223 protein-coding genes, 1 tRNA gene, 2 pseudogenes and 1 riboswitch (1 of these 227 cut by a window edge) are annotated in these 229,087 nt (G+C 60.8%); of the genes and pseudogenes, 124 read left to right on the forward strand and 102 right to left on the reverse strand.

The features are described from left to right. The 5 genes and pseudogenes from AB4Z24_RS11340 to AB4Z24_RS11360 form a co-directional block, all read left to right on the forward strand. Positions 1-452 (forward strand): annotated as a pseudogene (locus AB4Z24_RS11340) (P-type conjugative transfer protein TrbL); the annotation flags it as partial. Continuing rightward, entirely contained in the window at positions 452-1,135 is a 684-nt protein-coding gene (gene trbF, locus AB4Z24_RS11345; protein ID WP_116970736.1) for a conjugal transfer protein TrbF, read from the forward strand. The pseudogene AB4Z24_RS11340 and the gene trbF, both read left to right, overlap by 1 nt. Next, complete coding sequence (gene trbG, locus AB4Z24_RS11350; protein ID WP_116970735.1) at positions 1,132-2,157, forward strand: P-type conjugative transfer protein TrbG; 1,026 nt, start codon at positions 1,132-1,134, stop codon at positions 2,155-2,157. Before trbF ends, trbG begins: the two co-directional genes overlap by 4 nt. Next, on the forward strand, positions 2,154-3,368 hold the full coding sequence (locus AB4Z24_RS11355; RefSeq protein WP_201280134.1) for a TrbI/VirB10 family protein: 1,215 nt from the start codon (positions 2,154-2,156) through the stop codon (positions 3,366-3,368). Before trbG ends, AB4Z24_RS11355 begins: the two co-directional genes overlap by 4 nt. Before the next feature lie 2 nt (positions 3,369-3,370). Continuing rightward, complete coding sequence (locus AB4Z24_RS11360; RefSeq protein WP_116970734.1) at positions 3,371-3,595, forward strand: DUF2274 domain-containing protein; 225 nt, start codon at positions 3,371-3,373, stop codon at positions 3,593-3,595. A 34-nt stretch (positions 3,596-3,629) separates the two neighbouring features. On the opposite strand, the gene AB4Z24_RS11365 is transcribed toward AB4Z24_RS11360, so the two are convergent. The 6 genes from AB4Z24_RS11365 to AB4Z24_RS11390 are packed head-to-tail and all read right to left on the reverse strand — an operon-like array spanning position 3,630 to position 10,800. Then, complete coding sequence (locus AB4Z24_RS11365; RefSeq protein WP_116970738.1) at positions 3,630-4,538, reverse strand: LysR family transcriptional regulator; 909 nt, start codon at positions 4,536-4,538, stop codon at positions 3,630-3,632. A gap of 37 nt (positions 4,539-4,575) precedes the next feature. Beyond that, positions 4,576-4,827, reverse strand: a complete 252-nt coding sequence (locus AB4Z24_RS11370; protein ID WP_116970733.1) for a hypothetical protein — start codon at positions 4,825-4,827, stop codon at positions 4,576-4,578. Between the two features lie 24 nt (positions 4,828-4,851). Beyond that, entirely contained in the window at positions 4,852-5,715 is an 864-nt protein-coding gene (locus AB4Z24_RS11375; protein ID WP_116970732.1) for a DUF6671 family protein, read from the reverse strand. A gap of 2 nt (positions 5,716-5,717) precedes the next feature. After that, complete coding sequence (gene cysD, locus AB4Z24_RS11380) at positions 5,718-6,623, reverse strand: sulfate adenylyltransferase subunit CysD (protein WP_116970737.1); 906 nt, start codon at positions 6,621-6,623, stop codon at positions 5,718-5,720. Beyond that, on the reverse strand, positions 6,620-9,178 hold the full coding sequence (locus tag AB4Z24_RS11385) for a YbcC family protein (protein WP_116970731.1): 2,559 nt from the start codon (positions 9,176-9,178) through the stop codon (positions 6,620-6,622). The genes cysD and AB4Z24_RS11385 overlap by 4 nt, the downstream gene beginning before the upstream one ends. Beyond that, entirely contained in the window at positions 9,175-10,800 is a 1,626-nt protein-coding gene (locus AB4Z24_RS11390) for an NADH-quinone oxidoreductase subunit L (protein ID WP_116970730.1), read from the reverse strand. The genes AB4Z24_RS11385 and AB4Z24_RS11390 overlap by 4 nt, the downstream gene beginning before the upstream one ends. 100 nt (positions 10,801-10,900) lie before the next feature. On the opposite strand from AB4Z24_RS11390, the gene AB4Z24_RS11395 reads away from it, so the two are divergent. Together AB4Z24_RS11395 and AB4Z24_RS11400 are read left to right on the forward strand one after the other, a co-directional pair. Further along, positions 10,901-11,788 (forward strand): LysR family transcriptional regulator, encoded by an 888-nt coding sequence (locus AB4Z24_RS11395; RefSeq protein ID WP_116970729.1) that lies wholly within the window; start codon positions 10,901-10,903, stop codon positions 11,786-11,788. Positions 11,789-11,898: 110 nt separating this feature from the next. Continuing rightward, a complete protein-coding gene (locus AB4Z24_RS11400; RefSeq protein ID WP_116970728.1) occupies positions 11,899-12,522 on the forward strand; it encodes a Crp/Fnr family transcriptional regulator in 624 nt (207 codons plus the stop codon). A gap of 8 nt (positions 12,523-12,530) precedes the next feature. On the opposite strand, the gene AB4Z24_RS11405 is transcribed toward AB4Z24_RS11400, so the two are convergent. The 6 genes from AB4Z24_RS11405 to ilvD all read right to left on the reverse strand — a co-directional run bounded on the left by AB4Z24_RS11405 (position 12,531) and on the right by ilvD (position 19,878). Further along, on the reverse strand, positions 12,531-13,466 hold the full coding sequence (locus AB4Z24_RS11405; RefSeq protein WP_137900591.1) for an NAD-dependent epimerase/dehydratase family protein: 936 nt from the start codon (positions 13,464-13,466) through the stop codon (positions 12,531-12,533). A gap of 46 nt (positions 13,467-13,512) precedes the next feature. Beyond that, positions 13,513-14,310 (reverse strand): DUF4386 family protein, encoded by a 798-nt coding sequence (locus AB4Z24_RS11410; RefSeq protein ID WP_116970711.1) that lies wholly within the window; start codon positions 14,308-14,310, stop codon positions 13,513-13,515. A gap of 381 nt (positions 14,311-14,691) precedes the next feature. Then, on the reverse strand, positions 14,692-15,993 hold the full coding sequence (locus tag AB4Z24_RS11415; RefSeq protein WP_201280216.1) for a bifunctional folylpolyglutamate synthase/dihydrofolate synthase: 1,302 nt from the start codon (positions 15,991-15,993) through the stop codon (positions 14,692-14,694). A 160-nt stretch (positions 15,994-16,153) separates the two neighbouring features. Continuing rightward, on the reverse strand, positions 16,154-17,038 hold the full coding sequence (locus AB4Z24_RS11420) for a DUF6671 family protein (protein WP_116970709.1): 885 nt from the start codon (positions 17,036-17,038) through the stop codon (positions 16,154-16,156). Further along, complete coding sequence (gene pyrC, locus AB4Z24_RS11425) at positions 17,025-18,128, reverse strand: dihydroorotase (protein ID WP_116970713.1); 1,104 nt, start codon at positions 18,126-18,128, stop codon at positions 17,025-17,027. The genes AB4Z24_RS11420 and pyrC overlap by 14 nt, the downstream gene beginning before the upstream one ends. Beyond that, positions 18,115-19,878, reverse strand: coding sequence for a dihydroxy-acid dehydratase (gene ilvD / locus AB4Z24_RS11430; protein ID WP_116970708.1), 1,764 nt, complete (start codon positions 19,876-19,878; stop codon positions 18,115-18,117). The genes pyrC and ilvD overlap by 14 nt, the downstream gene beginning before the upstream one ends. Positions 19,879-20,386: 508 nt before the next feature. Here ilvD and AB4Z24_RS11435 point away from each other — a divergent pair. Continuing rightward, a protein-coding gene (locus tag AB4Z24_RS11435; protein ID WP_116970707.1) for an IS5 family transposase occupies positions 20,387-21,144 on the forward strand; the annotation gives its coding sequence in 2 pieces (ribosomal slippage) (positions 20,387-20,720 and positions 20,720-21,144; 759 coding nt in all). Here the strand turns inward: AB4Z24_RS11435 and AB4Z24_RS11440 are convergent. Together AB4Z24_RS11440 and AB4Z24_RS11445 are read right to left on the reverse strand one after the other, a co-directional pair. Further along, on the reverse strand, positions 21,145-21,567 hold the full coding sequence (locus tag AB4Z24_RS11440; protein WP_157973351.1) for a tellurite resistance TerB family protein: 423 nt from the start codon (positions 21,565-21,567) through the stop codon (positions 21,145-21,147). Between the two features lie 265 nt (positions 21,568-21,832). Next, positions 21,833-22,840, reverse strand: coding sequence for a TerC family protein (locus AB4Z24_RS11445; RefSeq protein WP_137900590.1), 1,008 nt, complete (start codon positions 22,838-22,840; stop codon positions 21,833-21,835). 530 nt (positions 22,841-23,370) lie between these two features. Between AB4Z24_RS11445 and AB4Z24_RS11450 the strand changes: the two genes are divergently transcribed. Continuing rightward, a complete protein-coding gene (locus tag AB4Z24_RS11450) occupies positions 23,371-23,601 on the forward strand; it encodes a helix-turn-helix transcriptional regulator (protein ID WP_137900589.1) in 231 nt (76 codons plus the stop codon). 105 nt (positions 23,602-23,706) lie between these two features. After that, positions 23,707-23,871: pseudogene (locus AB4Z24_RS11455) on the forward strand (JAB domain-containing protein); the annotation flags it as partial. 4 nt (positions 23,872-23,875) lie between these two features. Here the strand turns inward: AB4Z24_RS11455 and AB4Z24_RS11460 are convergent. After that, entirely contained in the window at positions 23,876-25,177 is a 1,302-nt protein-coding gene (locus tag AB4Z24_RS11460; RefSeq protein WP_441708296.1) for an MFS transporter, read from the reverse strand. 169 nt (positions 25,178-25,346) lie between these two features. Between AB4Z24_RS11460 and trxB the strand changes: the two genes are divergently transcribed. From trxB to leuC, 3 genes are all read left to right on the forward strand, one after another. Next, positions 25,347-26,315, forward strand: a complete 969-nt coding sequence (gene trxB / locus AB4Z24_RS11465) for a thioredoxin-disulfide reductase (protein WP_441708297.1) — start codon at positions 25,347-25,349, stop codon at positions 26,313-26,315. Positions 26,316-26,464: 149 nt separating this feature from the next. Continuing rightward, positions 26,465-27,358: a LysR family transcriptional regulator gene (locus AB4Z24_RS11470; RefSeq protein ID WP_441708298.1), complete on the forward strand. Its 894-nt coding sequence runs from the start codon at positions 26,465-26,467 to the stop codon at positions 27,356-27,358. Positions 27,359-27,568: 210 nt separating this feature from the next. Continuing rightward, complete coding sequence (gene leuC, locus AB4Z24_RS11475; RefSeq protein ID WP_441708299.1) at positions 27,569-28,975, forward strand: 3-isopropylmalate dehydratase large subunit; 1,407 nt, start codon at positions 27,569-27,571, stop codon at positions 28,973-28,975. A 53-nt stretch (positions 28,976-29,028) separates the two neighbouring features. Here the strand turns inward: leuC and AB4Z24_RS11480 are convergent, their stop codons facing one another. Further along, entirely contained in the window at positions 29,029-29,790 is a 762-nt protein-coding gene (locus AB4Z24_RS11480) for an N-acyl amino acid synthase FeeM domain-containing protein (protein WP_441708300.1), read from the reverse strand. Between the two features lie 173 nt (positions 29,791-29,963). Between AB4Z24_RS11480 and AB4Z24_RS11485 the strand changes: the two genes are divergently transcribed. The 9 genes from AB4Z24_RS11485 to AB4Z24_RS11525 all read left to right on the forward strand — a co-directional run bounded on the left by AB4Z24_RS11485 (position 29,964) and on the right by AB4Z24_RS11525 (position 35,287). Beyond that, positions 29,964-30,776: a class I SAM-dependent methyltransferase gene (locus AB4Z24_RS11485; RefSeq protein WP_441708301.1), complete on the forward strand. Its 813-nt coding sequence runs from the start codon at positions 29,964-29,966 to the stop codon at positions 30,774-30,776. Between the two features lie 67 nt (positions 30,777-30,843). Beyond that, entirely contained in the window at positions 30,844-31,254 is a 411-nt protein-coding gene (locus tag AB4Z24_RS11490) for a metallopeptidase family protein (protein ID WP_441708302.1), read from the forward strand. Between the two features lie 179 nt (positions 31,255-31,433). Continuing rightward, entirely contained in the window at positions 31,434-31,949 is a 516-nt protein-coding gene (locus tag AB4Z24_RS11495; RefSeq protein ID WP_441708303.1) for a hypothetical protein, read from the forward strand. A 93-nt stretch (positions 31,950-32,042) separates the two neighbouring features. Then, positions 32,043-32,474, forward strand: a complete 432-nt coding sequence (locus tag AB4Z24_RS11500; protein ID WP_441708304.1) for a hypothetical protein — start codon at positions 32,043-32,045, stop codon at positions 32,472-32,474. Positions 32,475-32,489: 15 nt separating this feature from the next. Then, a complete protein-coding gene (leuD, locus tag AB4Z24_RS11505) occupies positions 32,490-33,098 on the forward strand; it encodes a 3-isopropylmalate dehydratase small subunit (RefSeq protein WP_441708305.1) in 609 nt (202 codons plus the stop codon). A 20-nt stretch (positions 33,099-33,118) separates the two neighbouring features. Beyond that, positions 33,119-33,514, forward strand: a complete 396-nt coding sequence (locus AB4Z24_RS11510; RefSeq protein WP_441708306.1) for a VOC family protein — start codon at positions 33,119-33,121, stop codon at positions 33,512-33,514. A 14-nt stretch (positions 33,515-33,528) separates the two neighbouring features. Beyond that, positions 33,529-33,741, forward strand: a complete 213-nt coding sequence (locus AB4Z24_RS11515) for a hypothetical protein (protein ID WP_441708307.1) — start codon at positions 33,529-33,531, stop codon at positions 33,739-33,741. A 15-nt stretch (positions 33,742-33,756) separates the two neighbouring features. After that, the gene (locus AB4Z24_RS11520) at positions 33,757-34,509 is read left to right on the forward strand and encodes a sulfite exporter TauE/SafE family protein (protein WP_441708308.1); all 753 of its coding nucleotides are present in this window, start codon (positions 33,757-33,759) and stop codon (positions 34,507-34,509) included. Between the two features lie 112 nt (positions 34,510-34,621). Continuing rightward, positions 34,622-35,287, forward strand: a complete 666-nt coding sequence (locus AB4Z24_RS11525) for an outer membrane protein (protein WP_441708309.1) — start codon at positions 34,622-34,624, stop codon at positions 35,285-35,287. A gap of 10 nt (positions 35,288-35,297) precedes the next feature. On the opposite strand, the gene AB4Z24_RS11530 is transcribed toward AB4Z24_RS11525, so the two are convergent. Further along, positions 35,298-35,807 (reverse strand): DUF2244 domain-containing protein, encoded by a 510-nt coding sequence (locus AB4Z24_RS11530; RefSeq protein ID WP_441708310.1) that lies wholly within the window; start codon positions 35,805-35,807, stop codon positions 35,298-35,300. 91 nt (positions 35,808-35,898) lie between these two features. Here AB4Z24_RS11530 and nth point away from each other — a divergent pair, with 91 nt between their 5' ends. Further along, positions 35,899-36,663, forward strand: a complete 765-nt coding sequence (nth, locus tag AB4Z24_RS11535) for an endonuclease III (RefSeq protein WP_441708311.1) — start codon at positions 35,899-35,901, stop codon at positions 36,661-36,663. A gap of 188 nt (positions 36,664-36,851) precedes the next feature. On the opposite strand, the gene hisF is transcribed toward nth, so the two are convergent. Continuing rightward, positions 36,852-37,628, reverse strand: coding sequence for an imidazole glycerol phosphate synthase subunit HisF (gene hisF / locus AB4Z24_RS11540; protein WP_441708312.1), 777 nt, complete (start codon positions 37,626-37,628; stop codon positions 36,852-36,854). Positions 37,629-37,785: 157 nt separating this feature from the next. Between hisF and AB4Z24_RS11545 the strand changes: the two genes are divergently transcribed. Then, positions 37,786-38,097, forward strand: coding sequence for a hypothetical protein (locus tag AB4Z24_RS11545; RefSeq protein ID WP_441708313.1), 312 nt, complete (start codon positions 37,786-37,788; stop codon positions 38,095-38,097). A 349-nt stretch (positions 38,098-38,446) separates the two neighbouring features. On the opposite strand, the gene AB4Z24_RS11550 is transcribed toward AB4Z24_RS11545, so the two are convergent. From AB4Z24_RS11550 to AB4Z24_RS11575, 6 genes are all read right to left on the reverse strand, one after another. Next, a complete protein-coding gene (locus AB4Z24_RS11550; RefSeq protein ID WP_441708791.1) occupies positions 38,447-40,060 on the reverse strand; it encodes a peptide chain release factor 3 in 1,614 nt (537 codons plus the stop codon). Between the two features lie 14 nt (positions 40,061-40,074). Beyond that, positions 40,075-40,299: a hypothetical protein gene (locus tag AB4Z24_RS11555; RefSeq protein ID WP_441708314.1), complete on the reverse strand. Its 225-nt coding sequence runs from the start codon at positions 40,297-40,299 to the stop codon at positions 40,075-40,077. Continuing rightward, a complete protein-coding gene (gene hisA / locus AB4Z24_RS11560; protein ID WP_441708315.1) occupies positions 40,296-41,024 on the reverse strand; it encodes a 1-(5-phosphoribosyl)-5-[(5-phosphoribosylamino)methylideneamino]imidazole-4-carboxamide isomerase in 729 nt (242 codons plus the stop codon). Before hisA ends, AB4Z24_RS11555 begins: the two co-directional genes overlap by 4 nt. Positions 41,025-41,237: 213 nt before the next feature. After that, positions 41,238-41,561, reverse strand: coding sequence for a hypothetical protein (locus AB4Z24_RS11565; RefSeq protein WP_441708316.1), 324 nt, complete (start codon positions 41,559-41,561; stop codon positions 41,238-41,240). A 97-nt stretch (positions 41,562-41,658) separates the two neighbouring features. Beyond that, the gene (locus AB4Z24_RS11570) at positions 41,659-41,892 is read right to left on the reverse strand and encodes a hypothetical protein (protein WP_441708317.1); all 234 of its coding nucleotides are present in this window, start codon (positions 41,890-41,892) and stop codon (positions 41,659-41,661) included. Between the two features lie 114 nt (positions 41,893-42,006). Then, the gene (locus tag AB4Z24_RS11575; protein ID WP_441708318.1) at positions 42,007-42,687 is read right to left on the reverse strand and encodes a hypothetical protein; all 681 of its coding nucleotides are present in this window, start codon (positions 42,685-42,687) and stop codon (positions 42,007-42,009) included. A gap of 455 nt (positions 42,688-43,142) precedes the next feature. Here AB4Z24_RS11575 and AB4Z24_RS11580 point away from each other — a divergent pair, with 455 nt between their 5' ends. The 3 genes from AB4Z24_RS11580 to AB4Z24_RS11590 all read left to right on the forward strand — a co-directional run bounded on the left by AB4Z24_RS11580 (position 43,143) and on the right by AB4Z24_RS11590 (position 45,150). Beyond that, on the forward strand, positions 43,143-43,874 hold the full coding sequence (locus AB4Z24_RS11580) for an outer membrane protein (RefSeq protein WP_441708319.1): 732 nt from the start codon (positions 43,143-43,145) through the stop codon (positions 43,872-43,874). A gap of 306 nt (positions 43,875-44,180) precedes the next feature. Continuing rightward, complete coding sequence (locus tag AB4Z24_RS11585; protein WP_441708320.1) at positions 44,181-44,549, forward strand: hypothetical protein; 369 nt, start codon at positions 44,181-44,183, stop codon at positions 44,547-44,549. A gap of 253 nt (positions 44,550-44,802) precedes the next feature. After that, positions 44,803-45,150, forward strand: a complete 348-nt coding sequence (locus tag AB4Z24_RS11590; protein ID WP_441708321.1) for a hypothetical protein — start codon at positions 44,803-44,805, stop codon at positions 45,148-45,150. Positions 45,151-45,522: 372 nt separating this feature from the next. On the opposite strand, the gene hisH is transcribed toward AB4Z24_RS11590, so the two are convergent. From hisH to hisB, 3 genes are all read right to left on the reverse strand, one after another. Then, positions 45,523-46,176, reverse strand: coding sequence for an imidazole glycerol phosphate synthase subunit HisH (gene hisH, locus AB4Z24_RS11595; protein WP_441708322.1), 654 nt, complete (start codon positions 46,174-46,176; stop codon positions 45,523-45,525). A gap of 14 nt (positions 46,177-46,190) precedes the next feature. After that, a complete protein-coding gene (locus AB4Z24_RS11600) occupies positions 46,191-46,661 on the reverse strand; it encodes a DUF2628 domain-containing protein (protein WP_441708323.1) in 471 nt (156 codons plus the stop codon). Between the two features lie 64 nt (positions 46,662-46,725). Then, positions 46,726-47,325, reverse strand: a complete 600-nt coding sequence (hisB, locus tag AB4Z24_RS11605) for an imidazoleglycerol-phosphate dehydratase HisB (RefSeq protein ID WP_441708324.1) — start codon at positions 47,323-47,325, stop codon at positions 46,726-46,728. Positions 47,326-47,517: 192 nt separating this feature from the next. Here hisB and hslV point away from each other — a divergent pair, with 192 nt between their 5' ends. The 6 genes from hslV (at position 47,518) to AB4Z24_RS11635 (ending at position 53,499) form a co-directional block, all read left to right on the forward strand. Continuing rightward, positions 47,518-48,087, forward strand: coding sequence for an ATP-dependent protease subunit HslV (gene hslV, locus AB4Z24_RS11610; RefSeq protein ID WP_441708325.1), 570 nt, complete (start codon positions 47,518-47,520; stop codon positions 48,085-48,087). A gap of 70 nt (positions 48,088-48,157) precedes the next feature. Beyond that, on the forward strand, positions 48,158-49,249 hold the full coding sequence (locus AB4Z24_RS11615) for a hypothetical protein (RefSeq protein ID WP_441708326.1): 1,092 nt from the start codon (positions 48,158-48,160) through the stop codon (positions 49,247-49,249). Further along, positions 49,246-50,550 (forward strand): ATP-dependent protease ATPase subunit HslU, encoded by a 1,305-nt coding sequence (hslU, locus tag AB4Z24_RS11620; protein WP_441708327.1) that lies wholly within the window; start codon positions 49,246-49,248, stop codon positions 50,548-50,550. Before AB4Z24_RS11615 ends, hslU begins: the two co-directional genes overlap by 4 nt. A 234-nt stretch (positions 50,551-50,784) precedes the next feature. After that, entirely contained in the window at positions 50,785-51,978 is a 1,194-nt protein-coding gene (gene rlmN, locus AB4Z24_RS11625) for a 23S rRNA (adenine(2503)-C(2))-methyltransferase RlmN (RefSeq protein ID WP_441708328.1), read from the forward strand. A gap of 166 nt (positions 51,979-52,144) precedes the next feature. Next, the gene (locus AB4Z24_RS11630; protein WP_441708329.1) at positions 52,145-52,837 is read left to right on the forward strand and encodes a hypothetical protein; all 693 of its coding nucleotides are present in this window, start codon (positions 52,145-52,147) and stop codon (positions 52,835-52,837) included. Positions 52,838-52,920: 83 nt separating this feature from the next. Beyond that, a complete protein-coding gene (locus tag AB4Z24_RS11635) occupies positions 52,921-53,499 on the forward strand; it encodes a hypothetical protein (RefSeq protein ID WP_441708330.1) in 579 nt (192 codons plus the stop codon). 75 nt (positions 53,500-53,574) lie between these two features. Here AB4Z24_RS11635 and AB4Z24_RS11640 read toward each other — a convergent pair whose 3' ends face one another. Beyond that, positions 53,575-54,423 carry a hypothetical protein gene (locus AB4Z24_RS11640; RefSeq protein ID WP_441708331.1) on the reverse strand — a complete coding sequence of 283 codons (849 nt, stop codon included), beginning with the start codon at positions 54,421-54,423 and terminating at the stop codon, positions 53,575-53,577. Between the two features lie 225 nt (positions 54,424-54,648). Then, positions 54,649-55,257: a 2-hydroxychromene-2-carboxylate isomerase gene (locus AB4Z24_RS11645; protein WP_441708332.1), complete on the reverse strand. Its 609-nt coding sequence runs from the start codon at positions 55,255-55,257 to the stop codon at positions 54,649-54,651. Positions 55,258-55,409: 152 nt separating this feature from the next. On the opposite strand from AB4Z24_RS11645, the gene AB4Z24_RS11650 reads away from it, so the two are divergent. The 11 genes from AB4Z24_RS11650 to typA all read left to right on the forward strand — a co-directional run bounded on the left by AB4Z24_RS11650 (position 55,410) and on the right by typA (position 68,068). Next, positions 55,410-56,639, forward strand: a complete 1,230-nt coding sequence (locus AB4Z24_RS11650; RefSeq protein ID WP_441708333.1) for an argininosuccinate synthase — start codon at positions 55,410-55,412, stop codon at positions 56,637-56,639. A 119-nt stretch (positions 56,640-56,758) separates the two neighbouring features. Then, a complete protein-coding gene (gene ybaL / locus AB4Z24_RS11655; protein ID WP_441708334.1) occupies positions 56,759-58,423 on the forward strand; it encodes a YbaL family putative K(+) efflux transporter in 1,665 nt (554 codons plus the stop codon). 43 nt (positions 58,424-58,466) lie between these two features. Further along, complete coding sequence (locus AB4Z24_RS11660) at positions 58,467-58,685, forward strand: hypothetical protein (RefSeq protein ID WP_441708335.1); 219 nt, start codon at positions 58,467-58,469, stop codon at positions 58,683-58,685. A gap of 430 nt (positions 58,686-59,115) precedes the next feature. After that, positions 59,116-60,141 (forward strand): agmatine deiminase family protein, encoded by a 1,026-nt coding sequence (locus tag AB4Z24_RS11665; RefSeq protein WP_441708336.1) that lies wholly within the window; start codon positions 59,116-59,118, stop codon positions 60,139-60,141. Then, positions 60,142-61,002, forward strand: a complete 861-nt coding sequence (gene aguB, locus AB4Z24_RS11670) for an N-carbamoylputrescine amidase (RefSeq protein ID WP_441708337.1) — start codon at positions 60,142-60,144, stop codon at positions 61,000-61,002. It begins immediately after the preceding gene. A gap of 198 nt (positions 61,003-61,200) precedes the next feature. Next, positions 61,201-63,606 carry a TonB-dependent receptor plug domain-containing protein gene (locus AB4Z24_RS11675; RefSeq protein ID WP_441708338.1) on the forward strand — a complete coding sequence of 802 codons (2,406 nt, stop codon included), beginning with the start codon at positions 61,201-61,203 and terminating at the stop codon, positions 63,604-63,606. A 15-nt stretch (positions 63,607-63,621) separates the two neighbouring features. Then, entirely contained in the window at positions 63,622-63,831 is a 210-nt protein-coding gene (locus tag AB4Z24_RS11680) for a TOBE domain-containing protein (protein ID WP_290993993.1), read from the forward strand. A gap of 20 nt (positions 63,832-63,851) precedes the next feature. Then, a complete protein-coding gene (locus tag AB4Z24_RS11685) occupies positions 63,852-64,361 on the forward strand; it encodes a hypothetical protein (protein ID WP_441708339.1) in 510 nt (169 codons plus the stop codon). A 56-nt stretch (positions 64,362-64,417) separates the two neighbouring features. After that, complete coding sequence (locus AB4Z24_RS11690) at positions 64,418-65,137, forward strand: site-2 protease family protein (RefSeq protein WP_441708340.1); 720 nt, start codon at positions 64,418-64,420, stop codon at positions 65,135-65,137. Between the two features lie 77 nt (positions 65,138-65,214). Next, positions 65,215-65,994, forward strand: a complete 780-nt coding sequence (locus tag AB4Z24_RS11695) for a hypothetical protein (protein ID WP_441708341.1) — start codon at positions 65,215-65,217, stop codon at positions 65,992-65,994. Positions 65,995-66,244: 250 nt separating this feature from the next. After that, on the forward strand, positions 66,245-68,068 hold the full coding sequence (typA, locus tag AB4Z24_RS11700; protein WP_441708342.1) for a translational GTPase TypA: 1,824 nt from the start codon (positions 66,245-66,247) through the stop codon (positions 68,066-68,068). Positions 68,069-68,110: 42 nt separating this feature from the next. Here the strand turns inward: typA and AB4Z24_RS11705 are convergent, their stop codons facing one another. Continuing rightward, entirely contained in the window at positions 68,111-68,680 is a 570-nt protein-coding gene (locus tag AB4Z24_RS11705; RefSeq protein ID WP_441708343.1) for a hypothetical protein, read from the reverse strand. Positions 68,681-68,857: 177 nt separating this feature from the next. Here AB4Z24_RS11705 and AB4Z24_RS11710 point away from each other — a divergent pair, with 177 nt between their 5' ends. The 7 genes from AB4Z24_RS11710 to AB4Z24_RS11740 all read left to right on the forward strand — a co-directional run bounded on the left by AB4Z24_RS11710 (position 68,858) and on the right by AB4Z24_RS11740 (position 74,586). Then, entirely contained in the window at positions 68,858-70,153 is a 1,296-nt protein-coding gene (locus AB4Z24_RS11710) for an ATP-dependent DNA helicase (protein WP_441708344.1), read from the forward strand. Positions 70,154-70,414: 261 nt separating this feature from the next. Then, positions 70,415-70,891, forward strand: a complete 477-nt coding sequence (locus AB4Z24_RS11715) for a phasin family protein (RefSeq protein WP_441708345.1) — start codon at positions 70,415-70,417, stop codon at positions 70,889-70,891. Positions 70,892-71,039: 148 nt separating this feature from the next. Continuing rightward, the gene (locus AB4Z24_RS11720) at positions 71,040-71,546 is read left to right on the forward strand and encodes a GNAT family N-acetyltransferase (protein WP_441708346.1); all 507 of its coding nucleotides are present in this window, start codon (positions 71,040-71,042) and stop codon (positions 71,544-71,546) included. A 148-nt stretch (positions 71,547-71,694) separates the two neighbouring features. Continuing rightward, positions 71,695-72,228 carry an inorganic diphosphatase gene (gene ppa, locus AB4Z24_RS11725; protein ID WP_441708347.1) on the forward strand — a complete coding sequence of 178 codons (534 nt, stop codon included), beginning with the start codon at positions 71,695-71,697 and terminating at the stop codon, positions 72,226-72,228. Between the two features lie 198 nt (positions 72,229-72,426). Beyond that, positions 72,427-73,224 (forward strand): 4-hydroxy-tetrahydrodipicolinate reductase, encoded by a 798-nt coding sequence (gene dapB / locus AB4Z24_RS11730; RefSeq protein WP_441708348.1) that lies wholly within the window; start codon positions 72,427-72,429, stop codon positions 73,222-73,224. A 58-nt stretch (positions 73,225-73,282) separates the two neighbouring features. Continuing rightward, a complete protein-coding gene (locus AB4Z24_RS11735; RefSeq protein ID WP_441708793.1) occupies positions 73,283-73,945 on the forward strand; it encodes a 2,3-bisphosphoglycerate-dependent phosphoglycerate mutase in 663 nt (220 codons plus the stop codon). A gap of 26 nt (positions 73,946-73,971) precedes the next feature. After that, positions 73,972-74,586: a DUF4337 domain-containing protein gene (locus tag AB4Z24_RS11740; RefSeq protein ID WP_441708349.1), complete on the forward strand. Its 615-nt coding sequence runs from the start codon at positions 73,972-73,974 to the stop codon at positions 74,584-74,586. On the opposite strand, the gene AB4Z24_RS11745 is transcribed toward AB4Z24_RS11740, so the two are convergent. Further along, entirely contained in the window at positions 74,578-75,606 is a 1,029-nt protein-coding gene (locus tag AB4Z24_RS11745) for a M23 family metallopeptidase (protein ID WP_441708350.1), read from the reverse strand. The genes AB4Z24_RS11740 and AB4Z24_RS11745 overlap by 9 nt on opposite strands. Positions 75,607-75,725: 119 nt before the next feature. On the opposite strand from AB4Z24_RS11745, the gene leuB reads away from it, so the two are divergent. Further along, the gene (leuB, locus tag AB4Z24_RS11750) at positions 75,726-76,841 is read left to right on the forward strand and encodes a 3-isopropylmalate dehydrogenase (RefSeq protein WP_441708351.1); all 1,116 of its coding nucleotides are present in this window, start codon (positions 75,726-75,728) and stop codon (positions 76,839-76,841) included. A 217-nt stretch (positions 76,842-77,058) separates the two neighbouring features. Here the strand turns inward: leuB and AB4Z24_RS11755 are convergent, their stop codons facing one another. Next, positions 77,059-77,484, reverse strand: coding sequence for a hypothetical protein (locus AB4Z24_RS11755; protein ID WP_441708352.1), 426 nt, complete (start codon positions 77,482-77,484; stop codon positions 77,059-77,061). 300 nt (positions 77,485-77,784) lie between these two features. On the opposite strand from AB4Z24_RS11755, the gene AB4Z24_RS11760 reads away from it, so the two are divergent. Next, positions 77,785-78,813, forward strand: a complete 1,029-nt coding sequence (locus tag AB4Z24_RS11760) for an aspartate-semialdehyde dehydrogenase (RefSeq protein WP_441708353.1) — start codon at positions 77,785-77,787, stop codon at positions 78,811-78,813. Here AB4Z24_RS11760 and AB4Z24_RS11765 read toward each other — a convergent pair. The 6 genes from AB4Z24_RS11765 to dapF form a co-directional block, all read right to left on the reverse strand. Then, the gene (locus tag AB4Z24_RS11765) at positions 78,810-79,316 is read right to left on the reverse strand and encodes a MarR family winged helix-turn-helix transcriptional regulator (protein WP_441708354.1); all 507 of its coding nucleotides are present in this window, start codon (positions 79,314-79,316) and stop codon (positions 78,810-78,812) included. The two genes, AB4Z24_RS11760 and AB4Z24_RS11765, sit on opposite strands and share 4 nt — an antisense overlap. Before the next feature lie 216 nt (positions 79,317-79,532). Further along, the gene (locus tag AB4Z24_RS11770; protein ID WP_441708355.1) at positions 79,533-80,144 is read right to left on the reverse strand and encodes a septation protein A; all 612 of its coding nucleotides are present in this window, start codon (positions 80,142-80,144) and stop codon (positions 79,533-79,535) included. 4 nt (positions 80,145-80,148) lie between these two features. Next, complete coding sequence (locus AB4Z24_RS11775; protein ID WP_441708356.1) at positions 80,149-80,817, reverse strand: inner membrane-spanning protein YciB; 669 nt, start codon at positions 80,815-80,817, stop codon at positions 80,149-80,151. Positions 80,818-80,840: 23 nt separating this feature from the next. Continuing rightward, positions 80,841-81,947, reverse strand: a complete 1,107-nt coding sequence (ftsY, locus tag AB4Z24_RS11780) for a signal recognition particle-docking protein FtsY (protein ID WP_441708357.1) — start codon at positions 81,945-81,947, stop codon at positions 80,841-80,843. After that, on the reverse strand, positions 81,944-83,206 hold the full coding sequence (mtaB, locus tag AB4Z24_RS11785) for a tRNA (N(6)-L-threonylcarbamoyladenosine(37)-C(2))-methylthiotransferase MtaB (RefSeq protein ID WP_441708358.1): 1,263 nt from the start codon (positions 83,204-83,206) through the stop codon (positions 81,944-81,946). Before mtaB ends, ftsY begins: the two co-directional genes overlap by 4 nt. Positions 83,207-83,277: 71 nt before the next feature. Next, a complete protein-coding gene (gene dapF / locus AB4Z24_RS11790) occupies positions 83,278-84,147 on the reverse strand; it encodes a diaminopimelate epimerase (protein ID WP_441708359.1) in 870 nt (289 codons plus the stop codon). 525 nt (positions 84,148-84,672) lie between these two features. On the opposite strand from dapF, the gene AB4Z24_RS11795 reads away from it, so the two are divergent. The 6 genes from AB4Z24_RS11795 (at position 84,673) to rimM (ending at position 89,622) form a co-directional block, all read left to right on the forward strand. Next, positions 84,673-85,233, forward strand: a complete 561-nt coding sequence (locus AB4Z24_RS11795; protein WP_441708360.1) for an acyloxyacyl hydrolase — start codon at positions 84,673-84,675, stop codon at positions 85,231-85,233. Positions 85,234-85,434: 201 nt separating this feature from the next. Further along, complete coding sequence (locus AB4Z24_RS11800) at positions 85,435-85,941, forward strand: hypothetical protein (protein WP_441708361.1); 507 nt, start codon at positions 85,435-85,437, stop codon at positions 85,939-85,941. A 469-nt stretch (positions 85,942-86,410) separates the two neighbouring features. After that, entirely contained in the window at positions 86,411-88,003 is a 1,593-nt protein-coding gene (ffh, locus tag AB4Z24_RS11805) for a signal recognition particle protein (RefSeq protein WP_441708362.1), read from the forward strand. 51 nt (positions 88,004-88,054) lie between these two features. Next, complete coding sequence (rpsP, locus tag AB4Z24_RS11810; RefSeq protein ID WP_441708363.1) at positions 88,055-88,426, forward strand: 30S ribosomal protein S16; 372 nt, start codon at positions 88,055-88,057, stop codon at positions 88,424-88,426. Between the two features lie 121 nt (positions 88,427-88,547). Next, entirely contained in the window at positions 88,548-88,925 is a 378-nt protein-coding gene (locus AB4Z24_RS11815; RefSeq protein ID WP_441708364.1) for a hypothetical protein, read from the forward strand. 121 nt (positions 88,926-89,046) lie between these two features. Continuing rightward, the gene (gene rimM, locus AB4Z24_RS11820) at positions 89,047-89,622 is read left to right on the forward strand and encodes a ribosome maturation factor RimM (RefSeq protein WP_441708365.1); all 576 of its coding nucleotides are present in this window, start codon (positions 89,047-89,049) and stop codon (positions 89,620-89,622) included. On the opposite strand, the gene AB4Z24_RS11825 is transcribed toward rimM, so the two are convergent. Next, positions 89,619-90,854: an FAD-dependent monooxygenase gene (locus AB4Z24_RS11825; RefSeq protein ID WP_441708366.1), complete on the reverse strand. Its 1,236-nt coding sequence runs from the start codon at positions 90,852-90,854 to the stop codon at positions 89,619-89,621. The genes rimM and AB4Z24_RS11825 overlap by 4 nt on opposite strands. Positions 90,855-90,970: 116 nt before the next feature. On the opposite strand from AB4Z24_RS11825, the gene tesB reads away from it, so the two are divergent. The 3 genes from tesB (at position 90,971) to AB4Z24_RS11840 (ending at position 93,996) form a co-directional block, all read left to right on the forward strand. Then, positions 90,971-91,867, forward strand: coding sequence for an acyl-CoA thioesterase II (gene tesB, locus AB4Z24_RS11830; protein WP_441708367.1), 897 nt, complete (start codon positions 90,971-90,973; stop codon positions 91,865-91,867). A gap of 231 nt (positions 91,868-92,098) precedes the next feature. Next, a complete protein-coding gene (locus AB4Z24_RS11835) occupies positions 92,099-92,437 on the forward strand; it encodes a P-II family nitrogen regulator (protein ID WP_013950212.1) in 339 nt (112 codons plus the stop codon). Between the two features lie 44 nt (positions 92,438-92,481). Next, the gene (locus AB4Z24_RS11840) at positions 92,482-93,996 is read left to right on the forward strand and encodes an ammonium transporter (protein WP_441708368.1); all 1,515 of its coding nucleotides are present in this window, start codon (positions 92,482-92,484) and stop codon (positions 93,994-93,996) included. A gap of 120 nt (positions 93,997-94,116) precedes the next feature. On the opposite strand, the gene AB4Z24_RS11845 is transcribed toward AB4Z24_RS11840, so the two are convergent. Beyond that, positions 94,117-94,665 (reverse strand): L,D-transpeptidase family protein, encoded by a 549-nt coding sequence (locus AB4Z24_RS11845; protein WP_441708370.1) that lies wholly within the window; start codon positions 94,663-94,665, stop codon positions 94,117-94,119. Positions 94,666-94,775: 110 nt separating this feature from the next. On the opposite strand from AB4Z24_RS11845, the gene AB4Z24_RS11850 reads away from it, so the two are divergent. Together AB4Z24_RS11850 and AB4Z24_RS11855 are read left to right on the forward strand one after the other, a co-directional pair. Then, a complete protein-coding gene (locus tag AB4Z24_RS11850) occupies positions 94,776-95,462 on the forward strand; it encodes a response regulator transcription factor (protein ID WP_045834737.1) in 687 nt (228 codons plus the stop codon). 199 nt (positions 95,463-95,661) lie between these two features. After that, entirely contained in the window at positions 95,662-96,186 is a 525-nt protein-coding gene (locus AB4Z24_RS11855; RefSeq protein WP_441708371.1) for a cyclic nucleotide-binding domain-containing protein, read from the forward strand. Positions 96,187-96,547: 361 nt separating this feature from the next. Here the strand turns inward: AB4Z24_RS11855 and AB4Z24_RS11860 are convergent, their stop codons facing one another. The 4 genes from AB4Z24_RS11860 to AB4Z24_RS11875 form a co-directional block, all read right to left on the reverse strand. After that, complete coding sequence (locus AB4Z24_RS11860) at positions 96,548-97,291, reverse strand: LolA family protein (RefSeq protein WP_441708372.1); 744 nt, start codon at positions 97,289-97,291, stop codon at positions 96,548-96,550. Positions 97,292-97,489: 198 nt separating this feature from the next. Beyond that, a complete protein-coding gene (locus AB4Z24_RS11865; RefSeq protein WP_441708373.1) occupies positions 97,490-100,267 on the reverse strand; it encodes a DNA translocase FtsK 4TM domain-containing protein in 2,778 nt (925 codons plus the stop codon). 17 nt (positions 100,268-100,284) lie between these two features. After that, complete coding sequence (locus AB4Z24_RS11870; RefSeq protein WP_441708374.1) at positions 100,285-101,496, reverse strand: aminotransferase class I/II-fold pyridoxal phosphate-dependent enzyme; 1,212 nt, start codon at positions 101,494-101,496, stop codon at positions 100,285-100,287. Between the two features lie 70 nt (positions 101,497-101,566). Next, entirely contained in the window at positions 101,567-102,361 is a 795-nt protein-coding gene (locus tag AB4Z24_RS11875; protein WP_441708375.1) for a helix-turn-helix transcriptional regulator, read from the reverse strand. 62 nt (positions 102,362-102,423) lie between these two features. Here AB4Z24_RS11875 and AB4Z24_RS11880 point away from each other — a divergent pair, with 62 nt between their 5' ends. Beyond that, a complete protein-coding gene (locus AB4Z24_RS11880) occupies positions 102,424-103,455 on the forward strand; it encodes an MBL fold metallo-hydrolase (RefSeq protein ID WP_441708376.1) in 1,032 nt (343 codons plus the stop codon). A 13-nt stretch (positions 103,456-103,468) separates the two neighbouring features. Here the strand turns inward: AB4Z24_RS11880 and AB4Z24_RS11885 are convergent, their stop codons facing one another. The 9 genes from AB4Z24_RS11885 to AB4Z24_RS11925 all read right to left on the reverse strand — a co-directional run bounded on the left by AB4Z24_RS11885 (position 103,469) and on the right by AB4Z24_RS11925 (position 111,093). Further along, the gene (locus AB4Z24_RS11885; RefSeq protein ID WP_441708795.1) at positions 103,469-103,852 is read right to left on the reverse strand and encodes a VOC family protein; all 384 of its coding nucleotides are present in this window, start codon (positions 103,850-103,852) and stop codon (positions 103,469-103,471) included. A gap of 55 nt (positions 103,853-103,907) precedes the next feature. Then, entirely contained in the window at positions 103,908-104,687 is a 780-nt protein-coding gene (locus tag AB4Z24_RS11890; protein ID WP_441708377.1) for a succinate dehydrogenase iron-sulfur subunit, read from the reverse strand. Positions 104,688-104,791: 104 nt separating this feature from the next. Then, complete coding sequence (locus tag AB4Z24_RS11895) at positions 104,792-105,391, reverse strand: hypothetical protein (protein ID WP_441708378.1); 600 nt, start codon at positions 105,389-105,391, stop codon at positions 104,792-104,794. A gap of 140 nt (positions 105,392-105,531) precedes the next feature. Next, entirely contained in the window at positions 105,532-107,379 is a 1,848-nt protein-coding gene (gene sdhA, locus AB4Z24_RS11900; protein WP_441708379.1) for a succinate dehydrogenase flavoprotein subunit, read from the reverse strand. 5 nt (positions 107,380-107,384) lie between these two features. Continuing rightward, on the reverse strand, positions 107,385-107,768 hold the full coding sequence (sdhD, locus tag AB4Z24_RS11905) for a succinate dehydrogenase, hydrophobic membrane anchor protein (protein ID WP_441708380.1): 384 nt from the start codon (positions 107,766-107,768) through the stop codon (positions 107,385-107,387). After that, positions 107,768-108,178: a succinate dehydrogenase, cytochrome b556 subunit gene (gene sdhC, locus AB4Z24_RS11910; protein ID WP_441708381.1), complete on the reverse strand. Its 411-nt coding sequence runs from the start codon at positions 108,176-108,178 to the stop codon at positions 107,768-107,770. The genes sdhD and sdhC overlap by 1 nt, the downstream gene beginning before the upstream one ends. Before the next feature lie 197 nt (positions 108,179-108,375). Beyond that, on the reverse strand, positions 108,376-108,903 hold the full coding sequence (locus AB4Z24_RS11915) for a superoxide dismutase family protein (protein ID WP_441708382.1): 528 nt from the start codon (positions 108,901-108,903) through the stop codon (positions 108,376-108,378). Positions 108,904-108,971: 68 nt separating this feature from the next. Beyond that, positions 108,972-110,036 carry a MaoC family dehydratase gene (locus tag AB4Z24_RS11920; protein ID WP_441708383.1) on the reverse strand — a complete coding sequence of 355 codons (1,065 nt, stop codon included), beginning with the start codon at positions 110,034-110,036 and terminating at the stop codon, positions 108,972-108,974. Between the two features lie 157 nt (positions 110,037-110,193). Next, positions 110,194-111,093, reverse strand: coding sequence for an HpcH/HpaI aldolase/citrate lyase family protein (locus AB4Z24_RS11925; RefSeq protein WP_441708384.1), 900 nt, complete (start codon positions 111,091-111,093; stop codon positions 110,194-110,196). Between the two features lie 161 nt (positions 111,094-111,254). Here AB4Z24_RS11925 and pdxY point away from each other — a divergent pair, with 161 nt between their 5' ends. The 3 genes from pdxY to AB4Z24_RS11940 all read left to right on the forward strand — a co-directional run bounded on the left by pdxY (position 111,255) and on the right by AB4Z24_RS11940 (position 114,000). Further along, entirely contained in the window at positions 111,255-112,106 is an 852-nt protein-coding gene (pdxY, locus tag AB4Z24_RS11930; protein WP_441708385.1) for a pyridoxal kinase, read from the forward strand. Positions 112,107-112,174: 68 nt separating this feature from the next. Next, the gene (gene nhaA / locus AB4Z24_RS11935; RefSeq protein ID WP_441708386.1) at positions 112,175-113,362 is read left to right on the forward strand and encodes a Na+/H+ antiporter NhaA; all 1,188 of its coding nucleotides are present in this window, start codon (positions 112,175-112,177) and stop codon (positions 113,360-113,362) included. Then, on the forward strand, positions 113,362-114,000 hold the full coding sequence (locus AB4Z24_RS11940; RefSeq protein ID WP_441708387.1) for a carbonic anhydrase: 639 nt from the start codon (positions 113,362-113,364) through the stop codon (positions 113,998-114,000). The genes nhaA and AB4Z24_RS11940 overlap by 1 nt, the downstream gene beginning before the upstream one ends. A 24-nt stretch (positions 114,001-114,024) precedes the next feature. Here the strand turns inward: AB4Z24_RS11940 and AB4Z24_RS11945 are convergent, their stop codons facing one another. The 5 genes from AB4Z24_RS11945 to ccmA are packed head-to-tail and all read right to left on the reverse strand — an operon-like array spanning position 114,025 to position 116,876. Beyond that, positions 114,025-114,570: a DsbE family thiol:disulfide interchange protein gene (locus AB4Z24_RS11945; protein WP_441708388.1), complete on the reverse strand. Its 546-nt coding sequence runs from the start codon at positions 114,568-114,570 to the stop codon at positions 114,025-114,027. Positions 114,571-114,604: 34 nt separating this feature from the next. After that, positions 114,605-114,778 (reverse strand): heme exporter protein CcmD, encoded by a 174-nt coding sequence (gene ccmD / locus AB4Z24_RS11950; RefSeq protein ID WP_441708389.1) that lies wholly within the window; start codon positions 114,776-114,778, stop codon positions 114,605-114,607. A 6-nt stretch (positions 114,779-114,784) separates the two neighbouring features. Next, positions 114,785-115,537, reverse strand: a complete 753-nt coding sequence (locus tag AB4Z24_RS11955; protein ID WP_441708390.1) for a heme ABC transporter permease — start codon at positions 115,535-115,537, stop codon at positions 114,785-114,787. Positions 115,538-115,590: 53 nt separating this feature from the next. Beyond that, positions 115,591-116,256, reverse strand: coding sequence for a heme exporter protein CcmB (ccmB, locus tag AB4Z24_RS11960; RefSeq protein WP_441708391.1), 666 nt, complete (start codon positions 116,254-116,256; stop codon positions 115,591-115,593). Continuing rightward, positions 116,253-116,876 (reverse strand): heme ABC exporter ATP-binding protein CcmA, encoded by a 624-nt coding sequence (gene ccmA, locus AB4Z24_RS11965; protein ID WP_441708392.1) that lies wholly within the window; start codon positions 116,874-116,876, stop codon positions 116,253-116,255. Before ccmA ends, ccmB begins: the two co-directional genes overlap by 4 nt. 236 nt (positions 116,877-117,112) lie before the next feature. On the opposite strand from ccmA, the gene acnA reads away from it, so the two are divergent. Both acnA and AB4Z24_RS11975 read left to right on the forward strand, forming a co-directional pair. Next, positions 117,113-119,827 carry an aconitate hydratase AcnA gene (gene acnA, locus AB4Z24_RS11970; protein ID WP_441708393.1) on the forward strand — a complete coding sequence of 905 codons (2,715 nt, stop codon included), beginning with the start codon at positions 117,113-117,115 and terminating at the stop codon, positions 119,825-119,827. A 257-nt stretch (positions 119,828-120,084) separates the two neighbouring features. Further along, on the forward strand, positions 120,085-120,852 hold the full coding sequence (locus AB4Z24_RS11975) for a DUF1223 domain-containing protein (protein WP_441708394.1): 768 nt from the start codon (positions 120,085-120,087) through the stop codon (positions 120,850-120,852). 209 nt (positions 120,853-121,061) lie between these two features. Here the strand turns inward: AB4Z24_RS11975 and AB4Z24_RS11980 are convergent, their stop codons facing one another. Then, positions 121,062-123,140 carry a M3 family metallopeptidase gene (locus tag AB4Z24_RS11980; RefSeq protein WP_441708395.1) on the reverse strand — a complete coding sequence of 693 codons (2,079 nt, stop codon included), beginning with the start codon at positions 123,138-123,140 and terminating at the stop codon, positions 121,062-121,064. A gap of 509 nt (positions 123,141-123,649) precedes the next feature. On the opposite strand from AB4Z24_RS11980, the gene AB4Z24_RS11985 reads away from it, so the two are divergent. Next, complete coding sequence (locus AB4Z24_RS11985) at positions 123,650-123,985, forward strand: DUF2794 domain-containing protein (RefSeq protein WP_441708396.1); 336 nt, start codon at positions 123,650-123,652, stop codon at positions 123,983-123,985. Positions 123,986-124,056: 71 nt separating this feature from the next. On the opposite strand, the gene AB4Z24_RS11990 is transcribed toward AB4Z24_RS11985, so the two are convergent. The 3 genes from AB4Z24_RS11990 to AB4Z24_RS12000 all read right to left on the reverse strand — a co-directional run bounded on the left by AB4Z24_RS11990 (position 124,057) and on the right by AB4Z24_RS12000 (position 128,205). Beyond that, positions 124,057-124,818, reverse strand: a complete 762-nt coding sequence (locus AB4Z24_RS11990; protein ID WP_441708397.1) for a Bax inhibitor-1/YccA family protein — start codon at positions 124,816-124,818, stop codon at positions 124,057-124,059. Positions 124,819-124,921: 103 nt separating this feature from the next. After that, positions 124,922-127,498 carry an ABC transporter permease gene (locus AB4Z24_RS11995; RefSeq protein WP_441708398.1) on the reverse strand — a complete coding sequence of 859 codons (2,577 nt, stop codon included), beginning with the start codon at positions 127,496-127,498 and terminating at the stop codon, positions 124,922-124,924. After that, entirely contained in the window at positions 127,495-128,205 is a 711-nt protein-coding gene (locus AB4Z24_RS12000) for an ABC transporter ATP-binding protein (RefSeq protein ID WP_441708399.1), read from the reverse strand. Before AB4Z24_RS12000 ends, AB4Z24_RS11995 begins: the two co-directional genes overlap by 4 nt. Positions 128,206-128,298: 93 nt before the next feature. On the opposite strand from AB4Z24_RS12000, the gene AB4Z24_RS12005 reads away from it, so the two are divergent. Together AB4Z24_RS12005 and thpR are read left to right on the forward strand one after the other, a co-directional pair. Further along, on the forward strand, positions 128,299-129,009 hold the full coding sequence (locus AB4Z24_RS12005; protein WP_441708400.1) for an arylesterase: 711 nt from the start codon (positions 128,299-128,301) through the stop codon (positions 129,007-129,009). Positions 129,010-129,070: 61 nt separating this feature from the next. Further along, positions 129,071-129,643 carry an RNA 2',3'-cyclic phosphodiesterase gene (gene thpR / locus AB4Z24_RS12010; protein WP_441708401.1) on the forward strand — a complete coding sequence of 191 codons (573 nt, stop codon included), beginning with the start codon at positions 129,071-129,073 and terminating at the stop codon, positions 129,641-129,643. Between the two features lie 7 nt (positions 129,644-129,650). On the opposite strand, the gene AB4Z24_RS12015 is transcribed toward thpR, so the two are convergent. Beyond that, entirely contained in the window at positions 129,651-130,238 is a 588-nt protein-coding gene (locus tag AB4Z24_RS12015; protein WP_441708402.1) for a DUF2865 domain-containing protein, read from the reverse strand. A 121-nt stretch (positions 130,239-130,359) separates the two neighbouring features. Beyond that, positions 130,360-131,340 (reverse strand): NADPH:quinone oxidoreductase family protein, encoded by a 981-nt coding sequence (locus AB4Z24_RS12020; protein WP_441708403.1) that lies wholly within the window; start codon positions 131,338-131,340, stop codon positions 130,360-130,362. Positions 131,341-131,392: 52 nt separating this feature from the next. Here AB4Z24_RS12020 and AB4Z24_RS12025 point away from each other — a divergent pair, with 52 nt between their 5' ends. Further along, entirely contained in the window at positions 131,393-131,899 is a 507-nt protein-coding gene (locus tag AB4Z24_RS12025; RefSeq protein ID WP_441708404.1) for an RNA methyltransferase, read from the forward strand. Further along, entirely contained in the window at positions 131,899-132,420 is a 522-nt protein-coding gene (locus tag AB4Z24_RS12030; protein WP_441708405.1) for a hypothetical protein, read from the forward strand. Before AB4Z24_RS12025 ends, AB4Z24_RS12030 begins: the two co-directional genes overlap by 1 nt. Positions 132,421-132,424: 4 nt before the next feature. On the opposite strand, the gene AB4Z24_RS12035 is transcribed toward AB4Z24_RS12030, so the two are convergent. The 3 genes from AB4Z24_RS12035 to AB4Z24_RS12045 form a co-directional block, all read right to left on the reverse strand. Continuing rightward, positions 132,425-133,066 carry a Smr/MutS family protein gene (locus AB4Z24_RS12035; protein WP_441708406.1) on the reverse strand — a complete coding sequence of 214 codons (642 nt, stop codon included), beginning with the start codon at positions 133,064-133,066 and terminating at the stop codon, positions 132,425-132,427. Then, on the reverse strand, positions 133,063-134,202 hold the full coding sequence (mltA, locus tag AB4Z24_RS12040; protein WP_441708407.1) for a murein transglycosylase A: 1,140 nt from the start codon (positions 134,200-134,202) through the stop codon (positions 133,063-133,065). Before mltA ends, AB4Z24_RS12035 begins: the two co-directional genes overlap by 4 nt. 223 nt (positions 134,203-134,425) lie before the next feature. After that, complete coding sequence (locus tag AB4Z24_RS12045; RefSeq protein ID WP_441708408.1) at positions 134,426-135,181, reverse strand: Tim44/TimA family putative adaptor protein; 756 nt, start codon at positions 135,179-135,181, stop codon at positions 134,426-134,428. Between the two features lie 283 nt (positions 135,182-135,464). Between AB4Z24_RS12045 and AB4Z24_RS12050 the strand changes: the two genes are divergently transcribed. After that, complete coding sequence (locus AB4Z24_RS12050; protein ID WP_441708409.1) at positions 135,465-135,995, forward strand: FxsA family protein; 531 nt, start codon at positions 135,465-135,467, stop codon at positions 135,993-135,995. A gap of 110 nt (positions 135,996-136,105) precedes the next feature. Then, positions 136,106-136,612 (forward strand): protein-export chaperone SecB, encoded by a 507-nt coding sequence (gene secB / locus AB4Z24_RS12055; RefSeq protein WP_441708410.1) that lies wholly within the window; start codon positions 136,106-136,108, stop codon positions 136,610-136,612. A 41-nt stretch (positions 136,613-136,653) separates the two neighbouring features. Here the strand turns inward: secB and dnaQ are convergent, their stop codons facing one another. The 5 genes from dnaQ to AB4Z24_RS12080 all read right to left on the reverse strand — a co-directional run bounded on the left by dnaQ (position 136,654) and on the right by AB4Z24_RS12080 (position 140,350). Beyond that, positions 136,654-137,370 (reverse strand): DNA polymerase III subunit epsilon, encoded by a 717-nt coding sequence (dnaQ, locus tag AB4Z24_RS12060; RefSeq protein ID WP_441708411.1) that lies wholly within the window; start codon positions 137,368-137,370, stop codon positions 136,654-136,656. Between the two features lie 83 nt (positions 137,371-137,453). Next, positions 137,454-138,071: a dephospho-CoA kinase gene (coaE, locus tag AB4Z24_RS12065; protein WP_441708412.1), complete on the reverse strand. Its 618-nt coding sequence runs from the start codon at positions 138,069-138,071 to the stop codon at positions 137,454-137,456. Continuing rightward, positions 138,068-138,898 (reverse strand): shikimate dehydrogenase, encoded by an 831-nt coding sequence (locus AB4Z24_RS12070; RefSeq protein WP_441708413.1) that lies wholly within the window; start codon positions 138,896-138,898, stop codon positions 138,068-138,070. Before AB4Z24_RS12070 ends, coaE begins: the two co-directional genes overlap by 4 nt. Continuing rightward, on the reverse strand, positions 138,895-139,506 hold the full coding sequence (locus AB4Z24_RS12075; RefSeq protein ID WP_441708414.1) for a Maf family protein: 612 nt from the start codon (positions 139,504-139,506) through the stop codon (positions 138,895-138,897). The genes AB4Z24_RS12070 and AB4Z24_RS12075 overlap by 4 nt, the downstream gene beginning before the upstream one ends. Continuing rightward, on the reverse strand, positions 139,499-140,350 hold the full coding sequence (locus AB4Z24_RS12080) for a pyruvate, water dikinase regulatory protein (protein WP_441708415.1): 852 nt from the start codon (positions 140,348-140,350) through the stop codon (positions 139,499-139,501). Before AB4Z24_RS12080 ends, AB4Z24_RS12075 begins: the two co-directional genes overlap by 8 nt. 472 nt (positions 140,351-140,822) lie before the next feature. Between AB4Z24_RS12080 and hemE the strand changes: the two genes are divergently transcribed. From hemE to rho, 3 genes are all read left to right on the forward strand, one after another. Next, positions 140,823-141,857 (forward strand): uroporphyrinogen decarboxylase, encoded by a 1,035-nt coding sequence (gene hemE / locus AB4Z24_RS12085; RefSeq protein WP_441708797.1) that lies wholly within the window; start codon positions 140,823-140,825, stop codon positions 141,855-141,857. A gap of 3 nt (positions 141,858-141,860) precedes the next feature. Further along, entirely contained in the window at positions 141,861-142,400 is a 540-nt protein-coding gene (gene hemJ / locus AB4Z24_RS12090) for a protoporphyrinogen oxidase HemJ (RefSeq protein WP_441708416.1), read from the forward strand. Between the two features lie 202 nt (positions 142,401-142,602). Next, positions 142,603-143,868, forward strand: a complete 1,266-nt coding sequence (gene rho, locus AB4Z24_RS12095) for a transcription termination factor Rho (protein ID WP_045834775.1) — start codon at positions 142,603-142,605, stop codon at positions 143,866-143,868. 83 nt (positions 143,869-143,951) lie between these two features. Here the strand turns inward: rho and AB4Z24_RS12100 are convergent, their stop codons facing one another. The 3 genes from AB4Z24_RS12100 to AB4Z24_RS12110 all read right to left on the reverse strand — a co-directional run bounded on the left by AB4Z24_RS12100 (position 143,952) and on the right by AB4Z24_RS12110 (position 147,810). Beyond that, a complete protein-coding gene (locus AB4Z24_RS12100; protein WP_441708417.1) occupies positions 143,952-144,557 on the reverse strand; it encodes a nucleotidyltransferase domain-containing protein in 606 nt (201 codons plus the stop codon). A gap of 159 nt (positions 144,558-144,716) precedes the next feature. Then, the gene (locus AB4Z24_RS12105) at positions 144,717-145,685 is read right to left on the reverse strand and encodes a sterol desaturase family protein (protein WP_441708418.1); all 969 of its coding nucleotides are present in this window, start codon (positions 145,683-145,685) and stop codon (positions 144,717-144,719) included. A gap of 94 nt (positions 145,686-145,779) precedes the next feature. Next, positions 145,780-147,810, reverse strand: a complete 2,031-nt coding sequence (locus AB4Z24_RS12110; protein ID WP_441708419.1) for a thioredoxin domain-containing protein — start codon at positions 147,808-147,810, stop codon at positions 145,780-145,782. A gap of 74 nt (positions 147,811-147,884) precedes the next feature. Between AB4Z24_RS12110 and mnmE the strand changes: the two genes are divergently transcribed. From mnmE to coaA, 7 genes are all read left to right on the forward strand, one after another. Further along, positions 147,885-149,198 (forward strand): tRNA uridine-5-carboxymethylaminomethyl(34) synthesis GTPase MnmE, encoded by a 1,314-nt coding sequence (mnmE, locus tag AB4Z24_RS12115; RefSeq protein ID WP_441708420.1) that lies wholly within the window; start codon positions 147,885-147,887, stop codon positions 149,196-149,198. 122 nt (positions 149,199-149,320) lie between these two features. After that, complete coding sequence (gene mnmG, locus AB4Z24_RS12120) at positions 149,321-151,276, forward strand: tRNA uridine-5-carboxymethylaminomethyl(34) synthesis enzyme MnmG (protein WP_441708421.1); 1,956 nt, start codon at positions 149,321-149,323, stop codon at positions 151,274-151,276. Then, positions 151,276-151,944 carry a 16S rRNA (guanine(527)-N(7))-methyltransferase RsmG gene (rsmG, locus tag AB4Z24_RS12125; RefSeq protein WP_441708422.1) on the forward strand — a complete coding sequence of 223 codons (669 nt, stop codon included), beginning with the start codon at positions 151,276-151,278 and terminating at the stop codon, positions 151,942-151,944. The genes mnmG and rsmG overlap by 1 nt, the downstream gene beginning before the upstream one ends. A gap of 4 nt (positions 151,945-151,948) precedes the next feature. After that, positions 151,949-152,794 (forward strand): ParA family protein, encoded by an 846-nt coding sequence (locus tag AB4Z24_RS12130; RefSeq protein ID WP_441708423.1) that lies wholly within the window; start codon positions 151,949-151,951, stop codon positions 152,792-152,794. A 59-nt stretch (positions 152,795-152,853) separates the two neighbouring features. Continuing rightward, entirely contained in the window at positions 152,854-153,732 is an 879-nt protein-coding gene (locus tag AB4Z24_RS12135) for a ParB/RepB/Spo0J family partition protein (RefSeq protein WP_441708424.1), read from the forward strand. Between the two features lie 115 nt (positions 153,733-153,847). After that, on the forward strand, positions 153,848-154,180 hold the full coding sequence (locus AB4Z24_RS12140; RefSeq protein WP_441708425.1) for a phosphoribosyl-ATP diphosphatase: 333 nt from the start codon (positions 153,848-153,850) through the stop codon (positions 154,178-154,180). A 38-nt stretch (positions 154,181-154,218) separates the two neighbouring features. After that, complete coding sequence (gene coaA / locus AB4Z24_RS12145; protein WP_441708799.1) at positions 154,219-155,196, forward strand: type I pantothenate kinase; 978 nt, start codon at positions 154,219-154,221, stop codon at positions 155,194-155,196. A 120-nt stretch (positions 155,197-155,316) separates the two neighbouring features. Here the strand turns inward: coaA and AB4Z24_RS12150 are convergent, their stop codons facing one another. The 6 genes from AB4Z24_RS12150 to AB4Z24_RS12175 form a co-directional block, all read right to left on the reverse strand. Further along, the gene (locus tag AB4Z24_RS12150) at positions 155,317-155,709 is read right to left on the reverse strand and encodes a hypothetical protein (RefSeq protein ID WP_441708427.1); all 393 of its coding nucleotides are present in this window, start codon (positions 155,707-155,709) and stop codon (positions 155,317-155,319) included. A 94-nt stretch (positions 155,710-155,803) separates the two neighbouring features. After that, complete coding sequence (locus AB4Z24_RS12155; RefSeq protein ID WP_441708429.1) at positions 155,804-156,802, reverse strand: adenosine kinase; 999 nt, start codon at positions 156,800-156,802, stop codon at positions 155,804-155,806. A 63-nt stretch (positions 156,803-156,865) separates the two neighbouring features. Beyond that, entirely contained in the window at positions 156,866-157,876 is a 1,011-nt protein-coding gene (gene holA, locus AB4Z24_RS12160; RefSeq protein ID WP_441708431.1) for a DNA polymerase III subunit delta, read from the reverse strand. A 74-nt stretch (positions 157,877-157,950) separates the two neighbouring features. Continuing rightward, positions 157,951-158,523 carry a hypothetical protein gene (locus tag AB4Z24_RS12165; RefSeq protein WP_441708433.1) on the reverse strand — a complete coding sequence of 191 codons (573 nt, stop codon included), beginning with the start codon at positions 158,521-158,523 and terminating at the stop codon, positions 157,951-157,953. Beyond that, positions 158,510-161,134, reverse strand: a complete 2,625-nt coding sequence (gene leuS, locus AB4Z24_RS12170) for a leucine--tRNA ligase (RefSeq protein WP_441708434.1) — start codon at positions 161,132-161,134, stop codon at positions 158,510-158,512. The genes AB4Z24_RS12165 and leuS overlap by 14 nt, the downstream gene beginning before the upstream one ends. A 236-nt stretch (positions 161,135-161,370) precedes the next feature. Next, a complete protein-coding gene (locus AB4Z24_RS12175; RefSeq protein ID WP_441708818.1) occupies positions 161,371-161,595 on the reverse strand; it encodes a hypothetical protein in 225 nt (74 codons plus the stop codon). Between AB4Z24_RS12175 and AB4Z24_RS12180 the strand changes: the two genes are divergently transcribed. Further along, a complete protein-coding gene (locus AB4Z24_RS12180; protein ID WP_441708801.1) occupies positions 161,488-162,603 on the forward strand; it encodes a Fic family protein in 1,116 nt (371 codons plus the stop codon). The two genes, AB4Z24_RS12175 and AB4Z24_RS12180, sit on opposite strands and share 108 nt — an antisense overlap. A gap of 57 nt (positions 162,604-162,660) precedes the next feature. On the opposite strand, the gene AB4Z24_RS12185 is transcribed toward AB4Z24_RS12180, so the two are convergent. Then, entirely contained in the window at positions 162,661-163,065 is a 405-nt protein-coding gene (locus tag AB4Z24_RS12185; protein WP_441708436.1) for a GlcG/HbpS family heme-binding protein, read from the reverse strand. 174 nt (positions 163,066-163,239) lie between these two features. Between AB4Z24_RS12185 and AB4Z24_RS12190 the strand changes: the two genes are divergently transcribed. Next, a complete protein-coding gene (locus tag AB4Z24_RS12190; protein WP_441708437.1) occupies positions 163,240-163,920 on the forward strand; it encodes a YggS family pyridoxal phosphate-dependent enzyme in 681 nt (226 codons plus the stop codon). 111 nt (positions 163,921-164,031) lie between these two features. After that, positions 164,032-164,964 carry a hypothetical protein gene (locus AB4Z24_RS12195; RefSeq protein WP_441708439.1) on the forward strand — a complete coding sequence of 311 codons (933 nt, stop codon included), beginning with the start codon at positions 164,032-164,034 and terminating at the stop codon, positions 164,962-164,964. A gap of 100 nt (positions 164,965-165,064) precedes the next feature. Here the strand turns inward: AB4Z24_RS12195 and ppk2 are convergent, their stop codons facing one another. Beyond that, positions 165,065-165,991: a polyphosphate kinase 2 gene (ppk2, locus tag AB4Z24_RS12200; protein WP_441708803.1), complete on the reverse strand. Its 927-nt coding sequence runs from the start codon at positions 165,989-165,991 to the stop codon at positions 165,065-165,067. A gap of 123 nt (positions 165,992-166,114) precedes the next feature. After that, positions 166,115-167,140: an aldo/keto reductase gene (locus tag AB4Z24_RS12205; RefSeq protein ID WP_441708441.1), complete on the reverse strand. Its 1,026-nt coding sequence runs from the start codon at positions 167,138-167,140 to the stop codon at positions 166,115-166,117. 339 nt (positions 167,141-167,479) lie between these two features. Here AB4Z24_RS12205 and AB4Z24_RS12210 point away from each other — a divergent pair, with 339 nt between their 5' ends. Then, complete coding sequence (locus AB4Z24_RS12210; RefSeq protein ID WP_441708443.1) at positions 167,480-168,067, forward strand: hypothetical protein; 588 nt, start codon at positions 167,480-167,482, stop codon at positions 168,065-168,067. 268 nt (positions 168,068-168,335) lie between these two features. Here the strand turns inward: AB4Z24_RS12210 and AB4Z24_RS12215 are convergent, their stop codons facing one another. Next, positions 168,336-168,461 (reverse strand): hypothetical protein, encoded by a 126-nt coding sequence (locus AB4Z24_RS12215; RefSeq protein ID WP_290994174.1) that lies wholly within the window; start codon positions 168,459-168,461, stop codon positions 168,336-168,338. 273 nt (positions 168,462-168,734) lie between these two features. Beyond that, positions 168,735-169,331 carry a GNAT family N-acetyltransferase gene (locus tag AB4Z24_RS12220; RefSeq protein WP_441708445.1) on the reverse strand — a complete coding sequence of 199 codons (597 nt, stop codon included), beginning with the start codon at positions 169,329-169,331 and terminating at the stop codon, positions 168,735-168,737. A gap of 143 nt (positions 169,332-169,474) precedes the next feature. Here AB4Z24_RS12220 and zapE point away from each other — a divergent pair, with 143 nt between their 5' ends. Together zapE and mdh are read left to right on the forward strand one after the other, a co-directional pair. Then, positions 169,475-170,722, forward strand: coding sequence for a cell division protein ZapE (gene zapE / locus AB4Z24_RS12225; protein ID WP_441708447.1), 1,248 nt, complete (start codon positions 169,475-169,477; stop codon positions 170,720-170,722). A gap of 181 nt (positions 170,723-170,903) precedes the next feature. Then, positions 170,904-171,875: a malate dehydrogenase gene (mdh, locus tag AB4Z24_RS12230; RefSeq protein ID WP_441708449.1), complete on the forward strand. Its 972-nt coding sequence runs from the start codon at positions 170,904-170,906 to the stop codon at positions 171,873-171,875. Between the two features lie 59 nt (positions 171,876-171,934). Here mdh and AB4Z24_RS12235 read toward each other — a convergent pair whose 3' ends face one another. Then, positions 171,935-172,573 (reverse strand): 2OG-Fe(II) oxygenase, encoded by a 639-nt coding sequence (locus AB4Z24_RS12235; RefSeq protein ID WP_441708451.1) that lies wholly within the window; start codon positions 172,571-172,573, stop codon positions 171,935-171,937. Positions 172,574-172,760: 187 nt separating this feature from the next. Here AB4Z24_RS12235 and sucC point away from each other — a divergent pair, with 187 nt between their 5' ends. The 6 genes from sucC to lpdA all read left to right on the forward strand — a co-directional run bounded on the left by sucC (position 172,761) and on the right by lpdA (position 181,246). Continuing rightward, positions 172,761-173,960 (forward strand): ADP-forming succinate--CoA ligase subunit beta, encoded by a 1,200-nt coding sequence (sucC, locus tag AB4Z24_RS12240; protein ID WP_441708453.1) that lies wholly within the window; start codon positions 172,761-172,763, stop codon positions 173,958-173,960. 117 nt (positions 173,961-174,077) lie between these two features. Next, a complete protein-coding gene (gene sucD / locus AB4Z24_RS12245) occupies positions 174,078-174,977 on the forward strand; it encodes a succinate--CoA ligase subunit alpha (protein ID WP_441708455.1) in 900 nt (299 codons plus the stop codon). Positions 174,978-175,085: 108 nt separating this feature from the next. Further along, positions 175,086-178,049: a 2-oxoglutarate dehydrogenase E1 component gene (locus tag AB4Z24_RS12250; RefSeq protein WP_441708456.1), complete on the forward strand. Its 2,964-nt coding sequence runs from the start codon at positions 175,086-175,088 to the stop codon at positions 178,047-178,049. Positions 178,050-178,067: 18 nt separating this feature from the next. Continuing rightward, a complete protein-coding gene (gene odhB, locus AB4Z24_RS12255; protein ID WP_441708458.1) occupies positions 178,068-179,363 on the forward strand; it encodes a 2-oxoglutarate dehydrogenase complex dihydrolipoyllysine-residue succinyltransferase in 1,296 nt (431 codons plus the stop codon). Between the two features lie 15 nt (positions 179,364-179,378). Continuing rightward, entirely contained in the window at positions 179,379-179,810 is a 432-nt protein-coding gene (locus AB4Z24_RS12260) for a hypothetical protein (protein ID WP_441708460.1), read from the forward strand. Positions 179,811-179,848: 38 nt separating this feature from the next. Then, positions 179,849-181,246, forward strand: coding sequence for a dihydrolipoyl dehydrogenase (lpdA, locus tag AB4Z24_RS12265; RefSeq protein ID WP_441708461.1), 1,398 nt, complete (start codon positions 179,849-179,851; stop codon positions 181,244-181,246). 4 nt (positions 181,247-181,250) lie between these two features. Here lpdA and AB4Z24_RS12270 read toward each other — a convergent pair whose 3' ends face one another. The 4 genes from AB4Z24_RS12270 to fsa form a co-directional block, all read right to left on the reverse strand. Then, a complete protein-coding gene (locus AB4Z24_RS12270) occupies positions 181,251-182,282 on the reverse strand; it encodes a TraB/GumN family protein (protein ID WP_441708463.1) in 1,032 nt (343 codons plus the stop codon). Between the two features lie 30 nt (positions 182,283-182,312). Continuing rightward, a complete protein-coding gene (locus AB4Z24_RS12275) occupies positions 182,313-183,287 on the reverse strand; it encodes a tyrosine recombinase XerC (protein ID WP_441708805.1) in 975 nt (324 codons plus the stop codon). A 77-nt stretch (positions 183,288-183,364) separates the two neighbouring features. Further along, complete coding sequence (locus tag AB4Z24_RS12280; protein ID WP_441708465.1) at positions 183,365-184,789, reverse strand: FAD-binding oxidoreductase; 1,425 nt, start codon at positions 184,787-184,789, stop codon at positions 183,365-183,367. Between the two features lie 15 nt (positions 184,790-184,804). Further along, positions 184,805-185,461, reverse strand: a complete 657-nt coding sequence (fsa, locus tag AB4Z24_RS12285; protein WP_441708467.1) for a fructose-6-phosphate aldolase — start codon at positions 185,459-185,461, stop codon at positions 184,805-184,807. A gap of 104 nt (positions 185,462-185,565) precedes the next feature. On the opposite strand from fsa, the gene AB4Z24_RS12290 reads away from it, so the two are divergent. The 6 genes from AB4Z24_RS12290 (at position 185,566) to AB4Z24_RS12315 (ending at position 192,396) form a co-directional block, all read left to right on the forward strand. After that, a complete protein-coding gene (locus AB4Z24_RS12290) occupies positions 185,566-187,800 on the forward strand; it encodes a primosomal protein N' (protein ID WP_441708469.1) in 2,235 nt (744 codons plus the stop codon). 172 nt (positions 187,801-187,972) lie between these two features. Next, the gene (gshB, locus tag AB4Z24_RS12295; RefSeq protein WP_441708470.1) at positions 187,973-188,923 is read left to right on the forward strand and encodes a glutathione synthase; all 951 of its coding nucleotides are present in this window, start codon (positions 187,973-187,975) and stop codon (positions 188,921-188,923) included. Further along, positions 188,920-189,459 carry a hypothetical protein gene (locus AB4Z24_RS12300; protein WP_441708472.1) on the forward strand — a complete coding sequence of 180 codons (540 nt, stop codon included), beginning with the start codon at positions 188,920-188,922 and terminating at the stop codon, positions 189,457-189,459. Before gshB ends, AB4Z24_RS12300 begins: the two co-directional genes overlap by 4 nt. 111 nt (positions 189,460-189,570) lie before the next feature. Beyond that, on the forward strand, positions 189,571-190,392 hold the full coding sequence (locus AB4Z24_RS12305; protein WP_441708474.1) for a hypothetical protein: 822 nt from the start codon (positions 189,571-189,573) through the stop codon (positions 190,390-190,392). Between the two features lie 182 nt (positions 190,393-190,574). After that, entirely contained in the window at positions 190,575-192,104 is a 1,530-nt protein-coding gene (locus AB4Z24_RS12310) for a YifB family Mg chelatase-like AAA ATPase (RefSeq protein ID WP_441708476.1), read from the forward strand. A gap of 10 nt (positions 192,105-192,114) precedes the next feature. Next, entirely contained in the window at positions 192,115-192,396 is a 282-nt protein-coding gene (locus AB4Z24_RS12315; RefSeq protein ID WP_441708477.1) for a KTSC domain-containing protein, read from the forward strand. 17 nt (positions 192,397-192,413) lie between these two features. Here AB4Z24_RS12315 and folD read toward each other — a convergent pair whose 3' ends face one another. From folD to AB4Z24_RS12330, 3 genes are read right to left on the reverse strand one after another with little or no spacing between them, the layout of a single operon-like run. Next, the gene (gene folD / locus AB4Z24_RS12320) at positions 192,414-193,301 is read right to left on the reverse strand and encodes a bifunctional methylenetetrahydrofolate dehydrogenase/methenyltetrahydrofolate cyclohydrolase FolD (RefSeq protein WP_441708479.1); all 888 of its coding nucleotides are present in this window, start codon (positions 193,299-193,301) and stop codon (positions 192,414-192,416) included. 23 nt (positions 193,302-193,324) lie between these two features. Further along, positions 193,325-193,675, reverse strand: a complete 351-nt coding sequence (locus AB4Z24_RS12325) for a DUF167 family protein (protein WP_441708481.1) — start codon at positions 193,673-193,675, stop codon at positions 193,325-193,327. After that, the gene (locus AB4Z24_RS12330; RefSeq protein ID WP_290994213.1) at positions 193,672-193,962 is read right to left on the reverse strand and encodes a YggT family protein; all 291 of its coding nucleotides are present in this window, start codon (positions 193,960-193,962) and stop codon (positions 193,672-193,674) included. The genes AB4Z24_RS12325 and AB4Z24_RS12330 overlap by 4 nt, the downstream gene beginning before the upstream one ends. A 228-nt stretch (positions 193,963-194,190) precedes the next feature. On the opposite strand from AB4Z24_RS12330, the gene AB4Z24_RS12335 reads away from it, so the two are divergent. Beyond that, a tRNA-Ala gene (locus tag AB4Z24_RS12335) sits at positions 194,191-194,266 on the forward strand. Positions 194,267-194,775: 509 nt separating this feature from the next. Here the strand turns inward: AB4Z24_RS12335 and AB4Z24_RS12340 are convergent. Together AB4Z24_RS12340 and AB4Z24_RS12345 are read right to left on the reverse strand one after the other, a co-directional pair. After that, complete coding sequence (locus tag AB4Z24_RS12340) at positions 194,776-195,090, reverse strand: helix-turn-helix domain-containing protein (RefSeq protein ID WP_441708482.1); 315 nt, start codon at positions 195,088-195,090, stop codon at positions 194,776-194,778. Beyond that, positions 195,077-195,457 carry a type II toxin-antitoxin system RelE/ParE family toxin gene (locus AB4Z24_RS12345; RefSeq protein WP_441708484.1) on the reverse strand — a complete coding sequence of 127 codons (381 nt, stop codon included), beginning with the start codon at positions 195,455-195,457 and terminating at the stop codon, positions 195,077-195,079. The genes AB4Z24_RS12340 and AB4Z24_RS12345 overlap by 14 nt, the downstream gene beginning before the upstream one ends. A gap of 630 nt (positions 195,458-196,087) precedes the next feature. Continuing rightward, a riboswitch (cobalamin riboswitch) is annotated at positions 196,088-196,282 on the forward strand. A 106-nt stretch (positions 196,283-196,388) separates the two neighbouring features. On the opposite strand from AB4Z24_RS12345, the gene AB4Z24_RS12350 reads away from it, so the two are divergent. The 14 genes from AB4Z24_RS12350 (at position 196,389) to AB4Z24_RS12415 (ending at position 214,868) form a co-directional block, all read left to right on the forward strand. Continuing rightward, positions 196,389-198,728, forward strand: coding sequence for a TonB-dependent receptor (locus tag AB4Z24_RS12350; RefSeq protein ID WP_441708486.1), 2,340 nt, complete (start codon positions 196,389-196,391; stop codon positions 198,726-198,728). Positions 198,729-198,782: 54 nt separating this feature from the next. Further along, positions 198,783-200,261: a PepSY domain-containing protein gene (locus AB4Z24_RS12355; protein ID WP_441708488.1), complete on the forward strand. Its 1,479-nt coding sequence runs from the start codon at positions 198,783-198,785 to the stop codon at positions 200,259-200,261. 543 nt (positions 200,262-200,804) lie between these two features. Then, the gene (locus AB4Z24_RS12360; protein WP_441708490.1) at positions 200,805-202,220 is read left to right on the forward strand and encodes an SLBB domain-containing protein; all 1,416 of its coding nucleotides are present in this window, start codon (positions 200,805-200,807) and stop codon (positions 202,218-202,220) included. 39 nt (positions 202,221-202,259) lie between these two features. Then, positions 202,260-203,051: a glycosyltransferase family 2 protein gene (locus tag AB4Z24_RS12365; RefSeq protein ID WP_441708491.1), complete on the forward strand. Its 792-nt coding sequence runs from the start codon at positions 202,260-202,262 to the stop codon at positions 203,049-203,051. Then, positions 203,048-204,208, forward strand: a complete 1,161-nt coding sequence (locus AB4Z24_RS12370; protein ID WP_441708493.1) for a glycosyltransferase family 4 protein — start codon at positions 203,048-203,050, stop codon at positions 204,206-204,208. The genes AB4Z24_RS12365 and AB4Z24_RS12370 overlap by 4 nt, the downstream gene beginning before the upstream one ends. Beyond that, positions 204,205-206,142 carry a hypothetical protein gene (locus tag AB4Z24_RS12375; protein ID WP_441708495.1) on the forward strand — a complete coding sequence of 646 codons (1,938 nt, stop codon included), beginning with the start codon at positions 204,205-204,207 and terminating at the stop codon, positions 206,140-206,142. Before AB4Z24_RS12370 ends, AB4Z24_RS12375 begins: the two co-directional genes overlap by 4 nt. Then, a complete protein-coding gene (locus tag AB4Z24_RS12380) occupies positions 206,132-206,932 on the forward strand; it encodes a hypothetical protein (protein ID WP_441708497.1) in 801 nt (266 codons plus the stop codon). The genes AB4Z24_RS12375 and AB4Z24_RS12380 overlap by 11 nt, the downstream gene beginning before the upstream one ends. Next, positions 206,932-208,173 (forward strand): glycosyltransferase family 4 protein, encoded by a 1,242-nt coding sequence (locus tag AB4Z24_RS12385; protein WP_441708499.1) that lies wholly within the window; start codon positions 206,932-206,934, stop codon positions 208,171-208,173. Before AB4Z24_RS12380 ends, AB4Z24_RS12385 begins: the two co-directional genes overlap by 1 nt. Then, the gene (locus tag AB4Z24_RS12390; protein WP_441708501.1) at positions 208,170-209,765 is read left to right on the forward strand and encodes a glucosamine inositolphosphorylceramide transferase family protein; all 1,596 of its coding nucleotides are present in this window, start codon (positions 208,170-208,172) and stop codon (positions 209,763-209,765) included. The genes AB4Z24_RS12385 and AB4Z24_RS12390 overlap by 4 nt, the downstream gene beginning before the upstream one ends. Then, positions 209,752-210,726 carry a glycosyltransferase family 2 protein gene (locus tag AB4Z24_RS12395; protein WP_441708502.1) on the forward strand — a complete coding sequence of 325 codons (975 nt, stop codon included), beginning with the start codon at positions 209,752-209,754 and terminating at the stop codon, positions 210,724-210,726. The genes AB4Z24_RS12390 and AB4Z24_RS12395 overlap by 14 nt, the downstream gene beginning before the upstream one ends. Further along, positions 210,723-212,030 (forward strand): lipopolysaccharide biosynthesis protein, encoded by a 1,308-nt coding sequence (locus tag AB4Z24_RS12400; RefSeq protein WP_441708504.1) that lies wholly within the window; start codon positions 210,723-210,725, stop codon positions 212,028-212,030. The genes AB4Z24_RS12395 and AB4Z24_RS12400 overlap by 4 nt, the downstream gene beginning before the upstream one ends. A 16-nt stretch (positions 212,031-212,046) precedes the next feature. Next, the gene (locus tag AB4Z24_RS12405) at positions 212,047-213,264 is read left to right on the forward strand and encodes a glycoside hydrolase 5 family protein (protein WP_441708505.1); all 1,218 of its coding nucleotides are present in this window, start codon (positions 212,047-212,049) and stop codon (positions 213,262-213,264) included. Between the two features lie 68 nt (positions 213,265-213,332). After that, complete coding sequence (locus AB4Z24_RS12410) at positions 213,333-214,121, forward strand: methyltransferase domain-containing protein (protein ID WP_441708506.1); 789 nt, start codon at positions 213,333-213,335, stop codon at positions 214,119-214,121. Positions 214,122-214,538: 417 nt separating this feature from the next. Next, complete coding sequence (locus AB4Z24_RS12415) at positions 214,539-214,868, forward strand: hypothetical protein (RefSeq protein ID WP_441708508.1); 330 nt, start codon at positions 214,539-214,541, stop codon at positions 214,866-214,868. A 63-nt stretch (positions 214,869-214,931) separates the two neighbouring features. Here the strand turns inward: AB4Z24_RS12415 and AB4Z24_RS12420 are convergent, their stop codons facing one another. From AB4Z24_RS12420 to AB4Z24_RS12430, 3 genes are all read right to left on the reverse strand, one after another. Further along, on the reverse strand, positions 214,932-215,087 hold the full coding sequence (locus AB4Z24_RS12420; protein WP_441708510.1) for a Classical arabinogalactan protein: 156 nt from the start codon (positions 215,085-215,087) through the stop codon (positions 214,932-214,934). 263 nt (positions 215,088-215,350) lie between these two features. Further along, on the reverse strand, positions 215,351-215,890 hold the full coding sequence (locus tag AB4Z24_RS12425) for a VOC family protein (protein ID WP_441708511.1): 540 nt from the start codon (positions 215,888-215,890) through the stop codon (positions 215,351-215,353). An 89-nt stretch (positions 215,891-215,979) separates the two neighbouring features. Beyond that, positions 215,980-216,633 (reverse strand): M23 family metallopeptidase, encoded by a 654-nt coding sequence (locus tag AB4Z24_RS12430; protein WP_441708513.1) that lies wholly within the window; start codon positions 216,631-216,633, stop codon positions 215,980-215,982. A 677-nt stretch (positions 216,634-217,310) separates the two neighbouring features. Between AB4Z24_RS12430 and AB4Z24_RS12435 the strand changes: the two genes are divergently transcribed. The 3 genes from AB4Z24_RS12435 to bcsS all read left to right on the forward strand — a co-directional run bounded on the left by AB4Z24_RS12435 (position 217,311) and on the right by bcsS (position 223,471). Then, positions 217,311-217,847 carry a 4'-phosphopantetheinyl transferase family protein gene (locus tag AB4Z24_RS12435; protein WP_441708515.1) on the forward strand — a complete coding sequence of 179 codons (537 nt, stop codon included), beginning with the start codon at positions 217,311-217,313 and terminating at the stop codon, positions 217,845-217,847. Beyond that, the gene (locus AB4Z24_RS12440; protein ID WP_441708516.1) at positions 217,744-221,835 is read left to right on the forward strand and encodes a Pls/PosA family non-ribosomal peptide synthetase; all 4,092 of its coding nucleotides are present in this window, start codon (positions 217,744-217,746) and stop codon (positions 221,833-221,835) included. The genes AB4Z24_RS12435 and AB4Z24_RS12440 overlap by 104 nt, the downstream gene beginning before the upstream one ends. 199 nt (positions 221,836-222,034) lie before the next feature. Beyond that, a complete protein-coding gene (gene bcsS / locus AB4Z24_RS12445; protein ID WP_441708518.1) occupies positions 222,035-223,471 on the forward strand; it encodes a cellulose biosynthesis protein BcsS in 1,437 nt (478 codons plus the stop codon). An 84-nt stretch (positions 223,472-223,555) separates the two neighbouring features. On the opposite strand, the gene AB4Z24_RS12450 is transcribed toward bcsS, so the two are convergent. Both AB4Z24_RS12450 and AB4Z24_RS12455 read right to left on the reverse strand, forming a co-directional pair. Further along, positions 223,556-224,737, reverse strand: a complete 1,182-nt coding sequence (locus tag AB4Z24_RS12450) for an efflux RND transporter periplasmic adaptor subunit (RefSeq protein WP_441708520.1) — start codon at positions 224,735-224,737, stop codon at positions 223,556-223,558. A gap of 14 nt (positions 224,738-224,751) precedes the next feature. Then, entirely contained in the window at positions 224,752-227,916 is a 3,165-nt protein-coding gene (locus tag AB4Z24_RS12455) for an efflux RND transporter permease subunit (protein WP_441708522.1), read from the reverse strand. Between the two features lie 158 nt (positions 227,917-228,074). Between AB4Z24_RS12455 and AB4Z24_RS12460 the strand changes: the two genes are divergently transcribed. Further along, complete coding sequence (locus AB4Z24_RS12460) at positions 228,075-228,371, forward strand: hypothetical protein (protein ID WP_441708524.1); 297 nt, start codon at positions 228,075-228,077, stop codon at positions 228,369-228,371. A gap of 230 nt (positions 228,372-228,601) precedes the next feature. Here AB4Z24_RS12460 and AB4Z24_RS12465 read toward each other — a convergent pair whose 3' ends face one another. After that, positions 228,602-229,087 carry the 3' portion of a LabA-like NYN domain-containing protein gene (locus AB4Z24_RS12465; protein WP_441708526.1) on the reverse strand. The gene runs 75 nt beyond the window's last position, so only the last 486 of its 561 coding nucleotides appear in the window; its start codon lies beyond the right edge, outside the window — the gene reads right to left on this strand; the stop codon is at positions 228,602-228,604.

Below are 229,087 nucleotides of genomic sequence, written 5' to 3' on the forward strand. Positions count from 1 at the left end.
GTGGTGTCGGAGCCGTGGCCGGCGGCGCGGCCGCCGCCGCACGGGGCGGCGCCGCGATGGCGGGCGGCGCGTCCACCGCCTACAGCCTCGGTGCGGCGGGTCAGTCGGGCGCGGCTGGCGTGGCTTCCGGCCTCGGCGGCGTCGCCCGCGCCGCCGGCAGCGGGGCGACTTCGCCGCTGCGCCGCGCCGCGGCCAGCATGAAGTCGAGCTTCTCGGAGGGCGGCAAGACCGCGTTCGAGGCGACGGGCGGTTCGTCGACCATGGGCTCGATCGGCGGCGGCGCGACGGACGCAGCCTCGTCGGCGGCCAGTGACGCGCCGCCCGCCTGGGCCCGCCGCATGAAACGCTCCCAAGCCCTCAGCCACGGCGTGACGGCCGCCGCGCACGCGGTGCGCAGCGGCGACAGCCATGGCGGCGGCTCCTCCATCAACCTCTCCGAAAGCGACCGCTGATGTTCAAAAGACCTTCCACACACTACGGCAAGACCCCCGAGCCCGAGACGCCCTACCAACGCGCCGCCCAGGTTTGGGATGACCGGATCGGCGGCGCCCGCGTCCAGGCCAGGAACTGGCGGCTGATGGCCTTCGGCTCGCTGATCCTGTCTGCCGGGTTCGCGGCCGCGCTCGTCTGGCAATCGGCGCGCGGCACGGTCGTGCCCTGGGTGGTGCAGGTCGACCGGCTCGGCCAGGCGCAGGCGATCGCGCCCGCGGTCGCGGACTATCGTCCCACCGATCCCCAGATCGCCTTCCATCTCGCGCGCTTCATCGAGCAGGTCCGCTCGATCCCCGCCGACCCGATCATCGTCCGCCAGAATTGGCTGCGCGCCTACGATTTCACCACCGATCGCGGCGCCGCGGCGCTCAACGACTATGCACGCTCGAACGACCCCTTCACCAAGGTCGGGCGGATCCAGGTCGCGATCGACGTCTCGAGCGTGATCCGGGCGTCGCCGGACTCGTTCCGCGTCGCCTGGACCGAGCGCCGCTACGAGAACGGCCAGCTCGCCGAGACGAGCCGCTGGACCGCCATCCTCACCATCGTCGTGCAGGTCCCGAGCAATGCCGACCGGCTGCGCGCGAACCCGCTCGGCATCTACGTCAACGCCATCAACTGGTCACGGGAGCTTGGACAATGAAGCCGTCTTTCCGTAGAGCCGGAAACCCGGCTTTCCGCACGTCCACAATCGCGGCTTTGCTGCTCTCAGCAACCACGCTCGCCGGCTGCGCCACCACGCAAAAGCCGCCCGAGATTTCGTATGACGACGCCGCGCCCGCAGTGCAGACGGTTGATCCGCCTGCGCCGGTCCAGGTCGTGGAGCTGCCACGCCCGCTGCCGTTGCCCGGCCAGATGAAGCCGGTAGAGGAACGTCGCCGGACGCCCGAGCCGACCGATCCTGCCGCGCGGGTCAACCAGGCCAATGCCGCCGCGCGGGTGCAGCCGGTTCGCGACGGCTTCATCAACGCCATGCAGGTCTATCCGTGGACGCAGGGCGCGCTCTATCAAGTCTATACCGCCGTCGGGCAGATCACCGACATTGCGCTCCAGCCCGGCGAACAGCTCGTCGGCTCGGGGCCGGTGGCCGCCGGCGACACGGTGCGCTGGATCATCGGCGACACCCAGAGCGGCTCCGGCGCGACCACCCAAGTCCATATCCTGGTGAAGCCGACCCGTGCGGACCTGATGACGAACCTGGTCATCAACACCAACCTGCGCACCTACCATATGGAGCTGCGCTCCACCGAGCGGACCTATATGGCGTCGGTCTCCTGGCAGTATCCGCAGGATCAGCTGATCGCGCTTCGCCGCCAGAACGCGCAGGCCGAGGCGGCGCGGCCGGTCGCTACCGGCGTCGACCTCGCCAACATCAACTTCCGCTACGCCATCGAGGGCGACCGCGCGCCTTGGCGGCCGCTGCGCGCCTATGACGATGGGCGGCAGGTGTTCATCGAGTTCCCCCGGGGCATCGCCCAGGGCGAGATGCCGCCGTTGTTCGTGGTCGGCCCTGAGGGCAACACGTCCGAGCTCGTGAACTACCGCGTTCGCGGCAACTACATGATCGTCGATCGCCTGTTCGCGGCCGCCGAGCTGCGGTTGGGCGCCGGCGATCGCCAGAGGCGGGTTCGCGTTACCCGCACCGACGGGAGGCCCACATCGTGAGCGAGCCGCAGTCCCCGAAAGACGAGACGGCGCCGCTGACGGGGGCCGCCCCGGAGGCTGCCTCGACCATGCGGCTGCGCGCCGAAGCACCAAGGGTCACGCGGCTGTCACGCAAGGTGCTCGCCGGGATCGGGCTGGTCGCGAGCGTCGGCCTCGGCGGCGCCCTGATCTACGCGCTTCAAACCCGCGACGGCGGCAAGGCCTCCGAGGAGCTCTATTCCACCGACAACCGCTCGACCGCGGACGGCTTGGCGAGCCTCCCGCGCGACTACAGCCGGGTTCCGCAGCTCGGACCACCGCTCCCAGGCGATCTCGGTCGCCCAATCCTCGACGCGCAGAACCGCGGCCAACCGGTGCCGGTGCCCGGCATCGCCACGCCGAACCCCGGCCTCAGCGCCGAGGAGCAACGACGTCTCCAGGAGATCGAGACCGCGCGCACTGCCAAGCTCTTTGCCGGGACGGAGGGCCGTCCGCTGTCATCGCCGGCAGCCGGCGTTGCCTCTGTCGCGCCCCCACCGGCGCCCGATCTCACAGGCCTCGGGCTGGCGCCGCAACCCGCCACACCCACAGCGCAGGATCGGCAGCTCGCCTTCCTCAATGCCGCCGCCGATCGGCGCACGGTCGCCCCCGACCGCGTCGCCGCGCCGGCGTCGCCGAACATCCTGCAGGCGGGCGCGGTCATCTCCGCCGCGCTCATTACCGGCATCCGTTCCGACCTTCCGGGCCAAATTGCAGCCCAGGTGACCGAAAACATCTATGACAGCCCAACCGGACGTACCCTGCTCGTGCCACAAGGCACGCGCATCATCGGCCAATACGACAACAACGTTCAGTTCGGTCAAAGCCGCGTGCTGCTGGTCTGGAACCGGCTGATCTTCCCGAACGGCCGGTCAATTGTGCTCGAGCGTCAGCCCGGTGCTGATGCGGAAGGCTACGCCGGTCTTCAGGACGGCGTCGATTATCATTGGTGGGATCTCGCCAAGGCGGCTGGCCTCTCCACGTTGCTAAGCGTCGGCGCCGAGCTCGCGACCAACGATGAGAACCGCCTGATCCAGGCGATCCGCAACGGCGGACAGGACACCATCAATGACGCCGGCCAGCAGATCGTCCGCCGTCAGCTCAACGTCGCGCCGACGCTTACGATCCGACCGGGATTCCCCGTACGGGTCATCGTAACGCGCGACCTTGTTCTCGAGCCCTATGGAGGTTGACCATGGCGAAGCTGAAACTTGGCGCCCTCGACGACGACAAGCCGGTTAAGGCGTCGGTCGAACTGCCGGCGACCGTCCATCGGAACCTGATCGCCTACGCCGAGGTGCTCGCGCGCGAGACGGGTCGGCCTGTCGGTGATCCGATCAAGCTGATTTCACCGATGATCGAGCGGTTCATGGCGACCGATCGAGCGTTCGCAAAAGCGCGTCGGACAACAGGTAGCTGAACCGCATTCGACGACATTGTAATTGATTCAAGACTTAGGAATCGACGCGTGACCTTGCGAGCCCTTGGGGCGCTGACAGCGACTTGGCGAGGCTGAGCAATCGTCTCAAGGCCGGATTGTCGTTTCGCGGAGACCATACGGCACAGAACGTGAGGAGATCGTCCGAGAGCGGCCGGTAAACAACACCGGGGAAGCGCGTCGCTATGGTCGCTTCGCTTGTCAAAGTCAGACCTCGCCCAAGGGCCACGAGGTGCATCAGATTATCTCGCCCAACGCGATGGCTCTCAATGCTCGGGTGACGACCGAGGTCAGCGAGGTGCTTGATGAGATAGTCGTGGATTTCGGGCCCGGGGTCGGTATCGCTGATGATGAAGTGTCGCTCGTATAGGGCCGCCCACGAAATAACCGCCATCTTCGACAACTCGTCACCCAGGGGGACTGCCACATAAACGCGTTCCGTCCAAAGCTGTGCCACATCACAGCCCTCCGCGCTCGGTTCGCCAGTGAGAAACGCAACGTCAAGTTCAAGCCGCTGTATCGCGTTGATGTGCGTAGACGGTCCGCCCTCGACAAGGTCGGGTCGGATGGCCGGATGTGCCGCAATGAAGCTGCGCAGCAGATCAGCGAGGAATCCGGAAGCAAGAGAAGAGAATATGCCGATCCGGACAGCTCCAGCCTCTCCACGCCCGTGCGAGCCGGCATCCATCGCTGCATGACCAATATGCCGCAGGGCCTTGCGTGCCCGGACGAGAAACTGGTTGCCTGCATGGGTGAGTTGAACGCCCCCGTGATGGCGGACAAACAGTGCTGCGCCGATCTCATCCTCAAGGTCGCGCACGCGGCGGCTAATAGCGGACTCGTGGACTCCCATTGCTTTAGCGGCGCGCCGGAAGCTCCCCCGCTCGGCGGCTGCAACCATGTAGCGAAGATGCCGAAGCTCCATCCTTTCAACGCCTCCTGTCATCTCTCGAGGCGCAGGCTCAATCCTTGTCGACGGACTCGACGGCGCCGCTGTCGGGTTCCGCGTAATAGGAGCTCAGCGCTGATCGGCATCGTGCTGTCGACAGGTGTTTCAATATTTCGAGGTCGTTGAGGACATCAAAGGGGTTCCGATCAAGTGCGCTACGCAGCGCGTCCTTTAGCCACTTGCTCATACCAGGGTGCGACAGGACCCATTCGATCATCGAGTCGGTGTCTGCTGGGCCGTCGCGGGGCTTTCCGACTTCTGCCATGTGGACCTCCTCTCTCGACTGACCTCAGGGGTTGCAATCGCCGCATTGACCTGGGTCCGCCGTCGTCGCTGCGACGGGGCGCTCGATCCGATGACCACAGCCCTCGCACGAAAGCACGTCCGCCTTGATCGCCAGAGTTGGCCCGCCGCACCACGAACAGGGCAGACCGGAAAGCCGCTCGGTTACCGCGAATCCGGGCGCCGCGCACACGGGACACTTGCTGCGGAACCGGCGGACCAGATCGAGGGTGGCGGCTTTGATGGCGCGCATGCGGGTCGGGTTGCGATGGGCTCGCATGTCGGTCTCGACGAAGGCCGCGCCGCACATCGCGATCGTCTGAGTCACAGCGTTGTCGAGGTCCGCCGCGCTGGCGATGTCCTTGATGAGCGCGCGGCCAGGCGCCGGCTCACCGTCGATGCAGCCGATGACGATCACGCCATGACCGGGGAACTGGGCCCGCTCGCAAAATGCGCGCGCGCTGGGCAAGTCTGAAACAACCGCGTGACTGAAGTTGGTGGTCAGGCTCGCATGACGACCGATGAGCTCAATCCCGCGCGCGCGATCGGCCAGGACGACGATCTCGCGGGCGAGCGGCGCGAACGGGATGTAAGGATGAGGGCCGAAACTGCCTTCGCTGGCCAACGCGAACTGAGCGTCGGGCGCTTCCGCGAACGCCGCCGCGATCTTGGCCCGCGCGGCATCGAGCTGCGAGCCGGTCCGCTCGACGTCCCGGCTGAAGGTCCCAAACCGGTCAGTATCGATGCCGCTGCTTACCCTGACGCGCACGCCGAGCGATCGTTCCAGCAGCGGCGCGATCACCCGCTCCTTGGCGTGCATCGTCGCGAGCATCGCCAGTTCATCGTCGTAGGGGCGCGGAGCGGCCGGCATGACTAGAAATACCCCTCCCGCTTCTTCTGTTCGAGCGAGCCGCCGTCCTCGCCGTCACTGATCCGGCCCTGACGTTCCGATCCCGTGGCAGCCAACGTCTCCTGAACGACTGAGCGGAGGTCGGCCGCGTCGGATTCGACCGCCGCCGTCACCGGCCAGCAGCCGAGCGTCCGAAAACGCACGGTCTTGGTTTGGACGGTTTCGCCGGCCCGCAGTCGCATGCGGGGCTCATCATCGACGACGATCAGCCCGCCGCCCCTCTCGACAACCGGCCGGGGCGCGGCGAAATAGAGCGGCGCCAGCGCGATGTCGTGTGTCAGCGCGTAGGTCCAGACGTCGGTTTCGGTCCAGTTCGAGAGCGGGAACACCCGCGCCGACTGATCCTTGCCGAGCCGGGTGTTGTATAGGTTCCAGAGTTCGGGCCGCTGTTGGCGCGGATCCCAGACATGGCCGGCGCTCCGAACGGAAAACACCCGCTCTTTGGCCCGCGACTTCTCTTCGTCGCGGCGCGCCCCGCCGAAGACGAAGTCATAGCCGCCCTGGTCCAGCGCGGCCTTGAGCGGCTCGGTGCGCATCTCCAACGTATAGCGATCGCCATGATCGAACGGGTTGAGACCGGCGGCGCGCGCCGCCTCATTGGCGTGGACGATCAACTCGAAGCGATGCTCTCGCGCGAAGCCGTCGCGGAAGTCGAGCAGCGACTGGAACTCCCAGGTCGAGTCGATGTGGAGCAGCGGGAACGGAGGCCTTCCCGGGAAGAAGGCGCGCAAGGCGAGGTAAGCGAGCACGGTCGAGTCCTTGCCGGCCGAGAACAGCATCACCGGCTTGCGCGCTTCGGCGACGGCTTCGCGCAGGATGTGGATCGCCTCCGATTCCAGTCGCGCGAGGTGGGACAGCCGTGCGGTCATGCGGCGGCTTCCCATTGAAGCCCACCGACGTAGCGGCGGATCACCCGGCCTTCATCGGCCAGCCGGAAGAGGTGAACCCAGCCGTTGTCGACGAGATGACGAACGCCCGCGTGCTTCTCGATGACGCCATTCAGCGCGTCTTCGGGGGCTGCGATGAAGACGTTGAGCCGCAGCGGTTCATGCACGAAGCGCTCGCCGTCGTGGACCGACTGCCAGGGCAATCCCACCTTGAGGTCACCGGAGTTGCCCTCCAGCACCCCCAGCTGCCCGACGACGTTGTGCAGCACCTTGTTGCCGCTGCCGAAGGCGCGGTTGTTCACGGTCGAGCCGTAATATTGCAGGTTGATCCAGCTCGCGACGACCATCGGCGCGGTCATGATCAGTTCGAGCACGCCGAACCCGTCGTCCTTGCGCCAGTCATAGTCGTGCAGGAAGGCGCGGCCGCCGAGATCGAGCCCGCGCGTCCGTGACCGCGGCGCGGCGATGAAGGCGGCGTTGCCCGCGAGCCCCCATTCGGGACGGACCTGCGCCCAGTCGCGGCTACGCGCCTTCACCGCACGATCAACGTCCCTGGTCTTGTCGATTCCGAGCCCCAGCGCGCGTTCGGCGCGCGCCAGCGACGAAGCCTTCGCCAGCGCCCTGCGCAGAGCGGCGAGATCGGCGGCGTGGGACGCGGGGAGATCGTCCGCGTCGAAGATGTGGACCTCGTCGGTGGTCGTATCGTGCAGGCAGCCCAGGAACCAGGTGTCCTCGGGGATATCGATTCCCTTGCCGGCGAGACCTCTGCGCACGCCCGGATCGTTGAGGATGGCGGCGGCGACCCGTGCGTTCGCCTCGCCGGTGTGGCCGCCGCACGCGCCGCAATCGAGCCCCGAGGCATGGGGATTGTTGACGGTCGTGCTGCCGTGCCCGGTGAGCAGGACCAGGCGCGCGAAGTCTTGCGTCATCGACATCGCGCGCAGGACGGCCTCGGCCATGGCGACACGCTGCGCGTCGTCGAAGCCGGTGAGCCGGCCAGCCACCGCGCGGGGATCTAGACGCGGGCCCACCCGATCGATGACGCTCTCGTCGAGGCCATCGGTATTGGGGTCGCTGACCGTCCGGGTCAGGCGCGCGCTGTCGCCGACGAGCTTGCCGGCGAACAGCAACCCCGCCGTCTCGACATAGGTGAAGGAAGACACCGCCGAGAGCTTGAACGCCTTCCACGCCTTCGCCGCGCGGCGGCGCAGCAGGCGCCGGTTGAGGATCTCCGCCTCCTCGGGCTCGGAAGCACCGGCGACCGCCTCGCAGACGACGAAGGCGGGTTTGAGCAGCACCGGGCATTGCGCGCCGCCGGTGTCGCGGCCGATCGGCACATATTCGATTGGGAAGCCGAAGAAGCCGGCGAAGCCGATCGTCTCGGCGTCGGGGCAGACCGTCTCGAGCGCGCGCCGATAGACCTCGGAGCGCACGTCGATGCAGAACGCCGCCTGGAACGCCTTGCGCACAGCCTTTGAGGGCACGGGGGATGCGAGGTGCTGCCCGAGCCGCGCCAGTAACTGGCGCTGATACCCGGCCTCATAGGCTTCGTGCAGCATCAGATCGACGACCAGCTCCGGATCGTCGCCAAGGCGCTCGTCCTCCGGCAGCGCGGTGGCCTCTGCCATCGCCTTCGACCATGCCGCCCTAAAATCCGGGTCGGCGCGTTCGAGGAACAGCGCATAGCCCCACACCACCCGGATCGCCAACAGCTGCACCAGCGTGTCGTCATCGCGCCCGTAGAGCGAGTTGTCCCAGACGCGGTATCGCGCATAGGCGGCCCAGCCGCCGACATCGATCAGCGCGCGGTGCAGGTAATCCTCGACCGCGCGCTCGGGGATGCCGAGCGCGCCCACGACTGCGGCGATCGCTTCGCGCGGGTCGTCCGGCATGGCGGCGACGGCCTTGCGGAAGCCCTTGATTCCCATCGTCTCGGGGTTGCGGTCGAACTGCATAGCCGCGCGCCAGGCGGCGTAAGGCGGCAGCGCCCGCGACGGCAGCTTCCACGCGGCTTGACCCTCGTCGAAATAGGCCGCGCACCACTTCGAGATCTCGTCGATCATGAAGGCAGTGCGCGAGGCTTGGCGGTCGCCCGCCGACAGGCTGTCGAGAACCTCGGCGACGGTCGCAACCACTGCTTTTGGCCTCTTCGTCACCGGGTCTGTTGCGGCCGACCGGCGCAGCGCCGCGTCGTCGCTCGCCAGCGCTGCGTGACCGGACGTCGCGGCGACCGCCGCCTTCAGGTCGCGATCCTCGATCCGTCCCGCCGCCAGCGCTTCTCGGTAGAATGCACGCGGCATCAGCATGTCGACGCCGGCGACGCGGCGCAGCGTCGCGCACGTCGAGGAAAAGCTCTGGTCGCTGAAGCCGAGAAACGGATTGACCGCGACGAAGTGCTTGAGCGGCCAAAGCGGCGCGATCTTATTGCACGCCCGGTCGATGGCGGCGTCGATCGCCGGGCGTGGCGGGTTGGCCACTGGCTCCGCATCTTGCGCCCGCCTCGGCGGGTCGATCGCGGCGGCGACGGCATGGCTCATGAGGGAACTCCGCTGACAGGGGTCGAAGGAACGATCGCGGGCGGCGGCGGCGGGCTTGGCCAGAACCGCAGCACCAGCCGGTTGGCGAGCGTGTTGACGTAGAGGCCGTTGGCAAGGTGGACGTAGGCCGCCTGCCAGCGCGGGGCGTCCGCCTTGCCCGGCAAGACGCTCTGGAAGACGGTCACCGCCGCGAACGCCAGGACGACCAGGGCGACGATGACGAGGTCGAGTGGTCCGCGCAGCGCCTGCACCGGGGGCAAGGACCCGGCAAGCACATGCTCCACCGCCCATTGGAGTCCGAAATAGGCGAGCGACACCACCAGTGCGAGCGCGGCCGTCCGGCCGACGACATAGAGGCTTGGCCGCTCGTCGAAGGCCTGGGTTATGAGGTGCGCGAGACCCAGCATCACCACCGCGCCGAGGGCGAACACACCGGGTTGCGCGGTGATCGTCGCGCCGAACAGCGTCCCCACGACCAAAGCCGCGGCCAGGACCAGGCCGACGATCATCGCCATCCGGGCCGGGTGCGGCTGACCGCCGGGGCTCGGCGACCACGACGCCCGCGCCAGGTCGATGACGCTGCCAGACGAGAGGAAGGCGTGGGCCTTGTAGAGCGAGTGAGCGACGATGTGCAGCAACGCTGCGGCGAACGCGCCGAGCCCGCATTGCAGCATCATGAAGCCCATCTGGGCGATGGTCGAATAGGCCAGCGAAACCTTGACGCTGGTCTGGGTCAGCATGACGACCGATCCGAACAGCGCGGTAACGCCGCCAACGATGACCAGGATCTCCATCGATGGCGACGAGAGCGAAATGACGTCGGCGAAACGCAGCACGAGGAAGCCGCCGGCGTTGATCACGCCGGCGTGGAGGAGCGCCGACACGGGTGTCGGTGTCTCCATCACCTCGGTGAGCCAGCCATGCAGCGGGAACTGCGCCGACTTGAGCAGCGCGGCGATCACCAGCAGTACCGCGACCGCATGGATGGCAGCGGGAATGTCTCCGCCGACGCGCATCGCCTCCGCCCCCGCGAACAGGACCGCATAGTCGAGACTGCCGAAAGCCTGATGGAGCAGCACCATCGCCGCGATCAGGCAGAGATCGCCGAGCCGGCTGGCGAGGAATTTCTTGCGCGCGGCGAGCACGGCCGCCTGCCGCTCGGGATAGAACAGCAGCAGCTTGTTGAGCCCGAGGCTGGTCGCGATCCACGCCAGCGCGAACTGGAACAGATTGCCCGAGACGATCAGCAGCAGCACCGCCGCGAGGGTCAGACACAGCCACTTGGTGAAGCGGGCCTGCCCGCGGTCGCCGTCGAGATAGTTGCGGCTATACAGGACGACGATCAGGCCGACGAAGGCGACCAGCACGAACATGATCGCGGCCAGAGTATCGACGTAGAATCCCAGGCCGACACCTGCGAACCCCACCGTGCCTGTCACCAGGGGGCCGTTGACCGCGACGCAGAGGCCCGCGGCTGCGGCCATCGCCAGGGCGAAGCCGGCGATCCAAGCGGCGCCCCCTCCGACCTGTCGCTGACCCGACTTGGCGCTTCCGGTCGCCAATCCGGCGACTGCGAGCGCGAATGGTCCGAGAGCGAGGCACCAGGTCAGGTTCGGCGTCATGGTCGTCTCCAGCGAGAAGCGACCTATCAATTAACGCCACATGCGGGTTCTTAATAATACAAAGATTGCGGCACTTCGTTCGTTTCTGTAAAATCATGCAATGGCAACCCTCAACTATCACCACTTGCGCTATTTCTGGGCCATCGCGCATGAGGGCAGCCTTACCCGCGCCGCCGATCGGCTAAATCTCTCGCAATCGGCCCTCTCGGTGCAGCTCGGCAAGCTCGAGCTGCAGCTGGGCCATCCGCTGTTCGACCGATCCGGCAAGCGTCTCATCCTCACCGAGGCCGGTCGGATCGCCCTCGACTATGCCGACACCGTCTTTCAGGCCGGAGACGAGCTGGTGAGCACGATGAAAGGGCGGCCGGTGGATCGGCGGCAGGCGTTCCGGGTGGGCGCGTTGACGACGCTATCCCGAAACTTCCAGCTGGAGTTCCTGAGCCCACTCGTGGGCCGGGCCGACGTCGAGTTGATTATCCGCTCAGGCACCATGCGCGATCTCCTCGCCCAGCTTGAGGCGCATATGATCGATGTCGTGCTCGCCAACAGCGCTCCGCAGCACGACGCGCGCTCCGACCTTCGCAGCCATTTGCTCGCTCAGCAGCCGGTCGCACTGGTAAGGCGCCCGCGCGCCGAACCGACCGCGTTCCGCTTCCCGGACGACCTGCGGTCGCAGCCCATCTTGTTACCGAGTCTCGACAGTGAAATTCGCGTTGGGTTCGATCGGATCCTCGAACTCGCCGGCGTGCGCCCGATCATTTTTGCCGAAGTGGATGACATGGCCATGTTGCGGCTCCTCGCCCGTGACAGCGACGGTCTGGCTCTCGTACCGCCGATCGTCGTGCGCGACGAACTCGCCGCCGGCCTGCTCGTGGAGGTCTGTCCGGTCCCGAACCTCAGCGAAACATTCTACGCGATCACCCAGAAGCGCCGCTTTCCGAATCCCTTGCTCGGGGAGCTGCTCACGCGGGCGGTAAAGGATAAATGACTTTGTTGCTCACATGCGCATCATGAGGCCTGTCACATCGTCTCAAGGGCTGACGGTCGACCGAACACAAAGCGAACTTCAGCATTCACCGCATCGCGTATAGTCGCTGGATGCGTTCCAAGGATCCAGCATTTGCAGCCTTTTCCGACCTGATCATCAGATCAGTGGCACCCTTGACGCCGTCCGAGCTGACGCTGAACGATATCGCGGACGCCTGCGAACTCCGTGTGCTTGCCAAAGGCGACCATCTGCTCCGGGTCGGGGACATCGCTGAGCACATCTACTTCATGTCAGCCGGGCTTGTTCGCTACTATTTTCTCGACGGCGATAGCGGTGAAGAGCGCACCGGACAGTTTTTCGACAAGGACCAGGTCTTCACCGATGCATCGAGCTTCCTGTCCCAAGCGCCCGCATCTCAGTCGATGCAGGCGCTGGAACCGTCCGAGGTGATCTGTCTGTCTCGCCGGGCACTTTACGCCGCCTACGCCGCCGACCATGCGATGGAGCGATTCGGTCGGCTGATGGTGGAGGCGGCACTGGTTGGCTCACAGCGACGCTCTACCAGTCTCCTCACCCTTGCGCCTGACGAGCGCTACCGCACGTTTGTCAACGCCAGGCCGGAGGTGGCACGGCGTGTGCCACAATATCTCATTGCGAGCTATCTCGGAATCACGCCGGAAAGCCTGTCGCGCATCCGCGGGCGGCTCGTCAAAAAGCTACCCGTTAAGCGGTGATCGGAGCGTCAAGATGCGTTCTGCCAGCTTTCCAGCGTCGCCGTGAGCGCGTCGTCCCAGTCCGTGGCGCGGACGCCGAACGTTTCGGTGTAAGCCTTGTCGGAGATGATGAACGGCGCCTCATAGGAGTAGGCCATTTCAATAACCTCGCTCGCCGCAGGCGCGAAGAGGCCGATCGTTCGGAGAACGAACCTGGGAACCCGACAGATCTTGGGCGCTGGTGCGTTAGCGATCTCCGCCGCCCGCGTCAGGATCTCCCGTGGCGTTAGCGCCGGTGGAGACGGCACGTGCCATGCCCTGCCCCAGGCGCGCTCCTCCCGCCCGAGCCGGATCAGCGCTTGGGCGAAGTCCGGTACATATGTCACGCTGTGCAACATGTCGGCGTTGCCGAACCATCCAATCGCTTTGCCCTTTAACAGGTTCGGCCACACGCGCTCACCAAACGCCGATTGGCGCACGCCGGGGCCGAGGAAGTCGGCTGCACGCCCAGTCACTGTACGCACATCGCCGCGTTGGTGGGCCTCGATCAGTTGCCGGCTGAGATCTGCACGAACCTTGCCCTTCCGCGTTGTCGCGATGAGCGGAAGGTTCTCATCCAGAGTCCCGGCAACGCCGTATCCGTAGAGGTTCTCGGCGGCCACGAGGACCGCGCCGGCACGCGCAGACCCTTCCAGAACGCTCGCCTGCAGCTTCGGAAACATCATGGACCAGCTCTGATAGGGCGGCGCGGCGCATTGATAGACCACGGTGGCCCCTGCGCAGGCCGATATGGCGTCCTCACGCCGCGAGACGTCGCCGACGTGAACCTCGACGCCTGCATGGCGGGCAGAACGAGAGGAGCGGGTGACGGTCCGAACCCGCGCGCCCTGCAGCAACAGCGAGCTGACGACGGCCTTGCCGACCGGACCCTGGCCGATCACGACATGCAGATCATGGCTGTTCATCAAAGTAGCTCCCGGTCCGCGCGATGGGGGTTCACCTGTGCCGTGATCAGGCTCGGCTTGATCGGACGGCCGCTCTCGCGTCGGATGAGATCCCAATGTTTTCCACTGAGCGTGCGCGCAGGTGCCAAATCGCAAGCGCCGCCGTCCAGAGCTGCCAGAAGATCCCCGAAAGCGTCAGCAGGATCGATGATTCCACCCCGATCACCGAGGGTAGCGTGGAGAGCAGACCTGCCGCCGCAATAAAACCGGCACAGCCGATGATGCGGGCGCCGCCGCCTAGCCTCAGCAGGGCGATCGAAACCAGGATGGTCCAGACGCCGGCGAAAAGGCCGACACCTAAAAGTTCACCAACCCCGCCAGCGAAGGCGTTGAAGGAAACGTAAACAACCTCAATCGCGGCTTTGGTGGCGCCGCTCGCGCCCGGATCGACATAGGCAACGGCGAGACCCGGCATCAGGAACAGCCAGCGGACGATACCAAACGCTTTCGCGACCCCGGCCAGAATTCCGAGCGCAACCGCAAAGTTTCCGAGCGCCCGCCCCATCGCCAATGTGCGGCCGAGTAAGATCGCCAAGGGAATCAGAATCAGTGCGTGCAGGAGGTAGCTCAGATAGCCCGCAAAGACCGGACCGGCCTGTTGAAGGATCAACGGCAGGATGATCGATGGCGGCTCCCCGAGCGACGCGGGCCAGTTGATTGACGGCATCAATATGAAGAAGGCGGCCCACATCAAGATGAATTGGGCGAGCAGGAGCACAGCTGCCGGGAGGTAGGGTGGCGCTTGGGGTTGATCCGATACTCCCGCTGACAGATCACGAGTCATGGGATTTGAAACACTGGCCATCCGGGTTTCTCCTTCTCGCGCAGGGGAGCGCAGGGGGATTGGGGTCGTTACGCGACGACTTACCCCCCGTTTATGGAGACCTCAGGCTCGGCTGCCATTGATGTCGGGTAAGATCGACGGTGTCCGTCCCACTGAACCCGGTTGTGAATCCCTAGCCCGCTGGTCGGAGCTGGACCTTCGGCCTTGCGCAGCCAACCGCGAGCTCTCCCGCCGACCCCCTCGCAAAGGCCTCTTCCGGTCCCGAACCTCAGCGAGACCTTCTACGCGGGCACCGAGAAGCGTCGCGTTTCGAATTATTGGCTTGGAGTTGCCCATCCGGGCGGCGAACGGAAAGGATGCCGTGGCTTCCGCTCGAATGCACCCTGCGGCAACGTCAGCCTTTCATTTTGGCCAGGTTTCTAAGTCCAGCGCCAAGACCTCGCCAGCGAGATACAGCGAACCGCAAATGACCACATGCGGCGGCGGCCCATCGCCAGAAAGCGCCGCATCGAGAGCCGATGAGACATCCGGCCGAACCTCCGCGCCAAGCCCTGTACGCCGAGCCACGTCCAAAAGGACCGCGGGATCGGCCGCCCCGCTTGCATCAAAGTCCACGAGCAACAGCTTTAGGGGACGGATCGGACACAACGCCGCGAAGATGCCTTCAAGGTCCTTGTTGGCGAGGACGCCGAGGATGACTGCCAATGGCCGCCCGTCCCTCGCTCTGAGGTCGCGCAACGATCGCGCCAGCGATTCGAACGCGTGCGGATTGTGGGCGCCGTCGAGCCAGAGATCGGCGCCTCGCGCTGACGCTCGTGCGGCCAGCGGACCCGCCGTCAAGCGCTGCATCCGGGCAGGCCACGAGGCGCGTCTCAGTCCCTCGTTCACGGCTGCATCCGACAAGCCGAACTTGCGGGCCACGGCTACCGCGAGCCCCGCGTTGGCGACCTGATGCGCGCCCATCAAACGACCGTGGGGCAAGTCCATATTGCCGGCAGAGTCCTGGTAGCGGACGCGGTCCTGTTCCGTCCATGCATTAAAGTCGCGGCCAGCGAGCATCAGCGGCGCTCGTGCGCGCTCGGCCGCTTTCCTGATCACGACCAAGGCGCTTTCGACCTGGCGAGTGGAAACGCAGGGAACGCCGGGTTTTATGATGCCGGCCTTCTCCCCCGCGATCTCGGCGATCGTTTCGCCAAGAAACTCACAGTGGTCAAGGGCGACGGGCGCGATGGCCGTGATCGCCGGACGCTCTATGACGTTCGTTGCGTCATAACGCCCGCCCAGACCCACCTCGACAAGGCAGAGATCGGCGGGCGTCTCCGCGAACGCCAGCAACGCCGCCGCCGTCGTGATCTCGAAGAATGTGATCGGCTCACCCTCGTTCGCCGTTTCAATCCGCGCCACCACCTCGGCCAGATCGTCCTCGGAAATCAGTTCGCCCGCCAGCCGGATGCGCTCCGCAAAACGTACGAGGTGCGGTGAGGTATAGACATGCGTGCGTAAGCCGGCGGCCTCGGCGATGCCGCGCAGGAAGGCGATCGTCGACCCTTTGCCGTTGGTCCCCGCCACATGGATTACGGGCGGCAGCCGACGCTCAGGGCGCCCCAGTTTCGCGCAGAGACGCTTCATGCGAACGAGCGAGAAGTCGATCAGCTGCGGATGCAGCGCGCGCAGCCGCTCCAGCGCGGCGTCGTGAGCTCGCACACCGTGGATCACGAGGGGCGGTCCACCGGGAGCGGCGGTGCGATTGGCGATTCGGCGGGCCCCACCGAAGCCGGCGGGGTCCGCCCTTCGCGCCGCGCACGCCTCCGAGCAGCAGCACCCCGCGACGACGATCTCGAATCCGGGCGAGCGCCCCGCTTCCTCATGGATTGCACTCCGGGCAATATTGCGCCGGCGCACGGAGCAACCCATCAGACCGAGGCCGTTCCTCACGACACCCACACACCGAGCAACCATATTCCTCGGCGAGGACCATTTCGGTGGGCGCGCCGCAGTCCTCGCATTTCAGCCCGATCCGCGATCCCGTACGTCCGAAGCCGGGCGCGCCGCACGCAGGGCACGGTGTCGCGAGCCGTCGAGCGAGGCGATCCGCGAGCGCGGCGAGGCTTTTCATCCGCGTCGGATTGAGGTGCGCGCGCATGTCGGTCTCGAGACGCGCCCGGCCATCCGAGGATGCGGCAGCGGCGGCCGCGATCGCGAGCGCAAGGCCTTTCCGGTCGGTGAGGCCTTTAACGAGAGCCGCTGTCACCGAACCCTCATTCGCCCGCACGATCAGGGCGTGGCTCGGGAATCCCACCCGTTCGAGGAATGCCTCCAGCGCATCGCCTGGAGAAACGACGAGATGGCCGAAGTTGGTCGCGTCGGCGATCAGGCTTTCACTGACGACGATCCCCCTCTCGTCATCGACGAACACCAGGAGCTCCATGCCGGCCGCGAAGAACGGGATCGCTGGATGGGGCCCGAACGAGCCCTCGCTGGCGAGGCCGAGCGGTAATCCGGCGCCCTGCATGCCCAGCCTCGCCTTGCGCACCGCGACCTCGAGCATCGTCCCCTGCCGCGCGATTTCGCCCGAGAACGTCCCGAGCTGATCGGTATCGAGACCCGCCGCGGGTACGACGACAAGACCAAGGGTCGCGCTAAGGGCCGGCGCGATCGCTTCTTCCTTGCGATGCATGGTGGCGAGCACGGCGCTGCGACCTGCGTAAGGACGTGGTTCATAGATCGCGGTTCGCTCATGACGGCGCATCGATCGGTCCTCGATACGTCCAGGCCATGGACGCACCGGCCTGGAACGGAACGACTTGGTCGCCAGCAGCGGCGAAGACCGATGGCGCCCGCCATGGTGTCCGTTCAAGGACGATCGAGCCGGCGTTGAGCGGGAGGTCGTAGAAGCGCGCTCCATGCTCAGACGCGAAGGCTTCGAACCGGTCCAGCGCACCTTCCTCGTCAAACACCGTGGCGTAACTCTGCAGGGCGACCGGCGCGTTGAAGATGCCGGCGCAGCCGCAGGCGGACTCCTTGTCACGGACCGCGTGTGGCGCTGAATCGGTGCCGAGGAAGAACTTCGGATTTCCCGAGGTCGCCGCGCGTCGCAACGCCAGACGATGCCGCTCGCGTTTTGCGACCGGCAGGCAGTAGAGATGCGGTCTGATGCCGCCGGCGAACATCGCGTTGCGATTGATCATCAGATGGTGTGGCGTGATCGTGGCGCCGACGTTCGGCCCGGCGGCCTCGACGAAGGCCACGGCTTCGGCGGTGGTGATATGCTCGAAGACAATCTTGAGAGCGGGAAATCCTGCGACGACATTCGCAAGCACACGGTCGATGAAGACGGCTTCGCGGTCGAAAACATCGACGTCGTGGTCCGTGACTTCCCCGTGCAGCAGCAACGGCATCCCCAGGCGCTGCATGACGTCAAGGACGCCGAAGATGTGAGCCACGTCCGTCACGCCCTGCGCGGCGTTGGTGGTCGCATGCGCAGGATAGAGCTTGGCTGCGGTGAACACGCCGGACCTGAAGCCGCGCTCGATTTCCGCCGGGGCGATGTCGTCGGTCAGATAGGCCGTCATCAGCGGTGTGAAGGCAAGGCCAGGCGCGAGCGCCCCCTGGATCCGCGCACGATAGGCTTCCGCCGCGGCCACGGTGGTCACCGGCGGATCGAGGTTGGGCATGACGATCGCCCTGGCGAACTGACGGGCGGTCTCGTTGACGACGGCGGCGAGCATCCCGCCGTCACGGAGATGCACATGCCAATCATCGGGCTGGCGAAGGACTAAGCGGTGCGCGCTGGATGACTCCACTCTCTCGGCTGCGGCGCCTGGGTCAGATATCAGCATAGACGTGCTCTTCGGCGGCAGCGCCTGGATGGGTCACCGCGCCCTTGCCGGCGGAACCGACGGTCTGCGCGTAGCGCCACAGCGCTCCGGACTGGAAGGCATGCCGGCGCGGCTGCCACCGCTCGCGGCGCGCCGCCAACTCGGCGGGATCGATGCGGAGCGAGAGCGTCCCTCGCTCCGCATCGATCTCAATCACATCGCCGTCCTCGATCAATGCGATCGGGCCGCCGACCGCGGCTTCCGGTCCGACATGACCGACGCACAGGCCGCGCGTCGCGCCCGAGAAGCGGCCGTCGGTAATCAAGGCCACGTCCTCCCCCATGCCCTGGCCATAGATCGCCGAGGTGGTGGACAGCATCTCGCGCATGCCGGGTCCGCCACGCGGCCCCTCGTAGCGGATGACGAGCACCTCGCCCGCATGGTAGCGCCGCTGCATCACCGCTGCGAAGGCATCCTCCTCCCGGTCGAACACGCGCGCCGGACCGCTGAAGGCGAGCCTGCGCAGGCCCGCCACCTTCACGATTGCCCCTTCAGGCGCGAGATTTCCGGAAAGGCCGACGAGGCCGCCGGTCGGTGACAGCGGCCGCGTCGTCGGATGGACGACGTCCTGGTGGTCGGGCAAAAGCACGGATTCCAGATTCTCGGCCAGGGTGCGGCCCGTGACCGTCAGGCATTCGCCGTGCAGGAAGCCACCGTCGAGCAGCGCCTTCAGGACCACCGGCACGCCGCCGATCTCGTGCACGTCCTTGGCGAGATAGCGTCCACCGGGCTTCAGATCGGCGATCAACGGCGTGCGCCGAAACACCGCGGCGACATCGAAGATGTCGAAGGCGATGCCTGCCTCATGGGCCATCGCCGGCAGATGGAGCGCGGCGTTGGTCGATCCGCCTGTCGCGGCGACGACCGCGGCCGCATTCTCGAGCGCCTGGCGCGTGACGATGTCACGCGGGCGCAAGCCCCGTTTGAGCAGCGCCATCACCGCGCGACCCGACGCGTCGGCAAACCGGTCCCGGGACTCGTAAGGCGCCGGTGTGCTGGCCGAACCCGGCAGAGCGAGACCGATCGCCTCCGACACATAGGCCATGCTGTTGGCGGTATATTGGCCGCCGCATGACCCCGCCGATGGGCATGCCACCGTTTCGAGTTCGGCGAGGTCCGCATCGCTCATCGTTCCGGCGGCGTTGGCGCCGACCGCCTCGAACACGTCGAGCACCGTGACGTCTTTGCCGCGGAACCGTCCCGGCAGGATCGAGCCGCCGTAGAGGAATACCGAGGGCACGTTGAGGCGCAGCATCGCCATCATCAGCCCCGGCAGAGTCTTGTCGCACCCGGCCAGCCCCACCAGCGCGTCGTAGCAATGACCGCGCACGGAGAGTTCAACCGAGTCGGCGATCACCTCGCGGCTGACGAGCGAGGCCTTCATGCCGGCGTGCCCCATCGCAATGCCGTCGGTGACCGTAATGGTGGTGAACTCGCGCGGCGTGCCGCCGGCGGCCGCCACCCCCTTCTTCACCACCTGCGCCTGCCGAGACAGCGAGATGTTGCAGGGCGCCGCTTCATTCCAGGTCGTGACGACGCCGACGAAAGGTTGCGCGATCTCGCGGGCCGACAAGCCCATCGCGTACAGGAACGAGCGATGGGGTGCGCGCTCGGGGCCTACTGTCGTATGCCGGCTCGGCAGCCCCGACTTGCCCGGGTCCGATTGGACAGCCCGAGACTGCGTCGGCGCGGATTCGTCACGGTCATCCACGAAGCGCCTCCGCGACGTGCAACCCGATCTTCTGTCCTGCGATTTGCATGGGACCAGCCGCTCCGCTCTGCCGTTTCGAAACCGTCCTCCCTGTACGGTAGCGGTAGTGAGAGCTTTTAGTTACTTCAAATAACTCACGGTTTTGTTCTGTTTTATATAACAACCCGCCACCGAGCTTAAACGGCGCGACGCAAGCACGTCCGCACCGCCAAACCAACGCGCGCCCGGCGTTCCTCGCACTGCGACGGAAGCGATTCCTTCGTCGCAACAGCAACACCTTGCCGGGATCCGGATTCAGGGCAAACACTGACGGTCAACCCAGGCCGCTCACTTCCAAACGTCGGTGTGGATCCCGATCGAAGTCAGTTTGCGACCACCTCGTTTCAAGGCGCGTCGGCCAACCCAAAGTCCGCCGGTTCGAGCCCGAGAACTTCGCAGATCCGGCTAGGCTCTGGACCCATTGATTTGAGAGGCATGATCTGATTCAGGCTCCGCGAGGAGACTGAAGATGAGCGACCTGTACTGGCTGACGGACGAGCAGATGGCTCGGCTCCGGCCATATTTTCCCAAGAGCCACGGCAGGCCCCGGGTCGATGATCGGCGGGTGCTGAGCGGGATTATCTTCGTCAATCGCAACGGTTCGCGCTGGTGTGATGCGCCCAAGGAGTACGGTCCGCACAAGACGCTCTACAACCGATGGAAGCGTTGGGGCGAGATGGGCGTCTTCCTCCGCATGATGGAAGGGCTGGCCGCCGAGGGTGCCGATCCGAAGACGGTTATGATCGACGCGACCTACTTGAAGGCGCACCGCACGGCATCGAGCCTGCGGGTTAAAAAGGGGATCTCGGGCGGCTGATCGGCCGCACCAAAGGCGGGATGAACACCAAGCTTCATGCTGTCACCGACGCCAACGGCCGCCCGCTCAGTTTCTTCATGACCGCAGGCCAAATCAGCGATTACACCGGCGCTGCGGCGCTTCTCGACGACCTTCCCAAGGCGCAATGGCTGCTGGGTGACCGCGGCTACGACGCCGACTGGTTCAGGGATGCCCTTCAGCAGAAGGGGATCAAGCCCTGCATTCCTGGGCGGAAATCCCGTCTCGACCCCATCAAATACGACAAGCGTCGGTACAAACGCCGCAACCGCATCGAGATCATGTTCGGCCGCCTCAAGGACTGGCGCCGCGTCGCCACCCGCTACGATCGGTGCCCTACGGTCTTCTTCTCCGCTATCGCCCTCGCCGCCACCGTGATCTTCTGGCTCTGATCAATGAGTCCTGAGCCTAGCGGTCGCCCGTTCTTCGGAGTCGAACCCGCCATCGGCAGCGGCGATCGCGCAGCAGGCCTCGACGAGCAGTGCCGGATACCGCTGCGCGCCCTTGACGCGTGCGACCGCCTCGAACGCGGCCGCCTCGCCACCCTTCTGGTCCTTGGCGAACCGCTCGGTCAGAGTTTCGAACGTCGCGGTGACATCGTCTAGCCCGAACGCAGCGATCGGCTCAAATCCACGGATCAACCCGAGCATCCGGTCATGCTCCTCCGTCGTTACCCAGCCATCGGCGAAGGCGATCAGCGCACACCCCGCGACGATGCCTTCCATCAGATGTTCGTTCTGCGCCCGATGAACCTCGTCGCCGAAGTCTTCCCAGGAGCGTTTCGCAAAACCTCCAAGCGCGTGTCGATACGGCATGTAATCTCCTTTTCCTCGATGTTGCATGAAGCGCCGCCAACCGGCCGATCAGTCGAAGATGCGCGATCGCCGCTCGTTGCGCCGATAGTTGTCGTGACCATCGTCCCAAACGCGCCGACCTTCGAGACGAGCGGGCTCTCGGTTGGCGTGGCCGCTTCCGACGTCCGCTCCCGTTTGCGGGCCGGATCAGCGGCATCATCCTTCCGTGCGACCCCCAGCAGCTCTGCGAGCTGGCCGCGGTCGAGCCAGACGCCGCGGCACGGCATCAGAACTTGCCTTTCACGGCAGGGGCGGGATTGCGGGTCCGCCACAGCGAATAGACGATGCCGGCGGCGAGGATCGCGAAAGTGGCGCCGAGCGACCAGATGGCGGGAAATTTGTCGAGCCCGAGGAAATCGGCGACGAAGATCTTCGAGCCGATGAAGATCAGCAGCACGGCAAGCGCCTGCTTGAGGTAAGCGAAGCGGTGCAGAACGGCAGCAAGTGCAAAATAGAGCGCGCGAAGCCCCAGGATCGCGAAGATATTCGACGTGTACACAATGTAGGGATCGGTGGTGATCGCGAAGATCGCGGGCACTGAGTCCACCGCGAAAATCACGTCCGCGATCTCGATCAGGATCAGCGCGAGGAAGAGCGGCGTCATATAGCGCACCGGCCGCCCCGTCCTCGGGTCCGGCAGCTTCACCAGGAAGCGCTCACCGTGCAACTCCTCGGTCACGCGGAAGCGGCGGCGGATCAGCTTGAGGACCGGGTTCTTTGAGAGATCGGTCTCCTTGTCACCCAGCGCCAGCATCTTGATCCCGGTCAGGATAAGGAAGGCCGCAAAGACGTAGAGAACCCACGCAAACTCGGCGACCAGCGTGGCGCCGATGCCGATCATGATCGCGCGTAGAACGATGACGCCGAGAATGCCCCAGAACAGCACGCGATGCTGATACTGACGTGGTACCGCGAAGTAGCCGAAGATCAACGCGATCACAAAGACGTTGTCGAGCGCCAGGCTCTTTTCGACGACGAAGCCGGTGAGATACTGGATGCCCGCGGTTTCGCCCAGCTGCAACCAAACGAGGCCGGCGAAGGAGACTCCAAGCACGATGTAGCCTGCCGAGAGCACGAGGCTTTCGCGCACGCCAATCTCTTTCTGCTTGCGATGCAGGACACCGAGGTCCAGCGCGAGCAGCACACCGACGATCGACACAAAGCCCAGCCACATCCAAGCGGGGTTGCCGAGCCAATCGAGCAGTAGGAATTCCAAATGCCGCCTCCCTGTCATGGAGTGCGGCTCGATCGGGAGCGTAGGATCGGACCCGGGCATCGAGCGCACTCGATGCGGTCCGACATCACGACCATCATGGTCGCCAGAGGGGCCCGGCCCGCGACGGTCATATAGGAAGCGCCCAGACTAGCCACAAGGGAAGATGCTTCAAACGCAAAGATCAGATCGGCCTTACGGCCTGACCACGCTTGATCGGCAATCTCATCACTGGATCCGCGCGGTCATTCGGCTCATTTCTGCGCCGCGTTGCACGCTGTGCTGGAGTTGCTTGAAAAGCGGACCGTGGGCGACGATCGTCGACCACCCGACCGAACGAGCGCGGCCCGTCCGATTCTTATCCGTGGGTGTCCGCGGCCACTACCACCGCTTGTCCGCCCTTCCCGTCCGAAGGTGAAAGTCCCATTCGTAGCGGGCAACCGCATGCGCCAGCGTGCGGAAACCTGCCGGAACGTGTTCGCACCGCCTTGTGTGATCCTTGGCTAAAAGTGCGTCGGCGGGCGCCGCGAATGCGAGATGTGGAGCTAAGCATGGACCCTAGGAGATATCTCACTGCCGAAGAAGTCGCGGAGCGCTACCGTGGCAGCATCTCGATAGGCACTCTACGCAACTGGCGGGCTATGAGAATCGGGCCGACTTTCATCAAGATCGGCAAAGCCGTGCTGTATCCCGTTGACGAACTCGATGCCTGGGACGAGAAGAACCGCGTGACCTGCCGTGCATCAACGCGCCTCGGCATGAGGGGTCAGGATCAGGTGTGATGATCACCCAGGTGCACGATTTGCCGATCTCAGTTGCCGACCTCACCCAACTTACGCATCACCAATTTCTAGCGCAACTACAGCAGGTTAGTCGATCATAGCAGACTCCTGCACAATCATCCCTCGGGCGATCCGACGCCGTCGCGCGCCGATATCGATATGACCAAGCAGATCATCGATGCCGCCCGCCCGCTTGGTGTCTCGGTCCACGATCACATCATCGTCGGCCGCAACGGCCACGCGAGCCTCAAAGCCCTGCGCTTGATTTAGATGTTTAAGTGCGGCCCGGGCTGTCGATAGCGCTGTCCGTCCGCGTATCCCGCATCGTCGCATAGACGCAAAGCGAGACGCCGATGCAGCCTGAGACGTACCAATAAAAATAGGTCTCATTTCCCATCTGCTTCAGCCAAAGCGCGATCCATTCCGCTGTGCCGCCGAACAACGCGACCGTCAGCGCATAAGGTAGGCCAACGCCCAGCGCCCGAACCGATGTCGGAAAGAGTTCCGCCTTAACGACCGCATTGATCGCGGTGTAGCAGGAGACGATGGCGAGACCCGTCATCACCAGAAGAAACGCTTGCAACGGATCATGGACCGATTGCAACGTGGTGAGGATCGGCACAGTGCAAAGCGATCCGAGCACGCCAAAGGCAATCAGCACCGGACGCCGTCCCACGACATCCGACAGCGCACCGACAACCGGCTGCAGCAGCATGTAAATAAACAGCGCCGAAGCGGAAATGAGGGTCGCCGTGTCCTTCGAAAAGCCCGACGTGTTGACAAGGAACTTCTGCATGTACGTCGTGTACGTATAGAACGCCAGCGTTCCGCCGAGCGTCAGCCCGATGACGATCGCCACTTCACGCGGGTGACGCAGCAGCGCCGCGATCGATCCCTCGCGATGCTTCGCGCGATTGAACGACTCCGTCTCCACGAGGTCGCGACGCATGACGAAAGCGATGACGGCGAGACACGCACCGATGGCGAACGGAATGCGCCAGCCCCAGTCTTCGAGTTCCGCCGGCGTCAGCACGAGCTTCTGCAGCACGATCAGCACCAGCATGGCCGTCAGCTGCCCGCCGATCAGCGTCACGTATTGAAAGCTCGAATAGAACCCGCGGCGCTCCGAGGTCGCCATTTCCGATAGATACGTTGCGCTGGTGCCGTATTCGCCGCCGAGACTGAGGCCCTGAATCATCCGCGCAATGAGCAGGATGATAGGCGCGGCCACCCCGATCGTTGCATAGACGGGCGTCACCGCGATGAGCGCCGATCCGCAGCACATCAAGAGCACCGACGTCGTCAGCGCTACGCGCCGTCCGTGACGATCCGCCATCCGGCCGAAGAACCACGCCCCGATCGGACGCATCAGAAACCCGACGGCAAAAATCGCCGCCGTGTTCAAAAGCTGCGCTGTCTGATTGCCTTCCGGAAAGAACGCCTTAGCGAAATAGAGCGAAAAGGCCGCATAAACGTAGAAGTCGTACCACTCCACGAGATTGCCGGACGATCCGATCAGAATGGCCTTTATCCGCTGTGGCAGACTGAGCGCCGCTGGGGCCTTTATTTCTTGCACGTGCCCGTTCCCTCCCTTTTTTTTGGAGAGGTATCTAGCATGCGCCGCGCCGGAACGCCGCACATCTCCTCGCAGCGGGGACGTCTGTCCCGCCGACATTGACGATTCGCGAACGGGCCCCCTAATTAGGACCCCTGATCGCGCTGCCAGCGGGCCGGAGATTGAGAGCATGACGAAAAAACCGCATCACGCGAAGGTAATCGTTCTGGGTTCAGGCCCGGCCGGGTATACGGCCGCGATCTATGCTGCCCGCGCCATGCTCGCGCCAACGCTCATTCAGGGCACACAACCCGGCGGCCAGCTGACCATCACCACCGATGTCGAGAACTACCCGGGCTTTGCCGATCCCATTCAGGGCCCGTGGCTGATGGAGCAGATGCAAGCGCAGGCCGAACACGTCGGCACGCACATCGTGATGGACCACATCAACAAGGTCGAACTTCGCTCACGTCCGATCCGCCTCGAAGGCGACAGCGGCGACACTTACACGTGCGACGCGTTGATTATCGCGACCGGCGCGCAAGCTCGTTGGCTTGGACTGAAATCCGAAGAGCACTTCCAGGGTCATGGCGTTTCGGCCTGCGCCACCTGCGACGGCTTTTTCTACAAGGGCAAGGAAGTCGTCGTCGTCGGCGGCGGCAACACGGCCGTCGAAGAAGCGATCTTTCTCACGAACTTCGCGAGCAAGGTGACGCTCATCCATCGCCGCGACTTCCTGCGCGCAGAAAAAATTCTGCAAGAACGTCTTTTCAAGAACCCGAAAGTCGATGTCATCTGGGATAGCGTCGTCGAAGAAATCGTTGGCACGCATGCGCCGAAGTCGGTGACCGGCGTCGTCCTGAAGAACTTGAAAACCGGCATGACGTCCGAACTCCAGGCTGACGGCGTTTTCGTCGCTATCGGCCACGCGCCGGCAACCGAGCTCTTCAAAGGCCAGCTCGAGATGACGCCGTCTGGCTATCTGATCACGGCGCCCGATTCGACGGCGACGGCGATCCCCGGCGTCTTCGCCGCCGGCGATGTCAAAGACGAGGTCTTCCGCCAGGCGGTGACCGCCGCCGGTATGGGATGCATGGCTGCGCTCGAAGCTGAACGCTATTTGGCACAGGTCGAAAACCAGGCCGACGCCGCCGAATAGACTGTAACGGCGGTTTAATTTGCGTCTCGGCGCGACAAGACCGCGCCTGGCAAGCGCGCATGCCGCGAATCTGCCATGCTGGCATTGCATTGCGTCCAGCGCATAGCTAAATGCAATGACCCAGCAACTGCACGTGCAGGTCTCCGAAAATGGATTGGGATAAGCTTCGCATCTTCCATGCGGCCGCGGAGGCTGGCAGCTTCACGCATGCCGGTGAGCAGCTTCACATGAGCCAATCGGCCGTCAGCCGCCAGATCTCGGCGCTGGAAGCCAATCTTCGTGTCACGCTGTTCCATCGCCATGCCCGCGGTCTCGTCCTGACGGAGCAGGGCGAGCTTCTGAACCGGACGGTCGCGGAAGTCTTTGCCAAGCTGCAGACGGCCGAAACGCTGCTCTCCGATTCAACGACCAAACCGTCGGGCGATCTCAGGATCACGGCGCCGATCGGCTTCGGCACCATCTGGCTGACGCCTCGGCTCCGCGAGTTCGGCGAACTCTACCCCGAAATTCGCGTCGAACTGATCCTCAACGACGATCAGGTTGATATCGGCATGCGCGCCGCCGATGCCGCAATCTGGACGCGCGAACCGGAACAGGCGGACCTCATCCGCCGCCCGCTGTTCGAAAGTCACGTTCGCGCCTTCGCATCTGCGCAATACGTCCGCAAGTACGGCGCGCCGAAGAGCCTGGCCGACCTCGATCAGCACCGCATCATCGGCTACACGGGGCCGTCGGCGCAGCATCTCGACGCCATGTCGTGGATCGAGACCGCCGGCCGCAACGGTGCGGGGATGCGGGAAGCCGCCCTCCGGGTCAACAGCGTCGTGGCGATCAAATATGCCATCCGCGCCGGCATCGGCGTCGGCATGATCCCGGACTATCTGACCGAAGAGCAGACCGATCTCGTTCCCGTGCTGACGGATATCGAGCAGCCATCGCTGAATATGGTCTTCGCCTACCCGGAAGAGCTGAAATCCTCGAAAAAGGTGCAGCTGCTCCGCGACTTCCTGATCTCGAAGATCTCGAAAAATCGGAACAATTGAAACGAACGCCGATAGGCCGCCGAAGCCCGGTGGCCAGCTCGAAAACGTGCCGTTTTCCCCTTATGGCGGCTGCGACCAGCGCTGATTTGCGCAAATGGGAACGAGACGCTATCTAGAGCATGATCCGGAAAAGTGGATACCGGTTTTCCGATAAGATCATGCTCCAACAAAGCTCATCCTCATCCGCCGTTCCAAAGGCTCAACGAAGTCATGGCAAAAACGCTGTACGATAAAATCTTCGACGATCACGTAGTTGAACAGTCGCCGGACGGAACGAGCCTCCTCTATATCGACCGCCACCTCGTCCACGAGGTCACGAGCCCGCAGGCTTTCGAAGGGCTGCGCATGGCCGGACGCAAAGTCCGCGCCCCGGATAAAACCCTCGCCGTCGTCGATCATAACGTCCCGACCACCGACCGCACCAAAGGCATCGCCGACGAACAGAGCCGCGTCCAGGTCGAGACGCTGGCGGCGAACGCCCGCGACTTCGGCATCCAGTACTTCAACGAGCTCGATAAGCGCCAGGGGATCGTCCACGTCGTCGGTCCCGAGCAGGGCTTCACCCTCCCGGGTACGACGATCGTCTGCGGCGATAGCCACACCTCGACGCATGGCGCATTCGGCGCGCTGGCCCACGGCATCGGCACCTCCGAAGTAGAGCACGTTCTGGCGACGCAAACGCTGATCCAGAAGAAGGCCAAGAACATGCTGGTGACGGTCGACGGCATCGCGCCACACGGCGTCGGCGCCAAGGACATCACCTTGGCGATCATCGGCGAAATCGGCACGGCGGGCGGCACCGGCTCCGTCATCGAATACGCCGGCGAAGCGATCCGCTCGCTGTCGATGGAAGGCCGCATGACGGTCTGCAACATGTCGATCGAAGGCGGCGCCCGCGCCGGTATGATCGCACCCGACGAGAAGACCTTCGCGTTCCTCAAGGATCGCCCCAAGGCGCCGAAAGGCGAAGCCTGGGACTTGGCGATGAAATACTGGGAAACGCTGCACACGGATGAAGGCGCCCGTTTCGACCGCGAGGTTCGCCTCGATGCCGCGAAGCTGCCTCCGATCGTCTCCTGGGGCACGAGCCCCGAGGACGTGACGTCCGTCGCGAGCTCCGTTCCCAATCCCGCCGACGTGCATGACGAGAACAAGCGCGCATCGATGCAGCGTGCACTCGAATACATGGGCCTGACGCCCGGCACGAAGATGACCGACATTCCGCTCGACGTCGTGTGGATCGGAAGCTGCACGAACGGCCGCATCGAAGACTTGCGCGCCGTTGCCAAGGTCGTCGACGGCAGGAAGATCTCCTCACGCCTCGCCTACGCGATGATCGTTCCGGGCTCGGGCCTCGTCAAAGAGCAGGCGGAAGCCGAGGGCCTCGACAAGATCTTCAAAGAAGCCGGTTTCGAATGGCGTGAGCCGGGCTGCTCGATGTGCCTCGGCATGAACCCCGACCAGCTGAAGCCGGGCCAGCGCTGCGCCTCGACCTCGAATCGTAACTTCGAAGGCCGTCAGGGCTACAAGGGCCGCACGCACTTGGTCTCGCCGATCATGGCGGCCGCGGCGGCGCTCGAAGGCCACTTCGTCGATGTGAGAAACTGGCAGGCCTGACGGCCTGCCTTCACGACCGCGGACTGTTTACGCGATCGATTGCGCTCGGCGAATTAAGCCTGCGCGGCAACCTTGCTGTCGCCTTCGGAAACGGCGGCAGCGGCAAGCGCCGGCTGAATAGCGATGCGCATGCTGGAAACCTCTTCCGGCGAGATCTTGAAGAAGCGATTTTGCAGCTTCTGCCGCTTCTCGGCCAGCTTCAGGCTGCCGCCCAGCAACGTGATCTTGAAATCGCCCGGCGGGTAGAAGGCCGGTTCGCCGATCGGCTGAAAGCCGAGCATGTATTTGTAGAACTTCACCCACTCTGGCCGCGTCGCGATCAGCAGCATCGAAACTTCTGCTGCCTGCGCAGCGGTCAGCGCTGCTCGCACGAGGAAGGCGTAGAGCGTCGTCCGGTACGATGTGTTGTTGATCCCCGGCTCGATGGAGAGGCGCGAGACTTCGACGAGCGCGCCATCGACTTTGCTTTTGATCTCTTTCAGCGCGGGATAGTAGGGCCCGCATGGCAACGACGAAATCGTCTGCCACGGATGGTTGAAGCAAAGGCGAACGCTTCCGACCAGACGGCCCTGATCGTAGGCGCCGAGCAGCACCGTCGTTGCAAGAGAATCGAACCGATCCGTGTATTTGCCGTTGTCGCTCGAGACATCGTAGCCGATCGCCTGATAGGCGCGGAGCCGAAGCGCAGTAGCCTCGCCAGTATCGCTTTCTTTCGTGAGCACTCTGAGTTCGAACGTCTGCGCATCGCCATGCCAAGATCCTTCCTCAGGCGGCAGCGAATCTTGCCGGGGACGAAACGACAGCGGTATCGACATGCAGGAATTCTCGGAATGACTTCGGTGTGGAGGCAGGCGAACGTGAGGTGGGGCAGAGATATGAGTGCTTTACCGCGGGTCCGATGCGGCAAATGTTCTTTTGTTGCATTAACATTGCTTAGTTACCCTCCAGACACAAAACGTTTTTTCAACACTGATGCAGAGGTGCCACCGTGACTGAGGAATTGAACGCGGTCATCCGCTCCAAATTCGGTCCTGCAGCGGCCGACTACGCGTCTTCCGAGGTGCATGCAAAAGGCGAGAGCCTGGCGCGCATCGTCGAGCTTGTGGCACCGCAAAAGACTTGGGTAGCGCTCGATGTAGCGACAGGTGCCGGGCACACCGCCGCCGTCTTCGCACCCCACGTCGCAAGCATCATCGCGAGCGACATCACCGATGAAATGCTGAAGGAAGCTGCGAAGCTTGCAGCATCGCGCGGGCTAGCCAACATGTCGACGGCGCCCGCATCGGCCGGCGCGTTGCCGTTTCCGGACGACAGCTTCGACCTCGTCTGCTGCCGCCTCGCGGCGCACCACTTTCCGAGCCTCGAAAACTTCGTCACCGAGGTTCGCCGCGTCCTGAAGAATGGCGGACGCTTTGCCCTCGTCGACAACGTGGCGCCCGATCAAGAAAGGCTGCCGAGCGCAACCGGCGACGACATCGACGATGCGATCTCCGCCTATAATGCCTTTGAGAAATTGCGCGATCCGAGTCACGGGTTCGCGCCGCCGCCGGAATATTGGCTCGATCTCCTGCGCAACGCCGGATTGGCGATTGTGGCTGAGGAACAGATTGAAAAAGAACTCGCCTTCGATCCATGGGTCGCCCGCATGCGCTGCACGCCCGAGGTCGTTGCCGAGCTGAAGGACATTTTAAGCGGCGGTAACGCGGCCCTGAGATCGTTCCTGAAGCCCCGGCTCGATGCGCAAGGCGCGCTTCATTTCACGCTCCAGGAACTGCTGCTCGTCGCGGAAAAAAGGGATTGAGCCGAAGAGCCTTCCTATTTGCCGCGACCCGACCTATCTCCTGCACTCAACTTTCCGGAGTGAGCGCATGCCGACCGATTGGACCCACGCAACGCCGCCGACGCTTGCCGATTTCGAAGCCATGGCTCAGGCGGCCTGGGAGACGCTGCCGTCCGAATTCCGCACGATGGCCGGAGACGTCGTCATTCGCATCGAGGACTTGGCGCCAGATGATGTCCTCGACGATCTGGATATCGAAGATCCGTTCGAGTTGACCGGCCTTTACGCGGGCGTAAGCCTCGACCGGCAGGGCGCAACCGCTGAAACCCGCGAACCGGACATGGTCTTTCTCTATCGGCGCGCCATTCTCGACGAATGGGCCGCGAGCGACGAGGAACTCGGTCATCTCGTCGCCCACGTGCTGATCCACGAGATCGGCCACCATTTCGGCTTCTCCGACGAGGATATGGAGCACATCGAGCAGCAGACCTCCGGTTGAAACGTGGCCGGAAGTCACACTGCAGGTCATATCAACTTAACTCCATTATGTCACAAGACGGCGTAACTTGAGCCTCGCGGAATTTCGGGCCATGTTGTAGGGGCAGGCCGAGCGGGCATGCGGGGCATTTCTGAAAGCATGGGCGAATGAGAGTTCGACGATTCACTACGAGATTCGTCTTGGGCCTTATCGTGGGTTCGACACTGGCGCTGGCGCCGGTTGCGGACGCACAGGACACGACCACGCCCATTCGCGACGGCATCCCGACTCCCGAGCAATATATTTCGACCGTCGGCGGAGATAGCCACCTCGTGGCGCCCGGCGAGTTCAAGCTCGACGGCCGCCAGCAATACTGCGGCCAGCGGCCGACCGTCATCGACAACAAGCTCGATGATTATGGCGCCGCCTACCCAGGCTTTCTGATCATGAATCCCAAATTGCTCGACCGTGTCTCGACACCGGTCAAGCAATGGATCTACGCCCACGAGTGCGGCCACCAGTTCCGCGGCCCCGACGAGGAAACCGCCGATTGCTTCGCCGTTCAGCGTGGCCGCCGCCAGGGATGGCTAAAGCCCGAAGGTCTCGAAGAAATCTGCACGTTCATCAGCCCCGCGAAGGGCGACAGCATGCATTTCTCGGGCTCGTACCGCTGCGAATACATGCGCAAATGCTACGAAGACCCAAACATCCGCTAAGCGTGTGCACGCGATAGCCCAAACAGCAAAAACTTATCCCCGCGCTCTCAGCCGCACCTAAAATCGCAGATCCGACGGCGTTGAGGATCTGGAATGCGGTTTGCCGACTACGCGGAGCGACTTTCTGAGCTTGCCAAGACCGTTAACCGTTGGCTGTCCCTGGCCGCCCGGCTCGACGTTCTGAGACGCGAGAAAGTCGCGCTTTATGCCGAAGAGGTGGCCGCGACGCTCGCCCGGGCCGCAGCAAATCTCGCGACATTGGAGAACTGCCCAAAGGACCGCCTGGCCCTCCTCTCCGCCACCCGTGAGCTCGGCCGCATTTCGGGATATGTCGAAACGATTGTCGCGACGCTCGAAGATCATCTTGACGGGCGCAAGCGGGCTGGCGTTAAACGACGCCTGGAACATTTGCAGCCCTTCGATCTCGAGGCCGCTATCCGGGAGTTCGGCGCCTTCCGCCACGCCCGGCGCCTCGCCTCGGCCGAAGGCTATTTCCGGGCGCTTGCGGACACGTTGCGCGCCTGATCAGGAGACCGAAGCATGGACAAATTCACGGTACTGACCGGCGTCGCAGCCCCTCTGCCAATCCGCAACGTCGATACCGACATGATCATCCCGAAGCAGTTTCTGAAAACGATCAAGCGCACGGGTCTCGGCAAGTCGCTGTTCTACGAAATGCGCTACGATCCCGCGACGGGCAAAGAGATCCCGGATTTCGTCCTGAACAAGCCGCAGTACCGCGCCGCGACGATCCTCGTGACCGGCGACAACTTCGGCTGCGGTTCATCGCGCGAGCACGCGCCGTGGGCACTCTTGGATTTTGGCATCCGCTGCGTCATCGCCCCGGACTTCGCCGACATTTTCTATAACAACTGCTTCCAGAACGGCATCCTGCCGATCAAGGTGCCACAGAGCGAAGTCGACAAGCTGATGGACGACGCGAACCGCGGCGCCAACGCGACGCTCACTGTCGATCTCGAAAGCCAGGAAATTCGCGGGCCCGATGGCGGCGTCATCAAGTTCGAGATCGATCCGTTCCGTAAGCATTGCTTGCTCAACGGCCTCGACAACATCGGCCTGACGCTCGAGAAGGGTAAGCAGATCACATCCTTCGAATCGTCCACCGCTTCGTCGCGCCCCTGGCTCTGAACCGAGGAAAAAAAACCGAGATGGCCAAAGCGATCCACATGATGATCCGCGTGCTCGATGAAGCCCGCTCGGTGAAATTCTATGAGACCTGTTTCGACCTCAAGATCTCCGATCGCAAGGAGTGGCCGGACTTTTCACTCACCTACATGAAGAACCCCGAAAACGACTTCGAGGTGGAGTTGACCGTCAACAAGGGCCGTACCGAGCCCTATGAGCTCGGCAACGGCTATGGTCACGTCGCCTTCGTCGTCGACGACCTCGAGGCGACACGCGTCAGGATCGCCGCGGCGGGCTATCAGCCCAAGGACATCAAGACGATGACCTACGACGGCAAGCCGTTCGGCAAGTTCTTCTTCATCGACGATCCCGACGGCTACAAGATCGAAGTCCTGCAGCGCGGCGGCCGGTTCCAATAGGATAATTCGTTCCCATGGGCGATGACGACTTCAAGTTCGATGCCGCCGTGATGGGCCGCCTGGCCGGCGCGCTGTCTTTCCTTGTTGGCGCCGACCACGCCGCGACAAAAGCCTTGAAGGCCGCGTCCGAGACGGGTTCCGAAAAAGACATCAAAGCCGCGCGCACGCAGTTCCTGCGGCTGAAGCCGGGCGACCGCCGCGCCGCTTTGACGATGCTGAACGACTAGCGGCCACCAAGGCGCATGGCCCTCTCCTTCGAGCATGCGCTGCTTCCCATCGTTTTCGCGATTGTCGCCGCCCTCTATGCATCCGTGGGACAGGCGGGCGGCACCGGTTACATCGCGATCATGGGCCTCGCAGGCTACGGCCCCGAGGCCATCAAGCCAACCGCCCTCGCGCTGAACATCATCGTCGCCGCCATTGGATGCGCGAGATTTGCGCGCGCAGGCCTGCTGACGTGGCGAAGCTTCTATCCCTTCGCAATCCTGGGCGCGCCGTTCTCGGTCCTCGGCGGCCTCAGCGACTTGCCGCACCGCTTCTATCAGCCCGTCGTTGGAATATTGCTGATCGCCGCGAGCGCTTTGATGCTCCGTTCGGCTACACGCGCCGCCGAGATCGATCGTACTGCCTCCGACACGCCGCCATTCGGGCCGTCGCTCCTGGTGGGAGCGGTCGTCGGATACGTCTCGGGCATGACGGGAGTCGGAGGTGGCATATTTCTTAGCCCGCTCGTACTCGCTTTCGGCTGGATCGGCACGCGACAGGCGGCCGGTGTTTCCGCCGTCTTCAATCTCTTGAACTCAGCCGCTGCGCTCGCCGCAATCTGGACGGTGATACCCGCAATGCCGGGACCGCTGCCCTGGTGGATGCTGGCGGTCGCCATAGGCGGGCTGCTCGGGTCCGGCCTCGGCATCCAAGTCCTGTCGCCGAAATCATTGCGCTTGATTCTCGCCGGCCTTCTTCTGGCGGCGGGCATCAGAATGATTTTCACGTAGGTGGAACAAATGTTCCGGCCTTAGGCGTTCGTTAACCCGCATCCGGAACAATCCCTTCATTCACGCGATTGCTGCCGTGCTGCGTCCTGCAATTGAATTTCAGGGGGACGTCATGCGCATCTTAGCGGCTTCGGCTCTATTTTTTTCTGCTGCCATCGGCAATGCATTCGCCGACAATAGCGGCGCCCGCGATTGGAGCGGACCTTATATCGGCGCCAATGTCGGCTATGCCTGGGGTGAAACCGGCAACGCTTGGCGCTCACCCGGCGCCGGATATACGGATTGGCAGCCCGACGGAGACATTTCTTACGCCAATGCGATAGGCGGCGCCCATGCAGGCTATCTCAGGCAGTTCGGAAAACTAGTAATCGGCGCCGAGATCGACATTGGCGCGACCTCGCTCAAAGGTGACGACAGCCAAACCGCTGGCTTGGTCAATGCGATTGAGATCAACTACGTCGGCACCATCCGCGCCCGTCTGGGCTATGCCTTTGATAGCTCGCTACTCTACGCGACAGGTGGTTTCGCGTATAGCAATTACGTGAAGAAGGACGAGACTTACGGCTGGGCGCAGAGCGATAATCTGACGGGCTGGACAGTCGGTGGCGGATACGAATACGCGCTGACAAACAATTGGAGCGCCCGCGTTGAATACCAATACGTCGATCTCGGCAGCGTGAATTCCCTCCTCACCGATGGGGAAGGTTCGTATTATTTTCACCGGGCGGCGGATATCAACATTCAGTCCGTTCGCTCGGGGCTGAGCTACGGCTTCTGAGATTGCCTGCTTAAAACTTCGAGCCGCGTGTGGTGACGAGGGCGCCCGTCAATGCATCGGCAAAATCGCGGCGCTCATCGTCCGTCAGGAATTGTCCGAACAGAACTTCCTTGCCTTGCGCTGCGAGACGCAAGGACGTCCGCCCATCCGGCTGATCGACTGTGCAGCGAACCCTCGTCCAATAGGGGTTGAAATCGAACTCTTCCCGCTTGCCCGACGGATGCACGCGCGTCAGCTTCAGAAGCTCCGGCGATAGCGACACCGTTTCGTAAATCCGGCCCGAACGATAGTTGAGCTTGAACGCCCAGTAGATCAGCGCCACGTCGACGCCGAAAAATCCGAAAACCGGCCAGGCTCCCATGAGGAAGAAGACCATGCCGATGACGAAGCTGACGAGGCTGATCAGCGACATCAAGATCACGAAGCCGCTCGGCGGCAGCGATCTGTGCGGATGAAGCACAAACTGCGCGGCGTTCTCCGCCGCGTTCGAGACTTGCTTTTCGGACCGATTGCCGATCATTTCTCGTCGCCCCCAATCGAGGGGCCCCTGTCGCGGGACACTCGCATAACCTCTTCCCAAGTCCGCTGCGCGTCAACGAACCGGAGCCCTCATGGCTAAAGCGTCCTCGAACATAGTCGCGCCGAAGATCCGAAGTTCCGCCGCAAAAGGCAAGGCCGGAAAACCGCGTGCCGTCGCCGCAAGCAAGGCCCAGAAACCGAAGCGACAGCCGAAGCTGCTCGACAAGGCGCAAATCCACGAGGTTTTCCAGCGTTTTCAGGCGGCAAGCCCGGAACCTAAGGGCGAACTCGAGCACATTAATCCGTTTACGCTGCTTGTCGCCGTCGTCCTATCCGCGCAGGCGACCGACGCCGGCGTCAACAAGGCGACGCGAGCGCTTTTCAAGGTTGCCGACACCCCAGAGAAGATACTCGAACTCGGCGAAGAAAAGCTCCGCGATTACATAAAGACGATCGGCCTATATCGGGCCAAGGCGAAGAACGTCATCGGGCTATCGCAACGCCTTGTCGATGATTTTGACGGGCATGTTCCGCCCGATCGCGACGCGCTCGAATCGTTGCCGGGCGTCGGCCGAAAGACCGCGAACGTCGTCATGAACATCGCGTTTGGGCAGCCGACAATGGCCGTCGATACGCACGTCTTTCGCGTCGCCAATCGCATCGGTCTCTCGCACGGAACGACACCGCTTGCCGTCGAAGAAGATCTGCTGCGCGTCGTCCCGGCAGAATTTATGATGCACGCGCACCATTGGCTGATCCTGCACGGCCGCTACGTGTGCAAAGCGCGCAAACCCGAATGCTGGCGCTGCATCATCAACGACCTCTGCCTCTACCCCGACAAGACGCCAGCGCCCTGATTGCCGGCGGCCGATCGAAGCTTCCTTCTCCCAAAGGGAGAAGGTGCCCCAAAGGGGCGGATGAGGGGTCTCACCTCATCGTTGTCCATTCATGCTTGGCTCGGCAAGTCCCTCACCTGCCCGTTCGGGCATCCTCTCCCGTTCCGGGAGAGGAAAGCTGTCCCTACACTTGGCGAGAAAAGAGACGCTTACTTATCAAGCCGCATCGCGAGGCCGGCTTTCGCCATGTATTCCTTCGCTTCGGGAATCGAGTACGTGCCGAAATGAAAGATCGACGCGGCAAGCACCGCGCTGGCATGCCCATTCTGAACGCCGTCGACCAAATGCTGCAGCGTGCCGACGCCGCCGGACGCGATGACGGGAATTGTCACGGCGTCGGAAATGGCCCGCGTCAAAGCCACGTCGAAGCCGGCTTTGGTACCGTCGCGATCCATGGACGTGAGAAGAATTTCGCCTGCGCCGAGTTCCGCAACTTCTCGCGCATAAGCGATCGCATCGAGCCCAGTCGGCTTCCGTCCGCCGTGCGTGAAGATCTCCCAGCGCAGCGGCTCGCCGTCGGCTGAAACCTTCTTCGCGTCAATCGCGACGACGATGCACTGCGCACCGAATTTCTCGCTCGCTTCCTTGACGAAGGCGCGATTGGTGACGGCCGCCGTGTTGATCGAAACCTTGTCGGCGCCCGCTTCGAGCAGCTTGCGTATATCTTCAACCGTCCGCACACCCCCGCCGACCGTCAGCGGCATGAAGCACCGGTTGGCCGTACGCTCGACGACGTCAAAAATGGTGTCGCGGTTCTCGTGGCTCGCCGTGATGTCGAGAAAGCAAAGCTCGTCGGCGCCCGCGGCATCATAGGCAGCTGCAACCTCGACCGGATCTCCGGCATCGACGAGATCGACGAAGTTGACGCCCTTGACGACCCGTCCATCCTTGACGTCGAGGCAGGGAATGATGCGGATTTTCAGCATGTTTGCAAAGTCAGCTTTCTGATGTCAGGCCCGGCAAGTATCACGGAGCCCAAGAAGACGTCGAGAATTTTAACCGAACCAGACGGAACTTCAGAGTGACCTCGGCGGTTAATCTGTCACGCGCTCTTGTGCGCAAGCTTTCAAGGAACGGACATTTATGGTCGACGAATTCGCCCCCAAGAACCTTCGCGCCCGGCTCGACGCGGTGCAAGATCGCATTGCCCAGGCGCGGACCCAGCTCGAAACCCATGGCATCATCGGCGACCAAACCGACGCCCTGACGAACTTCATCGATCAGCACGACGCCATCAGGGGCTCGCTCGACGCCGAAGGCACGGTGACCGAGATTCAGCACAGCAAGGCAACGGCACAGACCGATGCCCTGGAAAAAGCCCTGACCGACTGGCTTTCAACCGTCGAAACGCGCTTCGCCGCTCCGAAGCGCCGCGAGCCGAATATTTCCATGTGATGTAAGATCGGGTGCCTGAAGACTGCACCCGGATCTCCCTTAAACCGTCATCCCGGCGAAGGCCGGGATCCAGACAAACATCAGCAACCCGATTTTCGAGTTGACTGGACCCCGACCTGCGTCGGGGTGACGAGAGACACGGTATCCTACCGAACGGAAGATCACTTCGAGATGCTCGCTGCCTTTCCTCTCCCGGAACGGGAGAGGATGCCCGTCGAGCCGGAGGCTCGCTTTTGAAGGGTGAGCCGGAGGCTCGCCTTCGGCGAGATGGGCAGGTGAGGGACTTCTTCGTTCGGCAACCAAGCCCCTCATCCGGCCTTCGGCCACCTTCTCCCCAAGGGAGAAGGGACTAGGCGCCGCGTTCCCTGAGTGCGGCGAATTTCACGTCGGGAAACTTCTCGCTCTTGTACTTCAGCATCCACGGGCTTTCGGCGAGGAACACCAGCGCCCCATCACGATCCGTCGCAAGCTCACCCCGGTGCCCATCGACGAACTTCTGCAGCTTCGCGGGATCATCGGCCGAAATCCAGCGCGCCAATTCGTAAGGTGGCTGCTCCAGCGTCACCGGCACCCCGTATTCGGCGGCCACGCGCGACTGCAGCACCTCGAACTGCAGCTGCCCGACGACACCCAGAATCTGCCTGCCGCCGGCAATCGGCGTGAACACCTGCACGATGCCTTCTTCCGCCAGATCGTCGAGCGCACGGTTCAGCTGCTTCGCCTTCATCGCATCCTGGATGACGACCCGGCGCAAAAGCTCCGGCGCGAAATTCGGAATGCCCGTGAACTTCAGGGCCTCTTTCTCCGACAGGGTATCACCGACGCGAAGCGTTCCGTGGTTCGGCACGCCGATGATGTCGCCAGCCCACGCTTCATCCGCCGTCTCGCGGCCCTGTCCGAAGAAGAACGTCGGCGACGACACCGTCATCGCCTTGTTTTCGCGGACGTGAATGAGCTTCATTCCGCGCTTGAAACGCCCTGAGCAAAGCCGCACGAACGCCATGCGATCCCGATGGTTCGGGTCCATATTCGCCTGCACTTTGAAGACGAAGCCCGTCACCTGATCTTCGCCTGGCTCCACCGTACGCTGCGTTGCCGCGCGCGGCAATGGCCCCGGCGCCCACTGCCCCAGCGCATCGAGCAACTGTTCGACGCCGAAATTCTTCAGCGCACTGCCAAAAAAGACAGGCGACAGATGACCCTCGCGGAAAGCCGCGAGATCGAACTGCGGCAGCACACCTTGCGCCAGCTCCACACCCTCGATGGTCCGCTCCGCTATGCGCTCGTCGATACCTTCGATCCGGCGCAATCCCTCGAACGTGTCGAGCGCCTGCGCATGTCCGTACTGTGCGCCGCGTTCCGCGCTCTCCGGCAGCAGGATCTTGTTGCCGACGAGATCGAGGACACCGCGGAAATCCGAACCCATACCGACCGGCCAACCCATCGGCACGAGATCGAGCGCCAGGTCGGACGCGATCTGATCGAGCAGCGTCAGCGGATCTTCCGCCTCGCGGTCGATCTTGTTGATGAACGTGATGATCGGAATGTCGCGCAGCCGACAAACTTCGAAAAGCTTCCGCGTCTGACTTTCAATGCCCTTGGCCGCGTCCATCACCATGACGGCGGCGTCGACGGCCGACAGCGTCCGGTACGTATCTTCGCTGAAGTCGGAGTGGCCCGGCGTATCGAGCAGATTGTAGACGATGCCGTTCCGCTCGAACGTCATGACCGACGACGTGACCGAGATGCCGCGCTGCTGCTCGATCTGCATCCAGTCGGAACGCGTGCGACGGCGCTCGCCGCGCGCCTTGACGGCGCCCGCCATCTGGATCGCTCCCCCGAACAGAAGAAGCTTTTCCGTCAGCGTCGTCTTACCGGCGTCAGGATGCGAAATGATCGCGAACGTGCGCCGCCGCGCAATCTCGGGCGGCAGCTCGGCTCCGGCGAGCGAGGATTGGTCCATCAAATTCAAGAGTATCAGCCTTCGACCAGCGAGACGTGGCTCGGCTCGAGCCAGATCTGGTGATATTCGGCGGGCTTTCCGAAAGCCTCGCCGACGTGCAGTTCCACCAAGCCGTCGTCGAACTTGACGATCGGAAAGGTCTTGCCGACGCAGCCGCGGAAAAGCGTTATGAGCTGCTTGTTGTCCTTCGGCAGGTCAGCAGGCGCTCTGATAACGCGAACCTTGTCACCTATCTTCATGCCGTCTCCAGAAGTTCGAGCGCCTCTTTGGGATCGAGACGGCCATCATACAGTGCACGTCCCGTGATCGCGCCTTCCAGCAGGCGATATTCGGGCTTGATCAGCTCTCTGACGTCGGCGATCGAAGCGAGGCCGCCGGACGCGATCACCGGAATACGCGTCGCCTTTGCGAGCGCCGCTGTCGCAGGCAGATTGAGGCCCTTCAGAACGCCGTCGCGCTCGATGTCCGTATAGATGATCGAGGCGACGCCCGCATCCTCGAACCGCTGCGCGAGATCGGCAGCCGTCAGCTCAGAGGTCTCCGCCCAGCCCTCGACCGCGACTTTGCCGCCCTTGGCGTCAATACCGACGGCGACCTGCCCCGGAAAGCGCTTCGCGGCGTCCCGAACGAGCGCCGGATCGCGAACCGCAACGGTGCCGAGGATAACCCGGCGGATGCCCTTCTGAAGCCACGCCTCGATCGTCGCCAAATCGCGGATCCCGCCACCGAGCTGCGCCGGAATGCGGATCGCCTTCAAAATCGCTTCGACCGCTGCGCCGTTCACGGGCTTGCCTGCAAACGCGCCGTTCAGATCGACGATATGCAGGTACTTGAAGCCCTGGCGTTCAAAACTGGCCGCCTGCGCCGCCGGATCGTCGTTGAACACGGTCGCGGCGTCCATTTCGCCGAGCTTCAGCCGGACGCACTGGCCGTCCTTGAGGTCAATTGCAGGAAAGAGGATCAATTCGGTCCTTTCGGCATCACGTTTCCTTTTCCTCTCCCGTTCCGGGAGAGGATGCCCGTCGAGCCGGAGGCTTGCCTTCGGCGAGATGGGCAGGTGAGGGACTGCAAGTCGGGTAACGGCCCCTCATCCGGCCTTCGGCCACCTTCTTCCCCGGGGAGAAGGTCCATCGTGGCCATCAGATTGCTATCTTGGGATTCTATTTTTCCCGTGCGATCAATCGCGGATCGCGTCCGGCGTCAAGCAGGTCGCATGTCCGAGTTTCAAAAGCGTAGCATTTTCATGGCCATTGCGTTCCTTAACGAGCCACCACCGAACGTCGCACGTCGCCCCCTGACCGAGGACGACGCCGTCGACATCTGGATCGCGCGTTGGCTTCGGATCCGCCCCGTGGACCTTCAGCGGCGCTATGCCTGCGATCCGCGGCGGCTTTACGAAATTTGGGAAGAGACGCGCTTTCCCGGCAGCCGCAAGCGGGCGCTCGAAGAGTTTCAGAGCCGCTTCCCAGGGCTCGAACCGCGCTTTGATCCGGGGCCGCATCGGCGCATACCGACGGCCCCGCATCCGGGCCAGCTAAGCTTGTTTTCCGACGGGTAGCGATGCGTCGCGCCCCAAACCCAATCAGAAATAAACCCGATCAGAAATCAAAGAACTTCCGCCGCAGGGCGTCCTCATAGTCCTTCTTCGCGGCCTTCACCTTGCTGCGGACCTCGTCCTCGACGAAGTGGGCGCCTTCCCACTTATCGACTTCCGCGACCGTATGGTTGACTGACGCCAGCGCCTCCTCGCGCTTAATCGCCGCGATCCATTCCTCGACAGCAGCCTTATACGCGGTCTGCAGCTGATCGAGTTCCGAGACATTATCGTCCATAGGCTGACCTCCCGCTTGATCTGACAGGGAAGGTCCTAACGCCGGTGCATGACCGGCCGAAGACATGTCTGCGCTAGCGCAGGACAACGTACAGGGCGGCGGAGGAGATTGACGTCAAGGACACGGGCCATATTTCCAGTCTTGGTAGGCCTTTCCCGTAATCTGCGCGAAAATGCGATGACGCATTGCGCGAAACGCCTTTTTCAACCGTTGCTTCGGCAGCACCTTGGCGTGCGCGCTTTCATGGACAATGACGGCATCCTTCCCAGCATCCGAAGCCTCGTAGCCGCAATAAATCCAGAAAAGCTTTGCGATTGCGATGCCATGCGTATCCAAGATTGCTTGCATCAAAAGGATTTCGTCATTGCGGACTTTGCTGGTTTTGCAGAGCGCATCCCATTTACCAAGCAGTTTCGCTGCGTTGTCCGTTGAGCGCCAAACGGTTACCCGCGTAGAGGGATAGAGAAGCGGACGCCGTTCCCTGACGCGCCCGCTGAAAGTGATCCCGACATCCGCGGTGATGGCTGCTGCAGCTGCGATCGGACCTCGAACCCGGCAATCGACGTCCATGCTTATGATGGTGGCATCGGGGTAGTCGCGACGGGCCCACGCGACGCAAGCCGGCTTTACGAGAGTGGCGCCGTGCCAGTCTTTCGATTCGATCGAATAGAGGTGATGGGGAATATCGTAAGCCGAAAGATTTGCCGAAAATGACTCGGCTAGAGGCCGGTAGTTGGGCGTGAAAAAGCCGCTTACGATATATAACTCCGGCGAGCCAGCCCGTATATCCGTCATGGCACATCCACGTTTTGTATCTGTAAGAGCTTATCTCGACGAGCTAGCCGAATATGCGACTTGGCCGTCACTGTCTTGAGAGATTTTTCAACCGGCGCCGATTTTCAAAAACGCTTGCAGCCCGAGCCCTATCGCTTCGTTCCGTTCCCGGCCTCGAAGCTCATTTCGACTTCGCCCCCAACGGCGAATTCGCCTCGCCCGCATCCCGATCAGTTGATCGTTCTTCCCCTAAACTTGTGGCACGGCGCCAAAGAATTCAGCCGCTTAGACCGCGATCCTTAACCACATTCGCCGATTTTAGACCCGCGTTGTACCGCGGACACAGGCCAGAAACATCCGCCTACTGAATTTCATTCATAAATAGCTTCGTATACGGAGCATTAATACTCTGCCGCTCGGTTTTTGCGTTTAGTGGGGTAGATATGTTGCGTAATTTAGCCGGCGTAGCGGCATGCGTGTCCGCAGTTCTATGTGGTGTTCAACCGGCTTCCGCTGATGAGTATCGCGGAAGTCTCAAAGATGGCCCAGCAATCGTTGAAGGTTACAACTGGTCCGGCTTTTACGCCGGTGCCCACGTTGGTGCAGTTTGGGGCGACGTCGCCGTGAAGGATATCGACGGTGGCGTTTCTCCGGGTCCGTTTACGTACTCACCTTCGGGAGCTTTTGGAGGCGGTACGGCGGGCTACAACTGGCAACTCGATCGGCTTGTTGTCGGTGTTGAAGGTGATCTCGGCTACATGGATCTGTCCGGCGGCACGACCATCCCGTCGTCGGATCCCAAGTATCATCAGAATCTGACACTGGATGGTGGCCTCTATGGCGATATCACCGGCCGCCTCGGCGTGCTCGTGGCGCCCGCGACGCTCATCTACGGCAAAGGCGGCTTCGCGTTTTATGACGGCGAGGCCGAGCAAGCGACGACAAAGACCTATTACCGGCCGACCGGAACCGACACTTTCACAGGCTGGGTAGTCGGCGGCGGCATCGAGCATTTCATCACACCGACGATCTCCATCAAGGCCGAATATTTGCATTTTCAATTCGGCGATCAGGGCGGCTCTCAAGAGAAGTTTACGACAGCGCCTGTTGGCCAAGTCGACGACGGCACCGCCGTCGGCGATAAATTCCACAACCGGCAAAGCCTTGACGCCGATAGCGTCAAGTTCGGACTGGCCGTCCACTTCTAAGCTCGCTGTCGTCCGCTGAAGAACATTCACGGGGCCGGCGTTCCAGCGTCGGCCCTTTTTTACATTGTGCGAGATGCGGACAAACTCAGATGCGTCCGTAGAAAATACGCCCGATTTTACACCAGAATCATCGTGTTGCCCTTGCAACAACATTAAGTACTTCGCAAGAACATTTTTGGAACAAACGCTGGACAAAGCCCGTGAGTCGTGGCATGTTCTGTCTATGTTCACGGGCGCCCTAAAAGAGGCGCCTCCCCGGGTCAGAGTAGCGTGTTAGACCCTCCCCACAGCACCAGGAGAGCCCCCATGCGCACCTACCTCATCTCTTATGATCTCGCCCAACCGAACCGCAATCAGCACGTCCTTGCGCAGGTGATCATGGGCCTTGGCGACAAGTGGGCGCGCCCGCTCTCCAACACTTGGTACGTGACGTCGGAACGCGAAGAATTCGAGCTCGAGACCGAGCTTCGCGAGCTTCTCTCCGAGGAGGACGGTCTTCTGATCCAGGCGACGAAGCGTGATGCGGTGATGACCAACACGTCGCTTCGCTGGTTCCGTCAGCGCCGCCCGGGCCTCGACCTCGCACCCGATGGCAACATCATCGCGTTCCCGCTGCCGGCGATCGCCGCTGCCGAACCGATGGAACCCGAGCTGCCGTTCGCCAAGGCTGGTTGATCGGCACGCGAACGAACGAATTCCGGTCTTTGGGCGGGGCGGGCCTTCTCCCCCCTCGCCGTTCCCAAACGGGGCTCGTCCCGTCCAAGGACCGATGCTGGAAGCCCGGGGATCATGCGCTCTATGCTCCCTCGCAGGTCGTGATCCCCGGCTCCCTTATCTAACTGCCCTGCACGTCTTACGGCCCGTACTCAATCTGTAATCAGTTGCGTTCCTGCGTTTCCGCCAGCCCCCCGCACCGGAATGCTCCCCCATGAAAACCTTCCTGCTCCATCACGCGCCGAAAACCGCCGACCAGGACACCTGGACGGTGACGTTCTCGCTCCCCTACATCGCGACCGAATACGCCCCCGCCGGCAACGGCGTCTGGTACATCCGGACCTGGCTCGGAGCCGATCAGATCAAGCGGCGCCTCGCGATTCTATTCGATCATCCGGACGAGCTTGGCGTGCATGAACTCGGCCGCGCCGATCGCGCCGCGACAGACCGGCTGAACTGGCTGCAGGGCCGCCTCGAAGACGACGAACCGGACGGATCCTGGCACATGCCGCGGAGCGTCTGGAATGCGCTCCAGTCCGCCGTCGGCACGATCGCCCGCTGACTGCGGAATTGCGCTCACACCCATCCCTGATCGTCGTTCCGGCCGAAGCGCAGCGGAGGCCGCGCCAAACACGTACGAACGCCTTTCCTCTCCCGGAACGGGAGAGGATGCCCGTCGAGCCGGAGGCTCGCCTTCGGCGAGATCGGCAGGTGAGGGACTTCCTCGTTCGGCAACCAAGCCCCTCATCCGGCCTTCGGCCACCTTCTCCCCAGGGGAGAAGGAACGACGATCGCCCTATTCCGTCATCCCGGCGAAGGGATCCAGGCAAGCCTCAGCAAGATGAAGCGCGCGAGCTGCAATCGGCCGCGCACTACACCCCAAACGCTCTGAAATTTGGCTGGGTGCCGGCCTTTGTCGGCATGACGGAGGTAGTTACGGCTTCCAGCCGAGAAAATTCGCAATCAGCTTGAGGCCGAGCTTCTGGCTCTTCTCAGGGTGAAATTGCGTGCCGGCGATGTTGCCGTCCGCGACAAGCGCCGTAATCGCGCCGCCGTAGTCCGTCTCGGCGACGACGACGCGGCGCTCTTCAGGCACCATCGCAAAGGAATGCACGAAGTAGGCGTGCCAGCCGTCGGGTCCAGTTCGAATGCCGTCGAGCAGCGCGTGAGGGCTGACGACGTTGAGCGTATTCCAGCCCATGTGCGGGATTTTGAGCGCCGGATCCTTGGGCTCGATGGCCCGCACCTCGCCCTTGATCCAGCCGAGCCCCGGCGTTTCGACGAACTCAAGGCCGCGCTCGCTCAAGAGCTGCATGCCGACGCAAATGCCGAGAAACGGCCGGCCCTTTTGCCGGACGGCTTCCTCGAGCGCCAGGATGAGCCCCGGAACGCGTTCGAGACCGGCCTTGCAGTCGCCGTAGGCGCCGACGCCCGGCAGTACGATGCGATCCGCCGCGAGCACGTCCTCGGGGCGCGGACTGACGATGATTTTCGACGGATTGGAGCTGCCGCGAGCCGCGCTCTCGAAGGCTTTCGCGGCCGAATGAAGATTTCCCGACCCGTAATCGATAATGACGACGTTCTGCATCAGGGCTTAGAGCCTCAAGCCCCCGCGCCGAAAGGCCAAAAGCGGCTGCCGCCCGAGCGGGCCGCCGGGCCGCTCGGCGTATCGCTTTGAATGACCGGTTGCCCCGGCAGCCAGCTCTCGAAGAAGCGCCGTTCGCACTCGGCGATCGAGCGTCCGTTGACGACGCCGAGCATTTGCCAGCCCTTTTGATCAAGCATCCAGCGCCGCAAGGTCGAAATCTCGAAGCCGAGATAGATATTGATCATGAAAACGATCAGGCTGATCCAGCCCGGATCGACTTTCAACGCCGCCAAAACGTAACTGAGAAGGCCGACGCCCGCCAGATACGCGATCGCCATGAGCCACAGACCGTGGGCAAGAAAGCCGAGCGGCGGAAAGATCGCCGTCAGCCAGGAAAAACCGTCCTTCACGAACGCAAGCTCGACGGCGCGGTCAACGCGATCGGAGTCGGAAACAGGGGGCTCGTGCACGGTATAGGTCGCCACGGAACTCAACACTCCTCGATCCTTATCCTTCAAACGCCGGCGTTAAAAACCGGAAGCCGCGAAATCAACCCTGCAGCATGCCCTTCGTCGACGGGATGCGCCCCGCCTGCCGCGGGTCGAGAGCAATAGCGGCCCTGAGCGCCCGCGCCAAACCCTTATAGCAGGTCTCGGCAATATGGTGATTGTTCTCGCCGTAAAGGTTTTCGACGTGCAGCGTAATGCCCGCGTTCTGGGCAAAGGCTTGAAACCACTCGCGAAACAGCTCGGTGTCCATCTCGCCGACCTTCGGCCGCGAGAACTCGGCTTTCCAGATCAGGAACGGCCGCCCGGAAACGTCGAGCGCGACCCGCGTCAGCGTCTCGTCCATCGGCAGATGCACGTCGGCATAGCGAACGATGCCCGCCTTGTCACCGAGCGCCTTCGCAATGGCCTGCCCGATGACGATGCCCGTATCTTCGGCCGTGTGGTGGAAGTCGATATGCAGATCGCCCTTCGCCTTGAGCGTGATGTCGATCAGCGAATGCCGGGCGAGTTGCTCCAGCATATGATCGAGAAACCCGATACCCGTTGAAATGTCGTAAGCGCCCGTCCCGTCGAGATCGACGGTCGCGGAGATCTCTGTCTCCTTGGTCGTGCGCGTGATCGAGGCCTGCCGCTGCTTCACGTGAATCTCTCCGACGCCCGCCAATCGTTAATCGCCGTCCATCTACCTGCCGGGCGCCTGCTTGCCGGACGCATGCGAGAGCGTTTATCAGCTTGTAGCCCGCTGGGCCAAGGGTGGCTGACCGGCCCCGTGGCCGCAGGCGACCGGCTTATCTTGCATCCTGCCCGCAAAAGCTTAACTGACGCGATACAAATGACCCAACAGAGCCCAAATGCCGGCGATTCGTCGTGGCACGCCACCACAATACTCACCGTCCGCAAGGGCGGCCGGGTTGTAGTTGCCGGCGATGGTCAGGTAAGCCTCGGCCAGACGATCATCAAAGCCAACGCCAAGAAGGTCCGCCGCCTCGGCAAGGGCGATGTGATCGGCGGCTTTGCAGGCGCAACGGCTGACGCCTTCACCCTTTTCGAACGCCTCGAAGCCAAGCTCGAAATGTACCCCGGCCAGCTGACGCGCGCCGCGGTCGAGCTAGCCAAGGACTGGCGCACCGACCGCTTTCTCCGCCGTCTCGAAGCCATGATGATCGTTGCCGACGCATCGACCACCCTCGTTCTGACCGGCACCGGCGACGTTCTCGAACCGGAAAACGCCATCGCGGGCATCGGTTCCGGCGGCAATTATGCGCTAGCCGCCGCCCGAGCGCTTATCGACCAGCCCCTCGACGCCGAGGCCATCGCCCGGAAGGCGATGAGCATTGCCGCCGAAATTTGCGTCTATACGAACAAGAACATCGTCGTCGAATCCCTCGACGCGCCAGGCTAACGTCAGGCACGAAGGATCAAGGGCCTTTGCCGAGCGAAAAACCAACAGCTAACAGCCGGATGACTGACAGATGCCAAGCGCATTATCACCTGACGACCTAAAGGCTGCGGTCGAAGCCGGCGTCATCGATGCGGCACAGGCCGAGAAGCTGAAAGCCATGCGCCGTGACGCTGCGGGCGTCGGACCCGACAGCGAACCGGCTATTGCCGATGAAGAGCGCTTTCGCTTCCTGAACGGCTTCAACGACGTCTTCCTGACGATCGGCGTGCTGCTCGTTGCCGGCGCGTTCCTTATCGCCAGCTCGACGGCAAGCACCTTTGGCATGAGCTGGTTCGGCACGCTCGCGCTTGCCGCCGTCACATTCTGGATCTTGAGCGAAATTCTCGTCGCGCGCCTCCGCGCCGTGCTCCCCGGAATGGTCCTCTCGGTGCTGTTTGTCGCCTTCGCCGCCGCAGCCGTCGTCGTTCAAATGCACTGGACGAGCTTCAGCTCGTCGAACTGGAGCGTCGATTCCGAATTCGCGTTCTGGCGAAACCCATCGCTCACGTTCGGAACGCCCGCCCTCATCGCCGCGATCATCTATTACGTGCGCTTCCGGCTCCCCTTCGCACTCGCCTTGATCGCCTTCTTTGGCTACGCCGTCGTCAGCAAGGGCCTGCTGCAGATTGCGGGTATCGGCCCCTCGTTCGTCGCGTTGGGCTACGGCCTCGTCGTCCTCGCAGTCGCGCTTGCCTACGATGCCCGCGATCCGAAGCGTCAGACGCGCCTCTCCGATTGTGCCTTCTGGCTGCAGCTCGTGGCGGCGCCGCTGATCGTCTCACCGGTCATCCTTTTGATCAAAGGCACGACGATCGGCGGCGCGACCTCTGCAGCGATCCTTGTGACGGTGTTCTTCCTCGCCCTTTTCGCACTCGCCATCGACCGGCGCGCGCTGCTCGTCTCTTCGCTCCTCTATTTCACGGTTGCCGTCTACGATCTGCTGAACGGCGGCAGTCCTCTAACGGGCGGCGAAGTCAGCTCGTCCTCGTTCGTGCTGACGCTCGGGGTCGTCGGCGCATTTGTGCTGTTTCTGGGCGTCTTCTGGCATCCCATCAGAAACCGCATGCTGCCGGGCCTGCAGAAAACTCATCTAGCTCCCTATATTCCTGAACCGAGACAATGACGAACTTTTCACCGCGCGAAATCGTATCCGAACTCGACCGCTACATCGTCGGCCAAGGCGACGCCAAGCGCGCCGTCGCCATCGCCCTGCGCAATCGCTGGCGCCGTCAGCAGCTGACCGGCGAGCTTCGCGAAGAAGTCTTGCCGAAGAATATTTTGATGATCGGCCCGACCGGCGTCGGCAAAACCGAAATCTCGCGCCGCCTGGCAAAGCTTGCCGGCGCGCCGTTCCTGAAAGTCGAGGCGACGAAATTCACCGAGGTCGGTTACGTCGGCCGCGACGTCGACAGTATCGTTCGTGATCTCGTCGAGGTCGGCATCGCTCTCGTCAAGGAAGCGAAGCGCCATGGCGTGCGCGCGAAGGCCGAGAAAGCCGCGGAAGAACGCGTGCTCGATGCACTCGTCGGCTCCGGCGCGTCACCCGCGACGCGCGACAGCTTCCGCAAGCGCCTCCGCAACAACGAGTTGAACGACAAAGAGATCGATATCCTCGTCGCCGATACGTCGTCGCCCATTCCCTCCTTCGACATGCCGGGCGGCACGATGGCGACGATCAACATCGGCGAGATGCTGGGCAAGGCGCTCGGACAGCGAACGAAGCCCCGGCGCGTCACTGTCAAGGATAGCTTCGATATCCTGATCGCAGAAGAAAGCGACAAGCTGATCGACAGCGATCAGATCACCGGCGAAGCGATCGCCGCGGTCGAGAACAACGGCATCGTCTTCCTCGACGAGATCGACAAGATTTCATCCCGCGGCGACGGCGTTCGCGGTGGCGCCGACGTCTCGCGCGAAGGCGTGCAGCGCGATCTTCTCCCGTTGATCGAAGGCACGACCGTCGCAACGAAATACGGGCCTGTGAAGACCGACCATATCCTGTTCATCGCCTCGGGCGCGTTCCACGTCTCGAAGCCGTCCGATCTCTTGCCCGAGCTGCAGGGGCGCTTGCCGATCCGCGTCGAGCTCAACGCTTTGACGCGGGAAGACATGAAACGCATCCTGACCGAGCCGCAGGTGAGCCTCATCCGGCAGTCGGTCGCTCTGCTCCAGACCGAAGGCGTCACGCTCGAATTCAGGCCGGACGCCATCGACGCCATTGCCGACGCCGCCGTCGAAGTGAATTCGACCGTCGAGAACATCGGCGCGCGCCGCCTGCAGACGGTGCTCGAACGCGTGCTCGATGACGTGTCTTTCGAAGCCTCCGACCGGGGCGTGCAGACCGTACTCATCGACGGTCCTTACGTCAGCGAACGGGTAGGCTCGCTTTCGAAAAACGCCGATCTCAGCCGGTTTATCCTTTAGCGTTCGCCAAGCTGGTTCGTCGCTTCCTTCCCCTCCCCCTTGCGGGGAGGGGTTAGGGGTGGGGGTTAAACTCCGGCGCATACTGGAAGAAATTTACCTTCCCGGACATCACCCCGCCCCCGTCCCCTCCCCGTCAAGGGGAGGGGAGAATGAGCGCGGCATCCAGCATCCTACCCATCGACCGCAAACGCCTGTAAAAGGGCCCTTTCCGAACCGAAAGCTTGTGTTTTCGCTATGACCGCCGCGCCTTTACTCAAGATCGACACCGACCAGCCCGCCGCGAAGCTCTCGCTCGCGGGCCTGACGCGTGACCGCTTGAAAGTCGCGCTCGCGGCCGCCGGCGTTCCCGAAAAGCAGCTTCGCATGCGCGTCGGCCAGCTCTGGAGCTGGATCTACGTGCGCGGCGTTACCCGCTTCGAAGACATGACGGACGTGTCGAAGGACCTGCGCCGCCAGCTCGAAGAGCTGTACACGTTGGACCGTCCCGAGATCGTCTCCGAGCAGATTTCCGTCGACGGCACGCGCAAATGGCTTCTTAGGCTGCCCAAACGCGGCCACGAAGCCCGCGCGCCCGAAATCGAAACCGTCTACATCCCCGAAAGCGACCGCGGCACGCTCTGCATTTCGAGCCAGGTCGGCTGCACGCTGAATTGCTCGTTCTGCCACACCGGCACTCAGAAGCTTGTGCGCAATCTCGAAACGGAAGAAATCGTCGGCCAGATCATGCTGGCCCGCGACCGCATCGGCGATTGGCCCGGCGCGAAAGGTCCGGACGATGGCCGCCTGCTTCCGCAAAGCGAGCGGAAGATCACCAACGTCGTGCTGATGGGCATGGGCGAGCCGCTTTACAATTTCGACAACGTCAAAGCCGCAATGGAGATTGCCTCCGACGGCGACGGCCTGTCGCTCTCCAAGCGGCGCATCACACTCTCGACCTCCGGTGTCGTACCCGAAATCCCGCGTTGGGGCGAAGAAGCCGACACCATGCTCGCCATCTCGCTTCACGCAACGAACGATGCGTTGCGCGACGAGCTCGTTCCGTTGAACCGGAAATATCCGATCGCCGAGCTGATGGAAGCCTGCCGCAACTATCCGGGGCTTTCGAACGCGCGCCGTATCACGTTCGAATACGTGATGCTGAAAGGCGTCAACGACAGCCTCGCCGAGGCCCGGGCCCTCGTGAAGCTCCTCTCGGGCATCCCGGCCAAAATCAACTTAATCCCGTTCAATCCCTGGCCGAACACCCGCTATGAGTGTTCCGATTGGGAGACGATCGAGCGATTTGCCGACGTCGTGAATCGCGCCGGCTACGCGAGCCCCGTCCGCACGCCCCGTGGCCGCGATATTCTTGCGGCCTGCGGGCAACTTAGGTCCGAGAGCCTGAAGCTCTCCGCGAGTGCGCGAAACGCTCTTTCGCAAGGCGGCTGACCCGGAGCGTTTTCAAGCGAAGTGGATGCCGGTTCGCGTGAAGAAAACGCGACAAATCAAAACCCCTAGGCTGACGCGTCGCCCTGCTACTATTCCTGCTTGAGCGGCTGACCCTCGCTTATGTACATTGCGCGCGGGATGGGACGTTAGGGGGACGGGGATCGTCGTGCAAAGGTTTCTCAGCACGCTTGCGCGGGTGTTGTTCGGCTTCGTGCTCGCGAGCTTGGCTGCGGGCCTGGTGACCGTTCTCTTCGTCACGACGCCGGTCGAGGTTTTCACCGAACCCTTTGAGCGTCTGCCGAAAACCGCCAGCGAAACCTTCGATCTCGCATTGCTCGCCGCGACCCACCTCGGAATTTTCGCCTCCGTTTTCGTGCTGATCGTGGCGCTGTTGAGCGAGGTCTTCTCGGTCCGCTCGTTGACATTCTACCTGTTCGCGGGCGTCGCCATCGCGATGCTGGGCTTCACCGCCCAATATCAAAGTGAAGTCGCCGGCCAGCCGACGATCTTGAACAATTACGCCATCAAGGCATTCCTCACGATCGGCTTTTTCGGCGGCTTCTTCTATTGGCTCGCCGCCGGCCAGTTCGCAGGCCGGCCATACGGTTGGGGAGAAGCGGCGGCGGCGGCGGAGCCGGTACCAGTCGAGGCTGGGCCACCGGCACGCAAAGCGGAGAGCGACGCCGAAGTCGTCATCACGAGACAGCCGGTTGAGATCGAGCAGGCGCGATTCCGCAAGCCGCTCCTGCAACGCCTGAAATTTTCAAGGCGGAATCCGGTGGCCGATCCGGGACACGAGACCACTTCGGCCGACGACTCCACGACCCGCGAACCAAACGCCTCGCGAAGTGTTGATTAACCAAACCTGCGGCAGAACAGCTTCTGCGTTGCTGCGATGCAGCAGCCCTGGTACGGTTCGAAAGAGCTTGAGGGATTGGTCAATTGTTCGATTGCGCCCTGCATTTCCGCTTTCTGCAGAAAGCGACGGAAGCCATGTTCGAGATGGGACAAGCGTCTTTCGCGGCCGCATTGGCCTGCCAAAAGCGCCTCTATAACGAAATGATGCCTCCCGAACCGAACACTCCCGAACCTCCGGCGTGGCCGGCCTGGTTCGGCGACTGGACGCCCGTAGCTCGAACACCCTCCCCCGTCCAAACGGAAATCATGCAGGCATGGCTTGCGATGGCGAACGCTTCGCTCGCCTACTGGCCGGGAGCCCAGCAATCCGTTGCCGCTTCCCGCGTCTTTCCTGGCGGCGATGCGTTTTGGCCAGCGTCGGCTCCGGCCTTCTGGGGCACGGCGCCGTGGGCGCTTTATCAGGGACCCATGATGGCGATGATGCTGTCTTACGGCGTTCCCTATGCCGTCGCCGCACCGACGGCACGTGCGAGCACGTCAGCGATGGACGCGGCCGATGCCGCATGCACGCAATGGCGGCTGGTATTTGGAGACGCCGAAGGCCGCCGCGCCCTGGATCGCCATTTCTCGCCACGGCCACCGTGGTCGACCTATCTGCACTGAGAACACCGCGCAAACCCAATCGAGCCGGTCGCCTTCCATCCGGAAGGCGCCTCGGCCAGCCCGATCACGCCTCGCTTATTGCGGATCCGGCTCCGTAGCTGATCCGGAAGCGGCTGCCGCGGGCGCGGCATCCTGCTCACTCGTAGCCGGCGGCGCGGCAGCCGGAGCCGGTGTTGCATTGACCGTTTCAGGCTTCGGTTTCGGCGTCTTTTTGACCGCTGCAGTCTTCGTCTTCTTCGCGGGCTTGGTTGCATCGGCGGCTGGTGCTGCCGCAGCCGCGCCGTCAGCAGACGGAGGCGCCGCCGCTGCGCCATTGGCGGCCCACGGCAGAACTTCTGGCGTTGTGCCCTTTGCCGCCGCCTTGGCTTTACCTTTCGCTTCTTCCTTTTTCAGCATGGCGAGCGAACGGCACCGGGCCTTCGTCGCCTTGCCCGCGTCATTGGTTCCGGCTGCAACCCAGACGCATAGACTGTTTCCGCCGCAAGCGTTCTCATCGAGATTGAGACAAGGCGAAGCGGCTTTCGCGGTCTTTGGCTTCTCGGCAGGCTTTGCCGCGCCATCGGCAGCCGGAGCCGTCGCTTCAGGAGCCGCAGCGGCGGCAGGAGCAGCCGAAGAAGCATCGGCGGCGGTCGCAGCGGCCGCCTTTTTCTTGTGTTTGACCGGAGCAGCCGGCGGCGCCGCCGCATCCGTGCTGCTGTCGGCTGATTTTTGCAGCTGCGCTTTCGGCGTGAATGCGGGAAGCGGCGCCGCAGCGGCCGGCTGAGGAGCGGGCTGTGCTGGCTGGGCAGCGGGTTCCGCTTGCGCCGGCGGATCGTCTGGCGGGATCGTGACGGTAATTTCTTCAGCCGCGAGCGGTAGTGCCAGCGCCCCGGCAAGCAAACCGAACCACACGAGATTCCCGACGATGCGAATCGACCTGATCACGGCCGCTCTCCCCCGATGAGATTAGTTCCCAAGCTTGTATCAGCTGATGCGGGACAGAAACACCGCAAACACCCCCGCGACGCCTTTTTTATGTTCATGAGTTTGATGCGGCACGGAAACGGTTGATACGGTTAATACGCGGCATTTGGGCCACAAATGGTGGAAATGAGCGTACGCTGATCAGGGCGCGGATCACCTTCGAAGCCTTTGAAAATCCGGCCACCTTCAGCGGGGTGCTCTCTTCCGCGCCCACGCCAAAGCCTGCTCCAGCCGGTCGTCGCCCCAGAACAGTTCGCCGTCCTGCGTGCTGAAACTCGGCGCACCGAAAACCCCGAACGCCTGCGCCTCCTCCGTATTGGCGCGCAGCTCCGACTTGACGGCAACGTCCGTGCTGAGCCGGCGAACGTCATCCGCGTCGAGACCGGCCGTCGTCAGGCAGTCCGTCAACACGTCGTCATCGGAAATGTCTAAGCCCTTGCCGAACTCCGCCGCAAAAACCGCACGGCTGAAGGCTGCGTCCGCGCCCTGGCTTCGCGCCGCGATCGCAAGGCGTGCGGCTCTCAAACCATTGGCGGGAAACGACGACGGCATCCGGAAGGGAAGTCCGCGTGCCGACGCCGTTCGTTCGATGTCGCGCACCATATAACGGCCCTTCGCCGGATAAATGTTGAAAGGCGAGGTATCCCAACCCTGAGATTTGAAAATCGGCCCGAGCAGAAATGGCTTCCAATCGATGACCACATCGGCCTCGGCGGCCGTCGCCTCGATCCGCATCGCGCTCAAGTAAGAGTAGGTCGATGCGAACTCGTACCAGAAAACGACAGTCGGCTTCATTGCGCTTCCTCGCTGTCATGCCTGCCGTCACAAGAGTTAAGGCCAATTGCGACATGTCGTGATATGGCATCAACCGTACTTGCAGGCAGCGCCGCCGACCCTATAGTGCCGCGCGATTTCCACCCATTCAAAATTCGAAAGCCAGATCTCCCATGAGCGCCGCGCCGAAGTCCGTGAAAAAGGTCGTTCTCGCCTATTCCGGCGGATTGGACACTTCGATCATCCTCAAGTGGCTGCAGGAGACCTACGGCGCCGAAGTCGTGACGTTCACCGCCGATCTCGGCCAGGGCGAAGAGCTGGAGCCCGCCCGCAAGAAAGCCCTGATGCTCGGCATCAAGGAAGAAAACATCTTCATCGAAGACCTGCGCGAGGAATTCGTTCGCGATTTCGTCTTCCCGATGTTCCGCGCCAACACCGTCTACGAAGGCGTTTATTTGCTCGGCACGTCCATCGCTCGCCCGCTGATCGCGAAAAAGCAGATCGAGATCGCCCGCAAAGTCGGCGCCGACGCCGTCTGCCATGGTGCCACCGGCAAGGGCAACGACCAGGTCAGGTTCGAACTCGGCTATTATTCCTTAGAACCCGGCATCAAGATCATCGCGCCCTGGCGTGAGTGGACATTCAAGGGCCGCGAAGACCTTCTGGACTTCGCCCGCAGGAACCAGATTCCCGTCGCCAAGGACAAGGAAGGCGAGAGCCCGTTCTCGGTTGACGCCAACCTTCTGCACTCGTCGTCCGAAGGCAAAGTTCTCGAAGACCCGGCGAAGAAACCGCCCGAGGTCGTCTACCAGCGCACGATCTCGCCGATGAGCGCGCCCGACAAGGTGACGACGATCAAGATCGGCTTCGTCAAGGGGGACCCCGTCTCGATCGACGGCAAGCAGCTCTCGCCCGCGACGCTTCTGAAAGCGCTGAACGATCTCGGACGCGACAACGGCATCGGCCGCATCGATCTCGTCGAGAACCGTTTCGTCGGCATGAAATCGCGTGGCGTCTACGAGACGCCCGGCGGCACGATCCTGCTTGCGGCTCACCGCGCCATCGAAAGCCTGACACTCGACCGCGGCGCGGCTCATCTCAAAGACGAGATCATGCCGCGCTACGCCGAGCTCATTTACAATGGCTTCTGGTTCTCGCCGGAACGCGAGATGCTGCAGGCGCTGATCGACAAGAGCCAGGAAAACGTCGAAGGCGACGTGACCCTCGAACTTTACAAGGGCAACGTCATCGTCATCGGCCGTGAAAGCGCGAAGTCGCTCTATTCGCCGACACTCGTGACGTTCGAGGACGACAAGGGCGCCTACGATCAGAAGGACGCAGAAGGCTTCATCAAGCTCAACGCTCTGCGCTTGCGCACCCTTGGACAGCGCAACAAGTCATAAGACTTGGTTCCCTCGATGTGACCATCTCAGACGCGCGCGAAGCGTCGAGATGGTCCGAAGGTTGAAATTACGACGATCGTGGTCAAAAGTACTGCCTCCCTCCGGCGGAAGCAGGATACATGCCCCACGAGACACCTCTTATTGCCACGATCGTCGTCGGCCTGAGTTTGGCCTTCCTGTTTGGAGCGATAGCACAGCGTCTCCGCGCCTCGCCTCTTGTCGGATACCTTCTTGCAGGCGTCGCACTAGGTCCCAGAACACCGGGATTTGTTGCCGATCAAAACATCGCCTCCGAACTCGCCGAGGTCGGCATCATCCTGTTGATGTTCGGCGTAGGCCTGCATTTCTCGCTGAAAGATCTCTGGTCCGTCCGGAAAATCGCTATCCCGGGCGCCGTCGTGCAGATTTTCGTCGCGACACTGCTCGGAGTAGGGCTTTCACATTACCTCGGTTGGCAGCTCGGCGCCGGCATCGTCATGGGCCTCGCGCTCTCCGTCGCAAGCACAGTCGTATTGCTCCGAGCGATGCAGGCGAGACGGCTTCTCAATACCGAGCGTGGCCGCATCGCTGTCGGATGGCTCATCGTCGAAGACATCGTGATGGTGCTGACGCTGGTTCTGCTGCCAGCGCTGCTTCCACTGTTTGGCGTCGCCACAACGGACATCTCGGCGAACCATGCTGAGAACTTCGATCTTCTAAAGACCTTTGCGGTAACGGTACTCCAGATCGCCGCCTTCGTCGCTTTGATGCTTATCGCTGGCCGCCGCGTCATTCCATGGATTTTGCACTACGCTGCCCATACCGGGTCTCGAGAACTGTTCCGCCTGGCCGTGCTCGCGATTGCGCTCGGAACGGCCTTTGGAGCGGCAAAGCTATTCGGCGTGTCGTTCGCACTCGGCGCCTTCTTTGCCGGCATGATCCTGAGCGAGTCGACGCTCAGTCAGCAGGCGGCATCTGAAACGCTGCCGCTGCGCGATGCCTTTGCAGTGCTGTTCTTTATTTCGGTCGGCATGTTGTTCGATCCGGCCATTCTCCTCCGCGATCCTTTTGCCGTCGTGACGACACTGACGATCGTCATCGTCGGCAAATCGGTGGCAGCCTACGCGATTGTTCGCGCCTTTGGATATCCCGCCACGACCGCACTCACGATTTCCGTCAGCCTCGCTCAGATCGGCGAGTTCTCTTTCATTCTCGCTGGCTTGGGCGTGACACTCGGCGTCTTGCCTGACCTCGGCCGCGAACTCGTCCTGGCGGGCGCCATTGGCTCGATCATGCTGAACCCACTGCTGTTCTTCGCGCTCGACCGCTATCAGGAGAAGCTCGAAAAGCGCGAGCAGGCCGACGCTACGCCCGCGCCGGCACCGCCCGTCAAAATCGAAAAGACAATGTTGCAGGACCACGCCATATTGATTGGCTATGGCCGCGTCGGATTTCCCATCGGGGGAATGCTGCAACGACGAGGCTTATCGATGTACGTGATCGACGAGAACGATGACATCGTGAACAAGCTCAAGGAAAAAAAGGTTGAAGCGGTCGCGGGCAACGGCGTCGCCCTTCTCACGTTTGCCAATCTGCAACAGGCGAGGTGCCTGCTCGTCGCCATTCCCGACAGCTTCGAAGCCGGACAGATCGTGGCGCAGGCACGGGCATCGAATGCCGAGCTGCCGATCATCGCGAGAGGTCACTCAGACGCCGAGGTGACGCACCTCAAAGCATGTGGCGCGAATATCGTTATCCAAGGATCCCAGGAAATCGCCGACGCCATGGCCGCGCGCGTTCCGTAACGGCATTGCATACCGAACCGGGTGTGAAACAGGGAATGAGATCATGATCGTCATCACGAGAAACGGCGAGACGACAGTGCTCACCGGCTGGCGGGAATGGGTCGTCAAAATCGTTATATTCCTGGCGGCAATCCTTCTGTTCGCCGTCATGGCCTTTCTGATGTTCGGCCTCGCCGTGACGATCGGAGCGATCGCTCTCGTCCTCATACCGGCTGCGATCGTCGTCGGACTGTTCGCGACGATATTCGGAAAGCGCGTTTAAATCTCTGTCTGTTCGTCGCGTCGCGCACACCATCGCGATGGACGAAATAAGACGTTGTCTGATGATTTAAAGCGACTTTAGAGAATAATGAGCTTATGCTCGCTTGAGCGGGAGCGATTCGCCCCGACGGCGTCAGGGCGTTTAACTCGGCACGCGCCCGTTCGTCGGCCAGTCGTTCCCGTCTTTGGTTTGAGCTTCGATTCCGTCTACGACCCGCCCCACGGCGCCTGTCGTGGCCGCATTTACTCTTTCTGTCGGCCCATTCCCCATTTCGGCAGTCGCACCAGTGTCATGATCGTTTGCATGACCGCCCGGCCTGCGCAATTTTCGCCCTGATACATCTCCGGCCTTGACGACCGGGTCCCGATCCACGACATCGCGTGCTCGGATGATGAATGCGTTTCGAAACGCAAATTGCGAGGACCAGAGAATGAAGGTTGCGGCTGACGGAACGCCGGTGGTGACGCCCGCCGAATGGGCGCCTCAGAAGGCGATTTGGACCGCATGGCCGGCCGATCCAGACGAGTGGCKGGGCGACCTCGAGACGCCCCGCCGCGACGTGGCGGCGCTTATTCGCGCGCTCGGCATCGCCGGCAACAAGGTCCGCCTTCTCGTCAACGGCGAAGAAGCCAGAAACTCGGCCATTGCCGCGCTTGGCAACACCGCTGAAGTCATTCCGGCGAAGTACGGCGACATCTGGCTCCGCGATACGGGCCCGATCTTCGCGCGCGCCGGCAAGGACGCGGTCGCCCTCCGCTTCAAGACGAACAGCTGGGGCGGCAAGTACGATCTTCCCGACGACGCAACGGTCGGCGACGACGTCGCCGAGCTTGCGAAAACAGACATCCGCCGCTTCGATTTCGTGCTCGAAGGCGGCGCTGTCGATCATGACGGCGAAGGCACCATCCTCGCCACGCAGCAGACGCTGCTCAACCCCAACCGCAACGGCTGGACGAAGGAAGCCGCCGAGCAGGCGCTTGCCGAAGCCTTCGGCACGAAGAAAGTCATCTGGATCGATGAAGGCCTGAAGAACGACCACACCGATGGCCACGTCGACAACATCGCGCGCTTCGTCGCGCCCGGCCGTGTTGTCTGCCAGGCGCCCGCCGGTCCCGACGATCCGAACGCTGAAACGTTGAACGCCATTGCGGCGAGCCTTGAAAGCGCGACGGATGCGATGGGCCGCAGACTTGAAGTCGTGCGCATCCCGGGCGTTGGCCTCTACCGCAATGCTCTTGGCGAAATCTCGCCCGCGTCTCATATGAATTTCATCATCGCCAACGACGTTGTCGTCGTGCCGATTTACGGAACTGCAACCGAAGCCGATGCCCTACAGGCTTTGCAGGCCGTTTTTTCGACCCGCGCGGTTGTCGGCGTTTCGTCCCGTGGCTTGCTCGGCTGCGGAACGGCCGGCGGCGGATCATTCCATTGCATCACACAACAGGAGCCCCTGTAGATGGCGCGACGCTCGCTCACGGTGGCCAGCATTCAAACGTCCTACGGCCACAACATCAAAGAGAACATCGCCAAGACCGAGGCCTTCGTTCGCGAGGCCGCGGGACGCGGTGCGGAAGTCATTCTGCCGTCCGAGTTGTTCGAAGGTATCTACTTCTGCACGCGCCAGGAGCCGAAGTGGTTTCATACCGCCCATCCGGTGATGGAGCACCCGGCAGTGATCGCACTGCGCGACCTCGCGAAGTCGCTGAAGGTCGTCATCCCGATCTCGTTCTTCGAGAAGGACGGTCCGCGCTATTACAACAGCATTGCCATCGCCGACGCCGATGGCGAAATCCTCGGCGTCTATCGCAAGAGCCACATCCCCGACGGTCCAGGCTACCAGGAAAAGTATTATTTCCGCCCCGGCGACACGGGCTTCAGAACATGGAGCACGAAGCACGGCAGGATCGGCGTCGGCATCTGCTGGGATCAATGGTATCCGGAAACCGCGCGCGCCATGGTTCTCCAAGGCGCCGAGATATTGTTCTATCCGACGGCAATCGGATCGGAACCTTATGATCCCTCGCTCGACACGCACCTGCAATGGCAGCGCGCGATGCAAGGTCATGCCGTCTCGAATTCCGTGCCGATCGTTGCAGCCAATCGCATCGGCGAGGAAGACAACGACGGCGTGAAGCAGAAGTACTACGGCCACTCCTTCATCAGCGATCACCGCGGCGAACTCGTCGAGAAATTCGGTGCCGAAGACGAAGGCGTCCTCGTCCATACCTTCGATCTCGACCTCGTCGAAACGTATCGTGCCGAGTGGGGATTCTTCCGCGATCGCCGCACCGATCTCTACGCCAAGAGCATCATCTGAGCGGCGACGTTTGCGTCATCTCATCGAGATAACGAGCGACGAATAAATTCCACTTCCTGCCAATGAGCGTTGTCGCACCGCGAAAATCGGTGCGACGATTTACGCTTGCACTCAGTTATAGCCATATGGCTATATAGCTTTTGGACTATAACGAGACCAACGGCGCGGGGGCGCCGTTCAAGGCAAATCGGGGGGAAGATGTCGCGGATTACATTGGCCGCCATAGCGGCCGTGTGCGTTGTTGCGGTCGAACCGTATCAAGCTGAAGCTCAACAAGCGTTGACGCCAGGTGGTGACGTAACAGCCGACGAGGCCTCGGTTCTGCCGCCTGTCGTCGTGCAGTCGCCGACCGAACCGCTTGGCCGCCGCGCTCAACCGAAGTCTGCCCCACAAGTTGTGAAGGCCTCCACGTCCGGCAACGCGAAAGCAAACACCGCCGAAGCAGGCGAAGGTTCTGCAGAAGGCACAGGTCCGAACGGCGCAGCATCAGGTGGCCCAGCCATCGGCACCGGCATATTTACGCTCGGCCAGATCGACATGATCGGCGGCAGCACCGTCACCAACGAGGCGATGTGGACGTTCAACAAGAACTCGCTCGATCAGGCCGTCAACCTGTTGCCGGGCGTGTCGTCGACCAACTCCGGCGGCAGCCGCAACGAAAAAGATATCTTCGTGCGCGGCTTCAATCGCTACCAGGTACCTTTGTCGATCGACGGCGTGCGCGTTTATCTGCCGGCCGATAACCGGCTGGATTTCAGCCGCTTCCTGACGCCTGACCTTGCGGAAGTCCAGGTTGCAAAAGGCTACGTCTCGGTCCTGAACGGTCCCGGAGGCGAAGGCGGCGCGATCAACCTCGTAAGCCGCAAGCCGACGAAGGAAATCGAACTCGAGGGCCGCACGGGTCTCGTCACCGATGGCGACCTCAGCAGCCTCAATTCCTGGAATGCTTACGCTTACGCCGGTACGCGTCAGAAGGGCTACTATGCCCAAGTCAGCGGCAACATCGTCGACCAGGACCACTTCAATCTTTCGCACGATTTCACGCCCGCCAATTCCTCGACTCTTGGCTATAACCAGGGCGTCGCGGCGGGCTTCCCCTATCAGCAGAAAGGCGAGCGCGACAATTCTGATTTCCGCGATTGGCGCATCAACGCCAAAGTCGGCCTCACGCCGAACGCGACCGACGAATACAGCATCAACTACACCAATCAGCAGGGCGAAAAAGGCGCACCGCTGAGCGTCGAACGTCAGATTGTGCAGGGCTACTTCAACGGCAACACGGTCCGCTATTGGGATTGGCCGCAATGGGATACGTCATCGCTATCGTGGTTGTCGAAGACGAAGCTCGGCGACGTATCGTATATCAAGACCAACGCCTTCTATAATACCTTCCAAAACTCGATCTCGTTCTATCCGAACGCAACCTACACGAACCAATTCACCGACAGCCCCTATGACGACTATTCGTACGGCGGCTTCGTCGAAATGGGCACCGACCTAATTCCGATGAACACGTTGAAGGGCGCGATCCACTTCCGTCGCGACTTCCACAACGAGCAGAGCATCAACTACAAATATGTGCCGACCTACACCGTCAGCCTTGATCCCGCGAAACGGCAGTCCGAAGAGACATGGTCGTTCGCTCTTGAGAACACGTTTCACGCAACGCGCTGGCTCGATATCGTGACAGGTGCGAGCTACGACACGAACCAGGTTCTCGACGCTAACGGCAGCACCGATAAGCCCGACATCGATGCCTGGAACTGGCAAGCCGCCGCCATCTACAGCTACAGCAACACCGGCAAGGTTCACGCCGATGTATCGAGCCGCACTCGCTTCCCGACGCTGTTCGAGCGCTACAGCACGCGCTTTGGCTCCAAGACGGCCAACCCCGATATCGCACCCGAACGCGCGACCAACTACGAAATCGGCATCAGCGATACCGTGTTCCGCAACGTCCACGTCTCGTCGGCGATCTTCTATGCCAACATCGACGACAGCATCCAGAATGCTTTCTCGGGCGGCGCCAACAGCAAGAACTCGATCATCGGCTTCAACGCCGATGGCTATAACTACGGCTTCGAACTCTCGGCAGACTGGGACGTGATGCCCGGCCTGCGGCTCGGCGGCAACTATACGTATTTAGAACGCCACCTCGATTTTGACTCGGCAACGCTCGCCCCGGGTTCGACGACAACGGAATACAATTCCGTCGCTGCCACGCAGCTCGAAGGCACGCCGCGGCACAAGGCTCTCATCTATCTTGCCTGGAAGGCGACAGACAGGCTGACGCTGACGCCAAGCGTCGAACTCGCGACCGACCGCACGGCCCTCGTCACCAGCTGCGCATCGACGCTGGTGAATACGACTGGCCAAACTAACGCGACCGGCAACTGCGGCAAGACGAGCGGCTACACCGGCAAGCCGAACTACATTGAACTCGGCGCCTATGCCCTGGTTAACTTCCAGGCCGAATATGCGTTCACCGAAGGCACCACAATTGCAATTGGCGCAATGAACTTGCTGGATGAAAATTATTCACTAGCCGATGGTTTCCCCGAGCCAGGCCGCCAGTTGTTCGCTAATGTCCGAGCTCGCTTCTGACGAAGAGGAGTTCTCATGAAAATCAGCGCGAGAAACGTCATCAAAGGAACGATCGTCGACGTCCACAAGGGCGCGACGACGTCCCACGTTCGAATTGATGTCGGCAACGGCACCATCGTAACGGCGTCGATCACCAACGAGGCGGTCGACGATCTCGGTCTCGTCAAAGGCATGACGGCGTCAGCCGTTATCAAAGCGACCGACGTAATGGTGATGGTGGGCTGATTATGAGAAAATGCGCGTTGTTGCCCGTCGCGGTCTGCACCCTGGTGTTGGCAGCGACAACGACGGGTTTTGCTGCCGAAACCGGGGGCTGCGATAGCTTCCCCTGGCCGATCAAGACCGAACTGCAATGGATGAAGGCTTCGGACAGCGACGCCTTGAAGTCCGGCGCGAAACTTGCCTCGCCGCCGGCAAAAGCCATGGCACTTTCGCTCGAACCGATGAGCGCCGTGGTCTTTCCCGTTGCGCCGACCGGCAGGATGAAGCCGGAAGGCGACGTCTACGGCGGTATCGTCGATTTCGAGAGTGCCGGCAGCGCACCTGGCTTGTATCAGATCACGCTCCAATCCCCCGGGTGGATTGACGTCATCCAGAACGGCAAGCCCTTGAAGCCGACGGCCCACAGCGGCAAATCCGATTGCGATGGCGTCCGAAAGACACTCCGCTTTAATTTGGAATCCGGACCATTTACCGTCGAGTTCAGCAACCTTAAGAAGGACTCGATCAAGTTCTCCATCCGGCAAGCCGAGTAAACGCCGGACGATGAGGGACTAAAGCATTTTTCCACTCGGCGGTTTGGCAGGCTGACATGAATTATGTTGCCGACACGCCGAGATTGGAAATCTTTCGCGTCGCCGGAATTCCCGTCAAGGTCGACATAACGTTCGCTCTGGTGCCGCTATTCCTGTTCGGCACCCTAGAGCAATCTCCATTGGTCTTTTCTGTTCTCGTGGCGGGCGTATTCTTCTCGGTGCTGCTGCACGAGTTCGGACACGCGATCCTTGCCCGGCTATTCTCCGTTCCGGTCGGCGAAATCCTTGTCGGCGGATTCTACGGCTACGCGCGCATGCTAAAGCCGCCGCCGTCCAAGCTTGCGAACATCATCATCCTTTTTGCAGGGCCCCTGACCAACGGCCTCATTTTCCTTCTGTGCTGGAATGCCCTCGGCCAACCGGAAATCGGCAGCACCGGACGCTTCGGCCCGATTGACCCAGCACCCTGGCTCGCCGATAGCCCGTGGAAATTGCAAGCTGCGCTGACACTCGCCAGCATCAACCTCGCCATGCTCATCTTCAATCTGTTGCCTGCCTTCCCGCTCGACGGCGGCCGGATCTATCGCGCCATGCTCGGCGCAATGCTGCCCGATAGGGCCGCCATAAAGACGATTGCCCTGCTCGGCGTCCTTGTCGGCGTGTGGAGCGCCTTCATGGGCTTGCGCATCAGCCTCGTGATGCTCTTGATCGGCGCTCAGATCGCGATCATCAACTGGTCGATCCTGAAAGCGCCACAAGACGCGGGAAATAATTAGCACACGACATTTGCAAATGTCCGGCTTCTCCGGGCATATCTCTCGGGCTTAGCGCTCGTGCCGGAGTTTCAATTGTCATGACCCGCGTCTCGGTCAGTCGCACCCTCTCGCGGCTCTACGTGTTGCTTGGAGCGGTTCTGCTTCTGTTGCTCGCATCAAAGTTCGCGAACGACATACCGGGCCTGCCGCCTTTCGTTATCGCCGCCGCCAACAACGTCTACGAATTCATGCGCGACATGTCGTTGCTCATTGCGACAGGCGGTGTCGCTTATATTTCTGACGTTTTCCAGAAACGCTCGAAATTCGTCGAAAGCCTCGAAGAGGAATGGCGCAACATCGTGCGCACGAAATCCGTCCTGCTGTCGACGTGCGAGAAGCCCTATCTTGCAACCGACGATTATCTCGCCGCGTACTACCGGATCAGCGAGACGATCGACACGATGCGCATCGTCTACCGCAATGCCGGCGAAACCGATGGCCTGATCGGCCTTTACCCCTACGCGCCGCTGCACGACATGCGCCGCGCCTTGCAAACGCTCGATCCGCGCCTCAACCCCGAAGTGCCGAATGAGAAAAAGGCGCTCGTTCGCGATGCCATCCTGCAAGCGTTCAATGCGCTGCGCGAAACCTTCCTTGAGGAACTCGACCTCGAGGAGCCGCAGCATCCACTGCTGATCCCAGGAAGCCGGCGTCTGAAGACCCCGGGTGCTGCCGTCTCGGCGATGGTCGTCGAGGAAAATCAGCGCCGGCGCCTGAAACGCGAACCCTCGCCGCGACCCGATATTGACGGATTTCTGACAACGCTCAGGGCCGAGGAAGAAAATCTGAGCAAAGCCGACGAGACCGCGGTTCGATAGCTTCACCGATCCGGAACGGTTGAACGGCCGGGTTGAATATGCGCCCAATCCCGGCGCGCCGCTCGAAGATGCGGCAATACCGAACAAATTCCGTGCCAAATTGCGCCGTGTTGCGCTTCAATACTGATAAGCCGCACCCTAGATTTTCCCATGCCGCCTAGCCCAGCGCCGTGTCGCCGTGCTAGGTGCGAGCCAATATTGCGTTGCAGTGGCACGGCCCGCGGCGCACCTCCATAACTTCAGGTTTAAAATGGCCCTTCGCAACATCGCGATCATCGCGCACGTCGACCATGGCAAGACGACACTCGTCGACGAGCTTCTGAAGCAATCCGGCTCCTTCCGCGAAAACCAGAAGGTTGCCGAGCGCGCGATGGATTCCAACGACCTCGAACGCGAGCGCGGCATCACCATTCTTGCCAAGTGCACCAGCGTCGAGTGGAAAGGCACCCACATCAACATCGTGGATACCCCGGGCCACGCCGATTTCGGCGGCGAGGTCGAACGTATCCTCAACATGGTCGATGGCGTCATCGTGCTCGTCGATGCTTCGGAAGGCCCGCTGCCGCAGACGAAGTTCGTCGTCTCGAAGGCCCTGAAGCGTGGCCTCCGCCCGATCGTTGCAATCAACAAGATCGACCGCCCGGACGAACGCCACCTCGACGTCCTGAACGAAGTCTTCGACCTCTTCGCGAACCTCGACGCGACCGACGAGCAGCTCGACTTCCCGGTTCTTTACGGGTCCGGCCGCAACGGCTGGATGGCGCGCGATCCCTCGGGTCCGCAGGAAAATCTGGCGCCGATGTTCGATCTCATCCTCGAGCATGTGCCGCCGCCGCCCGTCGATGACGGCCCCTTCCGCATGCTCGCGACGACGCTCGACGCCGATCCGTTCCTCGGCCGAATTCTGACAGGCCGCGTCACCTCCGGCACCGTCAAGCCGAACCAGCAACTCAAGGCGCTCGATCGCGAGGGCAAGGTTCTGGAGTCTTTCCGCGTTCAAAAGGTTCTGGCCTTCCACGGCCTCGAACGCACCCCGGTTGAATCGGCCGGCGCCGGCGACATCATCGCGCTTGCCGGCATGAGCCTCGCGAACGTTGCCGACACGCTCTGCGATCCGTCCGTCACCGAACCGCTTCCCGCGCAGCCGGTCGATCCGCCGACCCTCTCGATGACGTTCCGCATCAACGACGGGCCGTTTGCCGGACAGGAAGGCGACAAGGTTCAGAGCCGCGTCATCCGCGATCGCCTGTTCAAGGAAGCCGAGCGCAACATCGCCATTCGCATTGACGAAAGCGAAGACAACGACAGCTTCATCGTCTCGGGCCGCGGCGAGCTTCAGCTTGCGATCCTGATCGAGAACATGCGCCGCGAAGGCTTCGAGCTTACGGTTTCGCGGCCGAAGGTCGTGTTCGAAACCGATGCCGAAACCGGCCAGCGCACGGAGCCGATCGAGGAAGTGATCATCGACGTCGACGACAACTATACGGGCGTCGTCGTGCAAAAGCTCTCCGAGCGCAAAGGCGATCTTCTCGAGATGCGGCCGTCGGGCGGCGGGCGCACGCGCATGGTGTTCCACGTGCCGACGCGCGGCCTTCTCGGCTATCAGTCGGAGCTTCTGTCCGACACGCGCGGCACCGGCATCATGAATAAGCTCTTCCACGCCTATAAGCCGTACCGGGGCGAAATTGCCGGACGCCGCACCGGCGTACTGATTTCCAACAGCCCCGGGGAAGCCGTCGCCTACGCGATCTTCAACCTGCAGGATCGCGGGCCCTTCATGGTCAACCCGCAGGACCGCGTCTATGAGGGCATGATCGTCGGCGAGCACTCGCGCGAGAACGACCTCGAAGTCAACGTCGTCAAGGGCAAGAAGCTGACCAACGTCCGCGCCTCGGGCAAGGACGACGCCGTGCTTTTGACGCCGCCGATGCGCCTGACGCTCGAAAAGGCAATGAGCTACATCACCGACGAAGAACTCGTCGAGGTGACGCCGAAGTCGATCCGCCTGCGCAAGCGCTGGCTCGACCCGAACGAGCGTAAGCGCCAGAGCCGCAAGAGCGAAACAGCTGCCTAGCGTCACGGCGTGATGCAACGCGAGCGCTTGCATCGCAAACGCTTATTCGGCTCTCGTCGGATAAATCGCAAAAGTTCGATAGGCATCATCGTAATCGCGGATGCGGGCGAGTGCAGTCGCGGGTGCAACATCTCCCGCGAGAAGCGCATGAAACAAGAGGTGGGCAAACAGCGGCGTATCGCACCCCTCCGGATAGCCGCTCGGGGCGATATAGGTTGCCACACCGCCATCGAGGAACGCCTTGGCAAATGCTGGGCCGCCAGTTGCACAAGCCGTGCTGACTACGATCTTTCCTGGTAGGTCGATGCATCCGGCAATCGCACTCGCGGGCATTGATCCTCTAACCAGAGAAGTCGTGTCTATTCCGGGGCCGAAATCTCCAAGGACGAAACCATTCTCATCGCCATGCGCAGAAATGACGATGTGACGAGGCGCGGCGGCGCCTTGTCCTAGGACGAGCAGGAAATCTTCCGGAGTAGCCGGCTGATGCAACGTGACGACGGCTCCGAGGCTTTCGAGAATTCCACGCAACAACAAAGCTTCGCTTGTCTCGCCAACTGCCACGATCGCGGCTCGCCGTCTTGGCACGCGAAATTTCTCGTCGATCGACATCCTTGTTTGACTTCCTGGCGGACTTTGCTCTCTCCTTAAGATCCGAATCAATCACCCGCCGTTGCATTCAGATCAAGTTCTCATGCAGCAACAATATTGGAATGCTAGGCGACCCGTTCGCGTCGCGCGGAGTTGATAGGCTTTCGTCGGATGAATGCTCATCATCAAAGCAACAGCATGATCACTTGGCCCAAAGGCATAACGCCGACGCCGGGCTTCGAGCGCGCCGCTGCCTTCATCGAAGAAGAGGCCGGCAATCTCTTCGTCACCGGCCGCGCCGGAACCGGCAAATCCACATTGCTCCGAGCGCTACGCGACGCCTACGAGGATCGCATGGTCGTGCTCGCGCCGACGGGCCTTGCGGCGATCAACATCGGCGGCCAGACGATTCATTCCTTCTTCGGCTTTCCGCCGCGCCTCATTCAGGAAACCGACATCCGGCGAAGCCGCAACGGCCGCGTCATGCGCGCGCTCGATTTCGTCGTCATCGACGAAGCCTCGATGGTGCGCTCCGACATGATGTGGGCGATCGACCGCTCCCTTCGCGTCAATCGCGGCCGCCCGCGCGAGCCGTTCGGCGGCGCGCGCATCTTGCTCTTTGCCGATCTTCATCAGTTGCCGCCGGTTATTCAGGAACGCGAAGTACTCGCCCACCTCATCGACACGCATGGAAGCCCCTTTTTCTTTTCAATTCCGGCGCTGCGCGAAGGAAACGGCACGGCGCTTTTGGAGCTCGATCAGATCTTCCGTCAAACCGACGGCTCTCTCATTCACGTGCTGAACGCCGTGCGCGACGGCAATGTCAGCGATGACGATCTGGCCTTCATCAACAAGCGCGTCAGCCCCATCCGCACTCTGGCGGAAGGCGAGCCCTACGTAATTTTGACGCCGACGAACGCCGCCGCGAAACGCATCAACACCGCCTATCTCGATGCGATCAAAGGGCCGCCGGTAAGGTTCGACGCCAATGTCACCGGCGACTTCGCAGCGAACGTGCAGCCCGCCGACGTCGCCCTCGAACTGAAGCCCGGCGCCAAGGTGATGATGCTCAGAAACGATCCCGACAGGCGGTGGGTCAACGGCACGATCGCCCGCGTCTCGCGCCTGACGGAGAAACAGATATTCGTCGAAGTCGGAGATAAGGAATACGAGGTCGAGCAGGTCGCCTGGGAACACCGGCGCTATGCCTTCGATCAATCCGCTGAGAAGATCGTCGAGACGATCGCCGGAACCTTCAAGCAGTTCCCGCTGCGTCTCGCATGGGCCTTAACAATTCATAAAGCCCAGGGTCTGACACTCGACAAAGTCTATGTTGATCTCGGCGGCGGGACGTTCGCGCATGGCCAAACCTACGTCGCGCTCTCCCGTTGCCGGACGCTTGAAGGACTGGCCTTGGCCCGTCCGCTCACGCGCCGCGACGTTATGTTCGATCCGAGCGCAGTCGGCTATCGCGATGTTTTTTCAAAACTTTGACAAGTCGGAATTGAACACGTTCCCCCTTCGCAGCTGCGAACAAGAGGATAGGGGATAACTGCCCACCCGGGTCAGGATATAGACATATTTGAGGCATATGGACGCGCTTCCGAGCCTCAAAATCGCATTTCTCCAGGTGCGAAGCAAAAACTTGTTGCATTGCACAATCGCATTGCTTATATAGCGGACATGGTTCGCCGTCGAGGGCCAGACCTCTTTGCAAGGCACGCTTAAATTTATTGAAAAATTAGGAGTCACCCCATGACCGACGCTTTCACCCGCCAAGTTCAAGACTTCACAAAGCAGGCTCAAGAGATGTTCACCGCTGGCAAAGACGCCAAGGTTCCAGAGAACATCTCCGCGTTCGCCGAAGATGCCATCGCCAAATCACGCGACGCCTATCACAAGTTCACCTCGCTCGCGAAAGACAACGCCAAGGTCGCTGAGGAAGTCCTGCTGACGACCCAGGCCGGCGCCAAGTCGATCGGCGAGAAGATCGTTGCAAACACGCTTGCTAACACGGAAGCAGCCTTCGAAGCCGCTCAGGCCATCGCCCGCGCGCGCACCTTCCCGGAAATCGCACGCCTCCAGGCAAACTACTGGCAGCAGCAGTTCGCCGTTGCCGGTTCCCAGTCGAAAGAGCTTTTCGAGCTGTCGAACAAGGTTACGAAGCAGGCTCTCGAAACGGTTGGCGCCGCGACGACGAAGTCGTTCGAGCAGTTCAAGAACGTCGGCTAAGAGCCGGCGAGCGGCGGGCGAGTTTAAGGTCTGTCGAGTGGGGCACTACATCTAAGCAGGCGCGGAACATATGTTCCGCGTCTTTTTTATTTGCGTCTTTCCCCGAAGCGTTGATGCGTTCGATGCGGCTTGGCGCTAGACTAGCTCCATGCTGAACCAGAACCTCGAGGTTTCTGTCCGCAACGCCCGCCCCAGCGACGCTGGCGAGATCGCTGAAGTTTTCCGCGATTCCTGGCGGCTGGCATACACCGGTATCCTGCCAACGCCCTATCTCGATCGCGAAATCATGCGCCGTGATGCCACTTGGTGGCGTCGCGCTATCTCCACCGAACGAAATCTGCTCATCGCTCTTCATGGCGAGCGGATCGCCGGCTACGCGACATGCGGACGTGCCCGCGGTGGCGGCCGTAATACCGGAGAGATCTACGAACTCTACCTGGCGCCCGTTTACCAAGGTCTCGGCATTGGCGAACACATGTTCGAAGCCTGCCGCGCTACGCTCGACGGTCTCGACCTCGAGCGGTTGATCGTGTGGGCGCTCGAGGGCAATGACAGGGCCCGCGCTTTCTATATCCGCTGCGGAGGTCGTCCGACCCGCCGGTCATGCGTCCGCCTCGGCAACGCGCTGAGCACCCGGGTCGCCTTCGAGTGGTAAGGACATCCTGTGGTAGCTCCGGTAGATGACGGCACGCTCCTTTTGCCGCATAGGACGCTTATAAACTGTGACCTAAGCGGTCGTGGTGCGGCCGCTCTTTCAAGTAAGCGTGGCCGCAAACCAGAACGCTATTATTTGAGGACCACCCATGCGTCTCGACGCCATCAAACCCGGCAACACGCCGCCGGATGATATCAATGTCGTAATCGAAGTGCCGGTCGGCGGCGAGCCGGTCAAGTACGAGATGGACAAGGCGTCCGGAGCGCTCATCGTCGATCGCTTCCTCTACACACCCATGCGCTACCCCGGCAATTACGGCTTCGTTCCCCACACCTTGGGAAGCGACGGCGATCCGATCGACGTTCTCGTTTGCAATACGCGGGCGATTGTACCGGGTGCGGTCATCAACTGCCGTCCCGTTGGCGTTCTCGTCATGGAAGACGACGGCGGCGGCGACGAAAAGATCATCGCGGTCCCGTCGAGCAAACTGACGAAGCGCTACGAGTCGGTGAAGAGCTATACCGACCTGCCGAAGATCTCCATTGAGCAGATCGAGCACTTCTTCGCCCACTACAAGGACCTCGAACCGGGGAAATGGGTGAAGATCGATCATTGGGGCCACGTCGACGAAGCCAAATCCCTCATTGTTCAGGCTCTTGAGCGCGCCAAGGCCCACGCTTAACGCTCCCCTGACGGCAACTGCTCACCGTTTAGGGCATCGATCCGGCGATTTCGCCGGACTTACCCTTTACGGTTGAGCAACCGCATTGCTATATCGGCCCGGCTAGACGGCAGTCACGCTGACGCCTCGCACCGAAGCTTAGGCAAGTTGTGAGTTGCAGTCGGCGCTGGCGTGACGAGAGAAGCTACCGGAGACGTCATGAAGATCGCCGTAATGGGCGCGGCCGGCCGAATGGGCCGCGAACTGATCCGCGCGATCGCCGCTGAACCAGGCTGCAGTGTCAGCGGCGCGCTTGAGACACCGGGCTCATCCGTCCTCGGAAAGGACATCGGGGAACTCGCGGGCCTCGAGCCTCTCGGCATTGCCGTCACAAGCGACGCCGCCGCCGTTATCGCAGCCGCCGACGCCATCGTCGATTTTACCGTGCCGAAGGCGAGCATTGAATTCGCGCGCCTCGCCGCGAGTTCGGGAACCGCCGATATCATCGGCACGACCGGCTTCGATGCAGAAAGCAACGCGGCGATCGCCGAGGCCGCGAAGTTGACGCCGATCGTCAAGGCTGGAAACATGAGCCTCGGCCTCAACCTGCTGCAAGCGCTGACGCGCCAGGTGGCCGCCGCGCTCGGGAACGACTACGATATCGAAATTGTTGAGATGCATCACCGGATGAAGGTCGACGCCCCGTCGGGAACCGCATTGATGCTCGGAGAAGCCGCCGCAGCGGGCCGCGAAATTGCGCTTGCCGAACGTTCCGTTCGCGTCCGCGACGGGCACACCGGCCCGCGCCGCCAGGGCGACATCGGGTTTGCCACCTTGCGCGGCGGCAGCGTCGTCGGTGAGCACTCGGTAATTTTTGCCGGCGACGGCGAGCTTATCGAACTCACCCACCGCGCCGGAGACCGCGGAATTTTCGCTCGCGGCGCTGTAAAGGCTGCCCTTTGGGCAAAAGGCCGCGCACCGGGTCTCTACGCTATGACCGACGTGCTGGGTATCTAATCAAAAATCCATAGCCGAACGCTGCTGGAGACGCCGGGAAGAGGATATGACGGACGCTCTGACAGATAACATTCTTGTGCTTGTGCGCCACGGCGAGAGCGAGTGGAACAAGCTCAATCTTTTCACCGGCTGGCGCAATCCGGACCTGACGGAAAAAGGCGTGATCGAAGCACGCGTCGCGGGCCGGATGATCCGCGACCATCGCGTGAAGTTCGATATCGCCTTCACCAGCGCCTTGAAGCGCGCGCAACGAACGCTCGATATCATTCTATCGGAACTCAACCAGACCGATGTGCCGATCATCCGCGACGCCGCGCTGAACGAACGCGATTACGGCGCGCTATCGGGCCTCAACAAGGACGAAGCGCGCAAGAAGTGGGGTGAATCGCAGGTTCAGCTCTGGCGCCGCTCCTACGACATTGCCCCGCCCGATGGCGAAAGCCTGAAGGACACGCTCGCCCGCGTTCGTCCCTATTACGATAGGGCCATCTGGCCGCAGATCACCGCCAGCAAGAACGTGATCATCGCCGCGCACGGCAATTCGCTCCGCGCCCTCGTGATGATCCTGGAAAATCTGTCGAAGGACGAAATTCTGGAACGTGAACTCGCGACCGGCGCTCCGATCCTTTACAGGCTTGGAGCCGACGGCAAGGCAATCGACCGCAAAGACCTGCTTCCGGCACGCTCGCTCGCAGCGCCGCCTGAAGATCGTATCGTCTAGAGGAAGCTAGTCGACCGGGGGGTAAGATGGTGGCGTTGGAAGAACTCGGTGCCGAAAAGGCCGGAGGCGCAAGCACCGAGGGAACGCGAAACCGCGAAAAGCTCATCGGCGTCTACGTCGGCATTCTCGCGGTCATTCTGGCAATCTGCAGTCTCGGCGACAGTAACTCTCAGCAGGACGCGACACACCAGAACATTGCCGCCTCGAACGTCTGGTCGTTCTTCCAGGCCAAGAATGCCCGCCGCCAGGCCCTCAGACTTCACGCCGACGAATTCGAAGTGATGCTGTCGGCAACGCCCACAATGCCCGATGACGTCCGCAAAAAGATCGAGGCGAAGCTCGCCGACTACAAGCTCCAAGACAAGCAGCTCACCAGCGATCCCGAACGCGGTGAAGGTCTCGACGAACTCTTCCAGAAGGCCAAGGCCCTTGAAGCGTCGCGCGACGAAGCCCTGAAGCGTAACCCCTATTTCGACTACAGCCAGGCGCTGCTCCAGATCGCCATCGTGCTTGCATCCGTCGCGCTCATCTCGGGCGGCAACTTCCTTCTCTTCGGCAGCCTCCTGCTCGGCGGCCTCGGGACGGTGCTGACGGTTGGCGGCTTCACGCTAGCGTTTCCGCTGCCAGGCTTTTTATCGTGACGCCTCGTTGAGATCGAACGTGACGATGTTCGTCGCGATCACACCTTTGTCGCGAATAAGCTCGACACGCCCGCTATAGCGGCCCACCGGCCAAGTGTCGCCGAGACGCCGCTTGCCAGCAAATGCGACGTACGTCGCCTTATCGCGCTCAAGCGGTGCCGCGCTCTCATCCAAAATCTCACTCCCCGGCCCAGAAGCAGTGAAATGCACCCGGTCGCCCTTCATCAGATTGATGAACCGGCCGTAGAGGATGAGCGCCGGCGACGCCGTCGTCAGGGGCACGACATTGCGATGATCGATTTCGAGCGCCTCGACCGTCGGCGGTGCACCGGCGAACTCCGCGCCGATCATCTCGCCGTTTTTGTACGGAAACGCCGCCGCAGCCTGCGGCTCCCAAAGCCCCGGCCCCCGCGCGTTGGGATCGCACTTTCCGTCAGCCAGATCAGGAAGAAATGGATCGATGGTCTTCCCGTCGTGACGAACGCTGATGTGCACTTGCGCGAAGTCCGCCATTCCGGAAAACCCGGCTTCGCCCAAGGTATCCCCGCGTTTGACGGTCTGTCCCTTGGCGACGCGCACGCTCCCCTGATGCATGTGGCAGTACTGGGTTTCCCAGCCGCCGCCATGATCGAGGATAACCCCGTTGCCGCATTCGCGTCCCGCAACGTCCTGCGGTTTGGCTTTCTTGAAAAAGACGTCCTGAACCCCGTCCCTCACGGCCTTCACCGTGCCGTCGGCCGACGCGAGGACGGAAACCGGCGGCGTCGTGGCGGCCGCCGAGAGCAGGCGGAAATCGACGCCGCTGTGCTTGTCGAAGGTCGCACGGCCGCACATGTAGTCCATTGCCGGGCGGCCCGGATCGATATCGACGTAATTCTGGATGAAGCAGGTCCTGTGGGGCTGGCAGACGAGCGGAAGCGACAGGACCGGCCGGTCATCGGCGAGGGCCTCGTGCACGAAAAGACGCGGCAACAAAAGCCCTAACGCCAGTGAAGCGGACCGCCATCGTTGAAGCTGCATGGGACCCTCTGCGCCAAAGTGCCGTTTTTTGCGGCCGGGAGCTTGCCGCGCGCCGAACCAAAAGGTAGCACTCCCCCCGACAGATTTCCCCTCTTCAGTTGACCAAGGATTGTTAACGGATGACGACGCACAACCTCCTTTTGCTCCCTGGCGACGGTATCGGCGTCGAAACGATCGCAGAGGTCGAGCGCCTCATCACGTTCTTCAACAACAAGAGCAAAACGGTCCGCTTTGAAATCGATCGCGATCTCGTCGGCGGCGCAGCTTACGACGCGCACGGCGTTGCGATCACCGACGAAGCGATGGCCAAGGCTGATAAAGCCGATGCTGTGATTTTCGGCGCCGTCGGCGGACCGAAGTGGGCAAATGTTCCTTATCAGCACCGTCCGGAAGCCGGCCTCCTTCGCCTCAGAAAGGATCTTGCGCTCTTCGCCAATCTTCGCCCGGCGATCTGCTATCCCGCACTCGCCGATGCCTCGAGCTTGAAGCGTGAGCTGGTCGAAGGCCTCGACATCATGATCGTGCGCGAGCTGACTGGCGGCGTCTATTTCGGGGAACCGAAAGAAATCGTGACGCTCGAAAACGGCGAGCAGCGCGCCGTCGATACGCAGGTCTATTCCACGCACGAGATCGAACGCATCACGAAGGTCGCATTCGACCTCGCCCGCAAGCGCCGGAACCTCGTCCACTCGGCCGAAAAGCATAACGTCATGCGTACCGGCTTGCTCTGGAAGAAGGTCACGACCGAAGTCCACAAATCGTATGCGTCCGATGTGACGCTCGAGCATATCCTGGCCGACAACTGCGCGATGCAGCTGATCCGTAATCCGAAGCAGTTCGACGTCATTGTCACTGACAATCTGTTCGGCGACGTCCTCTCCGACGAAGCAGCGATGATGACGGGCTCGCTTGGCATGTTGCCGTCAGCATCGCTCGGCGCGCCCGATCCCAAGACCGGCCGCCGCAAGGCGCTCTACGAGCCCGTGCATGGTTCCGCGCCCGATATCTCCGGCAAGGGCCTCGCCAATCCGATCGCAACGATCGCATCGTTCGCGATGGCGCTGCGCTATTCGTTCGATCTCGGAAACGAAGCCGATCTCGTCGATCAGGCGATCGCCCGCGTCCTCGACAAGGGCCTCCGCACCGGCGACATCATGCAGCCGGGCATGACCAAGGTCGGCACGAGCGAAATGGGCAAGGCCATCGAAACCGAGCTTAAAGCACTCGCTGCTTAGAAATTTCCTGTCCCTAGATCAAAGGGCCCTCATCCGGCCTTCGGCCACCTTCTCCCAACGGGAGAAGGAAGCATCTCCTCTCCCGGAATGGGAGAGGATGCCCGTCGAGCCGGAGGCTCGCCTTCGGCGAGATGGGCAGGTAAGGGACTTCCCACTAAAAGGCAGGCTTCGGCTAGCGCCTTGCAGCCGGCTCCGCGAAGCAGAGCGCAACGCGTCATCAAACAGACGGTTCGTCCTTGCACGCGCTCGGCTTGCCTTGGATGGCTCCGCGCGCCGTCCAGCGCGGCTTGCCGTCCCCCGGAGCTGCCTGTTCGGTTCGCGACACGAAATAGAATTCATAGCAGTTCGTATCGACTTGGGCGACGCGATAGCATCCGCCCGTCTCGTCGTAATCATAAATCGTGCAGAGCGTGCCTTGCGTGATCGACCAATGGCCCGCGAGCGTCATGTCGCGCTCGACGTACTTGAGCCGGCCGTCGGCGCTGTAGTGTTCGGTGAAAGCCTTCCCGCTCACGTAGCGCCCGTCGAGCGTCGCATCGCTGAACCGCTGCAGCTCTTCGTCGTTTAGCCAGGCGGTCATCGCCGATGTCGAAGGCGCGAGTGCCGGAGAGCACAGCGCGAGAACTCCGATGGTCAACATCATCAGCGTTTTCTGCGGATACAAAGCGCCCCCTTGTCGTCGGTCTTGAATTGCAAGTTGCGGCCCCTACTAACGGTATAAATTGTTTGCTTCACGGCGGCGAACAATTCACGCGGCACGCCATTCGTCCTATTCCAAGTTTCCATTAAAAGCGCGTGCACCGGGGCCATCGGTGCGCATAACGGCCCAAACCTCGACAATCCTTGAAAATCATGGGTGAGCCGCGTATGTGAAGCCCCTGAAGAAATGCGTCGCGCGGGCAGAACTCGTCGACAAAACCAGGATTTTCAAGGACATAACGTCATGGGCTATAAGGTCGCCATCGTCGGCGCCACGGGCAACGTAGGCCGCGAGATGTTGAAGGTGCTCGCGGAACGGAAATTTCCCGTCAGCGAGCTTCATGCATTGGCCTCGCGCCGCTCGCTGGGCACGGAAGTCTCCTTCGGCGATCGCGTCATCAAATGCCAGGACCTGGAGACGTTCGACTTCTCAGGCATCGACTTCTGCCTGATGTCGGCAGGCTCGACCGTTTCGAAAGAATGGTCGCCGCGCATCGGCGCTCAGGGCGCGATCGTCATCGATAACTCGTCGTGCTGGCGTTACGACCAGGACGTGCCGCTCATCGTGCCGGAAGTGAATGCCGACGCCGTGCGCGGCTTCGCGAAGAAGAACATCATCGCCAATCCGAACTGTTCGACTGCGCAGCTCGTCGTCGCGCTGAAGCCGCTGCACGACGCGGCCACCATCAAGCGCGTTGTCGTCTCGACCTACCAATCGGTCTCGGGCGCCGGCAAGGATGCCATGGACGAGCTCTGGCAGCAGACCAAAGGCAAGTACGTGCCCGGTCAGGAAGTCGATCCGAAGAAGTTTCCGAAGCAGATCGCGTTCAACTGCATTCCTCACATCGACGTCTTCATGGAAGACGGATACACGAAAGAGGAATGGAAGATGCTCGCCGAAACCAAGAAGATCTTGGATCCCAAGATCAAGCTGTCGGCGACGTGCGTGCGCGTGCCGGTGTTCGTCGGCCATTCGGAAGCCGTCAACATCGAATTCGAAAAGCCGATCAGCCCCGAGGAAGCCCGCGAGATTCTGCGCGCCTCCCCCGGCGTTGTCGTCATCGATAAGCGCGAGCCGGGCGGCTACATTACGCCCGTCGAGGCCGCAGGCGAGTTCCCGACGTTCGTCTCGCGCATTCGTGAGGATGCAACGGTCGAAAACGGTCTCGCGATGTGGATCGTCTCCGACAACCTTCTGAAAGGCGCTGCACTCAACGCCGTCCAGATCGCGGAGACGATCGTCAACCAGCACCTCGTACCGAAGGCCGCCTAATTCCCGCGCCTCTGGGCTGATGAGAGGGTGCCCGCAGATTTGCCGGCGCCCTCTTTATCGCTGAGGCGATTGAGAGCCTGAATGATCGTACCGAGATCCTGAAGAAAGCGATCTCTGTTCTGCGCAGGCAAGCCCGCCAGAATGCGCTCATCCACCTTGCGCGCGAGTGGCTCGCGGGCTTTGAGAACTTTTGCGCCCTCGTCCGTCACCTTGACGGCGTAGGCGCGCGCATCGTCCCGCGTCCGCCGCCGTTGCAGCAAGCCCTTCTTGAGCATGCGGCGAACGACGTCGGCCAACGTCGAACGGTCGATCCCGGTCAGCTCCACGAGCTGCGTCTGGCTGACGCCCTCGTTCTGAGCGACCGTCAGCAAAATGGCATACTGACGAGGTGTTAGATCGTCATCGCCAAGTTCGGTTTGGAAGAGTTCAGCTGCACCTTGTCCGGCTCTGTGTAGAAGGTGCAAAGGCGACCGCTCGAGGCGGTTGGTTGCGTCACGTGCCATTCCATGCCCCAGTGCATTCCGCCTCTCTCCTCCCCGGAAAGATCTGCGTGCCCGGTGATAGTCCCCGGTCTGCCGATAAGACGAAATGATAAAACCCACGGTTTAGTCATTAGTTCCTGGAAGGAAACACGACCGGGTGTGCTCCGTCCAGCAAAAAGACAAACAGTGTTCAAAAATATGATAATTCTAAACTGGGGTAGAGAAGGCGGTGCTCAATTAAGAGGCGTTCGGCCCGTCGCCCGCAGCGGGCTCATATTTCTTCAGCAATCCGATCTGCGCGAGCGCGAATACGAACGTGATCGGCATGATGCCGAACACCTTGAACGCGACCCAGGTGTCGGTGGAGAAGAAGCGCCAGATTACCTCGTTGAGGATCGCAAGGAACACGAAGAAAAGCGCCCAGCGAAGCGTCAGGATGCGCCAGCCCTCTTCCGAGAGACGCATGACGTCGCCGAACACGATCTTGAGGAACAGGCGACCCGAGATGAGGCCCGCGATCAGGATGGCGGCGAACAGCCCATTCACGATGGTCGGTTTGATCTTGATGAAATGATCGTCCTGCAGCCATAGCGTCAGGCCGCCGAACACCAAGACGAAGACGCCAGTGACGAGCGGCATCGTTGCGATACGCCCGAGAAGCGCCCGAGAAGCCCCAAGTGCAATCACCGTCGCGACCATGAAAGCGCCTGTGCCCGCGAAGATGCCGAAGCGGCTGTTGACGATGAAAAACACGATGAGCGGACCGAGCTCGACGACAAGCTTGATCAGCTGCTTGCGGTCGAACTGCGGTTCTTCACTCGCGCCCGGCACCTTGTTCTGATCCGGCATCTTTTCAGCCTTCAGCGTGAGACGGATCGGGGAGGCGATACTTCTGCATAATTCTCGTTAGCACCCACGCATAGAGTCCCGATACCGGCAAGACGACGGCGACCTTGAACAGGATCCATACGTTTACGCCATCCATCTCATGACCCAGGATCTCGTACATACGGTTTTCGTGAAAGGTCTGGCGAACATATTCGTTCGCGGCAGCCGTCAAAAAGAAGAAGAGCGCAAAGCTCCACGTGAACTTGTGCCAGCCTTCATCGGTATAGTGGAACGTCTTTTCGAAAACATATTTGAAGAAATTCTGATTGAGCCAAAGCCCTGAGATCAGGAACACGCCGAACAACGCGTTGAAAATCGTAACCTTGATCTGAACCCACATCGGGTCGTGCGTAATGATCGTCAGCCCGGCGAAAACGATGGTAACGCTCGATGCGATGAGCGGAAAAATCGGCGGCCGGTGAAACATGTAGAGCATCACGGCGATGGCCAGGAACGTCGTGCCGATCAGCGCCCAAGTGCCCGTATTGATGCCGAAGAACGCATTGACGACAAACATCGTCACCAATGGTCCGAATTCGCTGAGAATGTTGATCGACTGCTCTGCGTTGAATGGAAACCAGTGCTTCCGTGACTTCATGAGTGGAGCATTCCCGGCATTTACGTCTTGCGTCATGTGGCGTCCCATTCCCCCGAGAGTCAGTTACCTGCGATAGCTTGCGCGAAATCCGCGGCGGAAAAGGCTTGCAGGTCGTCCGCCCCTTCTCCGACGCCGACGGCATGCACAGGCAGGCCGAACTTGGCTGCAATCGCGACAAGAATGCCCCCGCGTGCGGTCCCATCGAGTTTCGTCATAATCAAACCAGTCACTCCGGCGCGTTCCCGAAAGACTTCGACTTGGCTCAAGGCGTTCTGACCGGTCGTCGCATCGAGCACAAGTACAACGTCATGCGGCGCGCTTGCGTCCACCTTCTTTAAAACGCGTGTGACTTTTTCGAGTTCTTCCATAAGCACCTGCTTATTTTGCAGACGCCCGGCCGTATCCAGTAAAAGCACATCCGCGCCAGTGGCTTGCGCCTGCTTCAAGGCGTCGTAGGCGAGTCCCGAGGAATCGCCGCCGACATCGCGCGCGACAACGGGCACACCCGCACGCTCGCCCCATACCTTCAACTGGTCGATAGCTGCGGCACGAAAAGTATCACCCGCGGCGAGCACAACCGATTTGCCTTCCGCTTTGAATTTGTTGGCAAGCTTGCCGATCGTCGTCGTCTTGCCCGTGCCGTTGACGCCGACCATCATGATCACGTGCGGCTTATGTGATGCTTCGATGACAAGAGGTTTTGCGACAGGCGTCAGCACCCGCTCGACCTCGGATGCCAGAATGGTTCTGACCTCGTCTGCCGAAATACCCTTTTCGAAACGTCCCTTGCCGATCGCATTCGTGATGCGGCTCGTCGTTTCGAGGCCGAGATCCGACTGGATCAACAGATCTTCGAGATCGTCGATCGTATTGGCGTCGAGCTTTCGCTTCGAAAAGAGATCCGTGATGCCGGACGTCAGCTTCGACGACGTTTTGCCGAGCCCCGATTTCAGTCGCTGAAACCAGCTCTGCTTTACGGGCTCGGCTTTGACCGCGACGTCTTTGGACGAAACTTGCGGCACGGCCGTAGCGGCTGCCACGGGTTCGGGCGCTGTGGCGGTAGTATCGTTTTCAGCAGGCTTCGCTTCGGGTGCCTGGACCGGCTCCGCCGCGCCCTTGAAAAAGCGGCCGAAGATCCCTTTGCCTTTTTCCTTGGATTCGCTCACGAGACTGCCTCGCCGACGAGCCGCTGGGCATCGGCGCCCTTGATGTGTGTTCGAACGATCGTCCCGGCGCTCTGCGCGCGTTCGCCCTGCATGAAAACCTCGGCATATTGTGGCGTGCGCCCATTGCCGTCTCGTTCGATCAGCACTTCGACCACCTGTCCTCGCTGACTTTCGAGATACGAGCTGAGCGCCGCACCGCCCTTAACGCGCAACCTTGCGGCGCGCTCCTTGACGATGTTTCCGGGAACTTGCGGCATGCGTGCCGCTGGCGTCCCCCGGCGCGCAGAAAATGGGAAGACGTGCAGATACGTCAGTCCGCATTCATCCACGATGTTCAGTGAATTTTCGAACATATCATCCGTTTCGGTTGGAAATCCCGCGATGAGATCGGCGCCGAATACGACATCGGGCCGGATCTCTCGCGCTCTCTCGCAAAAGGCAATCGCATCGGCGCGCAAATGCCGCCGCTTCATGCGCTTCAAAGTAAGATCGTCGCCAGCCTGCAACGACAGATGCAAGTGCGGCATCAACCGCTCTTCTTCGCCGAGCGCGATCATCAGGTCCGGATCGGCTTCGACTTGATCGATAGACGAAAGCCTCAGGCGCTTGAGCTCCGGCACATGCTTCAACATCTGGCGAACGAGCTGACCGAGCGTGGCGGCTCCGGGAAGATCGCGGCCGTAAGACGTGATGTCGACGCCCGTCAAGACGACTTCGAAGTATCCGCGTTCGACGAGCGCACGCACTTGGCTGACGACCTCGCCCGCCGGCACCGAACGCGACGGCCCGCGCCCGAACGGAATGATGCAAAACGTGCAACGATGATCGCAGCCATTCTGAATCTGTAAGTAGGCCCGCGTGTGCGAATGGAAACCATCGATCATATGCAGCGCCGACTCGCGGACGCTCATGATGTCATTGACCAGAACCCGCTCGCTTGTCGCGGTCGACAATCCGGCGAAGGTCTCGGCCTTCATCTTCTCGGCGTTGCCGATGACGTGATCGACTTCCGCCATATCGGCAAAGCGTTCGGGCTCGACCTGCACCGCGCAACCGGTAACGATGATGCGTGCGTCCGGTCGCGAACGCCGCAGCTTACGGACGGTTTGCGCCGCCTGCCGCACGGCTTCGCCCGTCACCGCACACGTATTGACGATGACGGCGTTATCAAGCCCCGCCTCGCGCGCGTGACGCCGCATCACCTCGGATTCGTAAACATTCAGCCGGCAGCCGAGCGTTATCACTTCGGGTTCGGACATGGGCTCTGTCGTCGTTCCATTTGCGAGGCGCCCGCGAAGAGCAAGGCTCGAGGTCCGATTGAGGCGCCGGACTAAACCGACACCTTTGCCAATTTTGAAAAATCGATCGCGCCCTCGTACTCGAATTCTACGGGGCCCGTCATCAGGATGTGATTATTGGCCGCCCACTCTATGCTGAGATTGCCGCCGGGCAACGTCACTTGGACGCTGCAACCTGTCAGCTTCTTCCGGGCAGCCGAAACCGCCGCAGCGCACGCGGCCGATCCGCACGCCAGCGTCAAACCCGCCCCACGCTCCCAGGTTCTGAGCAGAATGGATTGAGCCGACGTCACCTGCGCCAGCGAGATGTTCGCGCGCTCCGGAAAAATCGGGTGGTTCTCGAGCAAGGGCCCAAACCGGCCAAGATCGTAGAGATCGAGATCCTCGACCCAGAAGATCGCATGCGGATTACCGACATTGACGACCGACGGCGAATGCAGCACCGGATCGTCGATCGGCCCGACCTGCAATTCGATGGCGCGCGTATCGCGAAACTCTTCCGATAACGGAATGTCCTGCCAGTCGAATTTGGGCTCGCCCATGTCGACCGTTATCGATGCCTGGTTCTTGACGATCGTGTCGAGAACGCCGGCGCGCGTTTCGACCAGAAAGCGCTCGCCCGCTCCGCCCTGCGACAGAAACCAACCGACGCAGCGCATGCCGTTGCCGCAGGCGCCAGCTTCCGATCCGTCGGCATTGTAAATACGCACATAAGATTGCGTGCCCGGGGTCTTAGGCGCGTGCAGAACCATCATCTGGTCGAACCGCGATAGGCGGTCGGCGGCCACCGCCGCAGCCTCTTCCGGCGTGAACGTGCGGCTGCTGTTCCGCAAATCGACAACGACGATCTCGTTGCCGAGCCCGTTCATTTTGAGGAAGGGAATGGTCGATGCCGTATTCATGCGAGCCTATATGGCGAGAAGCGCCAAAAATAACAATCGGAACGCGATGGCGCCGGCGCGTAGCGTCCCTGTACGAAGCTTTGCTATAATCGAATCGCCGGCACCGAACTTGTCCTCCCGGCGGAACAAACAGCGGGCTTGCCTCGTTAATCGACGCAAATGCTTGTTTTGTTTCAAATTGCAGCGTGCGTCGTTCAGATCCCATGAGATTTTAAATGGCGCAATATTCCAGACCGCTTCTCTTCAGGATCGCCCTAGCTCGCGCTCGGCCCTGCTATTGCTACGGTTGTATTTGCCTCACCCCCGACGAACGCGCCTATGAACGTCGCGTCTTCCGGCTGGCGAATGCCTGGGGCAGGCGGATCAGACGGCCGCACCGGGTCCGAATTGGTTAGCAACTAGGCCGGCTGGACAGTGTGACAAGGGCGCAAGCCCCGTCGGGTTTGTGCGTTCCACGCCCTTGCCGCAAATACCGAAATCCCCGAAAAGTACCACCTTAAGTCGTTTGAGACGGGGCATTTCGGAATGAGGGTTTTTGCGCGCATCGCCGTGACAGCCTGTCTCGCCGTCCTCATGGCGGCTGGAGCGGCAGACGGCGCATCGGCTGACGGCCTCCTCTACGCCCTGAAAGTCGGCGTTCTCGCCCATGACGTGCCCGACCTCTGGAGCGGCTTCCAGGTCGAGCACAACGCCGCCGACATCAACATCGAAGCGCAGTTTGCGGCCGCCTGGGCGCTTCCCTGGGGCGCCATTCGCCCGGTCATCGGCGGATCGATCAATACGCGCGGCGATACCAGCGACGGCTATATCGACGCCCGCTGGCAGGGCGACTGCCCGTCCGGCCTGTTCTTTGGCCTCGGCCTTGGCGCCGCCATCCACGACGGCGAAATCGGCGGCCCGGGCTCGGACCCCGACAAGAAATGGCTTGGCTCGCGCGTGCTGTTCCACATCCCGATGGAAGTCGGCTACCACCTGGACGAACACAACGACATCTCGGTCTATTTCGAGCACATGTCGAACGCCTATACCGAGAAATTCAACGAAGGCATGGACCGCATCGGCCTCCGCTACGGCTACCGGTTCTAAGCATACGTCTTCAGAGACGGCCGAGCGAATAGAGCGCTTGCTTGATTGCAAGCCCTTCCCGCTTAGCCCGTGAAAAAATCCCTAAAAACATCACGTTAGCGTCATTTGGTACGCAATTCGCGCCAATCGACTTGATTGCAAAAAGCTACCCCCAACATCGCCGACTGAAGACAACGCGAGCAATTGGGAGAAAAGAAAACGATGCGCATCGCTTCTTGGGCAGTCGCCGGGGTTCTGACGATCCTTGGAACCACTACAGCATTTGCGACGACCCCAGCATTCGAGGACAACAAACTGAATTTCAAAGGCTGCGACGGTGCGCAGGTAAGCGTTCGATGGCTGGGTGACGATTTCCAGCTCTCGGCGGGAGGAAAGGTGCTCGGCAAGGAGCGTGCGTCATTTGAGTTTGTAGGATGGAACGGCAAGTGCTCGACGGCACGCTGGGTCACGGATCAAGCGAAATTCGCCGTCGACGCTGGCGAGTCTGTCAGCTCGTCTTCTATGGTCCGCTTCATGGCCGTCGATGGATCGAGGTGGATAGCCATGCGGGACGGCGACGGCTTTTTCGTCGCGCGCATCGCTGCAAACGATGAAGAAATTTCATCTCCCCGCATAACGGAAATTGCGGCATGGCTCGAGCGGTCGAGCAAAGAGTACGGCCCCAGCCGAACGCTCGCAAAGCACCTCAAGACGGAAGTAATCGACTAGCCGTAGCTTACCGCTGCATCGGATCTAAGCGCCTGCCGCGCGAAGCGGCGGCGCTCTTGCCAAGATGACGCACCGCTCTGCCGCAGCGAATTCCGTACCACCATCCCACTTGCCTTCACGGACAGGCCACTAGAGGCTGATGGGAGGGCCGGACATTGACTTTCAGGGCCCTTTCCCCCATACCCACGCCATTCCGACGGCCCTGACTTGAGCGGCCGCCGCCCTGCACATGGCCTTTTCTCGCGAAATGCGTCCGGGAGGCAGGGGGGTTAACATCCGGCGGCGCGTGGCGCTCCCGGGTGCGTTTGTGCTTTGCGCGGTACGGCTTTGCGCATGGGACGGGCGTTCCCACATGAACCGTCATCCCGGCGAAGGCCGGGATCCATCCAGGCTTCAAGCATGGGCGGATCCCCGCCTCCGCGGGGATGACGACCGAAACAAGTTAGGAAGCACGGGTTCGCAAGGCTAGATGTTTCAATCGCTGACAGAACGCCTCTCGGGCGTCCTCGATAAGCTGACACGACGCGGCGCGCTGACCGAAAGCGACGTCGTCGAGGCGATGCGCGAAGTTCGCCGCGCCCTGCTCGAAGCCGACGTCGCGCTCGACGTCGTCAAGGATTTCACTGAGAAGGTAAAAGCCAAGGCCGTCGGCGCCGAAGTCCTGCGTTCCGTCACGCCCGGCCAGATGGTCGTCAAGATCGTCAACGACGAGCTCGTGGCGATGCTGGGTTCAGATGCGCAGCCGATCGATCTTCACGCGGCACCGCCCGTCGGCATCCTGATGGTCGGCCTCCAAGGCTCGGGCAAAACGACGACGACCGCCAAGATCGCCTACCGCCTGACGAACCGCGATCGCAAAAAAGTGCTGATGGCCTCGCTCGATACGCGGCGGCCGGCGGCGCAGGAACAGCTGCGCGTCCTCGGCGAGCAGACAAGCGTCGCGACGCTTCCGATCATCGCCGGCCAGACGCCGCTGCAAATCGCCCGCCGCGCCGAAGACGCAGCGAAGCTCGGCGGCTTCGACGTCATCATCTACGACACCGCCGGCCGCGTGACCGTCGACGAAGAGTTGATGGATGAGGTTCGCGACGTCAAAGCCGCGATCCATCCGCACGAGGTTCTTCTCGTTGCCGACTCGCTGACCGGCCAGGACGCGGTCAATACGGCCAAAGCCTTCGACGGCCATATCGGCGTAACAGGCATCGTCCTGACGCGAGCCGACGGCGACGGGCGCGGCGGCGCCGCCCTCTCGATGCGCGCCGTCACCGGCAAGCCCATCAAGCTGATCGGCGTCGGCGAGAAGTGGGACGCGCTCGAAGACTTCCACCCGGGCCGCATCGCCTCGCGCATTCTCGGCATGGGCGACGTCGTCTCGCTCGTCGAAAAAGCCGCGCAAACGATCGACGTCGAGAAGGCGACGAAGATCGCCGAGAAGATGAAGAAGGGGTCGTTCGACCTCGAAGATCTTTCCGACCAATTGCAGCAGATGCAGAAGCTCGGCGGCATGGGGGGCGTGCTCGGCATGTTGCCCGGCGTCGCCAAGATCAAAGGTCAGATCAACGAGGCCGGTCTCGACAAGAGCCTCGTGCATCAGCGTGCGATCATCTCGTCGATGACGCCGAAGGAACGCCGCAATCCCAAGCTCCTCGACGCCAAGCGCAAGCGCCGCATCGCCTCCGGCTCCGGCACCAAGGTCGAAGAGATCAACAAGCTTCTGAAGATGCACCGCCAGATGGCGGACATGATGAAAACCATGGGCCGCAACGGCGGCATGTTGAACAAATTCCTCGGACGCACCGGTGGCGGACCTTCCGAAGCAGAATTGCAGTCGATGCAGGCCGAGCTCGCAAAACTCGATCCCAAGGCGCTCGAACAGCTTCCCGAGGAACTCAAGGAACAGGTCACCAAAGGTCTGACCGGCGGAGGCGGCGGAATGCCGAGCCTCCCGCCGGGTTTTGGCCGCGGCGGCCTTCCCGGCCTGGGCGGCGGGCTACCGAAAGGCCTGCCGGGCCTCGGTGGCGGAATGCCGAAATTTCCCGGGCTTCCCGGAAAGAAAAGATGACGCGTCAAACCAACTCAAGAACACATTCGATTTGAACAGGAGAACAGAACGATGTCGGTGAAAATTCGCTTGTCGCGCGGTGGCGCCAAGAAGCGTCCCTACTACTATGTGGTCGTTGCCCACCACTCGAGCCCGCGCGACGGCCGCTATATCGAGCAGATCGGCACCTTCGATCCGATGCTGAAGAAGGACGATCCGAACCGCGTCAAGCTGATCGAGGATCGCGTGAAGCATTGGCTCGGCGTCGGCGCGCAGCCGACCGACCGCGTCCTCCGTCTGCTCGACGGTCAGGGCCTTGCCAAGCGCACGCCGTCCAACAATCCCGAGAAGGCGAAGCCGAAGAAGAAGGCTCAGGAGCGCGCTGCCGCCGCAGCCGAGAAGGCCGCCAAGGCTGCCGAAGCCGCACAGGGCGAAACGGCCTAAGGCGCACGAGATTTCTGCGTTTCAAAAAACCTCCCGAGTTGCACTCGGGAGGTTTTTTGTTGCAGCGCTCACTGGCCCGAATTTTGGAGCACGTCCCTCCGGGTGAGTGGGAGAAGAGACGATGAAGGACCAAATGGCGGTTGATGGCCTATTTGAAGTCGTTAGAGCGCACAACGCAGAACCGGCACATGCATCTAATCGATTCATTTTGATATGCCGCAAAGGCCGGCTCTTCGGCGCCGATCCGCGCGGCCGGGTCTATATGGGTGAGCTGAAGGCACCGCCGAAAAAGGCTCCACGCCGAACATCTCTGCGTGGAACTTACAGAATTCCGCTGCGTCGGAAATCGCCGCGGCCACCGCCGGTCAAACCAAGCTTCGCAGTTCCAATTAGCGGCGAGATTGATCCATTCGCGCTATTTCAGAACACAACAGTTCACGTTGGCGGCAAAGAGATCAACATTGAGATCAGGTATCTCGGTCCATTGCCAAAACAGTGACGGCAGTTGATCGTTTGCGCCGACCGAGACACCGAACGCCTCGCACAAATTGATTTGAATTTCGCCATTGCCATATAGTCTGGGCCATCGCTTCCAACCTGAGACCCGCGGTAGACCTCCATTGCCGAACAGCAAAAACACGCAACGAATTCTCATTGGCGAAATTTCCGGTGCACACGGCATCCGTGGCGACGTCTTGGTTCGCACGTATACCGAAACACCGGATGCCATTGCATCGTACGGACCGCTGACCGACGAATCCGGGAAGCGAAGTTTCTCACTTCGCGTCGTGCGCGTGACGCCCAAAGGCATCGTCGCGCGGATCAACGGAATTGAGGATCGCAATGCCGCCGAGCCATTGCGGGGAATCAAGCTCTATGTCGGCCGTGACCGATTACCGGATCCGAAAGGCGCGGAGTACTATTACGCCGACCTCATCGGGCTTGACGCGGTATCGGACGACAGCAGTGCGCTCGGCAAAATCGTCTCCGTGCAGAATTTCGGCGCTGGCGATTTACTCGAGCTGAAGCCGGCCGACGGCTCGGCGACCGAGTTCATTCCCTTCGAGGATCGATACGTTCCAAACATCGACCTTCAGTCGCGCACCATCGTCATTAGGCGTCCGGACGTGACCGGCAGCGAAGATGACGAGGCGAACGATGTCGAAGAAGACAGCGAAGAGAGCGACCGCCTTTAGACGGGGCATCCGCGCGCGAGCTTCGGTAAATCGCCGGTAACACCGGCAGCCTCGGCGATAATGTAATCCTTGAGCGTCGGAAGCTTGTCCAGAACGCCGAGCGCAGCGCCACGACCGGCCCTAAGCACGATGCTGTCGATCGCAAAGGCCCGATTGATCCCATCGTACAGCGATGCCGACATCGCGGAATCGAAGCGGCGCCAGCGCTGGTAACGCTCGAGATGCGTTCCGCTACCGAAATCGATCCCAAGGCGGCCCGCGTCGGCCAAAACCTCGATCAATGCTGCCGCATCGCGTAGCGCGAGATTGACTCCCTGGCCCGCAACTGGATGCACGCCATGCGCAGCATCGCCGACCAGCGCGAACCTCGGCGCGATGAGCGTTCGCGCCAGACGCGCGTCGAGCGGCCAGGACTGCCGCGGTCCGTCGAGTGTGATCGCGCCAAAACGGCCGCCGATGCGCCGATCGAGTTCGGCGAGAAAGGCTTCGTCGTCGAGTGCGGTCACGCGCGCCGCTTCATCATTGTCGGCGCTCCACGTAATGCACGCGCGATTGTGCGGCAGCGGCAGGATGGCAAACGGACCGCCCGGCAGAAAATGCTGGATCGCAACCCCGCCATGCGGCTCTTCGAATTTCACGCGCGCCACGATGCCGGTTTGCGGATAGGCCCAGCCGATCGTCTTGATGCCGGCGTCGTCCCTGAGCTTCGAATTTCTGCCGTCGGCAGCAATGGTGAGCGCGGCACTGATGGCCCGTCCGTCACGAAGCGTGAGTTCGCTCGCATACTCACCGAGCAGCAACCCATCGACTTCCGCCGGGGCCAACCAGGTAATGGCCGGATCGTTCGCAATCGTCTTGTAGAGAGCCGCCGAAAGCGATGCCGCCGGCACGATGTAGGCCGCGGGCGAGCCATCCTTCGTATGCGCGTCGTATGTCACCTTCGCGGGCCGGAAGGCGTCGTCGATATTGGAATCGGAAATCTCGATCGAAGTAACGGCCTGGGCGTCGGCGCTCATCGACTCCCACGCGCCGAGCCCTTCAAGGATCGTCTTCGTCCCGGCCCAAATGGCGAATGCCCGGCTGTCCGGGGCGGCCTTCGCCGTCTCGGGATCGGTACGGTCAATGATGGCCAGCCGGATATCGGGGCCAAGCGCCTGCGTGAGGCCCCGCGCCACCGCCATGCCTGCGAAACTACCGCCCGCAATCGCCACATCGAACTTCAATTTACGCACCACCGATTGCTGTCTGCTCTACCGCAACTTGCTTTTCGTGCCGCCCATGACAGCCTAAGTATCTACCCGCCGTCTTCCTGGCTCATCTCACTACAACTTCTCTACGAAAGTCCACCATGACAGCTTTGTCTTCGCCGCACCCAGCCCTGGATAAGCTTATCCAGACGCTGACCCTAGAACCGCTTGAAGACAATCTGTTTCGCGGGCCAAAGGCGAGCGAAGGCTGGCAACGCGTTTACGGCGGCCTCGTGCTCGGCCAGGCCTTGGTTGCAGCCGCATCGACTGTCGACGAAAAACGGCCGATCCACTCCTTGCATGGTTACTTCCTGCTCGCCGGCGATCCCGAGCGCGAGATCGTCTACGACGTTGAACGGATCCGGGACGGCGGCAGTTTCACGACCCGGCGGGTTCGGGCCGTCCAGCACGGCCGCGCCATTTTCTCGATGAGCGCCTCGTTTCACAAGCCGGAAACGGGTTTCGAGCACCAGTCGAAGATGCCCGCTGTTCCGCCACCGGAAGCCTTGCCGAGCACCCAGGAGCTTCTGAGCGCCGGCAATGCCGATCTGCCCGAGAGCATGCGTGCTTACCTGAGCCGTGACCGGCCGATCGACGTGCGCATCGTCGACCCGTCCCGCTACGCGAGCCGCGAACCGCGGCCGCCTGAGCAGTCGATCTGGCTGCGATCCAATGGGCCCTTGGCCAGCAACGCCTACATCCATCAGGCCGTTCTCGCCTACGCGTCGGACTTCACGTTGCTCGACACAGCCCTGGTCGCCCACGGCAAGCTCCTGTTCGATACCGATGTGCAGCTTGCGAGCCTCGACCACGCCATGTGGTTCCACCGTCCATTCCGCGCCGACGACTGGCTGCTTTATGTTCAAGACAGCCCCAGCGCCTTCGGGGCCCGCGCCTATTGCCGAGGGTCCATCTTCGACCGCGACGGGCGGTTGGTGGCATCTACGGTCCAGGAAGGACTGATGCGCCCCAGAGAGACCGCATTCCTGCCCAAATAGCGTTCAATCAGCCAAAGATGCACATTTTTTGTGCTCGCTTTGTATGCTGAGCAGGCGGCGTTCCCGCGCGCCCGTCAACTTTCCGTTGTCTAATCAAGATGTTGAGCAAACGCCGTCCAACTGGCACGCGTCTTGACTCCCTGTAGCCGAAGTCTGCGTCCCAGCGTGGGGATGGAAGACTATTTTGGCGAGCACCCGGTTACGGCCGGTTCAAAGAGAAAAGGGGGCCCTATGAAGCTCATTACCGCGGTAATCAAGCCGTTCAAGCTCGAGGAGGTTCGCTCAGCGCTGACCGACCTCGGTCTGCAGGGCATGACCGTCACCGAGGTCAAAGGTTACGGCCGCCAGAAGGGCCACACGGAAATCTACCGCGGCGCCGAGTACGCCGTGAGCTTTCTTCCCAAGATCAAGATCGAAGTCGTCGTGCCCGGCGCACAGGTAGACAAGGCGCTCGCTGCGATCCAGCGCGCCGCGAAAACCGGCCAGATCGGCGACGGCAAGATTTTTGTTTCGCCGATCGAGCACACCGTTCGCATCCGCACCGGGGAATCGGACGACGACGCGCTCTAAGCCGAGGATTTCACTTTTCGAACGTCAATCAGGGAGCACACAACATGGAGTTTCGTACCATGGCGCGGTGCGCAGGGGTCTTGGGGGCCCTTGCTACCATCGCGCTCATTATCGACCCGGCGTTGGCCCAGGAAGCAGCGACTGCTGCTGCCCCTGCGGCTCCTGCCGCGGCCGCACCACCGGTACCGAATAAGGGCGACTCGGCCTTTATGTACATCGCCTCGGTTCTCGTACTTCTCATGACGGTACCCGGCCTCGCACTGTTCTACGGCGGCCTCGTCCGCTCGAAGAACATGCTGTCGATGATGATGCAGGTCTTCGCGACGCTCTGCCTCGTCGCAATCCTTTGGGTGCTCTACGGCTACTCGATGGCCTTCACCAATGGCGGCAGTCTCAATGATTTCGTCGGTGGCTTCTCGAAAGCTTTCTTGAAGGGCGTCGATTCAAACTCGCTCGCCGCAACCTTCTCGAATGGCGTCTACATTCCTGAATACACCTACATCATCTTCCAGATGACGTTCGCGTGCATCACGCCGTGCCTCATCCTGGGTGCCGTTGCCGAGCGCTTGAAGTTCTCGGCGATGCTCGTCTTCATGGCCCTCTGGGTCACGTTCATCTACTTCCCGATTGCGCATATGGTCTGGTACTGGGGCGGTCCCGATGCGTTCGGTAACGCTGCCAAGGCCGTCGCGGCCGCATCGGGCGACGCCAAGGTCCACGCGCAGGCGGCACTCGATGCCGTGCTGAAGGATGCGGGCATCGGCTTCCAGTGGGGCGCACTCGACTTCGCCGGCGGCACCGTCGTGCACATCAACTCCGGTATCGCGGCCTTCGTCGGCTGTCTGATCCTCGGCAGACGCGTCGGCTACGGCAAAGAACCCATGCCCCCGCACTCGCTGGTGATGACGATGATCGGCGCCGCTCTTCTGTGGGTTGGCTGGTTCGGCTTCAACGTCGGTTCGAACCTCGAAGTCAACCAGTTCGCGGGCGTTCCCTTCATCAACACGTTCATCGCAACCTGCGCTGCAGGCCTGTCCTGGACGCTCGTTGAGTGGATCGCCAAGGGCAAGCCATCGGCACTCGGTATGGCGTCGGGCGTCGTCGCCGGTCTGGTGGCGATCACACCGGCTTGCGGCTTCTCCGGCGTCATGGGCTCGATCATTCTCGGTCTCGTCGTCAGCCCGATCTGCTTCTTCTTCTGCTCGGCAGTGAAGAGCGCGCTCGGTTACGACGACAGCTTGGATGTCTTCGGCGTCCACTGCATCGGCGGCATCGTCGGCGCCATCGGCACGGGCCTTCTCGTCAATCCAGACTGGGGTGGAGCCGGCATCGCCGACTACATCACGAAGCCCGGCGAGATGACTGCAGGCACCTACGACATGGCCGCTCAGGTGATCACCCAGGCGAAGATGGTCGGCTTGACGCTCCTCTGGAGCGGCATCGGCTCCGCCATCCTCTTCAAGCTGGTCGATATCGTCATCGGTCTTCGCCCGTCGGAAGAGAAAGAGCGCGAGGGTCTCGATCTCGTCGATCACGGCGAGAGCGCATACCACTACTGAGGCACGCATTTCCCGCGGCCGGAAACGGCCGCGGATCTCTCCTCCCGAGCACGCGTCTCCACCTAGACGTGCTCAAACTTGGGCCCGGCGTTTCAAGCCGTCGGGCCCTTTTTCATGCCTTCAAATTGAAACGACGACTTCGCAGTCGCGCGGCAGCATCGACAAGAGCAACCGGAGATCCTTCGCCCGCAACGCAACGCATCCTTCCGTCGGCTTCAGATCGCCTCGCGCGATATGCATGAAGACAGCGCTGCCGCGATTGCGCACACGTGGTACATCGTTATAACCGAGCACCACGACGACATCGTAGAGTTCGTCGCTGCGCCAGAGATGTTCGGCGCTGGCCGGATAGGGAAGCTTCACCGGACGGTTGTAGTTCCGGTCGAGAGGACTGTCGCACCATCCGTCGTCCGGACGAATGGCATGAAGGGCGAGCGCCGTGCGCGGCCGCCGCGTTCCCGGCCGGTAAAATGCGTAGCGCACTGTAAACCGGCCTCGCGGCGTCGCACCGTCACCCTCGCGTTTTAATGCTTTGATGCCTGAGCGGCCCAGCGCGCACGGCACACTGAAGCCGCCGAATTCCAATCGGCCCTGCCGCGCGCCCCGGGATAATGCCCTGACGATCAGCTTCGCCGCCGGCTTCGATCCTCGGGCCTTCCACGCCGTCATTCAAGGAACTACCCATTCCCCTTGCCTGTTTGCTTCCAGAGCCTATGTTGCCGCCGCGCGCGATGCTAGTGTCCCACGCTAAAAGCAGCCAAGAAACTGGAGCCCCGTCCATGAGCACGGCCCGAAAGGTCCTCCTCGTCGACGACGATGAAGATCTGCGCACGTCGTTGAAAGATCAACTCGTCCTACACGATGAATTCGAGGTTTCGGAAGCAGCGACCGCGAGCAAAGGAATAGAAGCGGCGAAGACAGGCCGTTTCGATCTCGTTGTTTTCGACGTCGGCCTGCCGGATATGGACGGCCGCGAGGCGGTGAAACTGCTTCGCAAATCGGGGTTCAAGACACCGATCGTGATGCTGACCGGCAATACGTCGGACGCCGACCAGATCTTAGGCCTCGATGCCGGCGCCAACGACTACGTACTGAAACCGTTCAAATTCGCCGTTCTCCTCGCGCGCATCCGCGCTCAACTCCGCCAGCATGAGCAAAGCGAAGACGCCGTCTTTGCGATCGGCAGTTACACCTTCAAGCCCGCATCAAAGCTTCTGATCGATCAGACGGGCAGCAAGATCCGCCTAACGGAAAAAGAGACTTCGATTCTGAAGTACCTTTATCGTTCCGGCGATAAGGTCGTCTCTAGAGATGTCCTCTTGCACGAGGTCTGGGGCTACAACGCCGGCGTCACTACCCACACACTCGAAACGCACATCTATCGGTTGCGCCAGAAGATCGAGAAAGATCCTTCGAACGCCGAGCTGCTGATTACCGAGAGTGGTGGGTACAAGCTCGCGCCTTAGCTCTGCTCCACTGCAGTTCATGCCGTTTTGCGAGCGACATTTCCGTTGCAGAATGGATGCGTCCACAGCCGCCTGCGCTGTCTGGCGCCGCGGTTGTTTCAGGCTGCTCGGACTTATGTATTAAACTGCGTTCGCATGCGGCAACACTTCGCCGCCGGTGCGTCCCACTTTGTCCTGTCGGCATGGAGTTTCTCACGCGATGGCTATCGACGCCCTCGTCAAACCGCTTTTGGCCTTACCGCTCTTTCAAGGCCTCACTCCGCTGCAATTGACCGAAATCGTTCGGCGCGCGGAGCGCATCATTTATAGACCCGGCGATGTCATCATCGCGGAAGATGAGACAAGCGACGCCGCGATCGTCATCGTTTCGGGGAACAGCATTCGCATCAACGACAACGGCGACGCTCCGCAAAAATCGGGCGGCGAAGTGCTCCCCGAAGGCGTCATGATCGCTGAATTGGCGATGTTCATCGAAATTGTTCACACGACGACGGTAATCGCCCAAGGCCAGGTCAAGGCGCTTCGGCTCGCGCGCCAGAAAATGCACGAGATGATGGAAGCCGATGCCGACCTGGCGCAGCACTTCTCCTCATGCATCGTCACGCGGCTGAAACTCTTGGCCAAGGACGTGAAAGCTGTTGATACGCTGATGGGCGCGGCCACGATTGCCCCACCATCACCTCCAACGCGCGCTAATGTTCCCGTCGAGGCGCATCCGGCCTGATTGCCGGGTGGCATGCCACGACAAGACCACACTCGGAAATGCGAGTTTTGAAAAACCGGGTTTAAAACGGGGCTGGAAAAGAGTGCGCCCAGTCCCGGGGGGAGGAACTGGGCGCTATGCGCTTGTCGCGCTCGGCACCGGGAGGGAAGCCGGTACCAGAGGTAGCGTCTTCGGCTAGACGGGGGGCACTACCGAATACAGGGTGACGCCACCTGCATGGTTGGACTTAAGCGCAAGCAGAAAGAATTCAATAGTGCCTGCGCGGGCACATCACGAAATTGTGATCAGTTAACCAGATTTATCCACAGGTTGGGTATTGCATCGGGTTCAGAATGCAACAGCCTGATTTCCCTCGACAAACCTACTGCGGCATCGCCTTTTTGGGGCCAAGCGGTTGAATTTTAAATAAATTTCCATCGAGATCGTCGCTTTTGACAAGCTGCGATAATTCGATTCGCGTGTCTTGGCCCTGGGCGTCCGTAGTCACCCATTCCTTCAATTCCAACGCCGGCTTCGTCGCGAGGAAGAGCTTTATCTTGCCCGGAGAATTCGGGTCTTTGTCTTCAATCGTGAGGACGATGAGATCGTCGGCCTGTTGCACCTCGATGATGCGCGCATCGCGAATGAGATCGACGTCCTTGCGCAGCAAGAGCCGGAATGGCGTCTGATCGAGAGAAACGCGATCCTCGTTATTGAGATCGAGATCCTGAATGGCGAGGTTCTCGCCATCGGATACGATCACTTGTTTCGAGGGCAACGCATAATCGAAGCGAAAACGACCTGGCCGCTTGACGAAGAACTTGCCCTTCATCCGCTTGTTGCCGGCATCGGTCTGTACGAACGATCCCTTCAGGCTGTCCAGCGATTCGAAATACGCGCTGACCTTATGAACTAGCTCGGTTTGATGCGCATCGAGCGTGACGCCATCGGGGCTGTTCGCTGGTGAAACCTGTCCCGTCCAACCCTTAACGGCCGTCTTGTCCGCGTTGGCTGATGGGTTGACAATCGTATTCGTTGGACCGTCCGGATCCTGTGCCGTGGCAGCCCCAAAAGATGCGAGGGCAAAACCCATCGCCATGGCGCCTACGCGCAAAATTTTGCTCATGCTTCGTCCCATCGTGGCCCCCCAAAGCCCCGAAAGCCCCGTCAGCGGGGCTCTGAAAGCAGATTACGGTTTCGGCAAAGATTGCGTCCAGAACTTGGCGGCAACGCTATTGCATTCGTTGCGTACGGCCAATGACATGTCACAGGCAAGCCGCAGGAGAATTGACGCAGCGATTATCCTCAACTGCCTGTTGAGTTTTTAGGCCGCAGCGTCGGTACCACCACCGCGCGGAACGAGAATTTCGCGCTTTCCGACCGAATTAGCAGCTGAAATGAGCCCCTCTCGCTCCATGCGCTCGATCAAATCTGCGGCGCGATTATAGCCGATCGAAAGCCGCCGCTGGACGTAGCTTGTCGAAGCCTTGCCGTCCCTGAGAACGATTGCGACGGCGCGGTCGTAGAGATCGTCGTCGCTCGCTTCTCTGACCCCGCCCTGAACCTCGGATTGCGGCGGAGTGTCCGTGATGCCTTCGACGTACTTCGGTGAGCCTTCCTGCCGGAGCGCGTCGGCGAACGCCACGACTTCTTCGTCTGAGACGAACGCGCCGTGCACGCGCACGAATTGTCCGGCTCCCGTCGAGTAGAGCATGTCGCCCTGACCGAGAAGTTGCTCGGCGCCCTGCTCATTTAGAATGGTGCGGCTATCGATCTTCGACGTCACCTTGAACGAGATGCGCGTCGGGAAGTTGGCCTTGATCGTCCCCGTGATGATATCGACCGACGGCCGCTGCGTCGCCATGATGAGATGGATGCCCGCGGCGCGCGCCATCTGTGCCAGACGCTGCACCGAAGCCTCGACCTCACGCCCCGCGACGATCATCAAGTCCGCGAACTCGTCGACGATGATCACGATGCGCGGCAGCGGCTCGAGATCCATCTTCTGCGTTTCGAACCGCGCCTGCCCGGACTTATCGAAGCCCGTTTGAACCGTGCGCGACAGCAACTCGCCGCGCTTCTTCGCGTTGCGCACGCGGTTATTGAAGACATCGATGTTGCGCACCGAAAGTCCGGCCATGCGCTTGTAGCGCTCTTCCATCTCGCGCACCGCCCAATTGAGCGCGGCGACCGCCTTGTGCGGATCGGTGATGACGGGCGTCAAAAGATGCGGAATCCCGTTGTAGACCGAAAGCTCGAGCATCTTCGGATCAATCATCAGCACGCGGCAATCGTCGGGCGAGTGACGATAGAGAAGCGACAGCACCATTGAGTTGATGCCGACGGATTTGCCCGACCCGGTCGTGCCGGCAACGAGCAGATGCGGCATGCGCGCGAGATCGGCGACGACCGGATCGCCGCTGATCGATTTGCCGAGACCGAGCGGCAGACCAGCGCTCTCAGCCTTGAACGCATCGGCTTCGAGAATCTCGCGAAGCAGCACGGTTTCGCGGCGCGCGTTCGGCAATTCGAGCCCGATGGCATTGCGGCCGGGCACGACGGCGGCGCGAACGCTCGCCACGCTCATCGAGCGCGCAATATCTTCAGCAAGCCCAATGACGCGCGAGGATTTCGTACCGCGTGACGGCTCGAGCTCGTACAGCGTCACGACCGGACCCGGACGGATATCCTTGATCTCGCCTTTGATGCCGAAATCCCCGAGCACGTCTTCGAGCAGTCGCGCATTGCCGCGCATGACGGTCTGCGACAGTTCCGGACGCGGCTTTTGAGCCCCCGGACGCTTCAACATGTTGAGAGACGGACGCTTCCATTGCGGCTGAATGCGTGCGCGCGCGATGCCCGCGAGAATGCCGTTGCTCGCTCCAGCCTTGCCTGGTGGCGTGACGCTTTGCGCGGCTGCAGGAGGCGGCGCGACCGGCGCTGACGGGATCAGCGGTGGCATGACAGCCTTCGGCCTCTCGGAATCCCGCCGCTCGAACTCGCGCCGGTCCGCATCACGCCCAAGCGCCGACGCGGGCGCGAAACGCGCAGCGATCTGACGGCTGGAATTATCGATGGCGTCGTCGAACTCGAAGTCGTGGGCGAGAAGATCGTCGGCCGAATGCCCGCGAGAAAGATGTTCGGCCTCTATCTCGGCGGACGGAAGATCGAGTTCACCCTGCGCCGCGCCATGGCGTTGGCCGTGCCCATCATCATGAGGAGCGACGTCGAGCGGCAGATTGGAATTCTCTGCTGCATCCGGCCCCACGTCCCGGCGTGAGCGCGCGGTGCGCTCCGGATTGAGATCGAGCGTTGGCGTCGTCTCGCCTGAGAACGCGTCGAGAGAGGAATACGCTGCGCCCGGTTCGGCGGTGGCCGCCGTAGGAGATTTCTTGAGCCAGCCACGCCGCACGCGGTCGGCGCCGGCGGCAATAGACGGACCGAGAGCAGCTGCCTCTTCCCAGCGGCGCTTACTCGTTGCGAACCGCAAACCGGAGCTCAGCGAACGCAGAACCGACTTGAAAACGGCCTCGGCTTCAAACCCGATCGCTTTCCCGGATGTCTGAACGGCCGCCGCTATGAGTACGCAGCCCGCCGCAAGCGGAGCCCGCTCTTCGTTCAGCGACGCAAAGATTTTGAGAATGAGATGATAGACGCCATCGCCAAGCAGCCCGCCGTACCCATGACGCAGCGGCCAGCCGCTGAGCATCGGCAGCGCGGAGATCGCCCCCGCGAGCGCCAGAATGGAAAGCGGATAAAATCCGAGCCGCACGCGGCCGTCCGTGATGCGCTCGGACTTCAGCATCTCGATTCCCCAGACGACGGGCGCGATGAGCGCGAGAACTGCGCCGAAGCCCAGCATCTGGAATAGAAGATCGGAAATGATCGCGCCGACGGGGCCTGCGAAATTGCGCGCGGCAGCCGTCGTCGTATGGGTCAGGCTCGGATCGAGCACCGACCACGACACAAGACTGATCCAGATGAGAGCCGTCGAGCCGAGCAAAATTGCTCCGCCAAAGCGGCCTACCCAGCCTAACAGCCGGTCCTCCAGAGACTGCGGAAGCAGACGCTGAGGATCCAATCCACGCGTATCAAGCGACATGACGACGAACGTACTCTTTAACGCAGCACGGAAATCGTGCGTTCGAGCGCTTCCCGGATCGTCTTGGAGTCTTGGACCATGGCGACGCGAACATAATCCGCGCCGGGGTTGGTGCCGTCCCTTCCCGTCTGAGCCAGAAAGCTGCCGGGAATGACTTTGACGCCTGCACGTTGCCATAAGGTTACCGCGGCCTGAGCGCCGCCGCCGAATTGGCTCAAATCAAGCCAGAGGCAAAAGCCGCCCGCAGGCCGCTTGTAACCGTAACGGTCACCTAACACATTGTCGGCAATAAGAAATTTCTCGCGATACGCGTTTCGAGAAGCCTCAACATGAGCCTCGTCGCGCCAAATGGCGGCCGACGCATGTTGTACCGGCAGCGGCACGGTCGGAGCGCACATATTCCGGACCTCGCCGTAGGCCTCGAGGAAAGTCTCATCACCAGCACAAAAGCCGGACCGAAGCCCGGGCAGGTTCGAGCGCTTCGACAACGAATTGAAAACGACGAGATTGCGAAACCGCTCGGGCGTCTGGATCGCGACCTCGAGACCGCCCGTCGGCGCCGCCTCCGTGTAGATCTCCGAATAGCACTCGTCGAGAAACAGCATGAAGTCGTGCGCGCGGGCGAGTTCGAGCGCCTTCAGGATGTATCGGCGATCCGCGACGGCACCTTGCGGATTGGCCGGCGAATTGATGAAGAGCGCCGCGGTGCGTGCCAGCAGAGACTTATCGCGCGCGATCTCGTCGAGATCGGGAAGGAAGCCCGTCGCCTTGGTCGCATTGAGATACACAGGCTCGGCCCCGACCGCCAGAGCGCCTGCGACGTAAGCCGAATAATACGGATTGCACATCAGGATCGTGGGACGCCCCTTGATCTCTTTGCGTCCGACGGCCGGAAGGCACGCGAAGAACAAACCTTCCCGCGAGCCGCTGAGCATCAACACTTCCCGCTCGGGATCGACGGCCGAAGGCAAGGCGTAACGCCGGGATAGCCACTCCGAGATGGCAAGCCGCGCATTCTCGCTCCCGCGGATCGGCGGATATTTCCCGTAAAGCACCGTCGCCTCGTCGAGCTTCGCCGCGATGAAATTCGGCATCGCCTCGCGCGGCTCGCCGATCGTCAGCTCGATCGGCTTCCCATGGCCGGACGGAATACCGGCGAGAAGCTTCCGAAGCTGCGTGAATGGCGACGAGATCGCGCCTGAGGTGAGAGAAGAAAGCGGGTGGGTCATCTGCGAACGGTCGATACTGCGTCTCAGCCGCTATCGCACGCAACGGGCCCCGAGGGAAGCACCCGAACCCTCAAGACCTGACGCTGGCGAGGCTTCTCGACGCGGGCGCGCCGAAAATCCTGCGGAATTCGTGCGCAAAGTGGGGCTGATCGTAGAAGCCTGCGGCATGAGCGGCCCTAGTGAAGTTGTTGCCTTTCACAACCTCCGCCACAGCCGCCCGCATCCTGGCCCACGCCGCATACCGGCGATACGACACGCCAGTCTCCTGCTTAAAGAGGTGCTGAAAGCGCGACGTCGAGAGCCCGGCAGCGCGCGCGGCGCTGTCAACACTTGGCGTCCGCACCAGATCGCTTTCTGCAGCCCCGCTTTCGGCAATCGTCTGGATGGCACACGCCACGCGCCGGTCGATCGTTTGCCGAACCTTGGCTTTCGAAAAGCCAATGAGATCGGCCATGGCGTCATCCGCCCAGCGAAGACAGGCAGCATCCTCATAGAGCGCGCGAAGAAGTGCGAGATCGGATTGCTCGCCGATCAGCGCACCGTGTTCTTCACGCGTTTCCCGGAGCAATGCGACGAGACCTTCGGCTGGCGTCTCGGTCGGCTCGACGTAAACGACCGCCAGCGGCCGCCCTTCGGCATCGAATTCATACGCGTCTCCCGCGCGAATGATCGCGGCACGGCAGGAGAACCATGCGCTGCCCCGAAGCTTCAAACGAAAGTCATCGTAGAGCCCGGCAAGCAGCACGGGCGCGCTGTGGCTGTGAAGCGCGTTGCGCTGCAGGCAACCGGCGAAAAGCATCCGCCCATCGCCGACATGCCACAAGGGCTTCAGGCTTTCAGTCCGCCCCGCAGCAGGTTCGTACAAGTGCGCGTCCCCTCTCACGGTCTAGCCTCACCCGAGCTTTAACACCTCCGTAGGGCCTTGAAATGTCGAAGACGACTGCAAACGAAATCTCGGGCAACCTGCCCGCCGCCAAGAACTTCGACCGCCGCAGCCTTCTTGCTGCAAGCCTCGGTCTCGCTGCGATGCCCGCATTGACATTGGCGACAACGCCGCGGGCTGAAGCCGCCGGCGCACTCCTCGGCGGCTGGCAGCCGAAATTCTACCGCTTCAAGCTCGGCGACTTCGAAATCACGACGATCTCGGATTCGGAAACCTTCATCGACGGCCCTTTCCCGCTCATCGGCGCGAACGCCGATGAAACGAGCGTCCGCAAGCTCATGCGCGACAATCTCCTGCCTGAACAAAAATATCAGCCGGGCTTTTCGCCAACCCTGATCAACACGGGGAAGGAAATCGTCCTGATCGATACCGGAAACGGCTCGAATGGCTTTGTTCCGCGTCCGAACGGCGGTTGGCTTGCAGCTCAGCTCGGTCCGGCGGGCTTCAAACCGGAAGATATCGACGTTGTCCTGTTGAGCCACGGGCATCCCGATCACATCGGTGGCGTCATCGAGAACGGCAAGCCGCTTTTCCCGAACGCGCGCTACGTGATCGGAGCGATCGAGCACGACTTCTGGGTCCCGGAAGGCAAATTCTCGGGCGACCTGGAAAAGTTCGCCAGTGTCTACAGGGCCAACTCAAAACCGATCGTCGGCAAGTACACATTCATCAAGCCCGGCGACGATGTCGTGAGTGGCATTCGCGCCATTGAGGCCCACGGCCACACGCCGGGACACCTCGCCTACATGATCGAAAGCGGCGGCAAATCCATTCTGTTCTGGGGAGATTGCGCCCATCATCAGGTCGCGTCGCTGGCGCATCCCGAGTGGCACTGCGTCTTCGATTTCGATAAGGAGCAGAGCGCCGCAACGCGCAGGCGCATATTCGATATGGCGGCCACGGATCGTTTGCCGGTCATCGGCTATCACATGCCGTTCCCGTCGCTTGGGTATGTGGAGACGATCGCCCCCGGCAGCTACCGCTGGCTGGCACACAGCTACCAGCTCAACCTGTGACGCACGCGGACGATCACTCCGGCAGATGCGTCACCGCTTCGATGTTGTGTCCGTCAGGATCGATAACGAAGCCGCCATAGTAATTGGCGTGATAATGCGGCCGAAGACCCGGCGGCCCGTTGTCCTTGCCGCCTGCAGCGATCGCCGCATCATAGAAGGCTTGGACTTCTTGCCGGTTTTGCGCGGAAAAAGCGACGTGCAGGCGGCCCTTCAACGCAGTGCCGGTGCCGATCCAGAACTGCGGACGCTGCCGACCGAATCCGGCGTAGCCGTCCTCGTCCTCTTCCGAGAACTTCACTTCCTTGAGGAGAACAATGCCGAGCGGCGCCAGCGCTTTGGTGTAAAAATTCAGCGACCGCTTATAGTCGGTAATCGGGAAGCCGATGTGATCGAGAATATCCAGCACGCGGTGCTCCTATCGACTGGCTGATTTGATCGACGGCGCGAATGGCTTAGACGCGGCGTTCGACCATCAGCTTCTTCAATTCCGCAATCGCCTTCGCAGGCGACAGCCCCTTCGGGCAGGCCTTCGCGCAATTCATGATCGTATGGCAGCGGTAGAGGCGGAACGGATCTTCCAGATTATCGAGCCGTTCACCCGTCGCTTCGTCGCGGCTGTCGATGACCCAGCGATAGGCCTGCAACAGGATCGCGGGACCGAGATACCGGTCGGAGTTCCACCAATAGCTCGGGCACGACGCCGAGCAGCAGGCGCAAAGAATACACTCGTAAAGACCGTCGAGCTTCTCGCGATCACCGCGGGACTGCCGCCACTCTTTCGGCGGCGTTGGCGTATCCGTCTTGAGCCACGGCTCGATCGAGGCATGCTGCGCGTAGAAATTCGTGAGATCGGGCACGAGGTCCTTCACCACCTGCATATGCGGCAGAGGGTAGATCTTAACGGCGCCCTTGACGTCCTCGATGCTCTTCAGGCAGGCGAGCGTGTTTGTACCGTCGATGTTCATCGAGCACGAGCCGCAGATGCCCTCGCGGCACGACCGGCGGAACGTCAACGTCGGGTCGATCTCGTTCTTGATCTTGATCAGCGCGTCGAGCACCATCGGCCCGCACTGCTTCTGATCGATATGATAGGTGTCGATGCGCGGGTTCCGGGCGTCGTCCGGGTTCCAGCGATAGATGCGGAACTCCTTCCAGTCGCCGTCGTGGTCCGGCCTGTTCCAGGTCTTGCCCTCGGAAATCTTCGAGTTTTTTGGAAGCGTGAGCTGAACCATGAGACTTCGGGGTCCCGTCTGCGGAGAAATGAACTGTCAGATGACAGAAGCTTGAACAAGCCTCCAGTGTCAACATGCGGGACCGCCGCGTGCGGTTCTTTCGCTCAACCGGGTTTCTGGTGCTTTTTGAGCTCCCGGACGAGCGCGATCAGCTGATCGGCGATCTCGGCCCCCGTATCGACGGCAACCCTGAGCGGCACCCGCGACTGAATGATTTCGTTGAGCCGCTCCTGCTGCTCGCCGAAGCCGAAAAAGATCTCCTCGGGCGCGTCGATGTCGCCGTCCTCGATGGCCGTCATCACGTCGAACGCATTCGTGGCGGCCAGAACGAGCATCGAGGCGATGTCGTTCATCAGTTGCAGATAGAGCCGTTGGGCGTCGGCCCGGATGCGCTGGCCGTGCACCCCGAATTTGAGCGGGGCCGTAGCCTGGCCGCCCTCCCCCGCAAACACGCGGGGATGCCGCTGGAAGCGGCGGAAAATCTCGGCGAGCCCGATACAGCACGTTTCGAGATCGCGGAGCGCAGCGCCCGTTTTGCGTTTGGTCCGCGTCCGCGCCGCGACCTTCCCCTCCCCCGACCAGTTGATGGAGGCAATCGACGCGATGGCTCCAAGCGCCGCCAACGCCGGTAGCACCGCCGCGAAAGGATCGGGCGACATCCGCGTGTCGGTTTCGTCGAGATCTTCTCTAGAACTTTTGCTCAAATCTGGTGCGCCCCTTGATCAGCGCCGCACCATAAGCGAGTTCCTGTGACGGCGCTATTTCTACTCGCCCGGAGCGCTTCCGGAAAAGTGGGCACCGGTTTTCCGATAAGAAGCGCGACCAGACAAAAAGCCAGAACCGCTCAATAAACGCGCGCCTTGGGCTCGATGTATTTGACCTCGTTGGTCATCGTCCGCGTGTGCACCGGCCTGTCGTCGATCGTGACGGTCTTCGCCGCATAATCGGCCCACGTGAGCGTGTGCTTCATCCAGTTGACATCATCGCGCTTCGGAAAATCTTCGCGGGCGTGCGCGCCGCGGCTTTCCTTGCGATTTTCAGCCCCGACGACCGTCACAGCAGCCTGCGCGATCAGATTGTCGAATTCGAGCGTCTCGACGAGATCCGAATTCCAGACGAGCGAACGATCCGTGACGGCAATGTCCTCGGCGTCGCGCCACACCGCATGAATTTTTTCGACGCCTTCCTTCAGCACCGGCCCATCGCGGAACACAGCGCAGTTCGCCTGCATGATCTTCTGCATGCGCAGCCTGAGCGCCGCTGTCGGCGTCGAGCCCTTGGCGTAGCGGAAGCGGTCGAGACGCGCGAGCGACGGCTCGTTCGCGTCCTTCGGCAGATCCGGCTGCGCAACACCCGATTCGATCGTCTCCGCGCAGCGAAGCCCGGCGGCGCGGCCGAAAACGACGAGATCGATGAGCGAATTCGAACCGAGGCGATTGGCACCGTGCACCGAAACGCATGCCGCTTCGCCGATAGCCATCAAGCCCGGCACCACGTGATCGGGATCGCCGTTCTTTTTGGTCAGAACCTCGCCGTGATAATTCGTCGGTATGCCGCCCATGTTGTAGTGGACGGTGGGCAGCACAGGGATTGCCTGCCGCCGCAAATCGACACCGGCGAAAACCTTCGCGTTCTCCGTGATGCCCGGCAGACGCTCGGCCAGGATCTTCGGATCGAGATGGTCGAGATGCAGATAGATGTGGTCGGCTTCCGGGCCGACGCCGCGGCCCTCTCGGATCTCGATCGTCATCGAGCGCGAGACGACATCGCGCGACGCCAGATCCTTCGCGTGCGGCGCATAACGCTCCATGAAGCGTTCGCCCTTTGAATTCGTGAGATAGCCGCCTTCGCCGCGTGCGCCCTCGGTGATCAGCACGCCCGCGCCGTAAATCCCGGTCGGGTGGAACTGCACGAACTCCATGTCCTGAAGCGGCAACCCGGCCCGCAGCACCATCGCGTTACCGTCGCCCGTGCACGTGTGCGCCGACGTGCACGAGAAATACGTGCGCCCATATCCGCCCGTCGCAAGGATGGTCTTCTTCGCGCGGAAACGATGCAGCGTGCCGTCGTCGAGATTGAGCGCGATAATGCCCCGGCAGGCGCCGTCGCGATCCATGATCAGATCGAGCGCGAAATACTCAATGAAGAACTCCGCCGACTGACGCAGCGACTGCCCATAAAGTGTATGTAGCATCGCATGACCGGTGCGGTCGGCGGCCGCGCACGTGCGCTGCGCGGGCGGGCCCTCGCCGTAATCCGTTGTCATGCCGCCGAATGGGCGCTGATAGATTTTGCCGTCCTCGGTGCGCGAGAACGGAACGCCGTAGTGCTCGAGCTCGTAAACCGCGGCCGGAGCGTTGCGGCAGAGATATTCGATCGCGTCCTGATCTCCGAGCCAATCGGACCCCTTGACCGTATCGTACATGTGCCAGCGCCAGTCATCGCGGCCCATGTTGCCGAGCGCGGCGGCAACGCCACCCTGCGCCGCGACGGTGTGCGAACGCGTCGGAAAAACCTTCGTCACGCACGCTGTCTTGAGGCCGGCCTCCGCGCAACCGAGTGTCGCGCGAAGTCCAGCGCCACCGGCACCGACGACGACGACATCATAGACATGATCCTGGACGGGGTAAGCCTTACCGGTCTGGGAAGGCGCGGCAATCGCACCATTGGCTTTGCCATTCGCTGCCGGCATCGGGCTCAGGCTCCAAAACTCAGTTTCAAAACGGCGAACACGCTCGAGAGCGCAATGAAGATCGCGAAGAACGTGTTCAGCATCAGCGCGGCAAGCTTCGGCCCCTCCGCGTGCACGTAGTCTTCGATGATCGTTTGCATGCCGAGCCGCATATGGATCGTGGCCGACAGGATCAGCGCCAGCAACGCCAGCGCGATCAGCGGGTGCGCGAGCTTCTGACGGACGGTCCCGTAATCGGCGCCGATCAACGACGCGATGAGCCAGACCAGGAAGAGTCCGAGAAACACGTTCGCGACCGCCGTCACGCGCTGCTTCCAGAAGTGATCCGTGCCTTCTTTCGCCGATCCGAGATAGCGAACTTTCTTGAGCGGGGTCCGCATCGTTTTCATCAGGCGCCCCCAAGAGCGACGAACGCCCAGATAACCGCAGTTAACGTGAAGGATGCGGCGAGCGTTCCCCAAGAAAGAATGTCGATCGTCCTGAGGTCGTAGCCGTGGCCGGTGTCCCAGATGAAATGGCGGAGCCCCCCCACCATGTGATGCATCAGGACCCAGGTATATCCGAGAAGCACGACTTTCCCGGCCCAGGTGGCGAACCAGCTCGAGACGTAGTTGTAATAGTCAGGCCCCGTGGCAGCCGCGATCAGCCACCAGGCGACCAGCAGCGAACCGAAGTACAGCGCCGCCCCAGTGATGCGATGCATGATCGACATCACCATGTTGACGAGCGGAGAATAGATTTGAAGGTGTGGCGAGAGCGGCCGCTCGGGTCGCACGCCGCGGCCTGATGTGGCTTCCATCGGACGTCCTTCTGGTGCGTTTGAAGCAAACGTGTAGCGGCTCGAAGCGAGCGCAGCAATTCGCCAAATGCCACAGAGACTAGGGCGAGGCCAGCGAATTGACGGTCGACCGTCTAAGCTGCGCACCGCTTTCGACGGCAGACTCCACGGAAAGACCGTGGCAGCGAACGCGAACGGTGCCGCGACCTGATAACCGCCTACTTCGACTTGAGAACGCCGCATGCAACTCTCGAACCGGCATCCCCCTCCGGGTCGGTCTGGTAATCGTCGGCCTTTTCGAACAATACGAGCGATGATCCGTCCGCATCGAAAAGCGTGTCTTCGGTGTCTTTGTTGAGGTGCAGATAGGGGCTCAGAACCTCGGCCAGAGCCGTGCCGTCGGCACCTGCGACGACGTTCGGCAAATCCCCGGCCATCGGACCTTCCTCATTGAGGAATCCATGCTTGGCACCGAGCGGATTGTAGATTGCGCCCGCCGACGAGAAGTCGCCTTCGCATTTGCCGGTCTCATGCAGGTGCAAGCCGTGCGCGCCCGGCGTCAGTCCTTTGAGATCGAACTTCAAAAGCACGCCGGCGGCGATTTCGGTCAGCGTGATCGTACCGGCGCTGGTGCCGTTGGCGAGCTTGATTTCGGCAATCGCCGTCTCCCCCATAGCTTCCGCCTTGTGAGAGGCTGCAAATAGAAGGATCGCTACCGCTGCGGCTGCCGTCTTTTGGATTTTCATGCGAGTGCTCCCTTACGCACCGCCGGACGGCCTTGCCCCCCGGACCGGCTACACGGTAGCCGGTTCGCTCATCCCCGGCGAGGCAGCACAAGCCACGTATCGAGATCGAGGACAACCCCCTCGGCATACTCACCCGACGGGGTTTTGAGCAGCAGTGACGCACAATCCTGATTTTTGACCCCGACGAGCCGCACGCGGAGGGCGCCGACGTCCTTCCGGCCGGGTATCTCGGCTTTTTCAAGCACCTCCGACCAGGCGTAGATCGTATCCCCGGCGAAGGTCGGAGCCACATGGCGACCACCGTTGATCGCGGCCAGGTGAAACGCGTTGCCGAGGCCGTTGTACGAAAGCGCCCGGACAAGCGAGATCACGACGCCGCCATAGACGATCCGCTTGCCGAACCGCCCCTTCGATTCCGTGTGCTGATTGAAATGCACCTTGGCGGTGTTCTGATAGAGGCGCGTCGCCGTCTGATGCTCGGCTTCTTCGAGCGTCATGCCGTCGACGTGGTCGATCTTCTCGCCGGGCTCGTAGTCCTCCCAGCGATGCGGCGACCCGGCAAGGGCGAGATCGTATTTGCTGACGTCGAGCGCGGGCACGGCGCCGGCAAGATCATTGGGATCGACACGTTCGGGGAGCTTTGGAACCACGGCTTCCGGTGCCGGCGAACCCTTGGAGCGCTTGCGCACCATCACCCAGCGGCAATACTCGAGCACCGTTTCCCCGTCTTGGTTGCGTCCCGTTGAGCGCACATAAACGGTGCCCGTCTCGCCGTTGGAATTTTCCTTGAGACCGATCACTTCCGACGTCGAAGTCAGCGTATCGCCCGGATAGACCGGCTTCAGAAACCGGCAATCGGCATAGCCGAGGTTGGCGATGGCGTTGAGCGAGATATCGGGCGTGGTCTTTCCGAAGACGACGTGAAACGTCAGCATGTCGTCGAGGGGCGCTCTCGGATACCCGATGGCCTTTGCGAAGGTGTCTGCCGATTGAACGGCGAAACGCGAGCCGTAAAGGGCCGTATAGAGCGCGACATCGCCATCGGTGACCGTCCGCGGCGTCGCATGATGGATGACCTGGCCGAATTTGAAATCTTCGAAGAAATTGCCTGCGTTGGTCTTTGTTCCGGCCATCGTCCTCGCCTTGATTTTTTCGGGAAGCCCAAACGCTGGGCTTCGGCTGTTCCAGCCTTTTTCGGCCAGTCTTTTTCGGGATGTCCACCCCGAACCGCAACTTTTTTCGCCAATTGGAGACGCGCTTTAGGGCCGCAGAAGGACGAGGCCCCAGCGCTCAGAACCAGGGCTCTTCGACCTTGGAGCGGGCGTTGATCGCCTCGGCAATCGCCGCCACCCGCTTCGCCATCACGAGGTGCAACCGTTCGACCATTCGGCCTTCCACCGTGATGACGCCCTTGCGCGCGTTCTCAGGCTCTTCGAAAGCCTTGATGATCTTTCGCGCCCACGCAATCTCGTCGACGGTCGGCGAAAAAACTTCGTTGCACGGCACCACTTGCGACGGGTGAATGAGCGTTTTGCCGTCCATCCCGAGCGTCCGGCCGTGCTCGCATTCCGCCCGGAATCCGAGATCATCCTTAAAATCGTTGTAGACGCCATCGATCACGTCGAGCCCGTAAGCCCGCGCCGCGACGAGCGTCATCGCGAGCCACGGAACGACCGCGAACCGGTTGCTGCTGGCGAGCGCCCGGCTTTCCTTCAACAGGTCGTTCGTACCGAGCACGAAGCAGGCGAGCCGGTTGTCGGGATCGGGGCCGCACGCCGCAATCTCCCGGGCGTTGATGATGCCCATCGGCGTTTCGATCATCGCCCAGAGCCTGATGCGCGGATCGGCTTCCGCCGCTTTCACGACCTTGGCGGTGCCCGTTATGTCGCCCGGCGTGGAAACCTTCGGGATGAGGATGGCGTCAGGCACCGCCGCGATGGCCGCGTGGAGGTCCGCCATTCCCCATGGCGTTTCGATGGGGTTGACGCGCAGGACAACCTCTCGCGATCCGAAACCCGCCTCATGGATGGCGGCCGCCGCCTGCTTGCGCGCCTTTTCCTTGTTTGCCGGAGCAACTGAATCTTCAAGATCGATGATGATAGCGTCCGCCGGCAGCGTCCGCGCTTTTTCCAACGCGCGCTCGTTGTCACCCGGAAGATAAAGGACACTGCGTCTCGGTCTCATGGCCATTGCATCCACTCCGAGAGGAATTGGAAGATTGTGCAACGCACCATCAAGCTTTGCAACCTCGAGTGCGGCCCCGTTTCACATGAATCGCAGTGCTCACTCTGGGTACCTCACCCCTGGTACTGCTATACGACATTGAATCACGCGGCGATCTTTCCGGCCCCATGTCCAAAATCTTGATGATTTCCTCTTACGTGGCCCGCGACCCGGTAGGGCTGGCCGCCGCGTCACCGCCGCTGGAGCAATCTGGCATCGAGGTCGTCGGCCTGCCGACGGTTGTGCTCTCCAACCACCCGATACGCCCGCACATTGCGGGCATGAGGCTCGATCCGGCCCTTCTCGAAAGTATGATCGGCGCCCTCGATAAAAACGGCTGGCTGGGATCGTTCAACGCCGTTTTCTCGGGCTATCTCCCGTCCGCTGAGCACGTCGAAATCGTCGCCGCCGCCGTGAAGCGCCTGCGCGAGCTGAACCCATCCATCGCCTACGTTTGCGACCCGATTTTCGGCGATGATCCGAAGGGCCACTACATCGACGAAGAGGCCGCCGCAGCAACTCGCGATCTCCTGGTTCCGCTGGCCGACGTGCTGACACCGAACCGGTTCGAGCTGTCTTGGCTTTCGAGCCTCGATGTCAGGTCGCCGACGGATGCCCTCCAAGCCATTTGCCAACTCGGCCGGCCTATCGTCGCCGGGACCTCGATACCCGATGGACCGTCGCGGCTGGCAACGGTGCTCGTCACCAACAAACAGGCCTATATGGGCACCGTCGAGAAATGGAACGACGTTCCGCATGGCACCGGCGACGTCTTCGCGGGCTGCCTGACAGCCAAGCTGATGCTCGGGCAATCGGCTGAACAGGCCCTGGCATACGCGATCGCAGGCGTAAAACGCGCCCTCGAAGTCAGTCGCGGCCATGATCGTCTACTGCCGCACCTTGTAGACTGGAAAAACGGCATATCGCCCATCACAATCGAGGCGCTGCCGCTCGGCAATTCCGCACGAAGCCTCTCGTAACGCTTGCTGCAACCGTCTTCGGATTGCATACCTGCCTGAAATCGTTTGTGTCGAAGGGTCCCGCCGGAATGAAGCCAGAGACAAGCGCGACCGGCACGAAGCGCGAAGCGACCGTGGGATTGACGCTGCTTGCCGCCGCAGTGTTGGCCCTGATTATCGCCAACTCGCCCCTAAGCGAATTGTATCAGCACCTGCTTTCAATGCCTGTCCAGATCGGGATCGCGCCCTTCACGCTCACGAAGGAAGTGGTTCACTGGATCAACGACGGTCTGATGGCCATCTTCTTCTTCCTCGTCGGGTTGGAGATCAAACGGGAAGCGATCGTCGGCGCACTTTCAAACGCCCGGGCGGCAATGCTCCCGATCTTCGGCGCCTTGGGTGGCATGGCTGTTCCCGGCCTGATCTACGCCAGTATCAACTGGGATAATGCCATCGCGCTCCGCGGCTGGGCCGTCCCCACCGCGACCGACATCGCTTTCGCCGTGGGCGTCATGGCGTTGGTCGGCAGCCGCGTACCGCCGGCGCTCAAAGTATTTCTGCTGGCCCTCGCCATCATCGATGACCTCGGCGCCATTCTGATCATCGCCTTCTTCTATACGGCCGAACTCTCGATCCTGGCGCTGGCGCTTGCAGCAGCCGGTATTGGAGCCCTGATCCTCCTCAATCGATCGGGCGTAGTGCGTGCGTGGCCATATTTGCTGGTCGGCGTCTTCATCTGGCTTTGTGTCTTGAAATCCGGCGTTCACGCCACATTGGCTGGCGTCGCAACGGCCCTCGCCGTTCCACTCTCAGGAGTGAAAAAGGGTTCGAGCGGACCCCTGCTCGGCCTCGAAGAAGCGCTAAGCCCCTGGGTCAGCTTCCTCATCCTGCCGATTTTCGCCTTTGCCAACGCCGGGCTGAAGCTGACCGATCTTTCCGCGAATGACATCCTGTCGCAAATCCCCATCGGCATCGCGTTGGGTCTTTTCGTCGGCAAGCCTCTCGGAATATACGGCGCCGTCAGAACCGCCGTCGCGACCGGTCTCGGAAAAATGCCTCATGGGGTATCCCAGATGCAGCTTTTCGGCACAGCGATGTTGGGCGGCATCGGTTTTACGATGAGTCTATTCATCGGCATGCTGGCATTTCCCGATCCCGACTCGAGCGCGGAAGTCCGTCTGGGCGTTCTGGCGGGTTCCCTAATGTCGGCGATTGTCGGCTACATCGTTCTTATGAGAAGCGCGTCGGATCGAGAATTCAGGAGCAGAGAGCATTAATGAGCAGTTTCCCCGAGTCCCTCACCGACCGCTATCGTCGCTTCAGACATCGCCACTTCGTTCTCAACGCCGACCACTATGAAGAGCTGGCAACCTACGGGCAAAGCCCGGAGACGATGGTTATCTCCTGCTCGGATAGCCGCGTCGATCCCGAGACGATCTTCAGCGCGATGCCGGGCGAACTGTTCATCGTTCGCAACGTGGCGAACCTCGTGCCGCCTTACGAGATCGGCGGCAAATATCACGGTGTCTCAACGGCCGTCGAATTTGCGGTGATGAACCTGCGCATCAAAAATCTGATCATCATGGGCCACTCCGGCTGCGGAGGCATCAAGGCGGCTCTCGATCAGAGCGCGGCAATCCAGACGGAAGCGCAGTTTATCTCACGCTGGATGTCGATGCTCGACGATGCGCGCCTCTCCGTCTTGGCGGCTCATCAAAACAGTCCGCAGGCCGTCCGGCAGGAAGCGCTCGAAAAGGAAGGCATCAAGCAGGCCATCAAAAACCTGCGAACCTTCCCGTTCGTCCGCGATCAGGAAGAACGCGGCCGGCTCGCGTTGCACGGCGCCCACTTCGACATCAAATCCGGGATTTTGACAGTGCTCAACCACTCGCGCGGGATGTTCTATCCGCTCTAAGTTCTGACGGAAAGCCGGCGGCCGTTAAGACGCAGCGCCGGCTTTCGCCTTCTCGATGATCGGCAGCAGCTTCGTCTTCAAAGACTCTGCCGAGATCGGGCCGACGTGCTTGTAGACGACCTCACCCTTGCCATTGACGACGAAGGTCTCGGGCGTGCCGTAGACGCCCCAGTCGATTGCTGCTCGCCCACTTGCGTCCGTTCCGACGGCTGAATACGGATTGCCGTACCGGCCGATATAACGGCGCGCCGCATCCGTCTGATCCTTGTAGTTCACGCCGTAGAGATCGATTCCCGCCTGCTCTTTGAGTTGCTCGAGAAACGGATGTTCCTCGACGCACGGCTGGCACCACGACGCCCAATAGTTGACGACCGAGACCTTGCCCTTGGCGAGATCGGCGGAGCTGAACCCGGGCTCAGGCTTGCCGTCCGATTGAAGCCCCTCGAGTGCGGGAAAGACGGTTTCCGGAACGGGCTTTCCGACCAGCGTCGACGGCAGCCGCGACGGGTCGCCGGACCGCAAGGCCATCGCGAAAAATCCGGCGACGACCGCGAAAACGACAACAGGCATTAAGCGGAGCAAAGGGAACTTGCCTGCGGCCACTCTATCGTACTCCTGAAGATGACGAACGGCGCTTCACACCCTGCCGCTCGAGCGAATCGAGATCGGCCGCCTGCTTCCGGCCGTCGGCAATCAGCCAAAGGATGAGCCCGATCACCGTAACCGTGACGGCAGCGTAAGAGATCCAGATGAAGGCGGCGTGCGGTCCGAGATCCATGTCTGATTACTCCGCCCCTTGCGCAGCTAACCTGTCGCGCCCCGCGACGGCCTGCGTTCTGAGAGCCTTGACCCGCCGCCGCAGAATTTCGTTTCGCATGGCTTTGAGATGCATGGCGAAGAACATCAGCGTGAACCCAACCGCCATCACCAGAAGTGGCAGCCGCATGCTCGGATCGACGGTCGAGGTGAAATCCGTTGAGGGTTGATGCAGCGTATTCCACCAGTCGACCGAAAACTTGATGATCGGGAGAATGGTGACGCCGACAAGCGCTAGAATTGCTGTCAGCTTGGAGGCAGCGCTCTCGTCCTCCAGCGCCGAACGCAGTGCAATCAATCCGAGATAGAGAAAGAACAGGATCAGCACCGACGTCAGCCGCGCATCCCAGACCCAATAGGTGCCCCACATGGGCTTACCCCAGAGCGAGCCTGTCAGCAGCGCCAGGAACGTAAAGGCAGCCCCGAGCGGCGCCGCAGCCTTGGCCGACACGTCCGCCAAGGGATGCCGGAAAACGAGGAGCCCGAAGCTCGACAGCGCAATCAGCGCATAGACCATCATCGAGAGCCACGCGCACGGCACGTGAATGTACATGATCCGCACCGTCTCGCCCTGCTGATAGTCGGCAGGCGACGCGAAGAAAGCGAGATAAAGACCATAAGCCACGAGAACCGCAGCCGCCGCCGAAATCCACGGCAAGAGGCGCGCGGAAAGCTCCATGAAGCGGGTCGGATTGGCGAGGCGTTGCGTCAGCGTCTGCATGTGCGGGATCTAAGGCTTTCAGGGAAAAGGCGCAATGAACGCCGAGATTACATTTATTGAAGGTGAACCTTGAGTGCCGCCGCCGCGGCGAGCGGTCCCAGCACGATTGTCACAAGCGAGATCGCCGCCAGAATGAGAAACGACGCCGCAAGCCCCGTCGGACCGGCCCCCGCACTCACCGCCGATATGCCGAAGATCAGGGTCGGCACATAAAGTGGCAGCACGATGAGCGCCAGCAGCAGGCCGCCGCGACGTGTTTTCATCGTCAACGCCGCCCCGATGGCGCCAAGAAAACTGACGGCCGGCGTACCAACCAGCGTCGTCGCAACCAGGATCGGATAGGCCGCGAGATCGAGGTTCAGGAGAATGCCGAGCACCGGCGCCATGATCGCCAGCGGTATGCCGGTCGTGACCCAGTGCGCCAGGGATTTGGCGGCGGTAACCAATTCTAGCGGCAAAGGACCCGTCGCGAGCACATCGAGCGTTCCATCCTCATGGTCCGCCTCGAAAATCCGGCTGAGCGACAGAAGTGCCGCGAGCAGCAGCGCGATCCACAGGATCCCCGCCGCGATCCGCGACAGCAGGTTGAGATCCGGGCCGAGCCCCAGAGGCATCAGCGAGACGACCACGAGGAAAAAGCCGAGCGCCGTTCCGATCGCGCCGCCTTCGCGGAAAGCAAGCGTGACGTCCCTATGAAGGAGAGCCCAGAAGCTCTTCAAGCCGGCACCTTTTGCGCTGCGAGGTTGAGCGTCCGCGCGCGTTCGAGCGCCAATGGCAGATGGGTGGCGATAACGGCAATCCCGCCAGTATTCGTATGATCGTTGACGGCCGCAGCGAGCCGCTCGGAGGATGCGGTATCGAGCGACGCAGTCGGCTCGTCGAGCAGCCAAACCGGGCGCCGCGCCACGAGAAGCCGGGCAAGCCCCAGCCGCCGCTTTTGCCCGGCCGACAGATAGGCAGCCGGAAATTCGCTGAGATCTTCAAGCCCGAAATGCCGAAGTGCTGCGCCGACGCGCAACTCGGCATCCTCGCCGGCATCGAGATACGCATTCCAAAAGGCGGCGTTTTCGGCAACCGACAGGCTGAGCTTGACCGCGTTCGTGTGCCCGACAACGTGGGCCTGCTCGGCGACCGTCAGCTCAGTGTCGCCGCCCTCGAGACGAACGAGGCCGCGAAACGGGCGGATGAAGCCGGCGAGCGTGCGCAGCAGGGTCGTTTTCCCGGCGCCGTTGGCGCCCGTCAGCAGAAGGGCTTCCCCGGCCTTGACGGCAAACGACAATCCGTCAATGACCCGGCGCGCCCCCCGATCTATGGCTAAGTCTTCGGCAATCAGCTGCACAGCGATGAGATTCCGTGACGTCGGCTTGAGCAAGACGGTGGCATTTGCGCGCTAATTTGCCCGTCCGGTAATTGATGATTTCTTTTTCGCGCGCTTATATAGAAGGCACGTTGTATCCTTCGCTAGCGCAAAAGCGAGGGGTCGCGCGGACCGATAAGCTCGTGCCGCGGGACATCCTCGATCCGCCGGCACTCCGGCGGCGCAGCCCTTCGTCTTAATCCTTCGGAGGCCTGACCTTGAGCGCCCATACACCCATTTCCGACGACAGCTTCAAATGCCGTAAAACCCTCACCGTCGAGGGCAAGGAATACATTTACTATTCGCTGCCCGATGCGGAAGCGAATGGGCTGACTGGCATCTCCCGCCTTCCCTATTCGATGAAGGTGCTGCTCGAAAATCTTTTGCGCCACGAAGACGGCCGCTCGGTCCATAAGGCCGATATCGTCGCCATGGCCGCATGGCTCGAAAACAAGGGCAAGACCGAGCAGGAAATCGGTTTCCGCCCAGCGCGCGTCCTGATGCAGGATTTCACCGGCGTTCCCGCCGTCGTCGATCTCGCCGCGATGCGTGACGGCATGACGAAGCTCGGTGGCGACCCGACGAAAATCAACCCGCTCGTTCCCGTCGATCTCGTCATCGACCATTCCGTCATCGTCGATGAGTTCGGAACGCCGAAAGCCCTGACCGACAACGTCGCGCTCGAATATGCCCGCAACGGCGAGCGCTATAACTTCCTGAAATGGGGCCAGGGCGCCTTCCAGAACTTCCGCGTCGTGCCGCCCGGCACCGGCATCTGCCACCAGGTCAATCTCGAATATCTCGCGCAGACGGTGTGGACCAACGAAATGGCCGACGGCAAAACCGTCGCCTATCCGGATACGCTCGTCGGCACCGACAGCCACACGACGATGGTCAACGGCCTCGCCGTGCTCGGTTGGGGCGTCGGCGGCATCGAAGCCGAAGCTGCGATGCTCGGCCAGCCGCAATCGATGCTGATCCCGGAAGTCATCGGCTTCCGCCTGACCGGCAAGCTCCAGGAAGGCGTGACCGCGACCGACCTCGTGCTGACGGTTACGCAGATGTTGCGCAAGAAGGGCGTGGTCAACAAGTTCGTCGAATTCTTTGGCCCCGGCCTCGACTCGATGTCCCTCGCCGATCGCGCGACGATCGCCAATATGGCGCCCGAATACGGCGCAACGTGCGGGTTCTTCCCCGTCGACAAGGAAACGGTCAACTACCTGACGATGTCGGGACGAGACTCGCACCGCATCGCTCTCGTCGAAGCCTACTGTAAGGCCCAGGGCCTCTATCGCGACACCGGCTCCGCCGATCCGGTCTTCACCGATACGCTCTCGCTCGAGTTGGGCGACGTCGTCCCGTCGATGGCGGGTCCGAAACGCCCCGAAGGCCGCATCGCCCTGACCGACATCAAGACGGGCTTCGCCGCCGCTCTCGCCGGCGAATACAAGAAGCCGGACGAACTCGGAAAGCGCGTGCCAGTCGACGGCGAAAAGTTCGACATCGGCCACGGCGACGTCGTCATCGCTGCGATCACGAGCTGCACGAACACCTCCAACCCGAGTGTCCTCATCGCCGCTGGCCTCCTCGCGCGCAATGCTGCGAAGCGCGGCCTGAAGAGCAAGCCATGGGTGAAGACGTCGCTGGCGCCGGGATCGCAAGTCGTTGCGGCCTACCTCGAGAAATCCGGCCTCCAGCCCTATCTCGACGAAATCGGCTTCAATCTCGTCGGCTTCGGCTGCACCACCTGCATCGGAAACTCGGGGCCTCTCGCACCGGAGATTTCAAAGGCGATCAACGGCAACGGCATTGTCGCCGCCGCCGTGCTCTCCGGCAACCGCAACTTCGAGGGACGGGTCAGCCCGGACGTGCAGGCGAACTACCTGGCTTCGCCCCCGCTCGTCGTCGCCTATGCGCTTGCAGGCTCCGTGCAGAAGGATCTCACCACCGAACCGCTTGGGCAGGACAGCAACGGCAAGCCCGTTTTCCTGAAAGAGATCTGGCCGACGACGCAGGAAATCCAGAAGTTCATCATCGAGAACGTCACGCGCGAGATGTTCAAATCCCGTTATGCCGACGTCTTCAAGGGCGACAACAACTGGCAGGGCATCGCGACGAGCGGCGGCCTGACCTACGGCTGGAACGGAGCTTCGACCTACGTTCAGAACCCGCCCTACTTCCAGACCATCTCGCGCGAAGCGAAGCCGATCGGTGATGTCGTCAACGCCCGCATACTTGGCTTGTTCGGCGACAAGATCACGACCGACCACATCTCGCCAGCGGGCTCGATCAAAGCGGCAAGCCCCGCAGGCAAGTATCTCCTCGACCACGGCGTTCAACCCGCAGACTTCAACCAGTACGGCACGCGGCGCGGCAATCACGAGGTGATGATGCGCGGTACGTTCGCCAACATCCGCATCAAGAACCACATGGTGAAAGATGCGAACGGCAACGTGAAGGAAGGCGGCCTAACGATCCACTATCCGTCGGGCAAGGAAATGCCGATCTACGACGCCGCGATGCAGTACGAAGTGGAAGGCGTGCCGCTCGTCGTCTTTGCCGGCATCGAATACGGCAACGGCTCATCGCGCGACTGGGCGGCGAAAGGCACGAATCTTCTCGGCGTGCGCGCCGTGATCGCGCAGTCGTTCGAGCGCATTCACCGCTCGAACCTCGTCGGCATGGGTATCGCACCGTTCGTCTTTACCGAAGGTGCCTCGTGGCAGTCCCTCGGCCTCAAAGGCGACGAGCGCGTGACGATCCCCGGCCTCGCGACCGTAAAGCCGCGCGAAGTCGTAACGCTGACGATTACCCGCGCCAACGGCACCTCGGTTCCCGTGCCCGTTCTTTGCCGGATCGATACCCTCGACGAGCTCGAGTACTTCAGAAACGGCGGCATCCTGCACTACGTTCTGAGAAACCTGGCGGCATAGAATCTTCCGCGGCCCGGCTGAAGCTCGTTGAAGCCGGGCCACGTTGCCTCCGCCTCATAAGTCGGGCCCGAACATCCTCGGGCTCGGAGTTGCATAGCCCCAATCCCGCCGGTAACGATCGGCCTTCCGGCAGCGAACCTCAAAATGCTCACCCGTTCGTGACAAGGCTTTCACGCCTTTCACTTTTTCAATCCGGGCCCGCGAGCTAGATTAGGAACTGTGGCGCCCGCCACTGGGACTCGAAGGCTGACCTCGCTATGCGTCTCCGCGACATCACATTGGTGGTTTTGACGGCCTGCGCCGCTGCTTTGTCGCTTCCGGCATCCGCGCAAGAAGTTTCGATTGAACCTCCTCCGGAGACACCGCTGAAGGGCGTCGTTGAGCTCTTTACCAGCCAGGGATGCGCGTCGTGTCCACCGGCGGATGCCCTTCTGAAGACCCTTGCCGACGATCCCTCGATCATCGCACTCTCGCTTCCCGTCGACTACTGGAACTATCTCGGCTGGAAGGACACGTTCGGCTCGCCCCGCAATAGCGAGCGTCAGCGCAATTACGCCCGCAACCGCGGCGACGGCGCGATTTTCACACCGCAGGCGATCGTCAATGGCGTCGCACACGTCAACGGCGCATCGAAACCGGCAATTGAACAGGCGATCAACGAGACCACGAAAACCGGCGGACCCAATCAGATCCCGGTCCGCTTTTGGCAGGAACGCAATACCTTGAATTTCGCAGTGGCCGGTGATCCGCCCGGACACAACCCGCGCGAAGCGACGGTTTGGCTCGGCGTCGTCCAAATGTCCGGATCGGTGCCGATCAAGGACGGCGAGAATGCCGGCAAAACACTCACCTACACCAATATCGTCCGCGAACTGACGCCGATCGGAATCTGGAAGGGCACGCCGCTCAAGGTTCAGTTGCCGCGAGCCGCGATGATGCAGGCCGACGTGCAAAAAATCGTCGTACTCGTTCAGGAAGGCCGGAGCGGTCCGATCATCGGCGCGACGATGGCGGGTCTTTGGTAGCTTTTCCCTTCTCCCCCTTGGGGAGAAGTCGGCCGAAGGCCGGATGTGGGGGCGCCTATTACAATCCTGAAGTCCCTCACCTGCCTGTCTCGCCGAAGGCGGGGCTCCGGCTCGACAGGCATCCTCTCCCGTTCCGGGAGAGGAAAAGGGCGGACTTCCTTCTCCCCGGGGGAGAAGGTGCCCCGAAGGGGCGGATGAGGGGAGCGCCGCTAAGCCGCCAGCCCCCGCTTCTTCAACAGTCCATCGATCTTCGGCGGCCGGCCACGAAACGCGACATACGCAGCGTGCGGATCGCGCCGATTTCCGGCGGAATAGATAAACTCGTGAAGTTTCTTCGCCGTGGCCGGATGAAACACGTTGCCGGTTTCCTCGAAGGCGGCGAACGCATCGGCGTCCATCACCTCCGACCAGAGATAGCTGTAATACCCCGCTGCGTAGCCCGACATGATGTGCATGAAGTGGGGCAAGCGATGCCGCATGACGATCTCTTTCGGCATGTCGATCTCATCGAGCGTCACCCGCTCGAAACCCTCGATGTCGCCGACCGATCCCGTCTTGGCGGAATAAAGCGCCATGTCAACGAGCGCCGACGACGTGTACTCGACTGTGGCAAAGCCCTGATTGAAATTGCGCGCCGCTGCCAGCCGCTGCCGCAAAACCTTCGGCATCGGCTTGCCGGTCTTGTAATGAAGGGCATGCTTTTCGAGTACATCGGGCGTGGACAGCCAATGCTCGTAAAGCTGTGACGGCAGCTCCACGAAATCGCGCGAGACCGACGTCCCGGAAATCGACGGGTAGGTCACGTTGGACAGCAGTCCGTGCAGCCCGTGGCCGAACTCATGAAAGAGCGTCCGCGCATCATCGAAGGACAACAGCGCCGGCTCGCCTGCAGCGCCCTTCGTGAAGTTCAGCACGTTGACGATGATCGGGCTTTGCCCCTTCCCGAGCTTGTGCTGCGAGCGGAATGCCGACATCCAGGCGCCGGAACGCTTCGTCGGCCGCGCAAAATAATCGCCCATGAAAATGCCGACGTGCGCGCCCTTTTTGTCGAGAACCTCCCAGACCCGAACTTCGGGGTGGTAGCCCGGCAAATCCTTGCGTTCCTGGAACTTCAATCCGAACAGGCGCGACGCCGTGTCGAACGCCGCTTTGATCATGTGGTCGAGTTCGAGATAAGGCTGCAGCTTCGACTCGTCGAAATCGTATTTCGCCTTGCGCACCCTCTCCGAATAATACCGCCAGTCCCACGGCATGATCTCGGCGTTGTCGCCGGAATTCTGCGCCTCGGCCGCAAGCGCATCGCGTTCCTCTCTTGCGCGCACGACGGCTTTCTCCCAGACCGCGCGCAGAAGCTCGTCGACCGACCCCGGCGTTTTCGCCATCGTGTCCTGCAGGCTGAATTCGGCAAATGACGAAAAGCCCATCAGCCGCGCGTATTCTCCACGTAGCGCCACGGCCTCGGCGACGATCTGCCGGTTGTCCGTCTCGCCCTCGTGCGCGCCGCGCCTCGTCCAGGCATTGAAAGCCTGCTCACGCAAATCGCGCCGGCTCGAATACGTGAGAAACCCTTCAACGCTCGACCGCGCGAGCGTAATCATCGCTTTTCCCTGAAACCCGGCATCGGCCGCAGCGCGTCCCGCGCTTTCTTTGAGCGTTTCCGGCAACCCCGCGAGATCGTTCTCGCCTTCGAGAATAAGCCGCCACGACTGCTCGTCCTTCAGCACATTCTGCATGAACTGCGTGACGAGGGTCGCCAGTCGCGCATTGATTTCCTTGACGCGAGATTTGTCCGCCGGCGAAAGCCTGGCGCCGGCGCGAACGAATTCGAGATGATGCCGCTCGAGAACGCGTAGATCTTCTTCGCTGAGCTTCAGCGCGTTGCGCCGCTCGTAAAGATCGTCGATGCGCTTGAAGAGACGCTTATCAAGCAGAATCTGGGTTTCGTGCGCCGCAAATCGGGGCGCCATCTCGCGCGCAATTTCCTGGAATTCCGGAGTCGAATCGGACCCCTCGAGATTCCAGAATACGGACGCCACGCGCGAAAGCTGCCAGCCACTCTTCTCGAGCGCCACGATCGTGTTCGCGAACGTCGGCTTCGCGGGATTTTTGGCAATCAGCTCGATCTCGGCCTTGTGCTCGCGAAAGGCGGCATCGAGCGCGGGCTTGAAGTGGCGCGCTTCGATCTTCCCGAACGGCGGCATCGCAAACGCGCCGTTCCACTTTGCGAGAAGCGGGTTGACACTGGGTTTGGATCGCGGCTTCGGAGCCACCTTGCGCTTTGCTGTCATCGTGAGATCGGTCTCTAAATTGCCCCCGTATATGTAACTTTATATACGCACAAAACCGCCCGGCCGCTAATGAAACAGTTGCAATGCAAAAAGCCGGGAACCAGTCTTTCGGACTGGTTCTCCGGAAGTTTTCTGACAGTCGGAGAGATAGCTTGGACGGGGGAGCCAAGCTGCAGGAGGGAAAGCGTTGCCTGTGGATCGCGCTTCGAAACTATGGCCCCGGGGGGCTGGGGGGCTATGAGTCCAGAGCCGGTCCTTTGAAACTTGACCCAAAGGCAACGGTTATCTTTATTGTCATTTATTACGGCTGTTTATGGCCCCGCGGGAGTCGCGATTTTGTCAGCCTCACGGTCTTTCCGTGCTCCCGCGATGAACCTTCAGTCATAAGATAATCAACCATACGCTCTTGCATTCCGTGAGAGTTGGCGCGATCTTTCATGGTCTAGCGATGGACGGACCATTTGAGCGAAACAACCGACCCGATAGTTTTTCGCCCGCGTCCGGCGGGCATGCCCGGGGCCTCCGACAACGCCACGGAGCCAAGTCGGCACACCACTTTTGATCGATATGAGCTGACCGCGATCCTGGATCTCTATGGCCGCAAGGTCGCGTCCGGCGCTTGGCGCGATTACGCCATCGACCTTCTGCGCGACAAGGCGGTCTTCTCCGTCTATCGGAAATCCAGCGAATATCCGCTCTACCGCATCGAGAAGGATTTGCGGTTGGCGCGCAAGCAGGGTGCTTACAGCGTCATCGCGGCTGGCGGCCTGATCATGAAGCGCGGCCAGGATCTGAAGCGCGTTCTGAGCGTGCTCGAAGACCGCCCCGGCGTGATCGGAATCTAAATCACGCACCCGTCGAACCCAACAAAAAAGGCCCCGGAAACCGGGGCCTTTCTCAATTCTCAATTTAGGAATTAGGAGCGGTTCGCCATTCCCAAAAGGTTCAGGATGTGAATGAACAGCGTGACGAACGAGCCGTAGAGCATGAAGGCGCCGAAAATCGACGAACGCTTCAGCTGGGCTTCATTACCGTAAGACGCCTGCTCGATATACATCGATTTGATCGCCTGCGTTTCGAAGGCGGTGATGACCGAGAAGAGCAGCACGACGACGGCCGAGATGCCCATGCTCATCATCTTGCTGGTGCCGGGATCGTTGATGAAGAAATAGCTGCCCAGCATGACGATGATCAGGCCGATCGATGCCATCGACAGGAAGCCGCTCCAGCCGGTCATGTCCTTTTTCGTCGTGTAGCCGATGAGGCTCGTCACGCCGAACGTCGCGGCGGCGATGAAGAATGCCTGACCGACGAGGCCAGCCATGCCCATGCCGACGTAAAGCGAAACCATCGGAGCGATCAACGCGCCCCAGAGCGCGCAATAAAGCCAGTAAGCGCCCTGCGCGAGAACTTCACTGCCGCCAAAGAAAAGCCGGGGTGCGAACCAGCCAAGGCCGAGGACAGCCGCAAATACGACCCACTTCATCGGGCCGAGAGCAATAGCCGCCATAACATGCGGATTTGCCATCAGAAGCATGACTACAACCGCGGTCCCGGCTACGCCGAGCGCCATATAGTTGTAGGTACCGAGCATGAACGAGCGCAATCCCTGGTCGATCGCGCCAGCCGTCCGTGCGCCGCCGTACGGGCTATTAGGGCGCGTAAAAACTTCAGCCATTGTCGTCGTTTCCTCGTGTTGTCCGGTCAACGCCGGTCCCGCGTATCCATATGTTATTCGGGTGTAAGTCTTTCAAGACCCCGTAAACAAAAGACTTATTCTTTTATTCTGATCGGAGATAAGGCGCTGGCGGAGCCCGCAGAATGGCCCATGTGCCGAAACCTCCGAACACGGCGATCATTGCCGCTGCGATTCCAAGGCTAAACCCGACCGAACTCAGCGAGAAGACATATTCGACCTCCATGACCCGGGTGACCGCCACCCAGGCGACCGCACTCCCGAGCAGAATAGCAACCAGCGCCGCAATCAGCGCGAGCAACGCGTATTCCCAGGCATGAACTTCGAGAATCTGCCGCCGCCGGGCCCCAATGGTCTTCAGGATGACGGCTTCGAGAACGCGGCGGCGCTGCGCCGTCACCAAAGCCCCGGCCAGCACCAGCGCACCCGCGGTTAGCGTGACACTCCCTGCCACCTGCACCGCGACCATCACCTTCGCAAAGATCTTGCTGAACTGATCAATCGCATCGCGGACCCGGATCGCGCTGACCCCCGGATAGGCCCGTCCGAGATCGCGCACCATGTCGGATTCCGCGCCCGGCGTACCACCCGGCGGCAATCGCACGGTCGCCAGCAAGTTATGCGGAGCCGCCCGAAGCGTATTCGGCGAAAACACCATGATGAAGTTCAGCGCGATGCTTTCCCATTTGACGTCGCGGGTGCTCGCAACCTTCGCCTCGATGTTGCGACCGAGCACGTTGACGGTAACGCTGTCGCCCAGACCGATCCCGAGCTTTTTCGCAATCTCGCCCTCGAACGAAACGAGCGGCGGACCACTGTAGTCCTTGTCCCACCAGGTCCCGCCCGAAACGCTCGAACCTTCCGGCACGGTTTCCGAGTAGCTGAGACCCCGATCACTGTTCAAAACCCACTGCGTGTCCGCCGGGAACGTCAGCTCTTCCACCGGCTTGCCCTTGAGCGCGACAATCCGGCCCCTGAGCATCGGCGCCTCGACGAGCGTCGCGCCGGGAATGTGCCGCGAAACGCGATCCTTCAGCCCATCGAAGTCCGCGGGGGGAATGTCGAGCAGGAAGTAGGAAGGGGCCTCCGCCGGCAGCCGCTCCTGGAGATCCGCGACGAGTGCCGCATTGGCAAGCCCCACGGCAACCAGCAGCGACAGTCCCGTGCCCAGCGACAGAAGCACCGACCGTGTCAGGCCATCGGGCGACGCGATGTTTCTCAAGGCGAGGGCCAGTTCTGGCCGCCGGGACCGCGGCAGCTTTCCGGCGAGGCGCGAGAGATAACCGCCGAGCCACCCGAAGACGGCAAGCATCACGACTAGACCTGCGATCACGTAGAGCGCAATCGAACGCGGATCAGACGTCGCGACGGCAACGCCGACGAGAAGCGCGGCTAACACGCCGATGATCGCGATGAGCCCCGGACGTGGCCTGCCGCCGGGCGAATTGACGGAATCGCGAAAGAGCACGCTTGCATTGACGTTCTCGGCGCGCCCGAGCGGCCAAAGTGCGAACAGCAGCGCGATGAGCGTGCCGTAGAGAGCGGCAATCCCCAAGCTCTGCGGGGACACCTGAATGTTGATGCGGACAGGCAAGAGATCGCCGTAGAGCGCATCGATGAGCGATGGAACGGCAACGCCGAGCGCCAAGCCGATGGCGATGCCGATCGCGGTCATCAGCCCAAGCTGAACGAGGAAAATCCCCATGATCTGCGCGCCGGACGCGCCGACGCTCCGGAGCGTCGCGATCACCTTCATGCGCTTGTCGACAAATGTCGAAACCGCATTTGCGATCCCGACGCCGCCGACGAGAAGCGACGCGAGCCCGATCAGGATCAGGAACTGCCGCAGACGTTCGAGAACCCGGGTGATTTGCGGCGACGGATCGAAACGGTCGCCGCTCGAAAAACCGCCATCATCAAGCTTTTGCGTCACCTTCGTCCGCAAATCGGCGAGCGCTTGCTTGTCGGCTGCCACCGTCTCGGGAAGCTCGATCGCATAGCGCCAGCGGATCAGCGTCCCCGGCTTGACGAGACCTGTTTTCTCGAGCGTTGCAAGAGAAACGAAGATCCGCGGCCCATACGTCATCCGGTCCGCAACCGCATCGGGTTCGGAATCGAGAATGCCGCCGACCGTCACTTCGGCCTCACCGATGCGCATCTTATCGCCGATCTTGAGACCGAGCCGCTCGAGCAGCATCGCGTCGGCTACGGCTCCATCACCGGCAATCGCATGCGCGAATGACCCGCTGCTCTTGAGCGTGACATCGCCCGCAAGCGGATAGGCGCCGTCGACACCTTTGAGCTCGGCCAGCGCCTGATCAGATCCGTCGATGCGGCGCGCCATCGTCCGCATAGTGGCGGTTTCGCTCACCCGGCCGAGACTATCGAACACCTCGCGCTCTGCAGGAGTTGCGCGGACGTGCGCGCGCGCAAACATCACGTCGCCGCCGAGGATCACCTCGCCCTGCGTTACCAGACCGGCGCGCAACGCATCCGCAAGCGCACCGACCGCCGCAATCACCATGACGCCCAGCGCCAGGCACGCGATGAAGATCCGAAAGCCGTCGAAACCGTTGCGCAGCTCGCGCATTCCGAGACGCAGGATCGTCCGCAATCCGGCGCGTCGCTGCAGTACCGCGCCTTCCACTGCCGCGACCGTCACGACGACACCGCATGCATCGCCGTATTCGTACTCTCGTCGGAAACGACGGACCCATCCGCCATGCGGATGACGCGATCGGCCATCGCCGCAAGCTTATTGTCGTGCGTAACGATCACGAGCGTCGCCTTGCGCCGTTCGCGAAGCCCGAACAGGAGATCGATGATCTGCCGGCCCGTACGGCCGTCAAGATTTCCGGTCGGCTCATCGGCGAAGATGATTTCCGGCGAACGGCTGAGCGCCCGCGCGATGGCAACGCGCTGCTGCTCGCCGCCCGAGAGTTCAGCAGGAAAGTGATCGACGCGCGCCGACAACCCGACCTCGGCCAGAAGACCGCGCGCCGTATCGAATGCCTTGATATCGCCCGCAAGTTCCATTGGTAAGGCGACGTTCTCGATCGCTGTCATCGTCGGGACAAGGTGGAATGATTGGAACACAATGCCCATCTCTGCGCCACGCAGTATCGCAAGCTCGTCCTCCGACAGAGGCCCGATGTTCCGCCCCGAGACTATGATTTCACCGCTCGTCGCGCGCTCCAGGCCCGCCATTGTCATGAGCAGCGACGTCTTGCCGGATCCCGACGGTCCGACGATTGCAGCCGACTGTCCTCGCGGAATGGCAAGCGACACCCCGCGCAGAATATGGACTGAGCCTGCGCGGCTCGTCAGAGAGAGATGCACATTGTCGAGTTTGATGATGGGTTCGCTCAAGCTAGGATGCCTTGCATTGTCGTGGCGGGCTTGTACCGTTCGCACGAAGCCTCTACGTCAACTTATGAAATGTGAGATGTGTGGGGCCGAAAAATGAATTTGAAATTTTCCCTCACTCCCGGTCTGACTGCGCCCAGTCTGATTGCAAAAGCGGCACTCTGCCTCACAGTGATTTTTACCTGCATGGCTTCTCCCGGCATCACAGTCCCGGCTACAGGTCAAACGCGACCAACAACCATTGTAGCTTTCGGGGATAGTCTTACCGCCGGTTATGGCCTCAAAACCAATGAATCGTTCCCCGCTCAGCTTCAGATGGCGCTTGCAGCGAAGGGACACAAGGTCACCGTCCTCAATGCCGGTGTTTCTGGCGATACAACATCCGACGGCCTGGCGCGGCTCGATTGGGCACTCGACCCGAAGCCCGACGCCGTGATCATGGAGCTTGGGGCCAACGACGCGCTTCGCGGCATCGACCCGAAAATACCGCGCGCCAATCTCGACAGCATGCTGGCCGCTTTGAAGGCAAAGGGACTTCCCGTGCTCTTCACCGGCATGAAGGCGCCCAGCAACTGGGGGGCGGACTATGCCAAGGACTTCGATGCGATCTATCCGGATCTTGCCTCCAAATACGGTGTTCCCCTCTACCCGTTTTTCCTGGACGGCGTAGCGCTCGATCGCTCGTTCACTCAGCCTGATGGACTGCATCCGACGGCAGCCGGAGTGGCTGAGATCGTCAAACGCATTCTCCCCGTCGTCGAAACGCTCGTGCAAAACGTTGAGCATAAGGAAGCGTTGGGAAAGTAATCCTGATTCTATCAGGAAGCGCTCTAGGCCTTCGACCCCGACTGCGTGCAAGGACACTCCGATGCCCCGCCTGTTCACCGCCATCGAGCTGCCCGACGATATTCGCGAGGAGCTTTACCAGCTCCGCATTCCCCTGCCCGGTGCGCGCTGGATGTTGCCCGAGAGCTATCACATCACGCTGAGGTTCATGGGCGACATCGGCAACGCCGAAGCGCGCGAACTCGTCGCCAATCTCGCCAATATCGAACCCGATGGATTTGAGCTCCGCCTTTCGGGGCTCGGCGCTTTCGGCGGCGATGATCCCCGTTCCATCTACGCCGCCGTCGTGCCATCCCCGAAACTCGACGAACTGGCACGCGCCCACGAGAAAGCCGCGCGAAATGCCGGTTTGCCGCCCGATACGCGCGCATTCAAGCCGCACGTCACGCTCGCGAGGTTGAAGCACTCGAATGCCGGGGTCGTCGCTGACTTCCTTTCGCGGTACAGCGGCTATCGATCCGAACCGTTCTTCGTCACGCGTACGCTGTTGATGTCGTCGCGCCCCAGCGTCGGCGGCGGACCTTATGGCATCGAAGATCGCTTTCCGATGCGCGGGCTCGGATTTCTCGCTGACGACAACGAAGCGAGTTGGTGACAACGTCCTAGCGAACGGCCTTCTGCGATCGTGCTTCGGAAGCAAAATAGTTCCTTAACTTGGTGGCGGAAATCGCCCCGCGCGCTTTCGCTGCCCTCGCCGTTTCGAGACGCGCTCGCTGAGCCGCCTCGACGGAATATTTCTGGTGCCGCGCCGCCGCCTCGCGCGACCAAGGGTCCGGTTTGCAAGCACATCCCTGCACCAGCGCGCGCCTGAATTCGAAGGCGTGCGGCTCGTCGGCATACCTCTGCCCGGCGAGATCGATCATCGTCCGGGGATTGCCTGCAAGGGACGGAAAATAGAAAAGCCGCGCTTCCGGCCCACACGCAGATGCACACGCACGCGCATCCCGGAAAAAGTTCAAGGGACGCTCGTTCTGGTGCAGCGGAAAGTAAAAGCCGTCGCAGCTTCGGACGCACATCGTCGTATATGGAGCTTTGTTCAACTCGGATGCATCGACCGGCACCGTCGTTTGACCGCGATACCGGTCCACCACCGCACGATGGGCGACCGTTTGCGCCGAAGCGCCGCCATCGACGCAGCAGAGAACGGCGATGATCGAAATGCCTCGCCGCACGAACGGGAAAATAAGCATCGCGAGCACTCAATATGCAGCGCCCCGCTCACCCCCGTGGGCAAAATATCGTCGCACCATGCCCGCGCCGGCCGAAAAAATCTTCGCGATTGCAGAACTGAACGGCCGACACAGGCGCGGCTTATGAACCTATCGTCAATACGACCTTACCGGTCGCTTCACGCCGCTCCAGCACTTCCAAGGCTTCGCGGATGCGCTCGAGCGGATAGATCCCGTGGGTGCGAGGCTTGAGACTTCCTTCGCGAACCCAGTTCACAACCTGGAGCATATTGCGGCGATGCGCGGCGGGATCCCGCCTCACGGCTTCGCCCCAGAAAACGCCCACCATCTCGGCGCCCCTGAGCAAAAGCAGATTGAGCGGAATTTTCGGAATTTCGCCCGCCGCAAATCCGACCACCAGAAAGCGTCCCTGCCAATTCAAGGCCCGCACCAGAGGCTCCGACGCCTCTCCGCCGATGCAGTCGTAAACAACGTCGGCGCCGTCGCCGTTGGTCAATGCCCGAACTTCGGCCTTGAGATCGGAACCAGGGAACAAAATCACATCATCGGCGCCTGCCGCTTTGGCCACCGCGCCCTTCTCGTCCGAGGACACGACGGCGATAACACGGGCGCCCATCAGTTTCGCGATCTCGACGGCCGCTTGCCCAGCGCCACCCGCGGCACCCGTGACCACGACCGTCTCGCCGGGTTTCAGGCGCCCGCGATCGGCAAGCCCATGCATGGCCGTGCCGTAGGTCACGGAAAGCCCTGCCGCAATCGTCAACGGCACGTCGCCGGGAATGGGGATCAGCTTCTCGGCGTCGAGAACAATCTTTTCGGCCGCGCCGCCCCAGTTCACATAGGCCATGACGGCGTCGCCCAGCGTGATATCGACCACACCGGCGCCCACGCTTTCGACGACGCCCGCAATCTCCGCCCCCGGCGAAAAGGGCAATTCCGGCTTGAACTGGTATTTGCCGCGCGTGATCAGCGTATCGGCAAAATTGAGCCCAACGGCCGCCACCCGGACAAGCACCTGCCCCGGCCCGGCCGACGGCTCCTGTACCGTTTCGACGACGAGACTTTTTGCTCCGTCAAGGCTCTTGCAAAGAGCTGCCTTCATGTGTGACGTCCCACTCGCTGCATAACCCTCTGACACACACGAGCAGAACCCAATGTCAAGAAAAGCGACCACATGGCCGCCGCACCCGAAGGGCTATTTCGCTATCGGCGCAGAGCGGATGTCCAAGTCGCTCAACCTCGGGAACCTGATGCGTTCGGCGCACGCCTTCGGCGCCAGCTTCACGTTCACCGTCGGCGCCAGCTATAAGGCCATCGAGGCGCACGCCGATACCTCGAAAAGTCAGCTGCACTTGCCCCACTACAATTGGTCTACCCTTGACGATATGGCGTTGCCCGGTGGTTGCAAGCTGGTCGGCATCGAGCTGCTGGACGACGCGATCGACTTGCCGAGCTTTCGCCATCCGTTGCGGGCGGCCTATGTGCTCGGACCCGAGCTTGGATCTCTCTCCGAGCCGCTGATCGAGCGCTGTGACTACGTCGTCAAGATCCCGACGTCCTTTTGCGTCAATGTTGCGATGGCCGGCGCAATCGTGATGTACGATCGCATCAAGAGCCTGGCACGGTTCGCCGATCGCCCGATCGGCGAGGGGGGACCTTGATGGCGAAGCAGAATGTGCGGAGCATTTTGTTTGGGGCTTTCTTTCTCGTCCTCGCCGGGTGGGGCCCAGCGCTCGCAGCCGAGTCGATGACGCAGGCGAATACCTACGGCGACTGGTCACTTTTTACCGACGCCAACGACCCGCACCTGTTCTGCTTCGTAACGAGTCAGCCGAAAACGAGCGAGCCCTCGGACGCGCCCCGCGAAGCGCCGCGCGCTTATATTTCTGCGTGGCCCAAGGATGGCATTCGCGCCGAAGTCAGCTTTCTCATGGGCTTCCGCGTCAAAAAGAATACGCAAGGCAGCGCAACGGTGAGCCCCTCCGACTTCAAGCTTTTCGGCGCCAGTGACCGCGCTTACGTCACCGATTCAACGCAAGAGCTGAAACTCGTCGAAGCCATGCGGAAAGGTAATTCGCTGTCGATTGCGATCGCCTCCGATCGCGGCGTCAACGTCGTCGACACCTATTCGCTGAACGGCATCGGACAGGCACTGCAGAAGTTGCAGGAAACCTGCTTTTGACGAACTAGAGTCGGTTCTTCGAGCGAAGATGCACGTAGATGGCGCCTTCGCCGCCGTGCTGAATGGCGGCGGCCGTGAAGCTGACGACGATGGCCCGCAATTCGGGTTCGTCGAGCCAGCGTGGAACGTTGCGCTTGAGAACACCGCGCTCCCGCTCGCTGTAAACCTCTTCCGAATGTCCGCCGTTCGTCTTCCCCTTGCCGGTGATGACGAGGACGAACCGCAACCCTCGTCTTTGGCAGCTGAACAGAAAACGGCGAAGCTCCGCGTGGGCCTCGTCCTGGCGCATGCCGTGCAGATCGACGCGGGCCTCGATATCGGCGCGGCCGCCGCGCAATTTCCTGACGCTGTTGCGATCGAAAAGCTGAAGCTCCGGTGTTTTCGCGGCCACAGGCTTCGCTGGCGAAACGCCAGGAGGCTGAGGATGCGCGGCACGAGCCTTGACGGGCGGCCTCTCCGATTCAGGGCCAGGCTTCGGCCTCGGAACACCTGCCTTGACCGCATCGCTCGCCGGATGGAAACGAGGCTTGCCGCGTTTCAAGGGTTCGATTGTCGCCGCGGTATGCCGCCAGATGTCTTGATCGGGATCGCTGTCTTCGCTTGGGCGGCGCCCTTTGCCGCCGCTATGGCCGTGTTGCTTCTTCACGGTCCCCCGCTCACGGTTTTATGCGCGTGAGAACGATCGATAGGCAGCAGCGCGTAAAGATGGCCCGGTTGCTTCGTAATTCCGGCAAGCCGCCCCGCCTTGTCACCGGAGCCAAAGTATATGTCGCCGCGCTCCGATCCCTTGATCGCCGAGCCGACGTCATGCGCGATCATCAGCTGGTGAAATTGCCCCGACGGGGTCGCGTGATTCAGTTGCGGAGCATCGACATAGATCGGCGTGCCGATCGCATAGTAGGACGTATCGACGGCGAGGCTTCTGAGAGGCTGCAGCGGTATGTTGTTGACGCCGATCGGAGCTTTTGCCTGTTCGCCCGTCAACTCTTTGAAGAAGACATAGGAATGATTTTTCCGCATCACCGGTATCGCCCGGGCTTTGTCGGCCTTTAGCCACTTCTTCAAAGTCTTCAACGACATTTCGTCCGCCGTCAGATGGCCGTCATCGATCAGAACGCGTCCGATTGACGTATAGGGATAGCCGTTTTTTCCGTCATACGTAATCCGGACTTTGTCGCCGTTCGGAAGTTCGATGCGGCCCGATCCCTGCACTTGCATGAAGAAGGCATCGACCGCATCCTTGAGATAAAGAAGTTCAAGGCCGAGGCCGGCAAGTCCGCCCTCCTCGATCTCGGAGCGCGTGAAATAGGGCTCGAGACCGCGGCTGGTTTTGCGCTTGTGCGTAAGGGCAGCCGACTTGGCACCACGCTCGCTTTCCGGAACCATATTCACGAGGTCCGGCGGCCGCCGGTAGATCGGCACTTTGAAGACCTCGTCTGGCGTTCGCGATCCCTTGATCACCGGCTCGTAATATCCGGTCAGCAATCCTGGCTGATCGCTTCCGGTTACGCGGTTGGGCCGAAAATGCGCCTCGAAAAACGTCCGCGCACCCTCGATCGTTTGCGGAGTCTTTGACTTTGCAATCGCCATCGCCCGCGCGCAAATATCGAGAAGCTCTTGCGGCGAACCTGCGCTGCCGGGCTTCGCATCCTTGGGCCCGGCCTTCAACACCGGCCCGCACGAAACAAGAAATGCATTCCAGGCCGCAAGATGATTGTCATCCCGCCAACCGGGAAGATCGTCGAACGAAATTGGCTCGAAGGAAATCGAGCTCGGTGTCATCGCAGGCGAAGCTTTGCTCTGAGAACTGTTGGACGACGTAACGGCGAATGCAGGAGCACCGCTAATCTGCATCGCTGCGAGACAGAATACCAGTGCTTCGAATGGGCCCGTTTTCACAGAAGTTGGGCCAAGAGCCCGTACGACACTTGGCCCACGCATTGCGCTCATCCGTGTGTTGCGGCATTCGCAGCTCCACGGTCACATCACCACTTTTAATCTTTTGTTAATTTGGGGCCTGAGTTGCAACCAATCGCCAGTTCAGATTGCTGCGCGCCTTGGCGCTCGAGATATCGCGGCTGAACGTCCAGATATCCGTCACGTCTTTTATCTTCTGCGCGTCGCCTGCGATAACCTCACCCGTCTTGTCGCGGGTTGCCGAGATGAGTTCGCTGAGGAAGCGCACCGTCACCGACGCGACGCCATTCTTGAGCTCGGCTTCTACGATATCGGCTTTCCGGATGCCGACGAACTGCTGTTCAATCGTCTCTCCGCGGGCTTCGCGCTCCGCAATAGCGGCGGTGAATCCGTCGTAAACCTCTCGGCTCAAGAGATCCTTCAACGCCTTGCGGTTGCCGTCCGCAAACGCGGAAACAATCATCTCGTAAGCCCGGCCGGCGCCAGCCAGGAAGGCGTCGGGATCGAAACTCGGATCGACATTCGCGATGTCGAGAAAACCTGTGGTGACGGACGGATCTGAAACGGGATAGGCCCGGATCCGCGCCTCGACGTTCGCCGGTGCGGTTTCGGGCGCAGGCGCGGGCGCCAGTTGTTCCCGGTCACGCCGCGGCATCGTGATGACGTCGGCCGAAGCCGTTTCCGCGGCAGGACGCTGTCCCGCTTCCCGCTCACGCGTTTTCAGACGCTCGACACGCTGTTCGTCGTCGTCGGTACGATGACCAAGTACGCTCCGGAGCTTGATGATCGCCGCAACCGCCACGATGATGGCAATCAAGGTAATAAGATCGAATTGACCGTTCATTCTTAAGGTCAGCGCCTCCGGGTGGAACAGAATGCCAGTAAGGCTTGTGCGTGATTGCCCGCCACCGTAGCACCTATCTAAGGGCGCGGACGGGCTATTTGAAGATGAAACCTCTATAACACCTAAAGCCTTTCGCGTCTGCCGCCTGTCGCCGCTGGCCAAATTGGCAAATTTTTGGGGCGGACAATGTGAATATCGTTGATCGCCAGGGGCTGCTTCCCGATGGTCGTTGGCCGCCAGCGACCATCCGCGCTAAGGTGCCGCAATAGTTTTGCGAGCCCTTATGTCTCAACCCTTCAAAATCGCCGTGATCCTGGCGTTCGCGGCACTGCCGCTGCTGGAAATCGGGTTGCTGATCCGCCTGGGGCAGGTGATCGGCATCTGGTGGCTCGCTGTGATCGTCATCGGCACCGCCGTCCTCGGAACCTATGTCATCCGCCGGGTCGGCCTCTCCGTTTTCGAGCGCGCGCTATCGCGGCTGGGAACGGAACGCGAAGGCTTCCCGCCGCTCTTCGATGGGTTTTTGCAGGTTCTCGCCGGCCTGCTGCTTATTTTTCCCGGTGTGATCTCGGACATGCTCGGCCTGTTCCTGCTCGTTCCCCAAATCCGCCACCTCGTCATTCGAACCGGACTTTTGAAACTCGTCACGCTGTTTCACTATCAGGCCGAGGTGAGCCGCGAGACCTTTCGCGCAACCTCCGGGGAAACCCCGACCGACGGCGAGGGTATTGTGATCGAAGGCGAATACGAACGCGTCAGCGAAAAGCCCTTGCATCAGGCCAAAGCGATGCAGCCGAGACGTTATCGCTCCTGACGTCAAGTTGAACGCCAACGAGCCGCGTCTCTCCATTGCGCGTGCGAGTACGCCGTGCTAGCGACCGCGCTCGGATTTCTCAACCAAATGCACAGCTTGAAGAGGGCACGATGGCCGACCAGGGAAAGAATGGAAACGGCGCTGCCGCAACGGAAGCACAGCTCGGCCAGAACCCCATTCAAGCCAAGATCGTCAACCAGTACATCAAGGACCTGTCGTTCGAGAATCCGAACGTCCATAAGCTGATCACGGGTGCCGGCGATCAGCCGACCCTCAAGGTCGAGGTCAACGTCGGCGCTCAGAAGCTCGACAACGACCTTTACGAGTCCGCTATCGAGTTCAAGGCAACCGCCACGAACAACCTCGGCACGATCTATGTGCTCGAAACGGTCTACGCTGGCCTGTTGAAGGTCGAAAAAATGCCGGAAGGCGCGTTGGAGCCATTCCTGCTGATTTCCGGCCCGGCGATGATCTTCCCGTTCCTTCGCCGCCTCGTCGCCGACATCACGCGCGAAGGCGGGTTCCCGCCGCTCTTCCTCGATCCGATCGATTTCGGTGCGCTTTACGTTCGCCGCCAGCAGCAGCAAAGCCAGGGATCGGGCAAAGCCCTCGCCTGAGCGAGAATTCTTCTCGGTGGAATTCATTACGCCGGCGCTATTCAGCTTGCCGGCGTATTGCCCCAAAAATTCAGCCACAGCGCTGACGTCTTCATTTTTTCGACGAACGAGCGGTGAGCGGCGATATCCGCTTCGCCGATCCGCGCCGATAGCGCCGCGGGCCGAACCATCGCAGCACCGCGCCGCGCGCCGCCACGCTGGCCGGTCGACGCATTGGCGCTCGACGACTGCAGACCAAACGTTGCTTGCCGCTCGCCGAGCAGCTCGACATAAACTTCGGCGAGAAGCAAACTGTCGACAAGCGCGCCGTGCTTCGTGCGCTGGGAATTGTCGATCGAATAGCGCTTGCAAAGCGCATCGAGCGTGTTGGGGCCAGCCGGATGCCGGCGCCGCGCAATAGCGAGCGTATCGACCACGCGATCGAAGCTGAGTGCCTTCTCGCCGACGAGACCCAACTCGAAATTCAAAAACATGATGTCGAACTGGGCATTGTGAATGACCAGCACATCTTCGCCGACGAACGTCAGAAATTCCCGCACCACATCGCGAAACAGCGGCTTGTCGAAAAGGAACTCTGTCGAGATCCCGTGAATTTCTTGCGCTTCGCGAGGAACGTCGCGTTGCGGATTGATGAAACGGTGGAACTCTTTACCCGTCGGAATGCGGTTGATCATTTCGATGCCACCGATTTCGATCAGGCGATGACCCTTCTTCGGATCGAGACCCGTCGTTTCGGTATCGAGTACGATTTCACGCATTGAGATCAGTCCCCCGCCGGCCAAAGCGTTTTCAAGCGAAGTGGATACCGGTTCGCGTGAAGAAAACGCGACAGATAAAAAGTTTAGCGCCAGAACTTATCGTAAGCCGTGGCGCTGAGTGGCAGGAGCTTAGTGATAACGCGGTCGATTTGGCTGTTACAGTTTTCGACCGATCCGTTGGTGTCCACAACGAAATCGGCGCGCGATTGTTTTTCGTCCTCCGGAAGCTGCCGCGCAACCACGGCCTCGAACCTGGCGTCCGTCATCCCCGCGCGCGCCAGCACCCGCTCGCGCTGCAGCTCGGGCGAGGCCGTAACGACGACGATGGCATCGACATGCTCGTCGCGACCGCCCTCGAAGAAGAGCGGAATTTCAAGAACCGCCATCGCGGCACCGTGCGTCTTCTCCTCTTGCAGGAAGCGGCGCTCCGCCTCATGAACGTGAGGATGCACGATGGCTTCGAGATCCTTGAAGCGCTTGGGATCGGCAATGAGTTGCTCTGCGAGCTTGCTGCGATCGACCGCTTGATCCGTGATCGAACCCGGAAACGCCCGTTCGATCTCCTCGTTCAGCGGCCCTGAATAAAGCCGGTGAACTTCCGCGTCCGCATCGAAGACGGAGATACCGCGCGCACGGAACCGCGCCGCCGCGGTCGATTTTCCCATACCGATCGACCCGGTCAAACCAACGACAAGCATCATGCCTCTCGAATATTCTCTGCAATCAAATTGTAGAGTTCGCGCGTGACTTCGGGCCGAACCCCAAACCACTTCTCGAAGCCCGGCACCGCCTGGTGCAGCAACATTCCGAGACCGTCTACGCCGGTGAGCCCATATCGGCGCGCCGAGCTTAACAACGGAGTTTCCAACGGGACGTAAACGATGTCTGCGACAACCACGTCTCTGCCCGCCCTCGAAAAATCTATTTCCGGATCGCCCACCCCGTTCATTCCGAGCGTCGTTGTATTGACGACCACCGAAACATCCGCAGTGTGATCATTACGGATATCCCAAGCCCAGGCCGTCACTCGCGCGCCGAAATGACGCGCAGTCGCCTCAGCCCGCTCGATCGACCGGTTGAAGACGCGGATGTCCTCGCGGCCGGCTTCCAAAAATCCATGGATCACAGCCCGCGCCGATCCGCCGGCGCCGAGGATCATGATCGGTCCCCGCGACGCCCGCCAATGCGGCGCCGACTGATCGAGATTGGCCATGAAGCCGTAGGAATCGGTATTGGCGCAGGCGAGCGCATCGCCCTCGAGCCAGAGCGTGTTCGCAGCCCCGACCGCCACTGCCGAAGATGACTTGATCTCCGCGAGCGAAAACACCGCTTCCTTATGAGGCACGGTGACATTGCAGCCTGCGAATCCGCGCTCCTTCAACGATCCGATGAACGCTTTTAAGTCCTCCGGCCGAACCGCCTCTTTCGTATAAGATCCCTCTATCCCATACGTGCGCAGCCAGAATTGATGGATGAGCGGCGAGCGCGAATGCGCGATCGGCCAGCCGATGACACAGGCACGCTTCATGCTGTGATCATCTGTTCTACACGGAGCCGCGCCAGAAGTGGCAGCAGCGGAATGCCGAGAATCGTGAAATAGTCCCCCTCGATGCGCTCGAAGAGCTGCACGCCGAGAGCCTCGAGTTCATAGCATCCGACGCTTCCGAGGATGCGATCTCCAGTCCGTTCGAGATAGGCACCGATGAATTCGTCGGAATAATCGCGCATCGTCATCCCGGCCGTAGAAGTCGTCTGCCAACGGACGTTTCCGCCCTGCGCCAGCGCCACCGCGGAAACGAGATCGTGAGTCCGCCCGCGCAGCATGGCGAGATGTTCGTGGGCTTCAGCGAGACTCGCTGCTTTTGCGAAGATCTTACCACCCAGCGCCAGCACCTGATCGGCGCCGATGACGAGAGCGTCGGGATGCGCGACAGAAACAACGCGCGCCTTTTCCGAAGCCAGCACGCTCGCGACATCTCCAGCTTCCGCGCCGGATGTCTGTTCGAGAATGGCATCGCGTATGGCGATTTCGTCAATTTCTGCGGGAATGACGTCGAATACGAGGCCCGCGGCTTTGAGCAACTCACGACGCGCCACACTGCCCGAGGCGAGTATCAACCGGCTTGCTTCAGACATTGGCTGGGTCCGTCTCCGGTTTTGACCCCGCCTTGCGGTCCTGCAGCAGCTTCAAGATCATCGTGGCAGATTCTTCGATGGATCGCCGCGTCACATCGATGATCGGCCAACCGTTTTGGGCTGCGATCTTTCGCGTGTAGGCGATTTCCGCCGATATCGTATCACGATCAACATAGGTTTCGAGATCCCGATCGGCCATCAGGATCGCGCGATTGCGCCGCACGTCCGCGATTCGATCGACATTTGCAATCAAACACACGACAAATGCGGAGTGCTGCCGAAACAATTGTTCCGGCAGCGGCACCTGCGGCACGAGCGGCAGATTGGTCGTCTTGTACCCGCGCTGGGCGAGATAGAGCGATGTCGGCGTTTTCGAAGTGCGCGAGATTCCGAGCAGCACGATATCGGCGTCGCTGAGATTGTCCGGCAACCGGCCGTCGTCATGCGCCATCGTGAAATTCATGGCATCGATGCGCCGGAAGTAATCGGCGTCGAGCACGTGCTGGCCCGCAACCGTCGGTGTTTGCGGCGCGCCGAGATAGCTCTCGAACACCTGCATGATGGGACGCAACACCGCGAGGCAGGGAATCTTGAGCCGCTGGCAATGTTGCTCGAGCTCGTCCGCAAGCTGCTGGTTGACGATCGTATAAAGGACGATGCCCGGTTCCGCCTCGATGTCGGCCAGCACACGCTTCAGCTGACGCTGCGTCCGCACCAGCGGATGCATATGCTCAATCGCGCGGATATTCTGATATTGCACCGTCGCCGCTTTCGCGATCGCCACCAACGTCTCACCGGTCGAATCTGAGACGAGGTGCATCTGGAACAGGCTTGGCAGCGTCATGACATCGATCTCTTGCGACTGACGGGCGGCAGCCTGTTCAAAACCCTAGCCTTATCCCCGAACCCGGTGGACCTCATTCGGGTTGAGAGAACAACTATCGGCTCACCCACGGCGATACCCACATCCGGGCAAAAGGGAAAGATGTTGTTCGACACACGGCCGTCCCAAGGAACAACCGTGCCCTCCAGCCTCTGTCCGGCGGTTTTCAACAAGGCGTTCCTCCCGGTTGTCGGTGCAGATCATTCGCAAGCCATTGATTAATGGACGACTTGGCCCCCTATTGCGCGCAAGGCTCAACAGACACTATCGGTCGTGCTACACGGCCAGACTGACTAAGACCTTGTGGACGGACTGTGGACGATCAAGCGATCCCCACTCCTCGCTGCCCTAAGAGTCAAAAAAATAAACTTCAAGAAAATCTATCTGATTTGAAGTGAAGGAAAGAACTCCGTTGCGTGACCTGAACGCCAAGCTGCCCACGAAGCACTTCCTGACACCGTTTTCGGGCAATGCGGTTCAGCCCCCTCCCGTTTGGCTCATGCGCCAAGCCGGCCGCTACCTGCCGGAATACCGCAAGGTCCGGTCAGATGCCGGCAGCTTCCTCGACCTCTGCTACGCGCCGAAGCTCGCCGCCGAAGTGACGCTGCAGCCGATCCGGCGCTACGGCTTCGACGCCGCGATCCTGTTTTCCGACATCCTCGTCGTTCCCGACGCGCTCGGCCAAAGCGTCCGCTTCGCCGAAGGCGAAGGCCCCCGTCTCGATCCCGTAAAAACGGTTGCCGACCTCCGCCGACTCGACCTATCGAACACCCACTACAAGTTCGCAAAAGTTTGCGAAACGGTCGCGCTGCTCAGCAAAGAGCTGCCGCGCGAGACGGCTTTGATTGGATTTTGTGGGGCACCTTGGACCGTTGCGACGTACATGGCCGAAGGCCGCGGATCGAGCGATCAGGCCGCAGCGCGCAGCTGGGCTTACCGAGACCGCCAAGGTTTTTCCGAACTCATCGGCCTGCTGACCGAAGCCTCGATCGTCTATCTCTCGGGTCAGGTGGACGCCGGCGCCAACGCACTGCAGATTTTCGACAGCTGGGCGGGTAGCCTCGCCGAAGACGAATTCGAGCGCTGGGTGATCGCGCCGACAGCCCGCATCGTCGCCGAAATCCGCCGCCGCCATCCGCAAGTCCCCATCATAGGCTTTCCGCGCGGCGCCGCCGCCCTTCTGCAGAAATACATCGATGGCACAAACGTCGATGGCGTGAGCTGCGATACATCCTGCCCGTTGAGCGTCATGCAGGCGATCGCGAAAACCGGCAAAGTCGTGCAGGGCAATCTCGACCCACTCCTCCTTGTCACCGGCGGTGAGGCGCTCGATGCCCGCGCCAGCGCAATCTGCCAGGCGATGGCGGGCTTGCCGTTCGTATTCAATCTCGGCCATGGCATCGTGCCCGAAACACCGCCCGAGAACGTTGCCCGGCTTGTCCATAGGATCCGCGAAACGGGAAACTAGAAAATGTCAGACGCGCCTTCTGCCTCGTCTCTTGCCGCCTCCCCCGGCCGCCGCGCCGCGCTCGCGCTGGCGGTAACGGTTGTCCTGGCTGCGGCGTTCGTCTTCATCGTTCCTGGCGACGCCTATCTCTGGCTCAAAGCCTTCCACGTCATCGCGGTCATCGCCTGGATGGCCACCATGCTCTATTTGCCGCGGCTATTCGTCTATCACGCCGAAGCGCCGGTCGGCTCCGCCCAGGCTGAAACCTTCAAGCTGATGGAAGCCCGGCTTTTGAACATCATCGCGACGCCCTCGATGATCATCGCCTGGGCCCTGGGCCTATGGCTCGCGACCAGCGCCCACTACTGGTCCGCGCCTTGGTTTCACGCCAAAATTACGCTCGTCCTCCTGCTTTCCGGGTTGCATGGCTACCTTTCGGCATCGGCCCGGGCCTTTCGTGAAGACCGCAACACGAAACCCGCGCGGCACTGGCGGATTATCAATGAGGTCCCGGCAGTGCTGATGATCGGCATTGTCATCCTTGTGATTGTAAAGCCATTTTGAGACTTTCCAGATCCGCGCCGATCTGCTATGGAAAAACAGTCCTCATAGGATTTTGGCAGACGGCACGTTTCGACGTTTTGATGCGTCAACGCCCGCCGGTTCATGACGAGGCGCCCGCCTTGTCGCCGTCATGCCAGGCTCATTCATCCCACCTCACCACCCGATGCCGCTCAGATGCGGCGCTCCGTGGAGTTCTTTTTCAATGAAGCAAATGAAGCTCGAGGATTTGAAGCGGAAATCCCCCGCCGAGCTCGTCACCTTTGCCGAAGAGGCCGGTGTCGAGAACGCCTCGACCCTGCGTAAGCAGGAATTGATGTTCGCAACGCTGAAGCAGCTCGCGACCCAAGAAACCGAAATTACCGCGACCGGTGTCGTTGAAGTCCTGCAGGACGGCTTCGGCTTTTTAAGGTCGCCAGACGCCAACTATCTGCCCGGCCCCGATGACATCTATGTCTCGCCCTCGCAGATCCGCCGCTTTGCCCTCCGTACCGGCGATACCGTTGAAGGCCAGATCCGCTCGCCGAAAGATGGCGAACGCTACTTCGCCCTCCTCAAGGTCTCGAACATCAACTTCGAAGACCCCGAGAAGGCCAAGCACAAGAGCCACTTCGACAACCTGACGCCGCTATATCCGACGCAGTGGCTGAAACTCGAGATCGAAGACCCGACCATCAAGGACCTGTCGTCCCGCGTGATCGACATCGTCTCGCCGCTCGGCAAAGGCCAGCGCGCCCTGATCGTCGCCCCGCCGCGCACCGGTAAGACGGTTCTTCTCCAGAACATTGCCCACTCGATCACCGCCAATCATCCGGAATGCTATCTGATCGTCCTGCTGATCGACGAGCGGCCGGAAGAAGTCACCGACATGCAGCGCAACGTCAAAGGCGAGGTCATCTCCTCGACGTTCGACGAGCCGCCGTCACGGCACGTTCAGGTGTCGGAGATGGTCATCGAGAAAGCTAAGCGTCTTGTTGAGCATAAGCGCGATGTCGTCATCCTGCTCGACTCGATCACGCGTCTAGGTCGTGCCTACAACACTGTCGTTCCGTCTTCCGGCAAGGTTCTGACCGGCGGCGTCGACTCGAACGCCCTGCAGCGCCCGAAGCGCTTCTTCGGTGCGGCCCGCAACATTGAAGAAGGCGGCTCGCTGACCATCATCGCGACGGCCCTCATCGATACCGGCTCGCGCATGGACGAAGTGATTTTCGAAGAGTTCAAGGGTACAGGCAACTCGGAAATTATTCTCGACCGCAAGGTCTCCGACAAGCGCGTCTTCCCGGCGATCGACGTCTCGCGCTCGGGCACGCGTAAGGAAGATCTGCTGGTTCCGAAGGACCAGCTCAAGAAGGTCTACGTCCTCCGCCGCATCCTCAACCCGATGGGCACCATGGACGGCATCGAGTTCCTCATCGACAAGCTGCGCTCGACCAAGACCAACGGCGAGTTCTTCCAGTCGATGAACACGTAAAGTATCTACAAGTGATTCACGTGAAAAAGGCCGCCCAATCGAGCGGCCTTTTTTGTTGGAATAATATTGCTTCTCGTCAGCCTTTAGAGAACGCCAATCCAGGCGTGGCCGGGATGCTGACGCTCAAGCCACGATCTCAGTTGAATGCGTTCAGCCGCTGTCAGTTTCTGCAACGCGGCGTCGAAATCGAAGTCGTCCTTTTGCCGGCGGTACTTTGCTTTGAATAGGAGGACTGCCACCGGGCTAAGATAGGGGATGGACGTTTCGGTTGTTCGCGTAATCTCGGTTCGAGGGCATGTAATCGCCGGGTCTCGCTTATAAACCCATGTCGCAGATGTTCCGCGTTCGATCATCATGTCGGCACGCCAGCATTGTTCGTCGCGATCCCAGCACCAAAGCTGCCATACGGTCGGCGAAAGATCGGCGTCGTCGGGGAACCGCTCGATGATGCCGTCGGATGCTGAGAAAAGCTCAAGACCATTTAATGCTCGCCGAAAGTGAGGAAGATCGCCAGGCAGGATCGTAAACTCGAGGTCGTCATGCTCGCGGGTCTGACGGCCATGCCAGAGATCAAGAGCCCACCCGCCGACAACGCACCACGGTGCAGAGATGCCACGCAATCGTTGTGCGAGGTCTTGAGGATGCCAGCAGGACCAGGCATCCTGATCGACGTCTCCTTCGCGGACCATTAGTCGTAGTTCCTTGCGACGAGGATCGAGGCATCGAAGCTTGTTATGGGCGGCCTCATAGGCCGTACCAGTCGACACTTTACCGACAGTAGGTCATGGCCGCGCTGAGGGTATTTCGTTGTTGAGGGTGTTGGACCCAATCGGAGCCGGACTGAAAGCCTACTCCGCCGCGTGAATGATCTGCTCGCGCGCTTCCTGCGCCGGCGTCTTGGCGGCGAGCTTCTTGTAGCGCTCGGGCTCACCCTTGCCGGGCTCGTAATAGAACGGCAGCAGCAGCTGCTCGACATAGCCCTTCGGGAAATTCGGCAGCTCGTCGACGCCCATATCCTTGGACGTGATCTCGCGCTTCGGCTTGTCGCTGAACGTACCGAGCATCCTGTCCCAGATCGTCAGCAGCAGGCCGAAATTGCAGTCGCCTTCGGTACCCCAATTGACGTGATGCATGTGATGCAGGCGGCCGATCGATAGATGTTTCTGCAGCGGTCCAAGCCGCGCATCGACATTCGAATGCTGCACGATCAGCGTCACCGAGATCACGAAGCCTAGCACCACCGCGACCGGCACGGGCATGCCAATGATCACGAGCGGCATGTTGCCGACCACCATATCGATAACCTGATGGATGGGGTGGCGAATGACGCCATTGTAGCCGTAAAGCCGACCGACACCGTGATGGACGGCATGCAGCCTCCATAGCGGCGCATAACGGTGGCTGAGGTAGTGCATCATCATGAAGGCGAAGTCGGCAACGACGAACGCGATCAGCACCTGCGTCCACATCGGCCAATGCGTCGGCCAAATGCCCTGGAACGGGAACAGCCAGCAGATGACCGGGATCAAGAAGACGCCATTCATCGCCGACAATTCGTAGGCCGCGATGTGCGCGGTATTCGCGCCCATGTCGCCATGCGCGTTGTGGTCGTTCCACTCATCAAAGAAGGGCGCAATCTTCTCGGCCGCGAACGAAGTTGCATAGGCCATAGCCAGCAACGGGAGCAGCCAGAGGTATGCCCAGTGATTTCCTTGGGCGACGACCAATTCGCTCACGACCCAATAGGCGGCGAAGGTCAACCCGAACATCATAAAGGGGGCGTAGCCGTAGCGGACGACTTCCCGGAGATATTTCATGCGGCGCGGCCTTTCTACCCGACCTCTATATCGTTCAGAGGCTGTTTCAGCCAAGCGTTTGAACTCTGGGACGTTTCAACGCGGTAAAGAGTCATTAGAAAGTTTCAGTCGCCGATCTTGCCGCACGCAGTCGCGCGCGAAATTCATGCTGCTCCTGCAAAGGCGTGCTGCAGGTTGGCCCGACGCACACGTAAGCCATTGATTTGCCGCCGATGCTCGCTTTTCCGGCGAGCGGCGATTGGCTGGATAGACTGGGTGCCGCAGCCGAAATGAATTCCAGGGCTCCCGGCAACGACACCCGATAAAGCTCCGTTCCGAGAATATTGTCGCTGCCAATCACAGCAACTTGAACCGGACGATCCAGATCGAGTTCCGCCGCGATAAGACCGCAGTGGCCGGTCGGAACGCGCGCGACTGCGCCCGCAAATGCGCTAACCAACTGCCGCGCCCGATTGTCGTAACGGCTGTCGCCGGTGACGGCCGCAAGCGCGATCAAGTTTGAAAGCTGGATGGCGTTTGCACTTGGGACGGCATCATCCGTCGCCGTCTTGAGGCGGACCACAACATCCGTCGTATCGTCGGCCGCAGTGAAATATCCGCCGCTCTCGCTATCGGAGTAATGCTGATCGAGAACATCGGTCCAGCGCTGGGCCTGGGCGAGATAGCTTTCCGATTGCGTCGCGCTGAATAGCCGGAGCGCGGCCCATGTCATGTTCGCATAATCCGACGCGGTGGCCGGTGCTTTCGCGAGACCCGCGCGATAGGAATGAAAGAGACGATCGCCACCGGCGGCGAGCTTCGTCGTGATGCACGTGAAGGCGCGCTCCGCGAGCGCAAGCCATTCCGGTTTTCCAAACACCACCGCGGCGCGCGAAAGTGCAGCGATCATCAGACCATTCCAATCGGCGAGGATCTTGTCGTCCCATCCCGGTCGCACGCGCGCCGCGCGCCGCTGAAGAAGCTTCGCGCGCAGTACGGCGAGACGCGCTTCCTCGTCTTCTGAAAGCAGTGCCAGCGAGTCGAGCCGATTGAGGATCGTGTGTCCTTCGAAATTGCCGTCGGGCGTCACGCCGTAAACGCGATTGAAGAATCGAGCATCATCGGCGCCGAGAACCTCAGTGATTTCCTCCGCGCTCCAGACGTAGAACTTGCCTTCTTCGCCTTCGCTATCGGCATCGAGAGAAGCCGCGAAACCGCCCGCTTCGCCGATCATCTCACGCTCGAGCCAGGCGACCGTCTCGGCGATGCGGATCTTGAAGAGAGGTTCCTGCGTCTCGCGCCAAACCTCCGTCATGAGATCGATCAGCAGCGCATTGTCGTAGAGCATCTTCTCGAAGTGCGGGACGAGCCACAGCTCATCGACGGAATAGCGTGCGAAACCTCCACCGAGATGATCGTAGATACCGCCTTGCGCGATATGGCGAAGCGTCGTCACAACGGCGTCTTTCGCGCGCTGATCGTCGAAACGAATGGCGCCACGCCACAACAGCCAGAAGATATTCCATTGCGGAAACTTCGGCGCGCCGGAGAGCCCACCGTGCTCACGATCGACGGCACGCGCGATGCGCTGAACGAGATCACGAACGTCAAGACGAGGCACGTTCGCGTCGCCGTTCGCGACGCTGTCGTCCTTCAACGAAGCAATGAGCGCTTCAGTATTCTTGCGCACATTGTCGGGCTGATTTTGATAGGCCTCCGAGATTCGCAGAAGCACCGTCACGAATGCCGGACGTCCGTATCGTGATTCACGTGGAAAGTACGTTCCGCCCCAGAACGGTTTCGCGTCGCTGTCGAGAAACATTGTCAGCGGCCATCCACCCTGCTCGCCGAGCCGGTGCAGCGCGCCCATGTAGATCGCATCGATATCGGGGCGCTCCTCGCGATCAACCTTGATGTTGATGAAGAGGTTGTTCATCACCTCCGCCGTCGCCGGATCTTCAAAGCTCTCATGCGCCATCACATGGCACCAGTGGCACGCAGCGTATCCAACGGAGAGCAGGATCGGCATTCCCGTTCGCTTGGCTTCGGCAAGCGCTTCCGGACCCCAAGCCCACCAATGCACCGGGTTATCCTGGTGCTGTAGAAGATAAGGGCTCGTCTCATACTTCAGGCGATTTTCGGTCACTTGGCACCTGTCGGCGTTAGGAGGGATATCGTGATCGAGTTGCGGTCGTCGCCGTCTACGAGTACGCGAAGCCAATGAAAGAGGCTTCAACGATCTTCGCGCTTTCGAGCGCTCCAGGACGTGCCGGTGTCGCGGTCATTCGCGTATCAGGTCCCGCCGCCCGGACGACGCTCGAAATGATGACGGGACCACTGCCGGAACCACGCTTCGCAGCCTTCCGCACCATTAAGCATCCGAAGACCGGCGACGTGCTCGACAGGGCCGTAGTTATTTGGTTCGCCGCGCCAAAAACCGAAACAGGCGAAGATATCGTCGAGTTCCAGGTTCACGGCAGCCGCGCCGTCATTGCCGCCTTGCTGTCCGCGCTGGGAGAGATCGCCGGTTGCCGTCTCGCCGAACCTGGCGAATTCGCCCGTCGTGCATTCGAGAACGGAAAGCTCGACCTCGCCGAAATCGAAGGCCTCGCCGATCTCATCGAAGCGGAAACCGAAGCCCAGCGCCGCCAGGCGCTCGCCCAGACAGCTGGATCTCTCTCGAAACTCTACGACGGCTGGCGAACCCGCTTGATCGAGATTGCCGCGCTGGTCGAAGCCGCAATCGACTTTTCCGACGAAGGTGACGTATCGGCGTCCGCCTTCAATGAAGCGCGAAAACGGGCGGAAACGTTGCAAAAGGAAATCGCCGCGCATCTCGATGACGGCCATCGTGGCGAGATTCTGCGCGAGGGATTCCGCGTTGCGCTTTTGGGGGCCCCGAACGCCGGGAAGTCGAGCCTGCTGAATGCGCTGGCCCGCCGCGACGCAGCGATTGTCTCGGCGGAAGCCGGAACCACGCGCGACGTTATCGAGGTTCGCCTCGACCTTGCCGGCCTCGCCGTCATCGTCTCCGACACCGCCGGCATTCGCGAAACCGCGAGCGACGTCGAACGCGAAGGCATCCGCCGCAGCCTTGCAGCCGCCCGCGACGCCGACCTGGTGCTGTGGCTAGCCGAAAATCCTGAATCGATTCCGCCACTTAATTTTTCACGTGAAACAAGTCTTGCAATCCGTTCCAAACAGGATCTTGCACTTGATTCCCGCTTTGACGGGCTCGCAGTCTCCGCCAAGACCGGCGCTGGCATCGACCAGCTCATCGCGGAGATCGCGAAGCGCGCCAGCGAAGCCGTAGGCTCTGCGACCGAACCCGCGCTGACCCGGGCCCGCCATCGGGAAGCCCTGGAAAATGCCCTCAATGATATTGGCGCCTTCCTTAACGGCCCCCCGGGTCCGATCGAACTCCGCGCCGAGGACGTGCGCCGCGCCGCTCACGCGCTGGGCCGGATCACCGGCCGAGTCGATGTCGAGGACGTCCTTGACCAAATTTTCAGTCGATTCTGCATCGGCAAGTGAGTCCAAAAGGTTTCACGTGAAATGATTCCCGGATTCGCAAGCCCCTATTTTTAGACTCCTGTGGGCAAAGACCGGCGACATACCGCCTTTTGCGCGTCCCCCGGATGCGCTAGGTCCTGGCCATGAACAGCACGTATGACGTCATCGTTGTGGGCGGCGGCCACGCCGGAACCGAAGCAGCCGCGGCTGCGGCGCGCATGGGCGCGCGAACGGCGCTCGTCACCCATGCCTTCGCAACGATCGGCGAAATGTCGTGCAATCCGGCCATCGGCGGCCTCGGAAAGGGCCATCTGGTCCGCGAAATCGACGCCCTTGACGGCCTGATGGGCCGAGTCGCGGACGCCGCCGGCATCCAATTCCGGCTTCTGAACCGCTCGAAGGGCCCCGCCGTCCATGGGCCCCGCACCCAGGCCGACCGCAGGCTCTACCGCCAAGCCATGCAGGCCGAAATCGCCGCGATTCCAAACCTCGAAGTCATCGAAGGCGGCGTCGAAGACCTGATTGTCATCGATGGCCGGGTCCAGGGCGCCATCACCGCTAATGGCCGCGAACTGCGCGCTGGCGCCGTGGTGCTGACGACGGGCACCTTCCTCAATGGCCTCATCCACATGGGCGAGCAGAAGATTCCCGCCGGCCGGGCCGGCGAAGCGCCCGCCCTGAAGCTCTCCGAACGCCTTTACGGCCTGGGCCTGAAACTCGGCCGCCTGAAGACGGGCACGCCAGCGCGCCTCGACGGCAAATCGATCGATTGGTCAGACCTCGAAATGCAGAAGGCCGACGATGATCCGGTGCCGTTTTCGTTTCTGACCGAAGCGGTCACGACCCCGCAAATCGCCTGCGGGATCACCTACACGAACGAAGCGACGCACGAGATCATTCGCGCCAATCTCGCGCGTTCTCCTATGTATTCGGGCCAAATCGAAAGTGTCGGCCCGCGCTATTGCCCATCGATCGAGGACAAGGTCGTGCGATTCGCCGACCGCGCGGCGCATCAGATTTTCCTAGAACCCGAAGGCCTCGACGACGACACGATCTATCCGAACGGCGTCTCGACCTCGCTGCCGGTCGAAGTCCAGGAAGCCTTTCTGAAAACCATGCCCGGGCTGGCCAATGTCGTCATAAAGCGGCCGGGCTACGCCATCGAATACGACTACGTCGATCCCCGCGAGCTGACCCCGGGCCTCGAAGTCAAGCGCCTGCCCGGCCTATTCCTGGCTGGTCAGATCAACGGCACCACCGGGTACGAGGAAGCCGGCGCCCAAGGCCTTCTCGCGGGGCTCAACGCCGCCCTGACCGCCAGCAAAACGACCCGCGATTCAACCTCCAGTGATTCACGTGAAACGGATTCACGTGAAACAGGAGCGACAATTATCGAGGATTCACGTGAAACGTACGCCATTTCGCGGACGGCCGGCTACCTGGGCGTGATGGTCGATGACCTCATCACGCGGGGCGTTTCCGAGCCCTATCGGATGTTCACGTCGCGGGCGGAATTCCGGCTGAAGCTCCGCGCCGACAATGCCGACCAGCGCCTGACGCCCGAAGGCATCGCCCTCGGCTGCGTTGGCCCCGAGCGCCGCCGGAAGTTCGAGACCAAGGCCAAAGCGCTCGCCGAGGGCCTCGATCTCCTGAACCAGCTCTCGCTGACTCCGACCGAAGCGGCTCGCCACGGCCTCACCGTCAATCGTGACGGCCGGCGCCGTACCGCCTTCGATTTGTTGGCTTTTCCCGAAATCTCGCTCGACCGCCTGAAATCCGTTTGGCCCGAAATCGGCAACATCGCGCCGCGGATCGCCGACCAGCTCGAAGTCGATGCCCGCTACGCCGCCTATCTCCGCCGCCAGGACGAGGACGTCGACCAGCTGAAGCGGGACGAGGCCGTTCGCATTCCCGATGACTTTGATTACGCCACCATTCCGAGCCTTTCGGCCGAGATTCGCCAGAAACTGGCGCGTCACCGCCCCTCGACGATTGCCCAGGCCGGCCGCATCGAAGGCATGACGCCCGCCGCGCTTCTGACCCTGCTTGCCCGCCTCAAGGCGGCCAAGAGCGGCAAACGCGACCGCAAGAGCGCCTAATGGCGTTGTCAGGCATCGACACGCCGGAAGAGTTTCAGCGCCGGTTCGAAGTTTCCGATGAAATCCGAGAAAAACTGGAGACGTACGCCGCGCTCCTGAAGCGCTGGCAGAAAACCATCAACCTCGTCGCCCCGAGTACGCTTGACGAGATCTGGCACCGCCATTTTGCGGATAGCGCCCAGCTTTGGCGCTACCGCCCGGAAAACACCCAGGAAAGTACCCAGACTTGGCTCGATCTCGGCTCCGGCGCCGGCTTTCCAGGCCTCGTCCTGGCGATCATGGCTTCCGAAACCGGCGGCACGCGCCACATACTGGTCGAGAGCGACAGCCGAAAGGCCGCATTCATGCGCGAAGTCGCCCGCGAAACCCGCGTTGCTGTGGACATTCTGGGCATGAGGATCGAAAATCCCGAGACTCAGGCTAAGATAGGCAAGGCCGACTGCGTTACCGCGCGCGCTCTTGCACCACTCTCGCGACTGGTCGAGATCGCGGCACCTTATTTTGCGTCTTCTACGCTTGGCATGTTCTTGAAGGGCCGTGACGTTTCGGCCGAACTCGAGAACGCAGCTCGAGACTGGCAGTTTGCCTTTGAGCTGATTCCAAGCGTTACGGAAGAGGCCGGCCGCGTTGTGTTGCTCAAAGCGTTGAACCCAAGGACGGAGGGATAAACCCGTGGCCGGCTACGTTTCAGGCACGGGCGGTGCGAGCGCGGGACCGCGCGTCGTTGCTGTCTCCAATCAAAAAGGCGGCGTCGGCAAAACGACGACGGCGATCAATCTCGGCACCGCGCTGGCGGCCGTCGGTGAACGGGTTCTCATTCTCGACCTCGATTCCCAGGGCAACGCTTCGACCGGTCTCGGCGTCGACATCGAGCAGCGCTTCAAGACGACATTCGACATTTTGACCGGCAACGTAGCCATCCTCGATACCGTCCTGAAAACGGCGGTCCCGAATCTCTTCATCGTGCCGGCGAACAGTGATCTCGTCGGTATCGACGCGGCGCTTGCAGCCGACCCGAACAAGGCGTTCAAGCTCCGCGACGCTATCACGGCAATGATCGGACATCTGCGCGCCCGCGATGCGGACCAGCAATTTACGTATGTGCTGATCGACTGCCCGCCGTCTCTCAATCTGCTGACGCTCAACGCCATGTCCGCGGCGCACGCGGTACTCGTGCCGGTTCAGTGCGAGTTCTTCGCGCTCGAAGGTATTTCGCAGTTGAAGGACTCCATCGAGCAGATCCGCGCGACGCTCAATCCGCGTCTCGAAATTCAAGGCGTCGTCCTGACGATGCACGACGCGCGCACGTCTCTATCGCGCGAAGTCGCCGACAACGTTCGCGCCTTCTTCGGCAACAAGGTCTACGACACCGTTATCCCGCGTAATACGCGCATCGCCGAGGCACCGTCGCACGGCAAGCCCATCCTGCTCTACGACTACGATTGCCCCGGGAGCCAGGCCTATATCCGGCTTGCGACCGAAATCATGGAGCGCGAACGGCGATACAAGGCCGCTTAAACAGCTAGAAAAACGCCGGATCAAAACGACAAACCGACAAGCAGGGGACTGATAAGCAGATGAACTCGATGGTGCCGAAGAGCCGCCTGGGCCGTGGCCTTGCCTCTCTCATCGGAGAACCGGCACCCCTCGGACATCGCCTTCCGCCCGAGGGCGAGCAGCGCATGGTCTCGATCGCCGAGGTCAAATCGAGCCCGCTCAATCCGCGCAAGGATTTCCGCGACGATGAACTGGCGGAGCTGGCGGAATCGATCCGCACCAAAGGTCTCGTCCAACCGATCGTCGTCAGGCCGAACGGAATGTCGGGCGGCTACGAGATCGTCGCTGGCGAACGCCGGTGGCGCGCGGCGCAGAAGGCCGGGATGCACACCATCCCTGTGATCATCCGCGAGCTCACCGACCGCGAAGTCCTCGAGCTTGCGATCATCGAGAACGTCCAGCGCCAGGATTTGAACGCCATCGAAGAAGCGTCGGGTTATCGCGAACTCGTCGAGCGCTTCGATTACAGCCAGGAGCAGCTCTCCGAAATCATCGGCAAGAGCCGCAGCCACGTGGCCAACACGCTCCGGCTGTTGAAGCTCCCCACCCCCGTCCAGTCGCTCGTCCAGCAGGGCCAGCTGACGGCAGGTCACGCCCGCGCTCTGATCGGCCGTGCCGACGCTGAATCGCTGGCGAAGAAGATCATCGACGACAGCCTGAACGTCCGCGACGTCGAGGCCCTCGTTCAGCAGACCTTTGGCCAAGAGGGCTCAACCGGCGGCAACCGGCGTGCGCGCGATAAAGATGCCGACACGAAAGCCTTCGAGAAAGAGCTGACCGATCTCTTAGGGCTTAAGGTCGAAGTCCGGCGCGGCTCGGGCGAAACCGGCACCCTCACGATCCGCTACGGCAACTTCGACCAGCTCGACTACATCCGCCAACGCCTTGGCGGAGGTTGAGTTTTTAAGCTTTCTGTCGCAATTTTAGAGCCGCCGCTTGACGCACTCGCGGCGGCTTGATGCTGTGCGCGCCAAGGGGCTCGTGCGCTCGAGCCCAATAGCACGAGACACAAAGATGAGTGATGTGAATACGTTGGAGCGTCTTGCCGCGCTCGTCCACTCGCGGCGTTCCGACACGAGTGGAAAGTCATATACATCTCAACTGTTGACCGCCGGCACCGAGCGCTGCGCCAAGAAGTTCGGCGAAGAAGCGGTGGAGGCCGTCATTGCCGCGTTGGGAACCGACACAGCGGCGCTCAAGGCAGAAGCGGCGGACGTGCTTTATCACCTCCTCGTCCTGCTCGAATCCCGCAACGTCACTCTTCAGGAGGTCCTGAAGGTTCTGGACGGTCGCATGGGCACTTCGGGACTTGAAGAGAAGGCCTCCCGGACCCGAGGCGCATCGTGAAAACGCGCGCCGCGGCCCGCAAGAAGGCAAAGGCGCAACTGCCGGCGGAAGCGCCCGGCGAAGCGCGCCGTCCAGAGGGTGTCCCCTTTTCCCCCTACCGCGTCTTTACGCGGGAGGAATGGGCGAGACTTCGTGCCGATACGCCGATGACACTGAAGCCGAATGAGCTCGAGCAGCTCTCGGGCATCATCGAGGAGCTTTCGGTCGACGAGGTCGAGCAGATCTATTTGCCCCTGTCGCGCCTTCTCAATCTCTACGTCGCGGCTGCGCAGAAGCTGCATTCGGTCAGCTCGGAATTCCTCGGGCGCAAAGATACGAAAGTCCCCTTCATCATCGGCGTCGCGGGGTCCGTCGCAGTCGGCAAGAGCACGACAGCGCGTGTCCTGCGGGCGCTTCTGGCGCGTTGGCCTGACCATCCGCGCGTCGATCTGATGACGACTGATGGCTTTCTCTATTCCAATGCCGAGCTGCAGCGCCGCGGCCTGATGGAGCGGAAAGGCTTTCCCGACAGCTTCGACACGGAACGGCTCTTGCGCTTTTTGGGCGACGTCAAATCCGGCGTCTCGCGCGTCGCGGCGCCTGTCTATTCGCACTTCCAATACGATATTCTCGCCGGTCAGGAAGTGTTTGTGGAGCAGCCCGATATCCTCATTATCGAAGGCCTGAATATTCTCCAGCCCGCCGACATGCCGAAAGACGGCGGCACCATTCCATTCGTTTCGGATTTCATCGATTTCTCGATCTATATCGATGCCGATCCGGCGATCATCGAGAATTGGTATTTGACGCGTTTCATGCGTCTCAGAAGCACCGCGTTTCGCGACCCCGGCGCCTACTTTCACAAATACGCGACGCTTGCCCCCGACGAGGTACGCCGCATCGCGCTGAAGCTATGGCGCGAGATCAACCTCAAGAACCTCGAAGAAAACATCCTTCCAACGCGCCGCCGCGCCCAGCTCATTTTGCAGAAGGGCGAAAGTCATCGCGTCGAGGTGGCGTCGCTGCGCAAGCTCTGAGCTGGGTTTCGCGCGCGAAAAGGCAAAAAAAATGGACCGCTTGGGGAAGCGGCCCGCGAGTGATCACAGGATAAGTTCAGAAATCGAATTGTCGGAATGGGCCGTCTTTGCGCAAAGGGCTCAACGACCGTGTAGCATCGCCTGAGGCGTTGCCTCGGGGGAAAGCCCCGCCGCGGCCGGCGTGGTCCCACGAAGGTCTTTTGCGAGTTCGATGCGCGTCTTCAACGAAAAGACTTTGTATTTATCGCGCAGGCGGCGAATCGCCGATGGGTTCGAATATCCCATCAACCGTATAGCGGTGGTCGGTCTCAATTCCGGATGTACCCTCAGCAACTCGTCCAACCGTGCAATACGGTCGCTATCATCGATGCCGGTACCTTTCGGGCGGCCGCGGCGAAGGGGAGAGTGAAGCATTTTGAGCGAACCTCGAAACGAAGCGATTCGTTGGTTTCGAGATTGCTGGAATATATTCGTCAATTCCAGGGAGAATAAATTCGAGTCCGTATTGGACACGTTTCACCCCCTATATATTCTCCATCTGAACGCCATTCAATCAGAATTGGCATTTCCGGAATTGTCGAAATAGGCGGTTGTAATAGCTTTGAAGCTACGAAATGACGCCGTGTTGCTTCGCGAATTCGGCGAGCGAAACTGACGGTCTGGCGCCAATGTGACTGATAATTTCGGAAGCCGCGAGGCTCGCGAGCTTCCCGGCGATTTCAAGATCTAATCCCCGCGCATATCCGAATAGGAATCCGGCCGCATATAAATCGCCGGCACCCGTCGTATCGACGACCTTTTCGACCGGAAATGGCGATATCGTAATCGACTGCTCTCCGGAATGAATCTCGGAGCCTTTGCCGCTACGCGTGAGAACAGCCAGTTTCGCGTCTTTTCGCGCATTTTCGGCGGCAATCTCGAACGAGTCCGTTTGATAGAGAGATTTGATCTCCGATTCATTGGCGAAAAGAATATCGATGCCGGAGCGAATGAGTTCGAGGAATTCGCCGCGATGGCGATCGACGCAAAAGCCGTCCGAAAGCGTGAGCGCGGTTTTTCGCCCCGCGCTTTTCGCAGCGTTTAATGCCGAACGAAAAGCGGCTTTCGCTTGCGGCTCGTCGAACAAATATCCTTCGAGATAAAGGATGGACGCGGCGCGTATCATTTCGAGGTCTAGCTGCGCTTCAGTGAAGCTCGTTGAAATGCCGAGGAACGTATTCATCGTGCGTTCGCCGTCAGGCGTCACGAGAATGAGCGAACGCGATGTCGGTGCGCCATTGGCAACGGCCGGTGCGTTGAAAGCGACGCCGATCGAGCGAATATCGTGAGAAAAGACTTTGCCGAAATCATCGTCGGCGACGGTGCCGATGAATGCGGCGCGTCCGCCGAACGAGGCGACGCCTGCGATGGTATTGGCTGCCGATCCGCCTGAAATCTCGATGGCGGGGCCCATCGTGGAATAGATCTTCTTGACTTCATCCGCGTCGACCAGGCGCATGCTGCCTTTCGTTACGCCAACGGTCGCGAGAAAGGCGTCATCACATCGCCCAATGATATCGACGATCGCGTTACCGATCCCGATTACGTCGTAACGCGTGTCCGTCATGTCGTCCCCCTTGCCAATTGCGCAGGCACTATAGGGACGGGAGAGGCGGTCGCAAGCCGCGCGCTAGCGGCCGCCCGCCGCAGCCGCCGATACCGCCGCCATTGATGCGAGCGCCAAAATCATGCGCTCGGCGACGACGTCCTCCAAATTCGATGTCAGGCGCGCCGTCTTCGCCGCTTCCGCAATGCGTCGGAGTGCCTGATCGAGCTGTCCGCGAGACCAGCTGCGCACCTGCCGCGCGAAGCTGTCTTTCTGCTTGAAGAACAATGGTGGGCGGACGGATTTGAGCGCATCGTCGAGACGAAGCCCGGTATCGACGTCGCTTCTGACCCGATGCAGTTTCAGGAAATAGCGTTGCACGATCAGGATGATCACCTGCGCGTTTTCACCCGATCCGAGAGCCCGGCCGAAGTCGCTGATCGCATCCTTCGTGCGTCCCTCGGCGACGGCTTCAGCGATGCGTTCGAGCGCCAGTCCCGCTGCATCTCCTACCAACCCCTCGACGTCCTCGTGCGTGATGGAGGGCCGCCCCAGGCAGAAAAGCGCGAGCTTTTCGATCTCAGCGCGCGAAAGCGCACGATCGGCGCCGAGCCGGCTCTGCAGCAGCGCGCGCGCGTCGCCTTCGATCGTCAGCGAAAACGACGAAAGAACTTCGGAAATCAGCGCGTCGATGTCGGCAGCGCTGTCAGGATAGCAGGCGACGGCAAAGCACTTCGCCTGGGATTCAAATAGAGATCGAAGACTGTCATCCGCCTTGAGGTTCCCCGCTTCGACGATCAGCAGGCCCTCGAGCGGCCCGGACGTGAGAAGCGGCTTCAAGAGCGCCGTCGACACGCGCCGGCTCGCGATCGCGCGGACGATCCGGCGGCCCGAAAACATGGGCCGCGTCTGCAGCTCCGTCTCGAGGCGGCCTGGATCCTCGTCGAATTCCGATTCGTCGATCTTCAGCACCTCTCCGGGAGGATTCTCTCTCGCAGCGAGGCTTTTCGCGAGTGCGGCCGCCCGTTCGCTCACGAGACCCGGGTCAGACCCATGAAACAGCACGGCCGCCAGATCGGCGGGCGGCGATTTCATGAAAGCTGAGGCTTGTTGTGGTTTGACGGCGGCCATCGGGGTGCTCTTCTAGGGGCTCGCCCTAGATATCAGAGCTAGGCGTTCCCGGTCGATAAGACTGCGAGCAGCCGCGTCTGGATCTCTTGGCCGACGGTTTCCGCTGCGCGGTTTTCCGCGTCCTGCCGGGCCTGGACGTTGGCGAAGATCGACGACACGCGGTCGAACGAGGCGCGGCCGTAGCTCGTGCCCTGCGCAACCACTTTCTTGTCGGACAACCGGATGAGGCTGAACGTCGCGTCGACGCTGTAGATCTGGTTGCCGGCGTTTCCGTCCACGGCAACGAGCATCGACGTGACCGATTCGCGAATGGCAATGTCGAGACGGTATAGCGGCGGTTTCTGAGCCCCACCGCCGGTCGTCTGGTAGATCAGCTCGTTGCGGATGCGCTGGCCGACCCGGCCCGGAATAGGTGCGATATCGACGGTCGCCAATCGTTCGGTGACAGCAGCCCCACCGATAAGCGACGAGCCATAGAGCGGACGGAAACCACCGTCGCCACAACCTGCCAACGCCGAAAGGGCAATGAAAGCTGAAGCCGCGAGGAGGCCGCGCGCAACCGTCAGGCTGCACTTGCCTCGTCCCCCAATCCGCCCCTCAACCAACGACATTCACGATCCTCTGCGGAACGACGATAACTTTTTTCGGCGGCCGCCCATCCAACGCACGCACCACCGATCCAAGCTGCAACGCCGCCGCTTCAACTTCCTCGGCTTTCGCACTGCGCGAAATCACGAGTTCGTCCCGTCGCTTACCATTAACCTGTACGGCAATGGTGACTTGATCGTCAACGAGCAGCTCGGGTTCTGGCGCTGGCCAAGGCTCATTCGCGACCAGCGTGTTGTATCCGAGCCGCGCCCAGCATTCTTCAGCCAAATGCGGCATCATCGGGCCGATCATCAAAACCAGGAATTCCCCGGCCTCCCGAACGGCCCAGGCGACGTCCGGTCCACGCTTGGATAAACCCGCTTGGAGAACATTGGATAATTCGTGGATGTTGGCGACCGCCACGTTGAAACGCAACGATTCGATGGAGCGGCCGACCGCATCCAGCGCCCGGTGCGCGGCCTTTCGAACTTCGAGGGCCTCGGGCCCGAACGAAGATGGCTTCGGACCCTTTTCCCCAGGATAGGCCTCGGCAATCTCATCGACGATCCGCCAGACGCGCTGGATGAAGCGTCCCGCGCCCGCGACGCCGGCTTCGGTCCAGATGACGTCGCGCTCCGGCGGGCTGTCCGAAAGCATGAACCAGCGGGCGCAATCGGCACCGTAGTGGGCAATGATGTCGTCCGGGTCCACCAAGTTCTTCTTTGACTTCGACATCTTTTCGATGCTGCCGATCGCGGCAGGGCGGCCGCTCGATATCTCGACGGCTCGGCGATTGGCGCCTTCGCCTTCGAGCCGGACGTCGCTCGGCAACAGCCACACCCCGTCCTCGGACTTGTAAGTCTCGTGGGTCACCATGCCTTGCGTGAAGAGCGCCGCGAAGGGTTCGCGCGTGTTCGTCGCGAACGACAAGTGCCCCGTATCGCACATCGCCCGCACGAAGAAGCGCGAGTAGAGAAGGTGCAAAATCGCGTGCTCGATACCGCCGATATACTGATCGACCGGCAGCCAGTATTGCGCCGCGCTTCTGTCGACGGGCGTTTGCGCTTCCGGCGCCGTGAAGCGCACGAAGTACCAGGACGAGTCGACGAAGGTGTCCATCGTGTCGGTTTCGCGCAGCGCCGGCTCGCCGCAAATCGGGCAGTTGACGTGCTTCCACGTCGGATGCCGGTCGAGCGGATTGCCCGGCTTATCGAACGTCGCGTCTTCCGGCAGTTCGATCGGCAGATCTTTTTCTGGCACCGGAACGACGCCATGCGTCTTGCAGTGGATGATCGGAATCGGGCAGCCCCAATAGCGCTGCCGCGAGATGCCCCAATCTCTGAGCCTGTAATTGACTTTGCGCGTGCCCTGGGGCCGCGATTCGAGCGTCTGCTTTTCAAGACGCTTCGCCGCTTCGTCAAAGGCGGCAGACGTCGAAAGTCCGTCGAGAAACCGCGAATTGATCAGTGTGCCATCGTCGGCATAGGCCTTGTTCGTCAGCTCGAATGTCGCCGCATCCTCGCCCGGCGGCAGGATCACGGGCACCACGGGAAGATCGTAGCGGCGCGCGAAATCCATGTCGCGCTGGTCGCCGGACGGACAGCCGAAGATGGCGCCTGTGCCGTACTCCATGAGCACGAAATTGGCGACGTAAACCGGCAGCTGCCAGCTGGCGTCGAACGGATGCACGGCGCGAATTCCCGTATCGTATCCGCGCTTTTCAGCGGATTCGATATCGGCGACGGATGTGCCCATGCGGCGGCATTCTTCGCAGAACTCCGCAAGCTTCTGATCTTTTTCAGCGGCCGCCTTCGCCAGCGGATGGTCTGCCGCGACGGCAAGAAACGACGCGCCGAACAGCGTGTCGGGCCGCGTCGTATAGACTTCGAGCTCGCTGAAATCTTTGGGCGACGTCTTCTTATCGAGAGCCCAACGGACGAGCATGCCTTCCGAGCGGCCGATCCAGTTCGCCTGCATCAGGCGCACCTTCTCGGGCCAGTTGACGAGCGTATCGAGGTCGCTCAACAGCTCGTCGGCATAGTCGGTGATTTTGAAGAACCACTGCGTCAGCTCGCGTTGCTCGACGAGCGCGCCAGATCGCCAGCCGCGTCCGTCGATCACCTGCTCGTTGGCGAGAACCGTGTGGTCGACCGGGTCCCAGTTGACCTTCGAGGATTTCCGGTAGGCAATGCCCTTTTTGAGGAAATCGAGAAACAGCTTCTGCTGATGCTTGTAATAGCTCGGCGAGCACGTCGCGATCTCGCGTGACCAGTCGAGCGACAGGCCCATCGATTTGAGCTGTCCGCGCATTGTGTCGATGTTGGCATAAGTCCACGTGCCGGGATGGACTTTGCGTTCCATCGCGGCGTTTTCCGCCGGCATCCCAAAGGCGTCCCAGCCCATCGGATGCAGCACGTTGAAGCCACGGGCACGCTTGTAGCGCGCGACGACGTCGCCCATCGCATAGTTGCGGACATGGCCCATGTGGATGCGGCCCGACGGATACGGGAACATCTCGAGGACATAGGACTTGGGACGGCTGGGATCCTCGGAGGCGCGAAAGATCTCGCCCTTCTCCCAGACGGATTGCCAGTGTTTTTCGCGCTCGGCCGCGTTGTAGCGTTCAGTGGCCATGGGGCCTTGGATCTCGTTCAAGAATTCGTGGAAAGCCGTAAAGAGCCCGAATGGTAAAGCCGGTCAAGTCGTTGGCGTCGGCGGATCTGAGGCCGGCTGGTCCACTGTGTCAATCATGTGCGCTTTCTGGCGATTTTCGAACATGAGTGGCGGCTCATGTTCAGAGGATGCGCGCGAGCACGTTATCATATTCAAATTTTCACAATTTTCGAACATGATTGCAATATCATGTGCGTTCATTGAACATGACGCACGCCATCATGCGCAAAAATAAGTAAAATACGAACATGATAAAATCCGCCAAATCGAAAAACCAAGGCTCCGCCGATCGGCCCTACAACGCCCTTCCTCCGTTGCCGCCCACAGTCGATCTCGAAACCAAGGCCATCCTGAAGCGATGCGTCGCCGCGAGGGTCGAGCTTGCAGCGCTCAAAATTTCTGGTCGGCTCATCCCGGATCAATCCGTTCTCATTAATGCGATACCGATGCTCGAAGCGCGCGCAAGCTCGGAGATTGAGAACATCGTCACGACGAACGACTCGCTGTTTCGTGAAGCAAGCTTCGGCGACAACAATCCAGTGAGCGATCCAGCAGCAAAAGAGGCAATGCGCTACAGAACTGCTTTGCATCAAGGGTTCCGGGCGCTATCGGAAAGACCTATCTCGACGCGAATCGCGGTCGATACATGCCGCACAATCACCGGTACGGCCTTCGACGTGCGCGCTACACCAGGAACGACGCTGCGCAATGGTGTAACCGGAGAAGTGATCTATACGCCGCCCGAAGGGGCCGAATTGATCCGGAACATGCTCGCCAATTGGGAGCGCTACGTCAACGCCGAGTCCGATATTGATCCGCTCATTCGAATGGCAGTACAGCACTACCAGTTCGAAGCTATCCATCCATTCAGTGATGGCAACGGCCGCACCGGCAGGATTCTCAATCTGTTGTTTCTGGTGCAGGCCGGGTTGCTCGACAAGCCAACGCTCTACCTTAGTCGTTACATTCTCAAAACGCGAAATGACTATTATGCCAACCTCGCGCGCGTGACGCGAAATGGCGATTGGGAAAACTGGGTTCTTTATATTCTTACCGCAATTCAGGAGACGGCGCGCTGGACGAACGCGAAGGTCGAGGCCATTCGAAGGCAGATGGAAGATGCAACGATCTTCATCCGAACGGAAAAGCCGCGGATCTATTCAAGAGATCTCGTTGAGATCATCTTTTCGCAGCCATATTGTCGTATTGAAAATCTGGTACAGGCTCGCCTGGGCAACCGGGTGACTGTGTCAAACTATTTAAAAGAACTTGTAGCCATCGGCGTGCTTATTGAGGAGCGCGCATGGCGTGACAGAGTTTTCATCAATCGCAAATATCTGGACTTGCTGGCGGGTGAAGAACACACGTTTCCGCCATACGCAGTCCCGGAAGGCGATCAATTTGACAAGAGCGAACGGAAATCGCCATGAAACAGAACGGGCGACGCAAGCGCCGCCCGCAAAAAATATTATTCTCGCGCTAGACGCTCAGCACGTATGCGCGCTGGCGCCGGCTTCCGCAACGGTCTGATCCTGCACACCGCTACCGCCCGATACGCCGATGGCGCCGATGACCGCGCCCTTCGAATCCTTGAGCGGAATGCCGCCCGCGAAGATCATCACCCGGTCGTGGTTGGAAACATGGATGCCGAAGAACTGGTCGCCAGGTTGACTGTTCTCGGCCAGTTCCTTCGTCGAAATATTGAAGGCGCGTGACGTGAACGCCTTGTTGATCGCAATGTTGATCGATCCGAGCCACGCCCCGTCCATGCGAATATGCGAAATCAAGTTCGCGCCTTCGTCCACCACGGCGATATTCATGGGTTGACCGATTTCCTTGGCCTTCTTTTCGGCAGCGTCGATGATGCGGCGTGCGTCGGCGAGTTTCAGCATTAGGGGATGCTCCTCAAGTTCGGTCTGAGTTCGGGGAAGGTAGTCATTGGAGGCGAGCGAAACCGGATGTTTCGATCGGGACGTCCTATATAGGAACCCCGTGCGAAATTGCGACACTTGTTCCTTGTGAGCTGGATTGTTTATGGAAGGGTTCGAGACCATCGAGGAACGCGCGTGCCAGACGACAATTACCAGGAAACCCCGGTCGACAGGTTAAAGCACGTAAACGATGAAATCGTTGCCGCTGCAAAAGCCGCAGGACGTGTTGCCGATGGCATAGAGCTCGTCGCCGTCTCCAAGACATTCGATGCCGAGGCCATTCGGCCTGTCATCGAAGCCGGCCAGCGCGTATTCGGTGAAAATCGCGTCCAGGAGGCCGAGCGCAAATGGCCGCCGCTGCGCGCCGAATTCCCCGGCGTGAAGTTACACCTCATCGGTCCGCTGCAATCCAACAAGGCGAAGGAAGCCGTCGCATTTTTCGACGCCATCCATACCATCGATCGCGAAAAGATCGCCCGTGCCGTCGCCGATGAAATGGCGAAGCAGGGCCGCTCGCTTGAGCTGTTCATACAAGTCAACACCGGAGAAGAACCGCAGAAGGCCGGCGTCATGCCGCGCGAGGCTGTTGCCTTCGTCGCGCTCTGCCGTGACCAGCTCAAGCTGCCCCTCGCCGGTCTCATGTGTATCCCGCCGGTCGATGAAGAACCCGCTGTCCATTTCGCGTTTCTCGCCAAACTTGCCCGCGAGCTTAGGCTGTCTGGCCTAAGCATGGGCATGAGCAGCGACTTCGAAACCGCAATTGCCTTCGGTGCGACGCACGTCCGTGTCGGTTCGGCCATCTTCGGGACTCGGTAACCCGTTTCCCACCGCAAATTTTCTCGTCACCACAGTCGAGAACGCTCGCGATGCTACCGTCCTCGAATGATTCGCTGAGACGTGTTCAGCGCCGCGCGCGAGGAATGTCCGATGACTGCAAATGCCTGGAAGAAAGAGAGCGTTGAGTCCGAAGCCAAGGCCGCCGCTGCCGAAGCCGCGACCGTCGCGCGCGACGAAGTTCGTGAGCAGCCGAAACCGGTAGACACGTCGAAAGCGAACGTCTCGAAGCTCGAAAAAGTAAGCAAGAGCGCGACGAAAGACGCGAAGAAGACCTGGCACGATTTCAACGTCGATGTTTGGCTGACGCCCTTCAACTCGATCGAGTTCGGCCCGTGGAAGCGTGAGCGCAATCGTGGCAAGTCGCGCCAGTTCACGAGCGACATGGATATCTTCGCCGAGATCATCGAGAATGGCGAGCGCACGGGCGTCCTTGGCTATCGCAAAGAGCTTTGGAAAGCCGCGAGCGGCATGGAGAAGCGCCTCGTCATGAAGCTCTTCTCGGAGAACCTGAACTGGAAGGCCAGCATGGACATGATGCTCGGCCGCTCGATCCAGCAGACGCTCGCGGCCAACGGCCTCCCCGTTACGACTTTCTCGATCAACACGAGCGAAGACGACTATCTCGTCTATATCGAGCGCTCGGCACACAAATGGCCGCTGCTGCCCGAAAACTTTTCGTTCTTCCTGATGGACGAAGGCATGCCACGCTTTTATCGGTTCCGTCGCGACTTCATAAATCTCGGCGGCGACTACACGCTGATCGATCAGCACGGTGAGCATGTCGGTCATATCGACGGCGCTATTCTGACGATCGGCGGCAGGTGGAAGTGCAAAGTGCGCGGCGATCACGCCGAGTCGCGCTTGCTGCAAGTGATGAAGCTCTTCACCGGCATGGTCTCTTTCAACAGTCAGGCCCGCCGCCACGTTAAGAGCCTCGCTCACGACATCCGCGATGGCCGCATCAAACCGGACATCCAGCGTCAGGAAGCCGACCTCTATATGAACCCGCGCCGTATTCGCTAAACGGCCAAGCGGGCGTTACGGAGTGCGTGCTTCTCGTCACGCCCCCTGATCGGCTCCGCATGGAGCCGATCAAGGATCGTAAGTCGCTCTGCTCGGCCGATCAGTAGATCGCTGGCACGTAAAGGTCGTCCGGAACCGGCGCGCGGCTATAGTCTGGATGATGCACGCGTTCCGGCAGCACGACGGGTGCGCGCGGCACATCTTGATACGGAATTTGGCTCAGCAGGTGCTGAATGCAATTGAGCCTCGCCCGCTTCTTGTCGTCGGCATGAACGACCCACCAGCGCGCCTCGGGAATATGCGTATGCTCGAGCATCGCTTCCTTGGCCTTGGTGTAATCCTCCCAACGCCGCCGCGACTCGAGATCCATCGGTGAGAGCTTCCACTGCTTGATCGGATCGTGGATCCGCATTTGGAATCGCAGATGCTGCTCATCGTCGGAAATCGAGAACCAGTATTTGATCAGCGTAATGCCCGAGCGCACGAGCATCTTCTCGAATTCCGGAACCGTGCGGAAGAATTCTTCGAGATCGTTCTCCGTGCAGAAGCCCATGACGCGTTCGACGCCGGCACGATTGTACCAGGAGCGATCGAAAAGCACGACTTCACCGGCGGCCGGAAGATGCGGCACATAACGCTGGAAATACCACTGCGAACGTTCTCGCTCGCTTGGCGCCGGCAACGCGACGACCCGTACGACACGCGGGTTGAGACGCTGCGTGATCCGCTTGATCACGCCGCCTTTGCCGGCTGCGTCCCGGCCTTCGAAAATGACGACGACCTTGGCCTTGGTGTTGACGACCCAGTCCTGAAGCTTGATCAGCTCACGCTGTAACCGGAAGAGTTCCTTGAAATAGACTTGGCGATCGAGAAGGCCCGCCTCGCCGTCGCGGTCATGGCCGTCGAGCAGGCGCGCCAGTCGCGCGTCGTCCATTTCCATTTCGAATTCTTCGTCGAAGCTGTCCGCGATCTCCGCCTCGATACGCGCCGGATTTGCCCGCTCGCTTTTTTCGTGCTCGTCCATCATTGCTCTATGATCCGCATTATCCGCCTCGGAATTGCGCGCGATCTTTTCGCGAGCCACATGACAGCCTCGTGACAAATCTCGACATAACGAAATTCCCGAGCGTTCAAAGCCTCTTGTGCTCTCCTAAACAGGCAATGGATTGCGTTCGGTGAAGCCCCTCTGGTGCCAATAGGGATAAGCTTTCGCCGTCTCGCTCGCGGCATCGAGCTTTTTGATTTGCTCGGGCGTCAGGCTCCAGCCGATCGAACCGAGATTGTCCTTCAATTGCTGCTCGTTCCGCGCGCCGATGATGACGCTCGAAACCGTCGGGCGATGGAAGAGCCAGTTGAGCGCGATCTGCGGCACGCTCTTTCCCGTTTCTTTCGCTATATCATCGAGGGCATCGACGACTTTGAACACGCGTTCGTTCGGAACGGGCGGCCCCTGTTCGGACGTCTTGTGAAGGCGGCTTGTTTCCGGCAAAGGCTGTCCACGTCTCAATTTGCCGGTGAGGCGTCCCCACCCGAGCGGACTCCAAACCAGCGCGCCGATTCCCTGATCGAGCCCAAGCGGCATGAGTTCCCACTCGTAGTCGCGGCCAACGAGCGAATAATAGGTTTGGTTCGCGACGTAGCGCGGGTAGCCGTAACGATCTGCAACCGCGAGCGACTTCATCAAGTGCCAGCCCGAAAAGTTCGAGACGCCAGTGTAGCGAATCTTCCCTTCGCGAACGAGTTGATCGAGCGTCGAGAGCACCTCTTCCGGCGGCGTCAGTGCATCAAAGCCGTGCAGCTGGAAGATATCAATGTGATCCGTCTGCAGACGTTTCAGCGCTTGCTCCACGGTTTTCAGAAGATGGAAGCGCGATGATCCGACGTCGTTCGGCCCATCGCCAAAGCGGAACGTCGCTTTCGTCGAAATGAGAGCTTTATCGCGGCGTCCCTTTAGCGCTTCGCCGAGCACCGTCTCGGAATTTCCGTTCGAGTAGACGTCGGCCGTATCGAAAAGCGTGACACCCGCATCGAGGCAGAGATCGACCATGCGCCGGGCTTCTTTGACGTCGGTCGAGCCCCAGGCACTGAAAAATTCGCCTGAACCGCCGAAGGTCGCGGCTCCGAAACTCAAGAGCGGAACAGTTAATCCGGATGCGCCCAGTCTTCGGTGTTCCATCGCGTTCCCCTGTCCAATTCAGCGCCAATAAGGCCTCTGTATGCGGAGCGTTGCCGCACCAAACGACACAGGAGACCTCAATAATGACGTGTGAAATTGATCACATATCGCGGTGTTCCATACGCAAAGTTCACAATTCACTCGCCCAAAAGTAGCGCGCTAACCTTTTCGGCGAGTGGTTTATTTGCCTTAACTTTTTAATAAATAAACGCAAATTCCTCACGCGCGGCAGTTGTGCCGAAATAAGACGATATGCCGCGCGTCGAATCCTCCCTTGTTTTCGCCCAATTACGACGCTTCGTGCGCCCCGTTTGTGAAGACAAGTGAAGGAGAGTTAGTATGCGATTGAGTTTAATCGCAGTGGCGATGTGCTTGGCCTGGTTGGCCGGAATGACATCGGCAGAGGCGCGCACCTATCAGGGTCACAAGGGTGACCGTTACGAGCGCTCCTATAAGCATTCCGCTAGCAAGCGGCAGTACTCGGCCCGCTACGCATCGCGTAGCCGCTCCGTCCACCGTCAGTACTCAAACCGCAAGACTGGATCTGGCTACGCGTACCGTTCGGGGGCACGCCGTCACTATGCCAACAGCGGTAGCGGCGGACGCCACTATGCACAGCGCCGGTCCTATAGCGGCCGCAAATATGCGTCGGCCGGCAACGTCGGCGGCCGTCCGCGTGCATGGTGCGGTTGGTGGATGCGCACGCAGTTGGGCGGCGGTCCGGAATACAATCTCGCTGCCAACTGGCGGCACTATGGACGTGCGAGCGGACCGCAGATCGGCGCCGTTGTCGTCTGGCCGCATCACGTCGGCATGATCACGGGTCGCGCGGCCAACGGCCAGTGGATCGTGAAATCCGGCAACGACGGAAACGCCGTGCGCGAACGGGCGAGGTCGGTCGCTGGTGCCGTGTTCCGTGTAGGCTAATTGGAATATGGGCAGGTCGAGAAATCGGCCTGCTCATTTTCACGAAGCTGATTGAAAGCCGGTAACAGCGTTCGGTCTCCACGAATACGGGACGGCCGATATGTCGAGTTCCGAGTTTCATCACGGATAAAAATATGGCCGGTGACGCTTATCGCGGTCGCCCGGCCATTTGGATAGAAAGGCGCGCAAGGAGCGCGCCCATTCGCCATATGCATTCGGCGTCCGAAGCCTGAATGCCCAGTCCAGGGCTTCAGGACGCGAAATGAAATTAGGCGGCTTTCTTCTTTGCCGTCTTCTTGACTGCCTTCTTGACAGTCTTCTTAGCGACTGCCTTCTTGGCGACGGGTTTCTTGCGCTTTGCGACGGTCTTAGCTGCTTTAGCTGCCTTAGCCATAGTTTTAGTCTCCCTCTATTGTTCGAATCAGCTCGAACTTCGCAAACATGAGCAAATTCGAGAGGTTTGTAGACGGAGAAGTTTGAAATTGCGGACAAAAAGGAGTTTATTAACGCAAACTGTTGCGAGAATGACTCAATTTTTCTTATTTTTCGACGCCTATTGGCCTTTCAGCCGACTCGAAGACCCGAATTACGGCACCGCAATCGTCTCGTTTGCATCGCAATTGAATGGATTCGAATGACGCGATTCGCCGCCGAGCCGAATTGGCAATTACAATTCCGCTGATCCCCGAACGCGCTTTTGCAAATCGAGTGCGGAGTGCAGGTACGTCATCCGCTCATCCAATAATTCGCCGACCCACGACTGATAATCCGGATCTTTTGGAACGATGTCGGCGATGACGGAACCGTCCTCGATCTTGAGTTCAGCACCATAATGACGAGCAATAGCTTGCATCTTGGCGTTATCGGGCATGCAGACGAGAATGAGATGCCGGAGCCCGCGATTGCGCGCGGTACGAATGACGCGGCCCATCAGCTGGGTGGCAATACCGCGATTGACGAACGGCTTCTCGACGGAGAATGCCACCTCGGCTGCCGAGCCATGCATGAGATTGTCGGGACGCAATTCCGCGACAGCGCGCAATTCGCCTTCGACGAAATATCCAAACGTCACGTTGCCGAAATCGCCGGCATGCGACGCGTACCGCGTGATGAAATCGTCTGAAACATCGTGACCGAAACGGCGATGCCGCGCTTCCGGGTCGAGGCGATGCAGATGTTCGGACAGCAAGTAGCTCTCGCTCGTCAGCAGTCGCCGTACGAAGCCAAGTTGCTCTTCGCTTGAACCATGGGCCTCTCTCAACATTCTTCCCGCTCCTCGTCTTGCGCCGCGCCGCCGCGCGCTAAGCGCTTGTAACTTCCTCAGAATTGGGGACTAATTGCTGCAAGGCGAGAGGAAATGCTGCAAAGCAGCATTGCATTTTCGGGCGACGGATCGCCGAGATTCCGGTGCTTCCTGGCCGCAAGCGCACCGTAGCCATTGCCCGCCGGGCCGCGGAGCGGCAATCGGCCCATCCCAATTCGCCGCGGCGATCTCTGTTGCATCTCGTGCATCCGCCCGACTACCGAGAGTGGGTGACGCATGGGGGCCGGATGGCGACGATCATCGACGGATACAATCGGCGGCTCGCCGAAGGAGAGATCGAGCCCGACGCCGCGCAGAGAGCGTTGGCTCTGCGCCTCGACGAACTCGAGACGGCGCTAGCGGCTTACCGCCCGAAGACCGGAATGTTTGCGAAAGTCTTGCGTAAGGCACCGGCGGCGCCGAGAGGGCTCTATATTTGGGGCTCCGTTGGCCGCGGCAAGACGATGCTGATGGATCTCTTTTTCGAGGCAACAGCCTTCGAGCCGAAGCGCCGCGCCCATTTTCATGAATTCATGGCTGACGTGCACGACCGTATCGGTGAAGCCCGGAAAACGGTCGATGGCGATCCAATTCCGCACGTCGCGGAAAGCATAGCGAAGGAAGCGCGCCTTCTATGCTTCGATGAGATGCATGTGACGGACATTGCCGACGCCATGATCCTCGGCCGCCTGTTCGAGGCGCTCTTCGCAGCCGGAACCGTCGTTGTCGCAACCTCCAACGCCCGGCCGTCCGATCTCTACAGGAATGGGCTCAATCGCCAGCTATTCCTGCCCTTCATATCGGCGCTCGAAAATGCAGTTGAAGTGATCGAGCTCGGCGCGAAGAAAGATTTTCGCCTCGACAAGTTGTCCGGCGCGCAGCTTTACTTCTACCCTATCGATGGCGCGGCGAAGGCCTCGCTCGACGCCCATTGGAAGCGCCTGACCGGCAACCATCCCGGAAAATCGCAGACGCTGGACGTCAAGGGCCGGAAGGTGCGCGTGCCGATGACTTCTATGGGCGTCGCCCGCTTCGCCTTCGCAGACCTGTGCGATCTGCCGCTCGGCGCGAACGACTACATCCACATCGGCCATGCCTTTCATACCGTCATTATTGACGGCATTCCGATCCTGACGCCGGATCGGCGGGACGTTGCCCGCCGCTTCATCAATCTCGTGGACGCGCTCTACGATGCCCGTATCTGTCTCATCGCCTCTGCCGCCGCCGAGCCGGGCGCGCTGTATCCGAAGGGCGATGGATCCGATCTCTTTCAGCGAACCGCGTCCCGCCTGACCGAAATGCGCTCAGAAGCCTATTTGGCGGGCCATTCGGGCGGCCGCACCCGCCACTGACGCCGCAAATGGCAGGCCCGTGTCCTGGTCGTTCCGATCGCACCAAAACACGGCACACGACGAGACTTTGCGAAGAAAGTTATGTCTTGCGCTTGAGGGGGGCGCCGAAATTGATTAGGCAGCAGCATCATCGCGGTTCGCGATCGCGGCCGTCATTCTAGTGATCTCCGGGGGAGCAGCCATGGCGCGCACCAAAATTGCACTGATCGGATCGGGACAGATTGGTGGCACGCTCGCCCTTTTGGCAGGCCTCAAGGAACTCGGCGATATCGTCATGACCGACATCATAGAAGGTGTCGCGAAGGGCAAAGCTCTGGATCTGTCGCAGACCGCGGCCGTCGAAGGATATAATGCCAAAATTTCGGGCACCGGCCCCGAAGGCTACGCTGCGATTGCGGGAGCCGACGTCTGCATCGTCACCGCCGGCGTTCCGCGCAAACCCGGCATGAGCCGCGACGACCTCCTCGGCATCAACTTGAATGTCATGGAGCAGGTCGGCGCAGCCATAAAAACGCATGCGCCGAATGCTTTCGTCATCTGCATTACGAACCCGCTCGATGCGATGGTTTGGGCCCTTCAAAAGTTTTCCGGGCTTCCCGCGAAGAAGGTCGTCGGTATGGCAGGCGTCCTCGATAGCGCCCGCTTCTCCCACTTCCTCGCCGAAGCGGCCGGCGTTTCAATCGAGGATGTTCGTGCTCTGACCCTCGGCGGCCATGGTGACGATATGGTCCCGATGGTGCGCTATTCGACGATCGGCGGCGTGCCGCTTCCCGATTGTGTGAAGCTCGGCTTCTTTAGTCAGGAGAGCCTGGACGCCATGATCAAGCGCACGCGTGGCGGTGGCGGCGAAATCGTCGCCCTTCTCGGCACGGGCTCGGCCTTCTACGCGCCAGCAGCGTCCGCCATCGCCATGGCTGAGAGCTATCTAAAGGACAAGAAACGCCTGCTGCCCTGCGCCGCGCACTTGAACGGTGAGTACGGCCTCAAGAATACTTATGTGGGCGTGCCCGCAGTTATCGGTGCGAGCGGAATTGAAAAGGTCGTGGAGCTGTCGCTCGACGAAGCGGAAAAGGCGATGTTCGAGAAATCGGTCGCGTCGGTGCAAGGTCTTATCGAGGCTTGCAAGAAGATCAAACCGACCCTCGCAAACTGAAAGAGTGGCGCACCGTGCCGGAACGCCACTCTCAAGAAGATCGTTTAAGGGTTTCGGCCTCAGCCGAACTTGAATATTTTCTTGAGATTGTGCGAAAGGGCGCCGCGCTTCTCTTTGCGGGCGACGTCGGCTTCGCTTCTGAGCCAAGTCATCTGGACAACGCGGCGCTCGCCGACAAACGGCGTGTGTCCGTGCCAGGAAGAGTCGGAGCGACGGAAGGCGAAGACCGTGCCGGTCAGCGGGCTGATCTGCTCGACGTAGTCCTCGAAGTCATGATCGTTGCGCAGAACGCGGAGGCAGCCGGCGCCGGTGCCGTCCCACTTGTCATTAAGATAGGTGAGCATCGTCGCGATCTTCGCTTCGCCGTCGGTGTGGATGCGTCCGTCCTTCGCGGCCGAGAGCTTGCGAATGGTGATCATCTTCGGCTTGCCGACGAGATCGATGTCGAGTTTTTCCGACACGATCTTGGAAACCTCGGGGCTCTTGAGATCGGCGAGCAGCTTCTCGAATGCGCCGTGTATGCCCGCTCCGATGTCGGTCTCAGTGAGAAAGCCCGGCTCTTTGAGATCGGGAAAATCCGCTTTCAAGGGTCCGACGACTGGCGGCTGAATGAAATTTTCGCCGACAAGAAAGTTGAATGGGTCGCGGCCAGTCCGTGCCGCCTTCAGTCCGTCGATGTTGATGCATGCAAAGGTCATGGGCGTCCCCCGTTATTGACTAAGCGAGTATGGAAACAGGATTTACGGTGCTCCCGTTATCGACTCAAGAGGCGGTCTCGGCGCACCCCGGCGGCAAAATCGCTGAGCGGCGACCTTACGATTGGGAATTTGGGCAAAAAACGGCGGTGCGCACGATGACGAAGAATTGTTCAGCGGGGTCAGTAATATGAACATTCACGAATATCAGGCTAAAGAACTGTACCGTCAGTACGGGGTCCCGACGCCAAACGGATTTCCCGCATTTTCAGTCGAAGAGGCAGTCGCCGCCGCGCGAAAACTTCCCGGACCGGTATGGGTCGTGAAGGCCCAGATCCACGCTGGTGGCCGCGGCAAAGGCAAGTTCAAGGAACCCTCGGCCGGAGACAAAGGCGGCGTTCGCCTCGCCAAATCTTTGGAAGAGGTCGAGACGTTCGCCAAGGAAATGCTCGGCAAGACGCTCGTGACCGTGCAGACCGGCCCGGCTGGCCGCATCGTTAACAGGCTCTATGTTGAAGACGGTTCGGCGATTGAGCGCGAGCTTTATCTGTCGGCGCTTGTCGACCGTGAAACCTCGCGCGTCGCCTTCATCGTCAGCGAGGCCGGCGGTATGAACATCGAGGATGTCGCGCACGACACGCCAGAGAAAATCCACACCCTCACCATCGATCCGGCAACCGGCTATCAGCCGTTCCACGGCCGCAAGGTCGGCTTCGCTCTGGGCCTTAAGGGCGACCAGTTGAAAGCCTGTGGAAACCTTGTCGAAAACCTTTATCGAATGGTCGTCGAGAAGGACATGAGCCTGCTCGAGATCAACCCTCTGGTCGTCACCAAGGATGGCAAGCTCATCTGCCTCGACGGCAAGATGGACTTCGATTCAAATGCTCTTTATCGCCACCCGGAGATCGTCGCGCTGCGTGACCTCGGCGAAGAAGACCCGACCGAAATCGAAGCCTCGAAATACGATCTCGCCTTCGTCAAGCTCGACGGCAATATCGGCTGCCTCGTCAACGGCGCCGGTCTCGCCATGGCGACGATGGACATCATCAAGCTCTACGGTGCCGAACCCGCGAACTTCCTCGATGTCGGCGGTGGTGCTTCGAAGGAAAAGGTTCAGGCGGCGTTCAAGATCATTCTGGCAGACTTGTCGGTTAAGGGGATCTTGGTCAACATTTTCGGGGGCATCATGCGCTGTGATATCATCGCCGAGGGCGTCGTCGCCGCCGCGCGCGAGATGGATATCAAAGTTCCGCTCGTTGTCCGGCTTGAGGGCACGAACGTCGATCTCGGAAAGAAAATCCTGAATGAATCCGGTCTGAAGATCATTCCGGCCGATGATCTCGCCGACGCTGCCAAGAAGATCACGGATCAGCTGAAGAGCGCGGCTTGACGGTGTCGCGCCCTTGAAACGTCGAAACCTTACGAGTTAGTCAACTGGTTCTACTTGCTGCACTGCAAAAAATGCGCAACATGTAGGCGCTGAGACGCGCCATCACGCGGGGTTGGAATGTCTATTCTTGTCGGGCAGCACACGAAAGTCATTTGCCAGGGAATTACGGGTAGCCAAGGCACCTTCCATACGAAGCAGGCCCGCGCCTACGGCACCAAGATCGTCGGCGGCGTCACGCCCGGCAAAGGTGGCGGCAAGCATCCTGATACCGAGCTGGCCGATGTCCCGCTTTTCGATAGCGTTGGCGAAGCTGTCGCCAAGACGGGCGCCACGGCAACTTCGATCTACGTTCCGCCGCCCTTCGCGGCCGATGCCATCCTCGAAGCCATCGACGCCGAATTGCCGCTGATCGTCTGCATCACCGAAGGCATTCCGGTGATGGACATGGTCCGCGTCAAGAGAGCGCTCGAAGGCTCGAAATCGCGCCTCGTCGGCCCGAACTGCCCCGGTCTCCTGACGCCCGGCCAATGCAAAATCGGCATCATGCCGGGCAACATCTTTCAGAAGGGCTCCGTCGGCATTGTATCGCGCTCCGGAACGCTCACATATGAGGCCGTGAAACAGACAACCGACGTGGGACTCGGGCAGACGACCGCCGTCGGCATCGGCGGCGATCCCGTGAAGGGCACCGAATTCATCGATGTCCTCGACATGTTCCTCTCCGACGATGAAACCAAGTCGATCATCATGATCGGCGAAATCGGCGGCTCCGCTGAGGAAGACGCCGCGGAGTTCCTGGTGCACGAGGCGAAGAAGGGACGCAAAAAGCCGATGGCCGGTTTCATCGCGGGTGTAACGGCGCCTCCCGGGCGGCGTATGGGCCATGCAGGCGCGATCATTTCCGGCGGCAAAGGCAAGGCGGAAGACAAGCTTGCTGCGATGAAAGCCGCGGGCATCGCCATTGCGCCGAGCCCCGCCGCGCTTGGACGAACTCTCGTTGAGGTCTTGCGAGCCTAGCCTCGCGAGACTGGAATAGCCGAACGGCCGGCGGCACTTCTACCGGTCATGTCCGCGTAACCGGCAGCATCACGGCGATGCTTCCGGAGTATGAAAAGGACGAATTTGATGGCACGAAATGGCCAGAACGAAGCGTTCCTTCGCACCTCGTTTTTGAGCGCCGCCAACGCGCCCTACATCGAGGATATGCAGGCCGAATACGAACGCAATCCGGGCGCCGTCAGCGACGAATGGCGACGATTTTTTGAAAGCATAAAAGAAGCGCCGTCTTCCGCCCCGGCATATTCCGGAGGCCCGGCTTGGGCTCCGCCGCTCTCGGCGCTCTTGAACGAAAACGGCACGGACCGCGATCTCGTCGGCGCTTTGACCGGTGATTACGGCGAAGGCGAACGCACCATTCGCGAGAAGATCGAACGGCGCGCGCAGGTCGCCGGTTTCGAGCTGACGCCCGCGGCTTCCCTTCGCGCCACGCAGGATTCCATCCGCGCGCTGATGTTGATCCGCGCCTATCGCGTCATCGGCCACTTGGCTGCCGATCTCGATCCGCTCGGCCTCGCGGACCGCCGCGTCCATCGCGAGCTGATGCCGGAGACCTACGGATTTACCGAAGCCGATCTCGACCGTCCGATCTTCATCGATCGCGTCATGGGCCTGGAAACGGCAACCATGCGCCAGATCGTTACGATCCTGCGCCGGACCTATTGCCGGAAAATCGGTGTGCAGTTCACTCACATCACCGATCCGACCCAAAAAGGCTGGATCCAGGAGCGCATCGAAGGCGCCGAGAAGGACATTCGGTTCACACCCGAAGGGCAGAAAGCCATCTTGCGGAAACTGATCGAGACCGAGACCTTCGAGAAGTTTTGCGATCTCAAATACACGGGCACCAAGCGCTTTGGCCTCGACGGTGCGGAATCGATCATCCCCGCACTCGAACAGATCATCAAGCGCGGCGGACATTTGGGTGTCCGTGAAATCGCGATGGGCATGGCCCACCGTGGCCGTCTAAATGTTCTCGCCAACGTGATGTCGAAGCCGCTGCGAGCCATCTTCAAAGAATTCAAAGGCGGCTCGTTCAAGCCCGACGATGTCGAAGGCTCGGGCGACGTGAAGTATCACCTCGGCGCGTCGTCCGATCGCATGTTCGACGGCAACACCGTTCACCTGTCGCTGACCGCCAACCCCTCGCATCTCGAAATTGTCGATCCGGTCGTGCTCGGAAAGGTGCGCGCAAAGCAGGATCAAGCCGGCTGTGCCAGCGGCGACCGCACGCCCGTCATGCCGCTGCTGATTCACGGCGATGCGGCATTCGCGGGCCAGGGCGTCGTCGCCGAATGCTTCGGCCTCTCGGGCCTGCGCGGCCATCGCACCGGCGGCTCCATTCATTTCATCATCAACAATCAGATCGGCTTTACGACCGCGCCGCATCACTCGCGGTCATCGCCCTATTGCTCCGACGTCGCCCTGATGATCGAAGCGCCGATCTTCCACGTCAACGGCGACAGCCCCGAAGCCGTCGTCCACGTCGCCAAGATTGCGACCGAGTTCCGTCAGCGCTTCCAGAAGCCCGTCGTGATCGACATGTTCTGCTACCGCCGTCACGGTCACAACGAGACGGACGAGCCGATGTTCACGCAGCCGGCGATGTACAAGCGCATCAAATCGCATCCGACGGTCGTCGACATCTATTCGAAGGAACTCCTGGAGGACGGCGTGATGACGCCCGCCGAGTTCTCCGAAATGAAGGCGACGGTGCGCGCCAACCTCGACAAGGAATTCAGTTTTTCCGACGGCTACAAGCCCAACAAGGCCGACTGGCTTGACGGACGCTGGTCCGGCATCACGCGCCCCGACAGCGATGATTGGCGCGGCAACACGGGCATCCCGATCGATACCCTGAAAGATATTGGGCATCGCATCACCACGATCCCGAACGACTTCCACATCCACAAGACGGTCGGCAAGCTGATCGAGCGCCGCCGCGAAATGATCGACACGGGCCAGGGCATCGACTGGGCCATGGCCGAACACCTCGCATTCGCGTCCCTTCTGATGGAAGGTTTCCGCGTCCGGCTCTCCGGCCAGGATTGCGAGCGCGGAACTTTCTCGCAGCGCCACGCCGTCTTCATCGACCAGGAAAGCGAACGCCGGTTTGCACCGCTGAAGCATCTGTCGCCCAACCAGGCCCGCTTCGAGATCGTCAACTCGATGCTGTCGGAAGAAGCGGTCCTCGGCTTCGAATACGGCTATTCCCTCGCCGAGCCCAACGCACTGACGCTTTGGGAAGCGCAATTCGGCGACTTCGCGAACGGTGCGCAGGTCATTTTCGATCAGTTCCTGTCATCCGGCGAGCGCAAATGGCTCCGCATGTCGGGATTGGTCTGCCTGCTACCGCATGGCTACGAAGGCCAGGGACCCGAACATTCCTCAGCGCGCCTCGAGCGCTATCTCCAGCTGTCGGCCGAAGACAATTGGCAGGTCGCGAACTGCACGACGCCCGCGAACTATTTTCATATTCTGCGCCGGCAATTGCATCGCAACTTCCGCAAGCCCTTGATCCTGATGACGCCGAAGTCGCTGCTTCGCCACAAGCGCGTCGTTTCAAAACTCGAGGATTTTGGCCCGAACGCCAGTTTCCATCGCCTGCTCTGGGATGACGCCGAGCGCGGAACGTCCACGATCAAGCTCAGGCCCGACAACGAGATCAAGCGCGTCGTCATCTGCACCGGCAAGGTCTACTACGACCTTCTCGATGCGCGCGATGCGCAAGGCCGCGACGATGTCTATATCCTTCGCGTCGAACAGCTCTATCCGTTTGCCGCCCGTGCTTTCATTCAAGAGCTCGGCCGCTTCAAGTTCGCCGAGATCGTCTGGTGCCAGGAAGAGCCCAAAAATATGGGCGCCTGGTACTTCATGGATGCGAATATCGAGTGGGTTCTGAACCACCTCGGTTATATTCATCGCCGTCCGCGGTATGCGGGACGCCCCGCCTCCGCATCGACGGCAACAGGCTTGCTATCGCAGCATATCAAGGAGCAGACCGCGCTCGTCGCCGACGCGCTCGGAACATAGGAAGGTTGAGAGGCTCAGATGTCGATCGAGATTCGCGTCCCCGCGCTCGGAGAAAGCGTAACGGAAGCGACCGTGGGCAAATGGTTTAAGAAGGCGGGCGATGCCGTCAATGCGGACGAGCTCCTTGTCGAGCTTGAGACCGATAAAGTGACGGTCGAAGTTCCCGCGCCGTCGGCGGGCGTCCTCGGCGAAATCCTTGTTCAATCCGGCTCGACCGTCGCCGTCGGATCATTGCTCGCAGCCTTGCGGGATGGCGGCGGTAAGGCGGATAAGCCGGCGAAAGCCGAAGCGAAAACGCCGTCCCCCTCGCCCACCCCCGAACGTGCGCCAGCCGCTGCAAGTGCACCGCCGCCACCGCCTCCGGCAGCCCAGAAGGCAATGACCGAAGCGGGTCTCGAAGCGTCAGAAATTCAAGGCTCAGGAAGGCGCGGCCAAATCCTGAAGGAAGACGTCGTCAACGTCGTGGCCTCTGCGCCGCGGCCTGCCGTAGCGCCGCCGGTGCACGAGATTGCGAGTGCCGCGCCCGCGACGAACGTCGTCGCCATTCCAACGGCGCCATCACTGAAGGCTGTACCCCCGCAGGAAACGCGCCTTCCCTCGACCAGTATTGACGCAACTCGCGAAGAACGCGTCAAGATGACGAGGCTGCGCCAGACGATTGCGCGCCGTCTCAAGGATGCACAAAACACGGCGGCGATGCTGACGACGTTCAACGACGTCGACATGAGCGCCGTAATGGCGCTGCGCGCGCAGTACAAAGACATCTTCGAGAAGCGCCACGGCGTGAAGCTCGGCTTCATGGGACTGTTCGTCAAAGCCTGCATTCAGGCATTGCGCGACGTGCCGGCGGTCAACGCCGAGATCGACGGCGATGATCTGATCTACAAGAACTACTATCACATTGGCGTTGCCGTCGGCACCGAGAAGGGCCTCGTCGTTCCCGTCGTGCGCGACGCCGATCGCCTGAGCCTCGCCGAGATCGAGCAGCGCATCAACGAGTTCGGCCGCCGCGCGCGCGATGGCAAACTGTCGATCGAAGACATGCAAGGCGGCACCTTCACGATCTCGAACGGTGGTGTTTATGGATCGCTTATGTCCACGCCGATTTTGAACGCCCCGCAATCGGGCATTCTCGGCATGCATCGCATCGAGGAACGTCCCGTCGTCCGCGCCGGTCAGGTCGTCATCCGCCCGATGATGTACCTGGCGCTCTCCTACGATCACCGCATCGTCGATGGCAAAGAGGCCGTCACCTTCCTCGTTCGCGTCAAGGAATGCCTCGAGGATCCGCAGCGCTTCATCCTGGAATTGTAGTCCAAAGGCGAAATGATGCGTCGAAGCGCAGCCGTGAAGGTCGTCATCGCACTCTGGGGCATGACGGCCCTTCAAACCTCGGGGTTCGCCGAACCACTCGCCGCAAAAAATCCCATCGACGCGGTGCTTTCCCGTTCGCTCGTGGAACGCGGCGCAATGATCGCCTGCGCCGCTCTCGACGATGACGCTGATACGATAAAATTCCTCAAAATTAGTTGGGAACGCGACATCGCCGCCGTCAAAGAGGATCTTCTGAAGGCGGGTTTCGATGACAGCGCCATCCATACGCTGGTCGATCACCTGGATATCGAGAAAGCCACGCCAAGATTTGCTGACCGCCCCGCGTTGACCGCCTATTGTTCGACCCTGGGCGATTGGAAGCTGCGATGGCAGATGTTCATGGTTTCAATGCCCCAATTCGAACTGCGTCGCGTTCTCGATAAATAGATTAGCGGTAAAGGTTCCAACCCGACGAGACCCAATTTATGTCCTACGATCTCATCGTCATCGGCACAGGCCCTGGAGGCTACGTCTGCGCAATCCGCGCCGCGCAGCTCGGCATGAAGGTCGCCGTCGTCGAAAAGCGTTCGACCTTCGGCGGCACCTGTTTGAACGTCGGCTGCATTCCGTCGAAGGCGCTGCTTCATTCCTCACATTCCTTTGACGAGGCGAAGCACGGCTTCGCAGCCATGGGCATCGCTACTGATCCGAAGCTCGACCTCGACAAGATGCAGGCCTTCAAACGTGAAGGCGTCAAAGGTAACGTCGATGGCGTCGCCTATCTGCTGAAGAAGAACAAGATCGACAGCGTCTTCGGCACCGGCCGCATCGTAAAATCGGGCCAGGTCGCCGTAACGTCCCCAAGCGGTGAGACGCAGACGCTTGAGACGAAATGGATCGTCATCGCCACCGGCTCCGATGTGACACGCCTTCCCGGCATCGAGATTGATGAAAAGCGCGTCGTCTCATCGACGGGTGCACTCGATTTCACGACGGTTCCGAAAAAGCTGCTCGTCGTCGGCGCCGGCGTCATCGGGCTCGAACTCGGATCGGTATGGCGGCGGCTCGGCTCTGAAGTTTTTGTCGTCGAATATTTGAACCGTATCCTGCCCGGCATGGATGCAGAAATTGGCCGCTCATTCCAGCGCATCCTCGAAAAGCAGGGGATCGCCTTCCGTCTTTCGAGCAAGGTTTCAGCCGTCGAAACGTCGGACGCGGGTGTGATCGCCAAAGTCGAACCGGCCGAAGGCGGCGCTGCCGAATCCATCGAAGCCGACGCGGTTCTCGTTGCCGTTGGTCGCGTGCCCTTCACCGAAGGACTGGGCCTCGCCGAAGCTGGCATCGCGCTCGACCCGAAGAAGCGCGTACTCGTCGATGGGCATTATCAAACGAACGTAACGGGCGTCTTCGCCATCGGCGACGTCATCGCCGGTCCGATGCTCGCCCACAAGGCGGAAGACGAAGGCATCGCCGTCGCAGAGATCATCGCCGGTCAGGCCGGCCACGTGAATTACGACGTGATCCCGAACGTCATCTACACCAGCCCCGAGGTCGCGAGCGTCGGCAAGACGGAAGAAGAATTGAAGGCCGCCGGGATTGCCTACAACATCGGCAAGTTTCCGTTCACCGCGAACGGCCGCGCCAAAGCCATCCGCATGACCGACGGCTTCGTCAAAATCCTCGCTGATGCAAAGACAGATCGCGTCCTCGGCGTGCACATCATCGGCGCCAATGCCGGCGAGCTGATAGCGGAAGCTTGCGTTCTGATGGAATTCAGCGGCTCGGCGGAAGATCTGGCGCGCACCTGCCACGCGCATCCGACATTCTCAGAAGCCGTCAAGGAAGCGGCCCTCGCCGTCGCCAAACGCGCTATCCACTTCTGACGCGCTACTCGACCGGCGTCACCGTGTAGCCGGACTCGCGAAGCAAGGCGACGAGGCCTCCTGGCCCCGGCAGATGCAGCGCGCCGATTGCGACGAAGGCATTCCCCTTCTCGAGAAGCGGCAAGGCGGCATCACGCATTTTGCCGTTTCGATCGACTAATAGCGCCTTCTTGAATCCATCGAACGTTGACGGGGGTGCTCCGCTCTCGGCGGCAAGCACCAGCTGAAATGGCATCGCTGCCCCGATCTGGCGCTTCGCATACATCTGCACCATCGTTTCCATCATGTCATCGGCGCGGTCGACGTAATCGAGCTCGACTTTCAAGATCGCGAGCTGCTGATCGTCGGGAATGGACGCCAGCGCCCCGAGCTGACTTTCGATCGTCTCGAGGCCCGTAATGGTTATGCCGTGTTTTTGCGCTTCGGCCGCGACGCGCAGATCGAGCACGGCTTTGCCGGAAGCGACTTGCTTGCGTTCGCAGTCGGACGTCGCAAGCAGCATGCTGACGAGCCATGGCTTCATCAGCGCCGCGAACTCGCCCGGCATCCCGGATTTGACGACAATCCGCTCAACCTTTTTATAGTCGTCGTCCGAGAGCATGCTCTTCAGCGATTGCCCGTCCGTATAGACGATGAGCTTTGCCGCGTTCGCCATCGCAGCCGCCATGGCCTCGGGCGATAGATCGGCGACTTCGAGCGCCACCGACCTCGCATGCGCAATGGCATCGATTGCAGCAGGCGGAAGTTCGGCGATGCGAGGATCGCTGAGATGCATCGTTCCGAATAAGTAAGAAGTTCCCGCCCCCGGCTTTTCGACCTTCCACAGCATCGCTTCGGTGTTGGAGAGCGCTTTGCTCTCGGCCATCACCTTCGCGTAAATGTCGGGCTTTTTGGCCTGCATCTCGGCCAGCATATCCGTACCCTGACAATGGGCGTCATCGGCCAGGGCCGGACCACCGACGAATCCGCCGGCGATAAAAATCAGCGCGCAAATCGCGCGGCGGATGTGTTGGAGCGTTTGGTTGAAGGACGGCATGGAAATACTCTTGAACAAGCGTCAGGGGCCTTACCGGCGCGCCGCTCTCGGATGAGCCTGGTCATAAACTGTCAGTAAACGTGCCCGGTCGACTTCTGTATAGACTTGCGTCGTCGAGAGCGAGGCATGGCCCAAAAGCTCCTGAATTTGGCGTAAATCCGCACCCGCCGAGAGTAGGTGTGTTGCAAACGAATGGCGAAGCGCATGCGGCGTTGCCGTATCCGGCAGTTGCAGTTCGAGACGCAACTTTTCCATCGCGAGCTGGATCAGCCTTGGTGACAACGGGCCGCCGCGCGCCCCACGAAAAAGCGGCATCTCAGGTTCCAGAGGATATGGGCAGAGCCGCATATATTTCGAGATCGCGTCGGAAACGACGGCGAGCGCTGGGACGAGGCGCTCTTTCCCGCCTTTGCCCGTCACGTGCATGATATCGCGCCCGTCGATCGGAGCCGTGCGCGGCGTCAGGCTCAACGCTTCGCTGATGCGCAATCCCGACCCGTAGAGCAGCATCATGACGGCGGTGTCGCGCGCCGTGATCCATTCTTCGCTATCACCTCCGCTCCGCTCGATGAGCGAGGCCGCGCCTTGAACGGTCAACGGTTTCGGAATCGAATGCGGGATCTTCGGCGCAGCGACCTGCAGGATCGCGCGATTTTTTAACGTTTCCTCACGTTCGAGCCATCTGAACAATGTGCGCAGAGCCGATAGCGTCCGCGCCAGAGACCGCGACGTCACGCCGGCCTTTCGCCGCCCGGCGAGAAAAACGCGGATGGTCTTCGCATCCAGCCTTTCGAGATCACCAAGGCAAGGCGGATGACCGAGGTGCTTCTTGAGGAACGCGAGGAACTGCCGCGCATCGCGCTCGTAGGCCTCGCGCGTCGCCGCGCTTTGTCCGCGCTCTACGACCAGGTGATCGAGCCACGCCTCGACGACACCCTTCAGTTCGCCGCTGAGCGGCAGCTCGGCATCTCCGGCCAAAACTTCGTCGAGCGATTGCGCCAAAATTTGCCCCCACGTCGCCGTCGAGCGTCGCTTCTAACCGTCGGCCGCGTTGGTTAATCAAAAGTTAACGCCGACGCGAACTAAAGCAACTTGCCGGGGTTGAGGATCCCCTTGGGATCGAGTGCCAGCTTGATCGCGCGCATCACGTCGATCTCGACGGCGGACTTATACCGCACGAGCGCATCGCGCTTCATTTGCCCGATGCCGTGCTCGGCCGAGATCGACCCGTCGAGTTGCGCAACGAGATCGAAGATGGCGTTGGCCATCGTATCCCAGAGGGCCAGATACTGCGTGCGATCCATCCGCTCGGGCTGACTGACGTTATAATGCAGGTTGCCGTCACCGAAATGTCCGAACGGCACCGGCCGCGCGCCCGGACACACGCCTTCGACGACTGCCGCCGCGCGCTCGAGAAACTCAGGGATTCGCGCGACAGGCACCGAGATGTCGTGCTTGATGCTGCCGCCCGCACCCTTCTGAGCTTCCGAAAAGGCGTCGCGCAATTGCCAGAAGTTCTCCGCCTGCCGGAGCGACCGCGCAATGGTGGCATCGGAGATGAGACCCTTCGCATGCGCGCTCGCCAGGAAAGGCTCGATGGTGTTCGGGATGCGCGCGCCCGACCCGCAGTGCGAAAGTTCGATAAGCGCGTACCACGGATAAGCATCCGTGAACGGGTCGCGAAGACCCGGAACGTAGCTCAGCGCGAACTCCTGTGCGCGATGCGCCCAGAATTCGAATGCGGTCAACGCTCCGCCCGCCTCCGCTTCGGCCATGCGAAACAGCCTCAGTGCATGCTTCGGCGATTGCAGCGCGACGATTGCGGTCTCGCGTTCCGCCGGTGTCGGGAAAAGCTTTACGCAGGCGGCCGTGATAACGCCGAGCGTGCCTTCCGAGCCGATCAGCAGATCTCTGAGATCGTAGCCTGTGTTGTCCTTCTTGAGACGCCGCAAGCCATTCCAAACACGGCCATCGGCAAATACGGCCTCGAGTCCGAGCGTCAGGCTGCGGGCATTCCCATAGGCCAGAACGGCGGTGCCGCCTGCGTTCGTCGCCAGCACGCCGCCGACTTGCGCGCTGCCTTCTGACGCCAGGCTCAACGGAAATATGCGGGCCGCTGCAATGGCCGCCTGCTGAGCGGCATGCAGCGTCACGCCCGCTTCGACAATCATCGTTCCACCAGCCGCGTCGACGTCACGAACAGCCTTGAGACGGCCGAGCGACAGCACGACTTCGTTGCCGGCGAGCGAAGGGATCTGCCCGCCGACAAGCCCCGTATTGCCACCCTGCGGAACGATTGCAACGTCTTCCGCATTGGCGAGCGCCAGGATGCGCGAGACTTCATCCGTTGAGCCGGGCCGCAGCACGACCGGCGTCTTGCCCGTGTAGCGGTCTCGCCATTCAGTGAGATACCCGGCTTGATCGTCAGCGCGCGTCAAGGCATGTGCGTCGCCGACGATGTGTGCGAAACGCTCGATCAGATCGTTCGATAAGGTCCGTGTTCGCACTTTGCCGTGCCTGCCTCACACGATCTTTTGTCCGGTCTTCTTCCAGTCGTTGACGAAGGTGACGAGCCCGGCATCGGTTAGCGGATGCTTGACGAGCGCCTTCAGAATGGCCGGCGGAATAGTCGCCACATCGGCGCCGATCATGGCTGCCTCTTTGACGTGGTTCACGGTGCGGATCGATGCAGCGAGAATGTCCGTCGAGAGATCGGGATAGTTGTCGTAGATCGCCCGGATCTCGCGAATGACGTCCATGCCATTGAGGCCGATGTCGTCGAGGCGCCCGATGAACGGCGAAACGAACGTTGCTCCGGCCTTCGCCGCGAGCAGTGCCTGGTTCGCCGAAAAGCACAGCGTCACGTTCACCATCGTCCCGTCGCCGGTCAGCGCTTTGCAGGCTTTGAGGCCATCGAGCGTCAACGGCACTTTGATAGTGACGTTCTTCGCGATCTTACGCAGCACCTCCGCTTCCTGCATCATGCCGGCGTAGTCGGTCGCTGCGACCTCGGCCGATACGGGCCCCGGAACCACGGCGCAAATCTCTTTGACGATTTCCTTGAAGTCGCGGCCGGCCTTCGCAACAAGAGACGGGTTCGTCGTAACACCGTCCAGCAAGCCCGTCGCCGCCAACTCTTTGATCTCGGTCACGTCGGCGGTATCGACGAAGAATTTCATTTCTTTCTCCTCACCTCGTCCTTAAGTCTTGGCCCTGCCTTTGGTGCGCCGCAACTTCCCGGCAAACCTAGCACGACCGATTCTTGGAGGAAGCTTCTAGTCCGTTGAACGCCCCTTTGGATAGCCTGCTTCAAATCCTGGATAACAACGCCGCTGCGGCCTCTCGCAGCGTCCCCGTGCTGATGCCCGTGGCGCTCGATCAGACCTATGACTATCTGGTGCCGGAGGGGATGGACGCCGAGCCGGGCGCCTTCGTGCTCGTGCCCTTCGGGCCGCAAACCCGCATCGGAATTGTTTGGGATACGCCGCGCGGCGAGGGCAAACCCGTTGATCCCAAGAAGCTTAAGGCTCTGACGAGCCGCATTGACGCACCTTGTCTGCCGGAAATTTCGATGCGCTTCGCCGAATGGGTCGCGCGCTACACTTTGGCGCCCCTCGGCATGGTCGCGCGCATGATGATGAGCGCCGACGCCGCGTTCGAGCCGCCGAAGCATCGGTTCGGCGTGTGCATCGTCGAAGGCGCGACTCCCCCGCCGAAGATGACCCCGGCCCGAACCCGTGTCATGGAAATCGCCGCCGACGGCCTCGTGCGCTCGAAATCGGATCTCGCCAATCTTGCCGGCTGCTCGACGGGCGTGATCGATGGCCTCGCCGCCGCAGGTCAGCTGGTCGAAGTGGCGATCCCCGAACGCGTCTTTCCACGGCCGCACGCCCATCACGGCGTGACAGACTTTACTGCCGATCAGACGCGTGCCGTCGAAAGCCTGAGAAGCGCCGTCGATGCCGGCAATTTCTCCGTCACCTTGCTCGACGGCGTCACCGGCTCCGGCAAAACTGAAGTCTATTTCGAAGCTGTGGCGCGCGCGCTTACAGCCGGCCGCCAGACCCTCATCCTGCTGCCCGAAATTGCCCTGACGAGCCAGTTCCTCGACCGCTTCGCCCGCCGCTTCGGGGCGCCACCCGTCGAATGGCATTCGGCCCTCAGTCCTGCCGAGCGCGGCCGCATCTGGAAAGGCGTCGCGCGCGGAGACGTCCGCTGCGTCGTCGGCGCACGCTCGGCACTGTTCCTGCCGTTCTCTGATCTGGGCCTGATTGTCGTCGACGAAGAGCACGACCAGGGCTTCAAGCAGGATGATCGCGTGCACTACCAGGGACGCGACATGGCCGTCGTGCGCGGCAACCTCGGAAAATTCCCCGTCATCCTCGCATCCGCGACGCCGTCGATCGAAAGCCACGTGAACGCGCTCATCGGACGGTATCGCCATGCCATCCTGCCGGGACGCTTTTCGGGTGTCGAAATGCCAGGCGTCTCGGCGATCGATCTCCGTTCGGAAAAACTCGCACCTGGCAAATGGTTGGCCGAGCGGCTCGTCGCGTCGATGACCGAGACGATGGAAAAGGGCCAGCAAACCTTGCTGTTCTTGAACCGGCGCGGCTACGCACCGTTGACGCTGTGCCGGTCTTGTGGACATCGCCTCGAATGCCCGCAATGTACGGCGTGGCTCGTCGAGCATCGCTTCAAGAAGAAGCTGACATGCCATCACTGCGGTTTCTCGCTGTCGCTTCCCGAGAAATGCCCGAAGTGCGCCGCGCCGGGTTCTCTCGTCGCCTGCGGTCCGGGTGTCGAGCGCGTGCAGGAAGAGGTCGCTGAACGCTTCCCTGACGCGCGCGTCGCGCTGCTCTCGTCCGATCTCATTCCGGGATTGCCCGAAATGCGCGAGATGATCCGCGGCATCGAAGCCCGCGAATTCGACATCATCATCGGCACGCAGATTGTCGCCAAGGGACACAACTTCCCGGGCCTCGCACTCGTCGGCGTCGTCGATGGCGATTTGGGACTGGCCCACGGTGCCGATCCGCGCTCCGCCGAACGCACGTTCCAGCTCTTGCATCAGGTGACGGGCCGCGCTGGGCGAACGAGCTTCGTTGGCCGCGGCTTCGTGCAAACCTATTCTCCGGAGCATCCCGTGATGGCGGCAATCGTCGCCGGCGACCGCAACGCGTTCCTGAATTATGAGGTCAAAACACGCCAGGCCGGTCTCCTGCCGCCCTATGGCCGACTGGCGGCGATCGTCATCTCGGCGCGTGACAAACCTCTGACCGAACAGGTCGCCCGCGAGATCGCGCGGCGAGCACCCCCGAGCGACGTCATTTCGGTCCTCGGCCCGTCCGAAGCCCCCATCGCCGTCGTCCGCGGCCGCCACCGCTGGCGTCTGCTCGTGAAAGCCCCGCGCGACGCCGATCTGCAAAGCTATTTGCGGGCATGGGCTGGAATGATTCCAAAACTCAAGTCCGACGTCCGGATCACCGTCGATATCGACCCCTATAATTTCCTATGATTTGAGTTCGTCTAATTCGAGGGTTTCTGCGGCATGTTTGCCATAAGCCGCGAACCACTTATGCGAACGGCCCGCCCGTCATTCCGCCCGCTCCGCAAATCGTCTAAACGACGATGAGGGCACGGCCTCAGCCGAGCCTGATGAACCTTTAAGCCTGCCACGAAAGCACTTTATGTCACTTCGCATTGCCGTCCAGATGGACCCGATCGATCGCATCGACATTAGTGGCGATTCGACGTTCGCCATCCTCCTCGAAGCGCAGAAGCGCGGACATGACATTTTCTACTATACGCCGTTCGATCTCGCCTTGCGCGGCAACGAGGTGCTGGCGCGCGGTCAGACGCTGAAGGTCGAAGACAAGCGCGGCGCGCACTACGCGCTCTCGAATCCGCGCACCGAAAATCTGGGCGACCTCGACGTCGTGCTGCTGCGGCAGGACCCGCCGTTCGACATGGCCTACATCACGACCACGCATCTGCTCGAACGCATCCATCCGAAAACGCTCGTCGTCAACGATCCCACGAGCGTGCGCAACGCGCCGGAAAAGCTGTTCGTCCTCGATTTCCTCGATTTGATGCCGCCGACGCTCGTTACGCGTTCGCTTGCCGATGTGCAGGAGTTCCGCGCCGAATACAAGGACATCATCGTCAAGCCGCTCTATGGCAACGGCGGCGCCGCCGTCTTCCGTATCAGGCCCGAGGACGGCAACCTCGGCTCCCTCGTCGAGCTCTTTCAAACGGTGTTCCGCGAGCCCTTCATGGTGCAGGAGTTCCGTCCCGAAGTGAAGGAAGGCGACAAGCGCATCATCCTCGTCGACGGCGAGATCGCAGGCGCAATCAACCGTGTGCCGCAAGCCGGAGAAACGCGTTCGAACCTCCACGTCGGCGGCACCGCCACGAAGGTCGAACTGACCGATCGCGATCGTGAGATCTGCGCGCGTCTCAAACCTGAATTGAAGCGCCGCGGCCTGATCTTTACGGGCATTGACGTCATCGGTCCCTACATCACCGAGATCAACGTCACGTCTCCGACGGGCATCCGCCAGGTGAAGAACTTCGGCGGCAACGACATCGCCGCGATGATCTGGGACGTTATCGAAGACAAGAGAAAGCTTGGTTCATGAGTGCACGCGTCGAGATCAAGAGAACGAAAGGCACTTTTACGATGAGATTGATCGCGATCGCGAGCTCGCTGGCAGCACTCTTGTTCGTTGCCCTCGCGTTCCCATTGCATGAGGCTCAGGCCGTCACGGCCTCGCCGTTCGCGCCGCTGATCGGCCGTTGGTCGGGCATCGGCATGATCGGCTACAAGGCGAGCCTGCCCGAAAAAATCAAATGCCGCGCGACGTACCTTTTGACCGACACCGAAGACGAGCTGAAGCAAACGATCCGCTGTGCGACCGCGGGCGGCGCCGTTGAGATCGTCAGCAACGTCAAGGAAACCGCCGGCAAGCTGACGGGCCACTGGAAAGAAACGATCCACAATTTCGAGGGCGATCTGACCGGCGACGTCACGCCGAAAGGCTTTCACGTCGTCATCCAAGGGAGCGACGTCGCCGCCAACATGGACATCGTCGTCAACAACGACAAACAGGCGGTCGAAATTCAGTTCACGAACTCATCCCTGATCGGCATGACGCTGGTCATGACGAAGGGTTAGGCCGAACGCTGTTCGTTTTCGGCACTTGACGTCTGTGTTTGCCAAACTTGGAATCGGTGTATGGGAGCCTTAGAGGCAAGCAACTTCTAAGCGGCGCCAGGACCTTTTCGCATGACGGGGCGATTACGTGGCGTTAGGGCGAAAATTGAGCGGGCCGACGAATGCGTCCAGAATCTCAACAATGAGATCAGAGCCTTCGTTGGCGCGGACCCTAGGCCCTACCTCATCGTCAAAGAATTCGAAAACGACGCACGAGATTACGTTTTCAAAGTGCGAAGGGCCCGCGCGATTCCAGATCGCTTCGCGGTTCTTGCGGGCGAGATTATCCATCACCTCAGATCTAGCCTCGATCATCTTTTCTGTGCGCTTGTCGAGAGGGCTGGCAAGAAAGTTCAGAGAGGGCACGCATTCCCCATTTGTGCCTCGAAGAAAGAATTCCGAAAAGCTTGTGAGAAGGGAGCGATAAAGGACATTGCTGCCAGCGCCGCTGAAATCGTCACTAGGGTACAGCCATGCAATGCTTCGACGACTCCGCGTGACACCATTCTTTCTGCCGTAAGAGAAATGAACAACGTAGATAAACACCATCTCCTACTCGTCACTGCGGCAACAGCAATGCTGGGAGATACCGTTACCATCGGCGATCATTCCAGCGTCCCGATGCTGGACGTCCACGGCAACCCCCCTCGGATCATTGGGATGGGTCCGCCTGAAACAATCGAGGTCACTGAAAACTACAAAGAATTCTGGCGCATCAATCTCGCCACGCCCACGCCTCAGTTTGAGGCAAATGCCGATATCTCCATCGCAGTAGCTTTCAGCGAGTGCGGGCTTGCGAAGCATATCGATCTCACGAAGGTGCTGCCGGCGATGGTAGCGGGGATTACCCACACCATAAACGAGTTCAGGGGCGAGTTTGACGCCGACGACTAGTACTTCATCGCGCAGGAGCGCACCTCGCGGTACGTCACGAGGTGATGATCAAACCAAACCCAAAGACACGCGAACCCGGCACCGGAAGTTCATCGACACTGCGTGAGCACGGTGTCCCCGTCGTTCCCCATTCGTTCTTGACTTTGTCTCACCGTGCTGATTAGCTCCCTCCAGGGGGCAAAATGTACGGTCAAATCTCCACGCTCGCGTTCATTGGCATCGAGGCACGGCCCGTTGAAGTGCAGGTTCGGGTGACACCCGGCGCCGCCGCCTTTGCCATCGTCGGCTTGCCCGACAAGGCGGTCGCGGAAAGCCGCGAGCGCGTCCGCAATGCTCTTCACGCGGTGGGCCTCGGCCTGCCCTACAAGCACATCACCGTCAATCTCGCGCCCGCCGACTTGCCGAAGGAAGGCAGCCACTTCGATCTGGCGATCGTGCTCGCCATGATGTGTGCGATGGAGGCGATCGCGCCCGATGCCATCGCGGGCTATGCCGCCATCGGCGAGCTGGCGCTCGATGGGTCCATCCGCGCCGTGCCGGGCACGCTCCCCGCCGCAATCGGCGCCAACGCCATCGGCAAGGGCCTCATCTGCCCCGCAGCTTCAGGACCGGAAGCCGCCTGGGCGAGTGAGGACATCGCGATCCTGGCCGCGCCGCATCTCTTGTCGCTGGTCAATCACTTCAAGGGCACGCAGACGCTGTCGCGGCCCGAGCCGAACGTGCTTCCGACGCAGAGCTACGCCGCCGACCTCCGAGATATTAAGGGCCAGGAAACGGCCAAACGCGCCTTGGAAATTGCGGCGGCCGGCAACCACAACCTCTTGATGATTGGCCCACCGGGTTCTGGCAAATCGATGCTGGCCTCGCGCCTCCCATCGATATTGCCGCCGCTGCAACCCGAAGAGATCCTCGAAGTCTCGATGGTGCACTCGCTCGCAGGAGAGCTGATGGGCGGCAAGCTCACCGTCGAACGGCCGTTCCGCGCGCCGCATCATTCGGCCAGCATGGCGTCACTCGTCGGCGGCGGTTCGCGTCCGCGCCCCGGTGAGGTTTCTCTCGCCCACCACGGCGTTCTCTTCCTTGATGAGCTGCCCGAATTTCAGCCGAACGTGCTCGATGCTCTGCGCCAGCCGTTGGAAGCGGGAGAAACGGTCATCGCCCGCGCCAACCATCGGATTTCCTATCCATCTCGCATTCAGCTGATCGCGGCGATGAACCCCTGCAAATGCGGAGGCAGCAATCCCGGCGAGCCCTGCCGTCGTGGACCGCGCTGCGCCGGCGATTATCAGGCGCGCGTATCCGGCCCCCTGCTTGATCGCATCGATTTGCAGATCGAGGTTCCGGCGATTTCGGCAGCCGATCTTGTCCTGCCGTCGCCGTCGGAAGGAAGCGCCGAAGTCCGCTCGCGCGTCGCTGCCGCGCGCGAGCGCCAACGCGCACGGTTTGCAACGCTGGGTGCAAGGGGTGTCCGCACGAACGCCGATTGCTCGGCGGCGCTGCTCGAACAGACCGCGATGCCCGATGAAGCAGGTGTCACGTTGTTGCGGAACGCCGCTGAGACGCTTGGATTATCGGCGCGAGGCTTCCACCGCACGCTAAAAGTCGCGCGAACAATCGCCGACCTGGAGCGTTGTGACACCGTCTCTCGCGCTCATATCGCGGAGGCACTGAGTTATCGGGGGGAGACATTGCGGCAGGTAAGAGCGGCGTGAAGTACGTGGAATGGTGAAGCGTAAGGATTTCCGAAAATCTTCGACCATTCACGCCGCGGAGTATGATGGCGCGCACAAGACGCTGCATATCACTTTCGCAGATGGCAGCTGCTTCACCTATTTTGAAGTGCCGGGTCGCGAATACGAGGGCTTGGTTAAAGCAGCGTCTGTCGCCGAGTACTTCAAGAAGCGCATCCGCGACAAGTATATGTGCGAGGAGCGCATTGTGCGGCGCTCACCGCGCGCAAAGAAAAACGCCGGAACTCGAAAGTCCCGGCGCACACTTCACTGAATAGCGTTTTCGCGCGCTCAACCAAACGCCGATTTCACGCCTGCTTGCATCGCGGCAGCCTGAGCCGTATTCCGCAAGAGACATGCAATCGTCATCGGCCCGACTCCGCCCGGAACCGGCGTGATCGCACCGGCCACCTTCGCGCATTCTTCGTACGCGACATCGCCGACGATCTTCGTCTTGCCGCTCTCCGACGGAACGCGATTGATGCCGACGTCGATGATCGTCGCGCCGGGCTTGATCCAGCTGCCCTTGACCATCTCCGGAATGCCGACGGCAGCGATGACGAGGTCCGCGCCACGGACGACGTCTTCAATGTTCTTCGTGCGCGAATGCGCGATCGTGACCGTGCAGTTTTCCCTGAGCAGCAGCGCGGCCACCGGCTTGCCGACAATGTTCGACCGGCCGATGACGACGGCATTGAGGCCCGAAAGGTTCGGCAGCACGCTCTTCGCAAGGATAACCGATCCCGTCGGCGTGCACGGCACGAGTGCCCGCTCGCCAACCCAAAGCCGGCCGACGTTCACCGGATGAAAGCCGTCGACGTCCTTGTCGGGGCTGATGAGGTTCAGAACCTTCTCGGCGTTGATGTGCTTCGGCAGCGGCAGCTGCACGAGAATACCGTGACAGGCCGGATCGTTGTTGAGCTTCTCGACGAGGGCCAGCACGTCGGCTTCCGGCGTCTCGGCCGGAAGGCGGTGCTCCCACGAGTTCATGCCGACCTCGACGGTCTGCTTCGCCTTGTTCGCGACATAGACCTTGCTGGCCGGATCTTCGCCGACGAGCACGACGGCTAGTCCGGGCTTCAGGCCATGTTCTTTCTGAAGCCGCGCAACCTCCGCTGCAACTTCAGCGCGGACCTTCGCCGCGGTCTCTTTCCCATCGATGATTTGCGCCACGGACATTCCCGTCTTTCCTCCTCGTTCGCTTATTTTCTCAACTCGTCGGTTCGTTCCTGCAGCCGCCGCTCGAGCGCATCCGGGTCACCCGAAATCCGCAAGAATTTGAGCCGCGACTTGCCCCCGGATGCCAGCGAAACCGAGCTTTTCGCCACGCCGAGCCAACGGGCGACCAGCTCTTCGAGCGCCCTGTTGGCGGCTCCATCCTCGGGAAGTGCGCGGACACGCGCCTGGAAGGCCGGACCGTCGGGGGTTTCAACGACCCCGTCAATCGCCTCTTTGGAAGATTTCGGGGTCAGACGAAAGTGCGCAATGACGCACGCGCTCCCATGCCGCCAAGCCTTGCGGGCCGGCGGCTGGGACGCTGAGCGCCCGCTCACACGACGGCCTTGGCGATATTCGGCAGGATGACGGTCTGGATGAAATAGCAGAGCAGCAGCAGGATAACGGGCGAGATATCGAGCCCGCCCATGTTCGGAAGCGCGTTCCGGATGGGCTTGAGCAACGGTTCCGTGACCGCGTTAAGCCCCTGCCAGATCGAGCGAACCATCGGATTGTAGGCGTTGATGACCCCGAAGGCCATGAGCCAGCTGACGATCACTACGGCGATGACGACGTATGTATAGAGTGTGATGAGATAGCTGATAAAACCTAGAAGCTCGAGCATGCGCCGTCCCGCAGTTGCGTACCGTAGCGCCATGTAGCCCCGGTGCCCTATGCGCCGCAAGTAGCGATAAGGCTGCAGCGCCGCACCGGGCGGGAGAGAGGCCAAAACCGAGGAATTCGCCGCCCTTCTTCGGCCCATGCCCGGCCGTCCGCGGCCTTTGCAACCCCTGTTTTGCTCGACCCGCTTTCTTGACAACGAAGGGGCCCAAATCCTAAATCCCCGGTCATTGGGGCCGTAGCTCAGATGGGAGAGCGCTGCAATCGCACTGCAGAGGTCAGGGGTTCGATTCCCCTCGGCTCCACCAGCTGCTTGCTAAGTACCTATAGTCGGTAACTTAGTAACAATATCAGCCACTTACGCATGATCGTCGGTATGCATGCTTGGTATACTTCGAGGCATGAAAGCAGTGGCCGGTACTCATCATCTCCAACGCCGCGGTGCCATTTCGCACGACTATCCTCGTGTCCCAAAAGCGCCCCGGCTAGATCAAGGCTGCAACCGACACCATTCCCGAGATTATTGGTGATGAGACGCCCGTCCACGCAATCGCCGATGACGTCGTGCAGCGCGTGAGAAGCTGTCTCTCGCGTATGCCGACAGACTGAAGATTGACCAGAGGCCCATAATCGACGAGGCGCTCGCGCGAGCGGAAAAGGAGGGAAGGCCGACCCTCGCGTCACCGATGCAACAAAGCTATCTCGATGTCTTGCGCGAGCTGCTCCAGGTCGCAAAGCGCAAGAAGCTATCGCCGAATAATCCCGCCGAAGACGCTCGTCCGATCAAGCAGCATAAAACGGCCACCGATCAGAAACGTCATTGGATGGCGCTCAACCCATTGGCTTTGATAATAGTGAGAAGCCTCACGACTGGACCGACGGGCTTGCGCGCGCCACGTTCCCAGTCGCGAACGAAACTTTCTGGTACATTGAGATATCCGGCAAAAAGAGTCGGACTGACACCCTCACGCTTTCTTAGCGCTTCGAGGTCGCGCGGGGTAAACTCTTCGGAAACGAATAGGCACTTTACGTCGAATGCGTACATAGCTTCTTCTTTTATGAGGCCATGGCGATAGTGGATTGAGGCGGTCTTGTGGGCGACTTCTAAAGCAGCGCTTCTATAATTTTTCATGGTGTCGAACTTCTAAGAGTTTCCCTTTGGTCGTGAGTAGAGTGATCGACTCTTGCTCTAGATTTAGCAGGTAGAGCGCGAGGTCCTGGTAGGCTGAGAGTTCACGATGACTGAGATCATCGGAGCGATGTTGGGGGAAGGTGTAGAGGACGATACTTAAGCTTTCTCCTCGGCAGGCAAGGATGGTGCAATAGCCTCGGCGGCGGCGAGTGGGTGAGCGGAGTATCCTTCGCCGGACCAATCCGTGTCCAAGATCGAGATCGAGGCTAGGATCTTCGACGCGCGTGATGGCTTCCCAAAGCTCGCTGTCCGTCACCCGCTGGGATTGAGCATTGCGAACGAATTGGCTGGTCTTGAAAACCCGCACTCCGGTTCCTCATCTCCGTGCGATATCGATCTGGCGAATGGTCTTTAGGTCCGGCACGTTCACCACGAAGCCCTTCCTATCGGCCGCTTCACTAGAAGACGATTGAGCGAGCGCCAATGCGAAGCAGAATTCAAAAAAACTGAAATAATTCTCGGTCGCACTCGATAGGTGACGGAGATCCAAGAAGATTTTCCCAATTCACGACACGGGGAATTGGAGCTGCATCACGGGTACCGTCTTCATCGATCGGCTCTTGGCCAGGCCATCTCGCCCGAAACCCTTCTATCATGCGCTGGGCGGTATCTGACCTTTCCGTGCTGCTCGAACCCCATGCCGTATTGGCATTGAGGCACGTGTCGCCGACGTCATGTCCCACCCTCCCAATTCCATCATTTCCCGTGCACCCGATCCCGCGGTCCGCGTTGAAGTGCCAGCGCGAATTCAGCGGCAATGCACCGATCAACCGGAGCAAAAGACGAGTGCGATGCCAGGGTATCGAGCAGGATGGCCGGAGATCGGAAGCTTCCGCGCCCTGACGGCTCGAATCCATCGCGACACATCCCCTGTGTGTCGTCTTGAGCACATCATCTTGCGGTTCGCCGCCGAGCGATTGATTTACCGGTGAGCATATCGGACAGTGTTCAAGTCGGTTCCCTCACGGGACTAACAGGGAATGCGGTGATGGCACGAGCCAAAAGCCGCGGCTGCCCCCGCAACTGTAAGCGGTGAGTTCTGACCTTGATGTCACTGGAGTCCTGCTCCGGGAAGACGGTTGGAACGCTAAGATCCGCGAGCCAGGAGACCTGCCGACAGTCGTGGTCACACGCGAGCACGCGTCGGACGGGGTGTTCCGATCGTTGACGACCTGGCAGTCTGCCCAGGGCGCCTTCGTTCGCGGTGACGTGCCACAATCGTCGACCGCGCAGGAATCATGTCCTACAAGTTTGCCGAAATGCCACGCCGCTCTGGCGCGCATTTGCTTCGCCTCAATCTCATCGCCGGAATTTCGGTGGTTGCCGCCACAGCGAGTTCGAACTCGTATGCCCAGGAGGCGCAAAAGAAGGGCGCGAGCGGCTCCTCCGATCTGCCGCCAATCGTAGTGCTCGGAGACCAGGACAAAAAGAAGCCCGCGAAGAAGAAGACCTCGTCAAAGGAGAAGGAGAGCGGAACGCCGACGGCTGTCGCCACGGCCGTGGTGGAACAACCGGCGATCGATCCGGCGCGGACAGGCGTCAATACGCCGGTGAAGCCGGGTCTCAATCTTGATGTTCCGACGACGGCGGGCAGCCGGCTCAACCTGACGCCCATGGAAACACCTGCCAGCGTTGACGTCATTTCCGGTGAGACGGCGCGCGAACGCGGTCAGGACACCGTCACGGATGCGGTGACGCACAACGCGCCTGGTTTTAGCAGCGTCGCCAATCCCGTCTACGGTCAGGCGTTCGCATCGCGCGGATTTCAAGGGAACGGTTCGGTCGTCCGGCTCTATGACGGAACGCGCATATCGCCAGGCAACGGCAGCGTCACGTTTCCCTTCAACATGTGGTCCGTCGATCGAATAGAAGTGCTGCACGGCCCGGCGTCGGTGCTTTACGGCGAGGGTGCCATTGGCGGCGCCATCAACATCGTCCCCAAAAAGCCGATTACAACGGGATTTGAGAACGAAGCCCAGATCTACGTCGATTCCAACATGACGCGGCGCTTCTCCTTCGATACCGCCGGTCCGCTCAACAATGCGCTCTCTTACCGCTTCGATGTCACGGGCGATAAGTCCGATGGCTGGGCGGACAACGGCGATTCAGAGAACTTCGGAATCTCCGGCGCGCTCCGCCTGCAGGCTTCGCCTGAATTGGTATTCACGTTATCGACCGACTACGGCAACCAGCAGCCTATGCGGTATTTCGGGACGCCATTCCGCGGCGACAGGATCGACGAGAGCCTCCGCGAAAAAAACTATAACGTCGGCGACAGCAAGATCGAGTTCAAGGACAGCTGGACGCAGCTCACGACCGAATATACGCCGAGCAGCACGCTCGCGTTTCGTAACATTTCCTACGTCATGAGCAGCAACAGGGAATGGCGGAACGCCGAAACCTACTTCCTCAATTCCGTGACCGGCGATGTCGACCGCAGCAGCTTCAATCACATCAGGCAGCAACAGGACGCCGTCGGGAGCCGCACGGATGCGACGATCAAGAGCCGTCCTTTGGGATTCGCCAACGAAACCGTCGTCGGCGGAGAAATCACGCATACGCGATTCGGCTATGCTAGCTATTTTCCACCCTATTCGGACTCGGTCAATCCATACAACTTCGATCCCGGCTCCTTTCCAAACCCCAACCGGCTTGATCCGAAGTTCACGTCCGAGCTCGATGAATATTCTGTCTTCGTCGAAAACCGGCTGCATCTTCTCAAAAATCTGACGATCGTAGGAGGCGTGCGTTACGACGTTCCGGTTCTCGAGCGCGCCGACAATCAATCAGGCGCGAATTTCGACCGCACGTTTCATGCGCTGGGATGGCGCGTCGGTGCGGTTTATGAGCCGGTCCGGGATTTCGCACTGTTCGCCCAGTATTCGGTCGCATCAGATCCGATCAACGTGCCGTTGCTCGATCTCGGCAAGAGCTTCTCGAAATTCAACCTTACAACAGGCGATCAAATCGAAGCCGGCGTAAAACAAATATTCTGGAACGGGCGCGGTCAGTGGACTCTCGCCGGATACAGGATCAACAAATACGACCTGCTCGTAATGGACCCCTCCTACGATCTGCAGCAGATCGGCCAGCAGTCATCGTATGGTGTCGAAGCGTCTGCCGGAATTGAACTCGGCTACGGTTGGCGCATCGATGCCAACGCCGCATGGCTCAAAGCCCAGTACGACGATTACAAGTACGTCGATGCAAGCACGTTCGAAGTCACCGACTACAGCGGCAAAATTCCGATCCTGATTCCGGAGCAAACCGCCAACGTCTGGTTGACGTGGGCCTTTGCGCAAGGCTGGCAGGCGATGGGCGGCGTGCAATATATCGGCAAGGCGTACGAGAATTTCGCCAATACCCTCGAGCGGCCGGGCTATACGATCTTCAACGCGGGCTTGCAATGGAAGCCGACCGACAAGATGACCATCGATTTCCGCGTCGATAACGTCTTCGACAAAGTCTATGCGCAGTACCTCAAGTATGATGATCCGGCACAGTTCGGCTCAGGCGCAATCCAAGGTTATCTTGGCCAGCCGCGTACCTTCTCCGGCACGGTGTCATGGAAGTTCTGACGCGCACGAATAGCTTCGTTCCGCCGGCACTTGGTCATCGGGAGCGAGGTATCCGTGAATCCTAGCGCCGGCCGCGCCTTTGTTCGCGCGGCCGTGCGCTGGATAAGTCCCCTGCATCGCTGGATTGGCGTGGCCGCTTCACTTCTTTGTGTGATGTGGTTCACGTCGGGTCTCGTGATGATGTACGTGCCCTTCCCGAAGTGGTCCGACGCAGACCGTCTCGCAGCATTGGCGCCGCTTGACAGCTCGCTCATCGCAGTGCCGCCCGAGAAGGCGCTGGCGACGGCCGCGCTGCCGACGCAGCCGAACGTATTTCGCCTCGAGATGTGGGGCCGCGAACCGGTTTACCGCATCGCGACTTATTCGAGTGCCACTGCCATTTCGGCGCTCGATGGGCGCCCGATCAGCCACGTCGGTATCGATGATGCGCGGGCACGGCTTGCCGAGATTTTCTCGGATCAGGATCCGCGTCTACTAGAGAGAGTAGATCGCGATCAGTGGACGGTCTCATCGACGTTCGATGTCCACCGGCCTCTTTATCTTTTTTCGCTTAACGATGACGCCGGGACGCGGATTTACATTTCCTCCCGCACCGGTGAGGTCGTTCAAAAGACAACCGCCACGGCGCGCTTCTGGAACTACCTAGGTGCGATCCCGCACTGGATCTACTTCACCTCCATTCGGTCTGACGGCGGCATCTGGCGACAGGTCGTCCTCTGGACCTCGGCGCCCGTGATCTTTCTTGCGATCAGCGGACTGTGGCTCGGCGTCTCTCGCATGCGTCGGCGAACGAACGTGAAAGATTTATCTCCATTCAGCGGGTGGATGCGGTGGCATCATCTTTCAGGCCTGATCGGCGGCATCTTCCTGACGACATGGATCACGACCGGGTGGCTGTCGGTCAATCCCTTCGGCCTCTTCAGCAATCTGCCGCCGCTGTTCTTCAATATTCCGAGCTATTACTCGGACCGGCCGGCGCCTTTCTCAATACCGGTTGAACAGCTCCGCAGTCTCGCTACAGAGAACAAGGCAAAAGAGATCTCGTTCAGTTGGCTGGCGAACGAGCCGCTCATGGTTGTGAACGATGGCAGCACGCGCACGACCATCAACGGAAAAGACGGCGCACCTTACATCTTAAGTGACGACGCGGCGCGCCACGCAGCGCAAAGGCTGCTTCCGGACAGCCGCATCGTTTTGCAAAATCGTCTGACGCGAGAGGACGTCTATTGGTATTCCCATCGGATCGAGCGTCAGCTGCCGGTCATCCGGATAGGTTTCGACGATCCGGGTGCCACGTGGGTTCATCTCGATCCCGCAAACGGAGCGGTTCTGTCCGTTCAAGACCACGAGCAACGGACGTACCGCTGGATCTTCAACCTCTTGCACGACGCGGATTTGCCGTTCCTGCTGCGCAACCGTCCATTGTGGGACCTCGTGATGTGGGTCCTGCTGCTCTCCGGCCTCGCGATCTCGGTCACCGGGTTGGTCCAAGGCTGCAAACTCGTCCTCAGAAAAATGGGCGCTGCGCGCTGATGACATCGAGTTAAAAAACGCCGAAAAAGGGCTGATTCTTCAGCCTGTTTTAAATGTTATTCCGTATGGTCGAAGCTTCAAAAAAAACAAAAGCATTCGGCTCGGATGAGCACTTCTTGATTGTCTTTTCGCTATCGCCGCGTCAGCTTTATTCTGCTGACAACGCGAATTAGTAACAAAAAGCTAGGAATAAAATACGTTAGAGTGCCTTCGCCATCCATTTCCGATTTTCTTTCATGGTGCAACGCGCAGGAAAGCGGTACTTTGCCGTAAGGCCATTAAACGCATCCCGATTTATTTTGTCGTGCTCTTTAAATGCCGGGCCTCATACTTTTGTTCAAATCGAATTAGTCGACAGGACGTTTTCGTCCTCAGGATTACATCTCAATTCGCAATACCAAGTCGCCGCAATTGAATTGAATTATTGAAGCGCATTTCCTTGCTTGACGAATTAAATTCTCCGATTTTTGAAAATAGTAGCAGAATCCACATTTCCATTTTGAACGCTTTTGTTTGAACCGGAGCATTTCCGGGGAGCGAACCATGCTGCTTAATGTTGTGCGTCGCGCATCGTCTCTTTTCAATTTGCTTTTTCCGGTAGCTTTGCTCGCGATATTTGGTTGGTTCACCTATTTGAAGGTTGAGCTGACGCCACAGGGAGAAGCCGCACTCGGTACCGCTCCGCTGATCGCAATTGCGGAAACCATCGACACGCTGACGCCGGCGAAAAAGTCCGTGCCGCCGCTCCAAAAGGCCTCGAATCGCTCAGGCGACAATTCGATAATTTCAGTCGGCGATACCCTGCAGCTCGCATTTTATGAACGGCTGATCAGCGAAGAAGACAAATGGGCGGCACGGAGCTTCTCCAATCGTCCGGCGGTAAGCTTTCAACAGCGGACCGAGCTTTCCGGCGACTACGACGTGCGCGAGGACGGCGTTGTCGTCCTGCCCCTGCTCGGCGCTTTTCCGGTCGCGGGCCGATCGGTATCTCAATTTGAGGACGATGCGAAAATCGCGTTCGAGCAGATGATCGGACGCTTTGCCTTTATGAGCGTCACGGTCAACCGCCGGCCGGTTTATATTGTCGGCCCCGTTAGGAGGCCCGGGTTTTACAAATTCACCGAGGGGATGACGGTCCTGCACCTCGTGGCCATGGCAGGCGGCTTCGATAGCCCCGCGGTCGATCTCGGACACATGCTCCAGGCCGTACACGAAGCCGAGCAAAAGCAGAAATCGAACGATCGGCTGAAGCGGCTGTGGGCCAAGCTCAATGTGCTGACTGCCGAGCGCGACGGCGCCGCCGCCTTTCCATCGCGCGAGCTGCTTCAGATTTCCAGTCCAGGTGAAGCGAAGGAGCTGATCGCGTCGGAAGTCTTACAGCGGGCGCTGATGTTGCGCAACAGCCAGGCTCAGGACAAGGCCATGGCAGCCTCTGTTCAATCCATACGCAATGAATTGCAGAGCCAGAAAGACCGGAACGAGCAGGTGCAATCGGGCATTTCAGTCCGCACCGCGCGCGTCGACAGTTTGAACAGGCTGGCGGATACGATTGGCAGGCCGATCCGCGCTGAGGCGGAAGCCGAGTTGAGCGATACGAAGGCGCGGCTGCACGAATCAACAGTCGCTATGCATGAAACCGAAACCAAATTGGCGCAGCTCGAAAAAGATCAGGTCACACTTCAAAATCAGACCAAACTCGAACTGCAGCAGCAGATCGCGGAACTGCAGTCGCAGATCGCCGAAGCCTCGAGCACGACATCGGCGAGTGCCGGCGCGCTCGACGCGATGCGAACCGCCATAGTCGCCAACGACGACAGCGGCGACACCTCGACACAATATCAGATCGTACGCGGATCTCGCACTGACCGGAAAACCCTCAGTGTTTCCGGAACCGAATCCATCAATCCCGGAGATCTGGTGCGTGTCGTTATTTCGTCGGAAGCCAAACGGCCGATGTGATCACAGAGCCTGTTCTTTATTCACTGCGGGAGAAGTCCTTTGCGTACCTGCGTTTCGCCGGCCTTCAATGAAGGCGCACACAGATTTGCCGAGTGTAAGGTCGATTTTCCAAAGGTCAGCGTCGTCATGCCGACTCTGAACGAAGCGAAAAATCTGCCGATCGTTTTTGCCAAGATGCCGGCGTGGATCCACGAGATTGTCGTCGTGGATGGCCGCTCCACCGATGATACGCGCGAGACCGCGCGCTCGTTACATCACGCCGTTCGCATCGTCGAGGAGCCGCAAAAAGGTAAGGGCGCAGCCCTGCGCGCAGGCTTCCAAGCCGCGACGGGTGATATTGTTGTCTCGATCGACGCCGACGGCTCGATGAACCCGCAAGAAATAATCCTGTTCGTCGCGGCGCTGATGTCCGGCGCCGGCTTCGCCAAGGGTTCGAGATTTCTCCAAGGCGGCGGCACTGAGGATATGTCGATTGTCCGCATGCTCGGAAATTGGGGGCTGACCCACATCGTCCGCGTGCTCTTCGGCTCAGGCTTTTCAGACCTCTGCTACGGCTACAATGCATTCTGGAAGCGGCATCTGCCCCTCTTCAATGTCGCGTGCGACGGCTTCGAAATCGAGACGGCCTTGAACCTCAGTGCCCTGCGTTCAGGCGTTAAAATTATCGAGGTGCCGTCCTTCGAGACAAATCGGGTCTACGGGCAAAGCAATCTCAATGCGGTCACTGATGGATGCCGGGTCCTTTGGACGATCTGCAAGGAGATATTCCGGCACCAGACCTACGACGCGGTCGACAGTGTCGGCGGTTCTCATTCGCAAATAGCCGGATGACGATGGGAGGCACGGACGGTGTCATGCGCATTCTGATGGCCGCTGCACGCTATTTTCCCTTCGCGGGGGGAACGGAAACGCACATTCACGAAGTGGGGCGTCGCCTCGTCGAGCGCGGCCATGTCGTATCGATCTTGACGGCGAACCCCGGTGGACAATTGCCGGAATATGAGAAAATCGCCGGCATCGACGTGATCCGCGTGCGCAGCTGGCCGGCGGGGCGCGACTGGCATCTCGCGCCTGGATTGAAACGCGCGATGACGAACCTGCGCCCCGACATCGTCCACGTCCAAGGCTATCACACTTTCTTCGCTCCGGTTGCAATGTGGTCAGCCGCACGTAGCGGCATCCCCTTTGTGTTGTCCTTCCACAGCGGGGGACATTCATCGCCGCTGCGGAATAGCATTCGCAAAATTCAGGCCGCGGCCTTGGGCCCCCTGGTCCGTCAAGCCGAGCTTTGCATCGCCGTCTCGCAATTCGAAGTCTCTCACTTCGCGAGTGCGATGGGCGTGCCGGCGGAGCGCTTTCGGGTTCTGCCAAACGGCGCCAATCTAAAGGCCGAACTGACGAACGGCGATAGATCCGAAGATGAAAATCTCATCCTCTCGGTTGGCCGGCTCGAGCGCTACAAGGGCCACCACAGAGCCATTGACGCCATGCCGCGCCTTCTACGGCTGCGCCCCGATGTGCGATTGCAGATTGTTGGTTCCGGGCCATACGAGCCTGCATTGCGCGCGCGCATTGCTCGCCGCGGTCTCGCGGACCGTGTCAGCATAAGATCGATTCCGCCCTCGAATCGCGGCGACATGGCGGCGCTGATGGCGGAGGCTCGCCTGTTCGTCCTTTTCAGCAACTACGAGGCACACCCGGTCGCCGTTCTCGAAGCGCTCTCGCTCAACAAGACGGTCGTCGTCACTTCGACATCGGGACTTAAGGAAATTGCCGATCGTGGTCTCGCGCGCGCAGTGCCGCTCGATGCCCGCGCTGCCGTCATTGCGGCGGCGATGCACGAAGCGATTTCGGCGCAGAAGCCCGCGGCTGCCGTCAAGCTCACAACGTGGGACGAGTGTGCGGCAGAACTCGAGGCCGTGTATCGGCGCGTTCTCGCTGAACGCTCGACCTACGCGCCGATGTCGCTCTCATGTGAGGCGCGATGACCTCGTTTCTCCAAAGAGCGGCGGACATCGCCCGGCCTTTGTTTGCGACCGGCACGGCCTACCCGCAAGAGCAGGCGGATGGCGAAAGGGCCGACTGGGGCTGGTTCCCGTCGCTGGCGCTTTGGACCGGTGTCACCATCGCGGCGGCGGCCGCCGCGGCGGAAGCCAATCGTCAGGCGTTAGATTGGGCTGCTCCGGTATTCTACGCGTCTATCGCCCTGCTCGTTTCGCCGATCGCCGGGCGGCTGGTCTGGCCTCGAACGTCACGACTGGAGCGAATTTCGCTCCTTCTTCTTGCAGCGTTGGGCCTGTTTCTCATCCGGATGATCCACGAACCGACCGCATTCGTTGATCACGACACGTTCCTGCACTGGGCGACGGCGAACGACATTATGAGGACGGGGCGTCTCTTCACGCCGAACCCGCTGCTACCGATTTCCGCTGTGTACCCGGGGCTGGAACTCGTGGCGACCGCACTCTCCGAAATGTCTGGCCTTCCCATCTTCGTGTGCGCGCAACTCCTCATGGCTATCGTGCGCCTCATCTTCGTCGTCGCCTTGTTCCTCGTCTACGAGCGCATCTCCGGCTCGTCGCGCGTGGCGTCGCTGGCGGTCACGGTCTACATGGGCGCATCAAGCTTCGTCTATTTCGACACCACGTTCTCGTATGAAAGCCTGGCGCTATTCTTTCTGGCCGTCGCCCTGCTTATCGATGTTCGAATCGAGCAAACCGATCGCTGGCTTCCTGTTGTGGCCATCGCGTTGCCTGTGTTGGCGGCGCTCGCTGTTACCCATCATCTGACGGCATTCATTGCCTCGCTGCTATTGGTGGCATTCGCCGCATTCGAGATCGCCAGCCGGAAATCTCCGCGTTCCTTCTGGCGGATCGTCACGCTGCCGGCCGCCGCGCTCCTCTTCACTGCCGGTTGGAGCGAATGGACCGGCAATCCTACTGAGGGCTATCTCGGGCCGGTTTTTGGGCAGGCCTTCGAGGAAGCGACGCGGTTGCTTTCCTTCGGAGGAGGCCGCCTCCCATTTGTTGCTGAAGACGGGACGACGGCCCCGATATGGCTGCGTGAAATTACGATCCTATCGGTGTTGCTCATCTGCTTGGGTCTCGCGACGAGCTTTTTCCGGGCGCTGGCGGTTGCCGGTGTTCCGGTGCTGTGGGCGCGCTTCCCTAAGCGACTGCCCGAATTTCTCAGATGGGACAACAATCGGCTCGTTGTCCTGACCCTCGTTACGTTCGGCTATCCATTGAGCATCATTCTGCGGATGACCCGCGCAGGCTGGGAAATCGGCAATCGCATCGGCCCTTTTGCCTTCCTCGGTGTCGGCATCGTCATTGCCATCGGGCTCGTCACGTTCTGGCAAGGATGGTCGCAAAGCCGGCTTCGCGCGAGCATCATAGGCGCGGCGCTCGCTGTCTGCGTTATTGCGGGCGTCTTCAGCGGGAGCGGGAACTACGTCCTGGGTAGCCCTGGCTTTCAGGTGGCCGCGGATTCCTCATCGATCGAACCGATGGCCATCAGCGCGGCGACGTGGACGCGGCAGTGGCTCGGGCCCCGAAACCGGTTCTTTTCGGATCGCGACAATCGCCTGTTGCTTGCGACCTACGGCGGCCAGCAGGTGATCACCACGCTCTACGATAAGTACGATCTTGGAGAAGTCGAATTTTCGGAAAGATTCGGGCCGCAGGAATTGGACGCGATTCGCCGAACGTCCTTGAACTACTTTTTGATCGACATGCGCCTAACCTGGCAATTGCCCTTGATGGGGTTTTATTTCGATCCGGGACCCGTCTACCGCAAACCGCCGGCCCCGCGCGTTCTTCAAAAATTCAATGAACTCGCCGGCGTCAACCGCGTCTTCGACAACGGCTACATGTCGATCATCAACGTCGCCGCACTGAGGGATTCGCCCGATGCGCCGTAGTCAAATCATTTGCGCAACGCTGGCGCTCGCAACGCTGGCATCGCCTCTGCTTCCCGATCTGATGCGCATCCCGGTCGCCGTGCCCATGGTTCTGTTCGTGCCGGGCTTCGTCGCAACGAAAATTGCGTTCCCCGGTCAGCCTCTCGATTTGGAGCGTCTCGCGCTCGCTGTTGGCGTCAGCCTCGCAATGACTGTTCTCTCGGGCTTTGCTCTGCATCTCGCAGCGATGTTGAACGCAACCGGCTGGTCGATTGTCATCGGCGGGATAACGCTTTTGCTCCTGCCTTTCGCGGTGTGGAGTGATCCCTCTGGACAAAAATTTCCGGCATTCGACAAGCGTCAGAAGCGCTCGTTTTGTGGTGCCGCGCTACTCGCGGTTTCTGCGCTGGTGTTGGCGGGCTATGGCTATCTCCAGCACATCGAGTTTCGCTTCACCGAACTCTGGATGGTTCCGGCGGGAGGATCGCTCTACGCAGTAGGCTTCGCCAATAAAGAACAGAAGCGAGCGTCCTACGATCTCGACATCGTCTCGAAAGACGGCGTGATCGCATCCTGGAACGGCATCGCGCTCGCAAATGGCGAGACATGGATCCGCGTCATTGATCTGCCGATCAAGACAAATCGCGAAACGGAACAACGCTTCACCGCACGCCTCCATAACCGCGCCGATCCCGTTGCAGAGATCGAAAAGGTCTGGGTATCGATTCCACCGCGCAGAATCAAATCGCCATTGCAACTCAGCGCCAACGGCGAAGCCGACAAGCGCTCGCCCGAAGATGGGGTGCGCTAATGCGGATCTTGATGCTCAGTCAGTTTTTTCCGCCGATCATCGGTGGCGAGGAGCGGCACGTCAAAGTGTTGAGCGAAGCGCTCGTGCAGAGAGGGCACGAAGTTGGCGTCGCGACTATCAAGCAAGGCGATCAGCCGGACGTTGCAGTCGAATCCGGCGTGACGATCCACCGGCTGCAAGGATCTCTGCAACGCAACGCTGGTCTGTTTTCCGAAAGTCAGCGGCGCCACGCGCCGCCATTTCCCGATCCCGAGTTGATGTTCCGGCTCAACCGCATTGTCCGCGCCGAGCAGCCCGACATCGTTCATGCACACAATTGGCTGCTTCATTCGTATCTGCCGTTGCAGCGAATTTATAAGAAGAGATTGATCGTGACGCTGCACGATTACGGCAGCGTCTGCGCCAAGAAGAACATGATCCGAGAAGGCTCCCCATGCTCCGGACCGGCCGCGGTCAAGTGCTTGCCATGCGCGGGCCAGCATTACGGTGGCGTGAAGGGCGCGGTGACATGGCTGACGAACTCATCTTTGGGACGCATGGGTCTTGGCCAAGTCGACGCTTTCATAGCCGTCAGCCAAGCTGTCGCGACCCGGTGCGGACTTGATCCTCGGTTCGATCAGTTCGAGATCATCCCGACATTTCTTGCCGACGACGTCGGAGAGTTGGCCGACGGACACAGCGAACGCCTAGATTTACTGCCGAAATCGGACTTCCTGCTGTTCGTCGGCGATTTGATGCGCCTCAAAGGCGTTCACACACTGCTCGAAGCCTATCGCCAGCTGGGGGACGCGCCGCCTTTGGTGCTAATAGGCCGCCACTGCAAAGACACGCCCGCCGATTGGCCAAAAAACGTAACGGTTCTGAACAGCTGGCCACACGCCGCCGTTCTGCACGCATGGAATCGCTGCCTGTTCGGAATTGTACCGTCGGAAGGTCTCGAAACCTGCGGCACCGTGGTGATGGAGGCAAACGCCTTCGGCAAACCCGTCGTCGCTTGCCGCACCGGCGGTCTTTCCGAGACTGTTCTCGATGGCAAGACGGGCATTCTCGTGCCGCCGGGCGATGTCGAGGCGTTGCGCCGCGCGCTGCTGACAATGCTCCAAGATCACGGCCTGCGAGCGAGAATGGGCGCGGCGAGTCGCATACACGCCGGCGCCTACATGACCAAAGCCGTCGTTCCCCGGATCGAGCGAATTTACGAAAGCAGCGCGTCGACGTCAGCAGCAGGGAGGCGTCGGTGAAGATCTGCGTTGTTGTCGGCAAAACCTGTACGCGAGAGTGGCACCGGATGTTGGTGGCGCGGCTACTCGAAGACGGCCACGACGTGACGCTGTTCGTGTCTGAGGTCGGTGCTTCGCTTCCGGCAGCTCTGTCCATGACGCTCGCATTCGAGCGGCTCGTCTACGGCATTGCCGGGAAATCGCTTATTGCTTCAATTGGCGCCGATGCGGGTGAACTCGGGGCGCTTACGCGTGCGCAGGAAAAGTCCGGATTATTCGACGTCGTCGTGCGTCTCGATGGAGGCGAAACGAAAACGCCAAAGGGACAGCGCGTCATCCGTCCGCTGTTCAATGGCGTTCCGTCGGAAGCCGGCACACTGGATGCCGCGCTGGACGAAAGGGAACTCGCGATTGCCGTCGAGGATCTCGCGCATCCCGATGCAAAATCTGAAACGTATGCTGTCGAAACCGAGCTGCCGGCGATTCTCAGCAAGACTTTGAATAACGCCTGCGGCCGCATGATCGATCTTTTGGCCTGGGAATGCGAGAGCACACCGTTGCGGCCGGACGGTGCTCTGACCTCGGATTTCGAACGAGGCAATCGAGCCGGAACATCGCTGGCGCGGCCCCTAGTGTCGCATGCAGTCACCACATTGAGCAGTAGGTTGGTGCGGCGCTTGGATACGCTCGCCCGTGGCGGCGATCGATGGGCAATTGCCTGGCGCAACGCAGGCCGAACGCCTTTCGATCCCAGCGGCGGCGTAACGACTATTGCCTACAAACGTATCGCCGATGACGCGCGGCGGTTTCTCGCTGATCCATTTCCCGTCATTGCTGACGACCATGCTTGGATCTTCTGCGAGGAATATCCGTACGCGACGGGTAAGGGCATCATTTCGGTGATCGATCTAGGCGATCCGAAGATGCCGGTGCGACCGGTCATCGAGGAACCGCATCACTTGTCCTACCCGATGATATTCGCCGACAGTGGGCAGTGGTGGATGATTCCGGAAGCTGGCGCGAGCAACCAGATTTGCCTATATCGCTGCGACACCTTTCCTCACAAATGGGTCCGCGAGTCTGTTCTCATCGAGAACGTTGCGGCTTCCGACCCGACGCTCTATCGCGATAAGCGCGGATATTGGCTGTTCTTCACCTCCTGCGCCGGAAGCGGATCGCCGTCCGATCGCCTTTGTCTCTTTCATTCGCCCTCGTTGCGCGGCCCCTGGGCGCCGTGCGGAGCGCAACCGCTCGCGATTGATCCTAAAACCTCGCGACCGGCCGGACACATCATCAATGCGCGCGGCACGCTATATCGGCCCGCTCAGGATTGCATGCGGCGATACGGCGGCGCGATCGTCTGGAGCCGCTTCACCCTGCCGGCCGATCACCGGTTCGCGCAGGTTCAAGTTGGAACGCTGCGCCCACGCGAGGGCCGGACGCTTCTGGGCGGCCATACTTACAACCGCAGCGGATCCATCGAAACGGTCGACATATTCGGCGCGCCGTGCAGCGATCTGGTCGAGTTCGTCTACGAAACCAATGGCGCCGCGACCGGCGCAGCAACCCAAGTCATCGAACGCTGTAAGGAGCAGACATATGTCTCCAACTAAAGGCGTCTCGGCGATCATTTGCGTCCACTCGAGCCAGCGATGGCAGGCGATACTCGAAGCCGTTCGCTCGGTCCGCCAGCAAACCGAGCCAGTGATGGAGATTATTGTCGTCGTCGATCACAATCCCATCCTGCAAGCGCGGCTCGAAGCGGCGCTGCCGGACGTGAGGATCATTCCTAATGTCGAAGAACGAGGACTTTCCGGCGCACGCAATACCGGCATCTCTAACGCGAATGGCGCGCTGCTGCTTTTCCTCGATGATGATGCCACGCTCGAAGTCGACTGGGTTCGGAAGATCTCGGAGCATTTCCGGCACGGACATATTCTTGGCGTCACAAGCCGCATCGTACCGTCTTGGGAAGGTGCTCGCCCGTCGTGGTTTCCTGACGAATTCCTCTGGGTGGTCGGCTGCACATATCGAGGCATGAAGCCAGGGTGCGTCCGAAACCTCATCGGTGCGTCGATGTGCATAGCGAGGGCAGTGTTCGATGCGGTCGGCGGTTTCCACCACAGTCTCGGCCGTGCGGCGACCGGCCTGCCGATGGGCTGTGAAGAAACCGAACTCTGCATTCGCGCCGGCAGGGCGTTTCCGGATGGCGAGTTTAGATTCGATGACGCGCCTTGGACAGCGCACCGGGTCGGCGGCGAAAGGCTGACATGGCGTTATTTCCTGCGCCGCTGCTTCGCCGAAGGATCGTCGAAGGCGGTGCTCGCCGCACTTGCAACGTCGGCGCACGCCCTCGCCGACGAGCGACGTTACACATTGCGGACATTGCCGCGCGGTGTACTTCGAGGTTTGGGCGATGCCCTCCGTGGCGACGTCACCGGAATTCTCCGGGCGATGGCGATTGTAAGCGGTTTTACGGCCACCGCCCTCGGCTACCTGTCTGGAAAGCAGGCGCTGCGAGGCCGCCCGCCCGTCTCGAAGCTCGGCCCGCTCGGATCCGAGAGAGCGCCATGACCAGCTATATTCGGCATTATTCCAATCGCATCGGCTCGGGCCTCGTCTTTCATCGCCTCCTTCTGGCCAACGCCGGCTTTTTGACCGTAGCCGCAGCCGCGAGTGCACTGCTCGGATTTGTCTTCTGGCTATGGACAGCTCGCAGCCTTCCTCCCGAGCAGCAGGGATTGGCATCGGCAACGGTCTCTACGATGAACATGCTCGCCTTCCTGGGCGAATTCGGCTTCGGCACGCTTCTGATGGGACGCCTCAAAGCCGACGAAGGTTCACGCGGACTGCTGACGGCCGCGATCGTGTGCAGTTTCGCCAGCAGCTTGGCGGCAGCGCTGCTTTTCGTTTTCTTCAGTAGTGACCTGTCGCCAAAGCTACGCGACATCGTTCAGGATCATCGAACTCTTTTTATCGTCGGTGTTGTCACGACGGCCGTCGCAATGACCGCCGACGGCGCCGCGATCGGTCTCCTTGCCAGCTGGGCGAGAATGCTCCGCGAGATCGTATTCTCTGTCCTCCGGCTGCTCATTCTCCTGTCTGTTTTTGAGTATTCGGGCATCCCGCAACCAGCCACCGTCGTCGCGGTATGGATCGCTGCGCTTTTCACATCGTTATCGTGCACGTTCGGCGTTTATGCCTTTCGTCAGCGCAATGCGCTTGTCCACCCCGACTTCCCAGAACTTGGAAGTTTCACCGGCGATATTCTCGGGCATCACGCACTGAACCTCGGCGCACTGGGCCCGTCGATCGCGCTTCCCTTTCTTGTGACCGAGGTTCTCTCACCAACCGTGAACGCGGTGTTCTACATTACGTGGATGTTGTTGCAGGCAGCCATGCTGGTTCCCTCGGCGGTGGCCACGGCGCTGTTCGCAATCTCATCGGCCGATCCCGAAGCGGCGATCTCCCGCCTTCGCTTTTCTTTGCAAATTTCAACCCTGTTTGGAGTTCTCGCCGGCATTGGATGCTACATCTTTCTGCAGCCCATGCTTGGCTTCTTCAATGCGGCCTACCCAGCCATAGCAGGATCGAGTCTTGATTGGCTCGGGTTCAGTCTGCTGCCAATTATGATCAAGTTTCACTACATCGCAGTTATGCGCCTGCAGCGCCGTATGCTGACGGCAGCACTTTTGGTCGGAGCCGGCGCCCTGCTCGAACTCGCTGCGGCCGTAATTGGCGGTACGCAGGACGGCCTTTCCGGACTGGCGAGCCTCTGGATGACGGCAATCATTTTGCAAGCTTGCGTGCAACTGCCGACCATTCTCGGAGCCGCGCGCTGGAGCTTGCGTCAGCAAGCACCGGCAACGCAGACGTGAGAACGAGGTGGCCGCGATGACTAGCGCATTCGCAACTCTTCACCGAAGTCTTCTGACCGCCTTTCTATGTCTGGCGGCTTCCGCCACGGACGGCGCGAAAGGAGAACAGGCGTCGTCCTTTGTGACCGTCAAGGACACGCACTTCGAACTCGACGGCGCTCCATTCCCCGTCGCCGGCGTGAACAATCATTATCTTCCCTACGGATCTCGCGACGAGGTCATCCGTGTGCTCGATGATGCGGTGGCCATGAATGCCAACGTCGTGAGAACGTTCATTCAGCCGGTCATCGGTTCGCTGCACGGAGCGATGCCGACGATCTGGAACTGGAGGAGCAGGGCAGACACGAGCAATCTCAACGTCCATGGCGTCTATATGCTTTCCTGGGATCCTATGCAGGCGCGGATGGCTGTGAACGATGGTCCGGACGGCCTGCAGCGGATCGACTTCCTGCTTGATGAAGCGAAGAAACGCGGCCTTAAAGTCATCATCGCCTTTCTCGATTTCTGGCCCTACACTGGTGGCGCGCAGCAGATGCGGGCTTGGTACGGCAGCGACGACGTCTATTCTTTCTTCGCCGAAGACGCCCGCACGATCGCCGACTACAAACGGTGGGTTGAAACCATCATCACCCGCGTCAACAGCATCAATGGCATCCGCTACGCGGCCGATCCGACGATCTTCTCCTGGGAGCTGATGAACGAGCCGGATATCCATCCTGAGGCGCTATTGAAGTCATGGCTTACGGAAATGGCGATATACGTCAAATCGCTGGATCACGATCATCTCCTGGCTAGCGGCCATAGCAATCCAAACGGCGATTTTCCGGATATGGGAATAAGTCAAATCGATTTTGGCACCTGGCACGGCTATCCGCGATGGAATGGAATTACACCTGAAGAGATGAATGATCGCATCCGCGCATTTTGCTCCGCCAGCGCCGCATTCAACAAACCGGTTTTGCTCGAGGAGTTCGGTTGGTCCAAAGCCCACGCGGATCAGATCGACGTTTACCGCAACTGGATGGACGCGCTTTACAATAGCGATTGCGCGGGCTGGGTCGTCTGGCGGCTCGTTTCACGTCAGGATGGCGGCCATTTCCCGGACGATTCCGTCGACGGTTTCGACATTCACAATGACGGCGGCCCATTGTGGAATTTGATGCGAGACGCCGCGGAAAAACAAATAGCGAAACCGCGCCAAGTTAAATTGCAGGAAATTCCGTCAACTAAATAGAATTTGAAGGCATTTATAATAGAACGAATTTTGCAATCGCCGATTTTTAAGAAATTTTGGACAGGCAAATGAATATGCTCAATCCAATTCCCGAGGGCCCGCGCGGCACGCGCCAGGAGAGTGGCGCGCTACAAGGAAGCGGTCTGCTTCAGTCAGAAGACGAGTGGAAGGCCCGCAATGACGAGCTGGCGGGCACGCTGAATGAACTCATTCGCCGTCACCATGTCGTCAGCACCGGCAAGGCGCTCGACGTTGGCTGCATGCGCGGAGAGCTCACCGACCGTTATGGCGAAGGGCTGGAGCTTCGCTGGTGGGGCATTGATCCGGACATCCCTGAGAGCGGCGTCACTGTGAAAGGCGCACAGTTATCGCCGGGTTACGGCCACGAGCTCGCGTTTCGGGCCGGTTCGTTTGATTGCGTGACGTTTGCCAATGTCTACGAGCACGTGCCGCCGAATCTGCGAAGCGATACGATTGCGGAAATCTACCGGGTGTTGACGCCGGGTGGTATTCTCGTCGGCCAGCTCCCGAACCCGTATTTTCCTATCGAGTCGCATAGCCGGCTCCCGTTTCTCGGAGTTCTGCCGCGCCCGCTACAACGGTGGTACTGGCGATTGACGCCGACCGGCTGGGATTTCGAGAAGGCGCACTTTTTCAGCGTCACGATCAACGATCTCAAACGCCGGGCGACGGCTTCCGGTTTCGAGGTCGTGACGATCAGCAATTTCAACTATTCGCCGCGCGCCGTGCCTAAGGCCGTGCGGCGCCTCGCGATGGTCCACGCGCGACTCGGCATCATGCCGTGGTCGTGGCAATTCGTGTTCCGCAAGCCATGCCGTCGAATCCCACATTGGTGATTTGAGTAATTCGCGCTTTTTGACATGCGACGCCGTGCTTGCGGGCGCAAGCCCTCCGCGCGGCAAGGTCCGCATCTCGGAATACGTGGACGACATGCCCGACAGCAGCCACCCCAGCATGGGGAATTGGCCTTCTTTGGAAAATGACAGAGAAACGACGTTTTTTCGGCGCGGGAATTTTCCCCAGGCCGCGACGTTGTCGTTCGCGTGAAATTCCCCGCCAAAAAAGGCGAGTGCAAGATCGGATATTCTACAACCTCGCGCTCAAACCAGCAAAATTGAATAGCGACTTATCTTTTGGCCCCCAATGCGTGTCGCCTACGGGCCGCAGATCCACGCATTTCGACTGCTATCAGATTGACAATACAACCCCTTCATGGCGTCGTGCGGGCTGGTAAGAATAGGGGAGTGAAAGCAATGACTTTTAAAATCGGCGTGGCGATTCTGGTTGGCCTCAGCGTCGTCGGCTCGGCGACGACCGCGGACGCACGCTGGAACCGGCGCGGCGAGTGCCGTCCGGCGATGGAAGGCGCGGCCACCGGCAAGGGTGTGTTCGGCCTTGGCAGCGCCCGCGCGCGGGAAGCGGCGATTAGCAACTGGGAAGAAGCAGCAGAAAGCCGCTATGGCCGCGCATTTTCGAATTTCGACCGCGCCGCCGGCGTCCGGTGGGATTGCGCGAAGAACGCTTTGATCACGGCCAAGTGCGTTGTCATCGCGCGGCCCTGCGCAGCGCGGATCAGCGGCTAAGCTGTCTGAAGCGATCGGCATGGCCCACGAACAGGGGCATGCCGATCTCTGACCTTACTGCTGTCACCTTGCCGGAGGCTCGGGCTCCGGCTCTCCATCGGGATCGAGCGGTATGGGAGAAGGCTGCGGCGGCTCCTTCGGTTCGGGCGGCAGCGTCGGCAATTCTCCCGGCTCCTGCGTCGGAAAAGGAATGGTTGGCGGATCGTTGCCGTTTTCCATCGCCGAAATGTCCTCGATTGGATCGCTTCTGCTCGCTGCATGAGAGTATCAACGGAACGCCGTCCGAAGACGCACCGTTCCCTTGAGGTACACAATCCCTTGCGCCAAAAAGTTACGGCCCAGCAGAAACTGCCGGACCGCATCACCAGGATCCAATTCTCAATTCCAGATCGAATGGACCTACGCGCGGTCGCCCGATCGAAAGTCCCACGCGCCGTTCAGGTCACGTGCCCCGTTACCGCGTGCCAACATTCGCGGCGCCCTCAGTGTCCGGCGATCTTCGCGTCCTTGCTCGCCGGCGTGTAGAGACCGAACGGATTGCCATCCGGATCGGCGATGATCGCGATCCGTCCGACATTCGCGGCATCCGTCGGAGCTTTGATGACCTTTCCGCCCTTCTTCAAGGCTTCGACGACGGCATCGTCGACATTTGCGACTTGAATGTAGGTCAGCCAGCCGGGCTTCGGATCGGTCGGCTCCTTGCCGTCGTACTTTGCCAAACCGGCGCTCTCGACGCCGTTCTGCATAAAGAGTGTGTATTCGTTTTCGCCGGGAGCAGGCGGGCGCGAAGTGTCTTCAGCCGCCACGACCTTCGGAGACCAGCCGATGACGCTCGCATAGAAGTCGCGGCTGCGATCCGGGTTGGCGCTGATAAGCTCGTTCCACCAAATGCTGCCCGTATCGCTTTGAGCGGACGAAGCAGTCAGGCTTTGGGCATTGGCTGGCATTGCGAAGAACAGGGCGCATACGGCTGAAAATACCGCGATGATGCCGGTACGGGGTGTTGCAAGAATTCGGGACATTGACCCACTCCTGGTTCGGATCGAATTGGGAGGGATACAAGCAAGCGCAATGCCAACTCTCGGGGGCCGAGAGGTTTCCGGAGATGCGGCTACTTCCGCTTGCACGGCACAATATAGGTAAATCCGCGAAAGCCGCTGTAGTCCTTGCCTTTGATAAACGGCGAAATCACCACGCTTTTTCCGTCCGCGGGTGGGTTGTTCAACGCGAGCATGGAGAGCGGATCGATAAGCTCGGCGCTGTCGTTCCACCACTCCGGTGCGCCGTAGGTATTCTTGCGCCAAGTTAGATTATCGTGATCGGCTTTCCAGACCTCCCAATGAACTTCGGGAAGATAGGTTTCATTCTCGCCGGGATGCGTGACGCGCGCGAGCCGCTGGCCGCGCTTCACCTTGTCTCCGGCTTTGAAATGTTTGATCTCGTCGAAGTCGAGATGATCGAACTCGGAATAATAAACTTCGGGTCCGCCGCTGAGATTGAGATCGCGACGATCGTGGCGGATCAGAAGCGCGCCTTCGATGCCCCATTTCCAATTGGCTTTCCAGACCGCGCGCACAGTCCCGGGCCCGGGCGCTATAACCCATTCGCCCAAGCGTCCGATATCGACGCCGGTATGAATCTCATCGCGGCGCGTTCCATCGACATCGATCCAGCTCGCATATCCCGAAGTGATCGGCGAGCAATTGTATTCCGCCGGATAAACGGGAACGAGACCGGTCGGCGTAACGGCAGGCGCTTTATCCATTGCAGGGGGCCCGTCGGAAGTGGCGCTTGCTGTCATGGCCATCAAAGCGAGCCAGCTAGCGATGACATTGAATATTGCTCGCCGGAATAAAGGCACGTCTCGAAACTCACCTGCAATTTCAGATCGATCATGATGGATATCCGGCATCGCCGTTATATGGGCGCTCAGTTGGCGAACAAAGCTACCCATTTACCTTTATATGAGCAATTTAATCAGTAAGCATGATTTAGCATTCCCTTAATGAGCAGTTCTTTTTAGAGCAGACCGCAGTCGGCCCGTGATGAGGCGCCTGTGTTTTGTCTGCGTTAATTTTAAAAATTGCTGAGCGGCTTTCTTTTTCTGGGAAATTGACCGGAACCGGGCCCACTCGTCGTGCCGAGGTTGAGATCTCACCCGCCGGTCCGTCGTCTGAGCAAATTCTGACGGGTGTTCGGATTTGGTACGTGCCGCATGGTCCGGAAAACGAGCCGGCGGAGCATTACGGGACACTGACGCAAGACGACGTCCTCGAATTCGCTTCCATACGTAACCTCGAAAAACGTCATCGCTCGCTCGCGACGCGTAGCGTTCTGAGGCGAGCACTGTCGGCAAGCGTATGCGGTCGAATAGCCCCGGAAGAGTGGCGTTTTGATCGGTCGGAGTCGGAAAAACCGCGCTTATCGACGGATGCGGGAACGTTGAATTTCAGCTGTTCCCATACGCGTTGGGCGTCGGTCGTCGCGGTTTCGACCATCGGGCCCATCGGCGTCGATATCGAAAGTGCTGTTATTCCCTCGACTGAGACATGGCTCGCCGACGTCTTTACCCCTTCCGAGTGCTCAGACCTCAAATCAATGCCTCGAGAGGAGCGGGAAGCGGCCGTCTCGCGGCTTTGGTCGCTGAAAGAAGCCTACTTGAAGATGCTTGGCACCGGAATTGCTGAAGCACTGGCAGTTGCATTCGATCCTCGGACCGATCGCCTCTGCTCCGGACACCATAGCCGGCTGCCGGAGCTGGCGACCTTCCGGACGTGGATCGCCAAAAGCCGAGGGCATCGACTTTCCGTGGCTGTCGCGATGAGCGGCAGCAAGGAAGAAGGGGCCTCGCGGCACCAGTCGATCGAGGAAGCCCGTGTCCCTATTCGAACCAAGTTGGCATTCGCTGGAAACCGAGAGGGCGCGAGAGCCTCGGCTCCTGCACCACTATTTCGAACTCCAGGCGCAGCGGCGGCCTGATCATCCCGCCATCGAGTTCGCAGGCGAAACGCTCACCTACGAAGAGCTCGATTGTGCCGCAAATCGCGTAGCCAATTACCTCGCATCGTGTGGAATTGGTGCCGAAGACCTCGTCGGCATCTACCTCAAGAAATCGCCGCACCTCTACGCCGCAATTCTCGGCATTCTGAAAGCCGGAGCCGCCTACGTTCCGATCGATCCGCGTTCGCCCTTGGAGCGGATCCGCGCGATCGAAGACGATGCGAAACTTCGCATGATCATTTCGGAAGACGCGCTGGCACGCGCGATCGAAGGAAACGTCGCAACCCCGCTTCTCCTCGCTGACCGGGATCGTTACGTTGTGTCCGAGCAGCCCGCTGTACTCGTCGACGCTTTGAGGAACGGCGAAATCGCCACGAATGCGCTGAGCTATATCATCTACACCTCGGGATCGACCGGCCGTCCCAAAGGCGTGATGATCGAGCACCGCAACGTCGTGGCCTTCGTCAAATCCTTGCGCTCGGTCTACAAAATCACGGCGGACGACCGCGTCTATCAGGGATTTTCGACAGCCTTCGATGCATCGGTTGAAGAAATCTGGGCCGCGTTTTCCCGCGGAGGAACGCTGATCGTTCCGCCGGAGGAAGTCGAAAGATCGCCCAGCGACGTCGCGCAGTTCATCGACGATATGCAGATCACGTATTTTTCGACCGTGCCGACGATGCTCGCGATGATCGATCGCGATCTTCCGACGGTAACGACGCTGATTCTCGGCGGCGAAGCCTGCTCGCAGGAACTCGTGACGCGTTGGGCAAGGCCCGGACGCCGGATGCTGAACACATACGGCCCGACGGAAGCGACCGTCGTTGCCACCTGGCACGAATGCGTGAGCGGCGAGCCAATTGCGATCGGCAAGCCGCTCCCAGGATATTCGACGCACGTTCTCGACGAAAACCTGCAGCCGGTGGCTCCAGGTGAAAGCGGTGAGCTGTTCATCGGCGGCGCCGGGGTTGGACGCGGATATATGAATCTTCAAGCGCTCACCGATCAGCGCTTCGTGGCCGATTCATTCGAGCCCGAGAAGAAAGGCCGGCTCTATCGCACCTATGATCATGTCCGGCTTGGGCATGAAGGAGAGCTGTATTTTCTGGGACGCCTCGACGACCAGGTGAAAATTCGCGGCTTCCGCATCGAGCTTTCCGAAATTGAAGCCGTCATGATCGAGCATCCGCAGATCAAGGCAGCGGCTGTTGCGGTTATCGAAACGGGCGACATCAAGGAACTTGCCGCGTATGTCGTCTGTCATGGCGCATCTGAGCACCTCGATCGCCAAGCGCTCGACGAGCTGCTGCGGAGCCGTGTGCCGGCTTACATGGTGCCGCAATATCTCGACGTGATAGACGAACTGCCGATGACCACGAGCGGCAAGGTCGATCGAAAGAACCTTCCCGCACCGAAGACTCTGCTGAAGGGCGCCGGCAATGTCGTCGCTCCGGCGACCGACCTTGAGACGCGCATTGCGGGCGCTTGGGCGGAAGCGTTCCGCCTTGAGAGCATCTCGGTCACGGACGATTTCTTCCTTGATCTCGGCGGACATTCGCTCTTGGCTTCGCGATGCGCGAGCCTCGTCCGCGACGCGATCGCCGGCGCGCAAATTTCTGTCCGCGACTTCTACGAGCATCGTTCGGTCCGGGCTCTCGCGTCCGTTCTCGAAAGCCGCCTGCGTGAAGCAAACGCGGAAAATCCGGCACGCGCCAACGTTTCGGAAGAAGCATTCAAGAGCGTTCATCCGCTGATGCGCTGGATATGCGGTTCGCTGCAGGCCGTGAGCGTCGCTGTCTATTATGCCATCCTCTCCGCGCCACTCGCCTACGTGGTCCTGATCGCAACCGCCGCGACCGACGGAAAAATCACTTGGACCGAGGCGGCACAGATTTCGACGCTGGTCGGCTTCGCCGTTTGGCCGAGCATGCTGTTCCTGAGCATTGTGCTCAAGTGGCTGGTCATCGGCCGTTTCAAACCCGGCCGCTATCCGCTCTGGAGCTTCTACTATTTCCGCTGGTGGCTCGTGACGCGCTTCCAGGCTCTGAGCTGGGCCGATATGTTTGCCGGCACGCCGCTGATGAGCCTCTACTGGCGCGCAATGGGCGCCAAGATTGGCCGCAACGTCAACATCGAGACGTCGCTCTGCGGCGCCTTCGACCTGGTCTCCATTGGCCAAGGTTCAAGCATAGGTCTTGAGACCCAGATCCTCGGCTTTCGCGTTGAGGACGGCTATCTCGTGATCGAGCCGGTCGAGATCGGCCAGAATTGCTTCGTCGGCATGCACTGCAGTCTGGGTCTTGGAACGAGCATGGGTGACGGCGCGCGCCTCGACGATATGTCGTCGCTGCCGGACGGCACCGCGATGGCAAGTTATGAATGCCGTCGCGGATCTCCTGCGCTGCTCGCGGAAGTTTCGGTGCCGGAAGCGAAAGCGCCGCCGCCAAGCCTCCTGCGCGCCTTCTCGTTCGGCGCACTGCATCTCGCGCTGATTTACGCGATGGGGTATTTTCTCATCGCGACGATCATCCCGTCCGCCATTATCATCATCGCAGGACTGTTGATCGCCGGACCCGTCGGCGGTGCGATCGGAGCGTTCGTCGCGGTACCCGTCGGAATTCTCACCTACGCGATTGCTGCGATTGCGCTCGTCGCTCTGCTGCAGTCATCCGAGGCAGGGCGGATCCCGGTCTACAGCCTTGCCTATGTGCGGCATTGGTTCGTCGGCTATCTGCTGAAGAATACCAAAACCATTCTGCTGCCGGTTTACGCAACAGTCTATTGCCCGCCGTTTCTCCGCGCTCTCGGAGCAAAAATTGGAGCGGGCTCCGAAGTTTCGACCGTCTCGCACATCACTCCGAATCTCCTTGAAGTCGGCGAGGGAAGCTTCCTGGCGGATGCCTGCCTCGTCGGCGGCCACCGGATCAACGACGGCGTCATGGAGATCGGCGCGGTGCGCATCGGAGCGCGAAGCTTCATCGGCAACAGTGCGCTCATTCCAGGCGGACATGCGGTTGGCGACAACGCGCTGATCGGCGTAGCTTCGACCCCTCCCGCGAACGTCACGGAAATTCCGGACGACACGCGTTGGCTGGGCTCGCCTGGCTTTGCCCTCCCGCAAACGCAGCGCAACGTCTGCTTCAACGAAATGGAAATATTCAAGCCTACGCTCTCCGCCCGCATCGCGAGAACGATCACCGATACGCTGCGTGTGTTGTTGCCGGGCTTCATTATCGCCGCGGAAGGCGTCGCGTTCGCAGCCTATCTCGTGATGGGCTATCACGCGCTGCCCCTCTGGATCGTTATCGCGGGCATTCCATTTGTCGTATCGGCGATCGCGGCCGGATCGATTTTTGCCAGCGCCCTCATCAAGAGTCTGTTCGTCGGCCGCATAACGGCGACGGTGAAGCCGCTCTGGTGCAGGTTTATCTGGAACAACGAGCTTGTGAACGGCGTCTACGAAACGGTGGCGGCCACGACGATGACGCCGTTGATGGGCACGCCCTTCATCGCATCGGCCCTGCGCCTGATGGGCTGCAAGATCGGCAAGTGGTGCTATCTCGAAACCACACTCTTCTCGGAATTCGATCTCGTCGAGATCGGTGACCGCGCGTGCCTGAACATCGGCGCGACGATCCAAAATCATCTTTTTGAGGATCGAGTTTTCAAGGCCGACCACATCAAGATCGGCGACGGTTGCACGGTCGGCAATATGGCCGTCGTCCTTTACGGCACCGAAATGCACGCCGCTTCGAGCCTCGGTCCGCTATCGGTTCTGATGAAAGGCGACGTGCTTCCGGCTGGAACACGCTGGCACGGCACCCCCTGCGAGCCTCTCGCATCACCGGCGAAAAGCGCGGGCGAAGCGAAGAAGCCGTCATCCACAGGCGCAAGCTCTTATGCACAACCTAAGCGGCCCGCGCGGCTGGTGAAAAAGCAGATCGAGTTGCTACCGATCTCGGTGTGAGTACAACCGCGCCATGACTGTGGCTTCCCGGCCAGCGCCGGGAGGTCTCAAGCAGTGGACATCGACGCTAAACTCGACTCGAGCACGCGAATCACTTTCCCTCAATCTCGACATTGAGAAGTTCGAGTCGAGGTTATCCCATCTTCGCACCGGGATGGGAGCGTATGCGCGCTCGCGGTTTCGCGCCTGAGGATGAGCTATGAATAAACTTTTTGCGTTTGTTGCCTCTGCATGGGCTATGCCCATGATGGTCGCGCCCGCATTGGCTGATGGCCCCTTCTCGCTGAAGGACACGCCGGTTCAGGTCGAAGCGCCGAGCTGGTCTGGGGTCTATTTCGGCGTCGGCGCCGGCTACGGCCACAACCACTCGAAAAATAACTACCATGACGACTCGGGCGACGTTGACGCTACGTCATCTAAAAACGAGTACGCCGATGGCGGTCTGGTCTCGCTGATTTACGGCATAGACCGGCAAGTGGGCAGCCGCTTCGTCGTCGGCGCCTTCGCGGATTTTTCGACCTCCGAGCTCAATCGCGGCAACGAAGACATTCATAACGCGATGACGATCGATCGCTCGTGGGCGATCGGTGCGCGTGCGGGCCTCCTGCTCAACGAGCGGACGCTGGTCTACGCGACAGGCGGTTATACGCAGGCTCACTTTTCCAATGATGGATGGTGGGACATCGACCCGGATGGCGGCGGCCCAACCGTGCATGGCAAGGGCAGCCAGACATTCAGCGGCTACTTCGTCGGTGGTGGCATCGAACGGCGGCTGAACGACAACTTCTACCTCCGCGGCGAGGCCCGTTATTCCGATTTCGGTAGCCGGGTGACCAACAGCGGAAACGTCGACGGCGCCAATTTCGTCGACCGCGAAGTCCCCTCGATCATCACCGTTCAGGCGGCGCTCGTCTATAAGCTCGACCGCGCGAAGGTCTTGAACCCCGATCCGGTAACGGAAGATCGCGGACCGAAGGTCATCTCCTATAGCGGTATCGACGCTGCGAAGGGCGCGGTCGCCTACTACGGCGGCACGGTCTTCGGCTTGAGCGGCGATCTCTACAAGAGCGGTGCAGTGCTCCGCACGCAGGGCATTATCGCCGACTATAATTATCATGCAGGCGCGCCGCTCGACTCAAAGGTCGACGCAGACGACCGCTCTCTCGATGTCATGCTCGGCTATCAGTGGGTCTTCTCCAACTGGAGCGCCACTGCTTATCTTGGCTACGAAGTGCGCAACGTGCATCTCTCGCCAGCCGATCTCCAGAATGATGTACGTGGCGGTGCCGATGGCTTCAAGGTAGCTGTCGAACTCGAGACCGACGACGAAAGCCAGTACTATGGAAGCCTCGAAGGCAGCTACTCGACGGCCTTCAATTCCTACTTCGCGGAAGGGCGGGTCGGCTACAACTTCAAGCGGTTCATCGTCGGACCTGAAGGCTCGGTCTATAGCGACGAAGGCGATATCTCGACTCGCGTCGGCGCCTTTGCGACGGTCCCCTTCCATCTTCCGTGGAACAATCTTCCGGCCAAGCTCACGTTCAACGTCGGCCATCAGTTCGTAAACAACGGCGGCGAGTCGAGAACGGGCGGCGAAGGCGTCTACGGCGGATCGATGCTGCGAGTGGATTTCTGAGGCGCATCAGCCCCTATCGGAATGAATAAAAAAGGCGCGCGCTGATCCTTTCAGCCGCGCCTTTCTCTTTGTGCCCTGCAGGGATTAATTGACGGCGCCCGTAGCGACGGAGGGCTTGCCCTCAGCCTGGGGCGGCGGCGCCGTGAGAGGCTGCACCGGCGAACCGGGGCCGATCTTCTGCAGATTGCCGGTAATGATCAGGTCTTTCTCATCCACGCCGACTACGCTGATGAGATCTCCGTCCGCCGGGCCCAGCGTCACCAGCTTCTGCTGGGCAATATTCTTATCGCCGACCACGTAGACATATTTTCCAAGTTGGCTCGAGCCGAGGGCCGTTTGAGGCACCATCAGAGCATTGGCATCTTCGCCGGCATGAATGCGGATGCGAACGTACTGGCCGGGGAGAAGTGTCCGGTCAGCGTTGGCGATCGTTGCTCGCGCTGTGAGCGTGCCCGTCAGCCGATCGATGGTGTTATCGATGAACGTGATCGTGCCTTTGTGCAGCGGCTTGTCGTTCCCGGGCACGAAAATCTCGGCAGCCGTCGCGCCGCTGGCACGCACTTTCTGAATTGCGGGCAGCTCTGCTTCGCTCGGATTGAACGTCACGTAAATCGGATCGATTTGAACGAGAGTATTGAGAGGCCCACCTCCAGCGCTGATGAGTGCTCCGAGCGGTGCCTGGTTCTTGCCCAATCTCCCGGCGAAAGGCGCGCGAATTTCGGTATATCCGAGATTGAGCTCGGCCGTGCGAATGGCGGCGTCGTCGATTGTTATGGCAGCGTCCGCTTGCCGGAGCGAACTCGACCGCTGATCGTAGGTGTCCTTGGCAAGCCATCCGCTCTTGGAGAGTTCCGACCCGCGTTCGAGATTGGAGCTGGCATAGTCGCGAGCGGCGATGTCGCGCTGCTTCTGGGCTTTGGCACGATCGAGTTCCGCCTGGTAATCGCGCGGATCGATCACGTAAAGAAGATCGCCCGCGGCAACGTCCGCGCCGTCCGGAACATCCTGCTTCTGCACATAACCTGAAACCCGCGCTTGCAGCGTGATGTCACGGATGGATTCGGTGCGCGCCGAATATTCGAGATAGATGTTTACAGGCCGCTTGACGACGGGCGCGACCGGCACCGGCATGACGAAGGCGGCTTGAGGCGGCGCGGCTGGACTCTCAACCGCGGCGATCAGCTTCGCAAGATCTTGCCGATGAACGTAGGCAGCGCCGCCAGCGGCAACCAGCAAAGCCAGGACGACAATCTTCCAAAGTCGCATCGCAAGATCCCTGTCTATTTGGCAACAGCCGGATGTGAAGCATCGTTGCCGGTTGCCGCATGTTCCCCGGACATGTTGGCTTCACGTCCTTCGCGCCACTCTTCGATCATGGCGTAGAACACCGGAACGAACAGCAACGTAAGCAGCGTGGCGGCGAGCATGCCGCCGAACACCGTCGTGCCGATCGATTGCCGGCTGGCGGCGCCGGCTCCCGACGCGATCATGAGCGGCACGACGCCGAGAATGAAAGCGAACGCCGTCATCAAGATCGGGCGAAGCCGCAGCCGCGCCGCTTCCATCGCCGCATCGATAATGGGCAATCCCTCGAGCCGCCGTCTCTTCGCGAACTCGACAATCAGAATGGCATTCTTCGCCGCGAGACCGATGAGCATCACAAACCCGATCTGCGAGTAGACGTCGATCTGCAGGCCGCGCACCCAGATCGCAAGGAGCGCACCAAAGAGCGCGAGCGGTACCGCCAGCAGCACCATGAACGGCATTGACCAGCTCTCGTATTGCGCGGCGAGGATCAAAAAGACGAACACGCTCGCCAACGCAAAGACGACGAGAGCGATCGAGCCTGCCTTGAGTTCCTGGAAGGTGATGCCCGTCCATTCGTAACTGAAATCGCGCGGCAGTGCCGTTGCCGCGGCACGCTCCATCGCGGCGATGGCCTGTCCCGTGCTGTAGCCCGGCGCGGGGCCGCCGTTGATCAGCGCCGAAGCATAGTTGTTGTAATGAGGCACGGTCTCAGGCCCGACGATCGGCTTCAGCGTTCCGAGCGTGCTGAGCGGTACCATACCGCCGGTCGCATTGCGCACGTAAAGCCGCGACAGGCTCGAAGGATCGGATCGTGCGTTTTTGTCCGCCTGCAGCGTCACGCGGAACGTGCGGCCGAAAAGGTTGAAGTCGTTTACATAAAGCGAACCGAGATAGATCTGCAGAGTGTTGAAGACGTCCGGCAGATTGAGGCCTAAGAGCTTCGCCTTGGAGCGGTCGAGATCGTAATTGAATTGCGGCGTCGAGGTCGAGAACGACGTGAACAGCTGCTGCGCGTCGAGTTCCGGCTGCTTGCGGGCCTCCGCGATCAGCGCTTGCGTCGCCTCGTTGAGCGCCACGCTGCCGCGACCCGTCAGATCTTCGACCTGGAATTCAAATCCGCCGGTGGTTCCAAGGCCCGGTATCGACGGTGGATCGAAGCTGAGCGCGAAGGCTTCCGGGATCATGAGAAGCTTGCCGCGCACCTCTTGCACCAGGCGCGACGCGCTTTGCTCTGGCGGCCGTTCGTTCCAGGGCTTCAGAATGGCGAATTCGACGGCCGAGTTCGATTGCGCCGCGTTCGTCAAGAAGTTCAGGCCGCTGATCGAGCCGACGATATCGACGCCCGGCGTGCTCTCGAGAATGTCTCGGACCTGCTTCGCGACGGCGTCGGTTCGTTCGAGCGACGCGCCGTCTGGCAGCTGCACCACGACGAAAAAGTATCCCTGATCCTCGACCGGCAAAAACGTCGAAGGAACGCGCTGGGAGATCAGATACGTCGCTCCAAGTATCACGGCGAAAAAGAAGAGCATCGCCCAGCGAATACGGATCAGGAACCGCACCAGATGCGCGTAGCCGTGCGAGAGCCGGTCGAAGCCGGCGTTGAACCAGCGGAAGAGGATGAACTTCGCAGGCTCGCGATGACGGAGGAACACCGCTGCCAGCGCCGGGCTGAGGGTCAGCGAATTGAATGCAGAAAGGCCGACCGAGATCGCAACCGTCAGCGCGAATTGATTATAGAGCCGGCCTGATACCCCCGGGATGAACGCCACGGGAATGAACACGGCCATCAGCACGCCGGTGGTCGCGATGATGGGACCGGTAACTTCGGACATGGCCTTTAACGCCGCCGCCATCGGCTTCAGGCCATTTTCCAGCTGACGTTCGACGTTCTCCACGACCACGATGGCGTCATCGACCACAAGACCGATCGCCAGCACCATGCCGAGCAGGCTGAGCATATTCAGTGAGAACCCGAGCGTGTGCATGATGACGAGCGTCGCAATCAGCGACACGGGTATGGCGATCGTTGGAATGATCGTCGTGCGCCAACTTTGCAAAAAGATGTAAACGACGAGCACGACCAGGCCCAGAGCTTCGAGAAGCGTGAAGACCACGTCATGCATGGCGGCAGAAACGAACCGGGTGGTATCGTAGTGCATGCCGTAAGCAATTCCCTTCGGGAACCGCTTCGAAAGCTCGTCCATCTTGGTCAGCACGCGCTCCTGGAGATCGAGCGCGTTCGAACCGGGCATCTGGAAAACGGCGAGCACGACGGACGGGTCGTTGCCGAAGAACGCCGATGACGAATATTGGAGCGCGCCAAGCTCGATACGGGCCACATCGCGCAGCCGGACGATGGCACCGGTCGCCGGGTTCGATCGCACGACGATGTTGCCGAATTCTTCCGGATTGCTGAGCCGCCCGGTCGCGTTAACCTGCATTTCGAACGGCGTTCCGGGGGGCGCCGGCGACTGGCCGATCTTTCCGGCCGCGACCTGGATATTTTGCTCCGCAACCGCATTTTGAACGTCGACGGCCGTAATGCCGAGCTGAGACAGCTTGTCTGGATCGAGCCAAAGACGCATCGAATAGCGCCGCTCGCCGAAAATCTGCACGTCGCCGACACCCGCGATGCGCTTCAAGGGATCGACGATTTGAAGGTAGGCATAATTGCTGAGCGTCACCGGATCGACCGAATGGTCAGGCGACGTCAGGTTGACGATCAGGACGAAATTCGGGTTCTGCTTTCGGATCGAGATGCCGGCCTGGTTGACGATCGGCGGCAACGCCGACGCGGCCTCAGCCACGCGGTTCTGGACGTCGACGGCAGCAATGCTGAGCGGATAACCGACGTCGAATGTGATCGTGATATTCGACGAGCCGTCGTTGGAACTCGACGACGACATGTACGTCATGCCTTCGACGCCGTTGATCTGCTGTTCGAGCGGCGTCGTAACGGTGTCGGCGACGACCTGGGCGCTGGCGCCGGGATAGATCGCACTCACTACCACTTGCGGCGGCGTTACATCGGGAAGTTGCGACACTGGCAGCAGAAAATAGCAAATGGTGCCCGCCAGGACCATGATGACGGCGATTGCCGAGGCAAAGATGGGCCGGTGAATAAAGAAATTGACCATGCGCCGTCCGACGTTGATGCGGGGTAGCCGCCGAGGACGGCCTTGGCGTTCCCTTGGAACCCATACCCTCTTAAAGACACTAACCCTCTATCACCTCAAGCAGCCATTTCCGCAATCTTTGGGCGAGGTAAACAGGGCGACCAGAAAACCTTACACAGATGAAAATGGGGATCGTTTCCAGCTTCGCCAGCATTCACCCGCAACTTCTATCGAACATCGTATCTTTGCTGCCACAAAATGCCGCTGTCACGGTGGCGATCGGTCGTAACACTGAGGTTTTGGCAGGTCGCTCGACCGGATCGGACATCCGGACTGGTAGCGGCAATCGACAACCGAACGCCTCTTGGGAATTGGACTCGGCCAAAAAGAACCTGGGGCGAACGCTGATCAAAAAAGGCGCCAGCGAAAAAATCCAATCGAAAAGCCCCGCGCGATTGAGCCGCCATCTGGCTTAGACCAATTCAGCCCAATTACAGGCAAACCGGACGACAAATGTTCGGCTTGAATGAAACGGAATTCCGTCGATTGAAGCCGGTCAAGGGAAATCTGGAATACGGATTGTCCCGAGCTGCGAAACCATAGTTCCATAGCCAGTCCAGCTATCTGTCCATTCGTTCCTCAGAAAAAGAATTGTCCGCAAAGACATGCGCATTGAAGATGGAGGGCAGCTGAGTTCAGAATGAGCCTAAAGCTCTTCCTGCGTCAGCGGCGGTCCGTTTTGGGCGCGTCCGATTTCCTTTTCGAGATCCGCCAGTTCCAGAAACTGATCGGCTTGACGGCGTAGCTCATCGGCGATCATCGGCGGCTGCGTCTGCAACGTCGAAACGATGCTCACTCTCTTGCCCATTTGCTGGAGAGCGGCGACCAGACTGCGAAAATCGCCGTCTCCGGAAAAGATCACGATGTGATCGAGGTTGTCGGCAAGCCGCATCGCATCGACGGCAAGCTCGATGTCCATGTTGCCTTTGATGCGTCGGCGCCCGGCGCTGTCGATGAACTCTTTCGATGCCTTGGTCACCATCGAAAATCCGTTGTACTCGAGCCAATCGATCAACGGCCGGATGGACGAGTACTGCTGCTCGTCGGCGATGGCGGTGTAATAGAGTGCTCTTACGAGCTGCACCTTGCCCCTGAAGAGCCGGAGCAACCTCCGATAGTCGATGTCAAAGCC

Source organism: Hyphomicrobium sp. 2TAF46, from assembly GCF_052114865.1.
Taxonomy (GTDB): Bacteria; Pseudomonadota; Alphaproteobacteria; order Rhizobiales; family Hyphomicrobiaceae; genus Hyphomicrobium_B.

Coding starts and splice junctions, on each gene's coding strand:
- trbF (WP_116970736.1), top strand. CDS start 452: ATGTTCAAAAGACCTTCCACACACTACGGCAAGACCCCCGAGCCCGAG.
- trbG (WP_116970735.1), top strand. CDS start 1,132: ATGAAGCCGTCTTTCCGTAGAGCCGGAAACCCGGCTTTCCGCACGTCC.
- AB4Z24_RS11360 (WP_116970734.1), top strand. CDS start 3,371: ATGGCGAAGCTGAAACTTGGCGCCCTCGACGACGACAAGCCGGTTAAG.
- AB4Z24_RS11365 (WP_116970738.1), bottom strand. CDS start 4,538: ATGGAGCTTCGGCATCTTCGCTACATGGTTGCAGCCGCCGAGCGGGGG.
- AB4Z24_RS11370 (WP_116970733.1), bottom strand. CDS start 4,827: ATGGCAGAAGTCGGAAAGCCCCGCGACGGCCCAGCAGACACCGACTCG.
- AB4Z24_RS11375 (WP_116970732.1), bottom strand. CDS start 5,715: ATGCCGGCCGCTCCGCGCCCCTACGACGATGAACTGGCGATGCTCGCG.
- cysD (WP_116970737.1), bottom strand. CDS start 6,623: ATGACCGCACGGCTGTCCCACCTCGCGCGACTGGAATCGGAGGCGATC.
- AB4Z24_RS11385 (WP_116970731.1), bottom strand. CDS start 9,178: ATGAGCCATGCCGTCGCCGCCGCGATCGACCCGCCGAGGCGGGCGCAA.
- AB4Z24_RS11390 (WP_116970730.1), bottom strand. CDS start 10,800: ATGACGCCGAACCTGACCTGGTGCCTCGCTCTCGGACCATTCGCGCTC.
- AB4Z24_RS11395 (WP_116970729.1), top strand. CDS start 10,901: ATGGCAACCCTCAACTATCACCACTTGCGCTATTTCTGGGCCATCGCG.
- AB4Z24_RS11400 (WP_116970728.1), top strand. CDS start 11,899: ATGCGTTCCAAGGATCCAGCATTTGCAGCCTTTTCCGACCTGATCATC.
- AB4Z24_RS11405 (WP_137900591.1), bottom strand. CDS start 13,466: ATGAACAGCCATGATCTGCATGTCGTGATCGGCCAGGGTCCGGTCGGC.
- AB4Z24_RS11410 (WP_116970711.1), bottom strand. CDS start 14,310: ATGGCCAGTGTTTCAAATCCCATGACTCGTGATCTGTCAGCGGGAGTA.
- AB4Z24_RS11420 (WP_116970709.1), bottom strand. CDS start 17,038: ATGCGCCGTCATGAGCGAACCGCGATCTATGAACCACGTCCTTACGCA.
- pyrC (WP_116970713.1), bottom strand. CDS start 18,128: ATGCTGATATCTGACCCAGGCGCCGCAGCCGAGAGAGTGGAGTCATCC.
- AB4Z24_RS11440 (WP_157973351.1), bottom strand. CDS start 21,567: ATGCCGTATCGACACGCGCTTGGAGGTTTTGCGAAACGCTCCTGGGAA.
- AB4Z24_RS11445 (WP_137900590.1), bottom strand. CDS start 22,840: ATGACAGGGAGGCGGCATTTGGAATTCCTACTGCTCGATTGGCTCGGC.
- AB4Z24_RS11450 (WP_137900589.1), top strand. CDS start 23,371: ATGGACCCTAGGAGATATCTCACTGCCGAAGAAGTCGCGGAGCGCTAC.
- trxB (WP_441708297.1), top strand. CDS start 25,347: ATGACGAAAAAACCGCATCACGCGAAGGTAATCGTTCTGGGTTCAGGC.
- AB4Z24_RS11470 (WP_441708298.1), top strand. CDS start 26,465: ATGGATTGGGATAAGCTTCGCATCTTCCATGCGGCCGCGGAGGCTGGC.
- leuC (WP_441708299.1), top strand. CDS start 27,569: ATGGCAAAAACGCTGTACGATAAAATCTTCGACGATCACGTAGTTGAA.
- AB4Z24_RS11480 (WP_441708300.1), bottom strand. CDS start 29,790: ATGTCGATACCGCTGTCGTTTCGTCCCCGGCAAGATTCGCTGCCGCCT.
- AB4Z24_RS11490 (WP_441708302.1), top strand. CDS start 30,844: ATGCCGACCGATTGGACCCACGCAACGCCGCCGACGCTTGCCGATTTC.
- AB4Z24_RS11500 (WP_441708304.1), top strand. CDS start 32,043: ATGCGGTTTGCCGACTACGCGGAGCGACTTTCTGAGCTTGCCAAGACC.
- leuD (WP_441708305.1), top strand. CDS start 32,490: ATGGACAAATTCACGGTACTGACCGGCGTCGCAGCCCCTCTGCCAATC.
- AB4Z24_RS11510 (WP_441708306.1), top strand. CDS start 33,119: ATGGCCAAAGCGATCCACATGATGATCCGCGTGCTCGATGAAGCCCGC.
- AB4Z24_RS11515 (WP_441708307.1), top strand. CDS start 33,529: ATGGGCGATGACGACTTCAAGTTCGATGCCGCCGTGATGGGCCGCCTG.
- AB4Z24_RS11520 (WP_441708308.1), top strand. CDS start 33,757: ATGGCCCTCTCCTTCGAGCATGCGCTGCTTCCCATCGTTTTCGCGATT.
- AB4Z24_RS11525 (WP_441708309.1), top strand. CDS start 34,622: ATGCGCATCTTAGCGGCTTCGGCTCTATTTTTTTCTGCTGCCATCGGC.
- AB4Z24_RS11530 (WP_441708310.1), bottom strand. CDS start 35,807: ATGATCGGCAATCGGTCCGAAAAGCAAGTCTCGAACGCGGCGGAGAAC.
- nth (WP_441708311.1), top strand. CDS start 35,899: ATGGCTAAAGCGTCCTCGAACATAGTCGCGCCGAAGATCCGAAGTTCC.
- hisF (WP_441708312.1), bottom strand. CDS start 37,628: ATGCTGAAAATCCGCATCATTCCCTGCCTCGACGTCAAGGATGGACGG.
- AB4Z24_RS11545 (WP_441708313.1), top strand. CDS start 37,786: ATGGTCGACGAATTCGCCCCCAAGAACCTTCGCGCCCGGCTCGACGCG.
- AB4Z24_RS11550 (WP_441708791.1), bottom strand. CDS start 40,060: ATGGACCAATCCTCGCTCGCCGGAGCCGAGCTGCCGCCCGAGATTGCG.
- AB4Z24_RS11555 (WP_441708314.1), bottom strand. CDS start 40,299: ATGAAGATAGGTGACAAGGTTCGCGTTATCAGAGCGCCTGCTGACCTG.
- AB4Z24_RS11565 (WP_441708316.1), bottom strand. CDS start 41,561: ATGCGGCCCCGGATCAAAGCGCGGTTCGAGCCCTGGGAAGCGGCTCTG.
- AB4Z24_RS11570 (WP_441708317.1), bottom strand. CDS start 41,892: ATGGACGATAATGTCTCGGAACTCGATCAGCTGCAGACCGCGTATAAG.
- AB4Z24_RS11575 (WP_441708318.1), bottom strand. CDS start 42,687: ATGACGGATATACGGGCTGGCTCGCCGGAGTTATATATCGTAAGCGGC.
- AB4Z24_RS11585 (WP_441708320.1), top strand. CDS start 44,181: ATGCGCACCTACCTCATCTCTTATGATCTCGCCCAACCGAACCGCAAT.
- AB4Z24_RS11590 (WP_441708321.1), top strand. CDS start 44,803: ATGAAAACCTTCCTGCTCCATCACGCGCCGAAAACCGCCGACCAGGAC.
- hisH (WP_441708322.1), bottom strand. CDS start 46,176: ATGCAGAACGTCGTCATTATCGATTACGGGTCGGGAAATCTTCATTCG.
- hslV (WP_441708325.1), top strand. CDS start 47,518: ATGACCCAACAGAGCCCAAATGCCGGCGATTCGTCGTGGCACGCCACC.
- AB4Z24_RS11615 (WP_441708326.1), top strand. CDS start 48,158: ATGCCAAGCGCATTATCACCTGACGACCTAAAGGCTGCGGTCGAAGCC.
- hslU (WP_441708327.1), top strand. CDS start 49,246: ATGACGAACTTTTCACCGCGCGAAATCGTATCCGAACTCGACCGCTAC.
- rlmN (WP_441708328.1), top strand. CDS start 50,785: ATGACCGCCGCGCCTTTACTCAAGATCGACACCGACCAGCCCGCCGCG.
- AB4Z24_RS11645 (WP_441708332.1), bottom strand. CDS start 55,257: ATGAAGCCGACTGTCGTTTTCTGGTACGAGTTCGCATCGACCTACTCT.
- AB4Z24_RS11650 (WP_441708333.1), top strand. CDS start 55,410: ATGAGCGCCGCGCCGAAGTCCGTGAAAAAGGTCGTTCTCGCCTATTCC.
- ybaL (WP_441708334.1), top strand. CDS start 56,759: ATGCCCCACGAGACACCTCTTATTGCCACGATCGTCGTCGGCCTGAGT.
- AB4Z24_RS11660 (WP_441708335.1), top strand. CDS start 58,467: ATGATCGTCATCACGAGAAACGGCGAGACGACAGTGCTCACCGGCTGG.
- aguB (WP_441708337.1), top strand. CDS start 60,142: ATGGCGCGACGCTCGCTCACGGTGGCCAGCATTCAAACGTCCTACGGC.
- AB4Z24_RS11675 (WP_441708338.1), top strand. CDS start 61,201: ATGTCGCGGATTACATTGGCCGCCATAGCGGCCGTGTGCGTTGTTGCG.
- AB4Z24_RS11680 (WP_290993993.1), top strand. CDS start 63,622: ATGAAAATCAGCGCGAGAAACGTCATCAAAGGAACGATCGTCGACGTC.
- AB4Z24_RS11690 (WP_441708340.1), top strand. CDS start 64,418: ATGAATTATGTTGCCGACACGCCGAGATTGGAAATCTTTCGCGTCGCC.
- AB4Z24_RS11695 (WP_441708341.1), top strand. CDS start 65,215: ATGACCCGCGTCTCGGTCAGTCGCACCCTCTCGCGGCTCTACGTGTTG.
- typA (WP_441708342.1), top strand. CDS start 66,245: ATGGCCCTTCGCAACATCGCGATCATCGCGCACGTCGACCATGGCAAG.
- AB4Z24_RS11705 (WP_441708343.1), bottom strand. CDS start 68,680: ATGTCGATCGACGAGAAATTTCGCGTGCCAAGACGGCGAGCCGCGATC.
- AB4Z24_RS11710 (WP_441708344.1), top strand. CDS start 68,858: ATGATCACTTGGCCCAAAGGCATAACGCCGACGCCGGGCTTCGAGCGC.
- AB4Z24_RS11715 (WP_441708345.1), top strand. CDS start 70,415: ATGACCGACGCTTTCACCCGCCAAGTTCAAGACTTCACAAAGCAGGCT.
- AB4Z24_RS11720 (WP_441708346.1), top strand. CDS start 71,040: ATGCTGAACCAGAACCTCGAGGTTTCTGTCCGCAACGCCCGCCCCAGC.
- ppa (WP_441708347.1), top strand. CDS start 71,695: ATGCGTCTCGACGCCATCAAACCCGGCAACACGCCGCCGGATGATATC.
- dapB (WP_441708348.1), top strand. CDS start 72,427: ATGAAGATCGCCGTAATGGGCGCGGCCGGCCGAATGGGCCGCGAACTG.
- AB4Z24_RS11740 (WP_441708349.1), top strand. CDS start 73,972: ATGGTGGCGTTGGAAGAACTCGGTGCCGAAAAGGCCGGAGGCGCAAGC.
- AB4Z24_RS11745 (WP_441708350.1), bottom strand. CDS start 75,606: ATGCAGCTTCAACGATGGCGGTCCGCTTCACTGGCGTTAGGGCTTTTG.
- leuB (WP_441708351.1), top strand. CDS start 75,726: ATGACGACGCACAACCTCCTTTTGCTCCCTGGCGACGGTATCGGCGTC.
- AB4Z24_RS11755 (WP_441708352.1), bottom strand. CDS start 77,484: ATGATGTTGACCATCGGAGTTCTCGCGCTGTGCTCTCCGGCACTCGCG.
- AB4Z24_RS11760 (WP_441708353.1), top strand. CDS start 77,785: ATGGGCTATAAGGTCGCCATCGTCGGCGCCACGGGCAACGTAGGCCGC.
- AB4Z24_RS11765 (WP_441708354.1), bottom strand. CDS start 79,316: ATGGCACGTGACGCAACCAACCGCCTCGAGCGGTCGCCTTTGCACCTT.
- AB4Z24_RS11770 (WP_441708355.1), bottom strand. CDS start 80,144: ATGCCGGATCAGAACAAGGTGCCGGGCGCGAGTGAAGAACCGCAGTTC.
- AB4Z24_RS11775 (WP_441708356.1), bottom strand. CDS start 80,817: ATGACGCAAGACGTAAATGCCGGGAATGCTCCACTCATGAAGTCACGG.
- mtaB (WP_441708358.1), bottom strand. CDS start 83,206: ATGTCCGAACCCGAAGTGATAACGCTCGGCTGCCGGCTGAATGTTTAC.
- dapF (WP_441708359.1), bottom strand. CDS start 84,147: ATGAATACGGCATCGACCATTCCCTTCCTCAAAATGAACGGGCTCGGC.
- AB4Z24_RS11795 (WP_441708360.1), top strand. CDS start 84,673: ATGAGGGTTTTTGCGCGCATCGCCGTGACAGCCTGTCTCGCCGTCCTC.
- AB4Z24_RS11800 (WP_441708361.1), top strand. CDS start 85,435: ATGCGCATCGCTTCTTGGGCAGTCGCCGGGGTTCTGACGATCCTTGGA.
- ffh (WP_441708362.1), top strand. CDS start 86,411: ATGTTTCAATCGCTGACAGAACGCCTCTCGGGCGTCCTCGATAAGCTG.
- rpsP (WP_441708363.1), top strand. CDS start 88,055: ATGTCGGTGAAAATTCGCTTGTCGCGCGGTGGCGCCAAGAAGCGTCCC.
- AB4Z24_RS11815 (WP_441708364.1), top strand. CDS start 88,548: ATGAAGGACCAAATGGCGGTTGATGGCCTATTTGAAGTCGTTAGAGCG.
- tesB (WP_441708367.1), top strand. CDS start 90,971: ATGACAGCTTTGTCTTCGCCGCACCCAGCCCTGGATAAGCTTATCCAG.
- AB4Z24_RS11835 (WP_013950212.1), top strand. CDS start 92,099: ATGAAGCTCATTACCGCGGTAATCAAGCCGTTCAAGCTCGAGGAGGTT.
- AB4Z24_RS11840 (WP_441708368.1), top strand. CDS start 92,482: ATGGAGTTTCGTACCATGGCGCGGTGCGCAGGGGTCTTGGGGGCCCTT.
- AB4Z24_RS11845 (WP_441708370.1), bottom strand. CDS start 94,665: ATGACGGCGTGGAAGGCCCGAGGATCGAAGCCGGCGGCGAAGCTGATC.
- AB4Z24_RS11850 (WP_045834737.1), top strand. CDS start 94,776: ATGAGCACGGCCCGAAAGGTCCTCCTCGTCGACGACGATGAAGATCTG.
- AB4Z24_RS11855 (WP_441708371.1), top strand. CDS start 95,662: ATGGCTATCGACGCCCTCGTCAAACCGCTTTTGGCCTTACCGCTCTTT.
- AB4Z24_RS11860 (WP_441708372.1), bottom strand. CDS start 97,291: ATGAGCAAAATTTTGCGCGTAGGCGCCATGGCGATGGGTTTTGCCCTC.
- AB4Z24_RS11865 (WP_441708373.1), bottom strand. CDS start 100,267: ATGTCGCTTGATACGCGTGGATTGGATCCTCAGCGTCTGCTTCCGCAG.
- AB4Z24_RS11870 (WP_441708374.1), bottom strand. CDS start 101,496: ATGACCCACCCGCTTTCTTCTCTCACCTCAGGCGCGATCTCGTCGCCA.
- AB4Z24_RS11880 (WP_441708376.1), top strand. CDS start 102,424: ATGTCGAAGACGACTGCAAACGAAATCTCGGGCAACCTGCCCGCCGCC.
- AB4Z24_RS11890 (WP_441708377.1), bottom strand. CDS start 104,687: ATGGTTCAGCTCACGCTTCCAAAAAACTCGAAGATTTCCGAGGGCAAG.
- sdhA (WP_441708379.1), bottom strand. CDS start 107,379: ATGCCGGCAGCGAATGGCAAAGCCAATGGTGCGATTGCCGCGCCTTCC.
- sdhD (WP_441708380.1), bottom strand. CDS start 107,768: ATGAAAACGATGCGGACCCCGCTCAAGAAAGTTCGCTATCTCGGATCG.
- sdhC (WP_441708381.1), bottom strand. CDS start 108,178: ATGGAAGCCACATCAGGCCGCGGCGTGCGACCCGAGCGGCCGCTCTCG.
- AB4Z24_RS11915 (WP_441708382.1), bottom strand. CDS start 108,903: ATGAAAATCCAAAAGACGGCAGCCGCAGCGGTAGCGATCCTTCTATTT.
- AB4Z24_RS11920 (WP_441708383.1), bottom strand. CDS start 110,036: ATGGCCGGAACAAAGACCAACGCAGGCAATTTCTTCGAAGATTTCAAA.
- AB4Z24_RS11925 (WP_441708384.1), bottom strand. CDS start 111,093: ATGGCCATGAGACCGAGACGCAGTGTCCTTTATCTTCCGGGTGACAAC.
- pdxY (WP_441708385.1), top strand. CDS start 111,255: ATGTCCAAAATCTTGATGATTTCCTCTTACGTGGCCCGCGACCCGGTA.
- nhaA (WP_441708386.1), top strand. CDS start 112,175: ATGAAGCCAGAGACAAGCGCGACCGGCACGAAGCGCGAAGCGACCGTG.
- AB4Z24_RS11940 (WP_441708387.1), top strand. CDS start 113,362: ATGAGCAGTTTCCCCGAGTCCCTCACCGACCGCTATCGTCGCTTCAGA.
- AB4Z24_RS11945 (WP_441708388.1), bottom strand. CDS start 114,570: ATGCCTGTTGTCGTTTTCGCGGTCGTCGCCGGATTTTTCGCGATGGCC.
- ccmD (WP_441708389.1), bottom strand. CDS start 114,778: ATGGATCTCGGACCGCACGCCGCCTTCATCTGGATCTCTTACGCTGCC.
- AB4Z24_RS11955 (WP_441708390.1), bottom strand. CDS start 115,537: ATGCAGACGCTGACGCAACGCCTCGCCAATCCGACCCGCTTCATGGAG.
- AB4Z24_RS11975 (WP_441708394.1), top strand. CDS start 120,085: ATGCGTCTCCGCGACATCACATTGGTGGTTTTGACGGCCTGCGCCGCT.
- AB4Z24_RS11980 (WP_441708395.1), bottom strand. CDS start 123,140: ATGACAGCAAAGCGCAAGGTGGCTCCGAAGCCGCGATCCAAACCCAGT.
- AB4Z24_RS11985 (WP_441708396.1), top strand. CDS start 123,650: ATGCCCGGGGCCTCCGACAACGCCACGGAGCCAAGTCGGCACACCACT.
- AB4Z24_RS11990 (WP_441708397.1), bottom strand. CDS start 124,818: ATGGCTGAAGTTTTTACGCGCCCTAATAGCCCGTACGGCGGCGCACGG.
- AB4Z24_RS12005 (WP_441708400.1), top strand. CDS start 128,299: ATGAATTTGAAATTTTCCCTCACTCCCGGTCTGACTGCGCCCAGTCTG.
- thpR (WP_441708401.1), top strand. CDS start 129,071: ATGCCCCGCCTGTTCACCGCCATCGAGCTGCCCGACGATATTCGCGAG.
- AB4Z24_RS12015 (WP_441708402.1), bottom strand. CDS start 130,238: ATGCTTATTTTCCCGTTCGTGCGGCGAGGCATTTCGATCATCGCCGTT.
- AB4Z24_RS12020 (WP_441708403.1), bottom strand. CDS start 131,340: ATGAAGGCAGCTCTTTGCAAGAGCCTTGACGGAGCAAAAAGTCTCGTC.
- AB4Z24_RS12025 (WP_441708404.1), top strand. CDS start 131,393: ATGTCAAGAAAAGCGACCACATGGCCGCCGCACCCGAAGGGCTATTTC.
- AB4Z24_RS12030 (WP_441708405.1), top strand. CDS start 131,899: ATGGCGAAGCAGAATGTGCGGAGCATTTTGTTTGGGGCTTTCTTTCTC.
- mltA (WP_441708407.1), bottom strand. CDS start 134,202: ATGACACCGAGCTCGATTTCCTTCGAGCCAATTTCGTTCGACGATCTT.
- AB4Z24_RS12045 (WP_441708408.1), bottom strand. CDS start 135,181: ATGAACGGTCAATTCGATCTTATTACCTTGATTGCCATCATCGTGGCG.
- AB4Z24_RS12050 (WP_441708409.1), top strand. CDS start 135,465: ATGTCTCAACCCTTCAAAATCGCCGTGATCCTGGCGTTCGCGGCACTG.
- secB (WP_441708410.1), top strand. CDS start 136,106: ATGGCCGACCAGGGAAAGAATGGAAACGGCGCTGCCGCAACGGAAGCA.
- dnaQ (WP_441708411.1), bottom strand. CDS start 137,370: ATGCGTGAAATCGTACTCGATACCGAAACGACGGGTCTCGATCCGAAG.
- coaE (WP_441708412.1), bottom strand. CDS start 138,071: ATGATGCTTGTCGTTGGTTTGACCGGGTCGATCGGTATGGGAAAATCG.
- AB4Z24_RS12070 (WP_441708413.1), bottom strand. CDS start 138,898: ATGAAGCGTGCCTGTGTCATCGGCTGGCCGATCGCGCATTCGCGCTCG.
- AB4Z24_RS12075 (WP_441708414.1), bottom strand. CDS start 139,506: ATGTCTGAAGCAAGCCGGTTGATACTCGCCTCGGGCAGTGTGGCGCGT.
- AB4Z24_RS12080 (WP_441708415.1), bottom strand. CDS start 140,350: ATGACGCTGCCAAGCCTGTTCCAGATGCACCTCGTCTCAGATTCGACC.
- hemJ (WP_441708416.1), top strand. CDS start 141,861: ATGTCAGACGCGCCTTCTGCCTCGTCTCTTGCCGCCTCCCCCGGCCGC.
- rho (WP_045834775.1), top strand. CDS start 142,603: ATGAAGCAAATGAAGCTCGAGGATTTGAAGCGGAAATCCCCCGCCGAG.
- AB4Z24_RS12100 (WP_441708417.1), bottom strand. CDS start 144,557: ATGGTCCGCGAAGGAGACGTCGATCAGGATGCCTGGTCCTGCTGGCAT.
- AB4Z24_RS12105 (WP_441708418.1), bottom strand. CDS start 145,685: ATGAAATATCTCCGGGAAGTCGTCCGCTACGGCTACGCCCCCTTTATG.
- mnmE (WP_441708420.1), top strand. CDS start 147,885: ATGAAAGAGGCTTCAACGATCTTCGCGCTTTCGAGCGCTCCAGGACGT.
- mnmG (WP_441708421.1), top strand. CDS start 149,321: ATGAACAGCACGTATGACGTCATCGTTGTGGGCGGCGGCCACGCCGGA.
- rsmG (WP_441708422.1), top strand. CDS start 151,276: ATGGCGTTGTCAGGCATCGACACGCCGGAAGAGTTTCAGCGCCGGTTC.
- AB4Z24_RS12135 (WP_441708424.1), top strand. CDS start 152,854: ATGAACTCGATGGTGCCGAAGAGCCGCCTGGGCCGTGGCCTTGCCTCT.
- AB4Z24_RS12140 (WP_441708425.1), top strand. CDS start 153,848: ATGAGTGATGTGAATACGTTGGAGCGTCTTGCCGCGCTCGTCCACTCG.
- AB4Z24_RS12155 (WP_441708429.1), bottom strand. CDS start 156,802: ATGACGGACACGCGTTACGACGTAATCGGGATCGGTAACGCGATCGTC.
- holA (WP_441708431.1), bottom strand. CDS start 157,876: ATGAAATCGCCGCCCGCCGATCTGGCGGCCGTGCTGTTTCATGGGTCT.
- AB4Z24_RS12165 (WP_441708433.1), bottom strand. CDS start 158,523: ATGTCGTTGGTTGAGGGGCGGATTGGGGGACGAGGCAAGTGCAGCCTG.
- leuS (WP_441708434.1), bottom strand. CDS start 161,134: ATGGCCACTGAACGCTACAACGCGGCCGAGCGCGAAAAACACTGGCAA.
- AB4Z24_RS12185 (WP_441708436.1), bottom strand. CDS start 163,065: ATGCTGAAACTCGCCGACGCACGCCGCATCATCGACGCTGCCGAAAAG.
- AB4Z24_RS12195 (WP_441708439.1), top strand. CDS start 164,032: ATGACTGCAAATGCCTGGAAGAAAGAGAGCGTTGAGTCCGAAGCCAAG.
- ppk2 (WP_441708803.1), bottom strand. CDS start 165,991: ATGATGGACGAGCACGAAAAAAGCGAGCGGGCAAATCCGGCGCGTATC.
- AB4Z24_RS12205 (WP_441708441.1), bottom strand. CDS start 167,140: ATGGAACACCGAAGACTGGGCGCATCCGGATTAACTGTTCCGCTCTTG.
- AB4Z24_RS12210 (WP_441708443.1), top strand. CDS start 167,480: ATGCGATTGAGTTTAATCGCAGTGGCGATGTGCTTGGCCTGGTTGGCC.
- AB4Z24_RS12215 (WP_290994174.1), bottom strand. CDS start 168,461: ATGGCTAAGGCAGCTAAAGCAGCTAAGACCGTCGCAAAGCGCAAGAAA.
- AB4Z24_RS12220 (WP_441708445.1), bottom strand. CDS start 169,331: ATGTTGAGAGAGGCCCATGGTTCAAGCGAAGAGCAACTTGGCTTCGTA.
- mdh (WP_441708449.1), top strand. CDS start 170,904: ATGGCGCGCACCAAAATTGCACTGATCGGATCGGGACAGATTGGTGGC.
- AB4Z24_RS12235 (WP_441708451.1), bottom strand. CDS start 172,573: ATGACCTTTGCATGCATCAACATCGACGGACTGAAGGCGGCACGGACT.
- sucC (WP_441708453.1), top strand. CDS start 172,761: ATGAACATTCACGAATATCAGGCTAAAGAACTGTACCGTCAGTACGGG.
- sucD (WP_441708455.1), top strand. CDS start 174,078: ATGTCTATTCTTGTCGGGCAGCACACGAAAGTCATTTGCCAGGGAATT.
- AB4Z24_RS12250 (WP_441708456.1), top strand. CDS start 175,086: ATGGCACGAAATGGCCAGAACGAAGCGTTCCTTCGCACCTCGTTTTTG.
- odhB (WP_441708458.1), top strand. CDS start 178,068: ATGTCGATCGAGATTCGCGTCCCCGCGCTCGGAGAAAGCGTAACGGAA.
- AB4Z24_RS12260 (WP_441708460.1), top strand. CDS start 179,379: ATGCGTCGAAGCGCAGCCGTGAAGGTCGTCATCGCACTCTGGGGCATG.
- lpdA (WP_441708461.1), top strand. CDS start 179,849: ATGTCCTACGATCTCATCGTCATCGGCACAGGCCCTGGAGGCTACGTC.
- AB4Z24_RS12270 (WP_441708463.1), bottom strand. CDS start 182,282: ATGCCGTCCTTCAACCAAACGCTCCAACACATCCGCCGCGCGATTTGC.
- fsa (WP_441708467.1), bottom strand. CDS start 185,461: ATGAAATTCTTCGTCGATACCGCCGACGTGACCGAGATCAAAGAGTTG.
- gshB (WP_441708470.1), top strand. CDS start 187,973: ATGTCACTTCGCATTGCCGTCCAGATGGACCCGATCGATCGCATCGAC.
- AB4Z24_RS12300 (WP_441708472.1), top strand. CDS start 188,920: ATGAGTGCACGCGTCGAGATCAAGAGAACGAAAGGCACTTTTACGATG.
- AB4Z24_RS12305 (WP_441708474.1), top strand. CDS start 189,571: ATGACGGGGCGATTACGTGGCGTTAGGGCGAAAATTGAGCGGGCCGAC.
- AB4Z24_RS12310 (WP_441708476.1), top strand. CDS start 190,575: ATGTACGGTCAAATCTCCACGCTCGCGTTCATTGGCATCGAGGCACGG.
- AB4Z24_RS12315 (WP_441708477.1), top strand. CDS start 192,115: ATGGTGAAGCGTAAGGATTTCCGAAAATCTTCGACCATTCACGCCGCG.
- folD (WP_441708479.1), bottom strand. CDS start 193,301: ATGTCCGTGGCGCAAATCATCGATGGGAAAGAGACCGCGGCGAAGGTC.
- AB4Z24_RS12330 (WP_290994213.1), bottom strand. CDS start 193,962: ATGCTCGAGCTTCTAGGTTTTATCAGCTATCTCATCACACTCTATACA.
- AB4Z24_RS12340 (WP_441708482.1), bottom strand. CDS start 195,090: ATGAAAAATTATAGAAGCGCTGCTTTAGAAGTCGCCCACAAGACCGCC.
- AB4Z24_RS12350 (WP_441708486.1), top strand. CDS start 196,389: ATGTCCTACAAGTTTGCCGAAATGCCACGCCGCTCTGGCGCGCATTTG.
- AB4Z24_RS12360 (WP_441708490.1), top strand. CDS start 200,805: ATGCTGCTTAATGTTGTGCGTCGCGCATCGTCTCTTTTCAATTTGCTT.
- AB4Z24_RS12370 (WP_441708493.1), top strand. CDS start 203,048: ATGACGATGGGAGGCACGGACGGTGTCATGCGCATTCTGATGGCCGCT.
- AB4Z24_RS12375 (WP_441708495.1), top strand. CDS start 204,205: ATGACCTCGTTTCTCCAAAGAGCGGCGGACATCGCCCGGCCTTTGTTT.
- AB4Z24_RS12380 (WP_441708497.1), top strand. CDS start 206,132: ATGCGCCGTAGTCAAATCATTTGCGCAACGCTGGCGCTCGCAACGCTG.
- AB4Z24_RS12385 (WP_441708499.1), top strand. CDS start 206,932: ATGCGGATCTTGATGCTCAGTCAGTTTTTTCCGCCGATCATCGGTGGC.
- AB4Z24_RS12395 (WP_441708502.1), top strand. CDS start 209,752: ATGTCTCCAACTAAAGGCGTCTCGGCGATCATTTGCGTCCACTCGAGC.
- AB4Z24_RS12400 (WP_441708504.1), top strand. CDS start 210,723: ATGACCAGCTATATTCGGCATTATTCCAATCGCATCGGCTCGGGCCTC.
- AB4Z24_RS12405 (WP_441708505.1), top strand. CDS start 212,047: ATGACTAGCGCATTCGCAACTCTTCACCGAAGTCTTCTGACCGCCTTT.
- AB4Z24_RS12410 (WP_441708506.1), top strand. CDS start 213,333: ATGAATATGCTCAATCCAATTCCCGAGGGCCCGCGCGGCACGCGCCAG.
- AB4Z24_RS12415 (WP_441708508.1), top strand. CDS start 214,539: ATGACTTTTAAAATCGGCGTGGCGATTCTGGTTGGCCTCAGCGTCGTC.
- AB4Z24_RS12420 (WP_441708510.1), bottom strand. CDS start 215,087: ATGGAAAACGGCAACGATCCGCCAACCATTCCTTTTCCGACGCAGGAG.
- AB4Z24_RS12425 (WP_441708511.1), bottom strand. CDS start 215,890: ATGTCCCGAATTCTTGCAACACCCCGTACCGGCATCATCGCGGTATTT.
- AB4Z24_RS12430 (WP_441708513.1), bottom strand. CDS start 216,633: ATGGATAAAGCGCCTGCCGTTACGCCGACCGGTCTCGTTCCCGTTTAT.
- bcsS (WP_441708518.1), top strand. CDS start 222,035: ATGAATAAACTTTTTGCGTTTGTTGCCTCTGCATGGGCTATGCCCATG.
- AB4Z24_RS12450 (WP_441708520.1), bottom strand. CDS start 224,737: ATGCGACTTTGGAAGATTGTCGTCCTGGCTTTGCTGGTTGCCGCTGGC.
- AB4Z24_RS12455 (WP_441708522.1), bottom strand. CDS start 227,916: ATGGTCAATTTCTTTATTCACCGGCCCATCTTTGCCTCGGCAATCGCC.
- AB4Z24_RS12460 (WP_441708524.1), top strand. CDS start 228,075: ATGAAAATGGGGATCGTTTCCAGCTTCGCCAGCATTCACCCGCAACTT.